Below are 225380 nucleotides of genomic sequence, written 5' to 3'. Positions count from 1 at the left end.
CCGGGAAGACGGGCCGGGTCTGCGTCTCCAGGGCGTAGCCGAGCAGCCCGTCGGTGATGATCACGGCTCCGGCGGCGCCGAAGGGGTACGGGCCGAAGCGGTCCTGCTGGCGGGCGAGGAGCGCGGGGAGTTCGGCGCGGAGCGCGGCGGTGGCGGAGGCCAGCGAGGGCTCGACGGCGGTGACGACGGGGACGTCGCCGAGGGCGGTGCCGGTGCTGGTCTCGTACCGGCCGATCATCACGGTGGCGAGGTAGGACGCCATCGGCTCCGGCTGGCGCCAGACCGTGCGGGTGCGGCCGCCGGAGGCGGGCCCGGCGGAGACGCGGACGCCGTTGGAGAGCGCCGCGAGGCGGCTCGGGGCGGTCAGCGCGATCTCGTAGGACGCCTTGTCGGAGGGGTGGTGGTTGCCGGGGAACCAGGTCATGGAGCCGGCCGGTTCGCCGACCGCGACCGCGCCGTCCGAGGTGTTCAGCCAGCCCTCGGTCGAGCCGTCGGGGTCGGTGAGCGGCTCGGGCACCCCGGCGTAGTCGACGGTGACGGTGAACTCGGCGCCCCGCGGCAGTTCGTCGCGGGGGCGCAGGGTCAGCTCGTCGCCGGCCCGGTTGACGGCGGCGGGCTCGCCGTCGACGGTCGCGCCCGACACGGTGAGGCCGGCGAGGTCGAGGTTGAGGGCGGAGAGGTCCTGGGTGGCGCGGGCGGTGATCCGCGCGGTGCCGTCGAGCCGGCCGCCGTCCGGGTCGAAGGCCAGGTCGAGGGCGTAGTGGGAGACGTCGTAGCCGCCGTTGCCGAGCCGGGGGAAGTACGGGTCCTGGACGCCGGACGCGCCGGGCGTGCCCCGCACCCCGCCGGCCGCCGGGGTGCAGCCGGCGGCGAGGAGGCCGAGCGCGGCGAGGGCCGCCGCCGTGACGGCGGCGGCCCTGGGGGACCGTCCGGTCCTGCTGGTCTGGGTCACGTGCGTCACGTACGGATCCTAGACAAGCCGGACAGAAGGTGACGGTGAGGGCGCCCGTCGGGGGGAGTCGGGCGCCCTCACCCGTAGAGGGGGCGAGCGGCGGGTGTCACTTCGCCAGCTCGGCGACACCGGCCCGGGCGAACTTCTCGTCCAGGTCGCCGGAGGGGGCACCCGCCACGCCGATGCCGGCGATCGGGCCGCCGTCGGCGGCGACCGGGGCACCGCCGCCGAGGAACAGGGTGCCCGGGATGTCCTTCAGGTTCGGGGCCTGCTCCAGGCGCTTGGCGAGCTCGGAGGTGGGGGCGTTCCAGGAGACGGCGGTGAACGCCTTGCGGATCGCCGACTCGTACGACTGCGGGCCGGCGCCGTCGCCGCGCAGGGTGACGAGGGTGTTGCCGTTGCGGTCGACCACGGCCACGGAGACGCGCTGGTTCTCCTTCTCGGCGGCCTCCAGGACGGCCTCGGCGGCGTCCGTGGCGGCGTCGACGGTGAGGTGCGTGGTCTGGCGCAGGTGGTCGCCGCCCGCGTCGGCCTTGGCGACGGCGGCGGGAGCGGCGGCCGGAGCGGAGGCGTTCGCCGCGACGGCGCCGAAGGTGCCGGCGGTCAGGACGGCGGCGGCGGTCGCACCGAGGACGATCTTCTTCTTCATGGTGGCTCCCGAGGAGGTCGTGGCGGACCTGATCGGTCCGGCGGAGGAGGGCGTCTCCCCCGCTCCGAGATCCATCCTGGGTCCGGGACCGGCCCCGTACGGTCCACGGTCCGGCTGCCCTCCCGGCGCGCACCGGACGATGCCGGGGTCAGCCGATCGGCTGATGCCGGGGTGGTCCGCGCGGGTCAGCATGGATACGTACACCCAGGTCAGCGCCGTGCGTAAGGAGGCGAGACGGATGGACCGGACCGGCCGGCACCCGCGGCACGCCGCACCCACCCCGCCCGACCGGCGCACCCCCGGCGCCGCGCACGACCGCGACCCGCGCGCCGCGCACGCCCCGAACCGGCGCGGCGGCGCCGTCGACCCCGGCCCGCGCGGCGGGCACGACCCGCGGGACGCGTACGGCCCCGGCCCCCGCGGCGCCCTCGACCCCGACCCGCGCGCCGCGCACGACCCCGACGCCGGCTGGCTGGCGCGGGTCATGCACGTGGCGTTCTTCCTGCTGCTCGGCGCCTCCCTGGCGCGGTTCCTGCTGCGGCACCCGTGGGAGGCCCGCAGCCCCTGGATCATCGCCCTGTGCGGCGCGCTCGCCGCCCTGTACCTGCTCGGACCGGTCCTCGGCACCCGGGCCACCCCGCGCCGGATCGCCTGGCTGTGCACGGTCGTCGCCGTGTGGGTGGTGCTCGTCGTCCTCGCGCCCAGCTTCGCCTGGTGCGCGGTCCCGCTCTTCTACACCGGCCTGCGGACCCTGCCCCACAGGGCGGCGTTCGGGCTGGTCGCCCTCCTCACCGCCTTCGTCGTCTTCGCGCAGGTCCAGCTCTCGCACGGCGGCTGGGACCCCAACCTGATCGTCGCCCCGCCGGCCGTCGCCGCCATCGCCACCGGCGTCTTCGTCCACGCCGACCGGCAGGCGGCCCGGCAGCGGGCCCTCATCGACGACCTGATCCGCACCCGGCGCGAACTCGCCGCGATCGAGCGGCGCGAGGGCACCCTCGCCGAGCGGCAGCGGCTCTCCATGGAGATCCACGACACCCTCGCGCAGGGCCTGTCGAGCCAGCAGATGCTGCTCCAGGCCGCCGACCGCACCTGGGACACCGACCCGGCGACCGCCCGCCGGCACGTCCGCACGGCGGAGTCGATCGCCGAGCGGAACCTCGCCGAGGCCCGCCGCTTCGTCCACGACCTGGCCCCCGCCGACCTCGCCGAGGGCGGCGGCCTCGAACAGGCGCTGCGCGGGCTCGCCGCGCGCGAGTCGGCCGAGTTCCGGGTCGACGGCACGCCGGTGCCGCTGCCGGACCGGGCCCAGTCGGCGCTGCTGCGGATCGCGCAGGGCGCGCTCGCCAACATCCGGGAGCACGCCGCCGCCACCTCGGCCGCGCTCACCCTCACCTACCTCGACGACCAGGTCGTCCTGGACGTCGCCGACGACGGCAGCGGCTTCGACCCGTCGGCCGCCCGCGACGGCGGCGACGTCCGCGGCCACGGCCTGCCCGCCATGCGGGTCCGCGCCCAGCAGCTGGGCGGCACGCTTACGGTGGAGTCGACCCCCGGCGAAGGCACGGTGCTCTCCGCCGCCATCCCGCTCGCACCCCCCGTGGAGGCCCGCCCGTGACCGTACGCATCCTCCTCTGCGACGACCACGTCGTGGTCCGCGCCGGCCTGCTCGCCCTGCTGGGCTCCACCCCGGACATCGAGGTCGTCGGGGAGGCCGGCAGCGGCGAGGAGGCGGTCGCGATGGCCGCGAAGCTGAAGCCGGACGTGGTCCTGATGGACCTCCAGCTCGGGCCCGGCATCGACGGGGTGGAGGCGACCCGCCGGATCGCGCCGACCGGCGTCCACGTCCTCGTCCTCACCACGTACGACACCGACGCCGACATCACCCGCGCCATCGAGGCGGGCGCCACCGGCTACCTCCTGAAGGCCGAGCGGCCCGAGGAGCTGTTCGCCGCGATCCACGCCGCCGCCCAGGGGCGCACCGCCCTGTCGCCGCCGGTCGCGAGCCGGGTCATGGACCGGATGCGGGGCGCGGCGGGCCCGTCCCTCACCGACCGCGAGCGGGACATCCTCGGCCAGCTGGCGCACGGCCTCGGCAACAAGGAGATCGCCCGCGCGCTCTTCATCAGCGAGGCCACCGTCAAGACCCACCTCGGGCGGATCTACGCCAAGCTCGGCGTCGACACGCGGGCCGGCGCCGTCGCGGTCGCGAAGGAACAGCGCCTGCTCCCCTGAGCCCCCCGGGACTGCTACCGTGCGCTGTCGTTCCAGTGCACAGCGTCATGTCCCCGTGGGAGCGCACGTGAAGATCGCCGTCGTCGGTGGCGGGCCCGCCGGCCTGTACCTCTCGATCCTGCTGAAGCGCCAGGACCCGGGCCACGAGATCGCCGTGTACGAGCGGAACGCGGCCGGCTCCACCTACGGCTGGGGCGTCACCTACTGGGCCGGGCTCCTCGACAAGCTGCGGGCCGGCGACCCGGAGTCCGCCGCCGCCGTCGCCGAGGCCTCGGTGACCTGGACCGACGGCCTCGCGATCGTCCGCGACGAGCGGACCGTGCACCGCGGCGACGCGGGCTTCGGCATCGGCCGCCGCCGGATGCTCGGACTGCTCGCCGACCGGGCCACGGCGCTCGGCGTCGAGGTCGCGTACGAGCACCAGATCGCCGGCCCGGACGCGCCGGAGCTGGCCGGCGCGGACCTGGTCGTCGCCGCCGACGGCGTCCACAGCGTCCTGCGCGAGGCCCACGCCGACCACTACGGCACCGCCTTCACCACCGGCCGCAACCCGTACATCTGGCTCGGCACCAGCAAGGTGTTCGACTCCTTCAGCTTCGCCTTCAAGGAGACCGAGCACGGCTGGATCTGGTGCTACGCCTACGGCTTCAGCGGCGAGCGCTCCACCTGCGTCGTCGAGTGCGCCCCCGGCACCTGGACCGGCCTCGGCCTGGACACCATGCCCGAGGGCGACTGCCTGGCGCTGCTGGAGAAGCTCTTCCACGACCTCCTCGACGGACACGAGCTGATCGGCCGCGACCGGGGCGCCGAACCCGCCCAGTGGCTCCGCTTCCGCACCCTCACCACCCGCGCCTGGCACCACGGCCGGACCGTCCTCCTCGGCGACGCCGCCCACACCACCCACTACTCGATCGGCGCCGGCACCACCCTCGCCCTGGAGGACGCCCTGGCCCTGGCCGAGGCCCTCCGCACCCACCCGGACGACCTCGACACCGCCCTCACCGCCTACGGCAGGCGGCGGCGCGCCGAACTGGTCTCCGCCCAGAGCGCGGCCCGCCTCAGCGCCCAGTGGTACGAGAACCTGCCCCGCTACATGGACCTGGAGCCGGACAAGATGTTCGCCCTCCTCGGCCAGCGCCACTCCCCCCTCCTCCCGTACGTCCCCCCGCAGCTCTACTACCGGATCGACCGCGCCGCCGGCCGCCTGGAGGCCCTGCGCCGGCTCAAGCGCTGGCTGGGCCCCCGGCTGGCGCGGGCGGTCCACCGCGTCTGACACCACCGCGGGGGCGTGACACCATCAGGGCGTGCTCGACATCGGCTACTCCCTCTCCCGGCGCTTCCCCGACCCCCCGCAGACCGACTACCGGCGGGCGGACGTGCACGCGCTGCGGCACGACCTCTTCTGCGGGGACGTCTACCTCGCGGACACCGAGGAGGACCGGGAGGTGTCCACCGCCTGGGGATGGGTGCCGGTCCTCGACTTCGCGTGGGCGCTCTGCGACATCGTCGAACAGCTCGACAGCGACCCGCGGGGCAGCCGCGCCTCCCGCCCCCAGTACGCCGAACTGGACTTCACCGAGTCCTCCGACCTGATGCTCTTCGAGCGCCGCTTCGGCTGGGTCGACGTCGAGGCGGACTGGATGCCCGGCGACGAACGCCCGCTCACCTTCTCTCACGCCGAACTCCGCCGCGAGGCCCGCGACTTCCTCCACGACCTGATCGCCGACCTCACCGACATGCACGAGGGCCTGGCCGACAACCCGGCCGTCTGGGACCTCCAGGCCCGCTTCCCCCGCGTGAAGTAGCCCCCCCCGGGAAGCCCGCGGAGACCCGCCCGACCCCCCGAACCCCCGCGCCCCCAGGGGCTCGGCCGGACTCCCGGCTCATGGCCACCCCCGGAAAACCCCCGTCGTGAGCGGCGGCGGCCCGGAGCGCTTCTCCCGGGCCGGGCCGGGGCCGGACCTCAGTCCTCCACCCGCACCCCCAGCCGCGCCGCAAGAACCGGGGCCAGGTCGAGCAGCTGCGTCGAGGAGATCACCGCGCCCGCCAGCGACTCCACCCCGCGCGCGATCTCCAGGCGCCGCACCCCGCGCAGGTCCACGTCCGTCAGCCTCGCCCCCGACACGTCGACCCCGACCAGCTCGCAGTCCACGAACGCGACCCGCTCCAGGACCGCCCCGCCGAAGTCCGGCTCCACCAGCACGCACCCCTCGAAGACGACGTCCCGCAGGGTCGCCGCCCGCAGGTTCGGGTAGTCCCACTTCCCGCCCCGCACCAGCACCCGCTCCCACGCCGAACCGTGCAGCTGCGTCCCCCCGAACCGCGCCTCCACGACCTCCGCGTCCCGTAGCTGCCCCCCGGACAGGTCGGTTCCCACGCCCCGTACGGACTCCAGACGCGAGTCCAGGAAACGCGCCCCCGTCAGCCGCGCCTCGTCGAGCGCGCACTCCCGCAGCACGCAGTCCAGGAACCGCGCGCCCTCCCCCGAGGCGCCCGCCAGATCGAGCCCGGCCAGCTCCAGGCCGTCGTAGTCCCCGTCGGGCTCCAGCCCGCCCTCGTACGGCTCCAGGGGAGGCAGCCGCAGCTCCACCCGGCGGGGCGCCTTGGTCGTTCGCTTCATACGGCCATCCTGACGCACGCCACCGACAGCCACCCGCCTTGACCTCAAGTGAGGTTCAGGTACGAGCCTGGGTCCCGACCGCACGCCCGCGACGACAGGGGAACCGTCATGCACGCCGTCCGACTCCACGCCTTCGGCCCCGCCGAGAACCTCGCCTACGAGGAGGTGCCCGACCCCGTGCCCGGCCCCGGCCAGGTCCGGATCGCCGTCGCCGCCGCCGGCGTCCACCTCCTCGACACCGCCCTCCGCCAGGGCAGGACCGGCCCCTTCCCCGCCCCCACCACGCTCCCCACCGTCCCCGGCCGCGAGGTCGCCGGCACCGTCGACGCCGTCGGCGACGGCACCGACCCCGGCTGGCTCGGCAAGCGCGTCGTCGCCCACCTCGGCATGAACCCCGGCGGCTACGCCGAACTGGCCGTCACCGACGCCACCCGCCTCCACGAACTCCCCGACCACCTCGGGGACGCCGAGGCCGTCGCCATGATCGGCACCGGCCGCACCACCTTCGGCATCCTCCAGTTCACCGACCTCGGCCCGGAGTCCGTCGCGATCGTCCCCGCCGCCGCCGGCGGCATCGGCACCCTCCTCGTCCAGTACGCGAAGAACGCCGGCGCCACCGTCATCGGCCTCGCCGGCGGCCCCGCCAAGGTCGCCCGCGTCCGCGACAACGGCGCCGACCTCGCCGTCGACTACACCCGCCCCGACTGGCCCGACCAGGTCCGCGCGTTCCTCGGCGACCGCACCGCCACCGTCGTCTTCGACTCCGTCGGCGGCACCACCGGCCGCACCGCCGTCGACTTCCTCGGCAAGGGCGGACAACACCTCGTCTTCGGCTGGTCCAGCACCGGACTCCACGACGGCGAAGCCCTCACCTTCACCGAGGAGGAGCTGACCGCCCGCGGCATCACCTCCGGCTCCGTCCTCGGCCCCGTCATGATCCAGAAGGCCGGCGGCGACGTCCGGAAGCTCGAACTCGCCGCCCTCGCCGCCGCCTCCACAGGCACCCTCCGCCCCGCGATCCACCCCTTCCCGCTCGCCGAAGCGGCAGAAGCCCACCGCGCCCTGGAGACCCGGGGCACGATGGGCAAGGTGGTCCTGGTTCCCTGAGGAGGCTCAGACGCCGAGCACGTCCCAGGAATGCGCCTTGAACTCCTTGCGGAAGTCCTCGTGGTCCTCCCACATCCGGGCGATGGAGCGCAGCGCGTCCCAGTTGTGCTCCAGCGCCTGGTCCACCACCTGACGCAGCTCCGGCGCCGTCTCCCGCTTCTCCACCAGACCGCCGACCTGCGAGGCCGCCTGCACCGTGTAGCGCAGTGCCCGCAGGGCGCGGGAGGTGTCGTCCATCCCGAAGCCGTGGTCACTGCCGTTCGCCGGGTCGAAGAGCGGCGTCAGCCGCGCCTCGATGAAGGCGGTGATCCGCTGGAAACGGGCCTCGACGCCCATGTCGTCGCCGTGATTGCCGTGGTCGTTGCACATAGGGACTTCCTACACCGTCGCCGGGGCGCCCAGCGCCGCCAGGGCCCCGTCCGTCAGACGGTAGACCGACCACTCGTCCTGCGGGCGGGCGCCCAGCGACTCGTAGAAGTCGATCGACGGCCTGTTCCAGTTCAGCACCGACCACTCCAGGCGCTCGTAGCCGCGCTCCACGCAGATCCGCGCCAGCTCCGTCAGCAGCGCCTTGCCGTGACCGCCGCCACGCGCCTCCGGACGGACGTACAGGTCCTCCAGGTAGATGCCGTGAACCCCGCGCCACGTCGAGAAGTTGAGGAACCAGAGCGCGAAGCCGACCGGCTCCCCGGCCTCGGTCTCCGCGATGTGCGCGAAGGCGGCCGGACGCTCGCCGAAGAGCGCCTCGTGCAGCTGCTCGGTGGTGGCCCGGACCTCGTCGAGGGCCTTCTCGTACTCCGCGAGGTCACGGATCAGGGCATGGATGACGGGCACGTCGGCCGGAGTGGCGGTACGGATCATGCCCTCAGCGTGCCAGCAGCGCCCGCGCGACGACCACCCCGTCCACGCCGAGCTCGTCCTCGCCCTCCTCGACCTCCCACAACCCGTTCTGCAGCACCCGCCCCAGCGTCCACGCCCGCGCCCGCTCCCGGTCCAGCCCCAACCGCTCGGTGAGCAGGTCGAAGCGCCACCGGATCACGGCCGGATCCGGGTCCCACAGATTGGTCAGCGCCGGCAACAGCTCGAAGCCCGGATCGCCGGCGAGCGGCTTCGGATCGATCACCAGCCACGGCTCGCGCTCCGCGCCCAGCACGTTGTCGTAGTGCAGGTCCCAGTGGAGCAGCCGGTCCCCCGGCTCGCCCGCCACCTCCCGCACGGCGGCCGCGCAGTCCGCGAGCAGCGCCGCGTCCTCCGCGGCGAGCCGCGCCACCGCCCCCGGCACCCGCGCCAGCATCCGCGCGGCGATCGCCTCCAGCCGCCGCAGCCCCGGCGGCGCCGCCCGGACCGACAGCCGCGCCAGCAGCCCCGCCAGGACCCGCACCGCCTCCCGCTCGTCGCCCAGCCGCGACAAGTGCCGCCGGTGGTCCGCCCGTTCGAGCAGCATCGTGCCCGTCCCCGGGTCGTGCTCCAGGAGCCGTACGACCCCGTCCCCGGCCCACGCCCGCAGCGCCGCCGGCTCGCCCTCCGTCTCCGCGTCGAGAAGCTGCAGCTTCAGCGCCGCCGGCGTGCCGTCCGCCCGCACCACGGGCAGCACCAGCGACGCCACCCCGTGCAGCGACGGCCCGTCGAGCCGCAGCCCCCACCGGCCGAGAAACTCCTCCGCCCGCCCGGGCAGCGCGGCCACGAACGCGCGCCCCGCCTCGCCGTTGTACCGCTCCTGGGTCTCCGCGAGTTCCTCCGGTACGTGAATCACCCGCCGACCCTACGGGCCGAGCGCCCCGTCCAGCAGCCTCCCGAACTCCCCCGCCTCGTACAGCCCGCCGCCGCCGTCCAGCGCCTCCCCGTCCACCAGCACCGAGAACGCGGCGAACCTCGCGCAGGACGGGCACCGCGGATCCGCGTACACCGTCACCGTGTGCGGCGCGTCCACGGCACCGACGACGATCTTCGTACCCTCCACCGCCGACGGCAGCACACCCACCACCTTCGCGCGCACCGCCGCCGCCTTCCCCTCCCCACCCCCGACGCACCCGCGGACGCCGAACACCCCACCCCCGCAAAGCCGATGACACCCGCGGCGAACACGGCCCCGAGGGCACGCCGAGACCTGCGCACAGGCATGGAGGGATCCTTCCGGAGCGACGAAATCCGCACCCCCGAACCCAGGCGCGCCCCCCACCCCCACCGGCCGCCGCAAGACCCGTTTCCAGGGGACCGACGCCCCCGGTACCCTCCCGCCACGCACCGGGAAGAGGGACTACATGAACACCAGCACGGTCAACGGCGGCATCTCGTTCTGGTTCGCGCAGCAGGGCCTGCCGGACCCCCGCGAACCGCTCCCCGGCGACCGGACCGCCGACGTCTGCATCGTCGGCGGCGGCTACACCGGCCTGTGGACCGCCTACTACCTCAAGAAGGCCGCGCCCTTCCTCGACATCGTCGTCCTGGAAGCCCGCTTCTGCGGCTACGGCGCCTCCGGCCGCAACGGCGGCTGGCTCTACAACGGCATCGCCGGCCGCGACCGCTACGCCAAGCTCCACGGCCACGACGCCGCCGTCCGCCTCCAGCAGGCCATGAACACCACCGTCACCGAGGTCCTCGACGTCCTCGACGCCGAGAAGATCGACGCCGACCAGCACCGCGGCGGCGTCCTGGAGGTCGCCCTCACCCCCGCGCAGCTCGCCCGCCTCAAGGAGTTCCACGCCGTCGAGCACGCCTTCGGCGAGACCGACCGCGAGATCTACGGCGCCCGCGAGACCGCCGAACGCATCCGCGTCGCCGGCGCCGTCGGCTCCTCCTGGACCCCGCACGGCGCCCGCCTCCACCCCGTCAAGCTCGTCAACGGCCTCCGCGCCGCCGTCGAAGCCCTCGGCGTCACCCTCCACGAGTCGACCCCGGTCACCGAGATCAGGCCCAAGCACGCCGTCACCCCCTACGGCACCGTCCGCGCCCCCTACGTCCTCCGCTGCACCGAGGGCTTCACCGCCTCCCTCGCCGGCCAGCGCCGCACCTGGCTCCCCATGAACTCCTCCATGATCGCCACCGAACCGCTGACCGACGCCCAGTGGGAGTCCATCGGCTGGAACGGCCTGGAGACCCTCGGCGACATGGCCCACGCCTACATGTACGCCCAGCGCACCGCCGACGGCCGCATCGCCCTCGGCGGCCGCGGCGTCCCCTACCGCTACGGCTCGAAGACCGACAACGACGGCCGCACCCAGCCCCAGACCGTCAAGGCCCTCCACGACCTCCTGATCCGCTTCTTCCCCCAGCTCGCCGGAATCCGCGTCGACCACGCCTGGTCCGGCGTCCTCGGCGTCCCCCGCGACTGGTGCGCCACCGCCACCCTCGACCGCACCACCGGCATCGGCTGGGCCGGCGGCTACGTCGGCTCCGGCGTCGCCACCACCAACCTCGCCGCCCGCACCCTCCGCGACCTCATCCGGCAGGACTCCGGCCAGGGCGGCGCCACCGACCTCACCACCCTCCCCTGGGTGAACCACAAGGTCCGCAAGTGGGAGCCGGAACCCTTCCGCTGGCTCGGCGTCCAGACCATGTACGCCGCCTTCCGCGGCGCCGACCGCCGCGAGACCTCCACCCACACGGCCACCACCGACCGCGTGGCGACCTGGGCCAACCGCATCGCCGGCCGCTGACCCCCGGCACGACGAAGGCCCCGAACCCCCCACGGGGTCCGGGGCCTTCGTCACGCACGCGTCAGAACAGCGCGTTCAGCGAAGAGACGCCCTCACCGAGCGAGATCTTCACCCGCCCCAGGTACGGAGCCGCGGCCTTGCCCGTGCCCTGGTACAGGTACACGTTCCCGGAACCGTCCCGCGCGACCAGGTCGGCCCGCCCGTCGTCCGTCAGGTCACCCGGCGACGACACCAGCGAGTACCCCTGCCAGCCGGAGCCGACCCGCACCCGCGTGCCGTACGGCACGTCGGCCCGGCCGGTCGCCGGGTACAGCCACAGCACACCCGCCGTGTCACGGGCGATCAGATCGGCCCGCCCGTCACCGTTCAGGTCACCGGCCCCGGTGAACTGGTTGTAGATCCCCCAGCCACCGCCGACCCGCACCCGGGTCGCGAACGGCGCGGTCGTGCTCGTCGTGCCCTTGTACAGCCACAGCACGCCCGACGCGTCCCGCGCGATCATGTCCGGCCGCCCGTCACCACTGACGTCCCCGACACCGACCAGCTGGTTGTAGATCCCCCAGCCACTGCCGACCCGCACCCGCGAGGTGAGCGGCTCGTACCAGTTGCCGGTCGTCCGGTACGACCACAGCACACCGGACGTGTCACGGGCGACGACACCGCCGCCCTCCGCCTCGATGGTGATCGGGGCGAGCTTGGTGACGGCGTTGTAGATGCCCCAGCCGCGCCCGACGGTCTCCGACCACTCGTAGAACGGCGCGGACGCCTTGCCGGTGCCGTGGTGCCAGTGCAGCAGCCCGCTCTTGTCCCGGGACACCATCGCGTAGTGCGTCGGCACGGGACGGGAGCTCTGGACCACGAACTCGCTCCGGGTCTCCGGGTTCTGCTCGCCGTTGTCGTACACCTGGAACATCGCGTACGTGCCGATCCGCCACGCGGCCGCGGACGGCGTCGCCTTCACCGTGTACGAGATGGTGACGTCGACCGGCCCCGCCGTTCCCGGGTCGATCTCGCACGTGACGCCGTCGGCCGCGAGATAGCCGCTGCTGAGGTCGCACTCCGTCGTGCCGGAGTCCTGGCGGACATCGGTGATCCCGACCTGGAGCTCGCCCTCCTCCCAGTGCCGCATGCCCTCGCCCGGCTCGAAGCCGATCTCGAGCCTGCCCTTGTCCACCGCGTGCACCTTGGCGGTGTGGGTGACCGTGGTGCCGACGGCCACGGGCGGGGTGGAGAGCTGGATCGTGTTCTGGGCGACGTGCTCCGCCGTCTTCACCGTGACGGTACGGGCGGCGTGCCGGCCGTCCTCCAGCAGCAGGTCGACCGTCTGCGCCTCCTTCACGGCCCGCGCGAGGTCACCGCCGCGCGGGACGTACACGAAGCCGTAGTGCAGCGTGGTGCCGTCGGCGGCCTCCGCCGCGGCCTCGACGCCGAGACGGGAGCTGTAGGGGTTCTCGTCCGTGACGGGGCAGGTGTACACCCCGGTCACCCCGGTCCGGGCCTGGCACCCCTCGTTCTGCAGCGACAGCCCGGCGGGGAAACCGCCCTTGGCCCACGTCGGGTCCGTCAGCGGCGCCTTGCTGAAGGCGTACACGAGGGTGCCTTCGAACGGACCGTCCCACGAGACACCGTTCGGGCTCACCTCGGCGGGCCACGTACCGGGCTGAACCACCCGGTCGGAGACGTCGAACATGGGGTACCAGTCATCGGCAGCCGCCGTCGACGCCCCCGAGACCAGCCCCGCCACCAGCAGCGCGGCCGTCCCCCCAAGTGCAATGGTTCTGCGCAAGCGATCAGTCCTTCGTCGCGAAACCGCACCCCCCCTGGGTGCGCGCCGCACGGTACCGCGAAGGCCCCGCCCCCCTCACAAGGGGGGCGGGGCCTTCGTCGTACAGAGCCGCCTGTCGGAATCGAACCGACGACCTCAAGATTACAAGTCAAGCGCTCTAGCCAACTGAGCTAAGGCGGCAGCGAGTGCAGTCTAACCAACCCCGCCCGGCCCACGGTCGGAAATCTCACGCCCTTCGAACTGCTGACAGATCCGGCGCCGCCAGGTAGCGTCGAGCAGAGTTCACCCAGGTGGACTAGACCTCAACTCTTCCTTTACTCGGATCGTCCGGCACGTTCCTGCCGGTGAAGGGGCGTATCACCATGGCTTCTGTCACTTTCGACAAGGCGACCCGGATCTACCCGGGCGCCAAGACTCCCTCCGTCGACCAGCTCGACATCGAGATCGGCGACGGGGAGTTCCTCGTCCTCGTGGGGCCCTCGGGCTGCGGCAAGTCGACCTCGCTGCGCATGCTGGCGGGTCTGGAGGACGTGAACGCGGGTGCCATCCGCATCGGTGACCGCGACGTCACCCACCTGCCGCCGAAGGACCGGGACATCGCCATGGTGTTCCAGAACTACGCGCTGTACCCGCACATGACGGTCGCCGACAACATGGGCTTCGCGCTCAAGATCGCCGGTGTCAACAAGAGCGAGATCCGCGCGAAGGTCGAAGAGGCCGCGAAGATCCTCGACCTCACGCAGTACCTGGACCGCAAGCCGAAGGCGCTCTCCGGCGGTCAGCGCCAGCGTGTCGCCATGGGCCGCGCCATCGTGCGCGAGCCGCAGGTCTTCCTCATGGACGAGCCGCTGTCGAACCTCGACGCCAAGCTCCGCGTCTCGACCCGTACGCAGATCGCCGGCCTGCAGCGCCGCCTCGGCATCACGACGGTCTACGTCACCCACGACCAGACCGAGGCGCTCACCATGGGCGACCGCGTCGCCGTGCTGAAGGACGGTCTGCTCCAGCAGGTCGACACCCCGCGCAACATGTACGACAAGCCCGCGAACCTCTTCGTCGCCGGCTTCATCGGCTCCCCCGCCATGAACCTGATCGAGGTCCCGATCACCGAGGGCGGCGTGAAGTTCGGCAACAGCGTCGTCCCGGTCTCCCGTGACGCGCTCGCCACCGCCGCCGCCAACGGCGACACCACCGTCGTCGTCGGCGTCCGCCCGGAGCACTTCGACGTGTCGGGCCCGACCGGCAAGGACGGCGTGGCCGTGACGGTCAACGTGGTCGAGGAGCTGGGCTCCGACGGCTTCGTCTACGGCTCCACCCGCGTCGGCGGCGAGGACAAGGACATCGTCATCCGCGTCGGCGGCCGTGAGATCCCGGCCAAGGGCTCCACGCTGCACGTCGTCCCGCGCGCCGGCGAACTGCACGTCTTCTCCAAGTCGACGGAGCAGCGCATCAGCGAGTGACCTCCGGCTCCGGCCGGAAAGGACCCCGTGGCGAACGGCCCCGTATCCCTTGCGGATGCGGGGTCGTTCGTTTAAACGGGCTTACCCCGGAAAACCCCGGCATTCGGGGCCCGCCCGACCGCCCCGCGTCAACACGGGATTCGAAAAGCCGCGTCGAACCATCCCCCGCGAGAGTGACTAAATGTCGCCATATCACTACCGGCCGCTACGCTCGCCTGCGTGACGCACACTGCCCGCCGAATCGGCCGCTCCCTCGCCCTCGTCCTGCCCGTCGTCCTGGTCCTGTCGGGAACGCTCGCGGTGTCCGCCGTCCCGTGGGCCGGCCAGGACGCCGAAGGCCAGATGCTGACCGCCTCCGCCTCGGACGTCTCCACCCGCGCGAAGTCCCGTGCCCCGCAGGACGTGCTGCGGGACCGGCTCCTCGCCGAGCTCCAGGAGAAGGACCCGGGCGTCGCCCTCACCCACCTCCAGCGCGAGGTGGAGAACCGTCCCTCGCTCGCCGAGCACTGCGTGTCGATCGCCCGCGCCCTCGGCCGCGCCGCGGTCGAGCACTACGGCCCGGCCCGCGCCCAGGCGTTCTCCCGGCCGGTCTGCGACACCTCGTACGCGACCGGCGTGATGCGCGCGACGGGCTGAGCGCCGTCACCGCGTCCGCGCCCGCGGGGCACCTATCGTTCCCCGTATGCACACCACTCCGACGCAGGCCGTGGTCCTGGCGGGCGGCCAGGGCTCACGGCTGCGCCCCTACACCGACGACCGCCCCAAGCCGATGGTCGAGATCCCGGGCACCGGGACCCCGATCATCGGCCATCAGCTTTCCTGGCTGGCCGCCGAGGGCGTGACCGACGCCGTGGTCTCCTGCGGGCACCTCGCCGAAGTCCTCCAGGAGTGGCTGGAGGAGGCCGATCTGCCGCTCAAGGTGACCACGGTCGTCGAGACCGAGCCGCTGGGCCGGGGTGGCGGCCTCAAGTACGCGGCGGCGCACCTGCCCGAGCCGGACCGGCCGTGGTACGCCACCAACGGCGACATCTGGACCCGCTTCTCGCTGCGGGAGATGGCCGCGTTCCACGACGAGCGGGACGCCACGGCCACACTGGCGCTGGCCCGCCCGCGGATTCCGTGGGGCGCCGTCGAGACCGACACGTTCGGGCACATCACCGACTTCGTCGAGGCGCCGCCGTCGCCGTTCCTCATCAACGCCGGCGTGTACGTCTTCTCCCCCGCGTTCACCGCGCTCCTGCCCGATCTGGGCGACCACGAGCGGACGACCTTCCCCCGTCTCGCGCGCGAGCGGCGCCTGGCCGGTTTCCCGCTGCCCCAGGGGGCGTACTGGAGGGCCATCGACACCGCGAAGGACCTGACGGAGGCCGCGAAGGAGCTTGCCGCGCAGGGCCACTGAGGGCCGCACGCGGGCAGCACGAAGGCGGCACCGCCCCTGGGGGACGGTGCCGCCTTTCCGGTGCGCGGGGGTGGCGCGGGCTCAGCCCAGCAGGCCGCCGATCGGGTTCTGCGGGGCCTCGCCGCCGCCGGTGGTGGCCTCCTCGGTCGGCGTCTCCTGGGTGGGGGTGCCGGTGGAGGAGCCGCCGGTGCTGGACGAGGTGCTGCCGGAGGTGCCGCTGGGGCTGTCGCTGGTGGTCGGCGGCGGGGCGGGTTCCGACTGGGTGGGGGTACGGCTGCTGGTGCTGCCGCCGCTGCCGTCGGTGGCGGTCGGCCGCTGTTCCTGCGTCGGGGTGGAGCCGCCGGTGCCGGTCTCGGTGGGCCGGGTCGCCTCCTGGGTCTCCTCGCGCTCCTCGCGGGCCTCGGTGGTCTCCGCCGCCGAGGGCTCGGGGCGGGCGTCACGCGGGGTCTCCGAGGGGGTGCGGCGGCGCTCCGGCTCGGTCGGCAGCGGCTGGCCGGGGAGGTGGTTGATCGGGTCGTCGTTCGGGCCGGGGACGGTGACCATCTCGGTGGAGCGGACGGCGCCGCCGAGGACCGAGCCGATGAGCAGGGTGAGGCCGACGACCACGGAGGCGAAGAGCACCGAGCGGCGCATCACGCGGCGGCGCAGTTCCCAGAGTTCGGCGCGGGGGCCGAGGGTGCGCCAGGCCTCGCCGGCGAGGCGGCCGTCGATCGAGTAGACGGGGGCGCCGGCGATGATCAGCGGGGACCAGGCGGCGAGGTAGATGATGTCGGGCGCGTCGTAGACGGGGACGGTCCGCCAGCTGACGGTGAGGATGAGCGCGGCGGAGAGGAGCGCGCCGACGACGGCGGCGACGCGCTGCCAGAGGCCGAGGACGGTGAGGACGCCGACGACGACCTGGAGGAAGGCGACGGTGAGTCCGGCGCCGACGGGGTGCTGGAGGGCGAAGTCGCGCAGGGGTTCGGCGAGCGGCCAGGGGTGGAGCTGGGTGAGCCACTTGACCATGGAGCCGCGCTCGCCGCCGTCGAAGTAGACGGGGTCGCAGAGCTTGCCCATGCCGGCGTAGATGGAGATGAAGCCGAGGAAGACGCGGAGCGGGAGCAGCACCACGCCGAGGTTCATGCGGCGGCCGGGGTAGTAGGCGTGCCGGACGCCCGCCGCGGAAGCGGCTGATGTCTCCGTGGAGCCGTGGCGGGCCTCTTCGTACGGCGCCGCGTCCGGTCGCATGTCGTACACGTCGTCGTAGGCGCCCTCGGCCCGCCGCATGGGCGGCAGGATCGGTGCGGCGGCCCCGGCGGGCACGACGGGGGTGGGCATCGTGTCGTCGATGCGGGGGATGGTCTGGGTGGTCGGCTCCAGCGTGGAGACGGCGCCGCCGGCACCGGCGGAGGACTCCCGTACGGCCTGGAGGAGTCCGGTCGCGCCCGGGGTGGCCTTGCCGGTCCAGACGACGGGGCGCCGGCGCGGCGCTCCCGCTCCGCCGGCACCGGAGAGGGCGGCCAGGCGCGGGTTCGCGCCGAACTTCGGCTGCTGGGCCGGCGCGAGCCGCACACGGAAGCTGGCGTGGTTCACGATCACCTGGGCGGGATCGGAATCCACCTTGACCATGCTCAGCGCGGGCTGATCGTCGAACCCCGGCCGGGGCGTTCTGGTGTCCACACTCATCTAACCGAGTGACGCGGGGTTTGGACACTGCCTTGACGGGCTCGGATGTCCGAGGTCCGTCAAGATCACGGCCGGGGCGGGTCCCCCGTACGGTTCGGTCCGTACGGGGGAGGCCGGTCACATGCGGCGGCGGGCGGCCTCGTAGAGGACGACGCCGGCGGCGACTCCGGCGTTGAGGGACTCGGCGCCGCCGGGCATCGGGATGCGGACGAGGAAGTCGCAGGTCTCGCCGACCAGGCGGGAGAGGCCCTTGCCCTCGGAGCCGACCACGATGACGACGGGGCCTTCGAGGGCCTCCAGCTCGTGGACCTCGGTGTCGCCGTCCGCGGAGAGGCCGACGACCGTGAGTCCGGCCTTCTGGTACTCCTGCAGGCAGCGGGTGAGGTTGGTGGCGCGGGCCACCGGGGTGCGGGCGGCGGTGCCGGCCGAGGTCTTCCAGGCGCCGGCGGTCATGCCGGCCGCGCGGCGCTCGGGGACGACGACGCCGTGGCCGCCGAAGGCGGAGACGGAGCGGACGACGGCGCCGAGGTTGCGCGGGTCGGTGACGCCGTCGAGGGCGACGATCAGCGGGTCCTCGTGCTCGTCGTAGGCGTGTGCGGCGAGGTCCTCGGGGTGTGCGTACTCGTACGGCGGGACCTGGAGGACGAGGCCCTGGTGGTTCAGGCCGTTGGTCATCCGGTCGAGCTCGGGGCGCGGCGCCTCCATGATGTTGATGTTGCCGCGGCCGGTGGCGAGGTTGAGGGCCTCGCGCACGCGCTCGTCGTTGTCGATGAACTGCTGGACGTAGAGGGTGGTGGCGGGGACGCCGTCGCGCAGCGCCTCGAAGACGGGGTTGCGGCCGACGACCATCTCGGCCTGGCCCTTGCCGCCGCGGCGGGCGACGGGCTTGCGCTTGGCCGCGTTCCGGGCCATCGCGTTGGAGACCCGGTAGGCCTTGTGGCCCTTGCGGTTCTCGGCCTTGGGCGTCGGGCCCTTGCCTTCCAGGGCGCGGCGTCGCTTGCCACCGCTGCCGACCGTCGCGCCCTTCTTGTTGGACGTGCGACGTCCCCTGCGCTGGCTGTTCCCGGCCATGACTGCTACCTGTTCCTCTGGCGTACGTGCGGAAGTCTGTAAGTGAAGTGTGCCGCCCGGGGCTCCGGGCGGCACGTCTTCGGGGTGTTCTATCGGTTGGCGATGGTCCAGCGGGGGCCGTCGGGGCTGTCCTCGATGACCAGGCCGGACTGGGTGAGCTGGTCGCGGATGGCGTCGGCCGTGCCCCAGTCCTTGCGCTCGCGGGCGGCTTCGCGCTGCTGGAGCACGAGGCGGACGAGGGTGTCGACGACGCCGTGGAGTTCCTCGCCGCCGCCGGACTCGTCGGCCCACTGGGGGTCGAGGGGGTCGAGGCCGAGGACGCCGAGCATGGCGCGGACCTCGGCGAGGCGGGCGATGGCCTCGTCCTTGTCGTCGGCGCCGAGGGCGCTGTTGCCCTGGCGGACGGTGGTGTGGATGATCGCCAGCGCGTGCGGGACGCCCAGGTCGTCGTCCATGGCCTCGGCGAAGGCCGGCGGCACCTCGGCGGCGGGCGGGACGGTCCGGCCGGCCTTCTCGGTGGCGCGCTGGACGAAGCCCTCGATGCGGCCGAAGGCGGCCTCGGCCTCGCGCAGGGACTCCTCGCTGTACTCGATCATCGAGCGGTAGTGCGGGGTGCCCAGGTAGTAGCGGAGGACGATGGGGCGCCAGTTCTTCACCATCTCGCTCACGAGGACCGAGTTGCCGAGCGACTTCGACATCTTCTCGCCGCTCATGGTGACCCAGGCGTTGTGCACCCAGTAGCGGGCGAACTCGTCGCCGAAGGCCTTGGCCTGGGCGATCTCGTTCTCGTGGTGCGGGAAGATCAGGTCGAGGCCGCCGCCGTGGATGTCGAAGGCGGAGCCGAGGTACTTGTGGGCCATGGCCGAGCACTCCAGGTGCCAGCCGGGGCGGCCGCGGCCCCACGGGGTCTCCCAGTCGGGCTCGCCGGGCTTGGTGGCCTTCCACATGGCGAAGTCGCGGGGGTCGCGCTTGCCGGAGACGCCCTCGTCGGGCTGGCGGAGGTCGTCCAGGTCCTGGTTGGAGAGTTCCAGGTAGCCGGGGAAGGAGCGCACGTCGAAGTAGACGCTGCCGTCGGCCTCGTAGGCGTGGCCGCGCTCGATCAGGCCGCGCATCATCTCGATCATCTCGGGGACGTGGCCGGTGGCGCGGGGCTCGTACGTGGGCGGGAGGCAGCCCAGGGCGTCGTAGCCGGCGTTGAACGCGCGCTCGTTCTCGTAGCCGATCGACCACCAGGGGCGGTTCTGGTCCTTGCCCTTGGCGATGATCTTGTCGTCGATGTCGGTGACGTTGCGGACGAAGGTGACGTCGTAGCCGCGGTAGGCGAACCAGCGGCGCATGATGTCGAAGTTCAGCCCCGACCGGATGTGTCCGATGTGCGGGGCCGCCTGGACGGTGGCGCCACAGAGGTAGATCGAGACGCAGCCCGGCGTGAGCGGGGTGAAGTCACGGATCTGCCGGGCGCTGGTGTCGTACAGGCGAATAGTCACCACTCCAGGGTAGTGGGCGGGTGGTAGTGCCCTGTGACCGATTCCCGGCCGCAGGGCACGTTTTTCACCGCTGCCGCGGCGATACGGGGTAGACCAGGGCGGTCGCGAGGGCGGCGAGGCCCTCGGCGCGGCCGGTCAGGCCGAGTCCGTCGGTGGTGGTGCCGGAGACGGAGACGGGGGCGCCGGCCGCCTCGCTGAGCGCCTTCTGGGCCTCGTCGCGGCGCTTGCCGATCTTGGGGCGGACGCCGACGACCTGTACGGCGATGTTGCCGATCTCGTATCCCTCGGCGCGGACGATCCGGGCGGCCTCGGCGAGCAGGGTGGTGCCGGAGGCGCCGGCGTACTCGGGGCGGGAGGTGCCGAAGTGGGCGCCGAGGTCGCCGATGCCGGCGGCGGAGAACAGCGCGTCGCAGGCGGCGTGGGCGGCGACGTCGCCGTCGGAGTGCCCGGCGAGGCCGTACCCGTCGCTGTCGGGGCCTTCCCAGAGCAGGCCGGCGCACCAGAGTGCGCGGCCCTTCTCGAAGGCGTGGACGTCGGTGCCGATGCCGGTGCGGGGGATGACGGGGGAATCAGAAGCCATCGTTGGCCCTCCTGCGGGCGAGTACGGCCTCGGCGAGGACGAGGTCGAGGGGGCGGGTCACCTTGAACGCCTCTTCGTGGCCGGGCACGACGACGACGGGCGCGCCGAGCCGTTCGACCATGCCGGCGTCGTCGGTGGCGCCCTCGCCGGCGAGGGCGATGGTGGCGTGGGCGTTGACCAGGGTGTCGCGGTCGAAGCCCTGCGGGGTCTGGACGGCGCGGAGGCGGGCGCGGACCGGGGTGGCGACGACCTGCTCGGGGTCGCCGGGGGTCCCGGCGGGCTCGACCTCCTTGACGGTGTCGGCGACGGGCAGCGCGGGGACGACGGCGACGGCGCCGTCGCGGACGGCCTCGATGACCGCGTCGACGGTGTCGACGGGGACGAGGGGGCGGGCGGCGTCGTGGACGAGGACGGTGGTGATGCCGTCGGGGAGCGCCTTGAGGCCGAGGTGGACGGACTCCTGGCGGGTGTCGCCGCCGGCGACGACGAGGTAGTCGGTGCGCTCGGGGAGGGCGTGGTCGTCGAGGAGGTGTTTGACCTCGGCGACGCCGTCGGCGGGGGCGACCACGACGACGAGCTGGACCGCGCGGGAGGCGGCCATGGCGCGGACGGCGTGGATGAGCATGGGGGTGCCGTTCAGCGCGCGCAGCGCTTTGGGGGCGCCCGGACCGAGGCGTACGCCCCGCCCGGCGGCGGGGATCACGACGGCGGTACGGCTGGGACGCGCTTCGTCAGACATCGGTTGCACTCCGGCAGGTTTGTTTCCGCGGGCGACGTGGGTATGGCGTCAGCAGGCTGTGGGACGACGCCTCGACCGGGCCCTTTCCGTGACGACGGTCGGGGCGTCGCCATGCGAGAGCCGCAGGTCCGGGGCTTGCTGGGGAGGAAAGTAGAGAGAGACGAACATGCCGCAGTGCCCGGCGACGGGACTGTGGAATCGGTGATTCACAGCTCGTCGGCGGGCACCGCGGCATTACTGCTGTGCATGGTGTGCGCCAGGCGTCAGGACGCGAGCACCTCGTCGAGGAGGGCCTCGGCCTTGTCCTCGTTCGTGTTCTCCGCGAGCGCCAGCTCGCTCACCAGGATCTGCCGAGCCTTGGCGAGCATGCGCTTCTCACCTGCGGAGAGACCGCGCTCGCGCTCGCGGCGCCAGAGGTCCCGGACCACTTCGGCGACCTTGATGACATCGCCGGAGGCGAGCTTCTCGAGGTTCGCCTTGTAGCGGCGGGACCAGTTCGTCGGCTCCTCGGCGTACGGCGCGCGCAGCACCTCGAAGACCCGGTCCAGTCCGTCCTGCCCGACAACGTCGCGCACGCCTACGAACTCCGCGTTGTCCGCCGGCACGCGAACCGTCAGGTCGCCCTGCGCGACCTTGAGCACCAAGTAGGTCTTGTCCACGCCTTTGATCTGGCGAGTTTCGATGGCCTCGATCAGCGCGGCCCCGTGATGGGGATAGACCACGGTGTCGCCAACCTTGAACGTCATGTGACAGGTACCCCTTCCGTGGCTATCCAGGGTAACACGGAAACGGCTTCTCCTGAATGGCGTTTCCGCAGGTCAGGGCATATCTCGGGGCTTGACAAGTGTGTCGCCCGCGTGCTGCGGAGGGCTTCCGGAAGGCGGTATTCGCAGGTCGGAGCGGCTGTGTCGACAGAGAGAAACGCGCACGTTACGCACATCCGGGACCCACCTGAGCGGGCGGTATGTCCTGTTTCGCCCGGTCGGGAGTGGGCTCGTTCACGTACTCCGTTCGAGGATCGACCACCCGTACGGAGGGATCGCGACGAGAATCCGGAATTGATCAGCGGGCGACCCGGCCGTGCTTTTCCGTAAGGGAAGGGATGCGGAATGCGACGCGACCGACGGAATTGATCACGTCGGTTATGTGAACAGCGGGCCAATGGGATGTGTTCCGGCCACCGCGCCGCACCGCGCGGGGGCGGGGCGGGGGCGGGGCCGCCGGGGGCTCCGGCGCGGCGCGGGCGGTACGCGGGGCGGGGCGGCCGGCCGTACGCGGGGCAGGGTGCGGGCCCTACGCGGGGCAGGGTGCGGGCGCTAAGGGGCGGGTCGGGTGCGGGACGGAGAGTCAGGCTCGGTAACCTAAGCGCGCTGACGCACCTTTAGCTGGTCCTTAGTCCCTCTTCCGTCCGTACGTCCTAGGAGTTGCCGCCGCCGTGAGCCGCAGCCTTCGACGCGGCGCCCTCGCCGCCACCGCCATCGTGTTCTCGATCGCCGCGCTGTCCGCCTGCGGTGCGGGCAACGACGCCCAGACGCTCGGGGTCCGGCCGGACAACGCCGCCGTCACGGTGGACGACGTCAAGATCCAGAACGCGCTCGTCATCACCCAGCCGACGCCCGGCGCCAAGGGCCCGGCCGTCGTCTCGGCGACCGTCTTCAACAACGGCCGCGCCGCGCAGACGCTGGAGTCGATCAGCCTGCCCGGCAGCAACGCGGCGGTCGTCCTCAAGTCCGCGAAGGGCAGCGGCCCGGTGGTCGTCCCCGCCGGCGGCTCCGTCGTGATCGGCGGCGCGGGCAACGCCTCCGCGACCATCGAGAACGGCCACGAGGCGGCGAAGAACGGCAACGCGCAGAAGGTCACCTTCAAGCTCAGCGAGACCGGTGAAGTCTCCCTGGAGGCGTTCGTCGTCCCGTCGACGAGCTACTTCAAGGAGTTCGGCCCCTCCGAGGTCCCGCTCCCGCCCGGCGCCACCCCCACCGCCGAGGCCACGGCCGAGGCCGGCGAGCACGGCTCGGAGCACGGCTCCGAGCACGGTGGCGGCCACGGCACCGAGGGCGGCGAGGCCAGCCCGACCGCCGGCCACTGAGCCGAACCGCACGACGCCGAGAGGGGCGCCCCCAGCTGGGGGCGCCCCTCTCGGCGTACGACGCTCTCCGGGCGGGCTCACGGCTCGGACCCGGCCCTGCGTGCGCCGGACTCCGTCCGGTCCCGCGGGGCCGGGGCGGATCCTACGGCTCGAACTTGTAGCCCAGGCCGCGGACCGTGACCAGGTAGCGGGGGGCGCCGGGGTCGGGCTCGATCTTGGCGCGGAGACGCTTGACGTGGACGTCGAGGGTCTTGGTGTCGCCCACGTAGTCGGCGCCCCAGACGCGGTCGATGAGCTGCATGCGGGTGAGGACGCGGCCCGCGTTGCGGAGCAGCATCTCCAGGAGGTCGAACTCCTTCAGGGGGAGGTCGATCTTGGCGCCGGCGACCGTCACCACGTGCCGGTCGACGTCCATGCGGACCGGGCCGGCCTCCAGGGCCGCCGGGGTGACCTCCTCCGGCTCGCCGCGGCGGCGGAGCACCGCGCGGATGCGGGCGACCAGCTCGCGGGAGGAGAAGGGCTTCGTCACGTAGTCGTCGGCTCCTATCTCCAGTCCGACGACCTTGTCGATCTCGCTGTCCTTCGCCGTCACCATGATGACCGGGACGTTGGAGCGCCCCCGCAGCTGCCGGCAGACCTCCGTGCCGGGCAGGCCCGGCAGCATCAGGTCGAGGAGGACGAGGTCCGCTCCGTTGCGCTCGAACTCGTCGAGTCCGTCGGGGCCGGTCGCCGCCACGGCGACCTCGAAGCCCTCCTTGCGGAGCATGTACGACAGGGCGTCGCTGAAGGATTCCTCATCCTCGACGACAAGGACTCGGGTCACGGAAGGACCTCCGGTGCAGGGAGCGGTTCGGTCATGAGATCGGGGGTGAGGGAGGAGGCGGCGGTCCGGCGGTCCCGTGCGGAGCCCGCCTCGGGCAGCCGCAGGGTGAAGGTGGAGCCCTGACCCTCGGTGCTCCACACCGTGACCTCTCCGCCGTGCGAGGCGGCCACGTGCTTGACGATCGCGAGCCCGAGCCCCGTACCGCCGGTGGCACGCGAGCGTGCCGGGTCGACGCGGTAGAAGCGCTCGAAGATCCGCTCGCGGTCCTTCTCCGGGATGCCGATGCCCTGGTCGGTCACGGCTATCTCGATGAGGTCCCCGCCGGGCGCGGCGACCCGGCGGGCGGCGATGCCCACGCGGGTCCGGGCCGGCGAGTAGTTGACGGCGTTCTCGACCAGGTTGCCGAGGGCCGCGGCGAGCTGCCCGCGGCTGCCCCAGACGTACAGGTCGGCCGCGCCGCCGGAGGCCATGGTGATCTGCTTGGTGGAGGCCGGGTGCCGCGAGCGGTCGATCGCCTCGGCGACCAGCTCGTCCACGGAGACCGGCTCGGAGTCCTCCAGCGGGTCGTCGTTCTGCACCCGCGAGAGGTCGATGAGCTCCTGGACCAGGTTGGTCAGCCGGGTCGCCTCGATCTGCATCCGGCCCGCGAAGCGCATGACCGCCTCGGGGTCGTCCGAGGCGTCCATGACAGCCTCGGAGAGCAGCGAGAGCGCCCCGACCGGGGTCTTCAGCTCGTGGCTCACGTTCGCGACGAAGTCGCGCCGCACCGCTTCGATGCGGCGGGCCTCCGTCAGGTCCTCGACCAGGAGCAGCACGAGCCGCGAGCCCAGCGGGGCGACGCGCGCGGAGACGGCGAGGGCCTCGCCGCGTCCGCCGCCGCGCCGGGGCAGGTCCAGCTCGACCTGGCGTATCTCCCCGTCCCTGCGGGTGTCGCGGGCCATGTTGAGCATCGGCTCCACGGCCAGCTTCCCGCCGCGGACGAGTCCGAGGGCGTACGCCGCCGAGCTCGCCTTCACCACGGAGTCGCTCTCGTCGAGCACGACGGCGGAGGAGCGCAGTACGGAGAGCACGGTGTCGACGCCGGGCGGCAGCACGGCGTCGGTGTGCAGGGAGGTACGGGTGGGTCGCGCCTGGTCGCGCTCGCTCCAGCGGAACGCCAGCATGGCGATCACGCCGGTGCACACGCCGGCGATCGCGGCCAATGCGGCGACCGCCGCGTTCACGTCCATGCCATCCAGGTTATGCGTGGTCACGGACACTCTCCCAGCCGTCCGAGTGGCTGCTCGAACACTCGTCGCTCAGAGTTCACCCTGGGGACGGGACCGGTTCATTTGCTCCGGGAGGGGCGGTGGCCCGCGTCGCCCAGAGTTCACCTTCAGGCCAGGGGTGGTTCATACGAGGGGATGGAGCCGGACGCCCGGGGGGCCGAACGTGGGAGCGTGGGGGTCCAGAGCGACCCCACCGAAGAAGAGGCACTGCCGGAGAGAGGGACATCCATGCGGGACGCGTACCACGAGGAACTTGATTCGATCGGCGAGGGCCTGGTCGAGATGGCCCGCCTGGTCGGATCGGCGATCGGGCGCGCCACCACGGCGATGCTCGACGCGGACCTGAAGCTCGCGGAGAGCGTGATCGCCGCGGACCAGAAGGTCGACGACCTCCAGCACGACCTGGAGGCGCGGGCGATCGCGCTGCTGGCCCGGCAGCAGCCGGTGGCGACGGACCTGCGGATCGTGGTCACGTCGCTGCGGATGAGCGCCGACCTGGAGCGCTCGGGCGACCTGGCGCAGCACGTGGCCAAGCTGACCCGGCTGCGCTTCCCGGACCGCGCGGTCCCGAACGACCTGCACGCGACCATCCTCCAGATGGGCCAGCTGGCGCAGCGCCTGATGGCGAAGGCCGCCGAGGTGATCATCACCAAGGACGTCGACCTGGCGATGCAGCTGGAGCAGGACGACGACGAGATGGACCTGCTGCACCGGGCGCTCTTCCAGCACCTGATGGACGACCGGTGGAAGCACGGCATCGAGACGGCCGTGGACGTGACGCTGCTGGGCCGGTACTACGAGCGGTTCGCCGACCACGCGGTGTCGGTGGCGAAGCGCGTCGTCTACCTGGTGACGGGCGAGCACGCGGACGAGCTGCAGCCGCAGGACACCCCGGTCGAGGGCGCGTAGGGCGTACCGGGGGGCGTACGGACGCACGGGGCTTCCGTGCGCCGTTGATGCGCCGGTCCGGGTGGGCATGGAATGGGGGACGAGGGACGATCCGCGTCCCGCGAGGGAGGGACCCCATGGCCGATTCCCCCAGCACGACCGACACCTCGGCGGAGGCCCCGCGCGGGCGGACGCACCTGCCCGTCCTGGGCGCCTGCGGCTGCGGCTCCGGCTGCGGCTGCGGCTGCCAGTCGGGGGCGCCGTGCCAGTGCGGCGGCTGCTCGGGCTGACGTGAGCTGACGTGAGCTGACGTACGGCCGACGTGAGGCCGGCGTGAGGCTCGGGTGAGGAGGGGGAGGGTCCCGTCCGGCCCTCCCCCTCCTCCTCACAGCTCCCGTACGCCGACGGTCTGGCCGCCGCTCTCCTCGCCGGTGGTGCGGAAGCCGAGCCGGCGGTAGAACTCCCCGGGGCCGTCCGCGCCGGGCTCCCAGGTGACGTACATGCGGGTGGCTCCGCGGCGGCGCAGCTCCTCGGCGACGGCGTCGACGGCGAAGCGGCCGTACCCGGCGCCCTGGGCGTCGGCGGAGATGTTCAGCCGCCACAGCCCGCTGCGGCGGTCGGCCGGGTCCTCCTCGCCGCGCCAGGCGAGGTCGAGGAAGGCCATGACGAAGCCGACCAGCCGGTCGCCGTCGAAGACCAGCCGGGGCCAGGCGTTCTCCCCGTACGCGTACGCCTCGGCCAGCGACTTCGTGACGGGTGCGACGTTCTTCTCCTGATGGGGGTGGACGCGCAGGGCGAGGGCGGCGTCCACGGTGGCGGGAGTGACCCGCTCCAGGCGTGGTGATCGTGTCATGGGCGGGACGGTAGCGGCCCCCCTCCCCCTGCCACCTCGGATTACCGTCGGTCACCCCTGGGCATCGGCGACCCCGCCCGCCAGAATTGCGGCCATGCCCACCGCGCGAGCGACCCTCCTGACAGCGGCGGCGGCCGGAGCGGCCGCGCTGCTGCTCACGGGCTGCTCGCCGGCGCCCGCCGGCCTGGCGGGCGTGTCGGTGGCGGAGGACGGCACGCCGCTCGGGGTGATCCTGATGTGCCACGACCACGTCGACGGCGCGGTGCTCCAGCCCGACGACGCCCCCGAGTCGCGGGAGATCACCGGCGACTGGCGGCACGACGGCCCGGTCACCGGCTTCACCACCTGGCCGCTGATGCAGACCGCGGGCGCCCCGGCGGCCGAGGAGTGGACCGAGGAACGGGAGACCGGCCGCCTGGAGAAGGGCCGCGGCTACCGGCTGGCGGGCTGGACCGACGACGACACCTGGCAGGCGTCCCCCGTCCGCTTCACCCCGGAGGACCTGGCCCACCTGAAGCCCGGCCAGGTGCGCTACACCCTCGACGAGGAGATCCGCACGACCTCCCTCGACACCTTCCGCGACACCGCCTGCGCCGAGGCGGAGGGCCGCGCCCAGGAGCACTGACCGTGCCGAAAAGCCGTGGCTGGCTTGTTCGAGGGCGCCTACGCTCCCCGTCACCGAGGAAGCGGGGGACGTGATGGATGACGGGGACGAGACCGCGTACGTCACCTTGATCTGTGATGAGCGGGCCTACGACGTCGTGCTTCTCGACTGCGGGCCGCGTGAGATGGACGTGGTCCGGGCCGTCCGTGAGGTGACGGGGCTCAGTCTCTGGCACAGCAGGGTGCTCAGCCGGCAGGCTCCCGTCACCATCCTGGAGACCTGGCCTCAGGACATGGCCGACGACGCCGTCGCCGTACTGCGGAACGCCGGCGCCCTGGCCGAGGCGAGGCAGGGACCGGAGCCCGGCGAGCGTACGGCCCCGTCCCCCTGACGGCCCACAGACGGCCCCAGCCCACGAGAAAGCCCCCTCCTGGCGGAGAAACCGCAGGAGGGGGCTCTTTCGTGGGTGAGAGTTACTTCTTGCCCTGGTTCTTGACGGCCTCGATGGCGGCCGCGGCGGCCTCCGGGTCGAGGTAGGTGCCGCCGGGGTTGAGGGGCTTGAAGTTCTCGTCCAGCTCGTAGGAGAGCGGGATGCCGGTGGGGATGTTGAGGCCCGCGATGTCGGCGTCGGAGATGCCGTCGAGGTGCTTCACCAGGGCGCGGAGGCTGTTGCCGTGGGCGGCGACCAGGACCGTGCGGCCGGCGAGGAGGTCCGGGACGATGCCGTCGTACCAGTACGGGAGCATGCGCTCGACGACGTCCTTGAGGCACTCGGTCTGCGGGCGCAGCTCCGGCGGGATCGTCGCGTAGCGGGCGTCGGCGGCCTGCGAGTACTCGCTGTCGTCGGCGAGGGCCGGCGGCGGGGTGTCGTACGAGCGGCGCCAGAGCATGAACTGCTCCTCGCCGAACTCGGCGAGGGTCTGGGCCTTGTCCTTGCCCTGGAGGGCGCCGTAGTGACGCTCGTTCAGGCGCCAGGAGCGGTGGACCGGGATCCAGTGGCGGTCCGCGGCCTCCAGCGCGAGCTGCGCGGTGCGGATGGCGCGCTTCTGGAGGGAGGTGTGCAGGACGTCGGGGAGCAGGCCGGCGTCCTTGAGCAGCTCGCCGCCGCGCGTCGCCTCCTTCTCACCCTTCGCGGTGAGGTTCACGTCCACCCATCCGGTGAACAGATTCTTCTCGTTCCACTCGCTCTCGCCGTGGCGGAGGAGGATCAGCTTGTACGGTGCGTCGGCCATGCGTACGAGCCTAATGGACCGCTGACGATTGACGCGCGTCGTCAATTCGCTGGCGTCCGCCAGCCGAGATGCGTAAGTTTCGAGTGCCGTTGGAGGGACTTACAGCACGCAGGGGGCGCCCACACATGTCCATCGACTCGCTCAGACGATCGGCGGTCGCGACCGTCTCCGGTCTGCCGCAGGGCTTCTGGTGGCTGTGGTTGTCGACCCTGGTGAACCGGACCGGGGCCTTCGTCCTGACGTTCCTCTCCCTCTACCTGACGACCGAGCTCGGGCACTCCGCCTGGTTCGCCGGTCTCGTCGTCGCCCTCCACGGCCTCGGCGGCGTCGCCGGCTCCCCGCTCGGCGGCGCCCTGACGGACCACTGGGGCCGCCGTCCCACGATGGTCACCATGCACCTGGCGGCCGCCGCCTGCGCCGCCGCGCTCGTCTTCGTCACCAGCGCCTGGGGCGTGGCCCTCGTCGTCCTGCTGATGGGCGTCGCCATGCAGGCGGTCCGGCCCTCCATCAACGCGACGATCGCCGACATGGTCCCCGCCGACGACGTGCGCCGCGCCTACGCCCTCAACTACTGGGCCCTCAACCTGGGCTTCGCCGTCGCCTCCATCGCGGGCGGCGTCGCCGCCGTCCTCGGCTACCGCACCCTCTTCGTCGTCGACGCCGTCGCCACCACCCTGTGCGCGGTGATCGTCTTCCTGCGGCTGCCGGAGACCCGGCCCGAGAGGACGGAGGCCAAGGCCGGGGAGAAGAAGGACGACGAGCGGGTGTCCATGCTCGACGTGCTGCGCGACGCGCCCTTCCGCACCCTCGTCCTGCTCAATCTGCTGATCTGCCTGGTCTTCACCGCGCCCTGGATCGGCCTGCCGCTGACCATGGCCGAGCAGGGCCTGTCGCCGTCCTCGTACGGCATGGTGATCGCCGTCAACGGCATCGTGATCGTCGGCTTCCAGCTGCTGGTGAACAAGGTGACCGACCGGCGTTCGCCGGTGGTGCTGCTGACCGTGGCCTCGCTGCTCTTCGCCGTCGGCACCGGTGCCACCGCGCTGGCCGGGTCGGCCGTCGCCTTCGCCGCGACCGTCGTCGTGTGGACGGTCGGCGAGATGGTCCACGTGCCGACGAACGCCGCCGCCACCGCCCGGCTCGCCCCGGAGCACGCCCGCGGCCGCTACCAGGGCGTGATGGGCATGTCGTGGGCGGTCGCCGCCTTCGTCGCGCCGGTCGTGGCCGGCGCGGTCGTCGACGGGCCGGGCTCGGACGTGCTGTGGGCCGGCTGCTTCGCGATCGGCCTCCTCGCCGCCGTCGGCTACACCGTGCGGCTGCGCAGGGCGCTGTGCGAGGACGAGCCCGTCAGTCCCGTTCCGGCCGAGCCGGAGCCGGAGCCGGAGCGGAAGCAGCCGTCTCCCGCGTCAGGCTCCTGAACGCGTCCAGGTTCCGCGTCGACTCCCCGCGGGAGACCCGCCAGGCGTACTCCCGCCGGATGGCCGACGCGAAGCCGAGTTCCAGCAGCGTGTTGAAGTCGCCGTCCGCCGCCTCCAGGACCGAGCCGAGCAGCCGGTCCAGCTCCTCCGGCGTGACGGCGGCCAGCGGCAGCTTGCCGGCCAGGTAGATGTCGCCGAGCTGGTCGATCGCGTACCCCACCCCGTACAGCTTGAGGTTCCGTTCGAGGAGCCAGCGGTGGACGCCGGCCTCGTTCTCGTCGGGGTGGCGGACGACGAAGGCGTTGAGCGAGAGGGAGTGCCGGCCGATCCGCAGCGACAGGGTCGTGGACAGCTTGCGGGTGCCGGGGAGCTTGACCACGTACGAGCCGGGGTCGGGGCTCTCCCACTCCAGCTCCGCGTCGGTGAGCGTGTCCTCGACGATCCGCCGGGTGTCCCGCGTGTCCTGAGCGTCCTGAGCGTCAGCCATGGTGGGAGCGTACGCGACGGTGGTGCGCGCGCTGCCGGTGGTCGTGCATGGCGGCCGTGTACACGTCGGCGGTGCCCGAGGCGGCCGTGTCCCAGCCGAAGGACTCGGCGTGCCGGGCGGCCGCGTCGCCCATCCGCGCGGTGAGCTCCGGATCCGCGGCGAAACGATCCAGCACGCGCGCGTAGTCGACGGGGTCGTGACCCTGCACCAGGAAACCGGTCCGCTCGTCCCGCACGGCCACCGGAAGTCCGCCCACCGCGGCGGCGACGACCGGCGTGCCGGTCGCCTGCGCCTCGATCGCGACGAGACCGAACGACTCGCTGTACGAGGGCATGACGAGGACCGACGCGGCCCGGAACCAGTCCGCGAGCCGCTCCTGGCCCACCGGCGGGTGGAAGCGCACCAGATCGGCGATGCCCAGCGTGGCGGCGAGCTTCTGCAGCTGCTCCGGCTTGGCGAGGCCGCTTCCGCTGGGACCGCCGACCACCGGCACCACCATCCGGGAGCGCAGCGAGGGGTCGCGGTCGACCATCAGGGCGGCGGCGCGCAGCAGGATGTCCGGGGCCTTGAGGGGCTGGATGCGGCCGGCGAAGACGGGGACGAAGGCGTCCCGCGGCAGGCCGAGGCGGGCGCGGGCGGCGGCCCGGCCGTCGGCGGGCCGGAAGCGGTCGAGGTTCACCCCGGGGTGGACGACCGCGATCTTGCCGGGGTCCGCCTCGTAGAAGCGGGCCAGCTCGTCGGCCTCCTCGGTGGTGTTGGCGATCAGCCGGTCCGCGGCGGCGACGATCTGCGTCTCGCCGATGACCCGGGCGGCGGGCTCGGGGGTGTCGCCCTCGGCGAGCGAGGCGTTCTTGACCTTGGCCATGGTGTGCATGGCGTGCACGAGCGGGACGCCCCACCGCTCGGCGGCGAGCCAGCCGACGTGGCCGGAGAGCCAGTAGTGCGAGTGGACGAGGTCGTAGTGGCCGGGGCGGTGGCCCGCCCACGCCTGCATCACGCCGTGCGTGAAGGCGCAGAGCTGGGCCGGCAGCTCCTCCTTGGCCAGCCCCTCGTACGGCCCGGCGTCGACGTGCCGCACCAGGACCCCGGGGGCCAGCTCGACGACCGGGGCCAGGCCGCCGGTGGTGGCCCGGGTGAAGATCTCCACCTCGATGTCGATGGCCGCGAGCCGCTTGGCGAGCTCGACGATGTAGACGTTCATGCCGCCCGCGTCGCCGGTGCCCGGCTGGTGGAGCGGGGAGGTGTGCACGGAGAGCATGGCGACCCGGCGGGGGGTGCGGTGGCGGCCGGGAAGCCGGAGCCGGGAGGGGGCTGCCGGGTGCCGGTGCCGGGTGCCGGCGAACCGGGACACGTACTGGCTCACGTCGGCGGTCCTTCCGCGAGAGGTGCCTGGCGGGGCTGTTCGGCCAGGGGCGGCCGCACCGGCGCGTCCGGGTCCGCCGGACATGCCTGAAGGAGGGCGCACACGTCCTCCGGCCCCTCACAACACCGGAGCGACCTCTTTCATTTCCGCCACCGGGGCACTTTGCCAATTCATTGCCCGGGCCGAACGCGGCCGGCGGCGGCCGTACGCGCGCGTGCCGGGGTCGTACACGGCCGGCGGCGGCCGTACGCGCGTGCCCGGAACGTACGCGGTCGGCAGCCGTACGCGCGCGTGCGCCCGCCACGTACCCTCGTCGCATGGCCCCGCGCACCACCCGCCCCGTCGGCACCCCGACCCGCGGGACCACCAACCCCAACCGGCTGCGCCGCATGGACCGCTGGATCGCCGCCGTCCACGGCCCCGCCCTGCGCCGCTCCCCCGAGCCGCCCGTCGCCGTCGACCTGGGGTACGGGGCCGCCCCCTGGACCGCCGTCGAGCTGCTCGCCCGGCTGCGCACCGCCGACCCCCGCACCCTGCTGTACGGGATCGAGATCGAGCCGGCGCGGGTCGAGGCCGCGAAGCCGTACGAGGGCGAGGGCCTGTCCTTCGTCCACGGCGGCTTCGAGGTGCCGGTGCCCGGCGCGCCCGCGCTGATCCGGGCCGCGAACGTGCTGCGCCAGTACGACGAGGAGCAGGTCGCGGCGGTCTGGGCGCGGCTGTGCGGGCGGCTCGCGCCGGGCGGGCTGCTCGTCGAGGGGACGTGCGACGAGATCGGGCGCCGGCACGTGTGGGTGGCGCTGGACCGGGGCGGGCCGCGCACGGTCACCTTCGCGACCCGGCTGGGCTCCCTGGAACGGCCCTCGGACCTGGCCGAGCGGCTGCCGAAGGCGCTGATCCACCGCAATGTGCCGGGCGAGCCGGTCCACGCCTTCCTGCGGGACTTCGACCGGGCCTGGGCGGCGGCCGCGCCGTACGCCTCGCTGGGGGCCCGGCAGCGCTGGATCCGCTCGGTCCGCGACCTGGCGGCCGACTGGCCGGTCGTCGACGGTCCCCGGCGGTGGCGGCAGGGCGAGGTGACGGTCCGCTGGGACGCGCTCGCGCCCCGGGAGGCGAGGGGGACGTGAGGGGCCGCGAGCCGCGGGGGACGTGAGGGGTCCCGTACTCCGCGAGCCGCCGGGGGGACGCGAGGTCCGGCGGGTGACACGGGGACCGGCGGGTGCCCTGGGGCCTCCGGCGCACCACGACACGCCCGCGTCCCCCTGCCGCGGGAACGCCACCGGCCCATCGGCCGTCACTCTGGCGGGGGACCTGTCGTTTTCCGTTTCCGCGTGGCACTATCGCCAGGACCACCACAAGTTACTGACGGTAAATCAGAAAGTGGCCGAGGGGGTACCGCGGTCACGAGGGGGAACCAGTGAACCGAGGACGCCGACGTCCGTACGCCGCCGCCGCGGTCACCGTGGCCTGCGCCCTGGCCCTGCTGGCCACGCCCGCGCTGACCCTCCAGGCCGCCGCCGCCCCGCTGCCGCCGCCCCCGCCGAAGAAGACCCTCGAACAGGTGCGTACGGAGATCGACGGGCTCTACCGGCAGGCGGCCGCCGCCACCGACGCGTACAACCTCGCCGAGGAGCGCACCGAGAAGCAGTCCGCCGAGATCGTCCGGCTCGCCCGCATGATCGAGAACGGCCGGAAGCGGATCGACACCCTCAAGGCCCAGGCCGGCGCCACCGCCCGCGCCCAGTACCGCAGCGGCGGCATCCCCGACAGCGCCCAGCTCGTCCTCACCGGCGACCCGCAGCTCTTCCTCGACACCGCCGGCCGGCTCCGCGAGGGCGCCAAGGCCACCACCGACCTCATCGCCGAACTCTCGCGCGCCCAGGCGGAGCTGAACACCTACGCCTCCGAGGCCGGCGACAACTGGACCCGGCTGGAGGCCGACCGGGTCCGCCAGGCCGAGGCGAAGAAGGAGATCAACGACAAGATCGCCGCCGCCAGGAAACTGGAGAGCGAGCTCGCCGCCGAGGAGCGCGAGCGGCTCCGCCGGCTGGAGGAGCTGGCCCGGCAGCAGGCCCAGACGAAGTGGCTCGGCTCCGGCATACTCGCCGAACTCACCGCCGAGGCCACCCCCGAGGGCCGCAAGGCCATCGAGTCCGCCCTCGCCCAGGTCGGCAAGCCGTACGTGTGGGGCGCCGAGGGCCCCGACTCCTTCGACTGCTCCGGCCTGACCCAGTCCGCCTGGGCCGCCGCCGGCAAGAGGATCCCGCGCACCTCGCAGGAGCAGTGGCGGCTGCTCCCCCGCGTGCAGCCGGAGGACATGCGCCCCGGCGACCTGATCGTCTACTACCGGGACGCCAGCCACATCGGCATGTACATCGGCGACGGGAAGATGGTCCACGCGCCCCGCCCCGGGCGGAACGTCACCGTCGCGGGCGCCGGCTCGATGGAGATCCTCGGCATCGTCCGTCCCTCCTGAGGACGGCGGCCGAGGGCCTCCCGGGCACGGGGGCCGCAGGTCACCTGAGGCCGGGGCCGAGGGCCTCCCGGGCGCGGGGGCCGCGGGTCACCCGAGCACGAGGGCCCAGCGCGGGGCCGCGGACCCGGGCCCCCGCGCGCGACCTGACAGATCCGGCGCGAGTGACCTTTCTCATGGGTCCGGGGCCCGCCCGCACCCGCTCCGGGCACAACTACCTCCCCTTCCGCGGCATATGCCAAAGAAGAGCCGGCCGCCCACGGAGTGATCGCCATTCCGCTGCGCGCCGGACTGCCGCTATGGTCCCGGACGGGCGGGCCGCCACCCGGCGCCCGGCGCACCCTCGGGGGAGGGAAGGAAACCCGGACCGATGCCCGTATCCGTACCGCGCCAGAGAATCGTCTCTGCTGCGGGGCAAGGCGACACCACCGCCATGGACGCCACCGCCATGGAAGCCACCGCTGTGACAGACACAGGAACCGGCACAGGCACAGGAACCGACCGAGACCGCACCGACCTCACCCTCCTGGTCGTCGAGGACGACCCGGCGGGTGCCCTCGCCGTACCCGAACTGCTCGACGCCGCCGGCGCGAGCGGCACCCGGGTCCGGATCCGCACCGCCCGCAACCTCACCGAGGCCGAGCGGCTGCTCACCGACGACGTGCACTGCGTGCTCGTCGACCTCTCGCTGCCCGCGCCCCGGGGCTCGGGCGACGGCGACCCGCTCGCCCCGCTGCGGCACATCCTGCGCCTCGCGCCCCGGCACGCCGTCCTCGCGCTGGCCCCCTCCGCCGACGCCGAGCTGGCCGCCGAGGCGGTACGGGTCGGGGCCCAGGACCACCTCTTCCGCGAGGAGCTGGACGGCCGGCTGCTGAGCCGCGCCATCCGGTACGCGGTCGAGCGCAAGCGCAACGACGCCGCCAAGGTGAAGCTGGCCGAGTCCCGGCTGCGCGCCCAGGAGAACGCCCGGCTGGAGCGCGGCCTGCTGCCCACCCCGCTCCTGGACGGCTCCGACCTGCGGTTCGCGGCCAGCTACCGGCCCGGCCGGTCCCGCGCGCTGCTCGGCGGCGACTTCTACGACGTCGTCCGCACCCCGGACGGCACCGTCCACGCCATGATCGGCGACGTCTGCGGCCACGGCCCGGACGAGGCCGCGCTCGGCGTCGAGCTGCGGATCGCCTGGCGCGCCCTGACCTTCGCCGGGCTCTGCGGGGACGAGCTGCTCTCCACCCTCCAGCAGGTCCTGGAGCACGAGCGGGAGAGCGAGGAGATCTTCGCGACCCTCTGCACGGTCGACATCGCGCCCGACGGGCGCCGGGCCGGGCTCTGCCTGGCCGGGCACCCGGCCCCGCTGGTCGCCCACCGCGGCGGCACCGCGCGGCTCCTGCCGTACGAGGACGGGGGCCCGGCCCTGGGCCTGCTGCCGCGCGCCCGCTGGCCGCGCCGGCAGGTCGAGCTGGGCGGGGCGTGGAGCCTGCTGCTCTACACCGACGGCCTGATCGAGGGCCGGACGGCGGGCCCCGGCTCGGCGCGGCTCGGGCAGGACGGCATGGTCGAGATGATCAACCGGCAGCTGGCCGGCGGCCTGCGCGGCGAGGCGCTCCTGGAGGCGGCGATGGCCGAGGCCCGGACGCTGAACGGCGGCGAGCTGACGGACGACGTGGCCCTGCTGGCCCTGGAACGGGACAGGAACCGGGGATGACCAAGCGGGCGGGGCCTGGGGACGACCTCCCCGGACCCCGCCCGACACGTGCCCCCTCTGCCGGGGTGCGAGCTCTACCGGCCGCCGTTGTACGGCCCGTACGGCCCGTCGCTGCTGGAGCCGCCCCGCCGGCCGCCGCCGCCCCCGCCCATGACCTGCTTGAGCGCGGGCCGCACGTCCACCATGAAGACGATGGCGGCGACGAGGCCCGCGATGAGCAGGAAGAGGAGGCCGGGCAGGAACAGGTTCAGGGCGAGGTTGACCCCGAGCAGGATCAGCCAGAACTTCTTGGTCTGCTTGTCGGCGGCCCGGTAGGCGTCCTCGCGGACCAGCGCCGCGATCACGAACGAGGCGACGGCGAAGCCGGTGAAGACCAGGAACATCAGCAGGTTGAGGGTGTTGTCGAACCGGTCCATCAGCATGCTGAACACCGCCTAGGGGGTCATGGGGTACGTACGCCTCGCGGTCAAGGTACCCGTTTCAACGCTCCGGGCCCCAGGAATCGTGCCCGGGTCCGCTATTCGGCCTCGCCGGCCGGGACGGCGGTCTCGTCCGCCGCCTTGGCGGCGGTCTTCTTCGCGGCGGCCTTGCGGGCGGCGGGCTTGCGGGCGGGAGCCTTCGCGGCCTCCGGTCCGGCCGCCTCCTGCGCGGGCACCTCGGCCAGGGGCGCCGCGGCCGGCTCGGCCTCTGCCTCCGGCTCGGAGACGGGCTCGACCACGACGGTGATCTCGGTGGCCGGCTCGGCGGTCTCGCCGCGCCAGGCGCGGACGGCCTCCTCGCCGTGGGCGGCGACCTCCTCGTACTTCTCGCGCGCCTTCACCGCGTACTCGACGGCCATGCCGACGCCCCGCAGGGCCAGGTCCTGCGCGGTCTCGCCGAGCTTCTTGAGGTCGGTGTCGAGGCCGCCGACGACCTCGGCGACCTTCGCCTGGACGACGGTCTGGGCCTCCTTGGCCCGGTCGGTGACCTTCTCCTGCACGACCTTGGGGTCGGTGTTCCGGACGGCCTCGAACCGGCCGGGCGCCTCGGCGGCGAGCTGCTCGATCAGGCCGGGCACCTTGCGGGCCTGCCGGACGGCGAGCTCGGCGGTGCCGGCGGCGAAGTAGAGGGGGGTACGCAGTTCGTCGATGATGGCCATGCTGGTGGTCCTCCCGGTGGAACGTGCTAGCTGGTTGCTTCCGACTCCGCGGCGTTCTCCGCGGCGTTCTCCTTGCGGAAGGAGTCGTAGATCTGGAGCAGCACCTGCTTCTGCCGCTCGCTGATCGAGGGATCGGCCAGGATGACCGCCCGCGTCTCCAGCTCCTCCCGGTCCTTCTCGTCGAGGATCCCGGCCCGCACGTAGAGCGTCTCGGCCGAGATCCGCAGCGCCTTGGCGACCTGCTGGAGCACCTCGGCGCTGGGTTTCCGCAGGCCGCGCTCGATCTGGCTGAGGTACGGGTTCGAGACCCCGGCGGCGTCGGCGAGCTGCCGCAGCGAGAGCTGCGCGGTGCGCCGCTGCTCGCGCAGGTACTCGCCGAGGCTGCCGAGATTGCCGACGTTGAGCGATGCCATGCTCCGTACCCTGCCACCGTCTGCTAACTATTGCAAGCAGATGCTTGCAATAGTGCTCGCGTGTCCCGGGGCGCCGCCGTGTGCCTCGTCACGCTAACTGTCGCGTTGTCGCGGCAACTGTCGTCAGCCCTGCACTGATGCGTCTCGCTGAAGGTGGCCTAGTCTCGGTCCACCCGAACCACCTGCGCCTCTGGCTACCTACGGTTTCTCAACCTGGTCAGCGCCGAATCTGGATGACGATCAAGGCAGCACTGACCTAGCGTTCCGCGCATGACATCCCCAGCCGACTACCACGACGACAAGTCCAGCGTGACCATCCGCTGCCAGGACACCTCCTCTGTGGGCGTGACGTTCTGCGACCGGTTCAGCTTCGACGCGGACTCCGTGCACTATGCCGTCGAGCTACGGGCCCCGGGCCTGGCTGCTCGCGTCAACGAGGTCGTCGCCTGGATCTGGGACAGCGATCTCACCACGTTTCTGGAAGACCTCGTTGCCGACTACCGGGGATGGGACGGCGAACGGAGCTGGCAGACCAACGATCGGGACCTGACGGTGTCGGCCGTCTTCCGATCCGGCGGCTACGTCGGATTGACCTGGACCGTGCGGCCGTGGCCACAGGCCGCCGGTGGCTGGGGCGCCTCGGTGACCACCTGGCTGGAGGCCGGCGAGCAGATGGCTACCCTGGCGGCCGACGTCCGGACCTTCCTCGCCGGGGAGCAGCCGTGACATCAGGCATGCGCATCACCTGGACGTTGACGGGATCCGGGTGGGCCGACTGCTCCCTTGAAGATCACCGGGCGAGGGTCGAGCTCACCGCGTCCTACATCAGCAATGCGCCCGAGGAGTTCCTGACTGCGGTGGCCCGACTCATCGCCGGTGAGGCAGAGACCCGCGCCCAGTTCGAGGCCGAGCCGACCGCCTACCGGTGGATCTTCTACCGCGAAGGCGAGGACACCTGGATCCGCGTGCTCGCACTGCGCGACGGCAGCGACCACGACAACAAGGGAACCGAGATCTGGTCGAGTCAGCTGGGCATCCACCAGCTCGCCCGCGCAGTGATTCGCTGCTTCGACGAGGTCGCACAGAGCTATGGCGAGAGCCGCTACCGAGGCAAGTGGGGTGAGCACTTCCCCCGAACTGAACTCGAAGCCCTCAGACATCTGTGGCGCACTCACCGGCATCCCCAAGACACGTAGTCCGGGGACTGCGCACACTGCTCAGGTTGAGCGAGACGAGTCAGCCTGTCCCGTCTCAGTCAATCTGAACCATCCGAGGTCAGCGCACCGATATGGCCCACTTCTAGAGAGACGGGACATGAATGCCCACGACGCCAGGTCCCTGAAACAGAGCGAGCGGGGCGAGCTTCCGATGCCTTTCCTGCCCTGGCACCCGCAGGTCAGTTCACACCCGTCCTTACCTTCAGCGGGACGAGTGAGATCACTAGGCTCCCTCCCCACAGCCAACGATCTCGGATTCACTGGTTGGTCTGGTACCTGTCGTTGACCGCCGTCACCGAAACGGGCGGCTGGCAACAACAGCACGAAGAGAGATGAGAGCGTGGATGGGCAGGCCGCCCAAGGCTCGGGAACTGTATGACGAGTTGCGGACTCTGGAGGCAAAAGCCAAGACCGCCTGTAGACGGACAGGGCAAAAATATTCGCGCCGTGATGTCGCGCGGTTGGCCGGTGGCCGGGGTTCGTCGTTGGACAGACGCCTTGGGGAGTGGCTGCACGAGGAGTGGGACAACGCGAAGACGCCGGCCTCCAACAGCAGCGAGCAGTTGATCGCTGTGGTCAGGCTTTGGAGCGAGTGGGCTGGTGAGCGATGCGATGAGAGCCGGTGGCGCACCTTGCTGGACGAGGCGCAGTTGCCCCGGACCCCGCCGCGACATCCGGAGGCCGTTCTCACCGGGGCGGCGGTGCTGGACCGGCTAGCCGCTGCTGGCCGGCAGCGGATGGTGAGCAGATGGATCGCGGCGGGCGCCGAGCCCAATGATGCGACCGATTGCGCTGATGACCTCTCGCTCGGAGATCCTCGGGCGTGGTGGAGTCGCCTTCCCGAGACTGGGTTCGCGGTGCTCGAGGGTGATCTCGGATCGGGCAAGTCGCTGAGCGTGGAGCGGCTGCACGCCGCCGACATCGCCGCGGCACGTACGGATCCGCAGGCTGCGATCCCCGTGTTCCTTCCGGCCCGGCAGGTCCTGGCGGATCTACCACGGGCGGTAGAGGAGGCCGCGACCCCGGTGGGGGATCCCGCTCTTCGCCCGGTGCGGCTCGTGCTGGACGGTTTGGACGAGCTTGGTCTAACCCGAGGCGAGGACCTGTTGGCCCAGGCGCGGACCCTGGCTGTACTGCACCCGTCGTGGCGGGTCATCGTTACTACCCGGCGCGGCTTCCGCCTCACTGGTGTGCCCGTCGACCAGCGACACGTATGCCCTGCTCTGTCACTAGAGGAGGCCGACGCCCTGATCGCGCGGCTGGGCGGTCGCGCGGGGGCACTGGAGAGGGTGAGCACGGAGGTTTCTCAGGCGCTGCGGCGTCCTTTGTTTGCGGTGATCGCCGCCGCGCTGCAGCGTGAAGACCGTCATCTTCCCGCACGACAGGTGGCGTTCCTGCATGCGCTGGCCGAACGCGGTGTCCGGCTCTCCGGTGCGCCCGAGCCGCAGGCACGCCGCCTGCTGACTAGGCTCGCCGCGGCCTCGCTTGCCGCAGGGGGGCGGGCGCCAGCCGCACAGCTGGGCGATGCCGACAGCCTCGAAACTCTCCGCGCTAGCCGTCTCGTCGTGATCCGGGGCCGGACCGTGGAGTTCGCGCTGCCCGTGCTGGAGCAGTACTTCGCCGGCCAGGCCGTTCTCGCCGGCGAGCTCCCGGATACGGTCCTGGAGGATCCTGACCAGCTGGCGATATGGCGGGGCGGGCTTGCCCTAGCGGTCGCCGACGGTAGCTGGGACCAAGGCAGCGATCTCATCCAGCGGATCGCTGCCCGTTGGCCGGGGGCGGCGGCATGGGCCGTCCACGAGGCCGTTCCCGGCCCCCGTGACCTGGTGGCTGCTGATCCAGGAGACCAGCCACTTCCCCGTCTTACACGGGCGGAGACCGTCCGTCGCATGCAACAGGCCTGGGATACCTGGACAGACCGGCTGGCACCCGCCTCCGGCGTCCTCTACAGCCGAGGTGGCCCGCTGACGGTCGACGCCCGCTGGGACGACCACCGGCTGAGCGCACAACTGCTGCCCCGCAGCGGAGCAGGTACCCCCGCGCTCCAGATCCCTTTCGAGCACCGGTGCCTTGAACGTGATCGCCGAATCAGGCCCGTACAACCGTGGTACGGACTCGTGGCTGCCGACCACGAAGCTTGGCCCTGGCACTGGGCCCTCGGCCTCGTCGCCAACCGCCTGACCGACCTGTGTACGAACAAGGACCTGCCGCTACCCGGCTGCCATCCGCACACGGCCGAACGCCTATACCTCACCGCAAAGGCCCTGCTCGGCCGACACGAACGCGATCACGCCCCGATGCCCGCCGAGGACGCCCTCGCCGTCATCCGTGCCCGGCTCCGCAGAAGCTCCACCGCAGTTCGTATCGGCCACAATGGCCGGCTCGTCACCACGCCCGCCGAACTGCGCCACCTTCAGGAGACGCTGGAAAGCGGCAGCGCGGTGGGATCGGACGGCACGCTGCACCGCCCCTATCCGGAGCCCGACTGCGGCGGTGAGTGGATCTGGAACGCCTACTCGCCGCCGCAGTTCCATCGCCTGGCCTGCCAGGTCCTCACTGCCGCGGTTGAGATTTACCGCGCCCTGGTGACGGCCTGGTTCCCCTTGCTGCATGACACACTGGGGCTGACCGCCTCTGCAGCACAGATCACCGGAGCTCTCCAGGTGCCCGCCGACCCGGATGAACCTCCCGCACTACTACTGAGCTTGCGCGAACGCATTGCGCCCGGCGCGCCGTTGGTCGACTTGACGCTGGTCCAGGGCGACGACCTCCTCGCAATGCCCGCGAGAAAGCTCAGCGCAGCGAACGGGGTGGGACCGGCTGGGCCGGTGTCGTACTGGGCGCGCCCGTACACCGAGCATTCGATTTCCGAGCCGGAGCTGTACGGCGACACCCCGGCGATCAACTACGCCTATGCCTGGCTCCACGACGATCTCGCCAGGCTTCATCTTGCCGACCCACCGCGCTGGCCGGGCGGCCTGTGACACCAGTGGAGCAGACGGACACCGTCCCGCCTTGCGCCTTCCACCGCCTGTCAGTGGTCTTCTTCACTGGTGCGCGGGGCTCGAGGACTGATCCCCGGAGCGTCTTCGATGGCTCCGCGCCACTCAGAGCGCGCCGCCGGGCGTCGTGGCGGGGGCGGTAGTAAGGGCAGCCGCGGCAATGAAGGACGCGGACGGGCCAGAGGAGGTGCGGGCGACGCGTTCGGCTACCTGGTGGGCTCGGATCACACCGCACACACGGCCGTCGGGAAAGCCTCAACACTCCCGGCGCCGGGGCGGGTGTCACTCACCCGCCCCCGTACCTGTACCGACCGGCATGCTGGTGATCGCCTCCACTCGACTTGTCTGCCGGGTCAGGACACTGATGCCTCGGTGAGACCCTTTGCCGCGTCACGGGCCACCTGCAGCCCGAGCCGTCGGACCTCACCGAGCGGCGGATACATGGAGTCGGGGTCGATTCCCTGCCCGGCCAGGCGCTCAAGGAGCTCGGGCTTCCACGACGAGCTGACACGCAGAGTCCATCCCGTCGCAGACCAGTTCATGTTCGGCTTCCCTTTGACGCTGTTGAGGAAGTTGACGCCCAGGGTCGAGATGTCGGGGTACTGGTCTCCTGGAACATTGGATCCGTCGATTCGGTAGGAGCGCCCGCCGTAACGCCGGTTGAGGCCGCCGACGAGAAACCGCCCGCGCTGCGCCTGCATCCGGGGATCGAGCGGGGCTTGGTCGACCACGGCGACCTGCTGGGTCCACTCACCCTTGGCTCGGCGCCGTCCGTGCGTAGCATCGGCCCATTCCAACGCCTGTTGGGAGAAGTCGATCGTGTCCACCGACTGTGCGGCATCGCGGTGCAGGTGGAGCATGAAGAGTCGTCCGTCGACACCGTGCTGCTGGTCGACCGCGAAGAAGAGAGCCTCCAGGGGAGACTCGGAGACGTCGATGAGCCGGGTGGGAATACCGTGGTGCTGCAGAACGGCAAGTAGTTGCCCATCCGTCATGCGCCGTCCGATGCCCTCGCGCCGCATGGCGTCAATGACCGCGCGCTCCGTTCCGGCCATCACGTGCTCGTCCACCCGGTTGGGGACACCGGCCTCCGGTGCGGCGGGGCGTGCGCGGCAGACACGGTACAGACTGGAGGACAGGCCGTACTCGGTACTGGGCTGCCCGCGGAAGAAGACATCTTCGCCCGGTGCTAGCGGCCACTCGTTCGAGGTCAGCCCGTCAGCGCCACCAGCCTGCACCCACTCCCACAGCGCCTCGGCAGAGGTGATGCCCAGGCGACGGTTGGAATCGCGTTCGTGGAAGTACTGCGCGGCAAGACCCATGCACACGAACGTAGCGGGTTCGGGGGCGGGCCCGGAGCGAATCCGGGCCCGCCCGCCCAGGGCGGCTAACGGTGTTGCACCCACCACACAAGGCCCGCCACACATTTCGAACCCAGCGCCCAGGCAGCCCCGTTGACGAGACTGGCGAGCGCGGCGCCGGCGAGCCGGCGGGTGGTGGGCACGGGCTTGTCCATGGTTCCCCTCCTGGGTGTTCGCCCGACCCCAGCGGCCGGGCAGGACGACCGTGCCGGGTGCGGGAGCAGGTTGTCCGAAAGGGCGGGCAGGGCGGGCAAAATCCTTCTACGCTCCTGGTCATCGAGGGTGTCCGCTGCGCCCACAGCGGGCAGCCGGGCACAGCGGGCACCAGGAAACAGAGGGAGCGGATGGAGAAGTCGGTCAAGGCCCGTGCCTTGTAAGACGCGCTGCACGCGTTGGAAGTCGACAGTCGGCGGACGTCCCCTTCTCGGCTCCTTCCCACCCTGGCGAGGGTTGGTCGAACACTCGCGGTCCGCCAGACAGGCGGCAGCCGCAGGCCAACCCAGGGAACCCTCCACCGCGCGAACAACCCACCTCTGCGCGCACAACACGCGTACTCTGGCCCCATATCCGCGCGAGACGGCGGCCTCCTCGCGCGCTTACTAGAGTGGGCAACCGCGAACAGGGGACAGGCTTCCATGGACGACTTCCGCAGCGAGATCCGCGAGGGCGACATCCGGCGCCTCGAAGATAAGGTTGCCTCGGCCAACTACGGGGCTTACCTGCGCCGGATCACGCTGAAGCGAGTGCGCGGATTCAACGATCGGGTTGTCAGCTTCGACTTTCCCGTAACGGCAGTCGTGGGACCCAATGGTGGCGGGAAAACGACCATCCTCGGCGCCGCCGGCATCGCCTACAAAGACATCGCGCCAGGAGAATTCTTTGCCAAGAGTGGCCGCTACGACGCCAGCATGAAGGACTGGGTCATCGAGTACGAGCTAATCGACAAGAAGCTCAATCCACGCCTCCCCCTCCAGCGGACCGCAAGCTTCCCGCAGTTGAAGTGGAACCGTAAGGCAATCGACCGGCCCGTACTGCTCTTCGGCGTATCACGCACGGTTCCTGCCACCGAACGCAGAGAGCTCGTCAAAGCGGTGGGAAACAAGTTCGTCGCTGAACACGAGGTGGCGCTCTCGTCTCCAGTAGTCGATGCAGTAGAAAAGATTCTCGCCAAGGAGATGCAGGGCTGCAATCGCCTCTCGATCGATTCACAGGGGCGGGCAACTATGTTCGCAGCCCGGAACTCCGATGGTAGCGAGTATTCCGAATTTCACTTCGGGGCTGGCGAAGCCAGCGTGATCCGCATCGTCTCCGACATCGAGGAAGCTCCCGATGGAGCCATTATTTTGATTGAGGAGATCGAAAACGGACTACACCCCATTGCGACCCGCCGAATCGTTGAGTACTTGATCGATGTGGCCTTGCGCAAGTCATGCCAAGTGATCTTCACGACGCACAGCAACGACGCCTTGGATCCACTGCCCTCCAAGGCGATTTGGGCTGCCTACAACGGCGAGGTGCTCCAGGGAAAACTGGACATCAAGGCGCTTCGGACCATCACCGGCCAGATCGACGCCAAACTCGCAGTCTTTGTTGAAGATGCGTTCGCCGAACTCATGGTCACAACCGCATTGCGCTATCACGGCGGGATCGAACTCAATGCGGTCAAAATCCATGGAATGGGGGGAGCGGACCCTGCAATCAAAGTCAACGAGCAACATAATTTGGATCCGACTTCCAGTTTCCCTTCCGTCTGCCTCGTCGATGGGGATCAAGCAGACAAGGCGGATCCCGATCGGCGGATCTTCACTCTCCCCGGTCAGGGGGATCCGGAGGCTCATATCTTCGACGTCGTACTGGATCGACTGGAGCACGTCGCGGCAAGGCTCACGGTCTCCATGCAGCTCCCGACCAGCGAGCAGGAGCGGGTCAAGCAAGTGGTCCGCGATCGAGCCCTGACCAACCGCGACCGCCATGTGGTTTTCGAGCAGATTGGCGAGGACCTAGACTTCACTGCGGGAATGGTCGTCGCCAACGCTTTCCTCGCTATCTGGGCACAGGAGCGTCCCGATGAAATCGCTAGCCTTGTCGGCAATCTCGGCGATCTCGTCCCCAAGAGGTAGAGGACGGACCTCGCCGGAGATAACTCGCACGAGCCGTTTCATCCCGAGAGATCTGGCGACGTCCCGCCAGATCTGAACAGTTGCGTACGTAAGGGTGGAGGCGGAGGGGTTCGAGCCCTCCACCGACACGACAAGGGGCTGGCAGGTCGCCAGGAACCGCAGACGTGCACCACACGACAGTGGGCATGCGTGCGGAACACGCATAGATCCACAAGTGTCGTCGCCGTGCCACCGCCCTCGTCGAGGGCCCGGTTCCGCGCTCAGGCCACATCATGCGTACGGCGACGGTCGTGTTCGTGGAGCGCGTCGGCCAGCCACCGCCTGCCCGCTCCTCGCGGGGCGCGCGAGGTGAGGGCCAGTTGGAGGGGGAGGGAACTCCCTGGGAGATGCCGCAGATAAGTGGTGAGCGCCGTAGCGCGGGAAGCAGCGGCCTCCGTCAGGGGTTCGAGTGCGGCGCGAGCCCGTGCCTCGTCCAGGCGCAGGAGGTGATCGGCCACGTGCATTGCGGCGGCTCCGGCCAGGGCGTCGACGGCGGGGTGCAGGAACGCCTGGGAGCTGTGCTTCTTGGCGCCGCGCAGCAGCCGCTCGTACTCGCGGTGCCGCCAGGCGGCTTCGGCGTCGAGGACCTGGACGAGCAGTGGCGTCGCGCACAGGGGGCGGGCGGCGGGCCAGGACAGCAGGGTCAGGGCGGTGACGGTTCGCAGGTCCATGAAGTACTGGGCTGCGGGGATCGGCCATCCGGTGCTGCGGACGGTGGGCGGTGCGGAGGGGGACAGCAGCCTGGCGAAGCGGCGCTGGAGGCGGTCGAGGACGCGTCGGGTAGGCGCGTCCAGGCCCGGTTCCGCATGGCACTGGGGGTCGGCCAGTTGGGTGCCGCACCCGCGTCGTCGGCACTGGGTGGGATGGAGGTCGTCTTCGTCGGTGCGGTCGATCATCTCGGCGGTGGCGACGAGCGTGTGGCAGCCGGGGCACAGATGCCGTAGGAGCCTGCGGTGGGTGAGGCAGGAGAAGACGGGCGGCAGACGCCAGTGGCGCCGCCAAGCCCCGCCGTGGAGCTGCTGGATGGCATCGTCCGGATCGCCGGCGAGGCACTGGGGGCAGTAGCGCCAGGTAGTGGTCCATACCCAGGGGTTGTTGTTGATGACGCGCATCGGGGTGGCGCGGCGGGTGTAGTGCGGGTCCAGCGGGCCGTAGCGGGCGGCGAGAGGGCCCAGGAGCAGGGAGCGGGCCTCGGCCGGGGTCAGCCGGGTCGCCTCCGTCAGGGCCTGCAGCCGGGTTTCGTCGAGGGTGTGGAGGTAGCCGAGGAGCATCGGGTTCCGGACGCGCGGGCCGCGTAGTCCGGTGCGGTGGGCGATCTCGTCCACGGTGGTGCCCGCGCGGTGGGCCAGGCGCATCAGGTAGCCGGGCAGGATCTCGTCCGGCAGCGGAGCGAGGCTGCGGGGCAGTGGCTGGGAAGGGGTGAGGTCGCGGATCACGCTTCGGCTGCCGCGGGTGTGCCGGGGTCGTCGAAGACGGTGTTCCGGACGCGCTTGCGCTTCTTCGGCAGGCGCTTCGTACTTTCGGGAGTGAGGTCGATGTCGGGGATCTCTCCCGCGCCCGGGTCGCGGTCCGGGACGTTGCCGAGGTTGATGGTGATGGTCTCCAGCAGGTCGGTCGTGATGGTCTCCAGGCCGGTGCGGATCGCCCGGGTGCAGGCGTCCTCGATGAGCCGGCGCAGCAGGCCGACGACGCCGTGGGTACGGCGGTAGAGGTATTCGGGCATGTCGCCGCCGGTGAGCATGCCGGGTTCGGCGTCGAACAGGCGCAGCTGGTCCTCGATGCCGGCCAGGTGCTCGACGAACGCGGTCGTGCCGACGGAGGTGGTGGTGTCGAAGGGGGCAAGTTCGATCAGGTCGAAGCGGCGCTCGGTCTGGGTGGAGGCGTCCGGGTTGTAGCTGCGGCCCTCCTTGAGTGCGGGGAGGACCCACTGCTGGGTGCGTGGGTCGAACCATCCCTCGCGCAGCAGCCCGGAGCGGGGGATGTTGACGCCGATCAGGACCAGGGTGACGTCCAGGCTCATGAGGTCGCGGATCAGGTCGAGGGTGTCCTGGTCGTCCTCGCGGTGCATCTTCAGCCGGGTGATGTCGTCCAGCAGCAGTACGGAGGTTCCGTGGGCTCTGATGGAGGCGCGGACGTTGCGGATCATGCCGCGCAGGTTGCGTCCGTAGGGGGCGTGGTAGAAGTCCAGGATGGCCTCGCACAGGGCCATCGGCGTGGAGCGGACCGGCGTCTGGCAGTAGGCGACGGGGGCGAACAGGTCGCGGGTGCCGGGCAGGGCGGCGGGGTTGAGCTGGCGGCACAGGTTCTTCCAGAAGTCGTCGAAGTCGGCGGATGCCTCGCAGACGGTCTCGGTCTTGCCCTGGTAGCCGCCGCCGGTGATCATCAGCCCGTCGCGGGTGCCGGGGCCGAAGCGCAGGGCGTTGTTGTCGATGCGGTCGCGCATCACCTCCACGACCGCGGCGCTCATCGGGGTCTCCAGCAGTCGCATGTTCACGTGTGTCGCGGTGCGGTGCAGGTTGTGCACGCTGCGCCCGCGCGGGGAGAGGGCGTCGAACTCGGCGCGGGATAGGCGCGGGGCGGGGACGAAGAGGCCGCGGGTGAGTTGCCACTCCTGCCAGCCGGTGCAGGTGGTGCGGTCGGGGCGGGGCCCGAAGCGCAGAAACGGCAGCGGCGCGGCGGACGCTCCGTTGTGCCGGTGGTCGTCTGCCATGTCACTCCCCTTGTTCCGGGCGCTGGTAGGGCTGAGGCGGTCGGGGGTCCGTGCTGTCCTCGCCGTCGCTGTCGTCCTCGGCGGGCAGGAGGAAGAGGCTGTGGGCGCGGTAGGTGGCGCCCAGCCGGGGAGGCAGTCCCGGCCGGGTGTCGCCGACGCGTTCTTCGCGGCGCCGTCGGCGCTCGGCGTCCAGGGCCCGGGTGGCTCGGCGGGCTTGTTCTGGCCAGGGCTCGGCCTTGCCGACGGCGGTAGCCGGGCGAAGACGGTCCTGGGCGGGTCGGTCCTCCGGCGGCCGGTCGGCCGCTGCCGCCGCGGCTTGGGCGGCTTCGCGGGCGTGCCGGATGCGCCGGGCCTTGGTCATCCGGGTGGGCCAGTCGGCCACTGGGTCGACGGCGCCGATCATCTTCAGCAGCGCTGGCAGGAGCTCCGCGTCGGTCTGGGGCTTCAGTCCCGCCTGTCGGACGCGGGTGAGCAGTTCCTCCACGCGCAGGTCGCCGAAGGCGGGCAGGTCGGTGCCGTCGGGCGGCAGTCCGGTCCAGGCGAGCGGATGCCACTCGTGGGTGGCGGGGTCCTGGAAGTACACGGTGCGGCGATCCCTCGGCTCACGGTGGATGACCCACTGCCCCTTGTGGCGCCCGCCGCGGCTGGAGGCCAGGCCCTTGTACGCGTCCAAGGCGGGGCCGTCGTACCAAAGGCCCTTGACCTTGACGCCTCGGCGGGGATCGATCCGCTTGACCTGGTGCTCGGGCAGCAGCCGGTAGTACAGATCCGGGGAGGGGATGTCCATCGGGAAGCCGCTCTGCGCGAAGGACGCGGCGAACAGCGAGTTGGGGCTGTGGTCGCCTCCCGGATCCCAGGACGGGGCGTACTCCCCCAGCCTGCGGTTCTGCCACACCTTCACCACCCAGGTGGCGATCAGGTGCTCCATTTGCGCCACCGTCAGCGCCGCATCGTCTTCCGGAGCCGCGCCGCGATCGGCGACGTCGATACCGGTGTAGCCGGCGAGGTGCTCGAACAGCAGCGAGCGGACGGAGCCGAACACGCGCTCCACGGTGTGCTTGTCCGTGGGCCGCAGCACCCGGGCCGGAAGGATCCGACAGCCGAGCGCCTCCTGGACCTCCACCAGGTGGTGGTTGCGGTAGACCGAGCCGTGGTCGGTCGTCACCGTCTCCGGCGTGAAGTACGGCAGCCCGGCCACCTCGTACCCCGTGAACTCGGCCACCACCGCAGCGGGGAGCCCCGGGTAGGGCCAGGTCATCTCCTCGTCCCAGTCCGCCCGCATCGGCAGCGGCAGCATCACGTCCCTCAGCACCATGGCCACGTCCACCGACGTGTCCGAGACCAGGGTGAGACGGAAGGCACACAAGGAACGGGTGAACACGTCCAGGGCGAGGGTGAGGTGGACCCGGACCGGATCGCCGAAGACGTGCTCGCGCACCATGACCGGAAGCACAGTGCTGTCCAGCGCGACGACCTGACCGGGGCGGGTGACCAGCACGTGGCCGTGCTTCTCGGGCAGCCGCGCCGCCGAGCGGACGTAACGCTGACGGCCACCACCTGGGCCGAACCACTCCTTCCACACCCTCAGCAACGTCTCGTAGCTGGGCACAGCCACCTCGTCGCCGAAGGTCTCACGCACATACCGGTGGATCATCACCGCGCGGGTGCGGGCGCTCACTCGGGACCGCTGCCGCGTCTCCTCGCGCACCGCGAAGATCGCTTCACGGACCTCCTCGGTGATGCTCGGATGACCGCCGCTCTCACGCAGCCAGCGGTCGTCCGCGCAGCCGATCAGCCCGAACCGCTTCCTCTTTCGCTCCCACCGCTCCAGCGTGCGCACACCCACCCGTGCCAGCCCCAGGGCCTGGGCCTCCTCCCAGTCGAGTGCCGCCAGCTCATCGGCCTTCGCCTGCCGGCGCTGGGTCAGCGTGGTGCGATCCGGGTCGTACTCGGGCTTCGGCTCCCCCGGCCGCGGACGCAGCCGGTCGCCGCTGCGGAAGCCAGTGTTGACCTCCATCAGGTGGCTGAACCGCAGCCTCACCAGCCGCTGCTTGTCGTCGGGAAGATCCCGCAGCGACACCTCCTGCCGTCCCCGGTTTGCTCCCCACGCACCCGTATCGGTCGCGGCGCGACAGCCCGGGTGGTTGACCAGGAAACGGAAGCTGACCTGCTCCCGGACACCGTCCGCGGTAACCAGCTGCACCCGGCCCAGGTGGGGCTCCTGCCGTTCCACCGTCCACCGCACACCGTCGAGCACAACCGCGGCGCCGGGCGAGACGTCGAGTAGACCGACCGCCATCAGCCCTCGCCTCCCGCCCGCACGATCAGCGAGTCATCCGTCAGCGGCACGGCCAGGTCGACGCCGAGCCTGCGGTGCCACAGCAGGTGCAGCAGCTGGGCCCGGGCCACAGGCCAGTACTCGCAGCCGTAGGCCAGCTCTCCGAAGGTCACCCCGGCAGCAGCCCGAGCGAGCAACACCGGACGCAGACCCAGCGGATCCCCCGACGAGCCGCGCCGCGCGTACATGGCGTCCAGCCCCGACAGCACGTGCGGCCGCCAACCCGCCACGACGACGTAGTGCCACCCCGCGACCAACGCCACCTCGGCCGCCGCCGCGAACGACTCCCTCGCCCCGGCATCTATCAGCTTCGCCGGACGCACATCGATCAGCCACGATCCCGCCCGCGTCACGGCGAAGAAGTCGGGCGTGTGCCGACGCCGCCCGGACGACCGCGTCCGGAACGTGATCTCCAGAGGCTGAGGGAGCAGTTCCACCACACCTCCGGCGAAGTCCATGACTCGCAGCAGCCAGTCCTCCTCCAGGCTCTCGAAGCCGTGCCGCCGACCCGTACTGCTCAGGAACTCCAGACCTGGACGGTGCCGTTGCTCTCGCCGCCAGGTGAACCGGCGCACCGGGGTCCGTCCCGAGACCGGCGCATCCGCGAGCGCCCGTACCGGGCTGACGACCGGCGTCTCCCCGGCCCGCCAGGAAGCCGTCCAGCGGCGCGTCCACCCGTCCCTCACATCGAGATCATGGCGTCCCGCCTCGACCGACACCGGCACCAACAGGTCCGTCCACCGGCAGTTGTGCGACCACAGCGCACTGGTGGAGGAACCCGCACCGTCCCCACGGCCATAGGTGGGGTTCTCACCGACAGCGCTCACTCCTCCAGGGAAGAGCACCGCCTGCGTAGGCCTCCGGCACTCTTCGAAATTGGTGCCCGTCCATGCACGGCTCGTACGGACACGACAACAAGAGCGCCAAATCGGCGACAGTTAACGTGCCAATCCCGATCGACCTTCGCTGCTCCGCCCCTCGGGCAGACGACAACTACTGAGACGAGTCACACGCCGGTACGGTGAGGGCGTGACCACCCGCATACCGCTCGACGACCTCCGACGCCTGCGCAGGGCGCGGGACCAGATGGACCGGGACTACGCGCTGCCGCTCGACGTGACGGCGCTGGCGCAGACGGCGCTGATGTCGACCGGGCACTTCGCGCGGAGCTTCCGGAGCGCCTTCGGGGAGACCCCGTACAGCTATCTCATGACGCGGCGGATCGAGCGCGCCAAGGCGCTGCTGCGGCGCGGCGACCTGTCGGTGACCGACGTCTGCATGGAGGTGGGGTGTACGTCGCTGGGCTCGTTCAGCTCGCGCTTCACCCAGTTGGTGGGCGAGACGCCGAGCGCCTACCGGGCCCGGGAGCACGGCGCCGACGCGGCGCTGCCCGCCTGCGTCTCCAAGGTGGTCTCGCGACCGGTCAGGAACGGAGAAGCGCGGGCCGGCGACGCTCCCTAGCGTGGAGCCCATGGACATCAACCTCTCCCAGACCTTCATCACCGTCGACGACCACGAGAAGGCGCTCGGCTTCTACCGCGACGCGCTCGGCCTGGAGGTCCGCAAGGACGTCGGCTACCAGGGCATGCGCTGGGTGACCGTGGGCTCGCCCGCGCAGCCCGACGTGTCGGTGGTGCTCGAATCGCCGCTCGCCGACCCCGGCGCCTCCGAGACCGACCGCCAGGCGGTCGTCGACCTCATGCGCAAGGGGCTGCTGCGGGCGGCGATCTTCGGCACGGACGACGTCGACGCGGCCTTCGAGCGGATCAACGCCTCGGGCGCCGAGGTGCTCCGCGAGCCGGTGGACCAGCCGTACGGCGTCCGCGAGTGCGCGTTCCTCGACCCGGCGGGCAACCAGATCGTCTTCCAGCAGCCGCTCTCCTGACACCCGTGGGCGGGCCCCCTTCGCGCCCCGCGCGGAGGGGGCCCGCCGCCCCAAGGTCGTCCGGTTCTCGATAATCCGTGACGGATCGATCCTCGCTATCCTGGCGGGCATGACCGCCATGAGCCCCCGCCGCAGCGAGCCCGACCTCTCCTACCTCCTCGACCACACCAGCCACGTCCTGCGCACCCGCATGGCGGCGGAGCTGGCGGAGATCGGACTGACCGCCCGGATGCACTGCGTCCTCGTCCACGCCCTGGAGGAGGAGCGGACCCAGGCGCAGCTGGCCGAGATCGGCGACATGGACAAGACGACGATGGTCGTCACCGTGGACGCCTTGGAGAAGGCCGGGCTGGCCGAGCGGCAGCCGTCCAGCACGGACCGGCGGGCGCGGATCATCGCCGTCACCGAGGCGGGCGCCCGGGTCGCCGAGGAGAGCCGCCGGATCGTGGACGGCGTCCACGCGGACGCCCTCGGCTCGCTCCCGGAGGAGGAGCGGGAGGTGCTCGTCCGCGCGCTGGGACGGCTGGCCGACGGGCACCTGAAGGCGCCGGTCGAGGGCGCGGGGACGACCACCCGCAGGGCCCGCCAGAAGGGCTGAGCCCGCCGGAGACGCGGCCCCGGCCACCGAACCCCGGAGCAGACTCCCGACATCAAGTTCCGTAAAAAATAGTCTGCAACAAAACCATCTGCTAGCGTCTCTCCTGTCGCCACCACGGACAGGAGAGATCCTCATGCGTGCCCCATCCCGCCCCCTCGCGCTCACCGTGCTCGCCAGCGCCATGCTCATGACCGTCCTCGACGGCAGCATCGTCACCGTCGCCATGCCCGCGATGCAGGCCGACCTCGGCTTCACCCCGGCGGGGCTGAGCTGGGTCGTCAACGCCTACCTGATCGCCTTCGGCTCCTTCCTCCTGCTCGCCGGCCGCCTCGGCGACCTGGTCGGGCGCAAGCGGATGTTCCTCGCCGGCACCGCCGTCTTCACCGCCGCCTCCGTGCTGGCCGCCGTCGCGGCCTCCCCCGGCGTCCTGATCGCCGCCCGCTTCCTCCAGGGCGCCGGCAGCGCGATGTCCTCCGCCGTCAGCCTCGGCATCCTCGTCACGCTCTTCACCGAACCGCGCGAACGGGCCCGCGCCATCGCCGTGTTCAGCTTCACCGGCGCCGCCGGCGCCTCCCTCGGACAGGTCCTCGGCGGGCTCCTCACCGACGCCCTCTCCTGGAACTGGATCTTCTTCATCAACCTGCCCATCGGCGCCGCCGCGATCGCCCTCGCCGCCCGCGCCCTCCCCGCCGACCGGGGCCTCGGCCTCCGCGCCGGGGCCGACGCCCTCGGCGCGCTCCTGGTCACCGCGGGCCTGATGACCGGCATCTACGCGGTGGTGCGGATCGAGGAATACGGCGCCGGCTCCGCCCACACCCTCGGCCTCGGCGCCCTCGCCCTCGCCCTGCTGACCGGCTTCCTGCTCCGCCAGCGCCGGGCCGCGACCCCGCTGATGCCGCTGCGGATGCTCCGCAACCGCTCGGTCGCCGGCGCCAACCTGGTCCAGCTGCTCATGGTCGCCCCGCTGTTCGCCTTCCAGGTGCTGACCGCCCTCTACCTCCAGCAGGTCCAGGGGTACGGCGCCACCGCCACCGGCCTCGCCATGCTGCCCGCCGCCCTGGTCATCGGCGCCGTCTCGCTCGGCGCCGCGGCCCGGCTCATCACCCGCTTCGGCGAGCGCGCGGTCCTGCTCACCGGCATCACCCTGCTGATCGGCGTACTGGGCCTGCTCACCCGGCTCCCCGTGCACGCCTCGTACGTCACCGACCTGCTCCCGGTGATGCTGCTCGCCGCCGGCTTCGGCCTGGCCCTGCCGGCCCTCACCGCGCTCGGCATGTCGGGCGCCGACGAGGCCGACGCCGGCCTGGCCTCCGGGCTCTTCAACACCACCCAGCAGATCGGCATGGCGCTCGGCGTCGCCGTCCTCACCACCCTGGCCGCCGCCCGCACCGAGACCCTCGACGCCGCGGGACGGACCGCGGCCGAGGCCCTGACCAGCGGCTACCGGCTCGCCTTCGGCGTCGGTACGGGACTGCTGATCACCGCCCTCGCGGTCGCCGCGACCCTGCTCCGCCCCCGCGCCGGTGCCCCGAAGCCCGAGGTCGTCATCGCCGCCTGACCCTCCCCCGCCCGCACCCGCCCGCATCCCCCTCGTGGCACCCCTCAGGCGTCGCGGCCCTCCACCAGGGCCGCGACGCCGTCCAGGATCCGGGCGAGACCGAAGCGGAACTCGTCGTCGGGCCCGTCCGCCTGGTCCAGGACCCCCGACTCGATCACCCGCGCCACCTGCGGGAACACCGCCGGGTCGACCAGCCGGCGCAGGGTCCGGCTGTACTGGCCCATCGCCTCCTCCGGCGCGGCGCCGGACGCCTCCACCGCCTCGGCCAGCTCCGCCATCATCAGCGCGTCGCTCTTCACGAAGCCGGCCACGAGCAGCGTCACCGAGATCCTGCTGCCCTCGTCGAGGCCCGTGCCGTCCAGCGCCACCAGCGCCTTCTCCCACCAGGCCACCGCGTGCGGCGTCGCGGGCGGGCCGGAGACCGGAACCCGCAGCAGCCACAGGTTCCGCAGATAGACCTCGCGCATCGCCCAGGCCCAGCGCTCCAGCCCCTCCCGCCAGGGGACCTCCGGGCCGAACAGCTCCGGCGGCGCGCCCGTCGCGGCCTCCTGCATCAGCACGTACAGCTCCTGCTTGGCGGAGACGTACCGGTAGAGGGACATCGTGGAGACGCCCAGCTCCTTGGCGACCCGCCCCATCGAGACGGCGGCGAGTCCCTCCGCCGAGGCGAGCTCCACCGCCGCGGCGACGATCCGGTCCTGGCTCAGCCCCGGCTTCGGCCCCTTGGTGGGGCGCTCGCGCAGCCCCCAGGCGGCCTCGACGGACGGCGGCAGAAACGTCCCGCCGTGCTCCACCGCCACCGTCCGGCCCTTGTCGCCCGCCATCCGCGCCGCCTCCTGAGCTCGCTCGCTTGACGCCCATCCTAGTAATGCGTAACCCTTACACAGTAACGCGTATGGCATACGCAGTACGCCGCGAGCGCGGCAGAAGGGGACACCATGCCTCCCGCCATCGAGACCACCGGCCTGACCAAGACCCACGGCACCGTCCGCGTCCTCGACGCCCTCGACCTCCGCGTCGAGGCCGGCACCGTCTTCGCCCTCCTCGGGCCCAACGGCGCCGGCAAGACCACCACCGTCCGGCTCCTCGCCACCCTGACCACCCCCGACGGCGGGCACGCGCGCGTGGCGGGCCACGACGTCGTCACCGAACGCCGCGCCGTCCGCCGCGCCATCAGCCTCACCGGCCAGTACGCCGCCGTCGACGAGACCCTCACCGGCGCCGAGAACCTCCGCCTCACCGCCCGGCTCTCCGGCCTCTCCCGCCGGGCCGCCGCCCGCCGCGCCGACGAACTCCTCGAACGCTTCCGGCTCACCGACGCCCGCGACCGGCAGGCGAAGACGTACTCCGGAGGCATGCGCCGCCGCCTCGACCTCGCCGCCGGACTCGTCCGCGACCCCGGCACCATCCGGGTCGTCTTCCTCGACGAACCCACCACCGGCCTCGACCCGCGCAGCCGCAACGACCTCTGGGACGCCGTCCGCGAGCTGTCCGCCCACGGCACCACCGTCTTCCTCACCACCCAGTACCTGGAGGAGGCCGACCGGCTCGCCCACCGCGTCGCCGTCCTCGGCGGCGGCCGCACCCTCGCCGAGGGCACCCCCGAAGAACTGAAGAACCGTTACGCGGGCCACCGCCTCGACCTCGTCGCCCGCGACCACGACGCGTACCTCCGGCTCGCCCCGCACGCCACCGCCGCCACCCCGGAGAGCCTCACCCTCGGCGTCCCCACCGACGGCAGCGCCGACCACGTCCGCGCCCTGCTCGACGCACTCGACCCGCACCGCACCGACATCGAGCGCTTCACCCTGCACGGCGCGACCCTCGACGACGTCTTCCTCCACCTCACCGGCAGCACGAAGGAGCCGAGCCATGTCTGACCCGACCGCCGGACCGCTCGCCACCACCACCGCCCTCGTCGGGCGGGGCGTCCTGCTCAGCCGGCGCAACCTCGACGCCGTCATCACCTCGCTGATGCTGCCGGTGATGCTGATGCTGGTCTTCGTCTACTTCTTCGGCGGAGCCATCGACACCGGCCACGACCAGTACGTCACCTACGTCGTCCCCGGCGTCCTCGTCCTGTGCGCCGGCTTCGGCGCCGCCGGCACCGCCGTCTCCGTCAGCGACGACATGCGGCGCGGCACCATCGACCGGCTGCGCACCCTCGACGTCGGCGCCGTCCCCTTCCTCGCCGGACACGTCGTCGCGACCGTCGCCCGCAACCTGCTGGCCACCGGACTCGTCCTCGGCGTCGCCGCCCTCATCGGCTTCCGCCCCGCCGCCACCCCCGCCGACTGGCTCGCCGCGAGCGCGCTGCTGCTCGCCTACCTCACCGCCGTCTCCTGGCTCTCCGCCGCGGCCGGCCTGCTCACCCGCACCCCCGAAGCGGCCGGCGCCGTCACCTTCTTCGCGATGTTCCTGCCCTACCCGAGCAGCGCCTTCGTCCCCATCGACACCATGCCGGGCTGGCTGCACGGCTTCGCCGAACACCAGCCCGTCACCCCGCTCATCGAGTCCATGCGCGGCCTGCTCCTCGACCAGCCGGTCGGCGACGCGCCCTGGACCGCCCTCGCCTGGTGCGGCGGCCTGCTGCTCCTGGCCGTCACCGCCTCCGGCGCCCTCTTCCGGTGGCGCACCCGCTAGAAGATGTCCGGGGAGAACGGCCGCAGCGGCGTACGGAACAGCAGGTCGGCCCGGGCCGCCGCGCCCGGCACCGCCTCCTCGACCAGCCCCAGCAGGGCCAGCCGCACGGCCGACTCGTCACCGAGGACCAGCCGGGCCAGCTCGGCCACGTCGAGGACGAGATCGGCCGAGGCGGTGGTCCGGGTGCAGCGCGCCCCCTTCGGGGAGGCGTCGAGGAGATACCGCCCGGCCGCGAACCCGGCCGCGTCCCGCACGTCCAGGACCAGACCGTCCGCCACCGGGTACGTCCGCTCCTCCAGGACCCGCGCCACGTCGAGGACCCGCAGCCACAGCATGTCCGCGTGGCACACCGTCCGGGCGGCCCGCGGGTCCGGCAGCAGCAGCGGCAGCGGGTCGTCCGGCGGGCGGTGGCCCGACCGCACGGTCGCCACCCAGTCCACCGAGCAGACGAACCGCCACAGCGCGTGCTCGGCCGCCGGCGTCGCCGCGACCAGGTCCCGCACGGTCAGCGTGTTCTCCGGCTGCTTGGCGTCGCCCCACTTGTCGTCGCAGCGGTACGACACGTACCCCTCGGGCTCCCCCGAGGCCGCGCGGTAGACCGCGTAGTACGGCTCCGTCCACGGCTCCAGCTGGTGGCCCCCACCGGTGCCGACGTCCCAGTTGCGCTCCGTGCGGTCGGTGACGCCGGCCCGGACGGCCGCCAGCCGTCGGTGCAGCTCGGGCCCGATCCGGCGGATCTCCGCCCCGTCGCTCAGATCGATCCGGCCGCCGTCCTCCGGGCGTCCGGTGCGCCGCGGGTCCAGCCCCGCCCGGCGCAGGTCCACGCTCCACTCGGTGGTCCAGCTCGCCGGACCGAAGCCGTACCTGCCGTAGATCGGATACTCGGCGGCGATCAGCGTGGCGACCGCGTCCCCCCGCTCCCGGGCGGCGTCGAGGTCCCTCGCCATCAGCCGGCTCAGCAGCCCGCGCCGCCGGTGCGTCGGCGCCACCGTCACCTGCGTGACGGCGTCCGCCGTGAGACCGCCGCCGCCGACCGTGCTCAGCCGCTGCCGGAAGGAACGGAAGGTGGCGACGACCCGGCCGTCCTCCAGGGCGGCGAGGGTCCGGTCGAGATCGACATGGGCCAGCCGGTCGGCCACCAGCGCGTCGGACACGACGGGCTCGTTCAGGAACCCCGTCCGCAACGCCCGCAACCAGTCGGGGAACTCGGACTCCGTCACCGTGCGCAGTTCGACAGCCATCCCCCGACCCTACGCACGCCCCGCCGCCGGCCGCGCGCGAATTACGGGGCGCCCGGGCCGGGGCCGTCAGGCCAGCAGGTCGTCGACCTGGGCCTCTCCCTCGCGGTAGCGGCGGGCGATCTCGGCGCCGCAGTCGTCGGCGGTCCGCTGGAGCGCCTGCCGGCGCTGCGAGATCTGCTGCTCGTAGCCGGCGAGCCGCCCCATCGCGGTGTGCAGCTCCTCGTCCGTCCGGGCCGTCAGGTCCGACAGCTCGACCTCCGACAGCATCTCGGCCGCGAGGCGCCGGTACTCCTCCCCGCGCGGCGTGGAAAGCGTCACGTGCCGGGCCGAACTGCGCTGCCGGGACGGCACGTCCGCCAGGATCTCGGAGAGCCGGTCGAGAACCGGCGCCTCCGGGTCGGTCCGGCGCGCCAGCTCGGCCCGCAGGATGTCGATCCGGCCCTGGAGCATCCGCCGCACATAGCTGAGATCGGCCTCGTCGCTCTGCGCGTCCCGGCGCAGCGCCCGCAGCTCGGACAGGCGCAGCCCGCCCAGTTCGTGCCCCGAACGGCCGGACGGCGGCTCGGCGGTCCGCTGCACGGGCGGCCGCGCGACCGGCCCGCCGGGCACCGCGCCGGCGGAGCGGATCAGCGGTACGGGGCCGGACGGCGTCGGCCCGGTGCTGGATGCACTCATGAGAATCGTCCCCTCGACCGGTGCGGAGCCGCACCGCCTCCTGGCATGGTGCCACTCCCGCACGCGCGCGTGCAGGCGCTCTGCACCCGTTCGGCCCCCAGAAATCCCCGATCGGTAGGTTGGGGCGCATGCGAGCTGTGGTGCAGAGGGTGGACGGCGCGAAGGTCGTCGTCGCAGGGGAGACGGTCGGCGAGATCACCGGCGAGGGGCTGTGCGTCCTGGTGGGGGTCACCCACGACGACACCCCCGAGGAGGCCGCCCGATTGGCGAGAAAGCTCTGGTCCGTCCGGGTGCTGGAGGACGAGAAGTCCTGCTCGGACGTGGACGCGCCGCTCCTGGTGATCTCCCAGTTCACGCTCTACGGCGACGCCCGCAAGGGCCGCCGCCCCACCTGGAACGCCGCCGCCCCCGGCCCCGTCGCCGAACCCCTCGTCGACGAGGTGGTCGCGCAGCTGCGGAAGCTCGGGGCGCACGTGGAGACGGGCCGCTTCGGGGCCGACATGCGGGTCAGCCTCACGAACCACGGCCCGTTCACGGTCCTGCTGGAGGTGTGAGCCGGCTACGGCTCGACGACGGTCTCCTGCGCGGCGGCCGTCGTCCCCGCCACCAGCGGCGCGTCCACCGGCACGTTCCGCTTCACCAGCGCCAGGGCGATCGGCCCCAGCTCGTGGTGGCGCACGGCCGTGGTCACGAAGCCGAGCTGGCGCCCGTCGGGGCCGTCGGCGGCGAGCCGCAGCGGCGTACCGTGCGCCGGCAGGGTCACCTCGCTGCCGTCCAGGTGGAGGAAGACCAGCCGGCGCGGCGGCTTCCCCAGGTTCTGCACCCGGGCGACCGTCTCCTGGCCCCGGTAGCAGCCCTTCTGCAGGTGCACGGCCGTGCCGATGAGCCCGACCTCGTGCGGGATGGTCCGGTGGTCGGTCTCGAAGCCGAGCCGCGGCCGGTGCCCCTCCACGCGCAGCGCCTCGTACGCGAGGATGCCGGCGGCCGGCGCGTGCGCGGCGGCGAACGACTCCAGCTCGGAGCGGGGCAGGAAGAGGTCCCGCCCGTGCGCGGTCTCCCGTGCGACGACGCCCTCGGGCGTCTCCGCGGTGGACCCGGCCGGCAGGTGGACGACGGCGAACTCGTCCGTCCGGTCGGCGACCTCGACCCGGTAGAAGAACTTCATCGACTCCAGGTACGCGATCAGCGCGTCCTGGGTGCCGGGCTCCACGTGCGCCCAGACCGTCTCGCCGTCGTCGACGAGGGACAGGGCGTGCTCGATGTGCCCGTTCGCGGAGAGGATCAGCGCCTCGGTGGCCCGTCCGGCCGGCAGCTCGCTGACGTGCTGGGTGAGCAGCAGGTGCAGCCAGCTCAGCCGGTCGTCGCCGCTGACGGTGACGACACCGCGGTGCGAGAGGTCGACGAAGCCCGCCCCGTCGGCGAGGGCGCGCTGCTCGCGGAACAGATCGCCGTAGTGGGCGGCGACGCCTTCGTCGCGGCCTTCGGCCGGTACGGCGCCCGGCAGGGACAGCAGGGAGCTCTTCATGGGAAAAGCCTACGACTCCCCGGCGGCGGCCTTCCGCGAGCATCCGGCGCACAACCCGAAGATCGCGAAGTGCTTCATGTCGGTCTCGAAGCCGAAGGTCTCCCGGAGCTTCCCGGTGAACTCGGCGGCGACCTCGACGTCCGCCTCGATGACCTCCGAGCAGTCCCGGCACACCAGGTGCAGATGGTGGTGCCGGTCCGCGAGGTGATAGGTCGGGGCGCCGTGGCCCAGATGCGCGTGACTGACGAGCCCGAGCTCCTCCAGGAGCTCCAGGGTCCGGTACACGGTGGAGATGTTCACCCCGGAGGCGGTCTTCCGCACCTCGACGAGGATGTCGTCGGGCGTGGCGTGCTCCAGCACGTCCACCGCCTCCAGCACAAGCTGCCGCTGCGGCGTCAGCCGGTAACCACGCCGCCGCAGGTCGCTCTTCCAGTCGGTGCTCACCACGCCCCCCAGTGTAGGAGGGCGCGGCGCGTCACCGGCGGTCCTACTTGAAGAAAGCGATGCCGTCGTCCGGCATGTCCGGGAGGTTGCGGGCCATCTCGGCGACCTCTTCCGGGGTGACGACCTTCTTCAGGTGGGCCGACATGTAGGGGCGGAGGGGGACCTCGGGGGTCGCCTTCTCGCCGACCCACATGAGGTCGCTCTTCACGTAGCCGTAGAGCCGCTTGCCGCCGGTGTAGGGGCCGGAGGCGGCGGTGCGGGCCACGGCGTCGGTCGCCAGGTCGATCTGCGGCTTCTGGTCGGCGAGCTCGCCGTACCAGACCTCGACGACGCCGTCGTCGCGGACCATCACGACCTCGACCTTGCGGTCCTTGTCGATCCGCCAGAAGCCGCTCTCGCTCTCCAGCGGGCGGACCTTGTTGCCGTCCTGGTCGAGGACCCAGGAGTGCGAGTGGTACTCCAGGAAGTCCCGGCCGTCGTGGCTGAAGGTCACGGACTGGCCGAAGTTGCACTTCTCGGCGCCCGGGAAGTCGGAGACGCCGGCGCCCTCCCAGGTTCCGAGGAGGAACGCGAGCGGGACGAGGTCCGGGTTGAGGTCGGACGGGATCTGGATCATGAGCGACTCAGACGATCTGTGAAGGGGGATCGGTGAACGAGGACGGACCGTGCGGTCAGCGCTGGCCCTGGTACAGCTTCTTCACGGCCAGACCGGTGAAGGCGAGCACGCCGACGGCGACCAGGACCAGCAGGGTCTCGAAGAAAACGATCACAGGGTGCTCCTCGGCTGAGCGGTGAAGGCGGAACGGGCCGGACCCCAGCTTAGTGGGCGGGGGCCCGGCCGACGCGGTGAGGTGGGTCTCTGCGGGCCGTCAGCCGAGCAGCTGCGCCTGGAGCGCGACCGTCTGCTCGAACGGCACGGCGAGCGTGCCGCCCTTCCGGGTCTGTGTGACCACGCCGAAGGTGTCACCGGCCTGGACGAAGGTCCACCGGGTCTGCGCGGGGCCGTACGGCTCCTTCTCCTTGTACGAGTAGAAGGACACGTCCGGCACGTCGATGCCCTGGTGGAAGGTGTCCATCTCCGACGCCTCCACCCCGACGGGCAGCCGCTCGCCGCGGAAGACGTCGCTGATGAGCTCGTCCTTGTACGCCTCCGAGAACGCCACCGACGAGAACCGCAGCAGGTGGATCCGGGTCGTCGAACCGTCCGGCATGGTCCAGCCGCGCGCGGCGACGTGCCGGAGCGCCGAGTCGGTGAGGAACGCCTTCAGCTCGGGCCGGTCCTCCGGCTTCAGCTCGGCCAGGTAGGCGTCGAGCCCGGCCCAGCCGCCGTCGAGCTTCGGGTCGACCGTCGCGCCGGCCGGCGCGGGCAGCAGCAGCTTCCGCAGGTCGGCGTGGTGGATCTCGGCCTCGTTGCCGTCGCTGAACGGGCGTGGGGCGCCGTCGGGCAGCGCGGGCAGCGCGAGCTCCGGGTACTCCCAGCGGCCGTCGGACTCGGTCGCGAGAGCCGGCACCTCGGTCCTCTCCATGGCGGTGATCCCCATGGCCGCGCCGGTCCCGACGCCTCCGCAGACGAGCAGCGCGGCGGTCCACCGGGCGATGCCCCAGAGCAGCGGACGCCGGGACTTCTTCGGGACCGGGACCGGGGCCGGGGCGGCCTCGACGGGCGCGGCCTCGACGCTCGCGGCCTCGACGCTTGCGGTGAGCGCGGCCTCGGTCGGCGCGGCCTCGGTGAGGGCCGGCTCCGTGGGCACGACCCCCGTGGGCGCGGCCTCCGTGGTGTCGGGTGCCGTCGGCTCGGGGCGGGTCTCGGTCTGTGTCTGCTCGGTCATACGTACTCCCCCGGGGATGCGATGTGGTCCAGCTGCTGCGCCATCAGCTTCGCCACGCGCGCCTTGTCGAACGGCTTGGTGCCCACCGCCGTCATCGTGACGGAGACCTCGGAGTCGTACCCGAGGCAGATCATCTCCTCCAGCTCCTGCTCCCGCTCCTTCTTGTCGAGCGAGTCGTCCGCCGGGGCCATGTAGCAGACGGCGTTCTTGTGGCCCGTCACCTTCGGCCCCTTCGGGAACTCCAGGAACTCGAAGACGTCCTTGCGGATCCGGTAGCTGCTCTTGATCTGCTTCTTGTCCTTCACCCGCGAGACCTCGAACTCGACGTTCACGTCGTGCGCCGGGTCGGTGAACGAGCGGACGCCGATGCCCTGGATGCCGAGCTTGTCGACCTCCTTCTCGAAGGCGCGGCGCTTCTTCCCGGACAGGCCCTTGCCGTACTGCTTCATCAGCGCCACGGCCTCGGCCGCGCCGAGCTCGCCGTCGTTCCCGTACAGCTCGACGTCGGGGCCGAAGACGTACCCCTCCGGCAGCGGGAGCAGCAGCCGGCTCAGCTCGGTGTCCGTCCGGCCGCGGGACGGTCCGGCGGCCGGGTCCTTGGCCTGCGCGTCCTTCGCGGGGTCCGCCCACAGCCGGGTCGGCGCCGTGCGGTCGGCGGAGTCGATCGTGAGGGCGGTGTACGTGACGCCGCCGCCGATCAGTCCGAGGACGACCACGGTGGGCAGGACGACGCGCAGCAGCACGCGCCCGACGCCCCGCTTGCGGGCCTTCGGGGCAGGCGCCCCGGCCTCCGCCACCGTAGCCTGGGCGTCCTGCGCCGCGTCCTGCGTCTCGTCCTGCGCCACGTCCTGGGTCACGGGTTCGGTCATGTCGTTCCGGTCCTCACTCACAGGCGCGCCAGCTGTCGCTCGGCCAGCGAACGGATGTCCTTCTCGGCGATCTTCTTCGTGTCGGACATGAAGATCTCCACCGCGATGTCGCCCCGGTGGAAGTAGGCGCGCGCCTCGTAGAGGTCGAGGTAGCCGGCCTCCCGCTCGACGGGGAAGACGTAGTAGCGGCCGTTGGTCGACCCCTTGAGCTCCTCGCCCTCGCTCCCGGCGTACTCCTCGTCGGGCATGTAGCTCTGCTGGTCCTCGATGTGGTCCTGCGCGCCGAGGCCCGCGCCGGCGCGGTACTGGATGAGCCGGACCTCGACGTGGCGGTGCTCGCCGGTCTTCCAGGACCGGGCGGCGATCCGCCGCTGCTCCAGCTCCAGCTGGTAGCTGAAGGCCTTGGCGGGCTTGGTGAAGACGGAGGCGAACACGTCCGGCGACATCCAGCCGTCGTCGTCCCCGGCGAACTCGTCGTCCTTCGCCCCGGCGGGCTTCGGCACGAGCAGCTTCCGCAGGTCGCCCTGGGCCTTGGCCTGGCGGTCCTCCGAGGCGGGCAGCGGCGTCGCCTTCTGCCCCTTCGGGAGCGGCTTCGGGTACGCGAGCGCCGGCTGGTTCAGGGGCGGGAGCGGAGTCGGCTCGCGCTCGGCCTGGATCCCGTAGCCGACGGCGGTGCCGCCGACGAGGCCGATGACGGCGGCGACGGCGATCAGCGCGATCGTCCGGCCGACCCGGCGGCGGCGCGGAGCCGACCGGATGGGCGGTTCGGCGCCGGGGTCCGGCGCGGGCACCGGGGCGTTCTGAGCGGTTTCGGCCGCTTCCGTGGCTTCCAAGACAGTCCCCCCACGAGACTAGAAGGGCGGATTCCGTTATCCGCGCATCCACCTGACCCGTGAGGGGTGCATGAAGTTGCAGCGCCTCGCATTACAGTTCGGTATATGGCGAAGAAGCTCGTGATCAAGGTGACCGCCGGGGCCGACGCCCCCGAACGCTGCTCCCAGGCCTTCACCGTGGCGGCCGTCGCCGTCGCGAGCGGCGTCGAGGTGTCGCTCTGGCTGACCGGTGAGTCGTCGTGGTTCGCCCTCCCGGGCAGGGCCGCCGAGTTCGAACTGCCGCACGCGGCGCCGCTGCCGGACCTGATCGACTCGATCCTGGCGGCCGGCCGCATCACCCTGTGCACCCAGTGCGCGGCCCGCCGCGAGATCACCGAGAAGGACGTCCTGGACGGCGTCCGCATCGCCGGCGCCCAGGTCTTCGTCCAGGAGGCCCTGGCCGACGACACGCAGGCGCTCGTCTACTGATTCCGGCGTGATTCCCGCGTGATTCCCGCCTGATTCCCGGGTGGTCGGTCCCCTCTCGCTCTCCCGTTGCGTCTCCCCTGGACTCCTCCGGGCGGATCCCGGACCATGGCCCCCACGGGCGAGGCTGGGGGAGGCCACGGTGGAGCGGAACGGCACAGGACGGCCCGACGACGAGCGCCCGTGGGACCGCGCCCGGGCCGGCGGCGGTCCCCCGAAGCCGCCCGCCCCGCCCCCGTACCCGCCGGGCGGCGGGCCGATGCCCCAGCCGGTGCGCAGTCTGCGCACGCTGCTGATGGTGCTGGCCGGTGTGCAGGCCCTGCTCGGCCTCTGGGTGCTCACCCACAGCGTCGAGATCGCGGCCCGGCTCTGGGAGGACGAGGCGCCGGAACTCCGTTCGGGCACGGTCGAGTTCCTCGGCGTCCTGGTCCTCGCGGTGGCCGGCTGGGGGATCGGTACGGCGCTCAGGTTCCCCACCCGCCTGCCGGGCGTGCGCGTCTCGGCCGTCGCCTACGGCTGGGTGTCGCTGCCGTTCGCGTATCTGCTCTTCGGCACCATGCCGATCCTCGGGGTGGTCTGGCTGGGCCTGGCGATCCTGGCCCTGGTCCGGCCCAACCAGCCGGAGTCCCGCGCCTGGTTCGGCTGACGCCCCGCGCCGCTACTCCCGGCGCTTCCTGCCGTCGAGTTCGTCCCACCACTCGTCCGACTGCGGGTCGCCGGACGGGTCGTCCCACCACCGGTCCTCGGGGCCGCGCCGGTTCGCCACCATCGCGGCGATCGGCGGGATGACCATGGCGACGACGCACATGCCGATGGCGACGGGCATGGAGAACAGCCGCACGACGGCCCAGGCGCCCACGAAAAGCACCAGGCAGGCACCCATCATCCAGAAGTAGACGCGCCGACGCCGTGCGTACACACCTTCAGCGTACGACCGGGCGGGGCCGGCGGACAGACGGCGCCGGAGGCCGCCGCGGCGCCCCGGAAGAACACAGACCGGAGGGCCGTGCCTCAAGTCCTGGAATAGGCGTCCAACCCCCCAGGAGGCACGGCCCTCCGGCCGTTCAGGTGCCGCTCGGGCAGCCGCTCAGACGGCGATGGCGACGTCCGTCAGGCTGCCGGTCTCCGTGACGACGACCTTGCGGTCGGCCTGGGCGCCGGGGACGAGCGCGCGGAGGGTCCACTCGCCGGTGGCCGCGTAGAAGCGGAACTGGCCGGTGGCGGAGGTGGGGACCTCGGCCGTGAACTCGCCGGAGGAGTCCAGGAGGCGGACGTAACCGGTGACGGGCTCGCCGTCCTTGGTCACCTGGCCCTGGATGGCCGTCTCACCGGGCTTGAGCGTGCTGACGTCGGGGCCGCCGATCGGAGCTCCACACATGTTCTTGTCCTGTCCTGTCGCGAAGGGGAGGCTTTTACTTGTCGGCGCCGAGCTCGATCGGCACGCCCACGAGGGAGCCGTACTCGGTCCACGAGCCGTCGTAGTTCTTGACGTTCGGGACCTCGAGGAGCTCGTGCAGGACGAACCAGGTCAGCGCGGAGCGCTCGCCGATGCGGCAGTAGGCGACGGTGTCCTTCGCCAGGTCGACCTGCTCGGCCTCGTAGAGGGCCTTGAGCTCGTCGTCGGACTTGAAGGTGCCGTCGTCGTTGGCGTTCTTCGACCACGGGATGTTGCGGGCGGTCGGGACGTGGCCCGGGCGCTGCGACTGCTCCTGCGGGAGGTGGGCCGGGGCGAGCAGCTTGCCGGAGAACTCGTCGGGCGAGCGGACGTCGACCAGGTTCTGGGTGCCGATCGCGGCCACGACGTCGTCGCGGAAGGCGCGGATGGAGACGTCCTGGGCCTGGGCCTTGTACTGGGTGGCCGGACGGTTCGGGACCTCGGAGCCGTCGACCAGGTCGCGGGAGTCGAGCTCCCACTTCTTGCGGCCGCCGTCGAGGAGCTTGACGTCCTGGTGGCCGTAGAGCTTGAAGTACCAGTAGGCGTACGAGGCGAACCAGTTGTTGTTGCCGCCGTAGAGGACGACCGTGGTGTCGTTGCCGATGCCCTTGGCCGAGAGGAGCTTCTCGAAGCCCTCCTGGTCGATGAAGTCACGGCGGACCGGGTCCTGCAGGTCCTTCGTCCAGTCGATCCGGATCGCGTTGCGGATGTGGTTCTTGTCGTAGGCGGCGGTGTCCTCGTCGACCTCGACGATCGCGACGGCCGGGTTGTCGAGGTTGGCCTCGACCCAGTCGGCGTCGACCAGTACGTCGCTGCGAGCCATGCTGTTTCTCCTCCGGGGCAGTGTGCGGCGGTGTGGTGCGGGGTGGTGCTGCATGTGCGGGTACGCGTCGGGGCGAGGCGCCCGACGGCGTCGTGCTGCGCGGTGCGGCCCCGACCCCGGGGGTCGGTGGGCCGTGCGGAATACGGGCGCGGAGCGCGTCCCGCTCAGATGGAGCGACAGAGCATGGCGGCGATGCGGCACAGGTCTACTGCCCGCCGCTTCGTGAGTTCCGCCTGTCGCTTCATGCCGTCGATCGTAGGGACGGACAGGCGACCGTGTCACCGGTGTGTCGCATGATGAGACGCGATCATCCGGATGATGAGATCGAGTAAGGGTCGGAGGGGCGCGCGGAGCCCCCGCGGCGCGCCGTCCGAGCCGCTGTTTCTGCGGATCGGACGGGGTCGTCTCAGTATGTGAAAGTGGGGCCGATTCAGCCCGCGATGGCGACGTCCTGGCCGGTCACCGTGACGGCCAGGCCCTCCGGGCGCGGCTCGACCTTGGAGACCCGCATGCCGGCGACGCGGCCGAGCGGGCGCTCGAAGTCGGTGCGCTCGCGGATCATGTCCTCCAGGAGGGGGATGCCCTCGCCGGGCACCTCGTCGGCGCGGACCTTGATGGTGTCGCCGCCGACCAGGGTGACCGAGGAGACGACCGTACGGGTCACCTTGCGGCCCAGGACCTCGACGCTGCCCGTCACCTTCACCTTGCCGGGGCCGCCGTACTCCATGGCGGTCGCGCGCTCCGAGGCGGCGACCAGGTCCGCGTACGAGATGAGCGCCGTCCCGGTCGCCGAGCCGGCCCGGGCACCGGCCCAGTCGCCGGTCACCACCACGTCCCGCAGGTCGACGACGAGCTCGCCGATCCGGACGGGCTTGCCGCCGGCCTGGGTGTGGACGCCCCTGGCGACCACCTCGACCTCGCCGAAGCGCTTGTCGGCGGCCTGGGTGAGGAAGGGGAAGCCCTTGATGTCCACCTCGACGGACTCGGTGCGGCCGCCGGCGAGCGAGGCGCGTCCGGCGACCTCCGACTCGGCCCAGGCGGCGGCCAGCCGGTCCCCGCCGACCAGGATCCCGCCCAGCACGACGGCCACGACCAGCAGGATCCGCAGTGCTCGCATGGCTGACTTTCCCCCATTGCCGAAGATGTGTGCCGGCCCCCCGACACGAAAGATCGACGTGTCGGGGGGCCGGGTGGTTCCCGGGACCCCGGGCGGGTGCGGCCGGACCGGGATCCGGCGGCCGCTCAGACCAGGGCGCGGCCGAGAAGGTACACGGCGGGCGCGGCCGCCGTCAGCGGCAGGGCCACGCCGGCCGTCATGTGCACGAAGCGGGACGGGTAGTCGTAGCTGGCGGTCCGCAGGCCGACGAGGGCGCAGACGCCGGTGGCGAGGCCGAGCAGCGCCCCGGCGGCGCCCATGCCGGTCAGGGCGCCGGCGGCGATGCCCGCGCCGGCGGCGGCGAGCAGGGAGACGACGAGCGAGACGGGGCCGGGCAGCGGCAGCGCGCGGGCGAGGACGGTCGCGGCGACGGCGGCCGAGCCGGCCACCACCGCGTCCGGCTCGGCGCCGAGGTGGCCGGCGGCGAGGACGGTGAGCGCCGCCGAGGCGACGGTGGCCATGAGGCCGTACATCCGCTCGTCGGGGTCGGCGTGGCTGCGGAGCTGGAGGACCAGGCTGAGCAGGACCCAGACGCCGAGGGTGCCGAGGATCGCGGGGGCCGCGTGCTCGCGGCCGGCGGCGAGCAGGGCGGCGTCGGCGACGAGCCCGCCGAGGAAGGCGAGCGCGATGCCCTGCCGGGCGGGCCACATGCCGTTGAGCCGGAACCAGCCGGCGGCGGTGAGCCCCTGGAGCGCGACCAGCGGCAGCAGCAGCCCGTAGGGGCCGAGCGCGGCGCCGCCGGCGAGCAGCAGGCCGAGGACGGCCGTCAGGGCGGCCGGCCGCATCCCGGGCTCGATGATCGGCGACCGGCCCTCGGCACGCGCGCGCTGGGCGTCGGTGATCCGGGTGTTCCCGGAGGTGGTCGGCGAGGAGTACGCGGGGCCGTCGGGGGCCTCCACGGGCGCGGGGGCGGGGGCGGGCGCGGGCACCGGAGCGGCGGCGTACGGCTGGGGCTCGGCGTACGGCTCGGGCTGCGGCTGCGGCTGCGGCTGCGCGTACGACTCCGGGGCGTACGGCTGCTGGGCGTACCCCTGCTGGGGGTACGCCTCCTGCGGGTACGCGTACGGCTGCGGGGCCTGCGCCTGCTGCGCCGCGGCGGCCGGGTACCCGTACGCGTCCTCCGCGCGGACCGCCGGCTGGTACGTGGTGTCCCAGGTCTGGCCCTCCCAGGTCTGGGTGACCGAGGGGTCGTACGCGTTCGGGTCGTACGGCTGCCCGCCGTACTGCTGGTCGTTGCTCATGCTGTGGGGTTCACCCTCCTGCGAACGGGGGGAGCACCTCGACCGTGCCGCCCTCGGCAAGCCGTACCGTCTCATGGGCGCGGGTGCCGACCGGGTCGCCGTCGACGAGGTACGAGCACCGCTGGAGGACCCGGACCAGCTCGCCCGGGTGGTTCGCGCGGGCCGCGTCCAGGGCCTCGGCGAGGGTCTCGGCGGTGTACGGCTCCTCGGCGACCCCGGCGGCGGCCTTGGCCGCGGCCCAGTAGCGGATGGTTCCCGCTGCCATAGCGGCGCTCCCTTCGTTCGTGTGCGCGCCGCTCCCCATGATGGGCTATCGGCGGACGAGCCAGGCGCCGAGCCGGTCGAGCAGCTCCTCGCCGGCGGCGTTCTCCGCGTGGCCCATGCCGGGTTCCAGCCACAGCTCCGCGTCCCCGGCGGCGGCCAGGGTCCGCGGGTGGTCGAGGGGGAAGTAGGCGTCGCGGTCGCCGTGGACGATCAGCAGCGGGGTCGGCGCGATCCGCGCGGCCGCCTCCACCGGCGGGAGGGGGACGGGGTCCCAGGCGCGGTGGTCGATGCGGGTGCGGAGCCCGTACCGCCCGACGAGCCGGCCCGCCGGGCGGGTGACCACCCAGTGGAGGCGGCGCATCGGGGCCGTCCCCCGGTAGTACCAGCGGGCGGGGGCGGAGACGGCGGCGACCGCGTCGGGCGCGGCGTCGGTGCCGCGGTCCAGGGCGGCCTGGCGCAGGACGACGGAGCCGCCCATGGAGAAGCCGACGGTCGCCACGCGCGCGTGGCCCTGCGCGCGGGCCCAGCGGACGGCGGCGGCGAGGTCCAGGACCTCGCGGTCGCCGAGGGTGGAGAGGCCGCCGGAGCCGCCGTGGCCGCGGAAGGAGAAGGTGACGACGGCCGCCGCGTGCCGGCCGAGGACCCCGGCGGCGCGCCGGACGGCGGGCCGGTCGAGGGAACCGGTGAAGCCGTGCGCGACGACGACGGCCGTGTCGGCGACACTGGCCGGGAAGGGCTCGTGAAACGCCTCGATACGGACGCCGTCTTCCGTCCGCAGCATGGCGCGGCGAGGTCCGGAAGTGAGCGAGAAGACATCCATCATGTGAAATCGGCCCTCTGCCTCGGAACTCATGTGGGCTATTCTCCTAGGCAGAGGATCCGGGCGACGTCGCCACCGGGTCCTTTTGCGTTTTCCGGCCGTTGTTACGGACGGATGAACAAAAGCTCTCGGGGCGCGGGAGCAGCACGTGAGACCGCAGTACCGCAGACGTCCTCGCAGGGACCGAGGAGGAACCGAGTCATGGACGAGCGTACGAAGCACGACCGACCTACGACGAGCATCCGGACAGGTGGGGTGTCGCGATGAGTTCTCTGCTGCTCCTGACCAACGCCCTCCAGCCGTCGACCGAAGTGCTTCCGGCGCTCGGTCTGCTGCTGCACAACGTGCGGGTGGCCCCCGCCGAGGGCCCCGCGCTGGTGGACACCCCGGGCGCGGACGTGATCCTCGTCGACGGGCGGCGGGACCTGCCGCAGGTCCGCTCGCTCTGCCAGCTGCTGCGCTCCACCGGCCCCGGCTGTCCGCTGGTCCTGGTGGTCACGGAGGGCGGTCTGGCGGCCGTCACCGCGGACTGGGGCATCGACGACGTCCTGCTCGACACCGCGGGTCCGGCCGAGGTCGAGGCGCGGCTGCGGCTGGCCCTGGGCCGGCAGCAGATCGTCGCGGACGACTCCCCTATGGAGATCCGCAACGGCGACCTGTCGGTGGACGAGGCCACGTACAGCGCCAAGCTGAAGGGCCGGGTGCTGGACCTGACCTTCAAGGAGTTCGAGCTCCTGAAGTACCTCGCGCAGCACCCGGGGCGGGTCTTCACCCGGGCGCAGCTGCTCCAGGAGGTGTGGGGGTACGACTACTTCGGCGGCACCCGGACGGTCGACGTCCACGTGCGGCGGCTGCGCGCGAAGCTCGGCCCGGAGCACGAGTCGCTGATCGGCACCGTCCGCAATGTGGGATACCGCTTCGTCACCCCGGAGAAGGTGGAGCGGGCCGCCGAGGAGGCGCGGGCCAAGGAGGCCGGCGAATCCGGCGGGACGAAGGGGGCGGAAGCGGGGCAGGACGCCCGGGAGAAGGCCCGTACGGGCGCCGGAGTCAAGGACGCCACGGCCGACACCACCCGTTAGGGGGGCGTTGACGTGGCGTATGCCACAGGGCGACCTGCCGGTAGGTAGGTCACCCCGCGTAGACTTCCGCGCGTGGCCAAGGTGACGCGGGATGACGTAGCGCGACTGGCGGGTACTTCGACCGCGGTCGTGAGTTACGTCATCAACAACGGACCCCGGCCGGTCGCCCCGGCCACGCGCGAGCGTGTCCTCGCCGCCATCAAGGAGCTGGGCTACCGACCCGACCGGGTGGCCCAGGCCATGGCGTCCCGCCGCACGGATCTCATAGGCATGATCGTCCCGGACGCGCGCCAGCCCTTCTTCGCGGAGATGGCGCACGCGGTGGAGCAGGCCGCCGCCGAGCGCGGGAAGATGGTCCTCGTCGGCAACTCCGACTACCGGACCGAGCGCGAGATCCACTATCTGCGGGCCTTCCTCGGCATGCGGGTCTCCGGGCTGATCCTGGTCAGCCAGGGCATGAGCGAACAGGCCGCGAGCGAGATCGAGGCCTGGGACGCGCGCGTGGTGCTGCTGCACGAGCGGCCCGAGGCGATCGACGACGTGGCCGTCGTGACCGACGACATCGGCGGCGCCCAGCTCGCCACCCGGCACCTCCTGGAGCACGGCCACCCGTACGTGGCCTGCCTGGGCGGCGTCCCCAACACCCCCGCCGTCGGCGACCCGGTCGCTGACCACGTCGAGGGCTGGCGGCGCGCCATGCAGGAGGCCGGCCGCTCGGTCGAGGGCCGGCTCTTCGAGGCCCCGTACAACCGGTACGACGCCTACCAGGTGGCACTGAAGCTGCTGGCGGGCCCGGACCGGCCGCCGGCGATCTTCTGCTCCACCGACGACCAGGCGTTCGGCGTGCTGCGGGCCGCCCGCGAGCTGCGCATAGACGTGCCGACCGAGCTGGCGGTGGCGGGCTTCGACGACGTGAAGGAGGCCGCGCTCACCGATCCGCCGCTGACCACCGTCTACTCGGACCGGCCGGCGATGGCCCGGGCCGCCGTGGACCTGGTCCTCGACGACTCGGTCCGCGTCTCGGGCTCCCGCCGCGAGCGCGTGAAGCAGTTCCCGTCGGCCCTGGTGGTCCGCCGGTCCTGCGGCTGCCACTGACGGAGTCCCCGCCGACGCCACGGGTCTTTATTTCGGGCATACAGGGTTCTGTCGGGCTTCTCAGCCGGTCCTCAGACCGTTCTCATCTGCCGGGCCGAGAGTCTGAGCCATGACGGACCACCAGCAGCCCCAGCAGCCGTACTACCCGCCGCGCCCGCCGTTCGAGCCGACGCGGCCGATCACCACCGAGCCGGGCACCACCGTGTGGCCGTCCGGATCAGGCGGCGGGTACACCCCTCCCCCGGCCGAGCCGCCGTACGTGACGGCCGGCCCGGCACCCGCCGCCGCCCCCGTCTCCCGCCGGCGCGCCAAGCGCGGGGTCGGCCTGATGGCGGCCGTGGCCATCGCCGCCGCGGCGATCGGCGGCGGCACCGCGACCCTCGTCCAGCAGCTGACCTCGGACGCGCCCGTCACCGCCGCGGCCTCCGCCCCGGTGACCGGCACCAACGTCTCCGCGAGCAGCACCGGCACGGTCGCCGGGGTCGCCGAGGCCGTCTCCCCCTCGATCGTGGAGATCTCCGCGACCTCCGCCTCCGGCGCCTCCACCGGCTCCGGCGTGATCATCACCGCCGACGGCGAGATCGTCACCAACAACCACGTGATCTCCGGCGCCTCCGAGATCACCGTGCGGACCAGCGACGGCAAGACCTACCGGGCCGAGGTCGTCGGCAAGGACCCCGACAAGGACCTCGCCCTCATCAAGCTGAAGGACGCCTCCGGCCTGAAGGCCGCCACCCTCGGCGACTCGTCCCGGGTGAAGGTCGGCGACGAGGTCGTCGCCATCGGCTCCCCCGAGGGCCTCACCGGCACCGTCACCAGCGGCATCGTCTCCGCGCTCGACCGGGACGTCACGGTCGCGAAGGACGACGAGGGCACCGGCTCCCCGGACACGCAGCGGCAGTGGGACCCGCGGCAGGGCTGGCCGTTCGAGTTCGGCGGACAGGAGTTCAACGGCGACACCGGCAGCTCGAAGACCACCTACAAAGCGATCCAGACCGACGCCTCGCTCAACCCGGGGAATTCCGGCGGCGCGCTGATCAATATGAACGGCGAGATCATCGGGATCAATTCGGCCATGTACTCGCCCAGTTCTTCGAGCGGTTCCACGGCCGGCAGTGTGGGGCTCGGATTCGCCATCCCGGTGAACACCCTCAAGGCCGACCTCGACGCCCTCCGGTCGGGCGGTCCGAGCTGAACGCATGGGACGCTGACCCCATGAGCAGCGGGCAGCCGAACGCAACCGAACGCATCCTCATCGTCGACGACGAACCCGCCGTGCGGGAGGCCCTGCGGCGCTCCCTCGCCTTCGAGGGGTACGCGACCCGGGAGGCCGTCGACGGGGTCGACGCGCTCGCCGCCATGGAGGCGTACGCCCCCGACCTCGTCGTCCTCGACGTGCAGATGCCCCGCATGGACGGGCTCACGGCGGCCCGCCGGATCCGGGCCGCCGGCTCGACCGTGCCCATCCTCATGCTGACCGCCCGCGACACCGTCGGCGACCGGGTCACCGGCCTCGACGCGGGCGCCGACGACTACCTGGTGAAGCCCTTCGAGCTCGACGAGCTCTTCGCCCGCATCCGCGCCCTGCTGCGCCGCAGCTCGTACGCCGTCCCGTCGGCCTCCGCCGCCGAACCGTCCGACGTGCTCGCCTTCGAGGACCTGCGGATGGACCTGGCGACCCGCGAGGTCACCCGCGCCGGGCGGCCCGTGGAACTGACCCGCACCGAGTTCACGCTCCTGGAGATGTTCCTGGCGCACCCCCGCCAGGTCCTCACCCGCGAGCAGATCCTCAAGGCCGTGTGGGGCTTCGACTTCGAGCCGAGCTCGAACTCGCTGGACGTGTACGTGATGTACCTGCGGCGCAAGACGGAGGCGGGCGGCGAGCCGCGCCTCGTCCACACCGTGCGCGGGGTCGGCTACGTGCTGCGCGGCGGAGGCGGGACCGAATGACGCGGCCCCGCACCCCCCTGGCCTGGTTCCGGTCCCGGCCGCTGCGCTCCCGCCTCGCGCTGCTGACCGCCTTCGCGGTGGCCGTCGCGGTCGCCGCCGTCTCCGCGGCCTGCTGGTTCGTGACCCGGGCGCAGCTGGAGAGCGAGATGGACGCGGCGCTGCGCAACACCCGGCTCGACCCGCTGGCGGTGCAGAACCTGATCCGGCTGTGCCAGGCGGACCAGGAACCGCCGCCGGCCGCCGGCTTCACCGTCCAGATCATCGACGCGGCCGGCGGCGTCTGCACCTCCGGCGAGGCGGCGATCCCGGCCGGGGAGGGCGACCTGGCGGTGGCCCGGGGCACGCTCGCGTACCTCCTGCACACGGCGAAGGACGCCGACGGGCGCGAGATGCGCGTCTACACCTACCCGCAGCCGAGGCAGCCCGGCCTCGCGGTCTCCGTCGCCCGCCCGCTCGCCGAGATCGACAACTCCCTCTCCACCCTGGGCTGGGTGCTGCTCGTCGTCTCCGGCATCGGGGTGGTCGGCGCGGGCGCGGCCGGCCTGTGGGTGGCCAGGACCGGCCTCGAGCCGGTGCACCGGCTGACCGGGGCGGTGGAGCACGTGGCCGCGACGGAGGACCTGACGGTACGGATCCCCGCCGAGGGCGAGGACGAGATCGCCCGCCTGTCGCGCGCCTTCAACCAGATGACGGCGGCGCTCGCGACCTCGCGGGACCGGCAGGCGCGGCTGATCGCGGACGCGGGGCACGAGCTGCGCACCCCGCTGACCTCGCTGCGCACCAACATCGAGCTGCTGGCCCGCAGCGAGGAGACCGGCCGGGCGATCCCGGCGGAGGACCGGCGGGCGCTGATGGCCTCGGTGAAGGCGCAGATGACGGAGCTGGCGGCGCTGATCGGCGACCTCCAGGAGCTGGCCCGGCCGGACGCGGTGCGGCCCGGTCCGCTGGAGGTCGTCGCGCTCCACACGGTGCTGCGCTCGGCGCTCGACCGGGCGCGGCTGCGCGGCCCGGAGCTGAGCTTCGCCACCGACCTGGCGCCCTGGTACGTCCGGGCCGAACCGGCCGCCCTGGAGCGCGCCCTGGTCAACGTCCTGGACAACGCGGTGAAGTTCTCGCCGCCGCGCGGCACGGTCGAGGTGACGCTGATGCGGGGCGAGCTGACGGTCCGCGACCACGGCCCGGGCATCGCCCCGGACGAACTCCCGCACGTCTTCGACCGCTTCTGGCGCTCGCCGTCGGCGCGCAGCCTGCCCGGCTCGGGCCTGGGCCTGTCGATCGTGGCCCGCACGATGAAGCAGACGGGCGGCTCGGTGAGCCTCTCCCCGGCGGAGGGCGGCGGCACGGTGGTGACCCTCCGCCTCCCGGGCGCGCCGACGCCGCCGCCGGAGGTCACGGCGTGACCGACTACTGCCCCACCCGGCCGTCGACGCGCTCGCGGAGGAGGTCGGCGTGGCCGCAGTGGCGGGCGTACTCGGTGATCTGCATGGTGAGGAGCTCGCGCAGCTGCCCGCCGTCGGGGGTCGGGGCGCCGAGGTCGGGGGCGGCGGCGAGGTACGCGTCGGTGGCCGCCGCCTCCTCCTTCCAGCGGCGCCGGGCCTCGGCGACGACGTCCGGGTCGGCGACCGCGCCGGTCCAGTCGGCCTCGCGGTCGTCCGGGGTGCGGTAGATCCGGGGCGAGTCCTCGCCGGCGAGGCGGCGGAAGTGGCGCTCGTCCTCGGCCATGTGCCGGATCAGGCCGAGGAGGGACATGGTGGAGGGCGGCACGGAGCGGCGGGCGAGCTGCGCGGCGTCCAGGCCCTCGCACTTCAGCTCCAGGGTGAGCCGGAAGTGGCGCAGGGCGTCGAGGAGGGCCCCGCGCTCGTCGACCACGGCCGCGCCGCCGTCCTCGCGCGGGTCCTCGCCGGGGTCGGCCCACATGTCGGTGTGGACGGTGGAGGCGGTCCACCGCCGCACGTCCGTGTCGCTGTCGCTGGTCTCCATGCGGGCATCGTCGTACGGGCGGGGGGGACCGCGCCGGCGATTTCGGCCCAGGGTCAGTTGTGCCGCAGCAGCGCCTCCACCAGCCCGGCGCGGGTGGCGGGGAAGTCCAGGGGGACGATGCCGAGGCCGGTGCGGCCGGCCGCCCACGAGCCGTCCAGCCAGGTGTGGACGCGCGGGTTGAGGTTGTCGGAGTTCCAGCGGGGCGGCAGCCCGGCGGAGGTGCTGACGAAGTTCACGTACAGCGGTCCGGGGCGTTCGACCGCGGCCCGGAAGTGGGCCTCGATCTTGGGGTACTTGGCGTCGGGGAGCGCGTTCCAGTCGTCCTGGACGGCGAAGTACCGGGAGTCGGCCCACCGTATCCCGGGCAGTCCGCCGTTGTCGGCGAGCAGGACGACCCGCCCCCGTGCCTCGCCGAGGAGCGGCAGCCCGTCGCCGATCCGGAAGAGGGGGCGCCAGCCGCGCCGGTCGAGGTAGTCGTCGAAGACGGCCCGGAAGGTGGCGTCGGACTCCGTCGAGTACTCCTGCTTGACCCGCATGAGCACGGTCTCGGAGGGGTGCGCGGCGAGGAAGTCCCGGCACGCGACGAGCACGTCGCCGAACATCATGTTCTGGTAGGCGGCACCGTGGTGGATGGCGAAGGAGCCGCCGGTGACGCGGCACCGCACGTCGAGGAAGCGCACCCCGCTGTCGAGCTGCTGGGCGATGGTGGTGTCCTGGCACTGCGCCCACCACCCGCCGAAGCGCGCCCCCGAGTCGTGCGTGCCGGGGATGGTGAGCCGCGCGAGCGCGGTCCCGTCCCCGTGCGCCGCCATCCACGCGCGCGTGTCCACGGCCGCGGCCCGCGCCGGGGGCGCCCCGGCCAGCAGGACGGCTCCGGCCCCGAGGGCCCCGGTGAGAAAGCGTCGTCGCTCCATGGGACCGGATGATGACAGGTCCGCGTCAAGCCGCGCCAGGGTGCGGAAGCAGGTGGCGCCAGGACGCGGAAGAGGGGGCCGCCCTCCGCCGGTCGGGCGGAGCACGGCCCCCTCTTCGAGGAGTCGGCGAGTGCCGAGGACTACTTGACGATCGTGATGCGGCCGGTCGCCGGGGCCCGCAGCGGCTCGGCGGCCGAGGAGTTGGCCGTCAGGTAGGCGATGAAGACGTCCAGGTCCGAGGCGCCGACCAGCTTGTTCGTACCGGTGGCCAGGACCGGGAAGCCGTCGCCGCCGCCCGTGAGGAACTCGTTCATCGCGACCCGGTAGCTCTTCGCCGGGTCGATCGGCTCACCGTTCAGCCGCACCGAGTCGACCACGATCCGGTCCGCGCCCGTCTTGGTCATGTCCAGGGTGTAGGTGAAGCCCTTCGACACCTGGAGGATCTTCGGGGAGGCCAGGTTGGCGCCGCTGACCTGCTGCTGGAGCGCGGTGACGAGCTGGGCACCGGTCAGGTCGACCACGGTCATCATGTTGGTGAACGGCTGGACGGTGTACGCCTCGCCGTAGGTCACCACGCCGTCCCCCAGGGTCAGCGGCGCACGGACGCCGCCCGGGTTCATCAGCGCGAGCTGCGCACCGCCCTTGTCGGCCGGGGACAGGCCCGCCAGCTGCGCGTCGGCGATGAGGTTGCCCAGCGGCTTCTCGTAGACGTCGGTGGGGTTCTCGATGCTCTCGCCGATGTGGCCGACGGGACGGTTCGCGATCGGCTCGGCCAGCGCCTTCCAGCGCTTGATCAGGTCGCCGATCGCCCCGTGCGGCTCCACGTCCCGGGTGACGACGTGGTTGGCGGAGGCGACGGCGGTGCGGACGATGTCCTTCGAGCGCCGGTCGTAGGTGAGCGTCGTGTCGGTGTACAGCCGGCCGAAGGAGGCCGCCGAGGTCACCGTGCGCGGCTTGCCCGCCGGGTCCGGGATGGTGCACGCGTACGCCTGGTGCGTGTGACCGGTGACCAGGGCGTCGACCTGCGGGGTGACGTTCTTGGCGATGTCGACGATCGGACCGGAGATGCCGGCGCCGGCGCCCGGGGTGTCGCAGTCGTAGTTGTACGCGCCCGAGGCGGGCATGCCGCCCTCGTGGAGCAGGGCGACGATCGACTTCACGCCCTTGCGCTCCAGCACCTTGGCGTACTTGTTGATCGTCTCGACCTCGTCGCCGAACTTCAGGCCCTTGATGCCCTCGGCCGAGACGATGTTCGCCGTGCCCTCGAGCGTGACGCCGATGAAGCCGATCCGGACGCCGTCCTTCTCCCAGATGAAGTACGGGTCGAGCAGCGGCTTGCCGCTCTTCTCGTCCGTCACGTTGGCCGCGAGGTAGGGGAAGTTCGCCCCCTCGAAGGTCTTGCCCTCCTCGAAACACCCCTCGGTCGGGTGGCAGCCGCCGTTCTGTATGCGGCTCAGCTCGCGCGCGCCCTCGTCGAACTCGTGGTTGCCCACCGAGCTCACGTCGAGCTTCATCTCGTTGAGCGCCTCGATGGTCGGCTCGTCGTGGAAGAGACCCGAGACCAGCGGAGAGGCGCCGATCATGTCGCCGGCGGCGGCCGTGATGGAGTAACGGTGACCCGCGCGGGCCTGCTCCAGGTGCGTGGCCAGGTACTCGGCGCCGCCGACGCCGTTGATGGTCTCGGTCGACCCGTCCTCCTTCACGCGGGTGAGCCGGCCCGAGGACCCGGTCGGCGGCTCCAGGTTGCCGTGCAGGTCGTTGAAGGACAGCAGCTGGACGTCGACCATCCGGCCCCAGCCCTTGCCGTTCGTCCCGCCCGCGGCGGCCTCGGCCGCGTCCTCCGAGGCACCGGCCGGCATCGCGGCGACGAGCGCCCCGACCGTCGCCAGCCCCGCACCGGCGGCCAGAATCCGCCGCTTGGTCTTGCTCTTCCTGCCGTTCACTGCCATCTCTCCCGTGATCCCCTTTACCCCTTGCCCCGATACGCGGCTTTGATCGTTCCCCCGTCCTGCGGACGCAGCCTAGAGTCAACGCGCGTAGCGCAACAGGGGGTAGCTGGTTACAAGACAGTTGCCTCCGGCTGACGGAGTGTTCGCCGTAGGCTCGGAGCCATGACTTCCTCCGACGCGGCGCCCGCCCTCGAACCGGGACGGCAGATCCAGACGTACGACGAGCTCACCCCCGAGCAGGTCCAGGAGGTCATGGACCTGCTCACGGCCGCGGACCGCTCCGACGGCGTGCACGCGGTGTCCGAGCAGGGCCGCCTCTACCTCCGCCACGGCCGCCGCGAGGGAGTGCGCCACTTCCTCCTCACCGTCGGCCCCCGCCTCCACGGCTACGCCCAGCTGGAGGAGACCGACCCGGTCGAGGCGCCCGCCGCCGAGCTCGTCATCCACCCCGACCAGCGCGGCCGCGGTCACGGCCGCGCCCTCGGCACCGCCCTGCTCACCGCCTCCGGCAAGCGGCTGCGGGTCTGGGCGCACGGCGGCAAGCCGTCCGCCCGCCACCTCGCCCAGGTGCTCGGCCTCACCCTCTTCCGCGAACTGCGCCAGCTGCGCCGCCCGCTGGCGCCCCTGGACATCCCGGAGCCGGCGCTCCCCGAGGGCGTCACGATCCGCACCTTCGTCCCCGGCCAGGACGACGCGGCGTGGCTCGCGGTCAACGCCGCCGCCTTCGCCCACCACCCGGAGCAGGGCTCGCTGACCCAGCGCGACCTGGACGACCGGATCGCCGAGCCGTGGTTCGACCCGAAGGGCTTCTTCCTCGCCGAGAGGGACGGCGAGCTGGTCGGCTTCCACTGGACGAAGGTCCACGCCGAGGAGCGCCTCGGCGAGGTGTACGTGGTCGGGATCCTGCCGGAGGCCCAGGGCGGCGGCCTCGGGAAGGCGCTCACGGCGACGGGCCTGCGGCACCTGGCGGCGGAGGGGCTGCCGACGGCGATGCTCTACGTCGACGCCGACAACACGGCGGCGGTGCGGGTCTACGAGGGGCTCGGCTTCCGGACCCACGAGGTGGATCTGATGTACCGCTCGGAGTCCTGACCCTTCCGGGAAAAGGGGGCGGTTGACACCGCCCCCTTTCTTCCACCACCCTTTCACTACTTGATTAGTGAAAGGGTGGTGGAAGGGCGTGGTGGAGTACCGCATCGACCGGCGCAGCGGCGTCGCCACCTACCTCCAGATCGTGCAGCAGACGAAACAGGCCCTCCGCATGGGCCTCCTGGAGCCGGGCGACCGACTGCCCACCGCACGCGAGGTCGTCGAGGCGACGGCCATCAACCCGAACACGGTCCTCAAGGCGTACCGCGAACTCGAACGCGAGGGCCTCGTCGAGGCCCGCCGCGGCCTCGGCACCTTCGTCCGCGCCACGCTCGGGACCACCTCCCCCGCCGACTCCCCCCTCCGGGGCGAGCTCGACGCCTGGGCCCGCCGGGCCCGCGCCGCGGGGCTGGACCGCGAGGACATGGCGGCGCTCTTCACCGCCGTACTGACACAGCACTTCGAGGGGGACGAGGACACGTGACCAGCAACACGGTCCTGGGAGCGGAGCTCCTGGGCAAGAAGTACGGGGGCCGGAGGGGCGGTTGGGCCGTCCGGGAGTGCGACTTCGCCCTCCCCGCCGGCCGCGTCTGCGCGCTCGTCGGCCCCAACGGCGCCGGCAAGTCCACCCTCCTCGCCCTCGCCGCCGGCCTGCTCCACCCCACCGAGGGCACCCTCACGGCCCCCGCCCGCGAGGACCTCGCCTACGTCGCCCAGGGCAAGCCGCTGCACCCCCGGCTCACCGTCGCCGACACGCTCCGGATGGGCCGCGAGCTCAACCCCGGCCGCTGGGACGACGCCGCCGCGCTCCGGGCCGTCGAGGGCGGCGGCTTCTCCTCCGACACCCTCGTCCACCACCTCTCCGGCGGCCAGCGCACCCGCGTCGCCCTCGCGCTCGCCCTCGGCAAGCGCGCGGAACTCCTGCTCCTGGACGAGCCGATGGCCGACCTCGACCCGCTCGCCCGCCACCAGCTCATGGGCCTGCTCATGGCCGACGCCGCCGAACGCGGCACCACGGTCGTCATGTCGTCGCACATCCTCACCGAACTGGAGGGCTCCTGCGACCACCTGCTGCTGCTCTCCGGCGGCCGGATCCGCCTCGACGGCGCCGTCGACGACCTGCTCGCCGCGCACACCCTGCTGCGCGGCCCGGTCGGCGACCTCGCCCCGCACACCGTCGTCGACACCCGCACGACGGGCCGTCAGCTCACCGCGCTGGTCCGCCACGAGGGCCCGGTCGAAGGCCCCTGGGAGACCTCGGAACCGTCCCTGGAGGAACTCCTCCTCGCCCACCTCCGCCACCCCGAAGGAGCCCCCGCATGAGCACCCTCGCCCCCAAGGGCCCCACCTGGGTGGCCCTCCGCCAGTACCGGCGGACGCTGTGGCTGGCGACCGGAGCGGCCGCCCTGGCCCTCGTCGTGATCGGGGCGCTGCGACTCTGGGACGCGCTCACCCCGGACACGCTGCTGGCGGACGGCCGTGCCTTCCCCGCCAACGACTCCGGCTACTCGCTGCTGCGCGGCGCCATGCACTCCTTCTCCGAGGCCGTCCTCGCCGTCCCGTTCGCCGCCGCGCTCTTCGTCGCGGGCCCGCTGGTGGCGCGCGAGTACGAGTCGGGGACGTACCAGGTCTCCCTCACCCAGTCGGTGAGCCCCACGGCCTGGCTGCGCAGCAAGCTGGCCTTCGCCACCGCGACCGGGCTCGGCGCCGTCGTGCTCCTGACCGGCGCGTACGCGCTCGGCTGGGCCCGGGTCGACGACTCGTACGGCTTCCTGCGCCACGACGCCGGGCCGTACCTGGTCCTCGGCACCGTCCTGGCCGCGTACGCCCTCCTCGGCATCGCCGTCGGCGCGCTCGCCGGCCTGCTGATCCGCCGCACGCTGGTGGCCATGTCCGCCGCCGGCCTCGCCACCGGCGTCGTCATGCTCGTCCTGCACGCCGTCCGCTGGGACTTCCTGACGCCGGTCACGATCACCGGGAAGGCGGTGGAGGGCGCCTCGACCGTGATGGTGCCCGACGGCGGACGGATGACGGAGCAGGGCCTGATCATGGCCGACGGGCGACGGGAGCCCGGCTGGTTCTGCGGCGACTCCGACGGCGTCTGCCGCGTCGACGAACCCGTCACCGCCCAGTACGTCGACTACCACCCCGTCTCCCACGTCCTGCCCACCCAGCTCATCGAGACCGGCATCCTCCTCGCCCTCGCCGCCCTCGCGGCCTTCGCCGCCTTCTGGGTGCTCCGCGCCCGCCACCCGTAGCGGCGCCTCACCCGGACGGGTGAAAACGGGGACGGGGCCCGTGACAGGCCCCGCCCCCGATCCCCGGACGACATGTCGTCGTTACCGGCCATTCAGACGCGCTTGCGACGCTCACGCAATGAAGCGATCCGTGATCACGTCCGGCGGGGGGCTCTCCGCCGGAAGACTTCCCAAGGGGAGACTGCCCTCCCCCACGGCCCGCTCCGACGCGCCCGAGGACCCTTTCGCGCGGAAGAATGGGTCCATGAGCCAGCAGCCCGCCGAGGTCCCGGTCCAGACCTCCGCCACCGCGTCCCCGCAGCCGTCCCTGGGTTCCATAGCGGCGCACCGCCCGCATGCCGTGAACGGCGGAGCCGTGAGCGACCTCGAACCCGACCTCGACTCCGAGATCGACGCCTACGAGGCCGACGAGGACGCCTCCGCCGAGCTGCCCCAGGGCCGCTTCCTCGACCGCGAGCGCAGCTGGCTCGCCTTCAACGAGCGGGTCCTCGAACTCGCCGAGGACCCGGCCACCCCGCTCCTCGAACGGGCGAACTTCCTCGCGATCTTCGCCTCGAACCTCGACGAGTTCTTCATGGTCCGCGTCGCCGGCCTCAAGCGCCGCATCGCCACCGGCGTCGCCACCCGCTCCGCCTCCGGCCTCCAGCCCCGCGAGGTGCTCGACCTCATCTGGACCCGCTCGCGCGAGCTGATGGCCCGGCACGCCGCCTGCTACCAGCAGGACGTGTCCCCCGCGCTGGCCGACGAGGGCATCCACCTGATGCGCTGGCCGGACCTCACGGAGAAGGAGCAGGCCCGGCTCTTCACCCTCTTCCGGCAGCAGATCTTCCCCGTCCTCACCCCGCTCGCCGTGGACCCGGCGCACCCCTTCCCCTACATCTCCGGCCTCTCCCTCAACCTGGCCGTGGTCGTGCGGAACCCGGTCAGCGGCCACCGCCACTTCGCCCGGGTCAAGGTGCCGCCGCTGCTCTCCCGCTTCCTGGAGGCGTCCCCGCAGCGGTACGTGCCCCTGGAGGACGTGATCGCGGCGCACCTGGAGGAGCTGTTCCCCGGCATGGAGGTGCTGGCGCACCACATGTTCCGGGTGACGCGGAACGAGGACCTGGAGGTCGAGGAGGACGACGCCGAGAACCTCCTCATGGCCCTGGAGAAGGAGCTCATGCGGCGCCGCTTCGGCCCGCCGGTCCGCCTGGAGGTCGAGGAGTCCATCGACCCGTACGTGCTCGACCTGCTGGTCCGCGAGCTGAAGATCTCCGACGCCGAGGTCTACCCGCTGCCCGGCCCGCTCGACCTGACCGGGCTCTTCGGGATCGCCTCGCAGGACCGGCCCGAGCTCAAGTACCCCAAGTTCGTCGCCGGCACCCACCGGGACCTCGCCGAGGTCGAGTCCGCGTCCGCGCCCGACATCTTCGCGGCGCTGCGCGAGCGGGACGTGCTGCTGCACCACCCGTACGACTCCTTCTCCACCTCCGTGCAGGCGTTCCTGGAGCAGGCGGCGGCCGACCCGGACGTCCTCGCGATCAAGCAGACGCTCTACCGCACCTCCGGCGACTCCCCGATAGTCGACGCCCTCATCGACGCCGCCGAGTCCGGCAAGCAGGTCCTCGTGCTCGTCGAGATCAAGGCCCGCTTCGACGAGCAGGCCAACATCAAGTGGGCGCGGAAGCTGGAGGAGGCCGGCTGCCACGTCGTCTACGGCCTCGTCGGCCTCAAGACGCACTGCAAGCTGTCCCTGGTGGTACGCCAGGAGGGCGAGCTGCTGCGCCGCTACTCGCACGTCGGCACCGGCAACTACCACCCGAAGACCGCCCGGCTCTACGAGGACCTCGGCCTGCTCACCGCCGACCCGCAGGTCGGCGCGGACCTCTCCGACCTCTTCAACCGGCTCTCCGGCTACTCCCGCCGCGAGACCTACCGGCGCCTGCTGACCGCCCCGAAGTCGCTCCGCGACGGACTGGTCTCCCGGATCACCAAGGAGATCGCCCACCACCGGGCGGGCCGGCCCGCGTACGTGAAGATCAAGGTCAACTCGATGGTCGACGAGGCCGTCATCGACGCCTGCTACCGGGCCTCCCAGGCCGGCGTCCCGGTCGACGTCTGGGTCCGCGGCATCTGCGCCGTACGGCCCGGCGTCCCCGGCCTGTCCGACAACATCCGGGTCCGCTCCGTCCTCGGCCGCTTCCTGGAGCACTCCCGGGTCTTCGCCTTCGGCAACGGCGGCGAGCCCGAGGTCTGGCTGGGCAGCGCCGACATGATGCACCGCAACCTGGACCGGCGCATCGAGGCCCTGGTCCGGGTCTCCGACCCCGCCCACCGGGCGGCCCTCACCCGGCTCCTGGAGACCGGGATGTCCGACACCACCTCCTCCTGGCACCTCGGCCCGGACGGGAACTGGACGCGCCACGCGACCGACCCCGAGGGCAAGCCGCTGCGGCACGTGCAGGAGATGCTCATCGACGCGCGGAGGCGCCGGCGTGCACAACCTTGACCCCACGCAGTCCACACCGTCCACGCAGGACGTGACCGCGGGCGAGGTCCTGGCTCCCTACCTGCACGCCCGGGCCGCGGACTTCCTCCGCGGCCTGCGGCAGCACGGCGAGAGCGGCGCGGACACGGCCGGAGCGGAGGAGGCCGCCGGGACCCTGCGGGCGGCCGCCCGCCGCATCAGCGGCAGCCTGCACACCTACCGGGCGCTGCTCGACGCGGCCTGGGCCGACCAGCTCCGCACCGAGCTGGCCTGGCTCTCCGGCACCCTCGCCCAGGAGCAGGCGTGCACCTCCCGGCTGGTGCGGCTGATGGACGCGCTGAACCGGCTGGCCGGCGGCAGCGGGCCGGTGCCGGCCGCCCGCGGCTCGGAGAGCGCCGGGCTCACCATCGGCGCCGCCCGGGCCGGCGCCCTGCTGGAGCGGCAGCTCACCCTGGCCAGGACCCGGGCCCACTCGGCCGCCCTCCAGGCCCTCGGCTCCTCCCGCTTCCACGCGCTCGCCGACGCCGTCGCCCTCCTCGCCTCCGAGGTGCCGCTCGGCCCGGCCGGCGCGGCCCCCGCCCCCGAGGTCCTCGACGCCTCCGCCTCGGTCGCCCGCCGCCGCCTGCTCGACGCGGTCGAGGCCCTGCCGCTGACCCGCGCCGCCCACCCGTACAACGCGGAGGCGCTGGCCCTGGCGGCCGGCGAGAACCAGGACGCGCCCTGGCACCACACCCGGCTGCTGCTCCGGCTCCACCGGTACGCGACCGAGGTGACGGCCGTCGGCCGCGAGCCGGACGCCGTGCTGTACGAGGCGGCCCGGGCCCTCGACCGGCACCGCGACGCCGCCGAGGCCGCGGCGGCCGCCGCCGCCGCGGCCCGTACCCCCCGGATCGCCCCCGCCACCGCGTACGCCCTGGGGGTCCTCCACGCCGACCAGCGCCACGAGGTCGAAGCCGCCCGCTTCGCCTTCCAGAACGCCTGGCGCACCGCCACCGTCCCGGTCCCGTGAGCTCCGCCGCCCCGCCCGTCCTCGCCGCCGGCTGCGTCCTCTGGCGCCCGGCGGCGGGGGACGGCCGGGCCATCGAGATCGCCCTCGTCCACCGGCCGAAATACGACGACTGGTCCCATCCGAAGGGGAAGCGGAAGCGCGGCGAGAGCGCCGAGGCGTGCGCCCTCCGGGAGGTCCTGGAGGAGACCGGCCACCACTGCGAGCTGGGCCCCCGGCTGCCCACCGTCCGGTACGCCGCGGACGGCCGCCCCAAGGAGGTCGCCTACTGGGCGGCCCGCGCCCTCGGCGGAACCTTCGTACCGGGCCCCGAGGTGGACCGGCTGCGCTGGCTGCCCCCGGCAGAGGCCCGCACCCGCCTCACCCAGCCGCGCGACCGCGAGCTGCTCGACGCCCTCCTGTCCGCCCTCGCCCGCTGAGGACCGTACCGAGGCGCGGTTCCGCCGCCGGTCAGCCGGTCAGGCTCGCCGCCAGCCGGAGGCGTTCGTCGAGCTGGTCCTTCGCGAGCTTGAGAGTCTCGGCGTTCCTCTCGACCGCGCGCTGCTCGTAGGCCGACAGGACCGCGTAGTGGACGCCGACCAGGTTGACCCGGTGCTTGCAGGCCACGTCGGCCTTGGCCGCGCTGATCGCCTCGGGGCCCGACCGCGCGTCGGTCAGCCCGAGCTCCTCGGCCGCGTTGTGCGGATCCCGTGCCCGGTAGCCGGATTCCGCCATGCAGTCGGACCAACGCCGGTCGACCGCCCGGACGCGTGAGTCCCCTCGGTACTCGGAATCGGCCTGGTTGCGCAGGTTGAAGACGTACAGCAGGTCGACGGTGCCCGGCTTCGGCGCGTACAGCTGGAGGAAGGACTCGCGCGTGCAGCCGCCGAAGGGGATGCGCTTGTCGTTGACTTCGGTCGCGCTGCCGCCTTGGCGCTCGGCCTCCTGCTGGCTCGCCGGCAGGTCCTCCGGCTTCAGCCCTGGCTCCCCCAGCAGCGCGATCTCCGCGGTCTTGCTCAGCGTCCCCCTTCCGGTGTCCCGCGGCGGCTCGGAGCCCGCGGTCCGCGGGTTGCGGTAGCCGTACTGCGAGGCGGTCTTCAGGTCGGTGACGCCGAAGCGCCGGGAACCGCCGCGTGGCTGCTGCGGAGAACTGTTCTGAGGGGCCTGGTAACTGAAGCCGAATCGGGCCATGCAGCGCGAGGTGAGGATCCCCTGCGCCCGCGCGAGGGTGCGGTTCTGCTCGTCGGTCGCCTCGAAGGCGTCCAGCGGGAATCTCAGCGTCGTCGCCTCGGCGATCGTGGGGATGGCGGACACCGCCGGCTCGGCGTTCGCACCGGCCGGCTGGGCACCGTCGCCCGAGCACCCGCTGAGCAACGCGACGGCCGCCGACGCCGCGACCAGGAACGGGGTGCGGCGGTGTGGGGCTGCGGAAAACATGTGGTCCTCGCAAGCGTGCGCGCAACGCCGCATGGCGGTTGCCGCACCGGAGACCGGTTACGGCAACCGCCACGCGGACGGTCGCGCTGATCAGTGGGCGTCGTACGGGAAGGCCGACGAGATCTGGTTCTTGAAGGTGCGGGAGGCGTCGCCCTTGTATCCGGGCGGCAGGGTGCCCTCCGCGCCGTCACCGTCGGCGTCCGTGTACACCCACCACGTGCCGGTGTCGCGGTTGTAGTACGAGGCCGTGTTGTCGTTGGTGGTCTGGCCGTAGCCGTAGCAGGTGCCGCTCGGCCTCCAGAACGTGTCGTTCGAGAAGTCCCAGTCGGAGACGGCCAGGTCGAAGACGCAGCCCCCCTGACCGGAGTTGTAGTAGAGACCGAACTCGTAGGCCTCCAGGCTTCCGTCCTTGTTGAGGGCGGCCGCGCCGGGCGCCGTGGCCAGTCCGATCCCGGCCACGGCCACGGCGGCGAGCACGCCGCCGACGAGCCGGCGACGCGTCATGGAGCTGCTGTTCATGTCTTCCCCCCATAAAGTCGACACGGTGGCACCCTGCGGAGAGGGCGCACAAACGCCGCTCATTAAAAGGGAGTTGAAGACACACGTCCACCACTTTTATGATCTCCGCACCTGGGTGACGATCGCGAAGGGATCTCGGGGCAGCAGCCCCAGCCGTGGTCGACCACCACAGCTCCCGCGACCGGCGGACGGTCATCCCCCAGCAGATCTCCTCACCAGTCCATGGGGGCCCGTTCATGAATGTCGTCCGCGCGGTGCCGAGCAGTGTCCGTGCCGCCGCTGTCGCCTGCGTCCTCGCCGCCTTCGCCGTGGGGTGTTCCGGCGACAGCACGCCGAGCGCCGCCGGTTCCGCCTCGGGCGGCCCCCAGGACGTCGGCTACTACCGGTGCCTGGAGGATCAGGGCGTCGTGCTCGAGAAGCGGGACGACGCCCAGCTGCGGGTGGACAAGGACGCCGCGGCGAAGGACCCCGAAGGCATGGCGCGCGCCGAAGCCGCCTGCAAGGACCTCCTGCCCCCGCGACGGGACGCCGTGCCGCCCGCGGAGAGGCTGGCGAAGGCCCGCGAGTTCAGCGCGTGCGTACGCGGGAAGGGCTTCGCCGACTACCCCGATCCCGACCCCGAGACGGGCGACGTCCCGCTCCCGCCCGGCATCGAGGGCACGGACATGGAGCGGCTGCGCGTCGCCGAGCGCGCGTGCGCACCCGGCGACGGGACCGACAACGGCCACCTGGGCGGGTGAGCGGGTGAACGAGCCCCGGGAGGGCATCGCCCCGTCGGCCCGGGCCGGCGCCACCGCACGACGTCGGCGCTGGGCGCTGGCCGTCGCCGGCACGGCCCTGGCCCTGACCGTCGGCGGGGTACTGGTCGCCGGCACCGTCAAGTCACCCGCGCAGGCGGCTGCGGACGCGGGCCCGCCCCCGGCCGACGTGCTCACCGCCCCGGTCGAGCACCGGGTGCTCGTCACCTCCGTCATCACCCGCGGACAGGTGACGGCCGAACAGTCGCTGCGGATCAAACCCCAGGTCAACCCGGGTGAGGGTGCGACGAGCCCGGTCGTGACCCGGCTCCCGGTGCGCCAGGGCGAGGCCATACGCAACGGCCAGGTGCTCGTCGAGGTGAGCGGGCGCCCCGTCATCGCCCTGCGGGGCTCGGTGCCCTCGTACCGGGATCTTCGCCCGGGCGCGTCGGGCGACGACGTACGCCAGTTGCAGACCGCGCTCGGGCTGCTCGGCCACCCGACCGGCCCGGACGAGAAGGGCGTCTTCGGCACCGGCACCCAGGCGGCCCTCGCCGCCCTCTACACGGACACCGGCTACACCCCCCTGCCCGCGCAGAACGACGACGGCGCCGCCCTCACGGCCGCCCGAGGAGCCGTGAAGCAGGCCGAGCGCGCCCTGGAGGACGCGCGGGTGGCGGCCGCAGGCCCGACCGGGGACGACGACACCGACGAGAACGCGGGGGAAGACGCGGACAGGAACCGGGGCGAAGGCCCGCACACGGACGGGCCGAAGAGCGCCGCGGACGACGCGGACCGGATCGTACGCAGAGCGGTCGAGGACCTGGCCGCCGCCAAGGAGACCCTCGCCGAGGCGGAGGCCGCCGCGGGCCCCATGCTTCCCGCCGGTGAAGTCGTCTACCTCACCAGCTTTCCCGCCCGGCTCGACGCCGTACGGGGGAAGGTGGGCAGCGAGGCCGCGCAGACCTCGCTCACCGTCTCGGCGGGCCGGCTGCTCGTCCAGGCGTACGTACCCACCTACCAGAAGGGGCTGCTGCGCCCGCGGCAGAAGGTCGAGATCCACTCCGAACTGACCGGCGTGACCGCCTCGGCACGGGTCGTGTCCGTCGCCGACACGCCCACCGAACCGCCACAGGGCGAGTCCGACGGACAGCAGACCGGCCCCGAGGCATCCGGTTACCTGGTGGAGGTGGTGCCGGACCGGCCGCTGGACGAACGGCTCACCGGACAGGACGTACGCCTCACCATCGAGGCGGGGTCCACCGGGACGAAGGCGCTCGTGGTGCCCATCACCGCCCTCAGTTCGGGGATCGACGGGAGGACGGTGGTCACCGTGCTCACCGCCTCCCGCGACCGGCGCCGGGTCGAGGTCCGCCCCGGCGCGACCGGCGACGGATACGTCGCCGTGACCCCCCTCGGCGGTACGCCGCTCCGCGCGGGCGACGAGGTCGTCACCGGGATCGCCCGCGACGCCGCGCCGGAGGACACCACGGGAACGGTCGGCGGCGGACCATGACGCACGGCACCCCGGCGTTCCCGCACGACGACCACACGCCGGTGATCGAGTTCCGGGACGTCGGCCTGACCTACCCCGGGCCCCCGCCGGTCGAGGCGCTGAAGCCGTGCCACCTCACCGTGGCTCCGGGCTCCTTCCTCACGGTGGTGGGACCCTCCGGCTCCGGGAAGTCCAGCTTCCTCAACATCCTGGGTCTGCTGGACAAGCCCTCCAGCGGCACGTACCTGCTCGACGGCATCGACACGGGCGGGCTGAAGGACAGGGAGCTGACCGCCCTGCGCGGACGCCGGCTCGGCTTCGTCTTCCAGGCGTTCCACCTGCTGCCGCACCGCAGCGCCCTGGAGAACGTCGCGCTCGCCCTCGTCTACGGCGGTGTGCCCCGCAAGGAACGCGGCGACCGCGCCCTCGCCGCGCTGGAACGCGTCGGGCTGGGGGACAGGGTCCACTCCGTCCCGACCACGCTCTCCGGCGGCGAACGCCAGCGCGTCGCCATCGCGCGGGCCCTCGTCGCCCGCCCCTCCCTGCTGCTGTGCGACGAACCGACCGGAAACCTCGACTCGGCCAACGCGTCCTCCGTCATGGCCCTGCTCAGGGAGCTGCACGAGGACGGGATGACCATCGTCGTGATCACCCATGACCCGGACGTCGCGGCCCGCGGCAGCCGAGTCCTCACGATCCGCGACGGGGTCCTGGACGAGGTGGCCCCCGCCGTGGCGCGCACGACGGGAGGACGGGCGTGATCCGTCGCGGCACGCCCGTCGTGCCACCCTCGGTGTTCGGGTGGCGGGACCTGCTGTCCGAGGCGTTCGCAGGAATGGTGCAGAGGCCGGCACGCTCGGTGCTCACCGCCCTGGGGACGGTGCTCGGGGTCGGCGCCTTCGTGGCCATCCTGGGCCTGACCGCCACCGCGTCCTCGCAGATCGACACGCGCTTCAACGCCCTGACGGCGACGGAGGTCACCGTCCAGGACGTGGCACGGGAGCAGGACGAGTTCGCCGGCCCCGCCTTCCCAGAGGATGCCGACGCGCGCGTCCAGCGGCTCGCCGGCGTACGGCACGCCGGGGTGTACTGGTCGGTGCGTCTGCCACCGACGACCTCCGTCCGGTCGGCGCCGGTGGGCAGCTCGGGTGGGCCGGCGGACGGGGAGCGCGCCGAGGTGGTCGCGGCGTCCCCCGGGGTGCTGCGGGCGGCCTCGGTCACGGTTGTCGAGGGCCGGCTCTACGACGAGTTCGCGACGGACCGGGCGCAGCCGGTCGCCCTCATCGGGCGCGGTGTCGCCTCCCGGCTGGGGATCTCCACCCTGCAGACGCGCCCGGTGGTGTTCGTCGGGGACCAGCCGTTCACGGTCGCCGGCATCATCGGCGGCACTGAACGCAAGGCTGACCTCCTGCTGTCCGTGGTCGTCCCGCACCGCACGGCCGAGCGGATCTGGGGCCCACCGGTCGAGGGCGCCGCCATGCTGATCGCGACCGACCTGGGCGCGGCCCGCCAGATAGCGGCCGAGGTCCCCACCGCGTTGCGCCCCGACCACCCGGAGTACCTCAAGGCCGTGCCCCCGCCGGACCCACGGGCCCTGCGCGGCAGCGTGAGCGGAGACCTGAGCCAGCTCTTCCTCGTGCTCGCCGCGATCTGCCTCGTGATCGGTGCCGTAGGCATCGCGAACACCACGCTCGTGGCGGTTCTGGAACGCACCGCGGAAATCGGTCTGCGGCGGGCGCTCGGCGCCCGGGGGCGGCACATCACGACGCAGTTCCTCGCCGAATCGGGCGCGCTCGGCGCGCTAGGCGGGCTGGTCGGCACGTCGCTCGGCGTGCTGACGACGGTGACGGTGGCGCTGGTCCGGGACTGGACCCCGGTCGTCCACCCCGCCACGGTCGCGGCCGCGCCGGCGATCGGGCTGCTCACGGGGCTGCTGGCCGGCCTGTACCCGGCCTGGCGGGCGGCGCGCGTCCAGCCGGTGGAGGCGCTGAGGCGCTGAAGCGCCCAGGTGAGCGCGCGCCCCCGGCCCGCAAGCCCGGCGCCGCCCGCTAGGTCGTCCCGCCCCGGCACCCCGTGCCCCCGTCGCCCCCCGGGGCGGCACCGCGCGCCGGGCCGCACCGTGGCTTACGGCACGGTTCACCTCGCGTTCACTCTCCACGGCTGGCGGCTTCACCTGATCTGCCTAATTTCGGCCTTACGGGGTGCACGGAGCCTGACGATGCACCCACCACCCGACACGCGCCGCCTTCGACGCAACGGACACCCGGTCCGGGCCCGGCGGCTTCTGGAAGGAACACCCGAAAGTGAAGCTTTCGCGCAAGAACGGGCTTCGCGCCTCCGCGATCGGTGCCCTCGTCGTCTCCGGTGCGCTCGTCCTGTCGGCGTGTGGCTCGGACAACAACAACGAGCCCACCAAGGGCGGCGGCGAGAAGACGTCGGCCGCCGCTTCGAACATCAAGTGCGACGGCGCCAAGGGCCAGCTGCTCGCCGCGGGCTCCAGCGCGCAGAAGAACGCCATGGACCTCTGGGTCAAGAACTTCCAGGCGGCCTGTGAGGGTGTCGAGGTCAACTACCAGGCCATCGGCTCCGGCGGCGGCATCACCAAGTTCAACCAGGGCCAGGTCGCCTTCGCGGGCTCCGACTCCGCCCTGAAGGACGAGGAGGTCGCCGAGTCGAAGAAGATCTGCAAGGGCGGCACCGGCGTCAACCTGCCCATGGTCGGCGGCCCCATCGCCATCGGCTACAAGCTGGAGGGCGTGGACAACCTCGTCCTGGACGCCCCCACCCTCGCCAAGATCTTCGACAACAAGATCACCAAGTGGAACGACCCGGCGATCGCCAAGCTGAACCCGGGCGCCAAGCTCCCGGACAGCACGATCCAGGCCTTCCACCGCTCGGACGAGTCCGGCACCACCCAGAACCTGGGCAAGTACCTCTCCACCGCCGCCCCGGCCGACTGGAAGCACGACCCGAAGACCAAGTCGTGGCCCGCCCAGGGTGGCCAGGCCGCCAACGGCTCCTCCGGTGTCGCCACCGCGGTCAAGGACGCCGAGGGCTCCATCGGCTACTTCGAGCTCTCCTACGCGACCGCCAACAAGATCTCCACGGTCAGCATCAACACCGGCGCCTCCGCCCCGGTCGCCGCGACCACCGAGAACGCCTCCAAGGCCATCGCCGCCGCCAAGGTCAAGGGCACCGGCAGCGACGTGGCCCTCTCCCTCGACTACGCCACCAAGGCCGAGGGCGCCTACCCGCTGGTCCTCGTCACCTACGAGATCGCCTGCGACAAGGGCAACAAGGCGGAGACCCTGCCGACCCTGAAGGCGTTCCTCAACTACGCCATCAGCGAGGAGGGCCAGAAGGTCCTCGCCGACGCCGACTACGCCCCCATGCCGGCCGAGATCGCGGCCAAGGTCCGCGCGATCGTCCCGACCCTGTCCTGACCCCCGGCCGGGGGCGGCCCCTCACCTCCCGTGGAGGAGGTCGCCCCCGGCATCCGGTGCACCGCCGCCAGGAGCCCGTACGGACGTACGGCTCCGCAGACCGGAGAAACCGATGGTTACCACGACACCACCCGTCACAGAGAAGAACAGGAGCAGGCGCGCCAGGAGCGCGGCCCGCCCCGGGGACCGCATCTTCAGCGGCCTCTCCAAGGGTTCCGGCATCACCCTGCTCGTCATCATGGCCGCGATCGCGGTCTTCCTGACCTACCGGGCCGTCCTCGCCATCTCGAAGGACGAGGCCAACTTCTTCACCACCTTCGAGTGGAACCCGGCCGGCAGCCCGCCGGTCTTCGGCATCGCCGTCCTGGCCTACGGCACGATCGTCTCCTCGGTCATCGCCATGGTCATCGCCGTGCCGGTCGCGATCGGCATCGCGCTCTTCATCTCGCACTACGCGCCGCGCAAGCTGGCCAAGCCGCTCGCCTACGTCGTCGACCTGCTCGCCGCCGTCCCCAGCATCATCTACGGCCTCTGGGGCGCGATCTTCCTCGTCCCGTACCTGGACGGCCTCAACCAGTGGCTCGACCAGTACCTGGGCTGGACGTACATCTTCGACAAGTCCGCCGACGGCGTCGCCCGCAACCTCTTCACCGTGGGCATCCTGCTGGCGATCATGATCCTCCCGATCATCACCAACGTGACCCGCGAGGTCTTCCTCCAGGCCCCGAAGATGCACGAGGAGGCCGCGCTCGCCCTCGGCGCCACGCGCTGGGAGGTCATCCGGATGGCGGTGCTGCCCTTCGGCCGCTCCGGCATCATCTCCGCCTCCATGCTGGGCCTCGGCCGCGCGCTCGGCGAGACCATGGCCGTCGCCGTGGTCCTCTCGCCCAGCTTCCTGCTCTCGGGCCACCTGCTCGACCCGGGCGGCGGCACCTTCGCCCAGAACATCGCCGCGAAGTTCAACGAGGCCAACGAGTTCGGCCGGGACGCCCTGATCGCCTCCGGTCTCGTCCTCTTCGTCATCACCCTGCTGGTCAACGGCGCCGCGCGCATGATCATCGCCCGCCGCAAGGAGTACTCGGGGGCCAACGCATGAGCCACGCCGTCCAGGAACGCCCCGTCGCGTTCACCAAGCCCCGCGGCCCCCTCTCCCACGCCCGCCTCCCGCGCTGGACCCCGCTCGCCGTCGCGGCCGGCTCCGTCGCCGCCGGCGTCGGCATCGGCCTCGCCGCCGGCTGGCACAGCAAGGTGCAGTGGGGCCTGGTCTCCGCGCTCCTCTTCGTCCTGATCACCTACGCCGTCACCACCAAGGTGGAAGGCGCCCGTCAGGCCAAGGACCGCGTCGCCACCAGCCTCGTCTGGGTCTGCTTCGTCCTCGCCGTGATCCCGCTGCTCTCGCTGGCCTGGGTCACGATCAGCAAGGGCGTGGAAGTGCTCGACATGTACTTCCTCACCCACTCCATGAACGGCGTCCTCGACGCCGAGGCCGGCGGCGGCGTCTACCACGCCCTCCTCGGCACCCTGGAGCAGGTCGGCATCGCCACCCTGATCGCCGCGCCGATCGGACTGCTCACCGCGGTCTACCTGGTCGAGTACGGCACCGGGAAGCTCGCCAAGGCCGTCACCTTCTTCGTCGACGTCATGACGGGCATCCCGTCGATCGTCGCCGGCCTCTTCATCCTCTCCACCTGGACCCTGATGCTGGGCTTCGGCCCCTCCGGGTTCGCCGGTGCGATGGCCCTCGCCATCCTGATGATGCCGGTCGTCGTCCGCTCCACCGAGGAGATGCTCAAGCTCGTCCCGAACGAGCTCCGCGAGGCCAGCCTCGCCCTCGGTGTCCCGAAGTGGCGCACGATCCTGAAGGTGGTCCTCCCGACCGCGATCGGCGGCATCACCACGGGCGTCATGCTCGCGGTCGCCCGCATCACCGGTGAGACGGCCCCCGTCCTGCTCCTCGTGTTCGGTACGAAGCTCATCAACCCGAACCCCTTCGAAGGCGCCCAGTCCTCGCTGCCGCTCTACGTGTACGAGCAGTACGCGGTCGGCACCGACGCCGCCGTGGCCCGCGCCTGGGCCGCCGCGCTCGTCCTGATCGCCTTCGTCATGATCCTCAACCTGGTGGCCCGCGGCATCGCCCGCTGGAAGGCCCCGAAGACCGGCCGCTGAGCCGAACGGAAGTGAACTAGTTATGGCCAAGCGAATCGACGTCAGCGGCCTCTCCGCCTACTACGGCGCCCACAAGGCGATCGACGACATCTCCATGACCGTCGAGCCCCGCTCCGTGACGGCCTTCATCGGCCCCTCCGGCTGCGGCAAGTCCACCTTCCTGCGCACCCTGAACCGCATGCACGAGGTCACCCCCGGCGGCCGCGTCGAGGGCAAGGTGATGCTGGACGACGAGAACCTGTACGGCTCCGGCGTCGACCCGGTCGCGGTCCGCCGCACCGTCGGCATGGTGTTCCAGCGCCCCAACCCCTTCCCCACCATGTCGATCTTCGACAACGTGGCGGCGGGCCTGCGGCTGAACGGCTCCTACAAGAAGTCCGAGCTGTCCGACATCGTGGAGCGCTCCCTCAAGGGCGCGAACCTGTGGAACGAGGTCAAGGACCGCCTCAACAAGCCGGGCTCCGGCCTCTCCGGCGGCCAGCAGCAGCGCCTGTGCATCGCCCGCGCCATCGCGGTCGAGCCGGACGTCCTGCTGATGGACGAGCCCTGCTCGGCCCTCGACCCGATCTCGACCCTCGCGATCGAGGACCTGATCGGCGAGCTGAAGGAGCGCTTCACGATCGTCATCGTGACGCACAACATGCAGCAGGCCGCCCGCGTCTCGGACCGCACCGCCTTCTTCAACCTGGCGGCCGTCGGCCAGCCCGGCAAGCTCATCGAGCTGGACGACACCGAGCGCATCTTCTCCAACCCGAGCGTCCAGGCGACCGAGGACTACATCTCCGGCCGCTTCGGATAACCAGGACGTCCCGCCCGTGTGCACAGGCCGCCGGGGGCGACCACATCGCCCCCGGCCCACCTCGCGCACGGCGCCGGGCAACCGCGTCTGCGGTGCTGCATGGCGGTGCCACCGCTAGACGAAAGGGCCCGGCTCCCCCCAGGGGAGCCGGGCCCGACCATTTCCGGCCACGTCCGTCAGCCGAAGAACAGCTGCATCACGGAGAAGCTCAGCGCCGCGACGATCGCCGCCGCCGGCACGGTGATGCTGCATCCCCCGGGAGACGACCCCCGGAGCCCCGGCAATGCCGACCGGCACCGCTCGTCAGCCGAAGAACAGCTGCACCACGTAGAAGCTCAACGCCGCGACGATCGCCGCCGCCGGCATGGTGATGAACCAGCCGAGGATGATGTTCTTGGCGACGCCCCAGCGGACCGCGTTGACCCGCTTCGTCGCGCCGACGCCCATGATCGCGGAGGTGATGACGTGCGTCGTCGAGATCGGCGCGTGGAAGAGGAACGCCGAGCCGAACATGATCGACGCGCCGGTCGTCTCCGCCGCGAAGCCCTGCGGCGGGTCCAGCTCGATGATCTTGCGGCCCAGCGTCCGCATGATGCGCCAGCCGCCCGCGTACGTACCCAGCGAGAGCATCACGGCGCAGGCGATCTTCACCCAGATCGGGATCTCGTCGCCCTGCTGCTGCACGTCCGCGATGACCAGCGCCATCACCACGATGCCCATCGTCTTCTGGGCGTCCTGGAGACCGTGGCCGAGCGCCATGCCGGCCGCCGACACCGTCTGCGCGATGCGGAAGCCGCGCTTGGCCTTGTGCGGGTTGGCCTTGCGGAAGATCCACATGATCGCGCACATGACCAGGTAACCGGCGAGCAGGCCGACGACCGGCGAGATGAACATCGGGATGACGACCTTGTCCAGGACGCCGCCCCACAGCACCTCGGTGCCACCGGCCAGCGCCGCGCCCACCATGCCGCCGAACAGGGCGTGCGAGGAGGAGGACGGCAGACCGAAGTACCAGGTGATCAGGTTCCAGATGATCGCGCCGACGAGCGCGGCGAAGAGGATGCCCATCCCCTTGTCGCCGGTCGGCGTCTCGATGAGCCCCTCGGAGACCGTCTTGGCGACCCCGCTGCCCATGAAGGCACCGGCGAGGTTCATGACCGCCGCCATCGCGAGCGCCGCGCGCGGGGTCAGCGCCCGCGTCGACACCGAGGTGGCGATCGCGTTGGCCGAGTCGTGGAAGCCGTTCGTATACGTGAAGCCGAGCGCGACGCCGATGGTCACGATCAGGGCGAAGGTGTCCACGAAGCTCAGGACTCCTTGACCGCGATGGTCTCCACCGTGTTCGCCACGTGCTCGAAGGCGTCGGCCGCCTCCTCCAGCACATCCACGACCTGCTTCAGCTTCAGCACCTCGATGGCGTCGTACTTGCCGTTGAAGAGGTGGGCGAGCAGCTTGCGGTGGATCTGGTCGGCCTGGTTCTCCAGCCGGTTGACCTCGATCCAGTACTCGGTGAGGTTGGCCATCGTGCGCAGGTTCGGCATCGCCTCGGCGGTCAGCTCGGCCGCCCGGGCCAGGACCTCGATCTGCTGCTCGACGCCCTTGGGCAGTTCCTCGATGTTGTAGAGGACGACCAGGTCGACGGCCTCCTCCATGAAGTCCATGATGTCGTCGAGGGACGACGCGAGGGAGTAGATGTCCTCACGGTCGAACGGCGTGATGAAGGAGGAGTTCAGCTGGTGGAAGATCGCGTGGGTGGCGTCGTCGCCGGCGTGCTCCGCTGCCCGCATCCGCTCCGCGATCTCGGCCCGGGCGGAGACGTCCGCTCCGAGCAGTTCCATCAGGAGCTTCGAGCCCGTGACGATGTTGTCCGCGGAGGCGGCGAACATGTCGTAGAAGCTCGTCTCCCTGGGGGTCAGACGAAATCGCACGTGAGGTCCTCGGGGTGCTGGGTTTCGGTCAGGCTGATGCTAGGCGCATCATCCGGCCACGGCTAACCGGCGTCCTCTCAGTGTCGCCCATCAGGCACAGTGATCTGCACGAGACCCCCGCCCCCCAAACGGCGGGGATCGGTACCATATACCCACGAGGGGTATACACCCCCTTATCTGGACAACGGGAGGACGCGATGACGACCACCGAGGCGGACCAGGTCACCCCCCAGGCCGTCGAAACCGTCGAGCCGGCCGACCACGCCCACGGGGTGCACGGCTACCACAAGCAGAAGGACGAGCACCTCAAGCGGCTGCGGCGGATCGAGGGCCAGATCCGAGGTCTCCAGCGGATGGTCGACGAGGACGTCTACTGCATCGACATACTCACCCAGGTCTCGGCCTCCACGAAGGCGCTGCAGTCCTTCGCCCTCCAGCTTCTGGAGGAGCACCTGCGGCACTGCGTGGCCGACGCGGCGAGCAGCGGCGGCGACCTCGACGCCAAGGTCGAGGAGGCCACCAAGGCGATCGGCCGGATGCTCCGCACCTGAGCGGCCGGCGGGCTATCGGCCGGCCGGTTCGACCCGGAGGACCTCGTCGATCAGGTCGGCGCTGAGCCGCTCCCCGTCCGCTGCCGAGGCGGCGATGATCAGCTCGCCGCACAGCTCTATCTCGGCAAGGGCGACGCGGTCGGGGTCAGCGGTCGCTGTCGCGGTACCGGGGGGAGCCACGCGCATTCACCTCTTCCTGCCGGAGTCGGTGTCCCAGCGTAGGGATCGCGCCACGGACCGCGCATGACACGGACGGACCATTTGGCGATGGTCCGAACCACGCGCCGGGTCCGGCGGGCGTCAGACGTCGACCTTCCCGGCGTAGATGTCCCGCCCGTCCGGCAGAGTCACCGTCACCCGGGTCCCGAAGCCGTACAGCAGGGTCGTCGAGGCGACGGCGACCGTGCGCCCCTGGTTGCTGAAGCTGAACTGGTGGCGGACCTTGCGCAGCCGGCCCTCGCCGTCGAGGTACGCGTCGAAGGGCACCGCGTCCGTGGTGAACCCTTTCGCCGCCGCGGCGAGCGCGCCCCGCAGCTGCGGCGCGGCCAGCTTCGCCGCCGCGCCGATGTCGGCGACGCCCCGGTAGTGCCGCACCCGCACCCCCGCGAGCTCGGTCTCCCCCACGTACGTGACGTCCCGCGCCCCGCGCAGCAGCTCGGCCGCCGCGCCCGGGTCGGTGGCCCCACCGGTGACCAGGTTGCCGTCGTCGAGGGTGGTGGTGTCGACCCGCACCCACTTGTCGGCGGGGACGCCGGCGCCGCGGTTCTTCATGTAGAGGGCGCCGGGGGTGAGCAGCTCGGTGATCGGCCGGTGCGCGCTGGTGCCGGCCGCGTCCTTGGGGAGGACCACGCGGAGCCGTCCGGTGCGGCTGCGGAAGTCGTAACCGCCCTCGCCGCGGATGGTGACGCGGGTGCCGCCGGCGGCCATCTCCATCGCGGTCGACGCCTTGGAGGTGCCGGCGCGGACCAGGGCGTCGGCGGCGCCCCGCACGGCGCCGGCCGGGTCCGGCGGCTGCTCGGGGTCCTGGGGGGCGGCACAACCGGTGACCGCCGCGGCGACCAGGGACGCGGTGACGGCGAGCGCTCCGCCGCCGATCCCGCGCGGACGCCCGTACCGCTGCACCACCATCGCCCGTCGACCCCCAAAAGCCTGGATTCCCGATGCGGATAACGACGGCACGGGCGAGCCGTCACGCGCAGTACGGTGGGGGCGTGCATGAGCAGTCCGCGACCGGCCCGCACCACACGACGACGACGGAGCGCGGTTCCTTCGCCGTGGCCCGCTGCACCTGCGGGTGGGCGGGACCGGCCCGCCGCTCCCGCGACCGCGCCCGCACCGACGCCGCCGACCACATCGGCGCGACCGACGACCGGGACGCACGAGCCCAGGGACGGCCCTAGGCCGTCTCTTCCGGATCATGCCGGGCTCGCGACGCCTGGCACGCACCCTCGCGGCGTTGTCGTCGGTCGCCGACGCTCCGCGTCGGCTCCCTCCTCCGCCTTGCGAGCGCACGCACCAGACGCCGCTCCCTGATCCGGCCTGATCCGAAAGAAACGACCTAGGCGGCGAGGCCCTTCTCGTCGCGGCCGTCGTCGGCGGGGCCGCCGAGGCGGGGTTCCGGGATGCCGACCGTCTCGGGGCGGACGGCGGCGGGGGCGTCGGCCCGGCGGGAGCGGACCAGCCACCCGCCGCGGCGCGAGCGCGCGACGGCGGAGACCAGCGGGGTCAGCAGCGCCAGGGTCAGCGGGGCGAGGAGCAGCGCCACGGCCGTACCGAGGGCGAGGCCGCCGACGACGTCGGTCGGGTAGTGGACGCCCATGTAGACGCGGGCGAAGCCCTCGGCGAGGGCGAGGCCGATGGCGGCCAGGCCGAAGCGGCGGTGGGCGACGAAGACGGCGACGGCGATCGCCATCGCCATGGTGGCGTGGTCGCTGACGAAGGAGTAGTCGGTCTTCCCGTCGACCAGGACCTCCAGGCCGTCGTGGTCCACGAATGGGCGGGGGCGTTCGACGAAGCCGCGGATGGGGATGTTCACCAGGAGGGCGACGCCGGCCGCGAGCGGGGCCCAGACGAGGGCGGCGACGGCGGTGACGGAGTCCGCCGGGGTGCCGCGGCGGCGGACGCTCCACCAGCACCAGAGCACCACGAGGACCATCGCGAGCATGATCCCGTACTCGCCGGTGAACTCCATGACCCGGTCGAACCAGGCGGGGGCGTCCTTGGCCAGCCCGTTGATGTCGTACAGCAGGCCGACATCGGGACTGGAACCGTCCGACGCGAGTTCAGCCATCTGCCGCGGCCCCTTGCTCTCTCGTGTGCCGGGCTCTGTGGTGTGCCGGGCTGCCAACCCCCGTGGTCGGACATGGTGGGGAACGAACCCGCTGAGGCAGGCGTTCCGCAATCCCCCGTGGATCATGATGACGTTACCGAAGAGTGACGCTCCCTCGCAGCTCAGGGCCTGTACCTGACGGAGAGTTCCGGCCAGTCGGTCCGTCAGATCACGCCTGGGCCCCGGCGGGACGGGTGGGCAGGGCGGCGGCCCCGTCCTTGGTGACGCGGGTCGCGCCGAAGTAGTCGGGCGTGTCGATCCGGGTGAAGCGGATCACCGCGCCCGTCCGCGGCGCGTCGATCATGTAGCCGCCGCCCACGTAGATGCCCACGTGCCGGATCGCCCGAGAGTTCGTCAGGTCGTCGGAGAAGAAGACCAGGTCACCGGGGAGCAGCTCGTCGCGGCGCGGGTGCGGACCGGCGTTGTACTGGTCGTTCGCCACGCGCGGCAGCTCGATCCCCACCTCACGGTACGCAGCCTGGGTCAGCCCCGAGCAGTCGAACCGCCCGCCCTGCGCCGCCGTACCGGTCCCGCCCCACAGATAGGGCGTGCCCAGCTTGCTCTGCGCGAAGTGGATCGCGCCGGCCGCCTGCTGCGAGGGCGCCACCCGGCCCTGCGGGCGGGCGAAGCTCTTCTCCAGGGACCGGATGATCCGCACGTAGTTCTGCGTCTCGCTGTACGGCGGGACGCCCCGGTACTTGATGACGGCGTAGGCGCCCGCGTTGTACGCGGCCAGCATGTTGCTAGCCGGGTCGCCGGGCACCTTCCGCACGTATCCGGCCAGGGCGCAGTCGTACGAGGCCGCCGAGGGGATCGCGTCCTGCGGGTCCCAGATGTCCTTGTCGCCGTCGCCGTCGCCGTCGACGCCGTGGCTGGCCCAGGTGCCGGGGATGAACTGCGCGATGCCCCGGGCGTTCGCCGGCGACACCGCGCGCGGGTTCCAGCCGCTCTCCTGGTACAGCTGCGCCGCGAGGAGCGCCGGGTTGATGGCCGGGCAGAGATTGCCCCAGCGCTGGACGAGGCCCTGGTACGCCGTCGGCACCGCGCCCTTGGCCAGCGCCACCGTGCCGGTCGCCGCCGAGCCCGCGCCGCCGAGGAAGCCGGCCGCCGCCGCGTACGTACCGACCAGCAACAGGGCCAGGAAGCCGACGCAGACCCCGAAGGCCCCGCCGCCCAGCAGCCACGCCTTGCCCGCCCTACGCACCGTCAACCACCCCTCGGCTCCTGGCAGTACGCCCCGGGACGCCAGTCTAGGCGGGGCGCCCTCCCCTGGGGACGGCGCGTGCCCGACGCGGCCCCAAGAGTGCAACAACGACAATCATTGCCCGGAGTCACCCTCCGTGATACACAGAGTGACCATACGCTTCTTCGCATGGAATCCGGTCGAACCGCCGCAGGTCAAGACGGTCGAACCGGTCACATGTACGGGGATCGGGTAAAGAGAGCCGCCAAGCCGTCACACGCGAGCGGTTTCATCAGCGAAGATAGTGGCGATGACCCATGCCGTCCGGCAGGGGTGACCAACAACCCGACAGGGGCGGTGAGTTATATGTACCTGGCGGCCGAGAAGGGCGACATCACCACCATCATCGGTGGAATCGCCCCCAACTGGGGTCCTTTCGGGAGCCTGGGCGCCGAAGCGAAGATCATGATCGAGGTCGTGATGGCCGTGGCCATCCTGCTCTGCCTCGGCATCGCCATCTGGGGCGCGGCCAAGCAGCGCATCGGCGCGACCGCGCTCCGCGACACCTTCAGCGCCGAACAGGGCAAGGGCCTGATCGTCGCCGGCCTCACCGGCGTCTTCATCATCGGCTCCCTCGGAACCCTCTTCACCATCGTCTACGGAATGGCGATCTGACCGCACGTCACCTGCGGTCCCACCCACGAACGAACGAGGGGGCGTACCCGGCATGAGTCCCGGCGACGAGCACGACGGCTACGGCGGCTCGGGCCAGACCCGTACCCGCCTGCCCGAGGGCAACACCGGTGACGTCCACGGCGGCACCCGCCGCCCCGCCCGCGGCTCCCGCTCCCTGCTCATGGCCGTGGGCGTGGTCGTGCTGCTCGTCGCCGCCATCGCCTTCGCCAACCGCGGCGGCGGCGGGCCGGAAGGCACGTCCCCCTCCACCGGCACCCCCGGCAAGGCCGCCACCGCCCCCACCGGCACCCGCCCGGTCACCGGCCACGACGGCACCGTCCCCACCGGCTACGCCCACGACGAACAAGGCGCCCAGAGCGCCGCCGCCAACTACGCGACGGCCCTCGGCTCCACGGACATGTACCAGAAGGGCCCCCGCGAGGCCCTGGTACGAGCGGTGTACGCGCCCGAGGTCGTCGACGCCCGCGTCGCCGACCTCGACAAGGGATACGGCGACAAGGCGCTCCTCGGCCGCATCGGCCTCCAGGAGGACGGCACGGCTCCCCAGGGGCTCACCTTCGTCTCCCGAGTCACCCCGGTAGGTGCCAAGGTCGAGAGCTACTCCTCGGACCGGGCCACGGTCTCGATCTGGTCCTCGTCCCTCTTCGGCCTCGCCGGCGAGGCCTCTCAGAACCCGGTCACCGAGGCCTGGTACACCGACGTGTTCGAACTGCGCTGGGTCGACGGCGACTGGAAGGTCGTCGACTCCCGCCAGACTGACGGACCGGTACCGGTCGCGCGTGACCAGCGTGCCTCCAGCGCTCAGGACATGGCGGACGCCGTCGAACAGTTCGGAGGCTTCACCTATGCCCGGTAGGCCTTTCTCCCTCGGTGCCAGGGCCATCGCAGTACTGGCCGCGGCCCAGACCGCCTTGGTGGTCCTCGCGGACCGCGCCCTCGCGGCGCCCACCCCCACCCCGTCTCCGTCACGGACTGCCGACAGCTCCTGCGCGCTGCTCCGCGACCGAGCCAGGGAGTTCTGCGAAGGCCGAGCCCCCGGCGGAGGTGGTGGAGACGGATCCGCTCCCGCCCTCAACGACCCCGCCTCCGCCCTCGACCCGCTTTCCTCCCTCGCACGCGGGTGCGCCGACGCCGCCGGCGCGGTGATCGACTACCTCTCCAAGGCCGTGAAGGAGACCGCCGAGGTCGACTTCACGAACACCGAGTTCCTCGCCCGGTACGCCGTCGTCTTCGCCGCCGCCACCTTCCTCACCCTCCTCCTCTGGCTGCTCGCCGTCGCCAAGCGCGCCATGCGCGGCGTGCCGCTCACCACCGCCTTCTCCGAGGCCATCGGCTTCCTCTGGCTGACCGTCCTCGCCTCCGCCTTCACCCCGCTGATCCTCTACACCGTCGTCAACGCCACCGACGCCGTCACCGAGGTCATCGCCTCCGGCACCGGGCAGCAGACCGACGTCTTCTTCGGCGCGTTCAAGCAGGCCCTCCAGAAGGGCGACAGCATCAGCGGCGGACCGATCATGCTGATCATCGTCAGCCTGGTCACCGTCCTCGCCGCCGGCGTGCTCTACCTGGAGCTCTTCCTCCGCGCCGTGCTCCTCTACGTCGGCGCCCTCCTCGGCGTCGTCGTCTACTCCGGCCTCGTCGACAAGAACATGTGGGGCCACGTCCGCCGCTGGGCCGGCATCATGATCGCCGTCATCCTGGTCAAGCCGATCATCGTGATCGTCCTCGGCCTCGCCGGCGCCCTCTCCTCCGGCACCGGACCCGACTCCTTCTCCGCCGTCGTCTCCGGCCTCGCGATCATCCTGCTCGCCATCTTCGCCTCCGCGATGATCTACCGCTTCGTGCCCGGCTTCGGCGACGAGATCGTCGCCTCCCGCAACAACCGCCTCCACCGCGCCGGGGAGAACGCGGCCGCGGCCGTCATCTCCTCCCCCGCCTCCCTCGTCTCCCAGGGCATCAAGACCCACAGCACCCGCGACAGCGGCACCGGCGGCGGCCAGGCACCCTCCTCCGCCGCCCCCCGCCCCGCGAACCAGCTCTCCGGCGGCGTCGCGGCCCACAGCAGCCGCACCCCCCAGGGCAACGGCGCCACGCCCCCGCCCCGCAGCAGCAGCCCCACCGCGGGAACCCCGCACAGCAACCGCAAGAACTCTGGAGGTGCAGGGCGTTGACGACCCAGTCCCAGCCGGTCACGCCCCGCCGCACGTATCTCATCGGCCGCGCCCGGCCGAACGCGATCGTCGGCAAGAACCGCGAGACCGGCGAGATCGCCCTGATCGTCGCCGGCGCCTTCCTCGGCATGATGAGCGGGCTCCTCATCCCCCTCCTCCCCCTGCGGATCGCGCTCCTCGCCGGCCTGCCCATGCTCGCCATCGCCGCCGTGTACCTCCCGTACAAGCAGCGCACCTTCTACAAGTGGTTCGAGATCAACCGCAGCTACAAGCGCATGCTCAAGCGCGGCACCGCCTACCGCTCCGCCGCCGTCGAGGCCGGCACCCGCCTCGACGGCCGCGAGGTCGAGGTCGGCCCGCCGCCCGGCATCGGCCGCGTCAGCTGGCTCTCCGCCCCCTTCGGCCCCGACGAGATCGCCGTCCTGCTGCACGCCGACCGCCGCACCGTCACCGCCGCCATCGAGATCGAGGGCCCCGGCGTCGGCCTTCGCGACTCCGAGGACCAGGAAGCCCTCGTCGACCGGTTCGGCACCCTCCTCAAGCACGTCGCGAACGGCGACGGCTTCGTCACCCGCCTCCAGATGCTGGCCCGCACCCTCCCCGCCGACCCCGACGCCCACGCCAAGGACGTCGCCCAGCGCGGTGACCCGACCGCGCCCGCCTGGCTCCAGGAGTCGTACGACCAGCTCCAGTCCATGGTCTCCACCTCCAGCGAGCAGCACCGCGCCTACCTCGTCGCCTGCATGCACTACACGCGCGAACTCGCCGCCGAGGCCAACGCCATGGCCCACGCCGCCCGGCACGCCACCGGCGCCCGCCGCCTCGACCGCGACGGCGGCCTCGCCGTCGTCATGGCCCGCGAGCTCACCGACATCTGCGCCCGCCTCACCGAGGCCGACATCCGGGTCCGCCAGCCCCTCGGCCAGTCCCGGCTCGCCTCCCTGGTCCACTCCATGTACGACCCGGACCACCCGATCGACCACATCCAGGCCATGACGAAACGAAACGCTTGGCCCGCCGAACTCGACGCCATGGAGGCCACCTACCTCCAGGCCAAGACCCGCGAGTCCTCCACCCGCGCCCCCTGGTGCCACGCCACCGCCTGGGTCAAGGAGTGGCCCATGACCCCGGTCGGCGTGAACTTCCTCGCCCCGCTCCTCGTCCACACCCCCGACGTCATCCGCACCGTCGCCGTCACCATGGACCTGGAGCCCACCGAGGTCGCGATCGAGCGCATGCTCACCGAGAAGACCAACGACGAGGCCGAGGCGTCCCGCCAGGCCAAGATGAACCGCACCGTCGACCCCCGCGACATCGCCGCCCACGGCCGGCTCGACCAGCGGGGTGAAGATCTCGCCAGCGGCGCGGCAGGCGTCAACCTCGTCGGGTACATCACCGTATCGGCGCGCTCGCCCGAGGCCCTGGCCCGCGACAAGCGCACGATCAGGGCCTCCGCCGGCAAGTCGTACCTCAAGCTGGAGTGGTGCGACCGCGAGCACCACCGGGCCTTTGTGAACACCCTGCCGTTCGCGACCGGCATCCGCCGCTAGGGCCGAAGGGGCACCGACCGATGCGAGATCCGCTGTCCGTCCTGACCGAAGCCTTCACCTCCTTCGTCCTCGGCAAGGTGGAGACCACCCGCCTGCCCGTGCGCACCTCCACCGGGCAGGCCCAGGCCGTCTACCTGCCGACCGCGGCCCCCGGCCTCGGCGACTCCGGCGTGATCATCGGCCGCGAGGTCTACAGCGGCAAGGGCTACGTCTACGACCCCTTCCAGCTGTACGGGCAGCAGCTCCCCGCCCCCCACTGGCTCGTCCTCGGCGAGTCCGGCAACGGCAAGTCCGCGCTCGAGAAGACGTACGTGCTCCGCCAGCTCCGCTTCCGCGACCGGCAGGTCGTCGTCCTCGACGCCCAGGGCGAGGACGGCGTCGGCGAGTGGAACCTGATCGCCCAGGAGCTGGGGATAACCCCCATCCGCCTGGACCCCATGGTCGCCAACGACTCCGGGATCCGCCTCAACCCGCTCGACCCCGCCATCACCACCACCGGCCAGCTCGCCCTGCTGCGCACCATCATCGAGGTGGCGATGGGGCACGGCCTCGACGAGCGCTCCGGCTTCGCGCTGAAGGTCGCCCACGCCCACGTCAACGAGCACATCACCGACCGCCAGCCGATCCTCACCGACATCGTGGAGCGCCTGCGCCACCCGGAGGCCGAGTCGGCGGAGGCGATGAACGTCGACATAGACGACGTACGGGCCTGGGGCCTGGACGTCGCCCTGGTGCTCGACCGTCTCGTCGACGGCGACCTGCGCGGCATGTTCGACGGTCCGACCACGGTCGGCATCGACCTCGACGCGCCCCTGATCGTCTTCGACCTCTCCCACATCGACCGCAACTCCATCGCCATGCCCATCCTCATGGCGATCGTCGGCGTATGGCTGGAGCACACCTGGATCCGCCCCGACCGGAAGAAGCGCATCTTCCTCGTCGAGGAGGCCTGGCACATCATCAACAGCCCCTTCGTGGCCCAGCTGTTCCAGCGCCTGCTCAAGTTCGGCCGCCGCCTCGGCCTGTCCTTCGTCGCGGTCGTCCACCACCTCTCCGACGTCGTCGACGGAGCGGCGGCCAAGGAGGCCGCGGCGATCCTCAAGATGGCGTCGACCCGGACCGTCTACGCCCAGAAGGCCGACGAGGCCCGCAACACCGGCCGGGTCCTCGGCCTGCCCCGCTGGGCCGTCGAGATCATCCCGACCCTCACCCCCGGCATCGCCGTCTGGGACGTCAACGGCAACGTGCAGGTGGTCAAGCACCTCATCACCGAACGGGAACGCCCGCTCGTCTACACCGACCGCGCCATGACCGAGTCCTCCGGCCCCGCCGACCCGGAGCTGGAGTGGGAGACGGAGCAGCGCGCGCTGATGATGGAGCGCCAGCTGGACGACAACCCCCGGTCGACGGTGGCGTGACGTGACCGAGGCACGGCAGAGGCAGGGCGGCGTCTCCGACGGGTTCCTGATCGGGCTCTTCGCCCTGGTCCTGGGCGCCTCCCTGCTCGTCTGGTCCGCGACCGGCCTGGCGGGGCTGCTCGCGCACGGCGCCTGGCCGGACGGGGTGGAGCTCACCCGCACCCCGCCGGCCCTCCGCGCCCTGGCCACCGCCCCGACCGACCTCGCGGCGGCCTGGCCGGACACCCCGCCGGACCAGCTCTCCGGCTACGGCCTCTTCTGGGGCCTGGTCATCGGCCAGGCGATGGTCCTCGCCGTCCTCGCCGTCTTCCTCCTCGGCACCTTCGCCCGCTGGCGGGCGGTCCGCGCGCAACGCAGGGCGGGGGCGTACGCGCCGCCGGCCGGCCCGGCCCCGGAGCCCGGCCCCGTACCCCTCCAGAAGCCCCTCCAGAACACCCCGGCACCGGCACCGGCCCCCGAGCCGCAGATCCCGCCGCAGACCGCCCAGGAACAGACACAGCGGCAGCCACGGCGGCAGCCCGAGCCCCCCGCGCCGGTGCCGGCAGCGGCACCGGAACCCGGCGCCGTCTACGGCCCGCCCGAGACCCGCCGCCCCCTCGCCGTCCAGGCCGTGGGCGACGCCGAGGGCCCCGTCCTGGTCGTCACATCCGACCCCACCGTCTGGGCCGACACCAAGGACGTCCGCGGCAAGCTCGGCCCGGTCCTCGTCTACGACCCCGGCCACCTCTGCGACACCCCGGCCCGCCTCCACTGGTCCCCGGTCGAGGAGTGCGCCGACCCGGACGCCGCCCAGGCCCGCGCCGCCGCGCTGCTCGCCCCGGTCCGCCCGCACGCGCGGCTCGACGCGGCCACGGCCGACACCGCCGAAACGCTCCTGCGCTGCTGGCTGCACGCCGCCGCCGTGGACGGCCGCCCGTTCCGCCAGGTCCACCGCTGGGCCCAGGGCACCGACGCCCACGAGCCGGTACGCATCCTCCGCGGCCACCCCAAGGCCGCCTCCGGCCTCGCCGGCCTGCTCGAAGCGGCCCTCACCGCCCACCCCGAGACCCGGCGCCTGGCCCAGGAACTGACGGCCCGCGCGTTCTCCGCCTTCTCCTCCGTCCACATCCGCGAGGCGTGCACCCCGAATCGAACGGATTCGCTGGCCCTGGCATCTTTCCTCGCCGAAGGGGGCACCCTCTACGTGGTGGGCGAGCCGATCGAGGATCCGCGCACCCACCCGGGCGCGATGCCCCTCCTCACCGCGCTCGCGTCGCACGTGGTCGAGCACGGCCGCCGCATGGCCGCACGGTCATCCGACGGTCGGCTCGACCCACCACTGACGCTGGTCCTCGACGACGTCGCCGCCGTCGCCCCGCTCCCCCAGCTGCCGGCCCTGCTCACCGACGGCCCGAACCGCGGCCTGCCCACCCTGGCCCTGATGCGCTCCCCCGAACAGGCCCGCACCCGCTGGCCCGAGCGCTCCCTCCGCTAGGCCGTCTCCTTCGGACCAGGCCGGGCGGGCCGCTCCCGCACGTACTCCAGGTCGTGCGGCTCGCCCGAGCCGACCGTGTCCGCCCGGCCCCCGGTCGCCACGAAGCCGAGACGCCGGTACGCGGCCGCCGCCCGGACGTTCTCCTCGTGCACGTACAACCGCGCCCGCTCGATGCCCTCGTCCCGCGCCCACGCCCACGCCAGGGCGGTCTCGAACAGCGCGTCCACCAGGCCGCCGCCGCGCGCCTCGGGACGGACGTACACCCCCACCACGTCGACCTGCGGCACCGTCACCTCGTCGCCGAACAGGCTCTTCCCGTCCTCGGGCAGCTCCACGAACAACGTCACCGTGCCCGCCCAGCGCCCGTCCGGCGCCTCCGCCACGAACTGCCGGATCCGGCCGCCCCGGTCCTCCGAGCCGCCCTCGGCCCGCTCCTGCCAGAAGGCGTCCGGACGTGTCTCCGCCTCCTCGTACGACTCCACGAAGGCGAGCGGCGCCAGCGGGTCCCGCAGCGCCGCCAGCCGCAGCTCGCGCACCTGCTCCCACTCGCCGGAGCGGATCGCCCGGACCACGTGCCCGCCGGTCCGGGCCGCCGACGCCGGCAGCAGCTCGTACTCGACCTCGTACGCGCCCGTGTCCCCCGGCACCGGGACCCGCTCGCCGGACGGGACGAAGCCGAAGCGGCGGTAGAAGGCGGCGGCGCGGGCGTTCTCCTCGTGCACGTACAGCCGGACGCGCTCGACGCCCGCCACGCTCCACGACCACTCCACGGCCGCCCGGAACAGCGCGTCGATCACGCCGCCGCCGCGCGCCTCGGGCCGCACGTAGACGCCCACCAGATGGGTCTGGTCGACCTTCGCCGGCTCCCCGAACCGCACCTCGTCCGTGGGCCGTTCGACGAGCACCGTGACCGTACCGAGCCACCGCCCGTCGGGCGCCTCGGCGACGAACTGCCGGATCCGCCCCGCGCCGGTCGTGGAGCCGTTGGCCGTCCGCTCCTTCCAGAAGTCGTCCGGACGCGCGACGGCGTCCTCGTGGGTCTCCAGGAAGGCGAGGTGCGCGACGGGGTCGCGAAGCGCGGCGAGCCGCAGCTCGCGCACCTTCTCCCACTCGTCGGCCAGGACGGTGCGGATCTCGAGGTTCATGCGGCATCCTCACCCGCCACCGCTCTCCCCCACAAGGGAGATTCGCAGCTCGAGGACGTGCGTGGTACCCCGGTACGACACCGCCCGGCCCGCTGCCGACCACGGTCGGACGCCCGCGGCCCGCCCGCTCCGTAGCGTCGGAACCATGATCCGAGCAGAGCGACTCACCAAGCGGTACGGCGACCGCACCGTCCTCCGGGACCTCTCGTTCACCGTCCGGCCCGGCACCGTCACCGGCTTCCTCGGCCCCAACGGCGCCGGCAAGTCCACCACCCTGCGCATGATCCTCGGCCTCGACGCCCCGACCGCCGGCACCGCGACCGTCGACGGCCGCGCGTACGCCGCCCATCCGGCGCCGCTCACCCAGGTCGGCGCCCTCCTCGACGCCCGCTCCTTCCACCCGGGCCGCACCGCCTTCCACCACCTCATGGCGCTCGCCCACACCCACGGCATCCCGAAGTCCCGCGTCGAGCACGTCCTCGGCGTCACCGGCCTCAGCGAGGTCGCCGGCCGCCGCGTGAAGGGCTTCTCGCTCGGCATGGGGCAGCGCCTCGGCATCGCCGCCGCCCTCCTCGGCGACCCGGCCGCCGTCGTCCTCGACGAGCCCGTCAACGGCCTCGACCCGGAGGGCGTCCGCTGGGTCCGCACCCTCCTCAGGGAGCTGGCCGCCGAGGGCCGCACGGTCCTCGTCTCCTCGCACCTGATGAGCGAGATGGCCCTGACCGCCGACCGGCTCGTCGTCATCGGCAAGGGCCGGCTGCTCGCCGACACCACCGTCGCCGACCTCGTCCGGGACGCGGGCGCCGCCTCCGTCCTCGTCGTCTCCCCCGACGCCGACCGCCTCCGCGCCCTCCTCCCGGCACCCGCCCGCACCACCGACGAGGGCCCCGGCGCCCTCCGGGTCACGGGACTGGACGCGCCCGCGATCGGCCGGATCGCCGCCGCCCACGCCGTCGAACTCCACGCCCTCACCCCCGAGACCGCCTCCCTGGAGCAGGCGTTCATGGACCTCACCCACGACTCCGTCGAGTACCAGGGAGCCCCCGCGTGACCACCGCCACCGGCACCACCGCCGCCGTCCGCCTCACGCACGCGCGCGTGCTCCGCTCCGAGTGGCACAAGCTGTGGACGCTCCGCTCGACCTGGATCACGCTCCTGACCTCGGTCGCCCTGGTCCTCGGGGTCGGCGTCCTGATGGGCACCACGTACACCTCCGACGGCGGCGACTCGGACGTCGACACCGTCGTCCTCACCCTCTTCGGCTCGCAGCTGGGCGGCGTCTGCCTCGCCGTCCTCGGCATCCTGGTCACCGCCGGCGAGTACTCCTCCGGTCTCGCCCGGGCCACCTTCACCGCCGTCCCCCGGCGGCTCCCGGTGCTGGGGGCGAAGGCCGCGGTCCTCGCCGCCACCGTCTTCGTCCTCTGCCTGGCCACCAACCTGACGACCTTCCTCACCGCCCAGGTCTTCCTCGGCGGCACCGACCAGGCCGCCTCCCTCACCGACGACGGCGTCCTCGGCGCCCTCGCCGGCAACGCGGCCGGCCTCACCCTGCTCGCGCTCCTCGCCCTCGGCCTGGGCGCCGCGCTCCGCTCGGTGCCCGGCGCGCTCGGCGCCTTCATCGGCGGCGTCCTGGTCCTCCCCGAGGTCATCGGGATGCTCCCGTACGACGCCGTCGACACCGCCCTGCGCTACTTCCCCACCCAGGCCGCCGGCGTCCTCGGCTCGGCGACGCCGCTCCCGGACGCCCCCTCCGCCGGGGCGGCCCTGCTCGCCCTCGCCCTGTGGGCCGCGGCGGCCCTCGCGGTTCCCGCGCTGCTGCTCCGACGCCAGGACGTGCGGGGCTGAGGGCGGGCCCGAGGACGGGGATGATGACGACGTGACGACGGAGACGACGGCACCCAGCCGGTGGACACAGCAACTCACCGCCCGCGTCCGGGCGGTGGACGCGGCCCGCCCCTGGCTCTGGGACGGCCTGCTGACGCTCGGCTGGACGACCGCCGCCCTGGTGGACGCGGCGGGCGGCTGGCGGAACGTGGCCCGGGACCCCTCGCTCCCCTCCGGCCTGATCGTCCTCCTCAGCCTGGCCCTCTCCCTCCCCCTGTACGCGCGCCGCCGCCGGCCCACCACGGTCCTCGCCCTGATGGCGCCGGCGGCCCTCGTCAGCGAGGCGTCGGGCGCCTTCCTCCAGGCCGCGTTCCTCCAGGCGCTGCCGCTCTTCCACATCGCCCTGACCCGCCCGCCGCGCCGCCTCCTGGGGGCCTTCGCCCTCCTGGTACCGCCGGTGCTGGTCGGCGGCCTCCGCTTCGACGGCGACGAGTGGGACCAGCACGTGGTCCCGATCCTGTGGGCGTACGTGATCGTCGCCCTGCTCGGCATCACGGTCCGCTCCCGCCGCGACCACACCGCGAGCCTGGTGGACCGGGCCCGTCGGCTGGAGATCGAGCGGGACCAGGAGGTCCGGCTGGCGGCCGCGGCCGAACGGGCGCGGATCGCCCGCGAGATGCACGACATCATCGGCCACAACCTCTCGGTCATCACCGGCCTCGCGGACGGCGGCCGGTACGCGGCGGCGAAGAGCCCCGAGCGGGCCGCGCAGGCCCTGGACGCGATCGGCACCACGAGCCGCCAGGCCCTGGACGAACTCCGGCGCCTGCTGGGCGTCCTGTCCGCCCCCGACGACGCCCCGTCCGCCGCGGCCCGCACCCCCCAGCCGACCCTGGAGGACCTGGAGTCCCTCCTGGAGGGCGTACGGAAGGCGGGCCTGCCCGTCGCCGCGGAGCTGCCGGCCCCGCTGCCGCCGCTGCCGCCGGGCGCCCAGCTGACCGTCTACCGGGTGATCCAGGAGTCCCTGACGAACACCCTCAAGCACGCGGGCCCGGGGGCGAGCGCCACCGTCCGCGTGGCGGCCGCCCCGGACGCCCTCCTCGTCACCGTCACGGACACCGGAACCCCGTCCGCCGCCCCCGGGCAGGGCCAGGGCCTCACCGGAATGCGCGAGCGCGCGGCCCTGTACGACGGCACACTCGACTCCGGCCCCCTGCCGGACGGCGCCGGCTGGCAGGTACGGCTCCGCATCCCCACCACTCCGGAGGAACACCGCCCGTGACGACGGTTCTGATCGCCGACGACCAGCCGATGCAGCGCTTCGGCTTCCGCATGCTCCTGGAGAGCCAGGACGACATGACGGTCGTCGGAGAAGCCGCCAACGGCACCGAGGCCGTCCGCCAGGTCGCCGCCCACCATCCCGACGTGGTCCTGATGGACATCCGCATGCCGGGCCTGGACGGCATCGAGGCCACCCGCCGCATCATCGCCGCGGGCGCCCGCACCCGCGTCCTCATCATCACGACGTTCGACCTCGACGAGTACGCCTACGACGGCCTCCGCGCCGGCGCGAGCGGCTTCCTGGTGAAGGACGCCCAGCCGGAGGAACTCCTGGCCGGCGTCCGCGCGGTCGCCGTCGGCGACGCGGTCGTCGCGCCCAGCCTCACCCGCCGCCTCCTCGACACCTACATCCACCACCTGCCCGCCGCCGGCACCCCCGCCCCGGAGGACCCCCGCCTGACCGCCCTGACGGAGCGCGAACGCGAGATCCTCACGGTCATCGGCCAAGGCTGGACCAACACGGAGATCGCCGAACGCCTGCACCTCGCGGAATCCACGGTGAAGACCCACGTCGGCCGCATCCTGGCCAAGACCGGAGCGAGGGACCGCGTCCAGGCGGTCATCCTGGCCTACGACACCCACCTGGTGAAGCCGGCCTAGAACGCAGAAAAGCCCCGCACCAGAAGGTGCGGGGCTTTCCCACAATGATTGTTCGGCGGCGTCCTACTCTCCCACAGGGTCCCCCCTGCAGTACCATCGGCGCTGAAAGGCTTAGCTTCCGGGTTCGGAATGTAACCGGGCGTTTCCCTAACGCTATGACCACCGAAACACTATGAAGTTGAACTCAACCGGCATGGGAGTTCGTTACTTCAGAACTAACACAGTGGACGCGAGCAACTGAGGACAAGCCCTCGGCCTATTAGTACCGGTCAGCTCCACCCATTACTGGGCTTCCACATCCGGCCTATCAACCCAGTCGTCTACTGGGAGCCTTACCCTCTCAAGGAGGTGGGAATACTCATCTCGAAGCAGGCTTCCCGCTTAGATGCTTTCAGCGGTTATCCCTCCCGAACGTAGCCAACCAGCCATGCCCTTGGCAGGACAACTGGCACACCAGAGGTTCGTCCGTCCCGGTCCTCTCGTACTAGGGACAGCCCTTCTCAATATTCCTACGCGCACAGCGGATAGGGACCGAACTGTCTCACGACGTTCTAAACCCAGCTCGCGTACCGCTTTAATGGGCGAACAGCCCAACCCTTGGGACCGACTCCAGCCCCAGGATGCGACGAGCCGACATCGAGGTGCCAAACCATCCCGTCGATATGGACTCTTGGGGAAGATCAGCCTGTTATCCCCGGGGTACCTTTTATCCGTTGAGCGACGGCGCTTCCACAAGCCACCGCCGGATCACTAGTCCCGACTTTCGTCCCTGCTCGACCCGTCGGTCTCACAGTCAAGCTCCCTTGTGCACTTACACTCAACACCTGATTGCCAACCAGGCTGAGGGAACCTTTGGGCGCCTCCGTTACCCTTTGGGAGGCAACCGCCCCAGTTAAACTACCCATCAGACACTGTCCCTGATCCGGATCACGGACCCAGGTTAGACATCCAGCACGACCAGAGTGGTATTTCAACGGCGACTCCACAACCACTGGCGTGGCTGCTTCAAAGTCTCCCACCTATCCTACACAAGCCGAACCGAACACCAATATCAAACTGTAGTAAAGGTCCCGGGGTCTTTCCGTCCTGCTGCGCGAAACGAGCATCTTTACTCGTAGTGCAATTTCACCGGGCCTATGGTTGAGACAGTCGAGAAGTCGTTACGCCATTCGTGCAGGTCGGAACTTACCCGACAAGGAATTTCGCTACCTTAGGATGGTTATAGTTACCACCGCCGTTTACTGGCGCTTAAGTTCTCAGCTTCGCAACCCCGAAAGGTCACTAACCGGTCCCCTTAACGTTCCAGCACCGGGCAGGCGTCAGTCCGTATACATCGCCTTACGGCTTCGCACGGACCTGTGTTTTTAGTAAACAGTCGCTTCTCGCTGGTCTCTGCGGCCACCCCCAGCTCACGGAGTAAATCCGATCACCAGGCGTGGCCCCCCTTCTCCCGAAGTTACGGGGGCATTTTGCCGAGTTCCTTAACCATAGTTCACCCGAACGCCTCGGTATTCTCTACCTGACCACCTGAGTCGGTTTAGGGTACGGGCCGCCATGAAACTCGCTAGAGGCTTTTCTCGACAGCATAGGATCATCCACTTCACCACAATCGGCTCGGCATCAGGTCTCAGGCTTAATGTGTGACGGATTTGCCTATCACACGCCCTACACCCTTACCCCGGGACAACCACCGCCCGGGCTGGACTACCTTCCTGCGTCACCCCATCGCTTACCTACTACCACCTTGGTTCGCCGGCTCCACCACTTTCCTTTCCCCGAAGGGTCCGGAACGGCTTCACGGGCTTAGCATTAATGGGCTCGATATTGGGCGTTTCAAAGCGGGTACCGGAATATCAACCGGTTGTCCATCGACTACGCCTGTCGGCCTCGCCTTAGGTCCCGACTTACCCTGGGCAGATCAGCTTGACCCAGGAACCCTTAGTCAATCGGCGCACACGTTTCTCACGTGTGTATCGCTACTCATGCCTGCATTCTCACTCGTGAACCGTCCACAACTCGCTTCCGCGGCTGCTTCACCCGGCACACGACGCTCCCCTACCCATCACAGTCCCCGTTGGGGGTATGTACTGCAATGACACGACTTCGGCGGTACGCTTGAGCCCCGCTACATTGTCGGCGCGGAATCACTTGACCAGTGAGCTATTACGCACTCTTTCAAGGGTGGCTGCTTCTAAGCCAACCTCCTGGTTGTCTCTGCGACTCCACATCCTTTCCCACTTAGCGTACGCTTAGGGGCCTTAGTCGATGCTCTGGGCTGTTTCCCTCTCGACCATGGAGCTTATCCCCCACAGTCTCACTGCCGTGCTCTCACTTACCGGCATTCGGAGTTTGGCTAAGGTCAGTAACCCGGTAGGGCCCATCGCCTATCCAGTGCTCTACCTCCGGCAAGAAACACACGACGCTGCACCTAAATGCATTTCGGGGAGAACCAGCTATCACGGAGTTTGATTGGCCTTTCACCCCTAACCACAGGTCATCCCCCAGGTTTTCAACCCTGGTGGGTTCGGTCCTCCACGAAGTCTTACCTCCGCTTCAACCTGCCCATGGCTAGATCACTCCGCTTCGGGTCTTGAGCGTGCTACTGAAACGCCCTATTCGGACTCGCTTTCGCTACGGCTTCCCCACACGGGTTAACCTCGCAACACACCGCAAACTCGCAGGCTCATTCTTCAAAAGGCACGCAGTCACGAGGATCCGAAGATCCCGACGCTCCCACGGCTTGTAGGCACACGGTTTCAGGTACTATTTCACTCCGCTCCCGCGGTACTTTTCACCATTCCCTCACGGTACTATCCGCTATCGGTCACCAGGGAATATTTAGGCTTAGCGGGTGGTCCCGCCAGATTCACACGGGATTTCTCGGGCCCCGTGCTACTTGGGTGTCTCTCAAACGAGCCGTACAGATTTCGTCTACGGGGGTCTTACCCTCTACGCCGGACCTTTCGCATGTCCTTCGACTATCCATACGGTTTCTGACTCGTCCTGTCGCCGGCAGACGACAGAAGAGAGATCCCACAACCCCGCATGCGCAACCCCTGCCGGGTATCACACGCATACGGTTTGGCCTCATCCGGTTTCGCTCGCCACTACTCCCGGAATCACGGTTGTTTTCTCTTCCTGAGGGTACTGAGATGTTTCACTTCCCCTCGTTCCCTCCACACTGCCTATGTGTTCAGCAGTGGGTGACAGCCCATGACGACTGCCGGGTTTCCCCATTCGGAAACCCCCGGATCAAAGCCTGGTTGACGACTCCCCGGGGACTATCGCGGCCTCCCACGTCCTTCATCGGTTCCTGGTGCCAAGGCATCCACCGTGCGCCCTTAAAAACTTGGCCACAGATGCTCGCGTCCACTGTGTAGTTCTCAAGCAACGACCAGCCACCCATCACCCTGACCACTAAGGACCAGGTTCACTGGGGCCGGCATCGCGAAGATACAACCTTGCGGCCGTACCCTCAGATACCCAACAACGTGCCAGGCACGATCCCTTGAGATCTCGTCACGTTCCACGCCGAAGCAGTACTGGTGAAGGACTCTCGTGATCGTGCCAACTAATCAACGTTCCACCCATGAGCTGACCGTGCAGAACGTTTGCCTGCAATCGGTACTGTGCTCCTTAGAAAGGAGGTGATCCAGCCGCACCTTCCGGTACGGCTACCTTGTTACGACTTCGTCCCAATCGCTGGTCCCACCTTCGACAGCTCCCTCCCACAAGGGGTTGGGCCACCGGCTTCGGGTGTTACCGACTTTCGTGACGTGACGGGCGGTGTGTACAAGGCCCGGGAACGTATTCACCGCAGCAATGCTGATCTGCGATTACTAGCAACTCCGACTTCATGGGGTCGAGTTGCAGACCCCAATCCGAACTGAGACCGGCTTTTTGAGATTCGCTCCGCCTCACGGCATCGCAGCTCTTTGTACCGGCCATTGTAGCACGTGTGCAGCCCAAGACATAAGGGGCATGATGACTTGACGTCGTCCCCACCTTCCTCCGAGTTGACCCCGGCGGTCTCCTGTGAGTCCCCATCACCCCGAAGGGCATGCTGGCAACACAGGACAAGGGTTGCGCTCGTTGCGGGACTTAACCCAACATCTCACGACACGAGCTGACGACAGCCATGCACCACCTGTATACCGACCACAAGGGGGCACCCATCTCTGGATGTTTCCGGTATATGTCAAGCCTTGGTAAGGTTCTTCGCGTTGCGTCGAATTAAGCCACATGCTCCGCTGCTTGTGCGGGCCCCCGTCAATTCCTTTGAGTTTTAGCCTTGCGGCCGTACTCCCCAGGCGGGGAACTTAATGCGTTAGCTGCGGCACCGACGACGTGGAATGTCGCCAACACCTAGTTCCCAACGTTTACGGCGTGGACTACCAGGGTATCTAATCCTGTTCGCTCCCCACGCTTTCGCTCCTCAGCGTCAGTAATGGCCCAGAGATCCGCCTTCGCCACCGGTGTTCCTCCTGATATCTGCGCATTTCACCGCTACACCAGGAATTCCGATCTCCCCTACCACACTCTAGCCTGCCCGTATCGGATGCAGACCCGGGGTTAAGCCCCGGGCTTTCACACCCGACGTGACAAGCCGCCTACGAGCTCTTTACGCCCAATAATTCCGGACAACGCTTGCGCCCTACGTATTACCGCGGCTGCTGGCACGTAGTTAGCCGGCGCTTCTTCTGCAGGTACCGTCACTTTCGCTTCTTCCCTGCTGAAAGAGGTTTACAACCCGAAGGCCGTCATCCCTCACGCGGCGTCGCTGCATCAGGCTTTCGCCCATTGTGCAATATTCCCCACTGCTGCCTCCCGTAGGAGTCTGGGCCGTGTCTCAGTCCCAGTGTGGCCGGTCGCCCTCTCAGGCCGGCTACCCGTCGTCGCCTTGGTAGGCCATTACCCCACCAACAAGCTGATAGGCCGCGGGCTCATCCTTCACCGCCGGAGCTTTCCAGACGAGGAGATGCCTCCCCGTCTCGTATCCGGTATTAGACCCCGTTTCCAGGGCTTGTCCCAGAGTGAAGGGCAGATTGCCCACGTGTTACTCACCCGTTCGCCACTAATCCACCCCGAAGGGCTTCATCGTTCGACTTGCATGTGTTAAGCACGCCGCCAGCGTTCGTCCTGAGCCAGGATCAAACTCTCCGTGAATGTGTACCCGTGATCGGGTTCAACACTCGCGTTGAGCGGGACGGTCAGGTCGGAATAAGACCGACCGTCCACAGCGTCCTCGCTGTGTTTTGTTTCAAAGGAACCTCGACCAACCGAAACCGGCTGGACGGGGTATCAACTAATCTGGCGTTGATTTTTGGCACGCTGTTGAGTTCTCAAGGTGCGGACGCTTCCTTCGTTCCTGTTTCCAGGCCCTCCGGGCGCTTCCTTCGTTTCCGACTCTATCAGATCTTTCCGATCCGATTTCCTCGGCGCTTTCCGGTCCCTTTCGCTTTCGCTCCGGGCCCTTCCGGCGTTTCCGACTCTATCAGATCCTTTCGGTGTCTGATTCCCAGTCAGCGGGGTTTGTCTTCCGGGCTGTTGGGCCGTTCCGACGTCTCAAACCTTAGCGGATTCCCTCGGCGGCTCATAATCGAGTCGTTCGAATTGAATTTCGGCATGCCGAAATTCATCCCGTGAGGGAGACCGTGCTGGAGTGAGGTGCCGCTTTCGCGGCGGGATGGTCGTCGCAGAACCGTTCCGGCTCCGTGACAACTCGGAGAACACTACGCGTCCCCCATGGGGGTGTCAACCGCCGCCCGGGGGCTCCCGGCGCCTTCTCAGTCGAGGTCGGTGAGCCTGCCGCCGGCGTCCGGCTGGGTCAGTTCCACCCGGCGCAGGAGGCGGATCAGGGCGTCGCCCAGAGCGCCCCGTTCCTCCGGCCCGAGGTCCTGGAGGAGCTTCTCCTCGAAGTCCGTGGCCATCCGCATCGCCTCCAGCCACTTCGTACGGCCCTCGTCGGTGAGCTCGACGATCACGCGGACGCGGTTGTTCTCGTCGCGGTCCCGGGTGACCAGGCCCTCGCCGGCCATGCGGTCGATGCGGTGGGTCATGGCGGCCGGGGTCAGGCCGAGGCGCTTCGCCAGCTCGCCCGGGCCCAGGCGGTACGGGGCGCCGGAGAGGACGAGGGTCTTGAGCACCTCCCACTCCGCGTTGCTGATGCCGAGGTCGGCGAGCTGGCGGCCGTACGCCACGTTCATCCGGCGGTTCAGCCGGCCGAGGGCGGAGACCACCTTCTCCACCTGCGGATCCAGGTCGCGGTACTCGCGCTGGTAGGCGGCGATCTGCTCGTCGAGCGTCGGCTCCTGCGGCTCCTGCGAGGCGGGGCGCTCGGGGGTGTCGGACATGAGGGCGAGTATCCCACGCCCCTCGTTGGCGTTGAAGTCCTTCCATGTGTACTGTTAAGGATCGAACTTTAGTATTGAAGTCTTCAGGGTTCAGGCGTACACAGCTGAACCCGCGACCGAAGTGGGTGAGTGTGACCAAGGCGAGGGGCGCGGCGATGCGCCGGATTCAGGCAGGCAGCGCGCTGAGCGCGTTCGGACTCGGCTTCACCGTGCCGTACCTCTATGTGTACGTGGCGCAGGTGCGGGATCTGGGCGCGACGACCGCGGGTGTGGTGCTGGCCGTCTTCGCCATGGCCGCGCTCGTGGTGCTGCCGTTCAGCGGGCGGGCGATCGACCGGCGCGGGCCCGTGCCGGTGTTGCTGGTCGCCTCCGGGCTGGCCGCGGTCGGTGCCGTGGCGATGGGGCTCGCGTCGAGCGTCCCGGCGGCGGTGGGCGCCGCCGCCCTGCTCGGCGCGGGGACCGCCGTGCTCCAGCCGGCGCTGGCCACGATGATCGTGTGGTGCTCCGAGCCCGCCGGCCGGACCCGTGCCTTCGCCCTCCAGTTCTTCCTGCAGAACCTCGGCCTGGGTGTCGGTGGTCTGATCGGCGGCCAGCTGGTCGACGTGAGCCGGCCCGACAGCTTCCTGCTGCTGTTCTCGATCGAGGCCGTGATGTTCCTGGTGCTGGCCGTGGTGGTCGGCACGGTGAAGACGGCCGGTTCGCCCGCGCTCCAGGGCGCGCGGCCGGCCGAGGGCACCAAGGGCGGGGTCAGGGCGCTGCTCGGGCACAAGGCGATGGTGCAGCTGTGCGTCCTCGGCTTCGTCCTCTTCTTCGCCTGCTACGGGCAGTTCGAGTCGGGTCTGGCCGCGTACGGCACCGAGGCCGCCGGCATCGCTCCGTCGGCGCTGGGGCTGGCGCTGGCCGCCAACACGGCCGTGATCGTGCTGGCGCAGTTCCTGGTGCTGAAGTTCGTGGAGCGCCGCAAGCGGACCCGGGTGATCGCGGCCGTGGGCCTGATCTGGGCGGTGGCGTGGCTGATCGCGGGGTACGCGGGGCTCGGGCACGGCAGCCAGGCGATGGCGACGGCGGCGTTCGTCTCCACGTACGCGCTGTTCGGGCTCGGCGAGGCGATGCTGTCGCCGACGGTGGCGCCGCTGGTGGCCGATCTGGCGCCGGAGTCCATGGTGGGCTCGTACAACTCGGCGTTCGCCCTGGTGAAGCAGCTGGCGCTGGCGGTCGGCCCCGCGGTGGGCGGTCCGATGGGCGCGTCGCTGCACGGGCCGTACATCGTGACCTTCGTGCTGTTCTCGCTGCTCGTCACGGTGCTGGCGGTGCGGCTGGGCAGGCAGCTGACGCCGGTGCAGAACCAGCCGTCGCTCGCCGTGAAGCCCTCTCGGGTGGTGGCTCAGCACCAGCCCGAGAGGGAGAGCGCCGCTCTCTAGTCACGGAGGGCGAATTCGCACCACACCGCTTTGCCGCCGCCCGGAGTGCGGCGGCTTCCCCAGGACGAGGCGATCGTCGCGATGATGGAGATCCCGCGACCCGCCTCGTCCTCCGTTTCCGCCCTGCGGCGGCGCGGCAGGTGGTCGTCTCCGTCGGTGACCTCGATGATCAGGCGGCGGTCGGTGCGGCGGAGCCGCAGGCGCATGGGCGGGGTGCCGTGCTGGAGGCTGTTGGCGACGAGTTCGCTGGTGGCGAGGACGCCGAGGTCGCGGAGTTCGACGGGGAAGCGCCAGGAGGAGAGGACTCCGGAGGCGAAGGCACGCGCGCGTGGGGCGGCCTCGACGCCGCCGAGGAGTTCGAGGGCGGCGTTGTGGAACAGCTCGGCGTCGGCGCCGTCGCGGGCGGGGTGCTGGACGACGAGGACGGCGACGTCGTCGTCGTGTTCGGCGGTGACGCCGAGGGCCCGGAGCAGTCGGCCGCAGATGACCTGGGGGGTGCCGCTGGCGCCGGAGAGGGCGCGGGCGAGGGCTTCGACGCCCTCGTCGATGTCCTCGCGGCGGCGTTCGACCAGTCCGTCGGTGTAGAGGACGGCGGTGGAGCCGGGGGGCAGGGCGATGGAGCCGGAGGTGTGCAGCCAGCCGCCGGTGCCCAGCGGGGGTCCGGTGGGGTCGTCGGCCTTGCGGACGGTGCCGTCCTCGTCGCGGACGAGGATCGGGAGGTGGCCGGCCGAGGCGTAGACGAGCCGGCCCTCGTTGGGGTCGTGGACGGCGTAGACGCAGGTGGCGATCTGGCTGGCGTCGATCTCGGCGGCGAGGCCGTCGAGGAGCTGGAGGACCTCGTGCGGGGGCAGGTCCAGGCGCGCGTAGGCCCGGACGGCGGTGCGGAGCTGGCCCATGACGGCGGCGGCGCGGACGCCGCGGCCCATGACGTCGCCGATGACGAGGGCGGTGCGGCCGGCGCCGAGGGTGATGACGTCGTACCAGTCGCCGCCGACGGCGGCGTCGGCGACGCCGGGCTGGTAGGTGGCGGCGATCCGCAGGTCGTCGGGCTGTTCCAGTTCCTGCGGGAGGAGGGAGCGCTGGAGGGTGACGGCGGTCTCGCGGTGGCGGCGCTCGCTGGCCCGGAGCCGTTCGGCGGCCTCGGCGTGGTCGGTGACGTCGGCGGCGTGGACGAGGACGCCTGCGCCGTCGAGGTGCGGGCTGTCGACGGGCAGGCAGGTGACGGTGTACGAGCCGCCGTCGGCGGTGCGGCGGGACTTCACGGTGCGGGGCTTGCCGCTGCGGAGGACCTGGTCGAGCAGGGGCAGCAGGCCGAGCTCCTCGGCCTCGGGGCAGGTGGCGGCGACGGTGGCGCCCGGGGTGCGGGGGCCGAAGGCGGCGGCGTACGCCTCGTTGACGTACGCGATGCGGTGCTCGGGGCCGTACACGAGGGCGACGAGGCCGGGGAGGCGGCCGAGGAGGTCCCGTACGGAGAAGTCCTCCAGGGCGGGGACCTCGGTGTCCACGGTGTCGGCGGTCGTCCCGCCGTGCTCGGTGTCCTGTGCGTCCGCGGTGGGGTGCTCCTGCCGCGGTCCGTACTCACCGCGGGCGGCGGGCACGGAGCCTTCGGTCCCCCGCGCCGCGCGGCGCTGCGTGCCGGGGAGCCGGGCGCTCCAACGGGTGAAGTTCACGGATCTGTATGCCTCGTGGTGTCGGTGCCGTGCGGAGTCACGCTGTGCAGGTGTGAGCCCACCTATGGTCACACGTCCAGTGTGGACGAGTGCACTGACAGTGATGTCAGGAGGACGCCTCGTCGTTCCCGGAGGAGCCGGGACCCGTGGGCGGGGGCGGGGGTGGTGCGGCCGCGAGTTCGAATTCGGCCCGGGGGTGTTCCAGGGAGCCGAGGGAGACGATCTCGCGCTTGAAGAGGCCGGAGAGGGTCCATTCGGCGAGGACCCGGGCCTTGCGGTTGGCGGTGGGCATCCGGCTGAGGTGGTAGGCGCGGTGCATCAGCCAGGCCGGGTACCCCTTGAGCTTGCGTCCGTACACGTGGGCGACGCCCTTGTGGAGGCCGAGCGAGGCGACGGAGCCCGCGTACGCGTGCGCGTACTCCTTGAGCGGCCGGCCCTGGAGGGAGGCGGCGAGGTTCTCGGCGAGGACCTTGGCCTGGCGGACGGCGTGCTGGGCGTTGGGGGCGCAGGGGGTGCCGGGTTCCTTCGCGGTGAGGTCGGGGACGGCGGCGGCGTCGCCGGCCGCCCACGCGTGCGGGGTGCCGTCGACGGTGAGGCGGGCGGTGCAGCGGATCCGGCCGCGCTCGTCGAGGGGGAGGTCGGTGGCGGCGAGGACGGGGGCGGGCTTGACGCCGGCGGTCCACACGACGGTGCGGGTGGGCAGCCGGGTGCCGTCGCTGAGGACGGCGATCCGGTCCTCGCAGCTGTCGAGGCGGGTGTCGAGCCGTACGTCGACGTTGCGGCCGCGGAGCTCGCGGACGGCGTACCGGCCCATCTCGTCGCCGACCTCGGGCAGGATCCGGCCGGCGGCCTCGACGAGGACCCATCTCAGGTCCTCGGGCTTGATGTTGTGGTAGTAGCGGGTGGCGTACCGGGCCATGTCCTCCAGCTCGGCGAGGGCTTCCACGCCCGCGTACCCGCCGCCGACGAAGACGAAGGTGAGGGCGGCGTCGCGGAGCGCGGGGTCGCGCGTGGAGGAGGCGATGTCGAGCTGCTCCAGGACGTGGTTGCGCAGTCCGATGGCCTCCTCGACGGTCTTGAAGCCGATGCCGTGGTCGGCGAGGCCGGGGACGGGGAGGGTGCGGGAGACCGAGCCGGGGGCGAGGACGAGTTCGTCGTAGGTGAGGGCGACCGGGCCCGCGCCCTCCTCGTCGGTGGCGAGGGTGGTGAGGATCGCGGTGCGCTTGGCGTGGTCGAGGGACGCGACCTCGCCGATGAGGAGGCGGCAGCGGTCCAGGACGCGGCGGAGCGGGACGACGACGTGGCGCGGGGAGAGCGAGCCGGCGGCCGCCTCGGGCAGGAACGGCTGGTACGTCATGTACGGGTCGGGCGTGACCACCACGATCTCGGCGGCGCCGCGCCGGAGCTCCGTCCTGAGCTGCCGCTGGAGGCGCAGCGCGGTGTACATGCCGACGTAGCCACCGCCGACCACGAGAATGCGCGCAGGTTCGGTCACCGTCCCATGAGGCATCGCCGTCCGGGGTTTGTCCACAGGCCCGGCGAATTGTGTGACCGGAGGGGTACGGAGGCGCGGGGTGGCGCGCGCGGGGTGGGTGGGCACAACGGCGCAGGTCACGGCGGACGTGGGTGGTGCGGGACGGGGTGCGAAACGGGTGGCTCGGGCGGCTTGCTCCGATCGGGGGGCGCACCGTACGGAACTCCCCCTTCTGAATTGACCCGGACTCAACTATGTTCGTAGTTCGTCGGGGTGTCGGTTCCGGCGTGCGCTCGGACCGATCGCGCACACCGGCCGGGAGCCCCGTATTCAGGGCGGGGAGTCTCCGGGGGGAGACATCATGAGCGGGGGAACGCTTATGCAGATTCAGGATTCTCGTTGGCAGTCCGTGGTCGGGGCGGAGCGGGACGACCGGGGTGCGGGGGCCGTGGCCGCCGTGCCGTCGGCCGGCTCCGGGCCGGTCGCGGGCACCGTCGCGGGTACCGGCACCGTCGTGGGCGGTCCGGTGACGGGCGGGCGCGCGGCGCCGCTGCGGGTGGACGCCCAGCGCAATCTGGAGCACGTGCTGCGTGCCGCGCGCGAGGTCTTCGGCGAGCTCGGTTACGGGGCGCCGATGGAGGACGTGGCCCGGCGGGCGCGCGTCGGGGTGGGCACCGTGTACCGGCGCTTCCCCAGCAAGGACGTGCTGGTGCGGCGGATAGCCGAGGAGGAGACGGCCCGGCTGACCGAGCAGGCGCGTGCCGCGCTGGGGCAGGAGGAGGAGCCGTGGTCGGCGCTCTCCCGGTTCCTGCGCACCTCGGTCGCCTCGGGTGCCGGGCGGCTGCTGCCGCCGCAGGTGCTGCGGGTCCAGGTGGACGAGTCGGCGGTGGACGGGGACGGCGAGGCCCGTGTACCGTCCCAGCGGGGTCTCGGCGAGCAGGCCGACGCGCGCGTGGTGTCGCCCCGGGCGGTGCCGGCGGACGAGCGGGACGACGCGGGGGCCGCGGAGCTCCTGGAGGTCGTCGGCCGGCTGGTCGACCGGGCGCGGGAGGCGGGTGAGCTGCGGACCGACGTGACCGTGGCGGACGTGCTGCTCGTGATCGCCACGGCGGCGCCGGCGCTGCCGGACGCGGCCCAGCAGGCGGCGGCCTCGGCCCGGCTCCTGGACATCCTGCTGGAGGGCCTGCGCTCGCGGTAGCGGGTCGGACGCTCGCCGGTCCGCCGGGCCTCTGGGCCGGGCGGACCAAGGACCATGACACGAACGTGTGAGCGGTTACGCCGGGACGCGGGAAGTCGCCCCGGACGAGTGGTAAGTGGACGCGGCGCTTCGGCATGCCCGCGTCGTGTGGCAGGCTTGGCGGATATTCGGGTCTGCGCACGCGTACGGGGGCTTCCGCGATGAGCGGTGACGGTCGGGACGATCCGCTGGGCGCCGGCGGCGGCACGGAGGCCGAGGGCCTGCCCGCCCGGCAGGTGCCGAGCCAGGGAGGCCCCGGTGGGACGCCCGGCTCCCCGCACGCCCCCGTCGAACCGAGCGTGCCGCAGCAGCGCGAGGCCCCGTCGGCGGGCGCCGCGCCCGCCCCCGTACCGGATCACGCCGAGGACCCCGCGGACGACGAGGGGCTGCTGCCGCCCCCTCGGGAGCTGCCGGCCTCCGACGCCGACCTGATCGCGCGCATGCGGGACGGCGACGACTCCGCGTACGAGGAACTCTTCCGCCGCCACTCCGACGCCGTCCGCCGCTACGCCCGGACCTGCTGCCGGGACGCGCACACCGCCGACGACCTCACCGCCGAGGTCTTCGCCCGCACCCTCCAGGCCGTCCGCGGCGGCGCCGGGCCCGAACAGGCCGTCCGCGCCTATCTGATGACCACCGTCCGGCGGGTCGGCGCGAGCTGGGCGAAGACCCAGAAGCGCGAGCACCTCGTCGAGGACTTCGCCGTCTTCGCCGCCGACGCCGCCCGCTCCTCCGAGGTCTCCGACCAGGACACCATGGACCTCGGCGCCGAGGTCCGGGCCATGCAGGAGGCCGAGCAGTCGCTGGCCATGCAGGCGTTCCGGTCGCTGCCCGAGCGCTGGCAGGCCGTCCTGTGGCACACCACCGTCGAGGAGGAGTCGCCCAGCGAGGTCGCCCCCCTCTTCGGCCTGACCGCCAACGCCACCGCCGTCCTCGCCAGCCGCGCCCGCGAGGGCCTCAAGCAGGCGTACCTCCAGGCCCACGTCAGCCAGGCGCTCACCGCCGGCGGCGACTGCGCCCGGTACGCCGACCGGCTCGGCGCCTACGCGCGCGGAGGGCTGCGGATGCGGGCCGAGCGCGGCCTGCGCAAGCACCTGGACGAGTGCGCCAAGTGCCGCGTCGCCGCAGGTGAACTCGCCCATGTGAACGCCGGCATCCCGGCGCTCCTCCCGATCGCGGTCATCGGCTGGTTCGCCGCCGGCTACTCCCTCAAGGCCGCCGGCATCGTCGCGGGCGGTGCCGTGGGCGCGGCCGGCGCGGGTGCCGCGGCGGCCGCCACCGGCGGGACCACGTCCGGGGCCGCCTCGGGCGGGGCCGCCGCCGAGGGCCTCGGCGCGCCCGCGAAGGCCGGTATCGCCGCCGCGGTGGCCGTCGCCGCCGCGGCCGGGCTCGTCTGGGCGATGGCCGGCGACCCGCAGACCGTCGCCGCGCCGCGGCCCGCACCGCCGGCCGCCACGCCCGTCGCCCCCGAGCCCGCGCCTCCGGCGAAGCCCTCGCCGAAGCCGACGCCCAAGCCGCCTCCCCCGGCGCCCGCGCCGGAGCCCACCACCCCGCCGCCCGCGCCGAAGCCGACGCCCAAGCCCACTCCGAAGCCGACGCCCAAGCCGGTGGTCAAGCCCTCGCCGAAGCCGACGCCGGCGCCGACGACACCGCCGCCGAGCCCCACGCCGAGCCCGAAGGCCACGCCGAGCCCCACCCCGCCGCCGACGACGCCCCCGCCGCCGCCCGCGCCGACCGTCTACCCGGTCGACCGGCTGGAGTACGCCGCGTTCGGCGACGGCACCAAGCCCGAACTGGTCCTGGAGGACGGCAGCTGGATGTGGCCGCGCCAGTCCATGACGATCAGCGACTCCACGTACGCCTACGGCGTCAGCGTGCACGCCCCGTCCTCGGTGCTCGTCCGGCTGAACCGGCAGTGCACCGCCTACGACGCCGTCGTGGGCGTCGACGACCTGAGCGCCCCGCTCGGCCCCGGCGGTGTCCGCTTCTCCGTGTACGGCGACGGGGAGCGGCTGTGGCGCTCGCCCGTGGTCCGGCCGGGCGACCCGGCGATCCCGGTCCACGTGGACCTCGCCGGCCGGTCCACGCTCCGGCTCGTGGTCGAGGAGCACACCCCCTTCGGGCAGGCCGCCGTCGCCGACTGGGCGGAGTCCCGGATCAGCTGCTCCTGACGGCCTCCCGGGCGCCGGCGGTGTACGGCTCCACCAGGGCCAGGACGTCCTCCGGGCCGAGGCCGGCCCCGGCGGCGCGGGCGGCGGCGAGCCCGTCCGCGCCGAGCACGGCCGCGCAGGCCGCGGTCAGCTCCTCGGCCTCGCGCCGCTCGGGCACCGAGCGGGGGATGCCCTTCCGCCAGGTGGCGACGGCGGCCGCCACGCGCGCGCAGCGGTCCGCGTCGCCCGCCCGTGCCAGGGTGAAGGCGAGCCCCTCGGCGAGGCTGCTCACGATGACGTCCGCGCAGCGGCCGGCGAGCGCGGCCCGCAGCGCGGCGGCGGCGGAGGCGACGGCCGCCGGGCCCGCGCCCTCGTGGGCCTCGATCCGGGCGACGAACCCCTCGATGGCGATGGCGAAGTGCGGCGGCGGGCTGCCGGCGCGGACATGGGCGCCGGCCGAGGTGATCAGGGCACGCGCGCGTACGGGGTCGTTCCGGTCGAGGGCGAGGACGGCCCGCATGACGTCGACGAAGGCGAGGGCGTCCCGGATGCGGAGCCGTTCGGCCTCGCGCGCGGCCTCGCCGAGCCCGCGCTCGGCGGCGTCCGTGTCCCCGTCCTGGTACGTCAGTTCGGCGAGCCGGGCGATGAGGAAGGGTGCCTCGGCGTGCGCGCCGACCTCGCGGGCGAGCCGGAGCGCCTCCTCGTACGCCTCCCTGGCCTCGGCCCGCCGGCCCCGCATCATGTGGGCCTCGGCGGCGGCCGACGCGACCTGGGCGCCCATCCAGCGGTCCCCGACCCGGCAAGTGAGGGCACGGAGTTCGGCCAGGTCCTCGTCCACCCCCTCCATGCCGCCGGGCATGTCCACGACCATGTGGGTCCGGAACATCAGGCTCACGCCGGTCTCCCAGTCGCCCCCGTACCGGCGGCAGGTCTCGACGCCGATGTCGAGCAGTGCGCGGACCGTCGCCGGCTCCTCGGTCAGGTACGCGCTGAACGGCCACAGCAGGCCGGGGAAGCGGGCGGACTCCGGGCCGGGGTCCTCGCCGAAGGCGTCCCGGACGCGGCGGATCAGCGCGAGCGCCGCCGGGTCCTCGCGGAGATCGCCCAGGTACGTGTTCTCGTCCTCCATGGCGAGGAAGTACGAGAGCATCCGCAGCCGCATGCGCGGCCAGTAGCGGGGGTCGTCCCGGTCGTCCGGGTCCTCTCCCAGGGAGAGGGCCTGCCGGGTCCAGCCCAGGCCCTCCGGGCGGTAGTTGCGCAGCCACCAGAACCAGCCCATGGCGAGGACGAGCCGGAGCGCGGTGGCTTCGTCGGGGGCGGTGAGGGTGCGGTGGAGGGCGGCCCGGATGTTGTCGAGGTCCCGTTCCAGCCGGTCGATCCAGGGCAGTTGCTCCGCGGAGCGGAGCCTGGGCTCGGCCTCCTCGACCAGGGCGGTGAAGTGCGCGGTGTGGGCGGCGCCCGCGGCGGCGAGCAGCTCCGGGGTCTCGGCGGCGCGCTCGGCGGCGTACTCGTGGATGGTCTCCAGGAGGCGGTAGCGCATGGTGCCGTCGTCGGTGGGGGCGGCGACGACGAGCGACTTGTCGACGAGGGCGCCGAGGGTGGTGAGGGTGTCGGTGTCGCCCGCCGGGGCGGGGGCGTCGACGGCCTCCGCGGCCGGGAGGTCCCAGCCGCCGGTGAAGACGGAGACCCGGCGGAGCAGGGTGCGCTCGGCGGGGTCGAGGAGCTCCCAGGACCAGTCGACGACGGCGCGGAGGGTCTGCTGGCGGGGCAGCAGGGTGCGGGAGCCGGAGGTGAGGAGCCGGAAGCGGTCGTCGAGCCGGTCCGCGATCTGGCGTGGGGTGAGCAGCCGCAGCCGGGCGGCGGCCAGTTCGATGGCGAGGGGCAGGCCGTCGAGCCGGCGGCAGATCTCCGCGACGGCGTCGGCGACGTCCGCCTCGCGCGCGTGGTCCTGGTCGAAGGAGGGGCGGACGGCCCTGGCCCGCTCGGTGAAGAGCCGGTGCGCGGGGACGGGCGGCAGCGGCTCGACCGGGCGGACGGTCTCGCCGGGGACGCCGAGGGGTTCGCGGCTGGTGGCGAGGATCCGCAGGCCCGGGCAGTGGGCGAGGAGCGTCTCGGCGAGGGCGGCGGCGGCGCCGATGACGTGCTCGCAGTTGTCGAGGACGAGGAGCAGGCCGGTGCGGTGCGCGAGGTGCTCCACGAGGTGGGCGGTGGGGTCGTCCTGGAGCGTGGTGCCCTCGCGGGTGATCAGGTTCATCTCGCGGAGGCGGAGCGCGGAGAGGACGGCGCCGGGGAGCGCGCCCGGGTCGTCGAGCGGCGCGAGCTCCGCGATCCACGCCTGCGGTCCCGCGACCTGCCGGGCGGCCTCCTCGGCGAGCCGTGTCTTCCCGGAGCCGCCGGGCCCGGTGAGCGTGACGAGCCGGGACCGGCCGAGGTCGTCGCGGAGCGCGGCGAGTTCGGGCTCGCGGCCGACGAAGGAGGTGAGGCGGGGCCGGATGTTGCCGCTCTCGGGGGCGGGGGTCGCGGTCGGACCAGGGGTCGGGCCCGGGGCCTCCCGGGGGTGTGCGGCGGGGGCGAGGAGTTCGCGGTGGAGGGCGGTCAGTTCGGGGCCGGGGTCGGTGCCGAGGGCGTCCGCGAGGACGCGGCGGGCCGTCTCGTACGCGGCGAGCGCGTCGGCGGGCCGGCCCTCGGCGCGCAGGGCGCGGATGAGCTGGGCGTGGAAACCCTCGTCGTACGGGTACGCGGCGGTGAGCTCGGTCAGTTCCGGGACGAGTCCGTCGACGGCGCCGCGCCGCAGGTCGGCCTCGACGCGGCGGCGCAGGGCGGCGAGGCGCTGGGCCTCGGGGCGGACGCCCGCCGGTCCGGGCAGGTCGGCGAGGGCGGGGCCGCGGAAGAGCCCCAGGGCGTCCCGGAGGAGGGCGGCGGCCGTCTCGGGGTCGCCGGCGTCGAGGCGGGCGCCGGCCTCGGCGGCACGGCGCTCGAACACGTACAGGTCGATGTCCTCGGGCACGGCGGCGAGCCGGTACGCGGGGCCGGGGGTGGCTTCGACGGCCTCCCGGCCGAGGACGCGGCGGAGGCGGGCGACGAGGGCCTGGAGGGCGGCGGGCGCGTCGAGCGGCGGCTCGTCCCCGTACACGTCGTCGACGAGCTCCCCGACCGGGACGGCCCGTCCGCCGCGCAGCGCGAGCGCGGCGAGCAGCGCGCGCAGCCGGGCGCCGCCGAGGGGCAGGGGGGTGCCGTCGGGGCCGAGGGCCTCGGTGGTGCCGAGGAGGAGATACCGCACCGGCCCATTCTTGCCGCCGGGGGCCGGGGGCGCCTCGGGGTTTCCCCGGACTGTGGACAGCGGCGCCGGGGGTCAGAACGCGGCGGTGTCCAGGGTGAAGCCGAGGGGCGGGGGGAGCGGGACCTCGGTCCCCAGCTTGTGGATGGACTTGTGGGCGTAGTCGTCGTCGACGGGCTCGGAGCAGACGACGGCCTCGCCGGCCTCGCGGTCGATCATCAGGTAGACGGGGATTCCGGCACGGGCATAGGCGCGGATTTTCAGCACGCGGTCGCGGCTCGCTGTGGACGGGGAGGCGACCTCGGCGACCAGAAGCACGGGGTCGGGGGCGTGCCACTCCTGCGGGGCGTCGAAGGAATCGCGGGGGGCGATCACAAGGTCCGGAACGACACGCACCGTACCGTTGGCCCCGGGGAGGGAGAGACCGATGCCCGTGGAGTTCCGCAGATCCTTGTCCGTCCGATGGGCGATGACCTGCTCGACCAGCTCGGTCACGATCTTCTCGTGAGGACCCTTCGCCGGAGGCACCACGTAGATCTCCTCTTCGATCAGCTCCACGCGCCAGCCCTTGGGGGCCTGCGCACTGAACAGCTCGAAGGTCTCCTCGACGGTCGCGCCCTCGCGGTCGTCCGGTTCTCCGGACAGGGTGTCTTCCGGAACGGGCAGCGGCATGGCCATGCTGAACCTCCTTCGCTCGGTGCGACGCTCCCAGCTTAGGACGGGCTTCGGGACCGGGTCAGGAACCACTTCACTCGAACGGGTGTGCTGTGACGTTTCACCGCGCCGGCAGGGACCGGGACGCCGGGATCAGGGGGCCCTGGACCGCGCGCGGGGCGCGGGGGGCGGCCGTGTCGGTCCAGCAGGAGCCGCGGCGGGCGAGCAGGCGGCGGAGCCAGAGCTCGGTGGAGACGAGGTCGGCGAGGCCGTCGAGGGGGACGCGGGCGCCGTCCGCCGCCGCGCGCAGGGCCTCGCGGACGGTGCCGGCCTCGATGAGGCCCGCGTCGGCCAGGAGGGGCGCGTCGAAGAGTGCCAGCAGGTTCGGGAGGGCGGCGCGCAGGCCCGCGCGGGCGGTGCCGGCCGGGACCGCCGGGTAGGGGGCGCCCCAGCCGGGCGGCAGGTCGCGGATGCCGGTGTCGGCGAGGACCGTGCGCAGGACGCCGGCCCGCGCGTCGGGCTGGACCCGGAGCGCCTCGGGGAGGTCCCGGCAGGCGCGGACGACCTGGTTGTCGAGGAAGGGCGCGTGCAGCCGCTGGCCGCGGATCTCGGCGGCCTGTTCCAGGACCCGGTGGTCGCCGGCCGCCCGGACGAGGGCCGCACGCGCGCGTGCGTCGCCGGGCCGCTGGACGGCCGGCGGCAGGGTGGCCGCGCGGTGCAGGCGTGCCGACACCTCGGCCAGTGCCTCCCCGGTCAGCCAGCGGGCCGCCGGGCCGGGCCGGGACCAGGCGAGGGCGGAGAGCGAGGCCGCCAGCGGCCCGTGGGCGTCGGCGGGGTCCCGGTTGGCGTCGAGGACGTGCCGGGCGGCGGTCTCCAGACCGGCCCGGTAGGGGGTACGGGCGAGCCTGCGCGCCGCGCGGTAGACGGTCACCGGCACCAGGAAGGAGCCCGCCGACGGGCCGGTCGCCTTGGCGAGGGCGGTCACCGGGCGGACCAGGGAGCGGCGCCTGCGGTCCATCAGGAGGTCGGCGAGGCGGGCCGGGTGGGCGTCCAGGACCTGTTTCGCGCCGAGCCCGGTGAAGTGGTCGGCGCTGCCGCCCGCGAGCCGCCTGCGGTGCCGTTCGGCGGTGACCAGCGCGGGCCCGGGCTCGTCGGTGAGCGGCCCGTCCAGGGAGGCGTACGGGAGGGCCTCCTCGCCCGCCGTGACGACCACGTGGCGCAGCCGCGGGTCGGCCGCCAGTGCGCGGGCGCGCTCCAGTTCGGCGGTCCGGCCGGGGCCGGGCTTGGTGGCGAGGTCGTTGAAGGTGACGGCGAGCAGCCGCTCCCCCGCGCCCGCGTGCCCGAGGAGGGTGCCGGGCACTCCGGGCAGTCCGGCGGCGAGGAGGGCGAGGGTGGCGGAGGCGCTGCCGCCGGACAGGTCGGCGCCGATGCCGGGCGCGGGGCCCGCGCCGCGTGCCGCCCGCCGGTCCGCGGGCCCCATGCCGGGGACCGGTCCGGGGTCCGGCAGCGGGGCCTCGGGCGCGTGCCGGGGGGCGGTGAGCCGGGCCCGTACGGACTCCACCAGCGCGTCCCGGACGGCCTCGACGGCCTGCCGGGGGTCGGCCTGCGGGGCGGCGACGGCGAGCGAGGCCACCGTCTCGTACCCGGCGATCTCGCGGGAGCCCTCGCGCAGGATCAGCGCGTGGCCGGGCGGGACGCGCCGGACGCCCTCGTACGGCGTGGAGTCGCGCAGCGCCTCCGGGGACTCGGGGCAGGCGAGCAGCGCGGCGAGGTGGCCGATGTCGAGCTGGGCCTCGACGAGGTCGGCGAGCGGGAGGGCGGCGGTGGCGTAGGCGGTGCCGCCCTCCCAGGGGGTGTGGAAGACGGGACGGGCGCCGGCGAGGTCGCCGGTGACGGTGACCCGGCGGCCGGCCTTGACGACGGCGGTGTAGCTGCCGGGCCAGGCGGTGAGGTGGCGCAGGGCGCCGCCGCGCGCGGTGACGAGGCCGCGGCGGAGTTCGTCGTCGCTCGCGGCGCAGCAGCCGAGGACGGCGAGCCGGGTGCCGTCGTCGAGGGAGACCACCCGCACCTCGTCGGGGCGCCAGTCGCCGACCGCCCACAGCGGGTCGGGATCGCCCCAGAGGAGCTGTGCGCCCACCGGCTGCACCGTGCGCCCCCCGACGTGCCCGCCGGTCTCGGCGAAGGGCTGGGCCCTCGGCGGTGCTCCGGAGCCGTACGTGTGCGCGCCGTTCGCCGCTCCGGGGCGTGCGCCGGCGGTCGTGGCGTATCCCGCGGCGACACTGCTCCAGCCCACCAGCCATCGCATCGGCGCCTCCACGTCTGTTTCGGTGGGGCCATGCTGCCATGACAACGGCGCACGGGGCGGGGTCCGGGTGCACGCGCGTGAAAGCCGAATGCGCCCCTGGCATGCGCCAGTTGGCCGGGGCGGGAGCGTGCGGTGGCGCGGAGGCGGCGGGAGGCGGGGCGGCCGGGGCGGGCGGCGGTACGGCTCCGACGTCGGCGGATTCGGCCGATTCTCGCTCCTGACAAGAGGTTTGACCGGCCGTCAGTCGCTGAAGGGAACACAGAAGGGGCGGCCGCCCGGAGGCTCCGCACGCCCGCCGCCGGCCCGGTCCTCCGGCTGTCCGGGAGGCGACCCGCCCCCCGGCGCCGTCCGCCGCCCGCGGGGAATGGAGCGGCGGTGTCCCCCAGCCCACCGGTGCGGGACCAGGTGCCCGACAGGGCTCCGCTCCCGGCCGGACGGGCCGACCCACGCAGCACTCATGGAAGCCGCCCGGGCCCCCAGCGGCGAGAGCGCACGGCCGGGCGCACGGCCACACGGCCGGAGCACGGACGGGACGGCGGCCCGCTCCGGTCGGCCGGTCACACAACAATCTCGCCATACGGAACTCCGCCCCTTAACGGTGGGGATGCGGCGAACTACGCTGTGTTTACGAATGCCGCCCGCCTATGCCCGGCGTCGCGGCGGCCGTCTGGATGTCGAGGGGTGGCGTCATGTCCAGGGAGCAACGCGGGCCGAACGAGAAACTCGGCGCCGTTCTCGCCCTCGCGGGAATCAGCAACGCCGGCCTCGCCCGGCGCGTCAACGACCTCGGCGCGCAGCGCGGTCTGACGCTTCGTTACGACAAGACCTCGGTGGCCCGCTGGGTCTCCAAGGGGATGGTGCCGCAGGGCGCCGCGCCGCACCTGATCGCCGCCGCGATCGGGCAGAAGCTGGGCCGGCCCGTGCCGCTGCACGAGATCGGCCTCGCGGACGCCGACCCGGCGCCGGAGGTGGGTCTCGCCTTCCCCCGGGACGTCGGTGAGGCGGTCCGCGCCGCCACCGACCTCTACCGGCTGGACCTGGCCGGGCGGCGGGCCGGCGGGGGCGGCATCTGGCAGTCGCTGGCCGGCTCCTTCTCGGTGAGCGCCTACGCGACCCCGGCGTCCCGGTGGCTGATCACCCCCGCCGACCCGTCGGTGGAGCGGGAGGCGGGGCGGCCGGGCGGCGGCCCCGGACCGGCCGGTGCCGGGGAGCACGTGCGTGTGGGGCACAGCGACGTCGCCAAGCTGCGCGAGGCCGCCGAGGACGCGCGCAAGTGGGACTCCAAGTACGGCGGCGGGGACTGGCGCTCGTCGATGGTGCCCGAGTGCCTGCGGGTGGACGCGGCGCCGCTGCTGCTCGGCTCCTACTCCGACGAGGTCGGCCGGGCGCTCTTCGGGGCGACCGCCGAGCTGACCCGGCTCGCCGGCTGGATGGCCTTCGACACCGGACAGCAGGAGGCCGCCCAGCGGTACTACATCCAGGCGCTGCGGCTCGCCCGGGCCGCCGCCGACGTGCCGCTCGGCGGGTACGTCCTCGCCTCGATGTCCCTCCAGGCCATCTACCGGGGCTTCGCCGACGAGGGCGTGGACCTGGCGCAGGCGGCGCTGGAACGGAACCGGGGACTGGCCACCGCCCGCACCATGTCCTTCTTCCGGCTCGTCGAGGCCCGCGCGCACGCCAAGGCCGGCGACGGGCCCGCCGCGGCGGGGGCGCTGAAGTCCGCCGAGGGGTGGCTGGAGCGCTCCCGGGAGGGCGACGCCGACCCGACGTGGCTCGGCTTCTACTCGTACGACCGGTTCTGCGCGGACGCCGCCGAGTGCTACCGGGACCTGCGGATGCCGCGCGAGGTGCGGCGCTTCACCGAGCAGGCGCTGTCCCGGCCGACGGAGGAGTTCGTCCGCTCCCACGGGCTGCGGCTGGTCGTCTCGGCCGTCGCCGAGCTGGAGTCCGGCAACCTCGACGCGGCCTGCGCGGCGGGCACGCGCGCGGTGGAGGTGGCCGGACGGATCTCCTCCGCGCGGACCACGGAGTACGTACGGGACCTGCTCCACCGGCTGGAGCCGTACGGGCACGAGCCGCGGGTCATGGAGCTGCGGGAGCGGGCCCGGCCCCTGCTCGTCACCCCGGCGTGACGGCGCGCGTCGGCGCGCGCGGCGGTGTCACGGCCCGTGACGGGCGCGCGCCCGAAAGCGTGACGCGCATCCCACGACGTGGGCGTTTAGCGGGAATGTCAGTGGGCCAGTGCACTATCAGGGGTGGGAGGTGGCGCTGGTGTTTGACTGTGACGTGCTGGTGATCGGCGGCGGGATCGTCGGTCTGTCGACGGCGTACGCGCTCCAGCGCGCCGCCCCCGGCACGCGCGTCGCCGTCCTGGAGAAGGAGGAGGGCCCCGCGCGCCACCAGACGGGGCGCAACAGCGGCGTCATCCACAGCGGCATCTACTACCGGCCCGGCTCCCTGAAGGCGCGGTTCGCCGTCGAGGGCGCGGCCGAGATGGTCAAGTTCTGCGCGGAGTGGGACATCCCGCACGAGGTGACCGGCAAGCTCGTCGTCGCCACCGCGCGCGAGGAGCTGCCCCGGCTGCACGCGCTGGTCCAGCGCGGGCGGGAGAACGGCATCCCGGTGCGCGAGCTCGGCCCGTCGCAGATCACGGAGTACGAGCCCCGGGTGCGGGGCCTCGCCGCGATCCACGTCGGCACGACCGGCATCGTCGACTACCCGGCGGTCGCCCGGCGGCTCGCCGAGTCCTCCGGCGCGGAGATCCTCTACGGGGCGGAGGTCACGGCCGTGGACCGGCGCCCGTGGGGCGTGGCCGTACGCACCGCCGACCAGCGGATCCTGCGCGGGAAGGTCCTGGTCAACTGCGCGGGGCTGCACTGCGACCGGGTCGCGCGGCTCGCCGGCGACGACCCGGGCATGCGGATCGTGCCCTTCCGCGGCGAGTACTACGAACTGGCCGACCCCTCGCTCGTGCGGGGCCTCGTCTATCCGGTGCCGGACCCCGCCTTCCCGTTCCTCGGCGTGCACCTCACGCGGGGCATCGACGGCGGCGTCCACATCGGGCCGAACGCGGTGCCGGCGCTCGCCCGCGAGGGGTACGACTGGGGCGTCGTCCGCCCCGGCGAGCTCGGCGGCACGCTCGCGTGGCCCGGCTCCTGGGCCATCGCGCGCCGACACTGGAAGTACGGCGCGGGCGAGCTGCGCCGCTCCCTGTCGAAGCGGGCCTTCACCGAGGCGGTGCGGCGGCTGCTGCCCGGCGTCACCGAGTCCGACCTGCGGCCGGCGGCGGCGGGGGTGCGGGCGCAGGCGGTGCTGCGGGACGGGACGCTGGTGGACGACTTTCTGATCCGGGAGGCGGCGCGGACGGTCCACGTCCTGAACGCGCCTTCGCCTGCGGCGACGGCCTCCCTCCCCATCGGCCGCGAGATAGCCCACCGGGCCCTGACCCACCTCTGACCGCCCGGCTTCCGCGCCGGCCCCGGGTCTTCGGGACGGCGCCCGTCGCCGCACCCCCGTGTGGGCAGGCGTTGCGCGGGGCGATTGCCCACAACGGAGCAGCGGCGGTGGGGAGGGGGTCGGGCCCGTACCATGGGCCGCATTGTGTTTGAGGAGCATGAGAAGCGTAGTGAGAGCGTCGTCCGGCGCGGCAGCCGGATGTTCGCGCCCGGAGAAGGGCCCTCGCCCGACCCCGCCGGCGCCCACTTCGAGCGCCGGATCCGCAGTTTCCAGCCGCGCCGGAGCCGGGTGACCGCCGGCCAGGCCGAGGCGATGCTGAAGCGGTGGCCCGACTGGGGCCTGGACATCGACGGCAAGCGGGTCCTGGACCTGCGCGAGCTGTTCGGCGGGCTGCCGGTCGTCCTGGAGATCGGCTTCGGGATGGGCGAGGCGACCGCGCAGATGGCCGCCGCCGACCCCGGCACCGGCATCCTCGCCGTCGACGTGCACACCCCGGGGCAGGGGAACCTCCTCGGGCTCGCCGACCGCAACGGTCTCACCAACGTCCGGGTCGCCAACGGCGACGCGATCATCCTGCTGCGCGAGATGCTCGACCCGGCCGCCCTCGACGGCTGCCGCGTCTACTTCCCGGACCCGTGGCCGAAGAAGCGGCACCACAAGCGGCGCCTGATCCAGCCCGAGTTCCTGACCCTGCTCGCGACCCGGCTGAAGCCGGGCGGGGTCCTGCACTGCGCCACGGACTGGGAGCCGTACGCGGAGCAGATGCTGGAGGTGCTGTCCGCGCACCCCGACTTCGAGAACACCGTCCCCGACGGCGGCTACGCGCCCCGCCCGGACTTCCGGCCGCTCACCCGCTTCGAGGGCCAGGGCCTGGACAAGGGCCACGTCGTGCACGACCTGCTGTTCCGGAGGAAGCAGCCCTTCTCCGGGTAACCCGTCGCTCGTGTCGGTGCGGGTCGTTAGGGTCGGTCCGTGACGCACCCCCTGCCGCCACCCCAGCCCGAGTCGACCGCCGATCCGACCGCCGCCCCGAAGGCCCCGGTCTTCGTCCCGGCGCAGGCCGGTCCACCGGCCGACGAGATACCCGCCGACGCGCTGGCACCCCTGCCCGCGCGGGACGGGGACGAGCCCTCGTTCGCCGTGGCCGCCGACCGGAGCCAGTGGCGGTACCGGCCCCGGCGGGCGTTCTGGCGGAGCCGGGTGGTGCGGGCCGTCGCCGTGATCACGCTCCTCGCGCTGTGCGCCCTGGTGATCCTGGCGCTGGTGCGGGAGCAGACCGGCACGGAGGGGTTCCTCGTCGGCCTGGGCCTCGCGGTGCTTCCCGTACCGCTGCTCATGGCGGCGTTCCGCTGGCTCGACCGGGTCGAGCCGGGGCCGTGGAAGAACCTGCTGTTCGCGTTCGCGTGGGGCGCGTTCGCCGCCGCCCTGGTCGCGATCCTGGCGAACTCCTTCGCCGTCCGCTGGATCGCCACCGCGACCGCCGACCCGGGCTCGGCCGACGACCTCGGTGCCACCGTTATCGCGCCGGTGGTGGAGGAGTCCGCGAAGGCCGCCGCGATCCTGCTGCTCTTCCTCTTCCGGCGGCGGGACTTCCGGAGCCTGGTCGACGGGGTGGTGATCGCCGGGTTCACGGCGACCGGCTTCGCGTTCACCGAGAACATCCTCTACCTCGGCAACGCCTTCGGCGAGGACCAGGACCTCGGCGACGGCGGGATCGGCGCCGTCACCGCCGGCACCTTCTTCGTCCGGGTGGTGATGTCGCCGTTCGCGCACCCGCTCTTCACGGTGCTCACCGGCATCGGCTTCGGTCTGGCCGCGCTCGCCCCGCGCGGCAAGGTGCGCAGACCGCGCAAGGTGCTGCTGCCGCTCGCCGGGCTGCTGCTCGCGATGGGCGTCCACGCGCTGTGGAACGGTTCGGCGACCTTCGGCGGGCCGCTCGCCTTCTACGCCGTGTACGGGATGTTCATGGTGCCGGCCTTCGGTCTGCTGACCTGGCTGGCCGTGTGGAGCCGGCAGAAGGAGCTGCGGACGATCGCCGGGGTGCTGCCGGCGTACGCGGCGGCCGGCTGGCTCTCCCCGGAGGAGCCGCTGGCGCTCTCCTCGATGCGGGCCCGCCGCACCGCGCGGGCGGTGGCGGCCGGCCGGTACGGGAAGGCGGGGGCGCGGACGGTCGGCGAGTACGAGTCCTTCGCCACCACCCTGGCGTTCCTGCGCGAGCGGGCCCGCCGGGGCACGGTCCCGGTGCCCGACTTCGCCGCGCGGGAGCAGGAGCTGCTGCACCATCTGTGGGAGCGGCGGGCGACGGCCTCGCCCGCGCTGTCGTACGCGGCGCGGGCGACCGGCCGCGTGTGGGTGCCGCCGCAGTACCTGGACTACGGCGGCTACAACCCGTACAAGGGCTGACCCCTCCGCCTCCACCTCTCCTCCGCGGGCAGCCCCCGGCGGTCGCCGACGCGGGCTAGGTCGTTTCTTTCGGATCAGGCCGGATCAGGGAGCGGCGTCTGGTGCGTGCGCTCGCAAGGCGGAGGAGGGAGTCGACGCGGTGGGGGCACCTCCCAGCGGTAGCTGGGGGAGTCGGCGACCGACGACAACGCGGCGAGCGTGCGTGCCAGGCGTCGCGAGCCCGGCATGATCCGGAAGAGACGGCCTAGCCCTCGGGCGTCTCCGACGCCGCCGTGAGGCGGGCGATCTCGTCCGCCGTCAGGGTCAGGTCGGCGACCGCGACCAGCGCCGGCACCTGTTCGACCGTGCGGGCCGAGGCGATCGGCGCGGCGACGGTGGGGCGGGAGGCGAGCCAGGCGAGGGCGACGGTGGCGGGCTCGGCGCCGTGGGCCTCGGCGACCTCGTCGAGGGCGGCGAGAACGGCCTGTCCGCGCGCGGTCTCGGCGAGGGCGGACGCCCGGGCGGCGCGGACGCTCTCGACGGTCCGGCCCGGCCGGTACTTGCCGGTGAGGAAGCCGGAGGCGAGGCCGTAGTACGGGACGGCGGCGAGGCCCGCGCCGGCGGCGGTGTCCAGGAGCGGGCCCTCGTACTTCTCGCGCGCCACGAGGTTGTACTCGGGCTGGAGCGCCACGTAGCGGGCGAGGCCCTCGGCCTCGGCGAAGTCGAGGGAGGCCCGCAGCCGCTCCGGGGAGATGTTGGAGGCGGCGACGGCCCGCACCTTCCCGTCCTTCACGAGCTGGTCGAGGGCGGTGACGATCTCCTCCACCGGGACCGACTCGTCGTCGAAGTGGGTGTAGTAGAGGTCGATGTGGTCGGTGCCGAGGCGGCGCAGGGACTCCTCCGCGCCGGCCTTGATGGTGGCGGCGGAGAGCCCCTTGAGCGGGGAGTGGGCGCCGACCTTGGTGGCGACGACGATGTCGGAGCGGTTGCCCCGGGCGGCCAGCCAGCGGCCGATGATCGTCTCGGACTCGCCGCCCTCGTTGCCGTCGACCCACTCCGAATAGACGTCGGCGGTGTCCACGAAGTTGCCGCCGGCGGCCGCGTACGCGTCGAGGACGGCGAACGACCGCTCCTCGTCGGCGCTCCAGCCGAAGACGTTGCCGCCGAGGGCGAGCGGGAAGACGCGCAGGTCGGAAGTGCCCAGCGGGCGCAGAGTCGAGGTCATGCCGAGCTCAACTCCGTGCACCGCCGGGCGTATTCCGGTCGGGGAGCCTGAACCCCGGCCGGAAAGCGGGCTCAGACCGTCAGGCCCTTGGACCGCAGCCACTCCGCCGGGTCGATGCCCGAGCCGTCCGGGGTGTGGACCTCCATGTGGAGGTGGGGCCCGGTGACGTTGCCGGTGGCGCCGACGCGGCCGATGGTCTCGCCGGTGCCGACGGTCTGGCCGGCGGCGACGGTCATGGAGGAGAGGTGGCAGTACCAGATCTCGGTGCCGTCCTCCAGCTGCAGGACGATCCGGTAGCCGTACGAGCCCGACCAGCCGGCGGAGGTGATGGTGCCGCCGTGCACCGCCTTGAGCGGGGTGCCGGTGGGGGCGGCGAAGTCGAGGCCCGTGTGGTAGCCGGAGGACCACATCGAGCCGGACTGCATGTAGGTGGAGGTGAGCGTGTACGAGGAGAGCGGCATCGAGTAGCTGGCGGCCAGCTGGGCGAGCCGCTCGGCCTCGGCCTTCTCGGCGGCGATCCGCTCGGCCTCGGCCTTCTCCTCGGCGAGTCGCTTCGCCTCGGCTTCCGCCTCCGCCTTGGCCTTCGCCTCGGCCTCGGCCTTGGCGGCGGCCTCGGCCTGGGCGGCGGCGTCCGCCGCGGCCTTCTCGGCGGCGGCCTTCTCGGCGGCCAGCTTCTCGGCGTCGACGGCGGCCTGCTGCTGCTGTTCGGCCTGCTGGAGGATGCGGGCGCGCAGGGCCTCGCCGGCGTCGGCGGCGGAGGCGGTGCGCTCCGCGGCGGCGGTGCCGGAGGCGGCGGTGTCGGCCGGGGCGGTGTACGTGATCGAGGTGAGCGGCTTCGCGGCCGCGCCGCCGGTGGCGACCGGCGCGGAGTCCTGCGTCTCGGTGGTCTCCTCGCCGCCGGGCAGCAGGGCGCCGACGCCGGGCAGGTCGTGGGCGTCCGGGAGGCCCAGGTCGGGGAGGTCCGGGAGCGAGATCGCGACCGGGGGCTTCTCCTGCGCGGTGGCGAGGCCGCCCGCGCCGACGGCGGCGATGACGCCGACGCCGAGGACGGTGGAGGAGCGGGCGAAGTTGGAGCGCTGCTTCACGACCCGGTGCCGGCCGCCGGCGCGGCTCTCGGCGCGCAGGGAGCCCTCGGTCGGGTTCCACTCCCCGGGAGCGGGGGTGAAGGAGGCGGTGTCGTACGCGCTCGCGCCCGACACTGCGCCGGCCGGGTCGTCCGCGCCGACGGCACCCGGGCCGCCGAAGGGGTCGAAGGGGGCTCCGGGTACGGGGGTGTTGGACGCCACGGGGGCGCGCTCCTTTCCTTCCTTCTCGCCTACCGGGTTAGCTGACGGGTTCGGAGCAGGAAGGTCTCCTACGGGCGTGTTCGCACGGGGGGTGCGAGGGGCCCGATTCACCCCAAGGGATGGTTCCCCGGTTCCCTTTCGGGATTCGGCACGTGCGCACGGAGCCGCCTCTTGCGACGGCTGGGACGACCGCGCTGCGTTATCGAACGTTAATAGACACGGTGGTCCGATTCCAAGCCGTTCCTCTTGATCATTCATTGAATTGGCAGGGATTCGCCCGAGTTGACCCCCCTTCAGTGAGGTCCCGGCACGCCCCGAGAATCTGACGTTATGTCAATTGTTATCGCTGAGGCATCTCCCGACCACGGACGGTGAGGGCCGGCCCGGTCCCGTCAGCCCGCCGGCCCGGGCGGCACCACCGGCATCGTCCGCCGCCGCTCCGGGGCCCCGGCCGCCGGCCGGCTCACCGCGAGCAGCGCCATGTCGTCGGTCGACCGCCCGCCGGTGTGCCGCCGCACGTCGTCGACGAGCGCGTCGAGCAGCTCCTGCGGCCCCGGGAAGACCGCCCCCGCGAGCCGCGCCGCCGGATCGTAGAAGACGCCGTACGCGTCCCGCGCCTCCGACAGGCCGTCGGTGAAGAAGAGCAGCGTCGCGCCCGGCGGGTACGCCCGCTCGTCGGCCCGGTCCGGCCAGACCGACAGCTCCCCCATCCCGAGCGGCAGCGCCGGCTCGGTCGGCTCGATCGTCTCCAGGCGCCCGTCCCCGAACAGCAGCAGCGGCGGCGGATGCCCCCGGTTCACAAGGCGGACGCTCTCCCCCTCGCGCGGGATCTCGGCGAGCACCGCGGTCGTGAACCCCTCGAAGGCGTCCAGCCCCTCGCGCCGGGCCCCCTCCCGCGTGAGCGCGCGTTCGAGCCGCTGCGCCACCCCTTCCAGGGTCGCCTCCTGCTCGGCCGCCTCCCGGAAGGCGCCGATGACGACGGCCACCGCCTCCACCGCGTCCATGCCCTTGCCCCGTACGTCCCCGACCACCAGCCGCACCCCGTGCGGGGAGTCCTGCACCGCGAACAGGTCGCCGCCGATGAACGCGTCCGCCTGCGCCGCCTCGTACCGGGCCGCGCACTGGAGCCCCGCGATCCGCTCCGCCGGCATCGGCAGCACCGCCCGCTGCGCGGCCTCCGCGATCACCCGCGCCGACGCCAGCCGCTCCCCGCTGCGCCGCACCACCAGGTTGATCAGCATCGCCAGCGCCGAGACGGTCACCACGGTCAGGGTCTCGGTCAGCGAGGGCACGTCGGAGAGCGTGTCGTTGTACGCGTGCAGCCCGACCGAGGCCAGGATCGCCGCGATCCCGGTCAGCAGCGTCGTGAGCCGGGAGAAGAACGGGGCCGCGACCAGCGGGGCGGCGGAGAAGAGCGGCGCCGCCGTGTACGCGGGCGGCGTGGCCAGGTCGAAGAACACCCCGCCGACGATGATCAGCGGCGGCAGCGCCCGCAGGAACCTGCGGGTGGCCCCGAACGGCGTGGCGGGGGGCTGCGGGTCGCCCCCGTACGGCCCCCGGGGCGCGGCGGGCCGGGCGATGTGCCGGCCGGGCCGGCCGCCCCGCCGCCCACCGCCCGCCGCTCCCCGAGGGTGCGTCACCTTGAGTACTCCTGACCGGTCGCCGACCTGCCGCCGCGCACCTTCCAGGGTCGCCGCGACGGAGCCGGCGGGCGACCGGCAGGGGGCCGACCGGCGTACCCGGGCGCTACCCGGTCCGCAGCCGCCCGCCCCGGCCCAGCGCCGCGACCGCCGCCGCGCAGGCCAGGCCGACGCCGCAGAGCGCCAGCCACGGCGCCGCCGTCCATCCCGTGACGTCGAGCAGCACGCCCGTCCCGAGGTTCCCCAGGGTGATCCCGATGCCGCAGACGGTGTTGTAGAGCCCGTAGTGGGTGGCCACCCAGCGGCCCCGGGAGAGCGCGACGACGGTGTCCATCTCGTACGGGTAGAGCACCGCGTTCGCCACCGCGAGGACCGCCGCGCACAGCAGCAGCGCCGGCGCGCCCCGGCCCAGCAGGGCCGGCAGCAGGAAGGCGCCGCCCATCAGCGCGAGCCCGGCGACGAGGCTCCGCTCGCGGTCGAGCCGGGCCGCGCACCAGGCGGTGATCCGCAGCTGCCCGGCGAGCGCGACGAGCGCGGAGACGACGAACAGCGCGGTCGTGACGCCGGTGCCGCCCGCCGCGAGCGGCAGCGCCAGATAGACCTGGAAGGACAGCACGTACGAGCCGGTCATGGCGAGCGAGAAGAGCCAGAAGACCCGGTTGCCGAGGACGGTACGGAACTGGCCCCGGGCCCCGCGCTCCTGCTCCTTCCGCTCCGGCCGCCCGCCGCCCGCCGAGACCGGCAGGTGCCGCAGCTGGACCAGGGTCAGCGCCAGGAAGAGCAGGGCGGCGACCACGCACGTCAGCCGGAACGACACCCCGGTGAGCGCCACCCCGACCAGCGGCCCGAGCAGGATGCCGGCCTGGTAGTAGGCGTTGAACAGGGCGAACGCCTCCACCCGGCGCTCCTCGCCCGCCTCCGCCGCCAGGCACGCGCGCACGGCCGGGTTGAAGAGGGCGCCGGCGAGGCCGGTGGCGAGCGAGGCGACGACGAGCACGGGCAGCGACTGGGCGAGGGCGAGCCCGCCGAAGCCGAGGGTGCGCAGGGCGCAGCCCGCGACGATGAGCGGCTTGAAGCCGAACCGGTCGGCGAGCGCCCCGCCGACGAGGAACATGCCCTGCTGGGAGAGGTTCCGGACGCCGAGGACGAGCCCGACCGTCCAGGCGGCCATGCCGAGCCCGTCGGCCAGGTGGGCGGCCAGGTACGGCATCAGCATGTAGAAGCCGAGGTTGATGGTGAGCTGGTTGAGGAAGAGGAGCCGGACGGCCGGGCCGAAGGTGCGGCTCCGCCGCCACAGGCCGCCGCGGGGCGCCGGCGGAGCGGCGGTGGGGGTGCGCGCGGTGCTCATCGGGCCGCACCCGCCCGCCGGTCCAGGACCCGCCGGGTCCACTCCTCGATCCCGTCCGGCCCCTCGTAGACGGCCGGTTCGTCCCGTACGGGTCCGTCGAGGAGGCCGTGCTCGGCGCAGTAGGCGTCGTTGAAGACGGTGTCGAAGTAGCGCTGGGGTCCGTCGGGGAAGACGGCGGCGATCCGGGTGCCGCGCGGGCGTGTGCGGGCCAGCCAGCCGGCCACCAGGGCGACGGCGCCGACGCTCCAGCCGCCGGTGGCGTACTGACGGGCGGCGAGCCGGCGGGCCGAGCGGACCGCCTCCGCCGGGGCCACCCAGTGGACCTCGTCGAAGGCGGCGTGGTCGACGTTGGCCGGATGGATGGAGGAGCCGAGGCCGCGCATCAGCCGTTCCCCGGCGGGCAGGCCGAAGACGGTGGAGCGGATCGAGTCGACTCCGACGAGTTCCAGGGCCGGGCTGCTGGTGGCCCGCAGCGCGCGGGCGATGCCGGCCGAGTGGCCGCCGGTGCCGACCGCGCAGACGAGGACGTCGATCCGGTCGAGCTGCCCGGACAGTTCGGCGGCGAGCCCGGCGTAGGCGGCGGGGTTGTCGGGGTTCCCGTACTGGTCGGGCCACCAGGCGCCGTCGAGGCGGGCGAGGAGTTCGGCGACCCGGTCCTTGCGGGCCTGCTGCCAGCCGCCGCGCGGGTGGGGTTCGGTGACGACGTGCACGGTGGCGCCGTGGGCGACAAGCATCCGCTCGACGATCGGCTCCAGGCCGGGGTCGGTGACGACGTGCACGGGGTGGCCGTGGAGCACCCCGGCGAGGGCGAGCCCGAGGCCGAGGGTGCCGGAGGTCGACTCGACGACGGGGGCGCCGGGCCGCAGATCGCCGCGGCGGCGGGCCTCCTCGACCATGTGGAGCGCCGGACGGTCCTTGATCCCGCCGGCGTTGAAGCCTTCGAGCTTGGCCCAGTAGCCGTCGTCGGTCCACAGCACGGGCGTGTTGCCGACGGTGGGATGGGGACGCGCGGACGCGTGCGGGGGCAGGGGGGCGGGCACGGGCGCGTGCAGGGGCATGGGGGCGTGCATGGGTGCGGGTACGTCCTCGGAGTGGGTGGTGCGCCGGAAGGGGCCTGACGGTCGCGGGGGCGAGCGTCGGCTCAGTTCCGGTCCACTCCGAGGGCGATGAGCAGGCGTCCGGGTGCGGGGCAGGGCCCCGCGCGGGTGCGCGCGTGCCGCCGCTCCGCCGCCGGCGGCAGCGCGCCGGCGCGGTCGGCGGTGACGGCCGCGCCGGCGCCCGGCGGGTCGAGCTGCGGGGCGGCGGCCGTCTGCGCGGAGAGCGGCAGCTCGGCCGCGTGGCCCTCGCCGCCCTGCCCGCAGCCGTGCGGGCCGGGCCCGTGGACGGGGCCGGCCTCGGCGACGGCCGCGCCGGTGGCCGGGTGCCCGGCCGCGGCGGGCGCCGCGTCGGCGGGGACTCCGTGGCAGAGCCCCGCGAAGAGCGCGACGAGCGCGAGGAGCAGCAGGAGGACGGGCGCCCGTCCTCCTGCTGCTCCTCGCCCGATCGGCACACTCGTGTCACGCATGGCGCTCACGACGTTACGTTCCGCATTCGCGTCCGGGCAAAGGGACAGGCGCGGAGCGGGACGGTTTCGGCCAGCGCTTACTTCGGACGCGGGGCGCGCGCGGGGCGGATCACAGGTTCCGCTCGGCCCACACCTTCAGGGCGTCGCGCACCAGGATCGCGGTGCCCTCGCCGTGCCGGTCGTAGTTCCGGGTGAACCGGGGGTCGTCCACGTACATCTGGCCGAGCCCGATCAGGTACTCCTTCGTCGGCCTGGTGGTGCCGGAGAGCCAGTCGTACTGCCGCCGGGCCAGGGCCTGCACCTCGTCGCTGTCCGGCGCGAGCCCGGCCGCGGCCGCGGCGCCGAAGTCGCGGGCGATGCCGGCCTGCGTCTCCATGAACTCCTTCTTCTCGGCCTCGCTGAGCGAACGCCACCAGCGGTCGCCCTTCTCGTACGCGTCGCGGCCCCACCGTTCGGTGACCTCGGCCTCGTACCGGGTGTGGTCGAAGCCGTCGAAGACTTCCTCGGCCATGAGCTGTTCTCCTCTCTCGGTCTTGTGGAGAGTGGTCCGCACGGCCTCGATCTGCCGCCCGATGCGCTCGCGCTCCTGCTGGAGGAGGGCCAGATGCGTGCGCAGGGCGGCCGAGGTGTCCCGCTGGCCTTCGAGGACCTCGGCGATGGCGGGCAGCGAGAGCCCGAGCTCGCGCAGCAGCAGGATCCGCTGCAGGCGCACGAGCGCCGCCTGGTCGTAGTACCGGTAACCGTTCGTGCCGATCCGGCTCGGCTCCAGCAGCCCGAGCTCGCCGTAGTGGCGGAGCGTGCGGCTGGTGGTGCCGGCCTTCCTGGCGATCTCCTGGATCGACCACTCCATGACGGCAACGGTAGAACTTGACGTTACGTAAAGGTCAACCCGGGAGATGCGGGGCGCTCCGGGCGTCCGGCCGGTCCGGGGGAACGCCGAAGGCCCGGATCGTACGGATACGATCCGGGCCTTCGGGCTACTGAGTAGCGGGGACAGGATTTGAACCTGCGACCTCTGGGTTATGAGCCCAGCGAGCTACCGAGCTGCTCCACCCCGCGTCGGTGAATATGACCTTACGGCATGGGCGGCGAAATCCGAAATCCGTTGTCTCAGCAGCCGCAGTCCTCGGCGTCGACGGGCGCCGTCAGCGGGTCGGCGGCGCGCTGGGCCGGGCCCTCCCAGGTCTCGTAGGCGAAGCCCTCGCGGGCCCAGTACTCGAAGCCGCCGAGCATCTCCTTCACCTGGAAGCCCAGCTCGGCGAGGGCGAGCGCCGCGCGCGTGGCGCCGTTGCAGCCGGGGCCCCAGCAGTACGTGACGACCGGGACGGCCTTGTCGAGGAGCTGCTCCGCCTGCTCGGGGATGAGCGCGGTGGGGAGGTGGACGGCGCCGGGGACGTGCCCCTGGTCCCAGGAGGCGGTCGAGCGGGAGTCGATCACCACGAAGCCGGGGTCGGTGCCGTCGGCCGCGGCGGTGGCCAGCGCCGAGGCCACGTCGGAGACGTCGGCGTGGAAGGCGAGGCTGGCGGAGAAGTAGGCGGCCGCGGCGGCGGGCGAGGCCGGCGGGGTGCGCAGTACGGGGTTGACCTGGGTGCCTGTCGTCGTCATGGTGATCAATCTACGGATGATGATCACCGCGCTGAAGTGGCGTTCCACGGCGGTCCGGTCCCTCGGCCGGGGAAACCCGGGCGATCGCGGAGGGACGGCGTGGATCTCACGGGCCGAGACCGGCGGAGCGCGGCCGGGGCGCAAGGCCCCTCGTACGGGCGGGCCGCGCGGACACGGGCGCGGCGTCCGTACGGCGCGGGTACGCGCGCGTGGGGCCGCCGCTCCCTTGTCACATCCACGGATTCTGATCCGTCATGGAGGCATGACGGGACGCGAAGGGGGAGATCGACGGATGGACGCGAGCACGGTGGACGGCGGGACAGCCGGCGGCGGCACGGCCGACGGGACCGGCGGCGGCCCGGACGCGGACGGGCTGGCGCGCCGCTTCGACGCCGACCGCGGGCACCTGCGGGCCGTCGCCTACCGCATGCTCGGCTCGCTCAGCGAGGCCGAGGACGCGGTCCAGGAGACCTGGTTCAAGCTCAGCCGCACCGACGTCAGCGGCGTCGCCAACCTCACCGGCTGGCTCACCACGGTCATCGGCCGGGTCTGTCTGGACATGCTGCGCTCGCGCGGCTCCCGCCGTGAGGACCCGCTCGAGTACTTCGTCCCCGACCCGATCGTGCACATCCCCGGCGCCGGCGACCCGGAGCACGCCGCCGAACTGACCGAGTCGGTCGGCCTCGCGCTCCTCGTCGTGCTGGAGACCCTCTCCCCGGCCGAGCGGCTCGCCTTCGTGCTGCACGACATGTTCGCCGTCTCCTTCGACGAGATCGCGCCGATCGTCGACCGTACCCCCGCGGCGGCCCGGCAGATGGCCAGCCGGGCCCGGCGGCGCGTCCAGGACGCCGCCCCGGCGCCCGGCCCGGACCCGCGCCGCCAGCGGGAGATCGCCGACGCCTTCCTCGCCGCCTCGCAGGGCGGCGACTTCGAGGGGCTGCTCGCCGTCCTCGACCCGGACGCGGTGCTGCGCGCCGACGGCGGCACGCTCCTCTCCGGCGTCTCCAGGCTGATCCGCGGCGCCGAGGAGATCAGCCGCCAGGCCCTCTTCTACGCGACCTTCCGCAACGGCGCGCTGCCGCTCGTCGTCAACGGCCAGCCGGCCGTCCTGTCGGTCGTCGACGGCAAGCCGGGCTCGCTCATGGCCTTCACCGTGGTCGGCGACCGGATCGTCGAGCTCCACGTCCTCGCCGACCCGGAGCGGATCGCCGCCCTGGACATCCCGGAGGAGGCCCTGGCCCGCGCCGTCCACCCCGACTGACCCGGCCGGGCGGCGTGCCGTGCCGGCGCGCCGTCAGGACGGCCGTCGGAGCGCCCGGGTGAGGGACGCTCCGACGGCCACGGAGACGGCGCCGCTGGCCAGGCCGAGGACGGCGCCCGCGGCGACGTCGCCGGGGTAGTGGACCCCGGTGTGGACGCGGGAGTAGCCGACCGCCGAGGCCAGCAGCCCCAGCGGCACGGCGACGGGCGGCAGGACGACGCCGGCGGCGGTGGCGAAGGCGACCGCCGAGGCGGTGTGGCCGGACGGGAACGACGCCGACTCCGGCATCGGGACGTGCCGGCCGACCACCACCCGGGCCGCCTCCCGGTCCGGGCGCGGCCGGCGGACCAGCCGCTTGCCGAGGAGGTTCGCGGTGGCCGAGGCGAGCGCGATCGCGCCGGCGCCCGCCACCGCCGCGCGGCGCGGGCGGCCCGGGACGAGGGCGAGCCCGGCGGCCACGGCGAAGGAGATCTTGGAGTGGTCGGCGGCGTTCGACAGCCGGCGCAGGCCCACGTCCAGGGCGGGCGTCGGGGTGGCGGCCACCGCCGCGTAGAGGGCGCCGTCCACGGCCCGCAGGTCGTGCAGGACGGCCCGGACGGTGAGGGCGGCGGCCCGCGGCCGGTCCCTCAGCCGCACCCGCTCCGCCGTCCGCGCCCCGGGGTCGGCCCCCGCCTCGTGCTTGCCGCTGCTCTCGTCACTCATGCGCCGCTCCTGTAGGGGTCCTCGGCCGGTTCCGGGCGGTGCGCGGGACCGGAGCCGTACTGCTCGGGAAAGGCGAGCCGGATGATCCGCCGCCAGTCCAACGGCGGAGGCGGCGGAACCACTCCCGGCCGGGCGCGCGGCACCAGCACCCGCAGCGCGCGCGGCCGCAGCTCGCAGACGACCGGCGTGGGCAGGACGAGCGCCTCCCCGTCCACCGCCACGGCCACCGTCCCCTCGGGCTTCCGCACGCCGGCGGCGGTGACGGTTCCATGGACTTCGACGCGGAACGCGGTCAGGACGTCGAGCGCGGCCGACTGCGTCCCCCGTACGACCAGGTCGGCGGCGTGCGCGGCGCTGTCCACCCGGATGCCGATCACGCCGAGCCGGCCGCCGTCGAGCCGGGTGCGGTGCCCGGTGGCCGCGCTGAACAGGTCGGGCGCGGCATACGGGTTGTTGCTGACGAGGATCGCCTGCCGGCCCGGCAGCCGGGTGCCGTCGACGGTCGCGTCGAGCCGGTCGCCCTGCCCGCCCCGCAGCAGGTCGGGCAGCGCGTCGAAGGCGGTCTCCGCCTTGGCGTCGCGGTACTCCGGGCGCTGCACCACGTCCGCGTACACCCCGAACGAGACCGTGTTGACGAACGGGCGCCCGGAGACCGTGCCGAGGTCGACGCGGAGCTCCTCGCCGTCGGTGAGCGCGTCCAGGCCGGCCGCCGGATCGTTCCGGTCGAGGCCGAGGTCCATCGCGAAGTGGTTCCGCGTCCCGGCCGACACCACCAGGAAGGGCAGGTCGTGCTCGGCGGCCACCGCCGCCACCAGCGCCTGCGTCCCGTCGCCGCCGGCCACCCCGAGCAGGTCCGCGCCGTCCGCGACGGCCTTGCGGGCGAGCGCCGTGACGTCGACGGGCGCCGACGGATCGAGCAGCACCACCCGCGCGCCCAGCCGCTCCGCCTTCGCCACCAGGCCGAACCGCCCGACCTTGCCGCCGCCGGACTTGGGGTTCATGAACAGCACCGCCTGCCGGGGCCGCGCGCCCGGCCGGGCCGGCGCCGGCACGTCCACCACCTCACCGGGCCTGCGCAGCGCCTCCCGCGCACACCCCAGCGCGACCACCCACAGCGCGAGCGCGGCCAGCGCGAAGAGCCACAGCCCGCCGACCACGTACAGGACGAGCACGCCGACCGGCGCGCCGATCGCCAGCACCCCGCCGGCCACCCGCAGGGCGCCCCGGTGCGCCGCGACCCACCACAGCCCCGCGGCCCCCGCCGCGAGCCCGACGAGCCCGCTGGCCAGCACCAGGAACCCGCCACTGCCCACGGCCAGCAGGAGCACCAGCACCGCCCCCGCCGCGGCCCCCAGCGCCCATCGCGCCAGATCCCGCACGGCTCCCGCCGCCTCGCCTTCGCCCCGCCACCGCACGGCCCCGTCCACCGACCCCACCTCCGCCTTCCAGACTCCCCCAGGCTCCCCCCGACCACCCCAGGGAAGCAGCCGTTCGGCGGAACATCCCGATCCGCACGGCCCGGTCCGGGCATCGACGACCTACAGGACACCACGGGAGCAACGGGACGCGCCACGGGGTCCCGCGGGCCGCCACGATCACGTCGGCTGGCTTGATTTCGTACGCGTACGGTACGGACCTTCGGACGTCGGTCGCGACCGAAGGGCGCCCCCACCGCGTTTCCGCTGGCAGCGCCCCGCCCTTTCCGGAATCCGGGTTCTCAATTGTCCTGAAAGTGGACCTCGAACAGGAGTGTCAAGGGGCGCGAATGAGTCATGTTTACGGCGACCCGACCCGGCCATTCAAGGTCCTTGCTCTCCGTAATAACTATTGTAGTATTGGCCACTGGTTTGATCATCTGACTGCGGGATTCAGAGAGATCGCGACGGGGGAGTCCTGATGTCCAGGGACGGAGCACTTCAGCAGGAAACGGCGTGACGCCGCCGCGAAGGTCCATGACGTTATTTACGCGCCGTCTACATTCCCTCAATGTCGCGTAATCCCATCGTGCCACAGTTCATAGCCGGGCCGCTCAAGGAGCCGGCCCGGTCCCGAATCATGTGCGTGCTCGGCCGGAGTCGAAAATCCTACCTCAGCGTCGGTTACGGGGGAATGAATGGGAATCAACGTACTGATATCCGACAAGATGAACGTGTCCCGCTACGCGCTCGCCGCCCTGCTCGAACAGGGCAAGGGATTACAGGTCATCGGTTCGGTGGCCGGCGATCTGGAGACGATCGAGTTCGCGGACACACACCATCCGGATGTCGTGATCTTCAACTTCGACGGCGCGGACAGCAATGTCCTCACCGTCGCCGAGAAGATCACCTGCCTTCCGAGAAGTCGCTGTCTGCTGCTCGCCGAGTCGTTCAAGCGGTCGGTCGTACGCCGGGCCTTCACCGGCAGAATCGCCGGAATGGTGCAGCAGAGCGCCTCTCCGTATCGCTTCTTCGAATCCATCCACCGGGTGCACCAGGGGGAAAGGGTTTTTGACACGGAATTAACCGTGGCCGTGCTGGGGAACAACGACTGCCCGCTTTCCCAGCGGCAACTCTCCGTACTTGAGCTGCTCGCCCAGGGTGACACGCTCAGTGAGATCGCGGCACAACTGCACATCTCCGAGGGGACCGTGCGGAACTATCTCCTCTCCGCAGTGACGAAGCTGGGCGCGCGGAACCGCATCGACGCCCTGCGCATCGCGCAGGAAGCCCACTGGTTCTGACCCGCAGGTCACTTCGAGACCCCTCTCGCCCACCTCACCGTCATCCCCCGGGGTTCCTTTTGCGTACGCCGCTGAACTGCGGCGATGTGCCGCACCGGGCAGAACCCCGGGGGGTTCCTCATTCCTGCCCACGGAGGGCTCGTCATGGCGGACATCTCGCGCGGCAAAGATCTGCTCATCGCCATCACGATGGCCGATATCGCCATCATCCTTGTCGCGGGATCCATCCTGGGCTGGCTGGTTCGATACGTACGCCAGCCACCCGTCGTCGGCGAGATCATCGCCGGAATCGCCCTGGGACCGAGTCTTCTCGGCCTGTTACCCGGGGACCTGCCCTCCCTGATATTTCCGAGCGAGGTGAGACCCTATCTCTCGGCGATAGCCCAGGTCGGCCTGCTCGTCTTCATGTTCGGCATCGGCTGGGAACTCGACAAGACGCTGCTGAAGGGCCGGGGCAGTGCCGCGGCGGCGGTCTCCCTCACCTCGGTCGTGGTCCCGTTCAGCCTGGCGATCGGACTTGCGGCGCTGCTGTACCAGCGGCACGACACCGTCAACGGAGAACAGGTCTCCTTCACCGCCTTCGCCCTGTTCATGGGTGCGGCGATGTCCATCACCGCATTTCCCGTGCTGGCCCGGATGCTGACCGAACACGGAATGCTGGGAACACGGGTCGGCACCCTCGCACTGGCCAGCGCGGCCATCGACGACGTCATCGCCTGGTGTCTGCTCGCCCTGGTCGCGGCGGTCGTGACCGCGTCCGGGGGCGCCGGGGACCTCGCGCAGACGGTGCTGTTCTCCGGGCTCTACATCACGGCGATGGTGGTCTTCGTCCGCCCGTTCCTGTCCTTCCTCATGCGCCGCTGGGGCCGTGACCGCATGACACCGCAGCTCGTCGTCGCCCTCGTCGCCGGCCTCTTCCTGTCCTCCTACGCGACGACCTGGATCGGGATCCACGCGATCTTCGGTGCGTTCGCCTTCGGGTTCATCATGCCCAGCGAGTACCGCGGCGTGTTCGGCGAAGAGGCCAGGAAGCCGTTCGCGGGGATCAGCATGGTGCTGCTGCCGGTCTTCTTCATCGTCACCGGACTGAATGTCGACATCGGGGCGTTGTCCGGACGCGATCTGATCGAACTGGCCGCCATCATCGCCGTCGCCTGCGCCGGCAAGGTGATCGGCGCGTCCATGGTCGGAAAACTGTCCGGAATGTCGTGGCGGGAGGCCGGCACCCTCGGCACCCTCATGAACACCCGCGGCCTCACCGAACTGATCATCCTCAATGCCGGCGTCAGCCTCGGCGTCCTGGACAGCCGGATGTTCACCATGATGGTCGTGATGGCGCTGGTCACGACCGCGCTCACCGGACCCTTCCTCCCGAAGCCCCCGGTACGCGTCGGGAAGGCCGGACTCCGGACCCGCCCGGAGGCGATGGCCGGGGCGATCTCCTAGGCGCGGGCCGGCCCACGGAGCGGTCGCCGCCACGGCAGGGACGCCAGGGCGGCGATTCGCCGTACCCGCTGCCACGGACAAGCACTTATTTACAAGGAAGCAAAATGCATGAATGCGACCAAAACAGCATCGTCACCATTGCCCGACAATGTTGGATTCAGCCCGACCGGTGGGGGTTTTCCGTAGCTGCGGAATGCTAGAATCAATCCACCTGTATGGAGGATGAGATGCCCGCAGAAAAGCCCCGCGCCAAGACCGTCGGCCGGCCACCTCATCTGTCTCTCGATGCGATCGTCGCAGCGGCGGAACACATTCTGGAGACCGAGGGCGCGGAAAAGCTTTCGATGCGGCGCCTGGCGGACGAATTGGATAGTGCGCCGATGGCGCTCTATTACCATGTTCGCAACAAGGACGAACTGCTTCTGCTGCTCATGGAGGCCCAGGCCCGGCGCATAGAGCGTCCGGAACTGCCGGAGGATCCGCGGGAGCGGCTGATCGCTGTGTCGATCATGCTCTACGAGCTGCTCGCCGACCGGCTGTGGATCGTGCAGGTGGTCGCCGGCGGCGACCTCATCGCCCCCTCGGCGCTCTGGTTCGTCGAGGAGATGATCGGCGCGATCGTGGACTGCGGACACACGCTGGAAGACGCCGTGTACGTCTACCGCACGATCTGGTTCACCATCGTCGGCGACCTGATCATCCGGGCGAACGGCAATCAGCGACGCGGCCGGGCCACCGGACCGACCTACGAGGACCAGGTCGTCGCCGGCCTGGTGAGCGGTACGCACCCCCGGCTGGCGGCGGTCGCCGATCGATGGGCCGAGCTCAACGGCCGTGACACCCACCGCGAGGGCCTGACGGCGGTCATCGACGGGCTGCTGCGGTCGGTGGAGACGGTGAAGGGCCGGTAGCCGGCGGCCGGTGAAGCGGCCAGGGCCCGCCTCCTCGCGGAAAGCGAAGGAGGCGGGCCCTGGTCTTGCCTGCTGTCACTCGCTCACCGCGGGCGACATGGAGATGTCCCAGAAGTCGGCGTAGCGGCCGCTCCGGGCGAGCAGCTCGTCGTGGCTGCCCTCCTCCACGATGTGACCGCCCTCCAGGAAGAGGACGCGGTCGGCGCGCTGCACGGTCCGCATCCGGTGGGCGACCATCACCACGGTCCGCCCGGCCATCAGGCGTTCGATGCCCTCGTGGACGGCGGTCTCGTTGACCGGGTCGAGGGCGGAGGTCACCTCGTCCAGCAGGACGACAGGAGCGTCCTTCAGCAGCGCCCTGGCGATGGAGACGCGCTGGCGCTCACCGCCCGACAGCAGGGCGCCGCCCTCGCCGACCTTCGCCTCCCATCCGCCGGGCAGCCGCTCGATGACCTCGTCGAGCCGGGCCGCCGTCGCCGCGGCGCGGACGTCGGCCTCGTCGGCGTCCGGACGGCCGAGGCGCACGTTCTCCTCGATGGTGCCGTCGAAGAGATAGACGTCCTGGAAGACGATGGCGATCTGCTCCATCAGCACCTTGGTGTCGATCTCGCGCACGTCCACACCGCCCACGCGCACCGCGCCGGAGTCCACGTCGTAGAACCGGGCGAGCAGCTGGAGGAGGGTGCTCTTGCCCGCCCCCGACAGGCCGACCACGGCGAGCCGCTGCCCCTCGGGAACGGAGAGGGACACCTGGTCGAACACCGTGCGTCCGCCGTGCCGGAAGGTGACGGACTCGAACGCCAGGTCGTGGCGGGTCGGCCGGACGGGCTTCCGGGGTTCCGGCAGCGGCGGGGTGCTCAGGACCTTGTCGAGCCGCTCCAGCTCGGACTGGGCGCCGCGGAGACCCGCGCCGATGTCCGACAGCGACAGCAGCGGATCGGCGCAGCGGGCCGCGAGCACCAGGATCGTCAGGACCTCGGCCGCCCCGATGTCCCCGCCGAGCGCGAGGGACGTGCCCAGCGCCAGCACCGCGGTGAAGGCCACCTGCACCGCGACCGTCAGGCCCACCGCACCGGGCAGCATCGCCAGCACGGTGCGCCGGGAGGAGCGCTGGACCTCCTGGAGCGCGTCGTCGAGGAGCTCGAACCGCTCTCCGGTACGGCCGCCGGCGCGCAGCACCGGCTGGGCCTGAAGGAACTCGATGACGCGGTCCGACGCCTCCTTGTCCCGCTCGTGCCGGTCGGCGTCGGTGCTCGCCATCGAGCGGGCGGTCCACTTCTGGATCGCGGCCACCACGGGTGCGGCGATCAGCGCGGCCACGCCCAGCTGCCAGTTGAAGGCGATCATCACGGCGACGATCGTCAGCGGGGTCACCAGGGCGGAGATGAACGGGGCCAGCAGGTGCGCGGAGACGCCCATCGCCTGGAGCAGGCCGCGGCTGGCCATGACGGAGACCTCGCCGACCCGGCCGGTGTTGTACCAGCCGATCGGCAGCTTGGCCAGGTGCTCGCCCAGCCGGTAGTACATGCCGCGCAGCATCGTGGTGCCGACCCGCATGCCGGAGAGGTCGCTGAAGTAGCGCAGCACGGCGTAGACCGCGACCGCGACCCCGAACGCGGTCAGCCACGGCACGGCGTCGTCCGGCGTGCTGCCGAACAGCTCCCGCAGCACCGGGACGAGCAGCGCGTAGGAGAGCCCCTCGACCATCGCGGTGATGGTCATCAGGACCACGGTGCGGCGCATCGCCTGGGCGTACTCGGGTCCGAGCACGCGCAGCAGCGTTCGAATCATCGGGCCTGTCCTCCTTGGGATCGCCAGAACTCGGCGAACTTTCCTTGCTGCGCCAGCAGTTCGGCGGGGCGGCCACGCTCGACGATCGACCCGTTCTCCAGCATCACGACGGTGTCGGCGTCGGCGACCGTCTCCGGACGGTGGGCGATGACCAGCATCGTCCGCTCGCCGCCCAGGCTCGCGAGGGCCTGGCGGATCGCCTGCTCCGTCTGCGGGTCGGCGAAGGCGGTCGCCTCGTCGAGCACCAGGACGGGCGTGTCGGCCAGCAGTGCGCGGGCGAGGGAGATCCGCTGGGCCTCGCCGCCGGAGAGCTTGACGTCCTCGCCGATGATCGTCTCGTAGCCGTCGGGCAGCTCGAGGATCCGGTCGTGGATGTGGGCGAGCTTGGCGGCGCGCACCACGTCGTCGCGCTCGGCGTGCGGCACCGCGAGCGCGATGTTGTCCGCGACCGAGGCGCGCAGCAGGCGCACGTCCTGGAAGACGAAGGAGACCGTGCGGTAGAGCTGCCGGCTGCCGATCTCGCGCAGGTCGACACCGCCGATCGTGACCGATCCCTGGCTCGGGTCGAAGAACCGCGGCAGCAGCTGGACCAGCGTCGACTTCCCGCTTCCGGACGGCCCGACGAGCGCGGTGAACGTCCCCGGCTCCAGCACCAGGTCGACCCCGCTCAGCACCTCGCGGTCCTCTTCGTAGCCGAAGTGGACGTCGCGCAGCTCCACCCGGTGCCCCTGGAGCGCGACCGGGTGCGCGGGCTCCGGAAGCGGCGGGACCTCGAGGACCTCCTTGATCCGGCCGACCGCGCGGCCGGCGGCCTGCATGTCGTCGAAGCCGTGGCCCAGGGCCGCCACCGGGGCGGTCAGGCCCAGGCCCAGCAGCAGGAAGGGCAGCAGGTCGGCCGGGGCCAGGCTGCCGGACGTGATCATCGACGTGCCGCCGATCAGGACGACGAGCAGCACGAACGGCGGGGACAGCGCCAGCTGCATCCCGGCCGCGACCAGGGACATGCCGCGCACCCACCGGAAGAACGTCCCGACGAAGTCGTCGACGGCGGTGAGGAACTTCCCGTGGGCGCGCTCGGAGCCGCCGAACGCCTTCACGACCGCGATGCCCTGCACGAACTCGACCACGGAGCTGGCGATCCGCCCCATGGCCTCGTCGAACTCCTCCTGCTCACGCGTCCTGGCGGGCAGCATCAGGAGCGGGACCAGCAGGATGGCCATGACCACCGGGATCAGGGTGATCAGGGTGAGCCGCCAGTCGATGGTGAACAGGTAGACCAGCGAGACCAGCGGCACCACGAAGGCGGAGACGAGCTCGCCGGGCGCGTGGGCGATGAGCGGGTGCACGGCGCTCACGTCCTCGCCGACCACCTTGGCCAGCTCGCCCGTCTTGCGGCGGGAGAACCAGCCGATCGGCACGCGGCCGAGGTGGGCGGCGAGCTGCCGCCGGAACGTCAGCTGCGCCTGGCTGTCCAGCACGTGCCCGAGTCCCGAGGACGCGGCGGTGAACAGCAGCCGTACGAACAGGCCGGCCGCGCCGAGGATCACGGCCGTCCAGACGTGTCCCTCGTCGATCGGGCCCGGCGCCAGCAGGGTGCGGCCCAGCTCGACGACCGCCAGCAGCGGCGCGAGTCCCGCGAGAGCGCCGATCACCTGCAGGATCGCGACAACCGCGAACTTACGAACATGAGGACGCAGCAGCCTGGACAGGCTCTGCCCCGCCGCGGAGTCGGAGTCCGACGTCGGCGTGGACCGCTCCCCCGCTCCTAAAGCGTCGATCGCGCTCATCACTCTCCCATCGTACGCGTACGAATATCACTGTACTCGGCTGTGGGACCGAGGGGATAGGGATTCCGGCCAGAGATCGTCGACGGTCAGCGGCTTCCCGGATTCGGGCTCGGCGGCCTCGGGATACCCCAGGGCCTCGGTCAGCTCCTTCCAGGCGCGGGCGACGGTCAGATGGCGCTGCTGTCCCTGCAGCGGGTCCGCGCCCGCCTCGACGCGGGCGCGCAGCTCCTCCAGGACGGTCAACACCCCGTCGCCCCACACGTCGTGGACGGCCTCCTCCCAGGTGGGCGTCCCGGCGGGGCCCACGTGGGCCCCGGTGGGACCGGACTCGTCCGACCACCCCGGCGCGGCGCCCGTCCGGCCCGGGAAGAACCGACCCTCCGGGTGCGACGGCAGGCTCAGCACCGGGCTCCAGATCACCGGGCCGTGGGTGTTGGCCAGCATCAGGTTGCCCGCGTCGGTGCCGACGGTGATCCGGTGCAGGAACAGGCTGGTGCTGTCGTCGCCCGCCTGCATCCGGTTCTCCACCCGCAGCGTCAGCGGGACGCCCGCGATCTGGGCGTCCACCGCGACCAGCGGGCGGCCGGCGCGCGCACCGACCCCGGTGATCGACCAGGGCCGGAGCCCGTCGAAGATCCCGGCGAGGATGTCGAGCAGGTCGAAGGAGACCTGCACCGCGCACAGGGCGTCGACGAACACCGGCCTGCGGAGCCGGACCAGCTCGCGGGCGGCCGAGGTGAACCGCCGGACCGGTTCGAGGTGCGGGTAGAAGGTGTTCAGCAGGTACTGGGTCCCCGACCTGCGCGCCACCCGCAGGCAGTCCGCCAGCTCGTCCGGGTGGACCGGATGCTCCTGGAGCACATGGATCCCGCGTTCCAGCAGGGCCTTGGCCAGTTCGGCGCCGCGCCCGCCGCCGACCGCGGTCGACACCACGACACAGGCCGCGTCGACGTCCTCGGGCAGCTGCTCGACCGTGTCGTACAGCGGGACGCCGTACTCCTCGGCGAGCGCCGTGGAGCGGGCGCTGCCCCGGGCCAGGATGCCGACGAGCCGGAAGCGCTCGGGCGCGCGGGTGAGGGCCGCGGCGTACACCTGGCCGAAACGGGTGCCACAGACGACGACGCGCATCGGGCGGGTCATCGGCGCTCCGCGGGGCGCGCGGTGAGCGCGTCCGCCAGGCGCGCGACATGAGGCGCCCGCAGGCAGCCGGCGTGGTCGCCCGGTACGTCGACCACCGTCACGTCCCCCAGGCACACGTCGTGCCAGAACGCACTCGTGTCGTCCGTGGCTCCGGGGACGCCCGCCCCGGACCCGACGGGGCGCAGGAGGGTGAGGTCCCCCGCGTACGGCAGCGGGTCGTACTGCGCCACCGCGTCGTGGATCCGCGCGAGGACCGCCGGATCGGCGCTCGCCGCCCCGGCGGGGGCGTGGTCGTCCGCGGGGGCGTCCTGCGGCGGGGAGGGGACGCGGTGGCTGGACACCAGGGTCAGCCGCCGGACCGTCCCGTCGGCCTCGCTCAGGGCACGGGCCAGCTCCAGGGCGATCGGGCCGCCGAGGCCGTGGCCGATGATCTCCACGCCGTCGAACCCGGCGGCCAGTACCTCGCGGGCGTATCCGCCGGCCAGTTCCTGGACGAGGTCCGGCGCGGCGGGGTCGAGGCGATCGCCGCCCGGCGCGACGACCCCGAACAGCGGCGCCTCCGCGCCGAGTTCGGTGATGAGCGCGGCGTACGGCGCCAGGGTGCCCGATCCGTCGTGCACCAGCAGCCGCACCGGTCCCGCGCCGGATCCGGCGAGCGGGACCAGCGACGAGGTACGGGCCGCCGGAGCCGCGTCCGCGGCCGGGACCGCCTCGGCGTCGGACCCCAGCGACCGGGCCAGGCCGGCGACCGTGGGGGTGTCCAGCAGGGCGCGGAGCAGGGTGTCGAAGGTGAGGTGGGCCGCCTCGGGCACGACTTCGCGGACCCGCCCGACGAACCGGGCCGCCAGCAGCGAGTCGCCGCCCACGTCGAAGAACCCCGCGTCGCGGCTCGGCGGCTCGGCCCCGAGGGTCTCGGCCCACAGGTCGGCGATCCGCCGCTCGACGCCCGGGTGCGGCGGCTCGGAGGGCTCGTCGCGCGGCGTGGTGGGGGTCGGCGCGGAGGCCAGCAGCCTCTTCCGGTCGACCTTGCCGTTCGGGGTCAGCGGCAGCGCCTCCACGAGCCGCACCCGGGCGGGGATCATGTGCGCCGGCAGCCGGTCGGCGACCCATCCGATGAGCTCGTCGGCCTCGACGGACCCGGACTCCCGCCGGGGGATCACGAAGGCGACCAGGGCCCGTTCGAAGGCGCTGTCGCCCGCCGCGAGGACCACCGACGTGCCCACCATCGGGTGCTCGCCCAGCACGGCCTCGATCTCGCCCAGTTCGATCCGGTGTCCGCGGATCTTGACCTGCTGGTCCGCGCGGCCGAGGAACTCGATCTCGCCGGACGGCAGGTAGCGGCCGAGGTCGCCGGTGCGGTAGAGCCGCTCCTTCGTCTCCGGGTGGTGGACGAAGCGCTCCGCCGTCCGGTCGGGGTCGTTCAGATAGCCGGTCGCCAGGCCGGTGCCCGCGATGTACAGCTCGCCGGCGACCAGGTCGGGCCGGTCGCGCAGCGCGGTGTCGAGGACGTGGAAGCGCTGGTTCGCCAGGGGGACGCCGTACGGGATGCTGCGCCAGTCGGGTGCGACGGCGGTGATGGGGTGGTGGATCGACCAGATCGCCGCCTCCGTCGCCCCGCCCAGGCTGATCAGTTCGGTGCCGGGCAGGTGCCGTCCGGCGTGCGCGGGCAGGGTGAGCGGGATCCAGTCGCCCGACAGCAGCGCCAGCCGGAGGCTCTTCGGACCGGCGGGTTCGGCGTCGAGGTAGTACAGCAGCATCTGGAGCTGCGCGGGCACCGAGTTCCACAGCGTCACCCCGTGCGCGGCCACCACCTCGGCCCAGTGCGAGGGGTCGCCGCGGCGCGCGGGGTCCGGCAGGACGAGGGCCGCGCCGACGGCCGGCGGACCGAACAGGTCGTAGACGGAGAGGTCGAAGCTGAGCGCCGCCAGCCCCAGGACGCGGTCGGTGTCGCCGACGCCGAAGCGGTCGTTGATGTCGACCACCGTGTTGAGGGCGGCGCGGTGGCTGATCATCACGCCCTTGGGCACACCGGTCGAGCCCGAGGTGTGCATGACGTAGGCGAGGTCGTCGGGCGCGACGCGGGGGCCCTCGGGGATCTCGGCGAGCGGCACGGGCCGCAGCCCCGCCACCGTCACCGCGCGCACGCCTTCGGGGAGTTCACCGGTCGCGGCGTCGGCGACGACGGCGAACCCGGCGCCGCTGTCGGTGAGGATGCGGTCCCGCCGGATCCTGGGCTGGCCGGGGTCCACGGGGACGTACACGCCGCCCGCGAGGAGGATGCCGAGCACCGCGACGGCCTGGTCCCGGCACTTGTCGACGAGGACGCCGACGAAGTCGCCGGGGCGACACCCCTCGGCCCGGAGGCGCTCCGCCACCGCGGCGGCCCCTCCCAGCCACTCGGCGTACGTCAGCGTTCCCTCGGGGTCGATCACCGCGACCTGGTCGGGGAACGCGCGCGCCCGGGCGACGAGCGGGTCGTGCAGCAGGCCCTCGGGCACCGGCGCGTCGGTCGCGTTCGCCTCGGAGCGCCGGGTGCGCTGGTGTTCCGGCAGCGGCTGGGGGTCCACCGCGGTCCAGGGCTCGGCCCCCTCGGCCAGCCGGTGCAGCAACGCCTCGAACGCGGCGAACATGTCGTCCACCAGGCCGTCGGGGAAGGTCCCCTCGCGGATGTCCCAGTTCACGTCCAGGCCGCCGAACTGGTCGCCCACCTGGCAGTCGATCCACACCTGCGGCGTCTGGCTGATGCCGTACGACGGCCGCGGCTTCCTGCCCGCGGCCGACACCGCGCCGCCGCCGACCCCGATGCTGCCGGTGAAGACGACGGGCAGCATCGCCTCCTCGCGTCCCCGCCGCCGGGCGATCTCGCGCAGGACCTCGACGCCGCTGAACAGCCGGTGGTCGAGGTCGTCGAAGAGCCGCTCGCCCAGGGCGCGGGCGCGCTCCGCGAAGCTCGCCCGCTCGCCGTGGTCGACCGCGAGCAGGCTCAGCGAGGTGAAGTCGCCCAGCAGCCGGTCCACGCTCGGGTGCAGAGGCAGGCGGTTCAGCACGGGCAGTCCGACGCAGAAGCGCGCGGTGGCGCTCCAACGGCCGATCGTCTCCACGTACGCGGCGAGCACCGCGTTGGCCGGCGTGCTGCCCTGCTCGGCGGCGCGGGCCTTGAGCGCCTGCCACACCCGCTCGTCGAGCGTCGTCGTCAGCCGGCGGAAGCGGGGTGCCGCCGTCGCCGGATCGTGGTCGTCGCGCAGCGGCAGGACGGGGGGACCGGGCAGTTCGTCGACGCGGTTCCACCAGTACGCGCGGTCGCGCGCGTACCGCTCGGTCTCGCGCAGCCGGTGCTCGGCGGACACGTAGTCCCGGTAGGTGGCGTCGATCTCGGGCAGGGCGCAGTCCGGCTGCTGGTAGCGGAGGTCCAGCTCGGTGAGCACCTGCTGGATGCTGAGCCAGTCCAGCGCCATGAAGTCCACCGACAGGTGCAGGACGCTCCGGTCGGCGGCCAGGGTCAGGCGCAGCGCGTACATGGGGCGTTCGCCGGTCGGGTGCACGGCGTGCGACAGCTCGTCGCGCACTGCGGCGAGGGCCTCGGCGACCTCCTCGGCGGAGGCGTCGCGCAGGTCGGCGACCGCGATCCGGGTGTCCTCCGCCTCGGGCAGGACGCGTTGCGTGCCGTCCTCGTGGATGATCGTCCGCAGGGCGTCGTGGCGGCGCACCATGCCGTCCCAGGCGCTCTGCAGCCGGGCCGGGTCCAGGTCGGCCGGGTAGTCCAGCTCCTGGTAGAGGTGGCAGGAGACGCCGCCGTAGCCGAAGGCCGGGTTGCGGCCGAAGAGGTAGGCGGACTGGATGTCGGTCAGGGGGAAGGGCCGGTCCCGCTCGTCGGGCCGGTCCTGCCAGACCGGATCCTCCGCGCGGCTCGCCGCGGTGTCCGCCACGAGGGTCAGCAGTTCCGCCTTGTGGCGGCGCAGCTCTCCCATGCGCCGGTCGTCCATGACGCCCCGGGGGGCGCGGAAGCGCAGGTTCTCGCCCTCGCGCCACAGCTGGATCCCGGCCTCGGAGAACTCCTTGAGCAGGTCGTTGGCGTTCACACCGCACCCTCTTCGTATGCGTCGGCGGCACGGAGCCGGTCGATCAGTGCGCTGATTCCCGCGACGGTCGGTGTGCGGATGACGTCGCGCATGGGCAGTTCGACGCCCCAGGCTCCGCGCAGCTCGGCGACGAAGCGGGTCGCGATCAGGCTGTCGCCGCCGAGCCTGAAGAAGTTCTCGTCGCGGCCCACCGACTCCAGTCCGAGCAGCTTCGTCCACCGGTCGGCGACGAAGGTCTCGGTGTCGCCGCGCGGCGGGTCGTCCACGTCGCGCGGCCGGTCGACGAACTGTTCGAGGACGGTCCGCACCTGCCGGCGGTCGATCTTTCCGTTGGCGCTGAGCGGCAGCGTGGGCAGGACGGCGAAGTGGTCCGGGACCATGTGCTCCGGCAGCCGTTCGGCCACCCAGGCGCGCAGGCCGTCGGGGACGATCCCCTCGGCCGTCCCCGGCCGGTCCGCGGAGAGCAGGAGCTCGCCGCCGGGTTCGGTGCGCAGGACCCGCACGTCGGTCAGGCCGGCCGCGGCGCAGGCGTGCCGCCACCGGTCGGCACCGTGGAGCCAGGGGGTCTCGGGGCGGCCCGCCGCGAACCTCCCCGCGCGTGCCTCCAGCGGCAGGGCGGTGACGAGCGCGAGCGGCGTCGGGTGGGCGCGCTCCAGGATGTGGAGGCGGCCGCCCGGGGCGAGCAGCAGGGCCAGGGTGGCCACGGCCAGGTCCGGGTCCGGCATGCGGTGCAGGACGTTGTTGGCCACGACGGCGTCGTAGGCGTGGAGATGTTGTACCGCGACGGCGTCGGGGCTCTGCCACGCGGTGCGGGTGGCGTGCCCCTGCTCCTCCAGCAGCGTCCGGGTCCTGGCCAGGGCCGGTTTCGAGGCGCCGAGGAGCGTGTAGTCGACCGGGGCGGAGCCGAGTGCGGCGAGCAGGCGCGCGGTGCCGCGGCCCCCGGCCACGTCCCACTCGGCGACGCGCGGGGGCGTGGAGTCGCCGCCGCGTGCCCGCAGGTCCTCGGCGACGGCCCGGAGGCAGTCGGCCGTCGCCGGCATGAGGTCGCCGAGCGCCTCCGGGGCCAGGACCGGATCGTCCAGCAGCGCGGTGGCGTCGGCGTCGCCGGAGAGGACGGCCGCCAGGAGCGGTCCGGCCCAGCGCAGCGCGCCGGCGACGGTCTCGAAGGGGGTGCCGGCGGCGTCCTCGCGGGCCGCCGCGATCCACTCCGGGCGCGTGACCTCGTCCCAGCGGGAGCCGTGCCGGTGGGTGCCGTCGGCGGCGCGGTCGAGCACGTCGCGCTCGGTGAGATACGCGCACCAGACGTCCAGGACCGGGCGTTGTTCGGCGCAGACCGGCGGGTGGCCGGCCTCGGGTCCGGTCAGCGGGGCGACGACTTCCGCCAACAGCGCTTCCACCAGGCGGTGTTCGAGCTGGTGCGGGTCGGTCCCGCCGGTGGCCGCGGGCGGCAGGAACGGGTTGCGGGTGCGGTCGGTCTCCGCGGGGGCCCGGTCCGGTGCGGACGAGCGCTCGACCACGGCGGCGACGAGTTCCCTGCGCCCTTCGGTGGCCGGGAGGACCACGGCCTGGGCGACCTCGGGGTGCCCCTGGAGACAGGACTCGATCTCCCCCAGTTCGACCCGGAAGCCGTTGATCTTCACCTGGTGGTCGAGGCGTCCGAGGAACTCCAGGTTGCCGTCGGGCCAGTAGCGGCCGAGGTCGCCGGTGCGGTACCAGCGCTCGCCCTGGTGCTCGGGGAAGCGTGCCGCGGTCAGCTCGGGGTCGCCCCGGTAGCCGAGCGCGACTCCCGCGCCGCCGATCCAGAGCTCGCCGGGCACCCAGTCGGGGCAGTCCCGGCCCCGCTTGTCCACCACCCGGAACTTCTGGTTCCGAAGCGGTGTGCCGTACGGGATCGAGCGCCAGCCCTCCGGGACCTCGGTGACCTCGTACATGTTCGACCAGATCGCGGCCTCGGTCGCGCCGCCGAGCGAGAGGAACCGGCAGCGGCCGTCCGTCGCCCGCGCCAGCCGCTCGGGCAGGTCGAGGCCGATCCAGTCGCCGGACAGCAGGGCCAGGCGCAGCGAGCCGGGGAACGGCGAGCCGTCCGCCGCGGTCAACGCCATCTCCAGCAGGGCCGGGACGGTGTTCCAGACGGTCACCGCGTGCCGCCGGCACAGCGTCAGCCACTCGACGGCGTCGCGCCGGCCGGACTCCGGGACCAGGACGGCGGCCCCGCCCGCCGCGAGGAAGCCGAAGACGTCCCACACGGAGAGGTCGAAGTCCAGCGCGGAGACCGCCAGCACCCGGTCGTCCGCCCCGATGCCGAACCGCTCGTTGAGGTCCTCGACGGTGTTGACCGCGGCACGGTGGCTGACCTCGACGCCCTTGGGCAGGCCGGTGGAGCCCGAGGTGAAGATCACGTACGCGGGGTCCCCGGGCCCGGCCGGCACCGGAGCGTCCAGCGGGGGCGTGCGGAGCGCCGTCTCGATGGGGAGCACCTCGACACCCGCCTCGGTCTCGCCCAGCGCCCCGCTGCCGTCGAGGACGACCTCCGCGCCGCTCAGCTTCAGGATGCGGGCGCGCCGCTCCGCGGGCTGGTCGACGCCGATCGGGACGTACGCCGCGCCGGCGGCGAGCACCCCGAGCACCGCCGCGATCTGCCGCGGTCCCTTCGGGGCGACCACGGCGACGTACGAGCCGCGGCCGATTCCGCGCCCGGCGAGCGCGGCGGAGACGCCGAGCGCGTCCCGGGCCAGCTCCTGGTGCGTCGTCGAGCCGTCGTCGCCCCAGAGCAGGGCCGGCCGCTCGGCGCGGTCGGCGGCCCGCTCGAAGAACGCCGTGTGCAGGAGGTTGTCGGTCAGGGGGCGGGTGGACGCGTTGACCGCCTCCCGGGTGGCGCGCTGCGCGGCGGGCAGCGGCGTGCTCGGGGGCGCGGTCTCCCACTCGCCGTCGATCAGCTCGCGGACCAGCGCCTCGTAGGCCGCCATCATCGAGTCGAGGACGTCGTCGGGGAACAGTTCCTCGACGGCGTCCCAGACCATCCGCACGCTGCCGTCGCCGGTGCGGTAGATCTGGTGGTCGAGCCAGACCTGCGGCGTCTGGGAGATCATCCAGCTCGCGTCGCCGAAGCGCTCGGCGAACACCTCCGGGATCAGCGGCGCCGACAGGTCGAGGGAGAACACCACGGGCGCGGTGCGGGGCGCGTCCGGGTCGGAGCGGGCGAGGTCGCGCAGGACGTCGACGCCGCTGTAGGCGGCGTGCCCGATGTCCTCGTGCACCTGCTTCTGCACGGCGCGGGCGCACTCCTGGAAGCCCGCCCCGGAGAGGTCCACCTCCAGCAGCACCAGACCGGTGAAGTCGCCCACGACGCGCTCGATCTCCGGGTGCGCGCCGAGGTCGCGGTCGAACAGCGGCAGCCCGAGCAGGAAGTGCTCGTCGCCGGACCACCGGCTCAGGATCATGGAGTACGCGGTGGCCAGGACCACCGACGGGGTCAGGCCCGCCTTGTTGCCCCGCCGCTCCAGGGCGGTCCACTCGTCCGCCGTGAGGTCGAAGTACCGGCGGACGAAGCGCGGGGCCGCGACGGCCAGCGGGTCGGTCGCCAGGGGCAGCTTCGGGCCGCCCGGCAGCGACGGCACCCGCCGCTGCCAGTACGGGCGGGCCCGCTCGCTCTCGGCCCGGCGGACCGCGGCCTGGTCCGCGAGGTACCGGCCGAAGGTGTAGCCGACCTCGCCGAGGCTGTCGGGGTCCTCGTACAGCGCGGTCAGCTCGGTGAGCAGCAGCCGGAAACTGGCCAGGTCGGCGACGAGCAGGTCGACGTTGAAGTGGAGCCGGTCGACCCCGCCGGGCAGCCGGCTCAGCTGGACGTCGATCACCTCGCCGCGGCCGACCTCCAGCACCCGGTGCGACAGCCGCTCGCGCAGCTCGAGCGCCGCCGCCTCCGCCTCGGCGGCCGGCCGGTCGCGGAGGTCGTGGACGGTCAGGCCGGGCCACGGGGACCGGGGCAGGACCTGCTGGGTCGCGTCGTCGGCGAAGCGCGCCCGCAGCATCGGGTGCCGGGCGAGCAGGGCCCGCACGGCCCGCTCCAGACGGTCCGGCTCGATCGGCGCGACCGCGTCGAACTCCATGTAGTTGTGACAGCCGACGCCGCCGAGGGGCTGGCCCTCGGCGCGGCCGATCAGATACGCCTGCTGCACCGCCGTCAGCGGGAAGCTCCGATCGGCCTCGTCGTCGTGCTTCTCGACGGCCTCCGGCGCCGGTTCGCCACCGCCCTCCAGGGGCGTCAGCATCCCGGGCCAGGCCGACAACCGGGGGGCCTCGGCCAGCTCGGCGAACGAGACGTCGAGGCCCTCCCGGTTGAGCCGGCTCACCAGCCGGATCAGGTCCATGGACTGCAGGCCGAGCTCAAAGAGGTTGCAGTCGTCGTCCGCCTCGGTCAGCTCGATGCCGAGCACACCGGATACCACTTCGCGCAGAGCTTTAAGGTCCATGTCCTCGGTTCCTCAGATCGCGCCGGCGCGCATGGCGGCGAAGTACTCGTTCTGGGTGGGCAGTTCCGCGACGAGCTTCTCCGCCTTCAGCCGGATGCGCTCGAACTCGGCGATCGCCGCGCGGTCGTCGGCCATGTCGAGCGCGGGCGAGTGCCGGACCTCGATGCCGCCGGTACCGAGCAGGATGCAGTTGTACGAGTACGGCGGCAGCCCGTGGTAGTGCGGGAACACGGTCTGCGCGTCCGGCACCTTGTACTTCCAGTTCTCGATGCGCTCGGCCAGCGTGTCCGGGATCGTGCGCGTCTTGGTGTCCTTCCAGTACTGGTTGTCGGCGCGCTTGGCGCCCACGTAGTGCAGCACCAGGAACTCGCGGACGCCGTCCTGCACGTGCGCGATCGACTCGTTGTAGAGGTCGCGCAGGCGGTGGTCGTCACGGCCGGCCGGGAAGTACTTCACGATCTGCTCGATCGCGTGGTGGATGAAGAAGATGCCGGTCGACTCCAGCGGCTCCACGAAGCCGCTCGACAGGCCGATGCCCACGCAGTTCTTCACCCAGGAGCGGCGGCTGCGGCCGATGCGCATCTTGATGTGGTTCGCCTCGACGTCCTGGGCGGCGGGGCCGACGAACTCGCGCAGCGTGCGCTCCGCCTCCTCCGGCGTCGTGTAGTCGGCGGAGTAGACGTAGCCGGTGCCGATGCGGCTGATCAGCGGGATGGTCCAGATCCACCCCGCCTCCTGGGCGGTCGCGGTGGTGCAGGGCCGGAGCGGCTCGCGGTCCATGTCCAGCGGCACCTGGAGGGCGACCGCGCTGTCGTTGGGCAGCGTGTCCTGGTAGGAGACGAAGGGCTCCTCGAGCGCCTTGTTCAGCAGGAGCGCGCGGAATCCCGTGCAGTCCACGAACAGGTCGCCCTCCAGCCGGCCGTGCTCGGCCGTCTGCACGTGGCCGATGTAGCCGTCCTCGTCGAGCACGACGTCCGTGACGTCGTCGACGATGTGGCGGACGCCGCGGTCGGTGGAGTAGGTCGTCAGGAACTTGGCCAGCAGGGCCGCCTCGAAGTGGTAGGCGTACGGGAACTGCGTCCCCTGGTACTCCACGATCGTCGAGCGGGCCGTGGTCTCGTCGCGCTGCTGCTCGACGAAGCCCTGGTCGATCAGCTTGCCGTCGAGGTAGCGGGGCGAGCGCTCGGCGTCGCACAGCGACGCCATGACGAAACAGTCCTTGTCGAAGCGGCTCGTGGTCGGGTTGCGCAGCCACCAGTCGCTGAGCGGGAACCCGTCGACCGAGCCGAGCTGCTCGAACGGGTGGTAGAAGTGGTGGCCGGGCTCGCGCCAGTTCTCGAACCGGACGGCCAGCTTGTAGGTGGCGTTGCAGGCCGGCATCCAGTCCGACTCGGACAGCTTGAGGAACTCGAAGAAGTGCCGGATGTCGCTGAACGTGGCCTCGCCGACGCCGATGGTGCCGACCCGGGCCGACTCCACGACGGTCACGTCGATCCGCTCGCCGAACGCGGCCACCAGGTAGGACGCCGTCATCCAGCCCGCCGTGCCGCCGCCGACGACCACGACCCGCTTCGTCTTGCCCGGGTCGTTCGTCCGCTGCTTGCCCGCACCGTCAACAGTCATCACTGTGTACTCCTTGGGTGAGTTGCGGAAAAAGGGTGCGTTCCATCGAGCGCCACAGGTACGCGGCGCCCGACGAGCCCGCCGTGCCGGCCACTCCGCCGAGCAGCGCCTGCGCCAGGGCGGCGTGCCGCCCGCGGCTGGAGCGCATCGCGGCGTCGAAGGCGACCATCGCGTCCTGGACCCGCTTGACGTCCTCGCCGGCCCGGTCGCGGTACGCGGCGAAGGCGTCGTCCAGCGACGGCTCGTCGAGACGCGCGAGCAGCCGGGCCCGGTCGCGGTCGGTCAGCCCGGCGATGTTCAGCATCCGCCGGTCCCTGGCCCCGCACAGGAACTCGATCTCGCGGAACTGGACGGACTGGAAGCCGCTGGACGTCCCGAGCGTCGCCCGGACGACGTCGAACTCCTCCGGCGTCAGCGCGTGCAGGGCGTCGAAGTGCTGGGCGACCGCCTCCATGATCCGGGGCAGCCGGTCGAGATGGGCGCACGCCTCCGCGCCCCGTCCTTCGGTGAGGTCCCGGCGGGCGGTCTCCAGGTGGCGCAGGACGACCGCGAACCAGATCTCGCAGGCCTGGTGGGCGCCGAAGAACAGGGCGCGCTCCGGGTTCTCGTGCACCTGGGCGATCTCGAGCAGCTCGTCGAGCCTGAGACGTTCTCCGTACGCCGGACAGTGGCCGTCGTCGGCCTGGGCGCTCATCGCGTCCGCTCCTCGCGCAGCCGCTTCTTGTCGATCTTCCCGACGGGTGTCCGGGGGAAGTCGGGCACGACGACCAGGTCGTCCGGCAGCTTGTAGGTCGCGAGCCCGCGGTCGCGTATGTGCTCCCTGACCGTGCGCAGCGAGAGCGCGCCGGCGTCGGTGCCCGCGGTGAGGACGACGAACACGCAGAGGCGCTCGTCGCGTTCCTCGTCCGGTACGCCGACGACCGCGGCGTCCCGGACCAGCGGGTGGGTCAGCACGTGGCTCTCGACCTCCTCGGCGGAGACCTTCTCGCCGAGGTGGTGGATGATGTCCTTCAGCCGGCCCTCGATGACGATGTTGCCGTCGCCGGTCGTGCGGGCCAGGTCGCCGGTGCGGTAGAACCCGTCGGTGGTGAACGCCCGGCGGTTGGCCTCCGGTCCGGCGAAGTAGCCCCGGATCGTGTACGGGCCCCGGGTGAGCAGTTCGCCGGTCGTGCCGGGGGCGACCTCCCGGTCGTCGGCGTCGACGATCCTGATCTCGTCGTCGGGGCAGATCGGCCTGCCCTCGGTGCCGAAGACGACCTCCTCCGGGTCGTCGAGCCGGGTGTGGGTGATCAGCCCCTCGGCGGTGCCGAACACGTTCATGATCCGGCAGCCGAGGTTCTTGCTGACGCGCTCCGCCGCGTTGGGGCCGAACTTCGAACTGCCCACCTGGATGGTCATGCCGCTCATGTCGACCGGGTCGGCGAGCGCGTGCTCCGCCCAGAGCAGCGCCAGGGCGGGCACCAGCGCGGTGTGCGTGACGCCCTCCTCCGCGATGAGGGGGAACACCAGGCCGGGGCTGGGGTTGGCGGCCAGCACGGCCTTCCCGCCGACGAGCAGCGCGCCCAGCACGCCCGGGCAGCCGAGCGCGGCGTTGTGCGGCACGGGGTTCGCGGCGAGGTAGACGCTCTCCTCGCCGAAGCCGGTCACCTCGGCGCACGCGAGCATGTTGTACGCGTAGTCGTCGTGGGTCCGGGGGATCAGCTTCGGCGCCCCGGTCGTCCCGCCGGACAGCAGGAGCAGCGCCACCTCGGAGGCGTCGACCGGCTCCATCTCCCGGGGCTCGCAGGCGAGCAGCCGGGACAGCGGGGTGTGCTCCTCCGCCTCTCCGGCGATCACGACGTGCCGCAGGGACGGCGCGTCGGCGCGCACCTCGCGGGCCAGCTGCCGGTAGTCGAAGCCCTGCAGGCGGTCCGGGCCGACGTAGGCCACCGCGTCCGAGGCGCGGACCAGATGGAGGATCTCGTCCCGGCGGTGTCCGGGCAGGCCCATGACGGGGATGGCCCCGATGCCGAACAGCCCGATCATGGTGGAAAGGAATTCGATGACGTTCGGCAGGTGCAGCACGACCCGGTCGTGCCGGCGGACGCCGAGTTCCGTCAGGCCGGCCGCGATACGGTCGGCCTCGTCGAGCAGTTCCGTGTAGGTGACCCGGCGTCTGCCGTCCACGGCGGCGATCTTGTGCGGGTGGCGCTCAGCGCTGTCGGCCACCCGCTGCCGGAGGGGGGCACCCGTCCAGTAACCGGCGCGCCGGTATCTCTCCGCAAAGTCGGGTGGCCACGGCACGAACCCGTCCAGCATTCCGTCCTCCTCGGTTGCGACGCCTTCAGAGTCGGGCAGGCTTTCCTAACCCGCATCAAGCCCCAACAGAGCTTTGAAAGTTTTGGCCGAGGAGGCCGACGGCTTGGCGAACCTCGAGTCGTGAACCGAGAGCGAGCGCAGGAACGGAACTGGGTGCGGGTCATCAGCGGCGCGGAGCGCCCGACGGCCCGGCTGGTGTGCTTCCCCTACTCCGGTGGTACCGCGACGACCTACCGCGACTGGTCCGCCGCGCTGCCGGCGGGCGTCGAACTGCTCGCCGTGCAGTATCCGGGCCAGGCGGACCGCATCCGCGAGTCGCCCGCGGACTCCGTCACCGCGATCGCCTCGTGCGTGGCCGCCGAACTGTCCCGGCGGGAGCCGGTCCGCTGCGTCCTGTACGGGCACAGCCTGGGCGCCCTCGCCGCGTACGAGACCGCGCGACGGCTCCAGGCGGACGGCCGGCCCGCACACGGGCTGGTCGTCTCCGGTTCGCTCGCGCCGGGGCAGGCGCACGGCGGCCGGCTGCACCTCACCGACGACGCGGAACTCTGGTCCACCCTGCGGGACTTCGGTGGAATCGACCCCTCGATCGCCGACGACCTGGAACTGCGGGAGCTGCTGCTGCCGCCCCTGCGGGCGTACATCGGACTCACCGAGACCTACCGGCCGCCGACGCGTCCCGAGCCGCTGGACTGCCCGGTCCACTGCCACTACAACACCGAGGACCCGCTGGTGGACGCCGCGCGGGTGGCGCCCTGGACCGCGGTCACCACCGGCCCGACCAGCGTACGGGCCAGGCCCGGCAGCCACTTCGGCGTGCTCCTGGAGCCGACGGAACTGCTCGCCGACATCACCGGAGTCCTCCTGGAAGGCGCGACGCGGCCATGACCCTTGCCGGAAAGTCCGTCATCATCACCGGCGCGGCCACGGGCATCGGCCGGGGCATCGCGGAATGCGTGCTGAAGGAGGGCGCCGACGTCACGGTCGTCGGCCGCCGCGAGGAACCGCTGCGCGAACTGGCCGAACGTTTCGGGCACGCGGTCCACGTCGTGGCGCAGGACGTCGCCGCGCCCGGGGCGGCCGAACGGATCGTCGCCGCCGCGACGGAGCGGTTCGGCGGCGTCGACGCCGTGGTCAACAACGCCGGCCTGGCCCGGTTCGACGCCCTGGACGAGGCCGACCCCGCGCTGTTCGACGCGATGTTCGCCGTCAACGTCCGCGCGCCCGCCGAGCTGATCCGCTGCGCCCTGCCGCAGCTCCGGGCCCGCCGGGGCAGCGTCGTCAACGTCTCGTCCGTCGGCGGCGTCCTGGCCATGCCGGGGCGGGCCTTCTACGGCGCGACCAAGGCGGCCCTCAACAGCCTGACCCGTTCCCTGGCGGTGGAGCTGGCGCCGGACGTGCGGGTGAACGCCGTCCTGCCCGGGCCGGTGCTGACGCCGATGTGGGACGGGACCGGCCTGGACGCGGCCGGCGCCGAGCGACTGCGGGAGGGGCTGATCGCGTCGACCCCGATGGGGCGGTTCGGGGAGGAGCGGGAGGTCGGCCGGTGGGTCTGCCTGCTGATCGACCCGGAGGTGTCGGGCTGGGTCACCGGCGCCCTGATGCCCGTCGACGGCGGACGTACGGCATGACCCGGCCAACCGGCCGAGAACACTCTCACAAAGGGGTATGAGCGTGAGTTCAGAGAACAGGTCCGTCGCGGGCTCCATTCCCTCGTCCTGCCTGGTCAGCATCTTCTGGGCGGCGGAGAAGCTCGCCGAGGAGACCGGCGTCGACGTGGTGAAGCTGCACGTCGGCGACCCGTACTTCGATCCGTCCGAGGACGTCGCCCAGGCCTTCGTGGACGCCGTGCGGCGCGGCGACACCAAATACACCGGCGTCGAGGGCCTGCCCGCGCTGCGGGAGGCGGTGGCCGAGAAGCTGCGGACCGACAACGGCCTGGACAGCCACGTCGACCGGGTGCTGATCTCGCCCGGTTCGGCCCAGGGCCTGACCGGCCTCCTCCAGGCGCTCGCCGAGCCCGGCGCGGAGATCCTGCTGCCGGAGCTGCACTGGCCGGTCCATCTGCAGCAGAGCCTGCTCGCGGGCTTCCGGCCGGTGCTGTATCCGCTCGGCCCGGACTTCCGGCCCGACCCCGAGCGGATCGCGGCCGCCGCGACGCCCCGCACCCGGGTCCTGCTGATCAACTCCCCGGCCAACCCGACCGGGGCCGTCCTCGACGGCGGGGAGATCCGCGCCCTGCTGGACCTGGCGCGCCGCAACCGCTGGCAGGTCATCAGCGACGAGGCGTACGAGCACTTCTGTTACGAGGGGGAGCACCTGTCGGTCGCCTCCCTCGAGCGCGAGGTGCCGGTCGCCGAGCGGATCGTGCACAGCGTCTTCACCTTCTCCAAGGGCTTCGCGATGACCGGCTACCGGCTGGGCTACGTGGCGCCGGCCACCGACCGCATGGCCGACGTCATGAAGGTCGTGCAGGAGGCCGGGATCATCGGCACGTCGACCCCGGTGCAGCACGCGGGCATCGCCGCGCTGGCGAGCCGGGCGGACTCGACGGCGACCAACCGCAAGCTCGTTCAGCGCAACCGGGACGTGGCGCTGCCGCCGCTGATCAAGGCCGGCCTGCTGCGGGAGCTGCCCCCCGGCGGCTGGTACGCCATGCTCGACGTGAGCCGGTCCGGCCTGGACGCCGAGACGTTCGCGATGCGGCTGCTGGAGCGCAAGGGCGTCGCGGTGGTGGCGGGCAACGGCTTCGCCATGCGCCCCGACGTCGACGAGCAGGGCCGCATCCGCTCCCACGACTACGCGCCCTGGGCACGGCACCTGGTCCGCATCGCGTTCTGCGTGGATCCGGCGGCGCTGGAGACCGGTGTGCGGCGGATCATCGAGTTCGTCGAGGAATGCGCCGCCGAAGCGAAGGGATGACCGGCATGGCGAACTCCCCGGCCGGCACGGCGACACGGGCGACCGTCGACCCGGCCGGCTTCCGCTCCCTCATGACGGCGCATCCGGTCGGCGTCACGATCGTGACCGCCCTGGGGCCCGACGGCGAGCCCTGGGGCATGACCTGCTCCTCGCTGACCGGCGTCTCGCTCCAGCCGGCCACCCTGCTGGTCTGCCTTCGGGACCGGAGTCCGACGCTGGCCGCGCTGCTGCGCACGTCCGCCTTCGCCGTCAACCTCCTGCACGACCGGGCCGAACCGGTGGCGCGGCTGTTCTCCTCCGGGGCCCCGGACCGGTTCGAGAAGACCGTCTGGGACCCGGACCCGGAGTCCGGGGTCCCGCACCTGGTCGAGGACGCCCACACGATCGCGGACTGCGAGGTCAGCGAGACGCTGCCGGTCGGCGACCACGTCGTCGTCTTCGGGCGGGTGCACCGGGTGGCGCACCACGCGACCGGGCCGGCCGGTCCGCTGCTGTACGGGATGCGCCAGTACTGGTCGCTGCCGGACCCGGCCGACGACGGGAGCGAACGATGACCCAGGCACGTATCCCCGACTGCCCGCTGGCCCGCACGGTCGAGGTCGTCGGTTCGTGGTGGACGCTGGAGATCCTGCACGTGGTCCTCGGGGGCCACACCCGGTTCTCCGCGATCCGCCGGGATCTGGAGACCCCCGCCGACGTCCTGGCGGACCGGATCGCCGCGCTGACGGCGAAGGGTCTGCTGGAGGTCGACGACACCGCCGACGGCGCGGCCGACGGCGCCGCCGAGCCGGGCGACCCGGCGTACCGGGCCACCGATCTGGGCCGCTCGCTGCGCCCGCTCCTCCTGGTGATGGCGGCCTTCGGGAACCACCGGCTGGCCCCGGAGGACCGCAGTCTCATCCTGGTCGACGAGGAGACGGGCAGGGAGGTGGACCCGGTCGTGGTCGACCGGGCGACCGGCCGCCGCGTCGACACCGCCGGCTTCGTCTTCGCCCGTGGCCCGAAGGCCGGCGAACAGATCGCCGCCCGCTACCCGGAGGCCCCGGCCGGGCGGTGACCCGCACGACCACCGGACCGGCCGCGCCCTGCGGGCCGGTGCTCCTCCCGTCGGCCGTACGCCTCGGCGTACGGCCGACGGGCGCGCGCCCGGTCTCCTCCGGGGCGCTCCACCCAGCGGGAAGGAACCGTCAGACATGAGCCGGACCGATCTCGGCACGCCCTCTCTCGACCTCACCGATCCGGCCGCGTTCGTGGACAACGACGTCCACGCGTACTGGCGGGACGTGCGGGCCCGGAATCCCGTCCACTGGCACGAGGCGACCGAACGCAACCCGGGGTTCTGGGTGGTGTCGCGGTACGCCGACGTGCAGCCGCTGTACACCGACGAGGCCCTCGGCTCCGCCCGCGGCAACGTCCTCGACGTCGTCCTGCGCGGCGACGACTCGGCCGGCGGCAGCATGGTGGCGGTGACCGACCCCCCGCGCCACCGGCCGCTGCGCAACCTGCTGTTCAGCTCGTTCACGCCGCGGGTGCTGGGCGAGGTCGTGGAGGAGGTCGGGCGGCGCACCGACGCGCTGGTGGCCTCGGTCGTCGGGCGGGGCACCTTCGACTTCGCCGCCGAGATCGCCGACCGGATCCCGATGAACACGATCTGCGATCTGCTGTCGGTCCCGGCGGCGGACCGCGAGGAGCTGCTGCGCTGGAACAAGAAGGCGCTCTCGTCGGTCGACGCGGCGTACGACGAGGTCGACGCGATCGCCGCCCGCAACGAGATCGTGCTCTACTTCATGGACCTGGCGCAGGAGCGCCGCGCCCGCCCCGGTGACGACGTCATCAGCCTGCTCGCCGCCGCCGAGGTGCAGGGCCGCCCGCTCACCCTCGAGGAACTCGCGGTCAACTGCTACAGCCTGATCCTCGGCGGCGACGAGACGTCCCGGGTGTCGGCGATCAGCGGGGTGCTCGCCCTGATCGACCATCCCGACCAGTGGCGGGCCCTGCGGACGGGCGAGGTGTCCGTCGAGTCGGCGGTGGAGGAGGTCCTCCGCTGGTCGACGCCCTCCTTCCACGTGGCCCGCACCGCCCTGCGCGACCTGGAGATCGCCGGCAACGCGGTGCGCGCCGGCGACATCGTCACGCTGTGGACCGTCTCCGCCAACAACGACGAGACGGTCTTCGACGAGCCGCGCCGCTTCACGCTCTCCCGCTCGCCGAACAAGCACCTGTCGTTCGGCCACGGCCCGCACTACTGCCTGGGCGCGTTCCTCGCCCGCGCGGAGCTGAGGACGCTGCTGACCGCGCTGGTCGCGCAGGTCGGCCGGATGGAGCTGTGCGGCTCCCCCCGGCCGATCTACTCGAACTTCCTCAACGGCTACGACGACCTGCCGGTGCGCTTCGAGGGCCGCTGAGGCCGGATCAGGGGCGCTCGGCCCGCTCGGTGCGCTCGGACCGCTCGACGACGCTCGCCAGCTCCGCGATGGTCGCTGCCGTGAGCATGTCGCGCATCGGCACGGCCACACCGAGCTCCGAGCGCACCCGCCGGGCCAGCTGCGCGGCGAGCACCGAATGGCCGCCCAGGTCGAAGAAGTTGTCCTCGGGCGTCGCGTGGCCGATCCTCAGGATCTCGTTCACCATCGCGCAGAGGATCCGCTCGTACGATCCCTCCTCGCCCCCGTCCGCGGGGACCGCCGTGCCGGGCGTCGTGGCGTCGGGCGTCGGGGCGGACGCCGGGGCGTCGAGCGCGACGAGCGCCGCCCGCTCCTCCAGTTCGCGGCGGTCGATCTTCCCGTTCAGCAGGGTCGGGAACCGGTCCAGCATGACGAGGGCCGACGGGACCATGTGCTCCGGCAGCGCCTTGCGGGCGTGCTCGCGCAGCTGGTCCTCCGTCACCTCGTGGCGCGCCGAGGGCTTGACGTAGGCGACGATGCGCTGGGAGGAGGCGTCCTCGCCGCTCACCACCGCGACGACGATCTCCACGGCCGGGTGGCTCTCCAGCCGCGTCTCGACCTCGCCCAGTTCGACGCGGAAGCCGCGCACCTTGACCTGGTTGTCGACCCGGCCGGTGAAGAACAGCTCGCCGTCGGGGCCGCGCCGGCCCCGGTCGCCCGACCGGTACATCCTGCTGCCGGGCGGGCCGTACGGATCCGCGACGAAGCGGGAAGCCGTCAGGCTCGGGCGGTTGAGGTAGCCCCGGGCCACACCCGAGCCGGCCAGGTACAGCTCCCCGTCCGTGCCGTCCCGCAGGTCGCCCAGCTCCCCGTCGAGCACGTACACCGTGCCGCCGTCCCACGGCGTCCCGATCGACACCTCCTCCTGGATGCCGTCGATCGGCCCGCCGATCGACGCGCCCACGGTCACCTCGGTCGGGCCGTATCCGTTGTAGAGGCGCCTGCCCTTGGACCACTCCGCCGCCAGGGACCTCGTGCAGACGTCGCCGGTGGAGGTGATCGTGCCGCCGACCAGCAGCCCCTCGCTGTCGGTGATGCCCAGCGCCACCGGCGGCATGACCGCGTGGTCGACCTTGTGCCTCAGCATGGTCTCGCGCAGCGACTCCCCCGGCATCAGGTCGTGCTGCTCGGCCATGACCAGGGCCCCGCCGTTCAGCAGGGCCAGCGTGAAGTCCCAGAACCAGGCGTCGAAGCTGAAGGAGGCCCACTGGAGCACCCGCTCGCCGGGGCGGACCCCGAACACCCTCGCCTGGGTCGAGACCAGATCGGCCACGCCGGAGTGGGAGACCGCGACGCCCTTGGGCACGCCGGTCGAACCGGAGGTGTAGATGACGTACATCAGGTGGGCCGGGAGCAGCGGTGCGAGGCGCTCGTCCTGGGTGACGTCGGCGTCGCTCTCCTGCGCGCAGGCGGCCTCGAAGGACGGGTCGCCGAGCACGATCTCGGGCACGTCCAGGCGCAGCGAGGTGACGTCCTCGGTGCGCAGCAGCATGACCGGCTCGGCGTCCACGACCATGTGCGTGAGCCGCTCGGCCGGGTAGGACGGGTCGAGCGGGAGATACGCGCCGCCGGCCTTCAGCACGGCGAGCACCGCGACGATCAGCCGCACCGAGCGCGGCACGGCGATCGCGACCAGGCGGTCGGGGCCGACGCCGGCCGCGATCAGCCGTCTGGCGAGGCGGTTGGCGCGGGCGTTCAGCTCCGCGTAGTCGACGACGGTGTCACCGAAGAGGACCGACGGAGCATCGGGTACCTCGGCGACACGGGTCTCGAAGAAATCCGGGAGAAGTCTCAACTCCGCCTCCGACGCGGGCTTCCGGCGTGATCGCCACGGACATGGGTGTGCGCGCAGGGGTGCCCGGCACCCCTGCGCGGCTGGTTCGACTGATGCGACTGATGCGACTGACGCGACTGACGTGCCGATGCGGCTGACTCACCTGGTGCGTCCTGCTCACCTGGGACGTCCGGCTCCACGGATGCGTCCGGCTCGGCCGGTCCGGCTAGTTCTGCCAGTTCGGCTCGATGGTGAAGCCGCGTCCCCAGACGTTGCGCAGGGTCAGGCCGAGGGGCTGCAGGCGGCGGCGCAGCCGGAGCACGTGCAGGTCGATCGCGTTGCTCGACGCGCTGGCTCCGCACTGCTCCAGGATCTTCCCCAGCTCGTTGCGGTAGACCACCTGGCAGTACCGGGAGATCAGCGGGGCCAGGATCTCGCACTGGAGCATCGAGAGCGTGACGGACGAGTCACGGAAGAAGAGGATGCCCGCCGGGTCGAGCACCGGCTTCTCGTTGAGGACGACTCGGGCCTCCAACTGGCTGACCCGGGCCTGGAGATCCTCCGGGACGATGGGCGGGCGCACCCAGTCCTCGTAGAGTCCGATCCGTTCCGGCGGCGGAGCTCCGTGCTCCACGACCAGGAGACACAGCCGGCGTCGTGCCCGGCATTCCTCACGGATCTTGCTTTCGGCGGGCCACCGGACGAATCTCACCCAGCTCTTCACCTCGGTGGTCACGGACAGTCTCCTTGCCCGTTCGCTTCCCGCAGGCTCTTCGGCCGCATATCCGTCCATGACCGGTCGATGAGGTCGAGAACGTTTTCCCGGGCGGCCGGCCCGTACACCTTTCGCCAGCCTGCGGGAATTTCTAAGCCGTGCGGCCAGAGTGAATACTGCTCTTCGTCATTGCATAGCGCCAGATATTCTCGGCTGTCGTCCTCGAATGGATTGAACATGCGCGCAACCCTCTCCCCCGAACTGGAACCACACGCCTCGAAGGTACAGCAGGGTCCCGAACCAGAGAAGCATTAAATCTTCATATGCCGCCGTGCAATCCGCATTCCCTTTTGAGCCGTCTTCACCATGGTTCTTCCAGAACGAACCATTTATCATCAATCATCGATTCCGTGAACCGGCCGACAGGGGACCCGCGATGCCTTTGGACCGCTTTATCCGCAGCTTGATCGCCTGGCAGCGCGCCGGGGGGCCGCCGGTTCCGGACCGCGACCTGACGGTCGAGCAGGCCCGTGAGCGGTACCTGGCGAGCTCCGTGCGCCCCCACCGGGAGGACGGACCCCCGCGCGCGTCCGTCGCCTCCGCCGACCACGTGATCGACACCGAGGACGGATCCTCGATCCGGTGCAGGGTGTACACCCCGGAGACGGACGAGGGCCGGGTGATCACCTTCCTGCACGGCGGCGGATGGGTGATGGGCGACGTCGACAGCCACGACCGGGCCTGCCGGATGCTCGCGTCGTCACTGGGCTCCGTCGTCGTCTCCGCCGACTACCGGCGGCCGCCGGAGTTCCCCTACCCCACGCCGCTGCGCGACGCCGTCGCCGCGACCCGCTGGACGGCCGCGTCGTTCCCGGGCCGTGAGCACGTGGTGGCCGGCGACAGCGCGGGAGGCGCCCTGTCGCTGGGCGTCGCCATGGACGCGCGCGACACCGGGGGCCCCGAGCTGGCCGCGCTGCTGCTGGTGTACCCGCCGGTGGATCCGAGCCTGCGGATCGCCGCGGCCTGCGACCACGCCGAGGGGTATCTGCTGAGCGTCGAGGACATGGCCTGGAACTACGAGATGTACGTCCCCGACCCGGAGCGCCGGAGCGATCCCGCCGTGGACCTGCTCAACGCCGACCTGCGGGGCCTGCCGCCCACGGTGCTCGCCACGGCGGAGTTCGACCCGCTCCGCGACGAGGGAATACAGCTGACCGAGAAGCTGGCGGCCTCGGGCGTCCCCGCACGACACGTCCCCGGGCCGGGTCTGGTCCACGGCTACTTCCTGATGCAGGACATGGTGCCCGCGGCGGCCGCGTGCAGCCGGCTGGTCGTCGACGAGCTGCACGCGGTGCTGAAGTCGGTCAGCGCGCCGCGCGCCACATGAAGCGGGTGTCGACGCCGAGGATCGTCTCCCGGGAGACGACCTCGAAGCCGAACTTCTGGTAGAGCGCGACGTTGCGGTCGACGTCCGCCTGAAGGAAGGCGGGGGCCCCCTGCTCGTCGATCCTGTCGAGGAACGCCCTGAACAGCGTCGTTCCGATACCCCGCCCCTGCTCGTCCGGGTGGACGGCGAGCGGTCCGAGGTGCCAGTGGGGCTCGCGGGGCTCGTGCTTGGCCCGCGAGCTCATGATCTTGAAGGCTCGGGGCATGTTGCGTCCGATCGTCCGCATCATCACGGGCGCCGACTTGAGCTTCTCGCCCAGCGTCATCTGGCAGTGCGGCCATTCCACGGCGTTCATGAGGCCGACGAGCCGACCCTCCCGTTCGGCGCCGAGCGCATGATGGGAACTGTTCTCGAGCTTGATGATGCGCGTTCCCTGTTCCATCGCCCGAATGGCCTTCTCCCGATCACCGCCCACGGTGGCCAGATTGCTCGGATTGTCGGCGAAGGCGAGTCCCACTATTCGACCTGCGAGCTCAAACTCGCCGGCAGCCAAGGGACGCACGGTCACATCGCTCACTTCAACCCCCAGGACGCGATCAGCCATCGGAATTCGATTCGGCCCGATCATCGCCTGAATATCCGGGCCGTTCAACCGGTTCGGGAGAACCGACGGCGTCCTGCGGACCGGCCGCGAGGGCCGTGGAGCCCGCCGTGGGCCCTCGCGAGCGGAGCCGGGCGGGAGCGGCCTCCGCGCGGGCACCACTCCCATTGGCGGGGCTCCGGGGTCCGGCCGGCAAGACCCCGGGCCGGACCGACGTGTCGCGCTTCGACGTCGTGTCGCGCTTCGCCCCGGTGTCGCGCTTCGGCCCGGTGTCGCGCCCGTGCGGCCAAGCGCGACAGGCGGTGAAAGCGCGACAGGTCGGGGGGCCCGCTCCCCTGTCGGGCGAGGCGTCCCTTCTGGAGTACTTGGAGCCATGCCGGAGCTTCCTGTCATCAGAAGAGCCCCTCGAAGCCTGCCGATCGCGGGCCACGCCCTCCCTCTGCTCGTACAGCCGCTGGAATTCCTGAAGTCACTCCCGGCACTCGGCGACCTGGTGCGGGTCGGGATGGGTCCGAGTGACGCCTACGTGCCGTGCGACCCCGCCCTGTTCCGGCAGATACTCAAGGACACCCGGCTCTACGACAAGGGCGGCCTGTTCTACGACCGCGGCCGCGAGGCCGTGGGAAACGGCCTGGTCACCAGCCGCTGGGCCGACCACCGCCGGCAACGCCCGCTGATGCAGCCGTCGTTCGACCACCGGCACATCGGCCACTACGCCGAGCTGATGGCGGACGAGACGGACGCCATGATGCGCTCCTGGCGGTCGGGCGAGATCGTCGACATCGACCAGGCGATGGCCCGGCTCACCCTCCGCATCACGACCCGGTCCCTCTTCTCGGTGCCCGCGGACCACACGTTCGTGACCCAGGTCGAGAAGTGGCTGCCGATCCTCATGGACGGCTTCTTCCTGCGCATGTTCGTCCCGGCGCGGCTCCTGCCGCTCGTCCCCACGAAGACGAACCGGCAGTACCCCCGCGCGATCGCGGAGATGCGCAAGCTCACCGAGGAGATCATCGACGAGGTGCGGCGCAAGAAGGACGAGGATCCCGGGCTGCTCGCGAGCCTGATGAACGCGCGCGACGAGACCACCGGGGAGCCGCTCGGCACGCAGGAGCTCTTCGACCAGGTCCTGATCCTGCTGATCGCCGGATCGGAGACCACCGCGACGGCGCTGGCCTTCACCTTCCAGCTGCTCGGCACGCACCCCGAGGTCGCCGCCCGCCTGCGGGAGGAGGTCGACGGCGCGCTCGGCGGCCGGACGCCCCGCTTCGAGGACCTCTCCGGGCTGACGTTCACGCGGCAGGTGCTCATGGAGAGCCTTCGGCTCTATCCGCCGGCGTGGATGTTCACCCGGGCCACCAGCACGGCCTGCGAACTCGGCGGGCACACGTTCCCCGAGGGGACCACCTTCCTGCTCAGCCCCTACATCCTGCACCACGACCCGGCGCTGTTCCCCCGGCCGGAGAGCTTCGACCCGGACCGCTGGCGGCCCGGCGCGATGAGCGACGTCGCACGTCGGTCGGTGGTGCCCTTCGGCGCGGGCGGCAGGAAGTGCATCGGCGACCAGTTCGCGATCAGCGAGGCGATGCTGGCCATCGCGGCGATCGCCGGCCGCTGGGACCTGACCCCGGTCCGCGACCGGCCGCTACGGCCCATCGCCCGCGCCACGCTCAAGACGGGCCCTCTTCCGATGAGGCTCCGGGAACGCCCGCACGAACCGGTGCGGAGTGCGACGACCAACGATCTCCGAGACCAGAGGTAGCCGGATCATGAACGAGACCTCCTTCGCAGCCCTGCGCAGCGCGGCGCAGGACATCGTCGACGAGATGATCGCCGATCCCTACGGCCTCACCTCGCCGTCGGTGTACGAGACCGCGCGGATGGTGGCGTCCACCCCCTGGCTGGAGGGCCATCAGCAGCGCGTGGAGTACCTGCTGGCCCAGCAGCACGAGGACGGGACGTGGGGCGGGCCGGCGGCCTACGGGCTGGTGCCCACGCTCAGCGCCGTCGACGCCCTGCTGTCCGTCGCCGGTACGCAGGACGCGCCGCGGATCGCCAAGGCCGTGGAGTCGGGGCTGGCCGCGCTGGCCGACCGGTTCCCCCGAGACGCCGAACTCCCGGACACCATCGCCGTGGAGCTGCTGGCTCCCTGGCTGATCGAGCAGATCGACCAGCGGCTCTCCGGGATGGACGACCGGGGCGCCCTGCCCGCCCGTCTGGACCTCCAGGCCGACACGGGAACGCTGGACAAGATCCGCGAGCTGCTGCGTCGGCACACCTCCATACCGGAGAAGACCTGGCACTCGCTGGAGGCCCTCGGCGCCCCGGCCGTGCGGTCCGACACGGTGACGCCGACGGGCGGGGCGGTGGGTGCCTCCCCCGCCGCCACCGCCGCCTGGCTGGGCGAACCGCCGCACACGGACGCCGTGAAGGCGTCCCTGGAGTACCTGCACCGGACCCAGGCGCGGCACGGCGGCCCGGTCTCGGGCATCACCTCGATCACCTACTTCGAACTGGCCTGGGTGGTGGCCGCGTTGGCCGGCTCCGGCCTGGACGTGGACATCCCCGCCCAGGTCGCGGACACGCTCCGGACCGCGCTGGGCACGGACGGACTCGGCGCCGGCCCGGGTCTCCCGTCCGACTCCGACGACACGTCCGCCGCCCTGCACGCCCTCGACCTCCTCGGGAAGCCGGAGTCGGTCGACTGCCTGTGGGAGTACGACACCGGCCTGTACTTCACCTGCTTCCCGAACGAACGCACCCCTTCCACCTCGACCAACGCGCACATCCTGATCGCGCTGGCGGACCGCCGCGGACAGGGCGACACGCGGGTCGACGGCGCCGTCGAGCGGGTCGGCGACTGGCTGGTCGACCAGCAGGAGCCGGACGGCCGCTGGATGGACAAGTGGCACGCCTCCCCGTACTACGCGACCGCCTGCGGCGCCGCCGCCATGGCCCGCCTGGACGGGCCGCGCGCGTCCGCGGCCCTGGACGCCGCCGTCCGCTGGGTGCTCGACACCCAGCACGCCGACGGGTCGTGGGGGCGCTGGGAGGGCACCGGCGAGGAGACCGCCTACGCCCTTCAGGTGCTGAACCACCAGGCCGCCCCCGACCGCCGGTCCCTGGAGGCGATCCGGGCGGGCAGGGCGTTCCTGACGGCCCATGTCGCGGACGGGCGCGAGGACACTCCGCTGTGGCACGACAAGGACCTGTACACCCCGGTCCGGGTCATCCGCGCCGAGATCCTCGCCACCCTGGCCGCGACGCGGCACCTGGCCGACTCCGAGCAGGAGGCAGGCGCGTGACCCGGCCCCTGGGCGACCTCGCCCTCCCCTCCGCGGCGCAGTGCGTGCCCGTCACCGTGCTGGCGCTGAAGGTCCTGGCCGATCTGCGGTCCTGGACGGCGGAGTACCCGCAGGTCCTCGGGCCCACGCCGATCGAGGCCCTGGCGATCTCCACCGCGGCGATCAGCCCGTGGCGCGGCGCCAAGGAACTCCTGCCGGCGGCCCGGATGTACGTGTGGGCCTACGCCCTGGACGACCACGTCGAGCAGAACGTCCGGAGCCTCGACGAACTCGACGACCTGTTCGGCCGCTGCGAGGCCGTCGTCCGGGGCGGCGACCGGGACGACAGCCACCCCCTGCTGGCCTCCCTGTCGGACTGGCAGTCCGATCTGGAGCGCGCTCCGCACTACCCGAAGCTGGCCGGCCTGTGGGGCGACCGGTTCGCCGAGGCCCTGCGCGGCGAGCGGTACGACTGGACCGCGGGCCTGGCCAGGGACCTCGGCGAGGGCCCTTCCGATCCGCAGGAGTACCTCACGTACGCCGCCAGCTCCAACGCGTGGATCACCCACTTCCCGCGCTGGGCGACCAGCGACCGGGACGACCTCCTCGACCACCTGTCGGCCCTGGACAGCGCCCTGGAGGCGATCGAGGTCGCCGTGCGCCTCTCCAACGACCTGGCCACCTTCGAGCGGGAGCGGGCCGAGCCCGGTCAGAACAACATCCTGATGTACGACACCACGCCCGCCTGGGTCCAGGAGGAACTCGACCGGCGTTCCCGCGCGGCGCAGGAGCAGCTCGAACCGCTGGTGGCGGCCGGGTTCCCGCCCGCCGTCGAGCTGCTCCGCCTGCTCGACTGGTCGATCACCTTCTACAGCGGCGCCGACTTCCGCGGATGGGGATCCGACCGGGATCTCACCGGGCCCTCCCCCACGTGAACCCGCGGTCTCCCTCCCGTGTCACACCCTCACTGACGCGGCCCACCCGGTCTTGACGAACAGGAGCAACGACACATGAGCCCCACCACCAGCCTGAGCGAGCTGGGAGCCGATGCCCTGGACTCCGTTCATCTGCGCGGCCTGATCGACGAGCGGCTGAACGCCTTCCTCGACGACAAGTGCCTCAGGGACGCGGATGTCCACCTGGTCTCGCTCATCGAGCACCTGCGCGGCTTCCTGACCGCGGGCGGCAAGCGCATACGGCCCCTCCTGTGCATGGTGGGCTGGCACGCGGCGCGCGGACAGGGCCCGACGGAGCCGGTCATCGGCGCGGCGGCCTCGCTCGAACTCTTCCACGCCTTCACCCTCATCCACGACGACGTGATGGACGGCTCCGACACCCGGCGCGGCCGTCCGACCCTCCACCGCGCGCTGGAGTCCGGCGCGGACGAAGCGAGCGCCGAGCGGTTCGGCGTCAACAGCGCGATCCTGCTCGGCGACCTGGTCATGGTGTGGTCGGACGAGCTGCTGTACTCCAGCGGCCTCGAGCAGCGGCAGCTGGCCGCCGCCCGCCCGCTGCTGGACGCCATGCGCACCGAGGTGATGATCGGCCAGTACCGGGATCTGCTGGCCACCGGGAAGCCGAACGCGGACGTCGAGCGGTCGCTGGCGGTCATCCGCTACAAGACGGCCAAGTACACCGTGGAGCGCCCGCTGCACATCGGCGCGGCCCTCGCCGGCGCGGACCAGTCCCTGCTGGACGTCTGCACCGCCTACGCGCTTCCGATCGGAGAGGCCTTCCAGCTCCGCGACGACCTGCTCGGCGTCTTCGGCGACCCGTCCAAGACCGGCAAGTCGACCCTGGACGACCTGCGGGAGGGCAAGGCGACGGCCCTGATGGCCCACGCCCTCCACGCCGCCGACGCCGAGCAGGCGCGGGTGCTGAAGTCCCTGGTCGGCGACCCGGACCTGGACGAAGCGGGTGCCGAGACGGTCCGCGGGCTCCTCCGGGCCACGGGCGCCGCCGACAAGGTCGAGCAGATGATCACCGACCGGGTGCAGCGGGCCCGGCGGGTCCTGGACGAGGCCCCGTTCCCGGAAGAGGTCAGGAAGACCCTCGACACCTTCATCACCACCACCACGCTCAGGAGCACCTGAGCACCACGTCGGCGCGGGTCACCACCGTCTCATTCCTTCCTAGAAGTCTGGATGACGCGATCTCAATGAAATCTCGACAAGGGGAGCTGCTGACGCCGGCTCCACCGGCCTCGATGGCGGGGACGGCGGAAGGCCGCCCCGCTCGCTCGGTCGGCACCGGCCGCGCCCACGCCAAGCTCATCCTGCTGGGGGAGCACGCGGTCGTGTACGGCGCCCCGGCGCTCGCCCTGCCCGTTCCGCAGCTGTCGATCACCGCCAGCGCCGGGTTCTCCACCCGTGGTGGGGAACCGGCCGGCGTCTCCTTCACGATGACCGGATCGGCCTGGAAGCAGGTCGAGACGCAGGCGTCCGAGGGGCTGCGCCGGCTGACCACCGACTTCCGGGCGTCCATGGGCATCGACGACGCCCGGCACCTCGACGTGATCATCGACGGTTCCATCCCGCTCGGCAGGGGACTCGGCTCCAGCGCGGCCTGCGCCCGTGCCGTCGTCCTCGCCCTGTTCGACCTCTGCGGCCGCGAGGTCTCGGAGCGGACGACGTTCGAGCTGGTGCAGACCGCCGAGAACGTGATGCACGGCAAGGCCAGCGGCGTCGACGCCGTCACCGTCGGCGCGACCGCCCCGCTGCTGTTCCAGGCGGGCGAGGCCCGCACGCCGGACGTCGGCTGCGACGCGCTGTTCGTCGTCGCGGACAGCGGCACCGTCGGCAGCACCAAGGAAGCGGTCGACAAGCTCCGGGAGAGTTTCCGGCGCCACGCCGGAACGCAGGAGAGGTTCGTGCGCCAGGCGTCCGACCTGACGCGCGAGGCCGTGGCCGCCCTCGCCGCCGGCGAGCCGGCCGCGCTCGGCTCCCTGATGACGGAGTACCACGGACTGCTCCGCGACGGCGGGCTGAGCACCGACCGGATCGAGGCGATGGTCGGTGCCGCGCTCGCCGCGGGCAGCCTCGGCGCCAAGATCACCGGCGGCGGACTGGGCGGCTGCGTCCTCGCGCTGACCCAGCCCGAGCGGGCGCGAGAGGTCACCCAGCGGCTGCACGAAGCGGGCGCCGCACAGACGTGGATCGTCCCCCTGAGGAGGCTCGTCACTCATGCCTGAGCACCAGACCACCGCGCTCCGCACGCGGGAACGGACGGCCGCGGACGGGGCCACCGCCGTCGCGCACCCGAACATCGCGCTGATCAAGTACTGGGGGAAGCGCGACGAGCGCCTCCACCTCCCCTGGACCAGCAGCCTGTCGATGACCCTGGACATCTTCCCCACGACCACCAGCGTCCGGCTCGACGCCGAGGCCGCGGACGACGAGGTGACCTTCAACGGCTCGCCCGCGTCGGGCGAGGAACGGCGGCGCATCGCCGCCTTCCTCGACCTGGTGCGCCGGCGGAGCAGGCTCACGCACCGGGCCGTCGTCGACACCCGCAACACCGTCCCCACCGGGGCGGGCCTGGCGTCCTCCGCCGGCGGGTTCGCCGCGCTCGCCGTCGCCGCCGCCGCCGCGTACGGACTCGGCCTCGACGACGCCGGTCTCTCCCGGCTGGCCCGGCGCGGCTCCGGCTCGGCCTCGCGGTCGATCTTCGGCGGCTTCGCCGTCTGGCACGCCGGCACCCCCACGGCGCCGCCCGCCGAGGCCGACCTCAGCTCCTACGCCGAGCCGGTCGTGGCCGGCGACCTCGACCCCGCGCTGGTCATCGCGGTGGTCAACGCGGGCCCCAAGGAGGTGTCCAGCCGCGCGGCCATGCGCCGCACGGTCGAGACCTCCCCCCTCTTCGAGCCCTGGGCCGCGTCGAGCCGGGACGACCTCACCGAGATGCGGGCGGCGCTGCTGCGCGCCGACCTCGACGCGGTGGGGGAGATCGCCGAGCGCAACGCCCTCGGCATGCACGCGACCATGCTCGGCGCGCGCCCCGCGGTGCGCTACCTCTCGCCCGCCACGCTCACCGTCCTCGACAGCGTGCTGGAGCTCCGGCGCGACGGCGTCTCGGCCTACGCGACCATGGACGCCGGACCGAACGTCAAGGTGCTCTGCCGCCGCACGGACGCCGAGCGGGTCGCCGAGGCCGTGCGCGCCGCCGCCGCCGGCGGCACCGTGCACATCGCCGGGCCGGGGCAGGGCGCCCGCCTGGTGGACGAGAGCGGACGATGACCTCGGGGCGAACGGTCGTCCGCAGCGCGCCCGGCAAGCTGTTCGTCGCGGGCGAGTACGCGGTGGTGGAGCCCGGCACCCCGGCCGTCCTGGTGGCCGTGGACCGGGAGATCACGGTCACGGCCGCCGTCGCCGACGGGGCCGACGTCGTGATCTCCTCCGATCTCGTCCCCCGAGCGGTGACCTGGCGATGGCTCGACGGCCGGCTCCACCCCCTCGGCGCGCCGAACGGGGACTCCGACGCGAGCGGCGCGCGCGGCGCGCTGGAGCACGTGGTGTCGGCGGTCGAGACCGTACGACGGCTGCTGGCCGAACGCGGCCTGCCGCTGCCCGGGCTGACCCTCTCGATCAGCAGCGGGCTGCACGACGGCGGCCGCAAGTACGGCCTGGGGTCGAGCGGTGCGGTGACGGTGGCCACGATCGACGCCCTCACGTCCCTGTGCGGCCTGGACCTCTCGCTCGACGCCCGGTACCGGCTGGCCGTGATCACCTCGGCCGGGATCGACCCCAAGGGCTCCGGCGGCGACCTCGCCGCCAGCACCTGGGGCGGCTGGATCGCGTACCAGGCACCCGACCGGGCCTTCGTGCACGACCTCGCCCGCCGCCACGGCGTCGAGGAGGCGCTGCGCACGCCCTGGCCGGGGCACTCGGTCCGAAGGCTTCCGGCCCCGCGCGGCCTCACCCTCGAGGTCGGCTGGACCGGCACCCCGGCCTCGACCTCCTCGCTCGTGTCCGGGCTGCACCGCCGGACCTGGCGCGGCACCGCCTCGCACCGCGCGTTCGTGGAGACCTCCACCGACCTCGTACGCGCGGCGATCACCGCCCTCGACGCCGGCGACGCCCCGGGCCTGCTGCGTCAGATCCGCCGCGCCCGGCAGGAGCTGGCCCGGCTCGACGACGAGGTCGGGCTCGGCATCTTCACGCCGGAGCTGACCGCGCTGTGCGCGGTCGCCGAGGCCGCCGGCGGCGCCGCCAAACCGTCCGGGGCGGGCGGCGGCGACTGCGGCATAGCCCTGCTCGACGCCGAGGCCACGCACGACATCTCGCAGGTACGGCAACGGTGGGCCGCGGCCGGGGTGCTGCCCCTGCCGCTCCGGCCCGCCCCGGAAGGGATCGAGGAATGAGCGCTCAGCGCAAGGACGACCACGTCCGGCTCGCCATCGAGCAGCAGGACGGCCGTGGTGGGATCAACCAGTTCGACGAGGTGTCGTTCGTCCACCACGCCCTGGCCGGCATCGACCGGCCGCAGGTGTCCCTGGACACCGCCTTCGCCGGGATCTCCTGGCAGGTGCCGCTCTACATCAACGCGATGACCGGCGGCACCGCCAAGACCGGCGCCATCAACCGGGACCTGGCGACGGCCGCCCGCGAGACCGGGGTGGCCATCGCGTCGGGCTCGGTGCACGCGTACCTCAAGGACCCCACCTGCGCCGACACCTTCCGTGTCCTGCGCCGGGAGAACCCCCACGGGTTCGTCATGGCCAACGTGAACGCGACGGCATCGGTCGCCGACACCCGGCGCGCCATCGACCTGCTGGAGGCCGACGCCCTGCAGATCCACGTCAACACGGCGCAGGAGACGGCGATGCCGGAGGGCGACCGGTCCTTCGGATCCTGGGTCTCGCAGATCGAGAAGATCACGGCGGCCGTCGACCTGCCCGTGATCGTCAAGGAGGTCGGCAACGGCCTGAGCCGCGAGACCGTCCTGACGCTGCGGCAGCTGGGGGTCCGCGTGGCGGACGTCGGCGGCCGGGGCGGCACCGACTTCGCCCGCATCGAGAACGGCCGGCGCCCGCTCGGCGACTACGCCTTCCTCCACGACTGGGGGCAGTCCACCGCCGCCTGCCTCCTGGACGCCCAGGGCGCGGGCCTCCCCGTGCTCGCGTCCGGCGGCGTCCGCCACCCCCTCGACGTCGCCCGCGCCCTGGCCCTGGGCGCCTCCGGCGTCGGGGCCTCCGGGGTGTTCCTGCGCACCCTGCTCGACGGCGGGGTCGAGGCGCTGATCGCGCAGATCACGAACTGGCTGGACCAGCTCGCGGCCCTGCAGACCATGCTCGGCGCGCGCACCCCCGCCGACCTCGCGAGCAAGGACCTGCTGATCACCGGCACCCTCCGTTCCTTCTGCGCCGACCGGGACATCGACACCGGGCGACTCGCCCGGCGTTCCCGATCGGCCGACCCCCTCCACGATTCGACGGGAAGAGCACGATGACCGAAACGCACGCCGTTGCCAGGGTTCCCATGAAGTGGGTCGGCCCCCTTCGCATCTCCGGGAACGTCGCCACCACCGAGACCCATGTCCCCCTCGCCACCTACGAGACGCCGCTGTGGCCCTCCGTGGGCCGCGGCGCGAAGGTGTCCATGCTCACCGAGCAGGGCATCGTCGCCACCCTCGTCGACGAGCGCATGACCCGCTCGGTGCTCGTCGAGGCGACCGACGCCCAGACCGCGTACACGGCCGCCCGCACCATCGAGGCGCGGATCGAGGAACTGCGCGCCGTGGTCCGCACCTGCAGCCGGTTCGCCGAACTGCTCCAGGTCCGGCACGAGATCGCGGGCAACCTGCTGTTCATCCGGTTCGAGTTCAGCACCGGCGACGCCTCCGGCCACAACATGGCCACGCTCGCCTCCGACACCCTGCTGACGCACCTGCTGCAGACCGTTCCGGGCATCTCCTACGGATCGATCTCCGGCAACTACTGCACGGACAAGAAGGCGACCGCGATCAACGGCATCCTGGGCCGCGGCAAGAACGTGGTCACGGAACTGCTCGTCCCCCGGGCCGTGGTGGAACGCACCCTGCACACCACCGCCGCCAAGATCGTCGAACTGAACATCCGCAAGAACCTGCTCGGCACCCTGCTGGCCGGCGGCATCCGCTCGGCCAACGCCCACTACGCCAACATGCTGCTCGGGTTCTACCTGGCCACCGGCCAGGACGCGGCCAACATCGTCGAGGGCTCCCAGGGCGTCACCCTGGCCGAGGACCGCGACGGCGACCTCTACTTCTCCTGCAACCTGCCCAACCTGATCGTCGGCACCGTGGGCAACGGCAAGGGCCTGGAGTTCGTGGAGACGAACCTGAACCGCCTCGGCTGCCGCGAGGACCGCGCCCCCGGCGAGAACGCGCGCCGGCTCGCCGTCTTCGCGGCGGCGACCGTCCTCTGCGGCGAGCTCTCCCTGCTCGCGGCGCAGACCAATCCCGGCGAACTCATGCGCGCGCACGTGGCCCTGGAGCGCGACAACACGACAGCAAAGGTCGGTGTCTGAACATGTCCAGCAACTCCTCCTTCGGAATCCACGATCTGTCGTTCGCGACGACCGAGTACGTCCTGTCGCACGAGGCACTCGCCGCGTACAACGGCACCGAGATCGGCAAGTACCACATCGGCATCGGCCAGCGGTCGATGAGCGTGCCCGCCGCGGACGAGGACATCGTGACGCTCGGCGCCACCGCCGCGGCCCCGATCATCGCCCGGCACGGTTCCGACCGGATCCGCACGGTGGTCTTCGCGACGGAGTCCTCGATCGACCAGGCGAAGTCGGCGGGCGTGTACGTGCACTCCCTGCTCGGCCTGTCGTCGGCCTGCCGCGTCGTCGAACTGAAGCAGGCGTGCTACGGGGCCACGGCCGCCCTGCAGTTCGCCATCGGGCTCGTGCGACGCGACCCGGACCAGCAGGTCCTCGTGATCGCGAGCGACGTGTCCCGGTACGAGCTGGACAGCCCCGGCGAGGCGACCCAGGGCGCCGCCGCGGTGGCCATGCTGGTCGCCGCCGACCCCGCCCTGGTCCGCATCGAGAACCCCTCGGGACTGTTCACGGCCGACGTCATGGACTTCTGGCGGCCGAACTACCTCACCACCGCGCTGGTCGACGGGCAGGAGTCCGTCCAGGCGTACCTGCAGGCCGTCGCGAGCAGCTGGAAGGACTACGGCGAGCAGGGCGGACGCGCGCTCGAGGAGTTCGCCGCGTTCTGCTACCACCAGCCGTTCACGAAGATGGCCTACAAGGCCCACCACCACCTGCTCCACCACACGGGCCACGAGACCGACAAGGCGGCCATCGAGAAGGCCATCGGGCAGACCGTGGCCTACAACGCCACCATCGGCAACAGCTACACCGCCTCGGTGTACCTCGCCCTCGCCGCGCTGCTCGACCAGGCGGACGACCTGACCGACCAGCCCATCGGCTTCCTCAGCTACGGCTCCGGCAGCGTGGCCGAGTTCTTCGCCGGCACCGTCGCCCCGGGCTACCGGGAGCACCTGCGGACCGAGGCGAACCTGGCGGCGATAGCCCGGCGCGAGCCGGTCGACCACGCCCGCTACCGGGAGCTGCACGAGCGGTCCTTCCCGTCCGACGGCGGCGAGCACCTCACCCCGCGGCAGACCACCGGGCCCTTCCGCCTGGCCGGCCTCAGCGGTCACAAGCGCATCTACCAGACGCGCTAGACACCTCCGGTCCCGTGGGTGCGGGGGCGGCCTCCGCGGCCGCCCCCGCCCCGGCCGTACCCAGTTCTTCAGACATCGTTGTCCACACCACTTGAGGGGAGGGCAGCCGTATGACCGACGTCAGAATCCTCGGTACGGGTGCCTATGTGCCGGAGCGCGTCGTGTCCAATGACGAGGTCGCCGCGGCGGCCGGGGTCGACGACGCGTGGATCACCGCCAAGACCGGCATCCGGGAGCGGCGATGGGCCGCCGGCGACGAGGCCACCTCGGACCTGGCCGCCGCCGCGGGACGTGCCGCGCTGCGGTCGGCCGGCCTCACCGCCGAGGACCTGTCCGTGATCGTGGTCGCCACGTCCACGCCCGACCGGCCGCAGCCGCCCACCGCCGCCTACGTCCAGCAGCGGCTCGGAGCGACCGGCGCGGCCGCGTTCGACGTCAACGCGGTCTGCTCCGGCACGGTGTTCGCGCTGTCCGCGGCCGAGGGCGTCCTCGGCCGCACCGGCGGCCACGCGCTGGTCATCGGCGCCGACGTGTACTCGCGCATCCTGAACCGGGCCGACCGCAGGACCGTGATCCTCTTCGGGGACGGCGCCGGAGCCGTGGTCCTGGGCGCGTCCGGCGGTCAGGGACCCCGTGTCCGGCACGTCGCGCTGCACTCGTTCGGCGACCTGTCGGGGCTCATCGAGGTGCCCGCCGGCGGCAGTCGCATGCCCGTGGACGAGACGGTCCTCGACGAGGGGCTCCAGTACTTCACGATGGACGGGCGAGGCGTGCGGGACTTCGTCGGCGACCATCTGCCGCGGCTGGTCAAGGGGTTCCTGCACGACTGCGGTGTCACGCCCGACGACATCGCCCACTTCGTGCCGCACCAGGCCAACGGCGTCATGCTGGACAGCGTCTTCGCCGGCCTGGACCTCCCGCGCGCGACCATGCACCGCACGCTGACGCACTACGGCAACACGGGAGCCGCCTCGCTCCCGATCACCCTGGACTCGGCCGCCCGCGCCGGCGCCTTCACCCCCGGCGATCTGATCCTCATGGCGGGCTTCGGGGGCGGCATGGCGGCGGGATTCGCGCTGGTCGAGTGGTGAGAGAAGTCGGCATGTGAAATCCATAGGGTTCCGTGGAGAACCGATCTGTTGTACGGGATCGCCCGGCCGTTACTGTCAGGCTGTCCGCAGATTCACCGTGACCTCGCGTCTTTGATGACGGACGCCAAGCCGTCGGCGCGGTCGTTCTGTTCGGGGGGATTGACTGTGTCGCGTCCTACTGCAACCGAAGGTGTCGCCTGGGAGAAGGTGGCGAACTCCATCGAGTTCATACCCGCCGAGTTCTCCGTCAGGGACCAGCCGGAATCCGTGGCCCAGGAAATGCTGCGCTGCGAGCCGGAAGAGATCGACAGGCTCATCGACGCGGGGCTTCCGTTCGAGCGGCGATCCGGGGTGCGCTGTTTCGACGCCAACGATCTGTACAACCTCGGCATGTACTCGGACAGCGGTAAGACGCAGCCGGAGCTGACTTTCCGCCTGCTGTTCCGTTTCGCCCGGCGGCCGGTGGACGACCTCCTGCGCGCCAAGGAGTGGGACTTCCGGGTCTCGCTGGAATGCGTCGACTGCCCGGAGGAGGCTCCCTGGCGCCTGGAGGAGCCGGACGTCCTCCGCTTCGGCGGGAGCGTCGCCGGCGTCACGCGGCCCTCGGTGAGCCGGGGGTCGGCGGGGTTCACGGCGACGGTGACGACGACCGGCGCCCGGACCCCGGTGGTCTCACCCGTGCTGCGGCGGCTGACCGGCGAATACCTGGACGCCGGCTACCGCTGGCAGATGATTCCCGTCCCCATGCAGGCGCACCCGGATCGGGTGCACGCCATGGGCGCCACCAGCTGCATCGCGGCGAGTCTGCACCTGGCCGAGAGCTTTCGCGCGGCCGGCTACCGGGCCGAGGCGAAGCGGGGCTGGTTCTGCGGGGTGCTGGGCGGGGCCCTCGACCTGCCGCACGCGTGCGTCGAGGTCGAGGACGACGACGGCGCGGTCAAGACCGTCGACATCGCCAAGTCCCAGCTGGCCGCCCGGCTCTCGGCGGACACCGAGCAGTTCCAGGAGCTGTGCCTCGGCTCCATCTACAACAAGGTGATTCCGTCCACGGCGTCCGGGAACGCGCCCTTCGGCTATCACGACTGCGGTTCGCAGCTGCCCATCCGGGTTCACACGGATATCCAGGCAGTGCGCTAATACGGAAGCTCGCGTCACTCTGCGGGGAGATGGGGAACATTATGGTCGCGCAAGGAATAGAGCCGATCTCGCTCGACCTGGATCGGCTTGAGCACATGGCCGAATCCAGCTACTACAATCCGTACACGATTTTCGAGTGGCCCGAGAAGATCGAGCCCGACATGCCGTGGATGAGCGAGAGTCTGACCACGTTGGCGGGAACGCCGATGTGGGACGAGCTCACCCGGGAACAGCAGCTGGATCTGACCCGGTACGAAGCGATCAACTTCTTCAGCCTCAACGTCCACGGCATCCGTGAGCTGATGAGCGAAGTGGTGATGCGCATCCACGAGCGGGCCTATGCCGACGTCTCGGAGTTCCTGCACCACTTCATCGGCGAAGAGAACGAGCACATGTGGTTCTTCTCCCGATTCTGCCTGAAGTACGGCGGCAAGCTGTACCCGGCGCAGCCGACGCTGCAGGCCGACTCCGTGTCGCACCTCTCGCCGGTGGCCCGTGAGGCGATCATCTTCGCGCGCATCCTCATCTTCGAGGAGATCGTCGACTACTTCAACGCGCACATGGCGACCGACGAGGCCCTGCCGCACATCGCCCGCGAGATCAACCGCGTGCACCACCAGGACGAGAGCCGGCACGTCGCGTTCGGCCGGATGATCTTCACCGATCTGCTGGGCCAGGTGGCCAGGCGCGACCCGGCGGAGGTGCCGGCGGTCGCCGCGTACCTGGAGAGCTACCTCCAGTACAGCATCGGCACCCTCTACAACCCCGCCGCCTACCGCGACGCGGGCATCCCGGACGCCCTGGCCCTGCGCCGGCGCGCGCTGGAGCACCCCGCCCGGCTGGAGGCGCACGAGGAGATCCTGAAGCGCACCCGGAAGTTCCTGACCAAGGCGGGCGCCGGCCGGGAGCTGATCGCATGACCGCCGATCCGATGCAGGACGTCCGCGACTTCATCCTGGAGCGCAACCCGGCGGTCGGCCCGCTGACCCCCCAGATGGATCTGATCGACAGCCGGGCCATCAACTCCCTGGCCTTCGTCGACTTCATCTTCCTGCTGGAGGAGCTGACCGGCGAGCTGATCGATCCGGAAGACCTGGATCTGGACGACTTCCGCACCCTCGACGCGATCGAGGCCCGATTCTTCAAGCAGAAGGCAGCGCAATGACCACGACGACCGAGAACGGCCTGAAGGTACTCGACGGCGGTCAGCTGCGGCTGCTGCGGGCCATCGACGCGGCGTTCCTGCGCCTGGCCCGCACCTGGGAGGCGCCGGAGTTCCGGTTCCCGTTCCTGATCGGGACCAAGGACCTCGACACCTTCGACTACTTCGACAACTTCCCCCACCTGGGACTCGCGGCCACCCGGATGGACCCGAAGCGCCTCGGCGCCCTGCTGGCCGAAGCGCCCCGGCCGCTGGACCGGGTTCCGGCCGAGGTGATGGAGCCGACCGGCCTCGCGCTGCCGTCGGCCGCCTGCTACGCGATCTACCTCGATCTGGCCGGCACCGAGCTGCCCGCGGAGGGAGCGCTGCGGACCACGCTCGGAACCTGCTTCCGCAACGAGGACCACTACGACGGCCTGCAGCGGCTCCTCGGCTTCTCCATGCGGGAGATCGTCTTCATCGGTCCCGAGGACGGGGCCAAGCAGCACCTGCTCCGCGCCAAGGACGCCGTGACGACGCTGTGCGGCGAGCTCGGGCTCGACTTCAAGCTGGAGGTCGCCACCGACCCGTTCTTCGACAAGAACGGCGGCAAGGCCAAGATGCAGCGGCTCTTCCCGGTGAAGGAGGAGTTCGTCGTCGACGGGCTGGCGATCGGCTCGGTGAACTACCACCGGAACTTCTTCGGCGAGCGGTGCTCGATCCGGGCCGGCGAGGACCTGGCGCACACCAGCTGCCTCGCCTTCGGCCTGGAGCGCTGGGTGCACGTCCTGACGCAGCGGTTCGGCAGCACCGAGGCCGCCGTGTCCGCGGTGGAGCGTCTGGGCTGATGCGGAAGACGCTGGCCGCGGCGCTCGGCATCGAAGTGAGCCTCCTCCAGTCGGGCATGGGGGGCGTCGCGGGAACGGAACTGGCGTGCGCGGTGTCCGACGCCGGCGCGGCGGGCTGCCTGGGCGGCTACAAGCTCGTCGGCGAAGGGATGTCGGCCGCGCTCGCCCGGCTGACCGAGGGAACCGACCGGCCCGTCGGCGTGAACCTCATTCCGGAGGTGGTCGGGCCGGAGGAGCTGGACCGCCAGGTCGCGCAGGTGCTCGACGAGACGCCCGGGCGGGTGTACCTGTCCTTCTTCGGCATGCCGGACGACGCCGTGTTCGACCGGGTCAACGCCGCGGGACGGAAGCTCGTCGTCCAGGTCGGAACCGTGGAGGACGGCGTGCGGGCCGCCGGACACGGCTCCGTGGTGGTGGCGCAGGGTACCGAGGCGGGCGGCCACCTCCTGGGCGAGGGGGGCAGGGACGCCCTGGTCACCGCGCTGCGCGAGGAGCTGCCGGAGGCGTGCATCGTCGCCGCCGGCGGCATCGGATCACCGGACCAGGCCGCCCGGGCCCTGTCCGCCGGCGCCGACGGCGTCCTGCTCGGCACCGCCTTCGTCGTCGCGGACGAGTCACGGGCCCACTCCTACTTCAAGGGAGCGGTGGTCACCGCCGACGGGACGGACACGGTCATCTCCGACGTCTACGAGATCGGGTGGCCCGGCAGGCGTCACCGCGTGCTGGAGACGTCCGCCACCCGCGACCCGAAACAGGCCAGGAAATTCATCGGCCGGACCGAGGTCGAGGGACAGCGGTATCTGATACCGCGGTTCAGCGCCGCGGCGCCGACGGAGGCGACCAGCGGCCGGATCGAGGAAATGGCGATGTACTGCGGGCTTTCCTGCGACACCATTTCCGGCGGACGGCCGGCGGCCGACATCGTCGCCGACTTCGCTCGCATCCTGCAAAGCGTCGAAATCTTCGAATCAGGAACAGGATAGAGATTCCATGTCAATCGTCGAGAACATGTCCCGGCTGGATCTGTCCTACCGCGACGACGCGCAGCGCATTCGCACCCGGGAGGGCGTGGAGCTCTACTGCGAGTCCCGCGGTGAGGGCACCGCCATCATCCCGCTCCCCAACCTCGTCGCGACCGCGCCGATCTGGCGCGGGTTCACCGAGGAACTGGCCCAGCACCACCGCGTCCTGGTCTACGACATCGCCAACCACGGGGCCTCCTCCCGCGTCGAGAAGGAGCCGACCTGGGAGGAGCACGCGGCCGACCTGATCGCGATGCTCGACGCGCTGGAGATCGAGTCGACCTACCTGATCGGCTCGTCCACCACCACCGTCTTCGCCCGGGACATGGCCCTGTGGCACCCGGACCGCGTCAAGGGCATCGTGCTGTCGGGCCCGGTCTTCGGCCCCCAGGGCATGCGCCGCCAGAAGCAGCTGCAGCGCAACTGGCTGCGGACGCTGGAGACCAACGGTCTCGCGGCCGTGTTCGACCACCTCTACCCCGAGATGTTCAGCACGGAGATGAACGAGGCACTCGGCACCCCGGGCTTCCTCGGGCTGCGGGAGGCCTTCATGGCGGTCTCCGACCCGGAGGAGCTGGCCCAGAGCTTCCGGGCCGCCGCGCAGGACACGCACACCCCCGACCTGCCGCCGCAGATCGCCGCCCCCACGCTGGTCGTCGTGGGCGACGACGACATGCTGCTCAGCCCGACGGCCGCGCAGGAGCTGGCCGACCAGTTCCAGAACGGCACCTGCCGGATCATCCCGAAGGCCGGGCACCAGCCCTTCTTCGACGACGCCGCGGCCTTCCAGTCGGTCATCCTCGAATGGGTCAAGGACGTGGAAGCACGTGGCTGAGTCGACAGTCGAGGTCCGGCAGCGCATCCGGGAGCTGCTCGTCGACCTGTTCGGCAACGACCTCTTCGTGGACAAGGTGTCGGACTCCGTGTCCCTCCGACAGGCGGGCATGTCCTCCACCGCGCTGGTCAGCCTGCTGGTGGCGATGGAGGACGCGTTCGGCTTCGAGTGGGACGAGGACGTCCGCCCCGAGGCACTCCGCTCGATCGAGTCGCTGGCCGACCACGTCGTGTCGCTGCGTTGACCGAGGCGTACGGACCTCCGGCCGGGCCGGAGGTCCCCGCCGGCGCGACCGCGGCCGGTGTACGGGCCCGATGGCGGCCGGTGCACCGGCCGTTCGGGCCGCGCCAGCAGTTCGCCGCGGGCCGCCGGGCGGCCTCGGCCGCGCTGGCGGCGGCCGGGGCGGCCGACCTGTTCGTCCCCCGTGACCCCGGCGGACGGCCGCGCTTCCCGCCCGGGTTCGCCGGATCCATCTCCCACACCGACCACCTGGCGGTCGCGGTGGTCGCCCCCGGCGCGGCGGCGGTCGGCGTCGACATCGAGAGCGCGGTCATCAGCCCACGCGTGACCGCGTTCGTCCTGAGCGCGCGCGAGCGACGGACACTGCTGCCGCCGGCCGGGGAATACACGCCGCGCGAGTTGTTCGCGGCCAAGGAGGCCGCTTTCAAGGCGCTGTCCGGCATCGGGTCCCCGGGCGATTTCCTGTTCTGGCAGATCGAACTGCGCCCGGCCGACGGCGCTGTGCACGCCTCCTACCGCGGATTTCCCGTGACCGTGTGGATCGAATCCGACGAGGATCTGTCGCTCGCCGTGGCCGTCGCGCCCGGGTGAGTTCTCCACAACTCACGATCACGGATGCAATCGTCACTATTTCCCGACCAAACCAGATTGATAGCCTCCCATTTGGCCGACAAGGGCCTGCAGCAGGCTCGGGAAATGCGCGGCAGTGGGGGGGCTGGTACGCGTCATGACGAAGTCCAAGGAACCGAACAGGCTGTTACGGGGACTGCTGGCCGAGGCCGGCTGGACCGAGGACTTTTTCGCCCGGCAGGTCAACGCGGTGGCCGCCGAGTCCGGCGTGGTGATGCGGCTGGACCGGCGGTCGGTGACGCACTGGCTGGCCGGACGGCGCCCCCGTTCGCCCGTGCCCGAGCTGATCGCCGAGGCGATCTCGCGCCGGCTGCGCCGTCCGGTCGGCCTCGCCGACCTGGGGCTCGCCAGGCCGGTCACCGGCCCGGCCGCCCGGGAGGAGCCGCAGCCGGAACCCCGCTCCCGCGCCGCCGACGACGGTACGCCGGACGCCGATGCCCCGCCCCGGGACGTCGGTTCGGTACTGGCCGGCCTGGCGCAGTCCAGCGAGAGCCGCCGCCGGATGCTGTCCGCCACCGCCTACCGCGTCGCCGCTCTCGACGTGCCCGGATGGGCGCAGGCCACGGCCGGTCCGCCCGGGCTGCCGCCGTGGCCGGACCCGTCGTCCGCGCAGCGGCTGGAGCCGGGACAGGTGGTCACGGCCGAGCAGATGGTACGGCTCTTCTCCGACCTCGACGACTCCTTCGGCGGCGGCCACGCCCGCGCGGAACTCTCCTGCTACCTGGCCTTCGACATCGCTCCCCGGCTCCATGCCGCCGGGACTCCGGCGCTGCGGCGCAGGTTCTTCAAGGCCGCCACGCAGCTCACGTACCTGGCCGCGTTCATGTGCTTCGACGACGGGTGCCACGGCCTCGGCCAGCAGTACTACCGGGCCGCTCTGCGGCTGGCCGGCGAGAACAACGACCCGGCCGGCTACGCCGTCGCGCTGCGCGGCATGTCGGTGCAGGCGCAGAGCCTGGGGCACCGTCAGCACGCCGTCCACCTCGCCGAATCCGCGGCGGCCATCAGCAGGGGCGGCACCGGCCCCGCCCGCCAGGCGTTCTTCCTGGGCCAGGTCGCGGTGGCCGCCGCCGCCGCGGGGGACCGGCACCACGCGCTGACCGCGATCTCGGCCGCGGAACGGCGTCTGGACCAGGCGTGCTCCGGGACGGCGGCGGACGGCGGTGGCGCCATGGGCCGGTACCACCCCGCGTCGCTGGCGAACCAGGAGGCGGCCGTGCGAGCACTGCTCGGCGACCGCAAGGGAGCGATCGCCACGCTCACCGAAGCCGCCCGCCACCGGCCGCAGCGGGAGCGCCGGTCGCGCGCCCTCGGCCACGCCCGGCTCGCCGGGCTGCACCTGGACCAGGGCGAGCTCGACCAGGCCGTCACCGTCTGGCACGCCTTCCTCGACGACTCGGCCTTCCTGACGTGCGGGCGCGCCACCACCGCGATGAACGCCCTGCGATCCCGGCTTCATCCGCAGCGCACCCACCGTGCCGTCGAGCAGCTGCTGATCCGCACCGCCACCGCCTGGACTCCGGAGACGGTGGCCTCGTGAGGACCGACGACATCCCCTTCAGCCATCAGAGGTGAGTGATCATGAATCGCACGATGCGGGTGGAACGCTTCTCCGTCAGCGGGGTCCGGCCGGGAGAGCTCGTGGTGGCCACCGGAATCACGCATCCCGAGCGGGGAACGGTCGGCTCGCCCGCCGCTCCGCTGCTCGCCGCGGCGCTGGGCCGCGGCGAACCCGACGCCGGCGGACGGCGGATCCGGCTCCACCCGGTGGACGCGACGGCGGCAACCCCCGGCACCGGCGACGCGGTGCTCGTGATGGTCTCCTACCTGGAGCGGGACGGCCGGGCCGTGGGCCTGGGCGCGGCCGCGCACGCGGACGACCCCGCGGCCGTGGACCTCTGCGCGGAGCTCGTCGCCCAGTGGGCCGGGCTGCTGCGGTCGCGCCGGCTGCTCGTGGCGGCCCCCGAACCCGACTGCGCCGGTGCCCGTGCGGGTGTCGAGGCCACCCTCAGGGCGGCCCGCGAGGCGGGGCGGGACGCGCCGGTGTACGTGTACGGCCGGCCGGTCGCCGCGGTCGACCGGATCGCGCGGCTCACCGAGGCCGGTGTCGCCTTCGTGGACGATCTGGACGCCGTACCGGACGGCGGAGTGGTGGTGTTCCCGCCGCACGGCGTGCCCCTGCCGGTGCGGGCGGAGGTCGCCGCACGCGGTCTCGGGGTGGTGGACACCACCTGTCCGCTGGCCTCCCTGGCCCATCGTGACGTCGCGGCGTATGCCCACCGCGGCGACACCGTGGTGCTGATGACCGGGGCCCGCGACACCGCGGGGGAATGGATTTCGGTGTCGCAGGCCCCGGAGTCGGTGCTGACGATGCGGGACGCCGCACAGGCGTCCGATCTTCAGCGGTTCGGGGTCGATCCGGAGAGGCTTTCTCTCGTGGTCCAGACCGGGGTCTCGGTCGATGACGCGGCCGGCATGATCACCGCTCTGCGCGAGCGCTACCCCCGGGTGCGGGGCCAGCACTACGACGCGCTCTGCTACGCCGCCACCGACCGGGCGGCGGCCGTCCGTTCGGTGGCCGAGGCCGTCGACCTCATGCTGGTCCTGGGGGCCGCCGACGATCCGGACGCCGCTCATCTGGAGGCGGAAGCCGCGGCGGGCGGCCGGGCCGTCCGCCGCCTGGCGGCCGCGGGTGATCTCACGGCCGCCTGGCTGACCGGGGTGAACGCGATCGGCGTGGTCCCCGCCCGGTCGGCCCCCGGGGCGCTGATGCCCCAGGTGCTCGACGCCCTGGCGGGGCTGGGGCCGCTCGCCGTCACCCACCGGGAGGTCCGTACCGGACCCCGCCCGGGTGTCGACGGTGCGGCGCCCGGCCTTCCCGCCCTGCCGGGCGGGACCGTCGTCGACGCGTGAGATCCGGTTCATGACGTGGCGGTCGCCGACCGTTCCCCGCCGGGCTCGCCGGCCTTCGTCTCGGCCTCCGCCCCGGGCGCCTTGATGTTCGGCAGGGCCAGGGCGATCAGGGAGACGACCACCATGACGCCCGCGCAGATCAGGAAGGCGACGCTGTAGCCGTGCACGAGCGCCTCGACGGGATCGGAGTCCCCGATCGCGTCGGTGGTCGCGGTGGCGGCGATGGTGGAGAGCACGGCCACACCGACGGCTCCGCCGACCTGGCGTGAGGTGTTGAGCAGACCGGAGGCCGCGCCGGCGTCCTCGGTGTCGACACCGTTGGTGCCGGTGAGCGTGATCGCCAGGAGCAGGAAGCCCAGGCCGATGCCGACGATCAGCGTCGGCCCGAGGATGTGGGCCAGGAAGACCGGGGGACGGGCGGGCACCGCGGCCAGCCAGGCCATGCCGGCCGCGACCACGAGGCCACCCATGACGATCAGGTTCCGGGGCCCGAGGACGAGGACGAGCTTGCGGGAGACGAAGCCGCCGACGATGACGATGAGCGTCACCGGAACCATCGCCATACCGGCCCGCAGGGGGCTGTAGCCGATGGCCTGCTGCAGATACAGGGAGATGAAGAAGAAGGCCGCGTTGAGGACCACTCCCAGCATCAGCATGATCAGGTTGCCGAGCAGCAGGGTGCGCAGTCGGAGCAGCGCCCGCGGGATGAGCGGGTTCGAGCTGGTCAGCTGCACGGCCACGAAGCCCGCGAGGAGGACCGCCGCCGCGCCGAGGGCGATGAGGACGCTGGAGGACCCCCACCCGTCGGCCTCCGCCTGCGAGAGCCCGTAGGTGAGCGACCCGATGCCCAGCGTCACGCAGAGGGTGCCGGGGATGTCGAGCCGGACCGGCTTGGTGCCGATCCGGGCGGCGAGCAGGGCCCAGAGCGCCGCGGCGAACAGCGCGATGCCGACGGGGACGTTGATGAAGAGCACCCACCGCCAGTTCAGCTCGCTGGTGAGCACGCCGCCGAGGAGTACGCCGGCCGTGCCGGCGAAGGCGATGGTGATGCTCCACAGGGCCAGGGCGCGCTGCCGCTGGGTCTCGTCGGTGTGACTCGTGGTGATGAGGCTCAGGCTGGTGGGCGTGAGCGCGGCGGCGCCGATGCCCTGGATGAAGCGGGACACGATCAGCATGGTCGGGTCGGTCGCCAGGCCGCCGGTGAGGCTGGCGGCGGTGAAGACGACCATGCCGAACAGGAACACCCGCTTGTGGCTGAACAGGTCGCCCGCCCTCGCGGCCAGCAGCAACAGGCCGCCGAGAGTGACCAGATAGCCGGTGACGACCCACTGCTGCTGGCTGACCGACATGTCCAGCGCTTCACGCATCTGCGGCAGCGCGAGCGTGACGATCGTCGTGTCGAGCACCACCATGAAGAGCGCCGCGCACGAGATGGCCACCACGACGCCGAGCGGCAGATTCGGCCGCAGGACCGCGGGGGTGGGTGGTGACTCTAAGGATGCAGACATCACGCCTCCAGGTGAACGACGTTCACCGTGAACGTTGTTTACTGTGAACAGCGTTTACGTTAGCTATATGATTCGGGGGTTGTCAACGATGGAGCGACGCATGCTGCTGCGAAAGGCCGACGTGGTCGAAGGGGCCTTGAAGTTTCTCGACGCCGAAGGGCTCGACGGGCTGACCATGCGCAAGCTCGGTGCTGCGCTCAACGTGCACGGAGGCGCCCTCTACCGGCACTTCCCGAACAAGGCGGCCCTGCTGGAAGCGATGGCCAACAAGCTCACCGAGGGGGTCGGGGCCCCCTTGCCCGAGGCTCCCTGGCGCGATCAGATCTACATCCTGGGCGAGCGGTTCCGGGCGGCCATGCTGGCGCACCGGGACGGCGCGCGCCTCGTCAGCGGCACCCACGCCACCGGCGCCAACTCGATCACCGCCGGGAGCCTCGTCGTCGACGTCCTCTGCGGCGCGGGCCTGGCCCCCGCCCAGGCCGGCTCCCTGGCCTTCTCCCTCTACTACTACGTACTCGGCCACACCCTCGACGAACAGAACCAGGCCTACACGCCGGACGAGGGGTGGCAGAGCGGTGGGAACCCGCTCACGAGCAGGCTGACGCCCCAGTACGCGGAGGCCCTCGGCTCCCTCATGAACACCGACCCGGCGGAACGCTTCGCGTACGGCCTCAACACCTTCATCGAGGGCGTCGCGAGCCGGATCCCGCCGGAGTGACGCCCCCCGGACAACGAAGCGCCCCGACCGGTCGTAACCGGTCGGGGCGCTTCCCGGCAGGTCGGAGGGCTACCCCTCCCCCGCCGTCGGTAGGCCGTGTGGGACTCGAACCCACAACCAATGGATTAAAAGTCCACTGCTCTGCCAATTGAGCTAACGGCCCGTGTGCGAGCACACCGTGCAGCATAGCCCGACAGGCCCCCGGAACCGATCGGGTATCCGGCGGACGCCGCGCCGCGCCCCCGGGAGGGGGCGCGGCGACGGGGGGTCAGAAGAGGGCGCGGAAGGTGTTCCAGCCCGAGCCGACGAGGTCGCGGTAGCCGAAGCGGTCGCCGGTGCGGCCGCGGCCGTAGGAGTAGTAGGCGTACAGACGGCCGGAGGTGTCGCGGGCGACGACGTCGCTGTCGCCGTCGCCGTCGAGGTCGCCGGCGCCCTGGACGGCGGAGTAGACCTGCCAGCCGCCGCCGACCTTCGCGCGCGGGGTGACGCCGCCGGTCGAGGTGCCGAAGTAGGACCAGAGCACGCCGGCGCCGTCGACCGCGAGGAGGTCGCCGCGGCCGTCGCCGTCGAGGTCGCCCGCGCCGGTGATCTTCTTGTACAGCTTCCAGTTCGTGCCGATCCGGACCCGGGTCTTCAGGCGGTGGTCGGCGGTGCCGGCGTAGAAGTACATGTCACCGGTGCCGGCCTGACGGGCGATGAGGTCGGCGTGTCCGTCGCCGTTCACGTCGCCGGGCGAGGTCAGCACGTCGTACTGGCTCCAGCCGGAGCCGATCGCGGTGTACGGCGCCGAGGCCGTGACGACCTTGCCGCAGCCCGGGCGGTAGGCCCGCAGCTCGCCGCCGACGCGGCCGAGCACGTCGGCGCAGCCGTCCGCGTTCACGTCCCCGAAGGGCACGAGGAGCGTGCCGGCCGGGAAGGCGCCGCCCGAACCGGGAGTGCGGGCGCCGAACTTCCCGTATCCGTTGCCCCGGTAGAGGGAGACCGCGCCGGCCGCGTCCACGGCGAGCAGGTCGCCCAGGGCGTCGTTCCCGGCGAGGTCGCGGAACGCGGGCCGGCTGCCGGAGACCGGGAACCGCCCGCCGGCCACCAGGTCGCGGCCCTTGCCGTCGGCGGTGGTGGCGCGCAGCTCCCAGACGTACGGCCCGTTGGGCACGGGCAGACCCGCCGCGTCCCGGCCGTCCCAGGTGACGTCGATCCGGCCGCGCGTCTCGTTCGCCCGGACCGTGCGCACGGCCTTCCAGCTGTACGCCTCCCGGATGTTCACCTCGTACGACGCGGCCGGCTTGGACAGCGTCCAGGACCCCTTCCAGGTCCCGGGCAGCCGCAGGCTCGCCGGAACGGAGGAGGAGGCGGCGGTCAGGTCGGAGGCGGGGATGTCCGTCCACACCGCGTGCACCCGCTGGTCGGCACCCCGGTAGGCCACGGCACCGCCGAAGCGGTCGACGGTCCAGGTGGTGCGGCGAGTGCCGAAGACGGGCTCGGCTTGCGTCAGCACGTAGCGGGTGCCGAGCTTCCCAGTGTGGAAGGGGGTGACCCGAAGGTACGAGCTGTCCTGGTCCACGAAGTAGCCGTCGCCGAGGAGGCCGCCCCGGTGCGAGTCCGCGGGCAGGGCGATGCGGACGGGCGCGGCCGGGTTCTTCAGGTCGAGGACGCCCTGCTTGGTGTAGCCGGCGCACGCCCAGTAGAGCCAGCGGCCGGCCGTCTGGAGTTCGGTCAGCGCGCAGCCGGACTCGGTCGTGAGCGTGCCGAGGGTCTTGCCGGTGACGAGGTCCTTGCGGGCCACCTGGCCGGTCGTGCTCGTGCCGGTGAAGAGGGTGTCGCCCCAGAGCGCGGCGGCGACCTGCTTCTGCCGGGAGACGATCTTCTGCGCGTCCATATCCAGGACGAGAGTCTCGCCGTCCGTGACAGGTTCGCCGTTGACGTGAATGCCAGTCCGGAAGACCGTCCATCGGCCAAACGTGTCGGCGATCTCCCCGTCCGGGCCTACCGTCACCCGGGTGGTCTGCCCAGTGGTGCGCCGGGAGACGACCACGTGGGTTGGGCCCGTGATCCGAGGGGCGGCGACCGTACGCCCGTCGCCGCCGTCGAAGACGGGCGTGTCGAGCCACTGCGCGCCCGCCTCCGAGCCAGACCACACAGGCGCGGACTGGCCAGTGTGGAGCGGGCCGACAGACAGCGAACGGGTCTGGAAGCCAGGCGGCTTCGAGCCGTCCCGCTCCAGCGTGGTGAGCCTGCCCATACCCAGCGCGAGGGCCTCTACCTCGGTCGACATGGGCGGCACCGTGCGCAGCTTCTCCAGGACCGGGGCGCTGCCCCCCTTGCCCTGGACGGCCTTGAGGACGGCCCAGTCGGTGGCGGACGTGCCGCCGGTGACGGCCGCCATGCCGGAGCCGTCGCCGAACTGGGTGATCCGCTCCTCGGCGCTCAAGAGCAACGTCTGCTGCTCTCCAGTGGTACTGACAGCGACCAGGCGACGGGTGAGGTCCTCGTCGATGGTGCCGGGCTCGTCCGTGGTGAGGAGCCAATCGCCGACGAGCCCGATCCGGGTGGCGTTCAGTCCCGCGGGAAGCGGGTAGCTGGTCTCCTGGCCGGTGAGGTCGGCACGCTGCCGGATGTGGACGGTCCGGTCGGGGTCGACCCAGGCGATCCGCTCGGCGGTGACGGCGACGCCCGCGACGAGCACGCCGTCCGCGGCAGTGGGCTCCTGCAGGACCTGCATCCGCCCGGTCGTCAGATCGACGAGCCCGAGGTGGTCCCCCTCAACGCCCGTCTCCCTCAGGCCGAACCTCAGCACGGCCACCCCCTGGGTCCCGGCGACCAGCCGCGCCATGTGGAGGTCCGCCCCGGCCGGCCAGCCGGTCACGGGAACGGAGGGCCCGTTGGGGGCTGCCGCGCTCCGGAGGAAGTACCCGGTGGTGGTACCGCCCGAGGTGCCGGGCTCGTACTGCTGGAAGAGCAGCCGATCGCCGACGAGCCCGCGATACGAGGTGTCCTTGGGGACGCTCAGGACCGTCTCCGAGCCAGTCTCCAGGTCGAGGAGGGCGGAGCTGCCGAAGTCCCGATCCACCCAGAGGTACCGTCCTCCGGTGCCGAACTCGGCAAAGAATTCGTGCGCGCCGCCACGCCCCAGGGACCGGCTCGTTCCGGTCGCGAAGTCCGTCCACTCCACCGGCTCGCTCGCCGACAGGTCGTCGGCCTCCGCCCGGTGCGCGTACCCGCCCGCGCCGACGGCGACGACCGTCTCCGCGCGGGGCGCGGTGCGCCAGGTGGGGTCGACGTCGAGCTGGTCGATGCCGACCACGGGCGCGCCGGGCGCGGCGACCGCGCCGGGCGCGAGCCCCCCGCCGGTGGCGGCCAGGACGGCGGCGAGCAGGACGGCGCGCGTGCGGTTCCGCCGCGCGGGTGCGGTACGTGACAAGAGGGCCCCTCCCCGGGGGGTGATCCAGAGGTGTGACGGGTGGTCGGACGCGCATGCGCCCCACGTCTCCCTGTACGAGACGGGCCCGCCCCCGTGATGGTTGTACGGGAACGGGCCGGTCTTTTCACACGTCGGTCGAGGTCCTCACGACAGCGTCTTGTACATCTGCCAGCCGCCGCCGATCCGCACCCGCCCCGCGAACAGTCCGGTGCCGGTCCCGGCGTACCGCCACAGCACGCCGGCGGTGTCGCGGGCGACCAGGTCCGCCCTGCCGTCACCGGTGATGTCGCCGACGCCGACGAGCGAGTTGTACGTCCCCCAGCCGGCGCCGATCCGCACCCGGGTGCCGAAGGTGCCCTTGCCGGTGCCGCGGTACCGCCAGAGGACGCCGGCGGTGTCCCGGGCGAGCAGGTCGCCGTGCTTGTCGCCGTCGAGGTCGCCGGCGCCGACGATCCGGTCGTACGTCTGCCAGCCCGCACCGATCCGCGTGCGTGTCGTGAAGGCGCCGGTGCCGTTGTCGGCGTAGAGCCACAGCTCACCGGCGGGGGTGCGGGCGAGCAGGTCGGTGCGGCTGTCGCCGGTGAGGTCGCCGGGGGCGGTCAGCGCGTTGTAGATCTGCCAGCCGCCGCCGATCGACCGGCGCGGGCCGCCCGGCGCGAACGCCGTCTTGCCGCACGAGCCGTCGTGCCGGGTCAGCGTCCCGGCGGAGTCGCGGACGAGCAGGTCGGCGCAGCCGTCGCCGGAGAGGTCCCCGAACGGCACGACGACCGAGGAGGCGGGCCAGCCGGAGGCGGAGGCGCCCGTGCCGAGCCCGCCGGTACCGGTGCCGGTGCGCACGGTCAGCTGGCCACCTGAGGTGAGGCCGAGCAGGTCGCCCTTCCCGTCGCCGCTGACGTCCCGCCAGGCGGGCTTCGCCGCAGGGGCGCCGCCGGTCACGGTGAGGGAACCGGTCAGGGAGAGGTCGGCGCCGATGCCGTCCGCGGGCCGGGCGGTGAGGGTCCAGGTGTACGCGCCGTTCCGCGCGGCCTGGCCGGAGCCGTTCTTTCCGGTCCAGCCGGCGTCGATCCGGCCGCGGGCCTCGGCGCCCGAGACGGTGTGGACGATCGTCCCGGTCGCGCTCTCCCTCACGGTGACCTTCCAGGCGCCTGTGGGCTTGGAGGTCCACCAGCGGCCGGACCAGCCGGTCCCGGAGGTGGCCAGGTTCAGCGCGGATCCGGTGACGGCGGAGTCGATGGCGGTGACGGGCGGCGCGGCGACACCGGTGTTGACGATGCGGACCTGCTGGTCGGGGCCGGCGTAGGCGACGTGACCGCCGAAGCGGTCGACGGTCCAGTCGAGGCCCGCCCGCGGCTCCGGGGCGAGGGCGGCGGCGCCCGCCAGGGTCCGCTGCGGCACGTCGGCGGCGGAGCCGGAGGCAGGGAGCCCGGCGTGCAGGTCGTAGAGGCGCAGGCCCGCCGCGGCGTCCTGCCGGACGAGATAGCCGTCGCCGAGCATCGTGTTGCGGAAGTCGAGGCCGGGGACGTCCATGGTCCGCCCGGTCTGCCGGTCGTAGACGCCGGAGCCCCGCCCGGGACCCCAGTTGTCCTCGTCGCAGGACCAGTACACCCAGCGGCCGGCGGCCTGGAGCTGGACCGGCGCGCACCCGTTGCGCGTGGTGAAGGACGGCCCCGCGGCGCCGGTCGCCAGCGACTTCGAGGTGATCTTCGGACTGTCCTTGGTGGCGCTCCACAGGGTGGAACCCCACAGGGCGGCGGTGAGGTCGGTGCGCCGTTCGCGGATGACGCCCCCGTCCGGCTTCCGGAACTCGACGACGTACGGCTCGTCGCGTGACACGCCGCTGGTGACCAGCCCGAACCGGCCGGAGAGATCCGTCAGCTCGGGGCTGCTCATGCCGGTGGTGACCCGCGGTCCCCAGCCGGTCGTCCCGTTCTCCTGGATCATCGTGGCGTCGTTGTAGACGGCGTCCCGGCGCCCGTGGAAGCCGTCACCGCTCGCCCGCATCTCGATACACCGCGCCGGGGAGTCCGTGGCGCAGGACGCACGGCCGCCGCGCAGCAGCCCGTCCACCGTCGAGCGGACCGGCTGCGGCTGCCCAGCCGCGGTCAGCCAGGTGGAGCGGTAGACGCCGTAGTAGTCGCCGGGCTGGAAGTAGGTGCTGTTCTCGGCGCGGGTGAGGATGCCGCTGCCGAGGGAGAGGCCGTAGATCCGGGCGGGCATGGGCTCGACGGTGGCGAGGCGGCGTGCCTCCACACCACCGTCGGTGGCCGCCACGAGCCGGTGCACGGCCCAGTCGATGTCGCCCTGCGGCTCGGCGGTCTTCGCTCCGGCGATCAGCGCGGTCCCGTCGGGAGCCAGCACGACCTGCTCGTCGGCCAGTTGCAGCACGGGGCGCATCAGGCCGCCCTCTTCGTCCCCGGGGAGGATCCAGAGGCCCGAGCCGCGGTACTCGTTGTTCCCGGAGTTCTGTCGCTGGACGGCGACGACGGTCGTGCCGACGGCGGCGAAGGTGGCGTCGTAGGAGACGGAGCCGGCCTCCACCGTACGGAGCGGGGTCCCGGGCGCGGCGCGGTCCAGGACGTCGATCTTGCCCCGGCCGGTACGCAGTCGCAGGATCGTTTTGGCGGCGAGCCGGAAGCCGCTCACCTCGTACGCGTCGCCCTCGGTCTCCGGGAGCGGCGAGGCCACCCCGTCCGCCAGGTCGACGAGCGCCCAGCTCCCCCACCCCTCGGCGGAGTCGTTGTAGCGGAGCACGAGCGAGGTCGCGTCGCCGTCCTCCACGCCGGTGGGCACGGCCCCCTCGGGAAGACCGGTGACCGGTGTGTCCGTCACCTTGCCGGCCTCGGACCGCAGCAGGTGGTAGCCGGTGGGGGCACTCGCCTCGCCGGTCCGGGTCAGCACGGTGTCGCCGAAGGTGCCCACGTACGTCTGGCCTTCGGGAATCACGAGGTCCGCGAAGACCGCCCCCGCGCCCTTCTGGAGGGTCACGTGCGGGGCCGGGGTGGCGGCGTAGACGGCGACCGTGTCGGAGCCCTGGCCCCAGTGGCCGCCGCCTCCGATGGGCAGCCCCTGGTACGTGTCCCAGTAGCCGTTCTCGTAGTCGTAGCGGGGTGCCTCGGGCAGCGCGACGGCGAGCGGCGTCGCCTTGCCGGTGGCGTAGTCGATCCACTGGAGGCGGGTGTCGCCCTCCTGCGCCAGCAGGTAGCCGGTCTCGCCGGCGTTGAGGATCGAGGTGGCGCGCGGCGAGAACCGCGGCGAGGCAGGCAGCACGGTCGTCTGCGGCGCCGTGTCGGCGACCGCGGGCGGCGCGGCGAGCCCGGCGGACGTCGTCGCCGTGACGGTCGCGAGCGCCAGGACGAGCGCGGCGCGGAAACGGGTACGCCGCGTGGGTGTGGAACGAGACAAAAGGGCCCCTCCCCGGGGGTGTTCCATCGGGACGGGGGCATCGCACGCGCGTGCGACGCGTGTGCCCCCCTGTACGAGACCCCCGTGACGGCCCGACGGTTGTACGCCGGACGCGGATACGACGAAACCCCCGTGACAGCGGATGTCACGGGGGTTTCGTCGTCTGTCAGGTCAGACGGCCGGGGTCTCAGCCGTTGCGCTTCCAGCGGGGCTTGTCGTCGCGGCGGCCGCCGCCGAAGGAGGAGCCGGACGGGCGGTGGTCGTCGCGGCGGAAGCCACCGGACGGACGGTCGTCGCGGCGGAAGCCGCCCGACGGACGGTCGTCACGACGGTCGCGGTTGAACGGACGGTCGTTGTCCCGGCGGAAGCCGCCGGAGGGGCGGTCGTCGCGGCGGAAGCCGCCCGACGGACGGTCGTCGCGGCGGAAGCCGCCGGACGGACGGTCGTTGTCACGACGCTCGAAGGAACGGCCGCCACGGTCGTCACGGTCGCGGAACGACGGACGGTCGTTGTCCCGGCGGAAACCGCCCGACGGACGGTCGTCGCGGCGGAAGCCGCCACGGTCGCCACCACGGTCGTCACGGTCACGGAACGACGGACGGTCGTTGTCGCGGCGGAAGCCGCCGGACGGACGGTCGTTGTCACGACGCTCGAAGGAACGGCCGCCACGGTCGTCACGGTCGCGGAACGACGGACGGTCGTTGTCCCGGCGGAAACCGCCCGACGGACGGTCGTCGCGGCGGAAGCCGCCACGGTCGCCACCACGGTCGTCGCGGTCACGGAACGACGGACGGTCGTTGTCCCGGCGGAAGCCACCGCGGTCGCGGCGCTCGTAGTTGCCTCGCTCGTCGCGGGCCGGACGCTCCTCGCGGCGCTGCTCCTCGCGGGCGGCGCGCTCGGCCTCGGCGGCGGCCGCGGCGACCTCGGCCTCGGCGGCCTCGACGACGGCGGCGACGGCGGTCTCCGGGTCCTCGCCGCGCTCGCGGGCGGCCTGGGCGACGAGGCGGTCGGCCTCCTCGCGGAGCTCGACGGCGCGGCGCTGCAGGCGCTCCAGCTGACGGGTCAGGTCGACGACCTCGCGCTCGGCCTGCTTGGCCGAGTTGTTCGCCGAGTCGGCCTGGACCTCGGTCAGCGAACGGGCGCCGGTGATCTCGGCGACCTCCGGGTCGAACGCGCCGGCGCCGCCGACGATGTGGCGCGAGGCGTCGACGCCCGCGTCCTCCATCAGGCGGAAGATCTGGCGGCGCTGGTGCGGCAGGGCCAGGGAGACCACGACGCCGGAGCGGCCGGCACGGGCGGTGCGGCCCGAGCGGTGCAGGTAGTCCTTGTGGTCGCCGGCCGGGTCCACGTTGAGGACCAGGTCGATGCCGTCGACGTGGATGCCCCGGGCGGCGACGTCGGTGGCGACGAGGACGTTGACGTACCCGTCCTTGAAGTCGGCGAGCGTACGGGTACGGGCGCCCTGGGTCATGCCGCCGTGCAGCGCGTCGGCCTTCACGCCGGACTCGCGCAGCTGCTCGGCGACGCGGTCGGCACCGAGCTGGGTGCGGACGAAGATGATGGTGCGGCCCTTGCGGGCGGCGATCGCGGCGGTGACCGGGGCCTTGTCCTTCGGCTTCACGACGAGGACGTGGTGGGTCATGGTCGTGACGGCGCCGGCGGACGGGTCGACCTCGTGGGTGACCGGGTTCACCAGGTAGCGCTTGACCAGGCTGTCGATCTCGTTCTCCAGCGTGGCGGAGAAGAGGAGGCGCTGGCCGCCGACCGGGACCTGGTCGAGGAGCTCGGTGACCTCGGGCAGGAAGCCCAGGTCGGCCATCTGGTCGGCCTCGTCGAGGACGGCGACCTGGACCTGCTCCAGGGAGCAGGCGCCGCGGTTGATGATGTCGCGGAGACGGCCCGGGGTGGCGACGAGGATGTCGACGCCGCGCTCCAGGGCGTAGATCTGGTTGCCCATCGACGTACCGCCGCAGACGACCTTCATGCGGAGGCCGAGCACGTCGCCGTAGGGCTGGAGGGCGTCCGCGACCTGCATCGCGAGCTCACGGGTCGGGGTGAGGATGACGCCGCGGGGCTTCTTCTTCTCGGTCTCGCCGCCGGCCAGGGTGGCGAGCAGCGGGAGGCCGAAGGAGAGGGTCTTGCCGGAGCCGGTGCGGCCGCGGCCCAGGATGTCCTTGCCGGCCAGGGCGTCCGGGATGGTCGCGGCCTGGATCGGGAAGGGGGTGGTCACGCCGTTCTGCGCGAGCTTGCGGACGACGCCCTCGGGCAGACCCAGGTCACCGAAGGTGATCTCGGGGGTCTGGTCGGCGTCGTCGGCCAGGTCGTCGGCCTCGTCGGTGAGCTCGGCCAGGTCGGCGCCGTCGGTGAGCTCGTCGGTGATCTCGGCGTCGTCGGCCAGCTCGACGATCTCGGTGATCTCGTCGTTCTCGGGCATGACGGCGTGGTCAGAACTGGAAATGGACATGCGAAATGCGAAACCTTCCGGAGTCTCGGCACGCGCCCGTCAACTCCGTGTTTCGCACAAGACCGCCTCGATGCGGTCAGCCACGGCAAGGGAGAGTACGCGCCAGTCACGGCGCTCTTCGGTCGTGGCGCCGGGCAAATGGGATCAAACGATCTACCACCATACGCACTCCCCCACGCTCAAGGCAAACCGATCAGCGTCACACCGGGCTCACCTGCGGCGATGCCATCGGTTCGGTAGGCGATCCGGCGGCGCGCACGCCACCCATCTGAGTGGAGGGTCCCTCGGTCGGCGGATCGGTCGGGTTCGAGGTCGGCTCGGGAGTGGGCTCCGGCGTCGGCTCCGGGGTGGGCTCCGGCGTCGGGGTCGGCTCCGGGGTGGGCTCCGGCGAGGGGGTGCTTCCGCCGCCGCCCGGCGCGCCTCCGGCCTCCCCGCCGGTCCCGCCCGTGCCGCCGCCCGCGCTCCCGCCCCCGCTGCCGCCGGCGGTCCCGCCCGTGTCCCCGCCGCCGCCCGCGCTCCCGGACGCGCCGCCCGTCCCGGCGTGCCCGCCGGCCGTGCCGCCGGCCTCCGGGGGCGTCCCGTGCGTCGGCGGCCCGCCGGGCGCGGCCGGGTCGGGGGTCCGCGCGCCCGCGCTGGGCGAGGCCGAGGCCGAGGGCGAACCGCCCGGCACCGGCGACTTCCCGCCACCGCCCTTGGCGTCGGGCGCGCCGGGCCGGTCGCCGCCCCCGCCGCCGTACGCGCCCCCGCCGCCGTCAGGCGCTCCGGTGCCGCCGTCCGGCTCGGCCGACGCGCCCGGCTTCCCCCCGGTCGCGCCGGGCGCCGGCCGGGCGCTCTCGTCGCTCACACTCATACAGCCGCTCAGACCGGCGCACGCGGCGACCGCGAGGGCGGCGGCGGCCCATCGAACGCGGGTGGGGAAAGGGCGCACGGAGGCACCTCCAGGACACAGAAAGGCGGGGAAGGAACGCGTCCCCCTGCCCAACTCCCCAGGCACCGCAAGGGACACGGGACGGCGACCCCTTGTTCGACCCGGAGATCACCCGCAGCCCGACCCGGAGATCACCGCGAGCCCGACCCGCGATCACCGGCCACCGGCCACCGGCTCAGCCGTAGCCCAGCGCGTGCAGCCGCTCGTCGTCGATGCCGAAGTGGTGGGCGATCTCGTGGACCACGGTGATCTCGGTCTCGGCCACGACGTCCTCGCGGGACTCGCACATCCGCAGCGTCGGCCCCCGGTAGATCGTGATCCGGTCGGGCAGCACGCCCGCGTACCACTCGCCGCGCTCGGTCAGCGGCGTCCCCTCGTAGAGCCCGAGCAGCTCGGGATCGTCCGGAGAGGGCTCGTCCTCCACGAACACCGCGACGTTGTCCATCAGCCGCGTCAACTCCGGCGGGATCCGGTCCAGGGCCTCGGCGACAAGCTCCTCGAACTCCTCGCGCGTCATCTCCAGCACGGGGCCATTCTCCCCTCCTCGGAAACCGTTTTGGCGATACCGCCCGCCATCCCATATGCTTCTCACGTCCCCGACGCGCTGAGAAGCGCCCAGGTGAGCCCCTAGCCCTCATCGTCTAGTGGCCCAGGACGCCGCCCTTTCAAGGCGGTAGCACGGGTTCGAATCCCGTTGGGGGCACGCATTACCGTGTGCGACACTAGTGATCGCGCACACACAAGCAAGGTCCTGTGGAGCAGTTGGTTAGCTCGCCACCCTGTCAAGGTGGAGGTCGCGGGTTCAAGTCCCGTCAGGATCGCTGAGGTCAGCAATGATCTCGTGGCTGGGTAGCTCAGTTGGTACGAGCGATCGCCTGAAAAGCGATAGGTCGCCGGTTCGACCCCGGCCCCAGCCACAAAGAGAAGGCCCCGTTCGAAAGAACGGGGCCTTCTTCGTTCCCCCGGAAAGGTCCGCGCCCGTACGGGGGAAGGGCCCGCGCCCCTCCCCCGTACCGCTCAGGCCTCCTCGCGCCGCCGCCCCCGGCGGCCCCGCAGCGCGAGCACCCCCGCCACCGCCGCCACGACCGCGACGAGCAGCGCCCAGTCCGGCACCGCGCGGCCCAGCGCGGCCACCCGCTCCTCCACCGCGAAGGAGTCGTCGACCGAGAGCAGCCCCGGCAGGGCGGTCGTCCCGTCGAAGACCAGGAAGAGGGTGCCGAGGGCGACGAAGAAGAGGCCCGAGACCAGCGACGTCGAGTGGACCTCGAAGCGGCCCGCCCGCAGCGGGCGCCCGCGCAGCCAGCGCCGCCGCCCCAGGTCGTACCGCTCCCAGAGCAGCGCCAGGACGAACAGCGGGACCGCCATCCCGAGCGCGTAGGCGGCGAGGAGCAGCCCCCCGTAGGCCGGGCTGCCGCTCAGCGCCGCCACCGTCAGGACGCTGCCCAGGATCGGGCCGGCGCAGAAGCCGGCGAGGCCGTAGACCAGGCCGAGGGCGTAGACGGAGAGCGCCGAGGTGGGCCGGATGCGGCCGCTCGCCTCGGCGATCCGGCGGGAGGTGAAGCCCAGGCCGAGGACCTGGAGGACGCCGAGCCCGATGATCAGCCAGCCGCCGGCGGTGACCAGCAGGTCCCGGTGGCCGTAGAAGAACCGGCCGGCGAGGGAGCCGGCCGCGCCCAGCGGCACCAGGGTGGTCGCCAGGCCCGCGTAGAGGATGCCGGTCCTGGCCACGAGCTTCGCGCGGGTGTCGATCGAGTACGCGAAGAAGGCGGGCAGGAGCAGGGCGCTGCACGGGCTGAGGAGGGCGAGCAGCCCGCCGAGGAAGGCGGCGAAGTAGCCGATGCCGGAGGTCACCGGCCGGCCTTCGCCCGGGCCGTCCTCGCGGCCGCGTCGATGGCCTCCGTGAAGGTCTCCAGGGGCTGGGCGCCGGCGATCGGCCGCCCGTTCACCAGGAACGACGGGGTGGAGGAGGCGCCGAGCTCGTACCCCTGCTCCTGGTCCTTCCGTACGGCGTCCCGGGCCGCCTCGCTGTCGCTGTCCTTCGCGAACCGGGCCGCGTCGGGGACGCCGGCCTCCCGCGCGAGGGCGGCGAGCCGCTCCCTGCCGAAGCCCTTCTCCTTGGCGCCCTCGGCGTAGGCGGCCCGGTGGAACTCCCAGAACCGGCCCTGCTGCCCGGCCGCCCAGGAGGCGCGGGCGACGGCCTCCGACTCCTCGCCGAAGATCGGGAAGTTCCGCCACTCGATGCGCAGGGTGCCGTTCTCGACGTACTTCTTCACGAGGGCGGGCTCGGTGTCGCGGGCGAACTTGCCGCAGTAGCCGCACTTGAAGTCGGCGTACTCGATGAGCACCACGGGCGCGTCGGCACGGCCCAGGGCGAGCTTGTCGGCGGGGTCGCGGCGGGCGTACGCCTCCAGCTCGGCGTAGACGCCGGCGGACGGGTCGGCGGAGACCTCGGCGACGGACGAGGAGCCGGCGGCGCCGGGGGACGGGGGCTTGGTGGCGGTGTACGAGACCACGCCGAGCAGCGCGGCGGCGGCCGCCACCCCGGCCACGACGGCGATCGGCTTGAACTTCGACGGCGTCGACGGCGTGGACGGCTTGGACACGGGCTTGGACATGCGGAAGCGCTCCTGAGGAGGAAGGGGGACGAGGACGGGCGGAAGGCGGCCGTCCGTCTACACCCTCAGGACCGACAGCTCCACGGGGCTCGGGGCGCGCGCGGGCGGCTCCCGCCCCGGCACCGCCGCCGGGTCGCACGGGTCCGGCTGCCGGACCGCGGACGCCGGCCGGTCGGCGGCCAGGACGGGCAGCAGCTCGGCGAAGCCCTGCGCCCGCGGCGGTACGACGGGACCCTCGTCGCCCAGGTCGGCCGGACGGCCCGGGTCACAGCCCGGCACGGCGGCGCCCACGACGACCGAGACCTTCCCCGGGACCGTCCCCGGGGCGGTACCGCCGCCGGGGGCCGGGGCGCCGCAGACCAGCAGGCCGAGCACCAGGCCCAGCAGCGCGGCGAACGCCGCCGGCGCGTGGGTGGTGCGGAACATGCGAAACCTCTCCGGTCCGGGCCAGATGCCCGGAATACTACGCACCGCGGCGCGGCCCGCTTCGTAAATCGGTTCGCCGCTTCTCGGCCGCAGGTGCGATCCTGGATTCCGTATGTCTACTTCCTTCGCCGCCCTCCAGTCCGTCCTGGCCGAGGTCTCGCTGCGGGACTCCCACCGGCTCGGCCGCCGTCTCGAAGGCGCCCGCCGCATCCGCAAGCCCGAGGCCCGCGCCGCCGTCCTGGACGAGATCGCCGCAGAGGCGGCCAAGGCCAAGGAGCGGGTCGACGGGCGTGCCGCCCGCGTGCCCGCCGTCACCTATCCCGAACAGCTCCCGGTCTCGCAGAAGAAGGACGAGATCCTGGAGGCGATACGCGACCACCAGGTCGTGATCGTCGCCGGTGAGACCGGCTCCGGCAAGACCACCCAGATCCCGAAGATCTGTCTGGAGCTGGGCCGGGGCGTCCGGGGCATGATCGGGCACACCCAGCCCCGCCGGATCGCCGCCCGCACGGTCGCCGAGCGGGTCGCCGAGGAGCTGAGGACCCCGCTCGGCGAGGCCGTCGGCTGGAAGGTCCGGTTCACCGACCAGGTGAACCCCGACGCGACCTTCGTGAAGCTGATGACGGACGGCATCCTGCTCGCCGAGATCCAGACGGACCGCGAGCTGCGCGCCTACGACACGATCATCATCGACGAGGCCCACGAGCGGTCCCTCAACATCGACTTCCTGCTCGGCTATCTGGCCCAGCTGCTCCCCCGGCGCCCCGACCTCAAGGTCGTGATCACCTCGGCGACGATCGACCCGGAGCGCTTCTCCCGCCACTTCGGCGACGCCCCGATCGTCGAGGTCTCCGGCCGTACGTACCCGGTCGAGGTCCGCTACCGGCCGCTCCTGGAGGAGGACTCGGACGAGTCCGACCGGGACCAGATCACCGCCATCTGCGACGCCGTCGACGAACTCCAGAAGGAGGGGCCGGGCGACATCCTGGTCTTCCTCTCCGGCGAGCGGGAGATCCGCGACACGGCGGACGCGCTGACGAAGAAGAAGCTCTTCAACACGGAGATCCTGCCCCTGTACGCCCGGCTGTCGCACGCCGAGCAGCACCGGGTCTTCCAGGCGCACTCCGGCCGCCGGATCGTGCTCGCCACCAACGTCGCCGAGACCTCGCTGACCGTCCCCGGCATCAAGTACGTGATCGACCCGGGCACCGCCCGCATCTCGCGCTACTCCCACCGCACCAAGGTCCAGCGGCTCCCGATCGAGGCGATCTCGCAGGCCAGCGCCAACCAGCGCAAGGGCCGCTGCGGCCGTACGAGCGACGGCATCTGCATCCGGCTGTACTCCGAGGACGACTTCCTCACCCGACCGGAGTTCACGGACGCGGAGATCCTCCGGACCAACCTGGCCTCCGTCATCCTCCAGATGACCGCCGCCGGCCTCGGCGACATCGAGAAGTTCCCCTTCATCGACCCGCCGGACCACCGCAACATCCGGGACGGCGTCCAGCTCCTCCAGGAGCTCGGCGCGCTCGACCCGGCGCAGAAGGACCCCAAGAAGCGCCTCACCGAGCAGGGCCGGAAGCTCTCCCAGCTGCCCGTCGACCCGCGGCTCGCCCGGATGGTCCTGGAGGCCGACAAGAACGGCTGCGTCCGCGAGGTCATGGTGATCGCGGCCGCCCTCTCCATCCAGGACCCGCGCGAGCGGCCGTCCGACAAGCAGGCCCAGGCCGACCAGCAGCACGCCCGCTTCAAGGACGAGACCAGCGACTTCCTCGCCTTCCTCAACCTGTGGCGGTACGTCCGCGAGCAGCAGAAGGAGCGCGGCTCCAGCTCCTTCCGCCGGATGTGCAAGCAGGAGTACCTGAACTTCCTCCGCATCCGGGAGTGGCAGGACATCTACTCCCAGCTGCGGACCGTCGCGAAGCAGATGGGCATCCACCTCAACGAGGAGGACGCGTCCGAGCACTCCGTGCACGTCTCCCTCCTCTCCGGACTGCTCTCCCACATCGGCCTGAAGGACGTGAAGGAGTCCAAGGAGGGCGCCGCCAAGGACGGCCGGCGGGAGGGCACCCGGAACGAGTACCTGGGCGCGCGGAACGCCAAGTTCGCGATCTTCCCCGGCTCGGCGCTCTTCAAGAAGCCGCCGCGGATGGTGATGTCCGCCGAGCTGGTGGAGACCTCGCGGCTCTGGGCCCGGGTGAACGCCCGGATCGAGCCCGAGTGGGTCGAGCCGCTCGCCCAGCACCTGGTGAAGAAGACGTACAGCGAGCCGCACTGGGAGAAGGACCAGGCGGCCGTCATGGCGTACGAGAAGGTGACGCTGTACGGCGTCCCGATCGTCGCCGACCGCAAGGTGAACTACGGGCGGATCGACCCCGAGGTCTCCCGCGAGCTGTTCATCCGCAACGCCCTGGTGGAGGGCGACTGGCGCACCCACCACAAGTTCTTCGCCGACAACCGCAAGCTGCTCACCGAGGTCGAGGAGCTGGAGCACCGCGCCCGCCGCCGGGACATCCTGGTCGACGACGAGACGCTCTTCGACTTCTACGACAAGCGGGTCCCCGAACACGTCGTGTCCGGCGCCCACTTCGACTCGTGGTGGAAGCACAAGCGGCGCGAGGAGCCGGAGTTCCTCGACTTCGAGCGCGAGATGCTCATCAACGAGAAGGCCGGGGCCGTCACCAAGGACGACTACCCGGACTCGTGGCGGCAGGGCGCGCTCAAGTTCCGCGTGACGTACCAGTTCGAGCCGGGCGCGGACGCGGACGGCGTCACCGTCCACATCCCGCTCCAGGTGCTGAACCAGGTCACCGACGAGGGCTTCGACTGGCAGATCCCCGGGCTGCGGGAAGAGGTCGTCACCGAGCTGATCCGCTCGCTGCCGAAGCCGATCCGCCGCCACTACGTGCCCGCGCCGAACTACGCCGGCCGGTTCCTGGACGCGGTCGTGCCCGTGCAGGAGCCGCTGACGACGGCGCTCGCGCGCGAGCTGCAGCGGATGGTCGGCGTCCCGCTCGCCCCCGAGGACTTCGACTGGGCGAAGCTCCCCGACCACCTCAAGATCACCTTCCGGATCGTCGACGAGCGGCGCCGGAAGCTGGCCGAGGACAAGGACCTGGAGACGCTGCGGCTGAAGCTGCGCCCCAAGGC

Annotated in this window: 196 protein-coding genes, 6 tRNA genes, 3 rRNA genes, 3 pseudogenes and 1 riboswitch (2 of these 209 running past the window's edge); of the genes and pseudogenes, 107 read left to right on the top strand and 101 right to left on the bottom strand. The window is 72.3% G+C overall.

Going from position 1 to position 225380, the window contains the following annotated elements; genetic code table 11:
• Together ABFY03_RS20820 and ABFY03_RS20815 are read right to left on the bottom strand one after the other, a co-directional pair.
• On the bottom strand, window positions 1-952 hold the 5' portion of the coding sequence (locus ABFY03_RS20820; RefSeq protein ID WP_346172277.1) for a M1 family metallopeptidase. Its footprint begins 467 nt before the window's first position; only the first 952 of its 1419 coding nucleotides appear in the window; its start codon is at window positions 950-952; its stop codon lies off the left edge, out of view.
• Between the two features lie 106 nt (window positions 953-1058).
• A complete protein-coding gene (locus tag ABFY03_RS20815) occupies window positions 1059-1601 on the bottom strand; it encodes a GlcG/HbpS family heme-binding protein (protein WP_319014097.1) in 543 nt (180 codons plus the stop codon).
• Window positions 1602-2085: 484 nt separating this feature from the next.
• Between ABFY03_RS20815 and ABFY03_RS20810 the strand changes: the two genes are divergently transcribed.
• From ABFY03_RS20810 to ABFY03_RS20795, 4 genes are all read left to right on the top strand, one after another.
• Window positions 2086-3216 (top strand): sensor histidine kinase, encoded by a 1131-nt coding sequence (locus tag ABFY03_RS20810; protein ID WP_346172276.1) that lies wholly within the window; start codon window positions 2086-2088, stop codon window positions 3214-3216.
• On the top strand, window positions 3213-3833 hold the full coding sequence (locus ABFY03_RS20805; protein WP_319014098.1) for a response regulator transcription factor: 621 nt from the start codon (window positions 3213-3215) through the stop codon (window positions 3831-3833). The genes ABFY03_RS20810 and ABFY03_RS20805 overlap by 4 nt, the downstream gene beginning before the upstream one ends.
• A gap of 67 nt (window positions 3834-3900) precedes the next feature.
• Window positions 3901-5106 carry an FAD-dependent monooxygenase gene (locus tag ABFY03_RS20800; RefSeq protein ID WP_346172275.1) on the top strand — a complete coding sequence of 402 codons (1206 nt, stop codon included), beginning with the start codon at window positions 3901-3903 and terminating at the stop codon, window positions 5104-5106.
• 31 nt (window positions 5107-5137) lie between these two features.
• Complete coding sequence (locus ABFY03_RS20795) at window positions 5138-5638, top strand: hypothetical protein (protein ID WP_319014099.1); 501 nt, start codon at window positions 5138-5140, stop codon at window positions 5636-5638.
• 158 nt (window positions 5639-5796) lie between these two features.
• On the opposite strand, the gene ABFY03_RS20790 is transcribed toward ABFY03_RS20795, so the two are convergent.
• The gene (locus tag ABFY03_RS20790) at window positions 5797-6453 is read right to left on the bottom strand and encodes a pentapeptide repeat-containing protein (protein ID WP_346170572.1); all 657 of its coding nucleotides are present in this window, start codon (window positions 6451-6453) and stop codon (window positions 5797-5799) included.
• Window positions 6454-6561: 108 nt separating this feature from the next.
• On the opposite strand from ABFY03_RS20790, the gene ABFY03_RS20785 reads away from it, so the two are divergent.
• On the top strand, window positions 6562-7560 hold the full coding sequence (locus tag ABFY03_RS20785; protein ID WP_319014101.1) for a zinc-binding dehydrogenase: 999 nt from the start codon (window positions 6562-6564) through the stop codon (window positions 7558-7560).
• A gap of 6 nt (window positions 7561-7566) precedes the next feature.
• Here the strand turns inward: ABFY03_RS20785 and ABFY03_RS20780 are convergent, their stop codons facing one another.
• The 4 genes from ABFY03_RS20780 to ABFY03_RS20765 are packed head-to-tail and all read right to left on the bottom strand — an operon-like array spanning window position 7567 to window position 9556.
• Window positions 7567-7929: a hypothetical protein gene (locus ABFY03_RS20780; protein ID WP_319014102.1), complete on the bottom strand. Its 363-nt coding sequence runs from the start codon at window positions 7927-7929 to the stop codon at window positions 7567-7569.
• 9 nt (window positions 7930-7938) lie between these two features.
• Window positions 7939-8421, bottom strand: a complete 483-nt coding sequence (locus ABFY03_RS20775; RefSeq protein ID WP_319014103.1) for a GNAT family N-acetyltransferase — start codon at window positions 8419-8421, stop codon at window positions 7939-7941.
• 4 nt (window positions 8422-8425) lie between these two features.
• Window positions 8426-9313, bottom strand: a complete 888-nt coding sequence (locus ABFY03_RS20770) for an aminoglycoside phosphotransferase family protein (protein ID WP_346170571.1) — start codon at window positions 9311-9313, stop codon at window positions 8426-8428.
• Window positions 9314-9322: 9 nt separating this feature from the next.
• A complete protein-coding gene (locus tag ABFY03_RS20765) occupies window positions 9323-9556 on the bottom strand; it encodes a thioredoxin domain-containing protein (protein ID WP_346170570.1) in 234 nt (77 codons plus the stop codon).
• Window positions 9557-9821: 265 nt separating this feature from the next.
• Here ABFY03_RS20765 and ABFY03_RS20760 point away from each other — a divergent pair, with 265 nt between their 5' ends.
• On the top strand, window positions 9822-11216 hold the full coding sequence (locus tag ABFY03_RS20760) for an NAD(P)/FAD-dependent oxidoreductase (RefSeq protein WP_319014106.1): 1395 nt from the start codon (window positions 9822-9824) through the stop codon (window positions 11214-11216).
• 61 nt (window positions 11217-11277) lie between these two features.
• Here ABFY03_RS20760 and ABFY03_RS20755 read toward each other — a convergent pair whose 3' ends face one another.
• The gene (locus ABFY03_RS20755) at window positions 11278-13002 is read right to left on the bottom strand and encodes an FG-GAP repeat domain-containing protein (protein ID WP_346170569.1); all 1725 of its coding nucleotides are present in this window, start codon (window positions 13000-13002) and stop codon (window positions 11278-11280) included.
• Window positions 13003-13108: 106 nt separating this feature from the next.
• A tRNA-Thr gene (locus ABFY03_RS20750) sits at window positions 13109-13182 on the bottom strand.
• Between the two features lie 182 nt (window positions 13183-13364).
• Between ABFY03_RS20750 and ABFY03_RS20745 the strand changes: the two genes are divergently transcribed.
• The 3 genes from ABFY03_RS20745 (at window position 13365) to ABFY03_RS20735 (ending at window position 15861) form a co-directional block, all read left to right on the top strand.
• A complete protein-coding gene (locus ABFY03_RS20745; RefSeq protein WP_319014108.1) occupies window positions 13365-14462 on the top strand; it encodes an ABC transporter ATP-binding protein in 1098 nt (365 codons plus the stop codon).
• 219 nt (window positions 14463-14681) lie between these two features.
• Window positions 14682-15098: a hypothetical protein gene (locus ABFY03_RS20740; RefSeq protein WP_031009799.1), complete on the top strand. Its 417-nt coding sequence runs from the start codon at window positions 14682-14684 to the stop codon at window positions 15096-15098.
• Between the two features lie 46 nt (window positions 15099-15144).
• Window positions 15145-15861 (top strand): nucleotidyltransferase family protein, encoded by a 717-nt coding sequence (locus ABFY03_RS20735; protein ID WP_346170568.1) that lies wholly within the window; start codon window positions 15145-15147, stop codon window positions 15859-15861.
• Window positions 15862-15942: 81 nt separating this feature from the next.
• On the opposite strand, the gene ABFY03_RS20730 is transcribed toward ABFY03_RS20735, so the two are convergent.
• The 6 genes from ABFY03_RS20730 to ABFY03_RS20705 form a co-directional block, all read right to left on the bottom strand.
• Window positions 15943-17526 (bottom strand): DoxX family membrane protein, encoded by a 1584-nt coding sequence (locus ABFY03_RS20730; protein WP_319014110.1) that lies wholly within the window; start codon window positions 17524-17526, stop codon window positions 15943-15945.
• A gap of 117 nt (window positions 17527-17643) precedes the next feature.
• Window positions 17644-18597: a 23S rRNA (guanosine(2251)-2'-O)-methyltransferase RlmB gene (gene rlmB, locus ABFY03_RS20725; RefSeq protein ID WP_031009794.1), complete on the bottom strand. Its 954-nt coding sequence runs from the start codon at window positions 18595-18597 to the stop codon at window positions 17644-17646.
• An 89-nt stretch (window positions 18598-18686) separates the two neighbouring features.
• Window positions 18687-20084 carry a cysteine--tRNA ligase gene (gene cysS, locus ABFY03_RS20720; protein WP_319014111.1) on the bottom strand — a complete coding sequence of 466 codons (1398 nt, stop codon included), beginning with the start codon at window positions 20082-20084 and terminating at the stop codon, window positions 18687-18689.
• Between the two features lie 64 nt (window positions 20085-20148).
• A complete protein-coding gene (gene ispF / locus ABFY03_RS20715) occupies window positions 20149-20664 on the bottom strand; it encodes a 2-C-methyl-D-erythritol 2,4-cyclodiphosphate synthase (protein WP_319014112.1) in 516 nt (171 codons plus the stop codon).
• Entirely contained in the window at window positions 20654-21403 is a 750-nt protein-coding gene (gene ispD / locus ABFY03_RS20710) for a 2-C-methyl-D-erythritol 4-phosphate cytidylyltransferase (protein ID WP_319014113.1), read from the bottom strand. Before ispD ends, ispF begins: the two co-directional genes overlap by 11 nt.
• A 263-nt stretch (window positions 21404-21666) precedes the next feature.
• On the bottom strand, window positions 21667-22149 hold the full coding sequence (locus tag ABFY03_RS20705; protein ID WP_003953493.1) for a CarD family transcriptional regulator: 483 nt from the start codon (window positions 22147-22149) through the stop codon (window positions 21667-21669).
• Between the two features lie 689 nt (window positions 22150-22838).
• Here ABFY03_RS20705 and ABFY03_RS20700 point away from each other — a divergent pair.
• A complete protein-coding gene (locus tag ABFY03_RS20700; RefSeq protein ID WP_346170567.1) occupies window positions 22839-23489 on the top strand; it encodes a copper chaperone PCu(A)C domain-containing protein in 651 nt (216 codons plus the stop codon).
• Window positions 23490-23631: 142 nt separating this feature from the next.
• On the opposite strand, the gene phoP is transcribed toward ABFY03_RS20700, so the two are convergent.
• Complete coding sequence (gene phoP, locus ABFY03_RS20695) at window positions 23632-24312, bottom strand: two-component system response regulator PhoP (protein WP_030495564.1); 681 nt, start codon at window positions 24310-24312, stop codon at window positions 23632-23634.
• Window positions 24309-25541: a two-component system sensor histidine kinase PhoR gene (gene phoR / locus ABFY03_RS20690; RefSeq protein ID WP_030495563.1), complete on the bottom strand. Its 1233-nt coding sequence runs from the start codon at window positions 25539-25541 to the stop codon at window positions 24309-24311. Before phoR ends, phoP begins: the two co-directional genes overlap by 4 nt.
• A 267-nt stretch (window positions 25542-25808) precedes the next feature.
• On the opposite strand from phoR, the gene phoU reads away from it, so the two are divergent.
• Window positions 25809-26489: a phosphate signaling complex protein PhoU gene (gene phoU / locus ABFY03_RS20685; protein WP_031009786.1), complete on the top strand. Its 681-nt coding sequence runs from the start codon at window positions 25809-25811 to the stop codon at window positions 26487-26489.
• Window positions 26490-26605: 116 nt separating this feature from the next.
• Entirely contained in the window at window positions 26606-26758 is a 153-nt protein-coding gene (locus tag ABFY03_RS20680; protein ID WP_346170566.1) for a hypothetical protein, read from the top strand.
• 95 nt (window positions 26759-26853) lie between these two features.
• On the opposite strand, the gene ABFY03_RS20675 is transcribed toward ABFY03_RS20680, so the two are convergent.
• Entirely contained in the window at window positions 26854-27321 is a 468-nt protein-coding gene (locus ABFY03_RS20675; protein WP_319008908.1) for a GNAT family N-acetyltransferase, read from the bottom strand.
• Window positions 27322-27415: 94 nt separating this feature from the next.
• Between ABFY03_RS20675 and ABFY03_RS20670 the strand changes: the two genes are divergently transcribed.
• Both ABFY03_RS20670 and ABFY03_RS20665 read left to right on the top strand, forming a co-directional pair.
• On the top strand, window positions 27416-27946 hold the full coding sequence (locus ABFY03_RS20670) for a hypothetical protein (protein WP_319008907.1): 531 nt from the start codon (window positions 27416-27418) through the stop codon (window positions 27944-27946).
• 73 nt (window positions 27947-28019) lie between these two features.
• Window positions 28020-28316, top strand: coding sequence for a ribosomal protein L7/L12 (locus ABFY03_RS20665; protein ID WP_346172274.1), 297 nt, complete (start codon window positions 28020-28022; stop codon window positions 28314-28316).
• A gap of 82 nt (window positions 28317-28398) precedes the next feature.
• Here the strand turns inward: ABFY03_RS20665 and ABFY03_RS20660 are convergent, their stop codons facing one another.
• On the bottom strand, window positions 28399-29157 hold the full coding sequence (locus tag ABFY03_RS20660; protein WP_319008906.1) for a phosphoglyceromutase: 759 nt from the start codon (window positions 29155-29157) through the stop codon (window positions 28399-28401).
• 125 nt (window positions 29158-29282) lie between these two features.
• Between ABFY03_RS20660 and ABFY03_RS20655 the strand changes: the two genes are divergently transcribed.
• Complete coding sequence (locus ABFY03_RS20655; protein WP_346170565.1) at window positions 29283-30575, top strand: MDR family MFS transporter; 1293 nt, start codon at window positions 29283-29285, stop codon at window positions 30573-30575.
• On the opposite strand, the gene ABFY03_RS20650 is transcribed toward ABFY03_RS20655, so the two are convergent.
• Together ABFY03_RS20650 and mshA are read right to left on the bottom strand one after the other, a co-directional pair.
• The gene (locus ABFY03_RS20650; protein WP_346170564.1) at window positions 30505-31062 is read right to left on the bottom strand and encodes a type III secretion system chaperone family protein; all 558 of its coding nucleotides are present in this window, start codon (window positions 31060-31062) and stop codon (window positions 30505-30507) included. The genes ABFY03_RS20655 and ABFY03_RS20650 overlap by 71 nt on opposite strands.
• On the bottom strand, window positions 31055-32425 hold the full coding sequence (gene mshA, locus ABFY03_RS20645; protein WP_319008903.1) for a D-inositol-3-phosphate glycosyltransferase: 1371 nt from the start codon (window positions 32423-32425) through the stop codon (window positions 31055-31057). The genes ABFY03_RS20650 and mshA overlap by 8 nt, the downstream gene beginning before the upstream one ends.
• 317 nt (window positions 32426-32742) lie before the next feature.
• On the opposite strand from mshA, the gene ABFY03_RS20640 reads away from it, so the two are divergent.
• The 3 genes from ABFY03_RS20640 to ABFY03_RS20630 all read left to right on the top strand — a co-directional run bounded on the left by ABFY03_RS20640 (window position 32743) and on the right by ABFY03_RS20630 (window position 36597).
• Window positions 32743-33549, top strand: a complete 807-nt coding sequence (locus ABFY03_RS20640; RefSeq protein WP_346170563.1) for a class I SAM-dependent methyltransferase — start codon at window positions 32743-32745, stop codon at window positions 33547-33549.
• Between the two features lie 290 nt (window positions 33550-33839).
• On the top strand, window positions 33840-34898 hold the full coding sequence (locus tag ABFY03_RS20635) for a C40 family peptidase (RefSeq protein ID WP_319008901.1): 1059 nt from the start codon (window positions 33840-33842) through the stop codon (window positions 34896-34898).
• Between the two features lie 445 nt (window positions 34899-35343).
• Entirely contained in the window at window positions 35344-36597 is a 1254-nt protein-coding gene (locus tag ABFY03_RS20630) for a PP2C family protein-serine/threonine phosphatase (protein ID WP_386723671.1), read from the top strand.
• A 74-nt stretch (window positions 36598-36671) separates the two neighbouring features.
• On the opposite strand, the gene ABFY03_RS20625 is transcribed toward ABFY03_RS20630, so the two are convergent.
• The 3 genes from ABFY03_RS20625 to ABFY03_RS20615 all read right to left on the bottom strand — a co-directional run bounded on the left by ABFY03_RS20625 (window position 36672) and on the right by ABFY03_RS20615 (window position 38148).
• Window positions 36672-37019, bottom strand: a complete 348-nt coding sequence (locus tag ABFY03_RS20625; RefSeq protein ID WP_346170562.1) for a DUF2516 family protein — start codon at window positions 37017-37019, stop codon at window positions 36672-36674.
• A gap of 95 nt (window positions 37020-37114) precedes the next feature.
• Window positions 37115-37735 (bottom strand): hypothetical protein, encoded by a 621-nt coding sequence (locus ABFY03_RS20620; RefSeq protein WP_346170561.1) that lies wholly within the window; start codon window positions 37733-37735, stop codon window positions 37115-37117.
• Between the two features lie 26 nt (window positions 37736-37761).
• Window positions 37762-38148, bottom strand: coding sequence for a helix-turn-helix domain-containing protein (locus ABFY03_RS20615; RefSeq protein ID WP_386723669.1), 387 nt, complete (start codon window positions 38146-38148; stop codon window positions 37762-37764).
• 270 nt (window positions 38149-38418) lie between these two features.
• On the opposite strand from ABFY03_RS20615, the gene ABFY03_RS20610 reads away from it, so the two are divergent.
• From ABFY03_RS20610 to ABFY03_RS20600, 3 genes are all read left to right on the top strand, one after another.
• Window positions 38419-38874, top strand: coding sequence for a DUF6228 family protein (locus tag ABFY03_RS20610; protein WP_346170560.1), 456 nt, complete (start codon window positions 38419-38421; stop codon window positions 38872-38874).
• Window positions 38871-39344, top strand: a complete 474-nt coding sequence (locus ABFY03_RS20605) for a hypothetical protein (RefSeq protein ID WP_346170559.1) — start codon at window positions 38871-38873, stop codon at window positions 39342-39344. The genes ABFY03_RS20610 and ABFY03_RS20605 overlap by 4 nt, the downstream gene beginning before the upstream one ends.
• Before the next feature lie 365 nt (window positions 39345-39709).
• Window positions 39710-42349 (top strand): NACHT domain-containing protein, encoded by a 2640-nt coding sequence (locus ABFY03_RS20600; RefSeq protein WP_346170558.1) that lies wholly within the window; start codon window positions 39710-39712, stop codon window positions 42347-42349.
• Window positions 42350-42720: 371 nt separating this feature from the next.
• Here ABFY03_RS20600 and ABFY03_RS20595 read toward each other — a convergent pair whose 3' ends face one another.
• Together ABFY03_RS20595 and ABFY03_RS20590 are read right to left on the bottom strand one after the other, a co-directional pair.
• Window positions 42721-43689, bottom strand: coding sequence for an FRG domain-containing protein (locus ABFY03_RS20595; RefSeq protein ID WP_346170557.1), 969 nt, complete (start codon window positions 43687-43689; stop codon window positions 42721-42723).
• Between the two features lie 65 nt (window positions 43690-43754).
• Window positions 43755-43883: a hypothetical protein gene (locus tag ABFY03_RS20590; protein WP_346170556.1), complete on the bottom strand. Its 129-nt coding sequence runs from the start codon at window positions 43881-43883 to the stop codon at window positions 43755-43757.
• A gap of 480 nt (window positions 43884-44363) precedes the next feature.
• Here ABFY03_RS20590 and ABFY03_RS20585 point away from each other — a divergent pair, with 480 nt between their 5' ends.
• Window positions 44364-45848: an ATP-dependent nuclease gene (locus ABFY03_RS20585; protein WP_346170555.1), complete on the top strand. Its 1485-nt coding sequence runs from the start codon at window positions 44364-44366 to the stop codon at window positions 45846-45848.
• A 260-nt stretch (window positions 45849-46108) separates the two neighbouring features.
• Here ABFY03_RS20585 and ABFY03_RS20580 read toward each other — a convergent pair whose 3' ends face one another.
• From ABFY03_RS20580 to ABFY03_RS20565, 4 genes are read right to left on the bottom strand one after another with little or no spacing between them, the layout of a single operon-like run.
• A complete protein-coding gene (locus ABFY03_RS20580; RefSeq protein ID WP_346170554.1) occupies window positions 46109-47323 on the bottom strand; it encodes a TniQ family protein in 1215 nt (404 codons plus the stop codon).
• Window positions 47320-48597 carry a TniB family NTP-binding protein gene (locus ABFY03_RS20575; protein ID WP_346170553.1) on the bottom strand — a complete coding sequence of 426 codons (1278 nt, stop codon included), beginning with the start codon at window positions 48595-48597 and terminating at the stop codon, window positions 47320-47322. The genes ABFY03_RS20580 and ABFY03_RS20575 overlap by 4 nt, the downstream gene beginning before the upstream one ends.
• 1 nt (window position 48598) lies before the next feature.
• Window positions 48599-50896, bottom strand: a complete 2298-nt coding sequence (locus tag ABFY03_RS20570; protein ID WP_346170552.1) for a transposase — start codon at window positions 50894-50896, stop codon at window positions 48599-48601.
• Entirely contained in the window at window positions 50896-51762 is an 867-nt protein-coding gene (locus ABFY03_RS20565) for a TnsA-like heteromeric transposase endonuclease subunit (protein WP_346170551.1), read from the bottom strand. Before ABFY03_RS20565 ends, ABFY03_RS20570 begins: the two co-directional genes overlap by 1 nt.
• A gap of 214 nt (window positions 51763-51976) precedes the next feature.
• On the opposite strand from ABFY03_RS20565, the gene ABFY03_RS20560 reads away from it, so the two are divergent.
• From ABFY03_RS20560 to ABFY03_RS20545, 4 genes are all read left to right on the top strand, one after another.
• Window positions 51977-52396 (top strand): helix-turn-helix transcriptional regulator, encoded by a 420-nt coding sequence (locus tag ABFY03_RS20560; protein ID WP_319008911.1) that lies wholly within the window; start codon window positions 51977-51979, stop codon window positions 52394-52396.
• A 10-nt stretch (window positions 52397-52406) separates the two neighbouring features.
• Window positions 52407-52820, top strand: a complete 414-nt coding sequence (locus ABFY03_RS20555; RefSeq protein WP_319008898.1) for a VOC family protein — start codon at window positions 52407-52409, stop codon at window positions 52818-52820.
• Window positions 52821-52929: 109 nt separating this feature from the next.
• Complete coding sequence (locus ABFY03_RS20550; protein WP_319008897.1) at window positions 52930-53418, top strand: MarR family winged helix-turn-helix transcriptional regulator; 489 nt, start codon at window positions 52930-52932, stop codon at window positions 53416-53418.
• Between the two features lie 133 nt (window positions 53419-53551).
• Window positions 53552-54976, top strand: coding sequence for an MFS transporter (locus ABFY03_RS20545; RefSeq protein WP_346170550.1), 1425 nt, complete (start codon window positions 53552-53554; stop codon window positions 54974-54976).
• Window positions 54977-55020: 44 nt separating this feature from the next.
• Here ABFY03_RS20545 and ABFY03_RS20540 read toward each other — a convergent pair whose 3' ends face one another.
• A complete protein-coding gene (locus ABFY03_RS20540; RefSeq protein WP_346170549.1) occupies window positions 55021-55800 on the bottom strand; it encodes a TetR/AcrR family transcriptional regulator in 780 nt (259 codons plus the stop codon).
• Window positions 55801-55914: 114 nt separating this feature from the next.
• On the opposite strand from ABFY03_RS20540, the gene ABFY03_RS20535 reads away from it, so the two are divergent.
• Both ABFY03_RS20535 and ABFY03_RS20530 read left to right on the top strand, forming a co-directional pair.
• Complete coding sequence (locus ABFY03_RS20535) at window positions 55915-56856, top strand: ATP-binding cassette domain-containing protein (protein ID WP_319008894.1); 942 nt, start codon at window positions 55915-55917, stop codon at window positions 56854-56856.
• Complete coding sequence (locus ABFY03_RS20530; RefSeq protein ID WP_319008893.1) at window positions 56849-57619, top strand: ABC transporter permease; 771 nt, start codon at window positions 56849-56851, stop codon at window positions 57617-57619. The genes ABFY03_RS20535 and ABFY03_RS20530 overlap by 8 nt, the downstream gene beginning before the upstream one ends.
• Here the strand turns inward: ABFY03_RS20530 and ABFY03_RS20525 are convergent.
• Window positions 57616-58860, bottom strand: a complete 1245-nt coding sequence (locus ABFY03_RS20525) for a GNAT family N-acetyltransferase (RefSeq protein ID WP_319008892.1) — start codon at window positions 58858-58860, stop codon at window positions 57616-57618. The two genes, ABFY03_RS20530 and ABFY03_RS20525, sit on opposite strands and share 4 nt — an antisense overlap.
• A gap of 66 nt (window positions 58861-58926) precedes the next feature.
• The gene (locus ABFY03_RS20520) at window positions 58927-59535 is read right to left on the bottom strand and encodes an RsiG family protein (RefSeq protein WP_346170548.1); all 609 of its coding nucleotides are present in this window, start codon (window positions 59533-59535) and stop codon (window positions 58927-58929) included.
• A 128-nt stretch (window positions 59536-59663) separates the two neighbouring features.
• On the opposite strand from ABFY03_RS20520, the gene dtd reads away from it, so the two are divergent.
• Complete coding sequence (gene dtd, locus ABFY03_RS20515; protein WP_319008890.1) at window positions 59664-60089, top strand: D-aminoacyl-tRNA deacylase; 426 nt, start codon at window positions 59664-59666, stop codon at window positions 60087-60089.
• A gap of 5 nt (window positions 60090-60094) precedes the next feature.
• On the opposite strand, the gene ygfZ is transcribed toward dtd, so the two are convergent.
• The 6 genes from ygfZ to ABFY03_RS20485 form a co-directional block, all read right to left on the bottom strand.
• Window positions 60095-61060: a CAF17-like 4Fe-4S cluster assembly/insertion protein YgfZ gene (ygfZ, locus tag ABFY03_RS20510; protein ID WP_346170547.1), complete on the bottom strand. Its 966-nt coding sequence runs from the start codon at window positions 61058-61060 to the stop codon at window positions 60095-60097.
• 9 nt (window positions 61061-61069) lie between these two features.
• Window positions 61070-61507 carry a Fur family transcriptional regulator gene (locus ABFY03_RS20505; protein WP_319008888.1) on the bottom strand — a complete coding sequence of 146 codons (438 nt, stop codon included), beginning with the start codon at window positions 61505-61507 and terminating at the stop codon, window positions 61070-61072.
• A 40-nt stretch (window positions 61508-61547) separates the two neighbouring features.
• Window positions 61548-62120: a heme-binding beta-barrel domain-containing protein gene (locus ABFY03_RS20500; RefSeq protein WP_030495536.1), complete on the bottom strand. Its 573-nt coding sequence runs from the start codon at window positions 62118-62120 to the stop codon at window positions 61548-61550.
• A gap of 253 nt (window positions 62121-62373) precedes the next feature.
• Window positions 62374-63333 carry a hypothetical protein gene (locus ABFY03_RS20495; RefSeq protein WP_346170546.1) on the bottom strand — a complete coding sequence of 320 codons (960 nt, stop codon included), beginning with the start codon at window positions 63331-63333 and terminating at the stop codon, window positions 62374-62376.
• Entirely contained in the window at window positions 63330-64202 is an 873-nt protein-coding gene (locus ABFY03_RS20490; protein ID WP_319008883.1) for a hypothetical protein, read from the bottom strand. The genes ABFY03_RS20495 and ABFY03_RS20490 overlap by 4 nt, the downstream gene beginning before the upstream one ends.
• Window positions 64203-64219: 17 nt before the next feature.
• Window positions 64220-65035 (bottom strand): hypothetical protein, encoded by an 816-nt coding sequence (locus ABFY03_RS20485; RefSeq protein WP_346170545.1) that lies wholly within the window; start codon window positions 65033-65035, stop codon window positions 64220-64222.
• Between the two features lie 105 nt (window positions 65036-65140).
• On the opposite strand from ABFY03_RS20485, the gene ABFY03_RS20480 reads away from it, so the two are divergent.
• Both ABFY03_RS20480 and ABFY03_RS20475 read left to right on the top strand, forming a co-directional pair.
• Window positions 65141-65503 (top strand): DsrE family protein, encoded by a 363-nt coding sequence (locus ABFY03_RS20480; RefSeq protein WP_346170544.1) that lies wholly within the window; start codon window positions 65141-65143, stop codon window positions 65501-65503.
• A gap of 139 nt (window positions 65504-65642) precedes the next feature.
• The gene (locus tag ABFY03_RS20475) at window positions 65643-66146 is read left to right on the top strand and encodes a hypothetical protein (RefSeq protein ID WP_319008880.1); all 504 of its coding nucleotides are present in this window, start codon (window positions 65643-65645) and stop codon (window positions 66144-66146) included.
• A gap of 12 nt (window positions 66147-66158) precedes the next feature.
• On the opposite strand, the gene ABFY03_RS20470 is transcribed toward ABFY03_RS20475, so the two are convergent.
• From ABFY03_RS20470 to ABFY03_RS20440, 7 genes are all read right to left on the bottom strand, one after another.
• Window positions 66159-66455, bottom strand: coding sequence for a DUF3099 domain-containing protein (locus tag ABFY03_RS20470; RefSeq protein WP_319008910.1), 297 nt, complete (start codon window positions 66453-66455; stop codon window positions 66159-66161).
• 132 nt (window positions 66456-66587) lie between these two features.
• Complete coding sequence (locus ABFY03_RS20465; RefSeq protein WP_031009709.1) at window positions 66588-66878, bottom strand: DUF1416 domain-containing protein; 291 nt, start codon at window positions 66876-66878, stop codon at window positions 66588-66590.
• A 34-nt stretch (window positions 66879-66912) separates the two neighbouring features.
• Window positions 66913-67758, bottom strand: coding sequence for a sulfurtransferase (locus tag ABFY03_RS20460; RefSeq protein ID WP_346170543.1), 846 nt, complete (start codon window positions 67756-67758; stop codon window positions 66913-66915).
• Between the two features lie 430 nt (window positions 67759-68188).
• Window positions 68189-68875: an LmeA family phospholipid-binding protein gene (locus ABFY03_RS20455; protein WP_319008878.1), complete on the bottom strand. Its 687-nt coding sequence runs from the start codon at window positions 68873-68875 to the stop codon at window positions 68189-68191.
• A 125-nt stretch (window positions 68876-69000) separates the two neighbouring features.
• Window positions 69001-70230, bottom strand: coding sequence for a hypothetical protein (locus ABFY03_RS20450; RefSeq protein ID WP_386723668.1), 1230 nt, complete (start codon window positions 70228-70230; stop codon window positions 69001-69003).
• Window positions 70166-70420 carry a MoaD/ThiS family protein gene (locus ABFY03_RS20445; RefSeq protein ID WP_319008876.1) on the bottom strand — a complete coding sequence of 85 codons (255 nt, stop codon included), beginning with the start codon at window positions 70418-70420 and terminating at the stop codon, window positions 70166-70168. The genes ABFY03_RS20450 and ABFY03_RS20445 overlap by 65 nt, the downstream gene beginning before the upstream one ends.
• 45 nt (window positions 70421-70465) lie before the next feature.
• Window positions 70466-71272 (bottom strand): alpha/beta hydrolase, encoded by an 807-nt coding sequence (locus tag ABFY03_RS20440; protein ID WP_319008875.1) that lies wholly within the window; start codon window positions 71270-71272, stop codon window positions 70466-70468.
• 230 nt (window positions 71273-71502) lie between these two features.
• On the opposite strand from ABFY03_RS20440, the gene ABFY03_RS20435 reads away from it, so the two are divergent.
• The 5 genes from ABFY03_RS20435 (at window position 71503) to ABFY03_RS20415 (ending at window position 76763) form a co-directional block, all read left to right on the top strand.
• On the top strand, window positions 71503-72318 hold the full coding sequence (locus ABFY03_RS20435) for a response regulator transcription factor (protein WP_319008874.1): 816 nt from the start codon (window positions 71503-71505) through the stop codon (window positions 72316-72318).
• A gap of 72 nt (window positions 72319-72390) precedes the next feature.
• Complete coding sequence (locus tag ABFY03_RS20430) at window positions 72391-73413, top strand: LacI family DNA-binding transcriptional regulator (RefSeq protein ID WP_319008873.1); 1023 nt, start codon at window positions 72391-72393, stop codon at window positions 73411-73413.
• 109 nt (window positions 73414-73522) lie between these two features.
• On the top strand, window positions 73523-74608 hold the full coding sequence (locus tag ABFY03_RS20425) for a S1C family serine protease (RefSeq protein ID WP_346170541.1): 1086 nt from the start codon (window positions 73523-73525) through the stop codon (window positions 74606-74608).
• 20 nt (window positions 74609-74628) lie between these two features.
• A complete protein-coding gene (locus ABFY03_RS20420; RefSeq protein WP_319008871.1) occupies window positions 74629-75363 on the top strand; it encodes a response regulator transcription factor in 735 nt (244 codons plus the stop codon).
• A complete protein-coding gene (locus tag ABFY03_RS20415) occupies window positions 75360-76763 on the top strand; it encodes a sensor histidine kinase (RefSeq protein ID WP_319008870.1) in 1404 nt (467 codons plus the stop codon). Before ABFY03_RS20420 ends, ABFY03_RS20415 begins: the two co-directional genes overlap by 4 nt.
• A gap of 4 nt (window positions 76764-76767) precedes the next feature.
• On the opposite strand, the gene ABFY03_RS20410 is transcribed toward ABFY03_RS20415, so the two are convergent.
• The 3 genes from ABFY03_RS20410 to ABFY03_RS20400 all read right to left on the bottom strand — a co-directional run bounded on the left by ABFY03_RS20410 (window position 76768) and on the right by ABFY03_RS20400 (window position 80206).
• Window positions 76768-77343 (bottom strand): mycothiol transferase, encoded by a 576-nt coding sequence (locus ABFY03_RS20410; protein WP_319008869.1) that lies wholly within the window; start codon window positions 77341-77343, stop codon window positions 76768-76770.
• Between the two features lie 53 nt (window positions 77344-77396).
• Window positions 77397-78257 (bottom strand): phosphatidylinositol-specific phospholipase C, encoded by an 861-nt coding sequence (locus ABFY03_RS20405; RefSeq protein WP_319008868.1) that lies wholly within the window; start codon window positions 78255-78257, stop codon window positions 77397-77399.
• Between the two features lie 140 nt (window positions 78258-78397).
• Complete coding sequence (locus ABFY03_RS20400; RefSeq protein ID WP_346170540.1) at window positions 78398-80206, bottom strand: bifunctional metallophosphatase/5'-nucleotidase; 1809 nt, start codon at window positions 80204-80206, stop codon at window positions 78398-78400.
• Between the two features lie 162 nt (window positions 80207-80368).
• Between ABFY03_RS20400 and mshD the strand changes: the two genes are divergently transcribed.
• The 7 genes from mshD to ABFY03_RS20365 all read left to right on the top strand — a co-directional run bounded on the left by mshD (window position 80369) and on the right by ABFY03_RS20365 (window position 87445).
• On the top strand, window positions 80369-81298 hold the full coding sequence (gene mshD, locus ABFY03_RS20395) for a mycothiol synthase (protein ID WP_319008866.1): 930 nt from the start codon (window positions 80369-80371) through the stop codon (window positions 81296-81298).
• Window positions 81299-81386: 88 nt separating this feature from the next.
• Window positions 81387-81779: a GntR family transcriptional regulator gene (locus ABFY03_RS20390; protein WP_319008865.1), complete on the top strand. Its 393-nt coding sequence runs from the start codon at window positions 81387-81389 to the stop codon at window positions 81777-81779.
• Complete coding sequence (locus tag ABFY03_RS20385; RefSeq protein ID WP_319008864.1) at window positions 81776-82618, top strand: ABC transporter ATP-binding protein; 843 nt, start codon at window positions 81776-81778, stop codon at window positions 82616-82618. Before ABFY03_RS20390 ends, ABFY03_RS20385 begins: the two co-directional genes overlap by 4 nt.
• Complete coding sequence (locus tag ABFY03_RS20380) at window positions 82615-83553, top strand: ABC transporter permease (protein ID WP_346170539.1); 939 nt, start codon at window positions 82615-82617, stop codon at window positions 83551-83553. Before ABFY03_RS20385 ends, ABFY03_RS20380 begins: the two co-directional genes overlap by 4 nt.
• 244 nt (window positions 83554-83797) lie before the next feature.
• Window positions 83798-86041 (top strand): RNA degradosome polyphosphate kinase, encoded by a 2244-nt coding sequence (locus tag ABFY03_RS20375; protein WP_319008862.1) that lies wholly within the window; start codon window positions 83798-83800, stop codon window positions 86039-86041.
• Window positions 86028-87029 (top strand): CHAD domain-containing protein, encoded by a 1002-nt coding sequence (locus ABFY03_RS20370; protein WP_319008861.1) that lies wholly within the window; start codon window positions 86028-86030, stop codon window positions 87027-87029. Before ABFY03_RS20375 ends, ABFY03_RS20370 begins: the two co-directional genes overlap by 14 nt.
• Window positions 87026-87445: an NUDIX hydrolase gene (locus ABFY03_RS20365; RefSeq protein WP_346170538.1), complete on the top strand. Its 420-nt coding sequence runs from the start codon at window positions 87026-87028 to the stop codon at window positions 87443-87445. Before ABFY03_RS20370 ends, ABFY03_RS20365 begins: the two co-directional genes overlap by 4 nt.
• 31 nt (window positions 87446-87476) lie before the next feature.
• Here the strand turns inward: ABFY03_RS20365 and ABFY03_RS20360 are convergent, their stop codons facing one another.
• Both ABFY03_RS20360 and ABFY03_RS20355 read right to left on the bottom strand, forming a co-directional pair.
• The gene (locus ABFY03_RS20360; RefSeq protein WP_346170537.1) at window positions 87477-88442 is read right to left on the bottom strand and encodes a hypothetical protein; all 966 of its coding nucleotides are present in this window, start codon (window positions 88440-88442) and stop codon (window positions 87477-87479) included.
• A gap of 90 nt (window positions 88443-88532) precedes the next feature.
• Window positions 88533-88961, bottom strand: a complete 429-nt coding sequence (locus ABFY03_RS20355) for a hypothetical protein (RefSeq protein WP_346170536.1) — start codon at window positions 88959-88961, stop codon at window positions 88533-88535.
• Window positions 88962-89197: 236 nt separating this feature from the next.
• Here ABFY03_RS20355 and ABFY03_RS20350 point away from each other — a divergent pair, with 236 nt between their 5' ends.
• The 8 genes from ABFY03_RS20350 (at window position 89198) to pstB (ending at window position 97601) form a co-directional block, all read left to right on the top strand.
• Window positions 89198-89701, top strand: a complete 504-nt coding sequence (locus ABFY03_RS20350) for a hypothetical protein (protein ID WP_346170535.1) — start codon at window positions 89198-89200, stop codon at window positions 89699-89701.
• A 4-nt stretch (window positions 89702-89705) separates the two neighbouring features.
• The gene (locus ABFY03_RS20345; RefSeq protein ID WP_346170534.1) at window positions 89706-91214 is read left to right on the top strand and encodes an efflux RND transporter periplasmic adaptor subunit; all 1509 of its coding nucleotides are present in this window, start codon (window positions 89706-89708) and stop codon (window positions 91212-91214) included.
• The gene (locus tag ABFY03_RS20340; protein WP_346170533.1) at window positions 91211-91954 is read left to right on the top strand and encodes an ABC transporter ATP-binding protein; all 744 of its coding nucleotides are present in this window, start codon (window positions 91211-91213) and stop codon (window positions 91952-91954) included. Before ABFY03_RS20345 ends, ABFY03_RS20340 begins: the two co-directional genes overlap by 4 nt.
• Window positions 91951-93192 carry an ABC transporter permease gene (locus tag ABFY03_RS20335; protein ID WP_346170532.1) on the top strand — a complete coding sequence of 414 codons (1242 nt, stop codon included), beginning with the start codon at window positions 91951-91953 and terminating at the stop codon, window positions 93190-93192. Before ABFY03_RS20340 ends, ABFY03_RS20335 begins: the two co-directional genes overlap by 4 nt.
• 304 nt (window positions 93193-93496) lie before the next feature.
• Entirely contained in the window at window positions 93497-94636 is a 1140-nt protein-coding gene (gene pstS / locus ABFY03_RS20330) for a phosphate ABC transporter substrate-binding protein PstS (RefSeq protein WP_319008859.1), read from the top strand.
• A gap of 112 nt (window positions 94637-94748) precedes the next feature.
• A complete protein-coding gene (gene pstC / locus ABFY03_RS20325; protein WP_319008858.1) occupies window positions 94749-95732 on the top strand; it encodes a phosphate ABC transporter permease subunit PstC in 984 nt (327 codons plus the stop codon).
• Complete coding sequence (pstA, locus tag ABFY03_RS20320; RefSeq protein WP_319008857.1) at window positions 95729-96802, top strand: phosphate ABC transporter permease PstA; 1074 nt, start codon at window positions 95729-95731, stop codon at window positions 96800-96802. The genes pstC and pstA overlap by 4 nt, the downstream gene beginning before the upstream one ends.
• 22 nt (window positions 96803-96824) lie before the next feature.
• Window positions 96825-97601, top strand: a complete 777-nt coding sequence (gene pstB, locus ABFY03_RS20315; RefSeq protein ID WP_319008856.1) for a phosphate ABC transporter ATP-binding protein PstB — start codon at window positions 96825-96827, stop codon at window positions 97599-97601.
• Window positions 97602-97904: 303 nt separating this feature from the next.
• Here pstB and ABFY03_RS20310 read toward each other — a convergent pair whose 3' ends face one another.
• Both ABFY03_RS20310 and ABFY03_RS20305 read right to left on the bottom strand, forming a co-directional pair.
• Window positions 97905-98903, bottom strand: a complete 999-nt coding sequence (locus ABFY03_RS20310) for an inorganic phosphate transporter (RefSeq protein ID WP_319008855.1) — start codon at window positions 98901-98903, stop codon at window positions 97905-97907.
• 5 nt (window positions 98904-98908) lie between these two features.
• Window positions 98909-99529 (bottom strand): DUF47 domain-containing protein, encoded by a 621-nt coding sequence (locus ABFY03_RS20305; RefSeq protein WP_189853119.1) that lies wholly within the window; start codon window positions 99527-99529, stop codon window positions 98909-98911.
• A gap of 197 nt (window positions 99530-99726) precedes the next feature.
• Between ABFY03_RS20305 and ABFY03_RS20300 the strand changes: the two genes are divergently transcribed.
• Window positions 99727-100080 (top strand): metal-sensitive transcriptional regulator, encoded by a 354-nt coding sequence (locus ABFY03_RS20300; protein WP_319008854.1) that lies wholly within the window; start codon window positions 99727-99729, stop codon window positions 100078-100080.
• A gap of 12 nt (window positions 100081-100092) precedes the next feature.
• On the opposite strand, the gene ABFY03_RS20295 is transcribed toward ABFY03_RS20300, so the two are convergent.
• Window positions 100093-100260 carry a hypothetical protein gene (locus ABFY03_RS20295; protein WP_319008913.1) on the bottom strand — a complete coding sequence of 56 codons (168 nt, stop codon included), beginning with the start codon at window positions 100258-100260 and terminating at the stop codon, window positions 100093-100095.
• A gap of 120 nt (window positions 100261-100380) precedes the next feature.
• Window positions 100381-101208, bottom strand: a complete 828-nt coding sequence (locus tag ABFY03_RS20290; protein WP_319008853.1) for an SCO4651 family lipoprotein — start codon at window positions 101206-101208, stop codon at window positions 100381-100383.
• Window positions 101209-101291: 83 nt separating this feature from the next.
• On the opposite strand from ABFY03_RS20290, the gene ABFY03_RS20285 reads away from it, so the two are divergent.
• Complete coding sequence (locus ABFY03_RS20285) at window positions 101292-101480, top strand: hypothetical protein (protein WP_319008852.1); 189 nt, start codon at window positions 101292-101294, stop codon at window positions 101478-101480.
• A 158-nt stretch (window positions 101481-101638) separates the two neighbouring features.
• On the opposite strand, the gene ABFY03_RS20280 is transcribed toward ABFY03_RS20285, so the two are convergent.
• Together ABFY03_RS20280 and ABFY03_RS20275 are read right to left on the bottom strand one after the other, a co-directional pair.
• On the bottom strand, window positions 101639-102370 hold the full coding sequence (locus ABFY03_RS20280) for a phosphatase PAP2 family protein (protein WP_319012039.1): 732 nt from the start codon (window positions 102368-102370) through the stop codon (window positions 101639-101641).
• 208 nt (window positions 102371-102578) lie between these two features.
• Window positions 102579-103613 carry a C40 family peptidase gene (locus tag ABFY03_RS20275; protein ID WP_319012050.1) on the bottom strand — a complete coding sequence of 345 codons (1035 nt, stop codon included), beginning with the start codon at window positions 103611-103613 and terminating at the stop codon, window positions 102579-102581.
• Window positions 103614-103958: 345 nt separating this feature from the next.
• On the opposite strand from ABFY03_RS20275, the gene ABFY03_RS20270 reads away from it, so the two are divergent.
• From ABFY03_RS20270 to ABFY03_RS20245, 6 genes are read left to right on the top strand one after another with little or no spacing between them, the layout of a single operon-like run.
• Window positions 103959-104267 (top strand): hypothetical protein, encoded by a 309-nt coding sequence (locus ABFY03_RS20270; RefSeq protein WP_030495498.1) that lies wholly within the window; start codon window positions 103959-103961, stop codon window positions 104265-104267.
• Between the two features lie 52 nt (window positions 104268-104319).
• Window positions 104320-105144: a DUF8175 domain-containg protein gene (locus tag ABFY03_RS20265; protein WP_346170531.1), complete on the top strand. Its 825-nt coding sequence runs from the start codon at window positions 104320-104322 to the stop codon at window positions 105142-105144.
• Entirely contained in the window at window positions 105134-106459 is a 1326-nt protein-coding gene (locus ABFY03_RS20260; RefSeq protein ID WP_346170530.1) for a hypothetical protein, read from the top strand. Before ABFY03_RS20265 ends, ABFY03_RS20260 begins: the two co-directional genes overlap by 11 nt.
• On the top strand, window positions 106456-108009 hold the full coding sequence (locus ABFY03_RS20255) for an SCO6880 family protein (protein WP_319012042.1): 1554 nt from the start codon (window positions 106456-106458) through the stop codon (window positions 108007-108009). The genes ABFY03_RS20260 and ABFY03_RS20255 overlap by 4 nt, the downstream gene beginning before the upstream one ends.
• Window positions 108010-108029: 20 nt before the next feature.
• Window positions 108030-109427 (top strand): ATP-binding protein, encoded by a 1398-nt coding sequence (locus tag ABFY03_RS20250; RefSeq protein WP_319012043.1) that lies wholly within the window; start codon window positions 108030-108032, stop codon window positions 109425-109427.
• 1 nt (window position 109428) lies between these two features.
• On the top strand, window positions 109429-110901 hold the full coding sequence (locus tag ABFY03_RS20245) for a type IV secretory system conjugative DNA transfer family protein (RefSeq protein ID WP_346170529.1): 1473 nt from the start codon (window positions 109429-109431) through the stop codon (window positions 110899-110901).
• On the opposite strand, the pseudogene ABFY03_RS20240 reads toward ABFY03_RS20245, so the two are convergent.
• Both ABFY03_RS20240 and ABFY03_RS20235 read right to left on the bottom strand, forming a co-directional pair.
• A pseudogene (locus tag ABFY03_RS20240) lies at window positions 110898-111359 on the bottom strand (GNAT family N-acetyltransferase); the annotation flags it as partial. The gene ABFY03_RS20245 and the pseudogene ABFY03_RS20240 sit on opposite strands and share 4 nt — an antisense overlap.
• A 147-nt stretch (window positions 111360-111506) precedes the next feature.
• A pseudogene (locus ABFY03_RS20235) lies at window positions 111507-112046 on the bottom strand (GNAT family N-acetyltransferase); the annotation flags it as partial.
• Between the two features lie 145 nt (window positions 112047-112191).
• Between ABFY03_RS20235 and ABFY03_RS20230 the strand changes: the two are divergent.
• From ABFY03_RS20230 to ABFY03_RS20215, 4 genes are read left to right on the top strand one after another with little or no spacing between them, the layout of a single operon-like run.
• Entirely contained in the window at window positions 112192-113097 is a 906-nt protein-coding gene (locus tag ABFY03_RS20230) for an ABC transporter ATP-binding protein (protein ID WP_346170528.1), read from the top strand.
• On the top strand, window positions 113094-113891 hold the full coding sequence (locus ABFY03_RS20225; protein WP_346170527.1) for an ABC transporter permease: 798 nt from the start codon (window positions 113094-113096) through the stop codon (window positions 113889-113891). The genes ABFY03_RS20230 and ABFY03_RS20225 overlap by 4 nt, the downstream gene beginning before the upstream one ends.
• 31 nt (window positions 113892-113922) lie before the next feature.
• A complete protein-coding gene (locus tag ABFY03_RS20220; protein ID WP_346170526.1) occupies window positions 113923-115152 on the top strand; it encodes a sensor histidine kinase in 1230 nt (409 codons plus the stop codon).
• Window positions 115149-115811: a response regulator gene (locus tag ABFY03_RS20215; RefSeq protein WP_346170525.1), complete on the top strand. Its 663-nt coding sequence runs from the start codon at window positions 115149-115151 to the stop codon at window positions 115809-115811. Before ABFY03_RS20220 ends, ABFY03_RS20215 begins: the two co-directional genes overlap by 4 nt.
• A 50-nt stretch (window positions 115812-115861) precedes the next feature.
• Here the strand turns inward: ABFY03_RS20215 and rrf are convergent.
• The 4 genes from rrf to ABFY03_RS20195 form a co-directional block, all read right to left on the bottom strand.
• Window positions 115862-115978, bottom strand: a 5S ribosomal RNA gene (gene rrf / locus ABFY03_RS20210).
• A 72-nt stretch (window positions 115979-116050) separates the two neighbouring features.
• Window positions 116051-119166: ribosomal RNA gene (locus ABFY03_RS20205) — 23S ribosomal RNA — on the bottom strand.
• A gap of 285 nt (window positions 119167-119451) precedes the next feature.
• Window positions 119452-120977 (bottom strand): 16S ribosomal RNA (locus ABFY03_RS20200).
• Together the 16S, 23S and 5S rRNA genes form the textbook arrangement of a ribosomal RNA operon.
• Window positions 120978-121597: 620 nt before the next feature.
• On the bottom strand, window positions 121598-122164 hold the full coding sequence (locus ABFY03_RS20195; protein ID WP_319011749.1) for a MarR family winged helix-turn-helix transcriptional regulator: 567 nt from the start codon (window positions 122162-122164) through the stop codon (window positions 121598-121600).
• Between the two features lie 155 nt (window positions 122165-122319).
• On the opposite strand from ABFY03_RS20195, the gene ABFY03_RS20190 reads away from it, so the two are divergent.
• A complete protein-coding gene (locus ABFY03_RS20190) occupies window positions 122320-123585 on the top strand; it encodes an MFS transporter (protein WP_346170524.1) in 1266 nt (421 codons plus the stop codon).
• On the opposite strand, the gene ABFY03_RS20185 is transcribed toward ABFY03_RS20190, so the two are convergent.
• Window positions 123582-125255 (bottom strand): ATP-binding SpoIIE family protein phosphatase, encoded by a 1674-nt coding sequence (locus ABFY03_RS20185; protein ID WP_319011747.1) that lies wholly within the window; start codon window positions 125253-125255, stop codon window positions 123582-123584. The genes ABFY03_RS20190 and ABFY03_RS20185 overlap by 4 nt on opposite strands.
• Window positions 125256-125361: 106 nt before the next feature.
• Window positions 125362-126765, bottom strand: a complete 1404-nt coding sequence (locus ABFY03_RS20180) for an NAD(P)/FAD-dependent oxidoreductase (protein WP_319011746.1) — start codon at window positions 126763-126765, stop codon at window positions 125362-125364.
• 343 nt (window positions 126766-127108) lie between these two features.
• Between ABFY03_RS20180 and ABFY03_RS20175 the strand changes: the two genes are divergently transcribed.
• Together ABFY03_RS20175 and ABFY03_RS20170 are read left to right on the top strand one after the other, a co-directional pair.
• A complete protein-coding gene (locus ABFY03_RS20175; protein ID WP_386723629.1) occupies window positions 127109-127927 on the top strand; it encodes a TetR/AcrR family transcriptional regulator in 819 nt (272 codons plus the stop codon).
• A gap of 200 nt (window positions 127928-128127) precedes the next feature.
• A complete protein-coding gene (locus tag ABFY03_RS20170) occupies window positions 128128-130137 on the top strand; it encodes a sigma-70 family RNA polymerase sigma factor (RefSeq protein ID WP_346170523.1) in 2010 nt (669 codons plus the stop codon).
• Here ABFY03_RS20170 and ABFY03_RS20165 read toward each other — a convergent pair.
• The 3 genes from ABFY03_RS20165 to ABFY03_RS20155 form a co-directional block, all read right to left on the bottom strand.
• Entirely contained in the window at window positions 130124-133396 is a 3273-nt protein-coding gene (locus tag ABFY03_RS20165) for an ATP-binding protein (protein WP_346170522.1), read from the bottom strand. The two genes, ABFY03_RS20170 and ABFY03_RS20165, sit on opposite strands and share 14 nt — an antisense overlap.
• A gap of 72 nt (window positions 133397-133468) precedes the next feature.
• The gene (locus tag ABFY03_RS20160; protein WP_346170521.1) at window positions 133469-134071 is read right to left on the bottom strand and encodes a Uma2 family endonuclease; all 603 of its coding nucleotides are present in this window, start codon (window positions 134069-134071) and stop codon (window positions 133469-133471) included.
• A 97-nt stretch (window positions 134072-134168) separates the two neighbouring features.
• On the bottom strand, window positions 134169-136352 hold the full coding sequence (locus ABFY03_RS20155) for an asparagine synthase-related protein (protein WP_346170520.1): 2184 nt from the start codon (window positions 136350-136352) through the stop codon (window positions 134169-134171).
• A gap of 689 nt (window positions 136353-137041) precedes the next feature.
• Between ABFY03_RS20155 and ABFY03_RS20150 the strand changes: the two genes are divergently transcribed.
• From ABFY03_RS20150 to ABFY03_RS20135, 4 genes are all read left to right on the top strand, one after another.
• Window positions 137042-138484 (top strand): NsdA family TPR-like regulatory protein, encoded by a 1443-nt coding sequence (locus ABFY03_RS20150; RefSeq protein ID WP_319011740.1) that lies wholly within the window; start codon window positions 137042-137044, stop codon window positions 138482-138484.
• 139 nt (window positions 138485-138623) lie between these two features.
• Window positions 138624-139808 (top strand): L-2-hydroxyglutarate oxidase, encoded by a 1185-nt coding sequence (gene lhgO, locus ABFY03_RS20145; protein WP_346170519.1) that lies wholly within the window; start codon window positions 138624-138626, stop codon window positions 139806-139808.
• Between the two features lie 198 nt (window positions 139809-140006).
• Complete coding sequence (trmB, locus tag ABFY03_RS20140; RefSeq protein WP_319011738.1) at window positions 140007-140741, top strand: tRNA (guanosine(46)-N7)-methyltransferase TrmB; 735 nt, start codon at window positions 140007-140009, stop codon at window positions 140739-140741.
• A gap of 171 nt (window positions 140742-140912) precedes the next feature.
• Entirely contained in the window at window positions 140913-142211 is a 1299-nt protein-coding gene (locus ABFY03_RS20135) for a PrsW family intramembrane metalloprotease (protein WP_346172273.1), read from the top strand.
• Between the two features lie 244 nt (window positions 142212-142455).
• Here the strand turns inward: ABFY03_RS20135 and ABFY03_RS20130 are convergent, their stop codons facing one another.
• The 9 genes from ABFY03_RS20130 to ABFY03_RS20090 all read right to left on the bottom strand — a co-directional run bounded on the left by ABFY03_RS20130 (window position 142456) and on the right by ABFY03_RS20090 (window position 150858).
• Window positions 142456-143415 carry an aldo/keto reductase gene (locus ABFY03_RS20130; RefSeq protein ID WP_319011737.1) on the bottom strand — a complete coding sequence of 320 codons (960 nt, stop codon included), beginning with the start codon at window positions 143413-143415 and terminating at the stop codon, window positions 142456-142458.
• Between the two features lie 71 nt (window positions 143416-143486).
• Complete coding sequence (locus ABFY03_RS20125) at window positions 143487-144701, bottom strand: M23 family metallopeptidase (RefSeq protein WP_346170518.1); 1215 nt, start codon at window positions 144699-144701, stop codon at window positions 143487-143489.
• Window positions 144702-144712: 11 nt separating this feature from the next.
• Window positions 144713-144862: riboswitch (cyclic di-AMP (ydaO/yuaA leader) on the bottom strand.
• 231 nt (window positions 144863-145093) lie between these two features.
• The gene (locus ABFY03_RS20120) at window positions 145094-146341 is read right to left on the bottom strand and encodes a PP2C family protein-serine/threonine phosphatase (protein WP_386723630.1); all 1248 of its coding nucleotides are present in this window, start codon (window positions 146339-146341) and stop codon (window positions 145094-145096) included.
• 106 nt (window positions 146342-146447) lie between these two features.
• Window positions 146448-147689: an MFS transporter gene (locus ABFY03_RS20115; protein ID WP_346170517.1), complete on the bottom strand. Its 1242-nt coding sequence runs from the start codon at window positions 147687-147689 to the stop codon at window positions 146448-146450.
• Window positions 147686-148747 carry a PLP-dependent cysteine synthase family protein gene (locus tag ABFY03_RS20110; RefSeq protein WP_319011734.1) on the bottom strand — a complete coding sequence of 354 codons (1062 nt, stop codon included), beginning with the start codon at window positions 148745-148747 and terminating at the stop codon, window positions 147686-147688. The genes ABFY03_RS20115 and ABFY03_RS20110 overlap by 4 nt, the downstream gene beginning before the upstream one ends.
• 83 nt (window positions 148748-148830) lie before the next feature.
• On the bottom strand, window positions 148831-149253 hold the full coding sequence (locus tag ABFY03_RS20105; RefSeq protein ID WP_346170516.1) for a hypothetical protein: 423 nt from the start codon (window positions 149251-149253) through the stop codon (window positions 148831-148833).
• Between the two features lie 109 nt (window positions 149254-149362).
• On the bottom strand, window positions 149363-150103 hold the full coding sequence (locus tag ABFY03_RS20100) for a MerR family transcriptional regulator (protein ID WP_319011732.1): 741 nt from the start codon (window positions 150101-150103) through the stop codon (window positions 149363-149365).
• Between the two features lie 135 nt (window positions 150104-150238).
• Window positions 150239-150312 (bottom strand) — tRNA-Met (locus ABFY03_RS20095).
• 51 nt (window positions 150313-150363) lie between these two features.
• Window positions 150364-150858 (bottom strand): rhodanese-like domain-containing protein, encoded by a 495-nt coding sequence (locus tag ABFY03_RS20090; RefSeq protein WP_319011731.1) that lies wholly within the window; start codon window positions 150856-150858, stop codon window positions 150364-150366.
• Window positions 150859-151150: 292 nt separating this feature from the next.
• Here ABFY03_RS20090 and ABFY03_RS20085 point away from each other — a divergent pair, with 292 nt between their 5' ends.
• On the top strand, window positions 151151-152119 hold the full coding sequence (locus ABFY03_RS20085; protein ID WP_319011730.1) for a sigma-70 family RNA polymerase sigma factor: 969 nt from the start codon (window positions 151151-151153) through the stop codon (window positions 152117-152119).
• A gap of 33 nt (window positions 152120-152152) precedes the next feature.
• Here ABFY03_RS20085 and ABFY03_RS20080 read toward each other — a convergent pair whose 3' ends face one another.
• Together ABFY03_RS20080 and ABFY03_RS20075 are read right to left on the bottom strand one after the other, a co-directional pair.
• On the bottom strand, window positions 152153-152821 hold the full coding sequence (locus ABFY03_RS20080) for a phosphatase PAP2 family protein (protein WP_346170515.1): 669 nt from the start codon (window positions 152819-152821) through the stop codon (window positions 152153-152155).
• Window positions 152818-154248: a diacylglycerol/lipid kinase family protein gene (locus ABFY03_RS20075; RefSeq protein WP_346170514.1), complete on the bottom strand. Its 1431-nt coding sequence runs from the start codon at window positions 154246-154248 to the stop codon at window positions 152818-152820. The genes ABFY03_RS20080 and ABFY03_RS20075 overlap by 4 nt, the downstream gene beginning before the upstream one ends.
• A gap of 686 nt (window positions 154249-154934) precedes the next feature.
• Between ABFY03_RS20075 and ABFY03_RS20070 the strand changes: the two genes are divergently transcribed.
• From ABFY03_RS20070 to ABFY03_RS20060, 3 genes are all read left to right on the top strand, one after another.
• Window positions 154935-155540, top strand: a complete 606-nt coding sequence (locus ABFY03_RS20070) for a response regulator transcription factor (RefSeq protein WP_319011727.1) — start codon at window positions 154935-154937, stop codon at window positions 155538-155540.
• A 144-nt stretch (window positions 155541-155684) separates the two neighbouring features.
• Window positions 155685-156986, top strand: a complete 1302-nt coding sequence (locus tag ABFY03_RS20065; RefSeq protein ID WP_346170513.1) for a cation:proton antiporter domain-containing protein — start codon at window positions 155685-155687, stop codon at window positions 156984-156986.
• Window positions 156987-157213: 227 nt separating this feature from the next.
• The gene (locus ABFY03_RS20060) at window positions 157214-157897 is read left to right on the top strand and encodes a TetR/AcrR family transcriptional regulator (protein WP_346170512.1); all 684 of its coding nucleotides are present in this window, start codon (window positions 157214-157216) and stop codon (window positions 157895-157897) included.
• Window positions 157898-157972: 75 nt separating this feature from the next.
• Here the strand turns inward: ABFY03_RS20060 and ABFY03_RS20055 are convergent, their stop codons facing one another.
• Genes ABFY03_RS20055 through ABFY03_RS20020 form a run of 8 tightly spaced genes read right to left on the bottom strand, consistent with a single transcriptional unit; the run spans window position 157973 to window position 175084 of the window.
• Window positions 157973-159688 carry an ABC transporter ATP-binding protein gene (locus tag ABFY03_RS20055; protein ID WP_319011724.1) on the bottom strand — a complete coding sequence of 572 codons (1716 nt, stop codon included), beginning with the start codon at window positions 159686-159688 and terminating at the stop codon, window positions 157973-157975.
• A complete protein-coding gene (locus tag ABFY03_RS20050) occupies window positions 159685-161475 on the bottom strand; it encodes an ABC transporter ATP-binding protein (protein WP_319011723.1) in 1791 nt (596 codons plus the stop codon). The genes ABFY03_RS20055 and ABFY03_RS20050 overlap by 4 nt, the downstream gene beginning before the upstream one ends.
• A gap of 27 nt (window positions 161476-161502) precedes the next feature.
• Window positions 161503-162615, bottom strand: a complete 1113-nt coding sequence (locus ABFY03_RS20045) for a Gfo/Idh/MocA family oxidoreductase (RefSeq protein WP_346170511.1) — start codon at window positions 162613-162615, stop codon at window positions 161503-161505.
• The gene (locus ABFY03_RS20040; RefSeq protein ID WP_319011721.1) at window positions 162612-166694 is read right to left on the bottom strand and encodes a non-ribosomal peptide synthetase; all 4083 of its coding nucleotides are present in this window, start codon (window positions 166692-166694) and stop codon (window positions 162612-162614) included. The genes ABFY03_RS20045 and ABFY03_RS20040 overlap by 4 nt, the downstream gene beginning before the upstream one ends.
• Complete coding sequence (locus ABFY03_RS20035) at window positions 166691-171163, bottom strand: amino acid adenylation domain-containing protein (protein WP_346170510.1); 4473 nt, start codon at window positions 171161-171163, stop codon at window positions 166691-166693. Before ABFY03_RS20035 ends, ABFY03_RS20040 begins: the two co-directional genes overlap by 4 nt.
• 12 nt (window positions 171164-171175) lie before the next feature.
• Window positions 171176-172786: a tryptophan halogenase family protein gene (locus tag ABFY03_RS20030; RefSeq protein WP_319011719.1), complete on the bottom strand. Its 1611-nt coding sequence runs from the start codon at window positions 172784-172786 to the stop codon at window positions 171176-171178.
• A complete protein-coding gene (locus ABFY03_RS20025) occupies window positions 172776-173480 on the bottom strand; it encodes a tryptophan 2,3-dioxygenase family protein (RefSeq protein ID WP_319011718.1) in 705 nt (234 codons plus the stop codon). Before ABFY03_RS20025 ends, ABFY03_RS20030 begins: the two co-directional genes overlap by 11 nt.
• A complete protein-coding gene (locus ABFY03_RS20020; RefSeq protein WP_346170509.1) occupies window positions 173477-175084 on the bottom strand; it encodes a (2,3-dihydroxybenzoyl)adenylate synthase in 1608 nt (535 codons plus the stop codon). The genes ABFY03_RS20025 and ABFY03_RS20020 overlap by 4 nt, the downstream gene beginning before the upstream one ends.
• 120 nt (window positions 175085-175204) lie before the next feature.
• Between ABFY03_RS20020 and ABFY03_RS20015 the strand changes: the two genes are divergently transcribed.
• From ABFY03_RS20015 to ABFY03_RS19990, 6 genes are all read left to right on the top strand, one after another.
• On the top strand, window positions 175205-175972 hold the full coding sequence (locus ABFY03_RS20015; RefSeq protein ID WP_319011716.1) for a thioesterase II family protein: 768 nt from the start codon (window positions 175205-175207) through the stop codon (window positions 175970-175972).
• Window positions 175969-176715: an SDR family NAD(P)-dependent oxidoreductase gene (locus tag ABFY03_RS20010; protein WP_319011715.1), complete on the top strand. Its 747-nt coding sequence runs from the start codon at window positions 175969-175971 to the stop codon at window positions 176713-176715. Before ABFY03_RS20015 ends, ABFY03_RS20010 begins: the two co-directional genes overlap by 4 nt.
• A gap of 37 nt (window positions 176716-176752) precedes the next feature.
• Window positions 176753-178006, top strand: coding sequence for a pyridoxal phosphate-dependent aminotransferase (locus tag ABFY03_RS20005; protein ID WP_386723631.1), 1254 nt, complete (start codon window positions 176753-176755; stop codon window positions 178004-178006).
• 5 nt (window positions 178007-178011) lie between these two features.
• Window positions 178012-178560: a flavin reductase family protein gene (locus tag ABFY03_RS20000; protein WP_346170507.1), complete on the top strand. Its 549-nt coding sequence runs from the start codon at window positions 178012-178014 to the stop codon at window positions 178558-178560.
• The gene (locus ABFY03_RS19995) at window positions 178557-179063 is read left to right on the top strand and encodes a winged helix-turn-helix transcriptional regulator (protein WP_346170506.1); all 507 of its coding nucleotides are present in this window, start codon (window positions 178557-178559) and stop codon (window positions 179061-179063) included. The genes ABFY03_RS20000 and ABFY03_RS19995 overlap by 4 nt, the downstream gene beginning before the upstream one ends.
• 136 nt (window positions 179064-179199) lie before the next feature.
• Window positions 179200-180411, top strand: a complete 1212-nt coding sequence (locus ABFY03_RS19990; protein ID WP_346170505.1) for a cytochrome P450 — start codon at window positions 179200-179202, stop codon at window positions 180409-180411.
• 7 nt (window positions 180412-180418) lie between these two features.
• Here the strand turns inward: ABFY03_RS19990 and ABFY03_RS19985 are convergent, their stop codons facing one another.
• The 3 genes from ABFY03_RS19985 to ABFY03_RS19975 form a co-directional block, all read right to left on the bottom strand.
• Entirely contained in the window at window positions 180419-182245 is a 1827-nt protein-coding gene (locus tag ABFY03_RS19985) for a non-ribosomal peptide synthetase (RefSeq protein ID WP_346170504.1), read from the bottom strand.
• 205 nt (window positions 182246-182450) lie between these two features.
• Window positions 182451-182960: a winged helix-turn-helix domain-containing protein gene (locus tag ABFY03_RS19980; protein ID WP_319011710.1), complete on the bottom strand. Its 510-nt coding sequence runs from the start codon at window positions 182958-182960 to the stop codon at window positions 182451-182453.
• A complete protein-coding gene (locus ABFY03_RS19975; RefSeq protein WP_319011709.1) occupies window positions 182957-183178 on the bottom strand; it encodes an MbtH family protein in 222 nt (73 codons plus the stop codon). Before ABFY03_RS19975 ends, ABFY03_RS19980 begins: the two co-directional genes overlap by 4 nt.
• 224 nt (window positions 183179-183402) lie before the next feature.
• Here ABFY03_RS19975 and ABFY03_RS19970 point away from each other — a divergent pair, with 224 nt between their 5' ends.
• Window positions 183403-184326 (top strand): alpha/beta hydrolase, encoded by a 924-nt coding sequence (locus tag ABFY03_RS19970; protein WP_319011708.1) that lies wholly within the window; start codon window positions 183403-183405, stop codon window positions 184324-184326.
• Here the strand turns inward: ABFY03_RS19970 and ABFY03_RS19965 are convergent.
• Window positions 184304-184954 (bottom strand): GNAT family N-acetyltransferase, encoded by a 651-nt coding sequence (locus ABFY03_RS19965; protein WP_346170503.1) that lies wholly within the window; start codon window positions 184952-184954, stop codon window positions 184304-184306. The genes ABFY03_RS19970 and ABFY03_RS19965 overlap by 23 nt on opposite strands.
• A gap of 346 nt (window positions 184955-185300) precedes the next feature.
• Here ABFY03_RS19965 and ABFY03_RS19960 point away from each other — a divergent pair, with 346 nt between their 5' ends.
• From ABFY03_RS19960 to ABFY03_RS19860, 21 genes and pseudogenes are all read left to right on the top strand, one after another.
• Window positions 185301-186689, top strand: coding sequence for a cytochrome P450 (locus tag ABFY03_RS19960; protein WP_346170502.1), 1389 nt, complete (start codon window positions 185301-185303; stop codon window positions 186687-186689).
• Window positions 186690-186696: 7 nt separating this feature from the next.
• Window positions 186697-188232, top strand: a complete 1536-nt coding sequence (locus tag ABFY03_RS19955) for an ent-copalyl diphosphate synthase (protein ID WP_346170501.1) — start codon at window positions 186697-186699, stop codon at window positions 188230-188232.
• Window positions 188233-188272: 40 nt separating this feature from the next.
• Window positions 188273-189146: pseudogene (locus tag ABFY03_RS19950) on the top strand (ent-pimara-9(11),15-diene synthase).
• Between the two features lie 75 nt (window positions 189147-189221).
• On the top strand, window positions 189222-190304 hold the full coding sequence (locus ABFY03_RS19945; protein ID WP_319011703.1) for a polyprenyl synthetase family protein: 1083 nt from the start codon (window positions 189222-189224) through the stop codon (window positions 190302-190304).
• 65 nt (window positions 190305-190369) lie between these two features.
• Window positions 190370-191401 (top strand): mevalonate kinase, encoded by a 1032-nt coding sequence (gene mvk, locus ABFY03_RS19940; RefSeq protein WP_319011702.1) that lies wholly within the window; start codon window positions 190370-190372, stop codon window positions 191399-191401.
• Entirely contained in the window at window positions 191394-192446 is a 1053-nt protein-coding gene (gene mvaD / locus ABFY03_RS19935; protein WP_346170499.1) for a diphosphomevalonate decarboxylase, read from the top strand. The genes mvk and mvaD overlap by 8 nt, the downstream gene beginning before the upstream one ends.
• Complete coding sequence (locus tag ABFY03_RS19930; protein WP_346170498.1) at window positions 192443-193570, top strand: phosphomevalonate kinase; 1128 nt, start codon at window positions 192443-192445, stop codon at window positions 193568-193570. The genes mvaD and ABFY03_RS19930 overlap by 4 nt, the downstream gene beginning before the upstream one ends.
• Window positions 193567-194658, top strand: a complete 1092-nt coding sequence (gene fni, locus ABFY03_RS19925) for a type 2 isopentenyl-diphosphate Delta-isomerase (protein WP_319011699.1) — start codon at window positions 193567-193569, stop codon at window positions 194656-194658. Before ABFY03_RS19930 ends, fni begins: the two co-directional genes overlap by 4 nt.
• Window positions 194655-195716, top strand: a complete 1062-nt coding sequence (locus ABFY03_RS19920; RefSeq protein WP_319011698.1) for a hydroxymethylglutaryl-CoA reductase — start codon at window positions 194655-194657, stop codon at window positions 195714-195716. The genes fni and ABFY03_RS19920 overlap by 4 nt, the downstream gene beginning before the upstream one ends.
• A gap of 2 nt (window positions 195717-195718) precedes the next feature.
• Window positions 195719-196894 (top strand): hydroxymethylglutaryl-CoA synthase, encoded by a 1176-nt coding sequence (locus ABFY03_RS19915; protein ID WP_319011697.1) that lies wholly within the window; start codon window positions 195719-195721, stop codon window positions 196892-196894.
• A gap of 110 nt (window positions 196895-197004) precedes the next feature.
• Window positions 197005-197985 carry a 3-oxoacyl-ACP synthase III family protein gene (locus ABFY03_RS19910; RefSeq protein WP_346170497.1) on the top strand — a complete coding sequence of 327 codons (981 nt, stop codon included), beginning with the start codon at window positions 197005-197007 and terminating at the stop codon, window positions 197983-197985.
• Between the two features lie 114 nt (window positions 197986-198099).
• A complete protein-coding gene (locus ABFY03_RS19905; protein ID WP_346170496.1) occupies window positions 198100-199122 on the top strand; it encodes a hypothetical protein in 1023 nt (340 codons plus the stop codon).
• 95 nt (window positions 199123-199217) lie between these two features.
• Window positions 199218-200042 (top strand): diiron oxygenase, encoded by an 825-nt coding sequence (locus ABFY03_RS19900; protein WP_319011694.1) that lies wholly within the window; start codon window positions 199218-199220, stop codon window positions 200040-200042.
• The gene (locus ABFY03_RS19895; protein WP_319011693.1) at window positions 200039-200287 is read left to right on the top strand and encodes an acyl carrier protein; all 249 of its coding nucleotides are present in this window, start codon (window positions 200039-200041) and stop codon (window positions 200285-200287) included. The genes ABFY03_RS19900 and ABFY03_RS19895 overlap by 4 nt, the downstream gene beginning before the upstream one ends.
• Complete coding sequence (locus ABFY03_RS19890; RefSeq protein WP_319011692.1) at window positions 200284-201111, top strand: class-II aminoacyl-tRNA synthetase family protein; 828 nt, start codon at window positions 200284-200286, stop codon at window positions 201109-201111. Before ABFY03_RS19895 ends, ABFY03_RS19890 begins: the two co-directional genes overlap by 4 nt.
• On the top strand, window positions 201111-202094 hold the full coding sequence (locus tag ABFY03_RS19885; RefSeq protein ID WP_346170495.1) for an NAD(P)H-dependent flavin oxidoreductase: 984 nt from the start codon (window positions 201111-201113) through the stop codon (window positions 202092-202094). Before ABFY03_RS19890 ends, ABFY03_RS19885 begins: the two co-directional genes overlap by 1 nt.
• A 7-nt stretch (window positions 202095-202101) precedes the next feature.
• Entirely contained in the window at window positions 202102-202968 is an 867-nt protein-coding gene (locus tag ABFY03_RS19880; RefSeq protein WP_319011690.1) for an alpha/beta fold hydrolase, read from the top strand.
• A complete protein-coding gene (locus tag ABFY03_RS19875) occupies window positions 202961-203212 on the top strand; it encodes a phosphopantetheine-binding protein (RefSeq protein ID WP_031011491.1) in 252 nt (83 codons plus the stop codon). Before ABFY03_RS19880 ends, ABFY03_RS19875 begins: the two co-directional genes overlap by 8 nt.
• Before the next feature lie 80 nt (window positions 203213-203292).
• Window positions 203293-203799: a 4'-phosphopantetheinyl transferase superfamily protein gene (locus ABFY03_RS19870; RefSeq protein ID WP_319011689.1), complete on the top strand. Its 507-nt coding sequence runs from the start codon at window positions 203293-203295 to the stop codon at window positions 203797-203799.
• A 136-nt stretch (window positions 203800-203935) separates the two neighbouring features.
• Entirely contained in the window at window positions 203936-205378 is a 1443-nt protein-coding gene (locus ABFY03_RS19865; protein ID WP_346170494.1) for an NsdA family TPR-like regulatory protein, read from the top strand.
• Between the two features lie 41 nt (window positions 205379-205419).
• Window positions 205420-206751, top strand: a complete 1332-nt coding sequence (locus ABFY03_RS19860) for a hypothetical protein (RefSeq protein ID WP_346170493.1) — start codon at window positions 205420-205422, stop codon at window positions 206749-206751.
• Between the two features lie 8 nt (window positions 206752-206759).
• On the opposite strand, the gene ABFY03_RS19855 is transcribed toward ABFY03_RS19860, so the two are convergent.
• Window positions 206760-208259: an MFS transporter gene (locus tag ABFY03_RS19855; RefSeq protein WP_319011686.1), complete on the bottom strand. Its 1500-nt coding sequence runs from the start codon at window positions 208257-208259 to the stop codon at window positions 206760-206762.
• A 100-nt stretch (window positions 208260-208359) separates the two neighbouring features.
• Here ABFY03_RS19855 and ABFY03_RS19850 point away from each other — a divergent pair, with 100 nt between their 5' ends.
• Window positions 208360-208977, top strand: coding sequence for a TetR/AcrR family transcriptional regulator C-terminal domain-containing protein (locus ABFY03_RS19850; protein WP_346170492.1), 618 nt, complete (start codon window positions 208360-208362; stop codon window positions 208975-208977).
• A gap of 90 nt (window positions 208978-209067) precedes the next feature.
• Here the strand turns inward: ABFY03_RS19850 and ABFY03_RS19845 are convergent.
• The 6 genes from ABFY03_RS19845 to ABFY03_RS19820 form a co-directional block, all read right to left on the bottom strand.
• A tRNA-Lys gene (locus ABFY03_RS19845) sits at window positions 209068-209140 on the bottom strand.
• A gap of 105 nt (window positions 209141-209245) precedes the next feature.
• Window positions 209246-212395, bottom strand: a complete 3150-nt coding sequence (locus tag ABFY03_RS19840; protein WP_346170491.1) for an FG-GAP-like repeat-containing protein — start codon at window positions 212393-212395, stop codon at window positions 209246-209248.
• A 144-nt stretch (window positions 212396-212539) separates the two neighbouring features.
• Window positions 212540-215797 (bottom strand): FG-GAP-like repeat-containing protein, encoded by a 3258-nt coding sequence (locus tag ABFY03_RS19835; RefSeq protein WP_346170490.1) that lies wholly within the window; start codon window positions 215795-215797, stop codon window positions 212540-212542.
• A gap of 187 nt (window positions 215798-215984) precedes the next feature.
• Window positions 215985-218261 carry a DEAD/DEAH box helicase gene (locus tag ABFY03_RS19830; protein ID WP_346170489.1) on the bottom strand — a complete coding sequence of 759 codons (2277 nt, stop codon included), beginning with the start codon at window positions 218259-218261 and terminating at the stop codon, window positions 215985-215987.
• A gap of 199 nt (window positions 218262-218460) precedes the next feature.
• Window positions 218461-219111, bottom strand: a complete 651-nt coding sequence (locus ABFY03_RS19825) for a hypothetical protein (protein WP_319011682.1) — start codon at window positions 219109-219111, stop codon at window positions 218461-218463.
• A 253-nt stretch (window positions 219112-219364) separates the two neighbouring features.
• On the bottom strand, window positions 219365-219715 hold the full coding sequence (locus tag ABFY03_RS19820) for a metallopeptidase family protein (RefSeq protein ID WP_030496497.1): 351 nt from the start codon (window positions 219713-219715) through the stop codon (window positions 219365-219367).
• Between the two features lie 104 nt (window positions 219716-219819).
• On the opposite strand from ABFY03_RS19820, the gene ABFY03_RS19815 reads away from it, so the two are divergent.
• The 3 genes from ABFY03_RS19815 (at window position 219820) to ABFY03_RS19805 (ending at window position 220106) form a co-directional block, all read left to right on the top strand.
• A tRNA-Glu gene (locus ABFY03_RS19815) sits at window positions 219820-219892 on the top strand.
• Between the two features lie 44 nt (window positions 219893-219936).
• Window positions 219937-220010, top strand: a tRNA-Asp gene (locus ABFY03_RS19810).
• A 22-nt stretch (window positions 220011-220032) separates the two neighbouring features.
• Window positions 220033-220106 (top strand) — tRNA-Phe (locus ABFY03_RS19805).
• A 100-nt stretch (window positions 220107-220206) separates the two neighbouring features.
• On the opposite strand, the gene ABFY03_RS19800 is transcribed toward ABFY03_RS19805, so the two are convergent.
• The 3 genes from ABFY03_RS19800 to ABFY03_RS19790 are packed head-to-tail and all read right to left on the bottom strand — an operon-like array spanning window position 220207 to window position 222230.
• Window positions 220207-221040, bottom strand: coding sequence for a cytochrome c biogenesis CcdA family protein (locus ABFY03_RS19800; protein WP_319011681.1), 834 nt, complete (start codon window positions 221038-221040; stop codon window positions 220207-220209).
• Window positions 221037-221804 (bottom strand): DsbA family protein, encoded by a 768-nt coding sequence (locus ABFY03_RS19795; protein WP_346170488.1) that lies wholly within the window; start codon window positions 221802-221804, stop codon window positions 221037-221039. The genes ABFY03_RS19800 and ABFY03_RS19795 overlap by 4 nt, the downstream gene beginning before the upstream one ends.
• Before the next feature lie 57 nt (window positions 221805-221861).
• A complete protein-coding gene (locus ABFY03_RS19790) occupies window positions 221862-222230 on the bottom strand; it encodes a hypothetical protein (protein ID WP_346170487.1) in 369 nt (122 codons plus the stop codon).
• A 112-nt stretch (window positions 222231-222342) separates the two neighbouring features.
• On the opposite strand from ABFY03_RS19790, the gene hrpA reads away from it, so the two are divergent.
• A protein-coding gene (hrpA, locus tag ABFY03_RS19785) for an ATP-dependent RNA helicase HrpA (protein WP_346170486.1) crosses the window boundary here: on the top strand, window positions 222343-225380 show its 5' portion. It continues 949 nt past the right edge of the window; only the first 3038 of its 3987 coding nucleotides appear in the window; it begins with the start codon at window positions 222343-222345; its stop codon lies beyond the right edge, outside the window.

Source organism: Streptomyces roseofulvus (genome assembly GCF_039534915.1).
Taxonomy (GTDB): Bacteria; Actinomycetota; Actinomycetes; order Streptomycetales; family Streptomycetaceae; genus Streptomyces; species Streptomyces roseofulvus.
Note: the sequence above shows the minus strand (reverse complement) of the source record. Positions and strands in the feature narration are given on the sequence as shown.

What these genes read in the sequence shown, in the direction of transcription:
- ABFY03_RS20815 (WP_319014097.1), bottom strand. Translation starts at nt 1,601, where the DNA reads ATGAAGAAGAAGATCGTCCTCGGTGCGACCGCCGCCGCCGTCCTGACC.
- ABFY03_RS20810 (WP_346172276.1), top strand. Translation starts at nt 2,086, where the DNA reads ATGCACGTGGCGTTCTTCCTGCTGCTCGGCGCCTCCCTGGCGCGGTTC.
- ABFY03_RS20790 (WP_346170572.1), bottom strand. Translation starts at nt 6,453, where the DNA reads ATGAAGCGAACGACCAAGGCGCCCCGCCGGGTGGAGCTGCGGCTGCCT.
- ABFY03_RS20785 (WP_319014101.1), top strand. Translation starts at nt 6,562, where the DNA reads ATGCACGCCGTCCGACTCCACGCCTTCGGCCCCGCCGAGAACCTCGCC.
- ABFY03_RS20780 (WP_319014102.1), bottom strand. Translation starts at nt 7,929, where the DNA reads ATGTGCAACGACCACGGCAATCACGGCGACGACATGGGCGTCGAGGCC.
- ABFY03_RS20775 (WP_319014103.1), bottom strand. Translation starts at nt 8,421, where the DNA reads ATGATCCGTACCGCCACTCCGGCCGACGTGCCCGTCATCCATGCCCTG.
- ABFY03_RS20760 (WP_319014106.1), top strand. Translation starts at nt 9,822, where the DNA reads ATGAACACCAGCACGGTCAACGGCGGCATCTCGTTCTGGTTCGCGCAG.
- ABFY03_RS20745 (WP_319014108.1), top strand. Translation starts at nt 13,365, where the DNA reads ATGGCTTCTGTCACTTTCGACAAGGCGACCCGGATCTACCCGGGCGCC.
- ABFY03_RS20735 (WP_346170568.1), top strand. Translation starts at nt 15,145, where the DNA reads ATGCACACCACTCCGACGCAGGCCGTGGTCCTGGCGGGCGGCCAGGGC.
- ABFY03_RS20730 (WP_319014110.1), bottom strand. Translation starts at nt 17,526, where the DNA reads ATGAGTGTGGACACCAGAACGCCCCGGCCGGGGTTCGACGATCAGCCC.
- rlmB (WP_031009794.1), bottom strand. Translation starts at nt 18,597, where the DNA reads ATGGCCGGGAACAGCCAGCGCAGGGGACGTCGCACGTCCAACAAGAAG.
- ispF (WP_319014112.1), bottom strand. Translation starts at nt 20,664, where the DNA reads ATGGCTTCTGATTCCCCCGTCATCCCCCGCACCGGCATCGGCACCGAC.
- ispD (WP_319014113.1), bottom strand. Translation starts at nt 21,403, where the DNA reads ATGTCTGACGAAGCGCGTCCCAGCCGTACCGCCGTCGTGATCCCCGCC.
- ABFY03_RS20705 (WP_003953493.1), bottom strand. Translation starts at nt 22,149, where the DNA reads ATGACGTTCAAGGTTGGCGACACCGTGGTCTATCCCCATCACGGGGCC.
- phoR (WP_030495563.1), bottom strand. Translation starts at nt 25,541, where the DNA reads ATGGACGTGAACGCGGCGGTCGCCGCATTGGCCGCGATCGCCGGCGTG.
- phoU (WP_031009786.1), top strand. Translation starts at nt 25,809, where the DNA reads ATGCGGGACGCGTACCACGAGGAACTTGATTCGATCGGCGAGGGCCTG.
- ABFY03_RS20680 (WP_346170566.1), top strand. Translation starts at nt 26,606, where the DNA reads ATGGCCGATTCCCCCAGCACGACCGACACCTCGGCGGAGGCCCCGCGC.
- ABFY03_RS20675 (WP_319008908.1), bottom strand. Translation starts at nt 27,321, where the DNA reads ATGACACGATCACCACGCCTGGAGCGGGTCACTCCCGCCACCGTGGAC.
- ABFY03_RS20670 (WP_319008907.1), top strand. Translation starts at nt 27,416, where the DNA reads ATGCCCACCGCGCGAGCGACCCTCCTGACAGCGGCGGCGGCCGGAGCG.
- ABFY03_RS20665 (WP_346172274.1), top strand. Translation starts at nt 28,020, where the DNA reads ATGGATGACGGGGACGAGACCGCGTACGTCACCTTGATCTGTGATGAG.
- ABFY03_RS20660 (WP_319008906.1), bottom strand. Translation starts at nt 29,157, where the DNA reads ATGGCCGACGCACCGTACAAGCTGATCCTCCTCCGCCACGGCGAGAGC.
- ABFY03_RS20655 (WP_346170565.1), top strand. Translation starts at nt 29,283, where the DNA reads ATGTCCATCGACTCGCTCAGACGATCGGCGGTCGCGACCGTCTCCGGT.
- ABFY03_RS20650 (WP_346170564.1), bottom strand. Translation starts at nt 31,062, where the DNA reads ATGGCTGACGCTCAGGACGCTCAGGACACGCGGGACACCCGGCGGATC.
- ABFY03_RS20640 (WP_346170563.1), top strand. Translation starts at nt 32,743, where the DNA reads ATGGCCCCGCGCACCACCCGCCCCGTCGGCACCCCGACCCGCGGGACC.
- ABFY03_RS20630 (WP_386723671.1), top strand. Translation starts at nt 35,344, where the DNA reads ATGGAAGCCACCGCTGTGACAGACACAGGAACCGGCACAGGCACAGGA.
- ABFY03_RS20625 (WP_346170562.1), bottom strand. Translation starts at nt 37,019, where the DNA reads ATGCTGATGGACCGGTTCGACAACACCCTCAACCTGCTGATGTTCCTG.
- ABFY03_RS20620 (WP_346170561.1), bottom strand. Translation starts at nt 37,735, where the DNA reads ATGGCCATCATCGACGAACTGCGTACCCCCCTCTACTTCGCCGCCGGC.
- ABFY03_RS20615 (WP_386723669.1), bottom strand. Translation starts at nt 38,148, where the DNA reads ATGGCATCGCTCAACGTCGGCAATCTCGGCAGCCTCGGCGAGTACCTG.
- ABFY03_RS20610 (WP_346170560.1), top strand. Translation starts at nt 38,419, where the DNA reads ATGACATCCCCAGCCGACTACCACGACGACAAGTCCAGCGTGACCATC.
- ABFY03_RS20600 (WP_346170558.1), top strand. Translation starts at nt 39,710, where the DNA reads ATGGGCAGGCCGCCCAAGGCTCGGGAACTGTATGACGAGTTGCGGACT.
- ABFY03_RS20595 (WP_346170557.1), bottom strand. Translation starts at nt 43,689, where the DNA reads ATGGGTCTTGCCGCGCAGTACTTCCACGAACGCGATTCCAACCGTCGC.
- ABFY03_RS20590 (WP_346170556.1), bottom strand. Translation starts at nt 43,883, where the DNA reads ATGGACAAGCCCGTGCCCACCACCCGCCGGCTCGCCGGCGCCGCGCTC.
- ABFY03_RS20585 (WP_346170555.1), top strand. Translation starts at nt 44,364, where the DNA reads ATGGACGACTTCCGCAGCGAGATCCGCGAGGGCGACATCCGGCGCCTC.
- ABFY03_RS20575 (WP_346170553.1), bottom strand. Translation starts at nt 48,597, where the DNA reads ATGGCAGACGACCACCGGCACAACGGAGCGTCCGCCGCGCCGCTGCCG.
- ABFY03_RS20570 (WP_346170552.1), bottom strand. Translation starts at nt 50,896, where the DNA reads ATGGCGGTCGGTCTACTCGACGTCTCGCCCGGCGCCGCGGTTGTGCTC.
- ABFY03_RS20555 (WP_319008898.1), top strand. Translation starts at nt 52,407, where the DNA reads ATGGACATCAACCTCTCCCAGACCTTCATCACCGTCGACGACCACGAG.
- ABFY03_RS20550 (WP_319008897.1), top strand. Translation starts at nt 52,930, where the DNA reads ATGACCGCCATGAGCCCCCGCCGCAGCGAGCCCGACCTCTCCTACCTC.
- ABFY03_RS20545 (WP_346170550.1), top strand. Translation starts at nt 53,552, where the DNA reads ATGCGTGCCCCATCCCGCCCCCTCGCGCTCACCGTGCTCGCCAGCGCC.
- ABFY03_RS20540 (WP_346170549.1), bottom strand. Translation starts at nt 55,800, where the DNA reads ATGGCGGGCGACAAGGGCCGGACGGTGGCGGTGGAGCACGGCGGGACG.
- ABFY03_RS20535 (WP_319008894.1), top strand. Translation starts at nt 55,915, where the DNA reads ATGCCTCCCGCCATCGAGACCACCGGCCTGACCAAGACCCACGGCACC.
- ABFY03_RS20530 (WP_319008893.1), top strand. Translation starts at nt 56,849, where the DNA reads ATGTCTGACCCGACCGCCGGACCGCTCGCCACCACCACCGCCCTCGTC.
- ABFY03_RS20525 (WP_319008892.1), bottom strand. Translation starts at nt 58,860, where the DNA reads ATGGCTGTCGAACTGCGCACGGTGACGGAGTCCGAGTTCCCCGACTGG.
- ABFY03_RS20520 (WP_346170548.1), bottom strand. Translation starts at nt 59,535, where the DNA reads ATGAGTGCATCCAGCACCGGGCCGACGCCGTCCGGCCCCGTACCGCTG.
- dtd (WP_319008890.1), top strand. Translation starts at nt 59,664, where the DNA reads ATGCGAGCTGTGGTGCAGAGGGTGGACGGCGCGAAGGTCGTCGTCGCA.
- ygfZ (WP_346170547.1), bottom strand. Translation starts at nt 61,060, where the DNA reads ATGAAGAGCTCCCTGCTGTCCCTGCCGGGCGCCGTACCGGCCGAAGGC.
- ABFY03_RS20500 (WP_030495536.1), bottom strand. Translation starts at nt 62,120, where the DNA reads ATGATCCAGATCCCGTCCGACCTCAACCCGGACCTCGTCCCGCTCGCG.
- ABFY03_RS20495 (WP_346170546.1), bottom strand. Translation starts at nt 63,333, where the DNA reads ATGACCGAGCAGACACAGACCGAGACCCGCCCCGAGCCGACGGCACCC.
- ABFY03_RS20490 (WP_319008883.1), bottom strand. Translation starts at nt 64,202, where the DNA reads ATGACCGAACCCGTGACCCAGGACGTGGCGCAGGACGAGACGCAGGAC.
- ABFY03_RS20480 (WP_346170544.1), top strand. Translation starts at nt 65,141, where the DNA reads ATGGCGAAGAAGCTCGTGATCAAGGTGACCGCCGGGGCCGACGCCCCC.
- ABFY03_RS20465 (WP_031009709.1), bottom strand. Translation starts at nt 66,878, where the DNA reads ATGTGTGGAGCTCCGATCGGCGGCCCCGACGTCAGCACGCTCAAGCCC.
- ABFY03_RS20460 (WP_346170543.1), bottom strand. Translation starts at nt 67,758, where the DNA reads ATGGCTCGCAGCGACGTACTGGTCGACGCCGACTGGGTCGAGGCCAAC.
- ABFY03_RS20455 (WP_319008878.1), bottom strand. Translation starts at nt 68,875, where the DNA reads ATGCGAGCACTGCGGATCCTGCTGGTCGTGGCCGTCGTGCTGGGCGGG.
- ABFY03_RS20450 (WP_386723668.1), bottom strand. Translation starts at nt 70,230, where the DNA reads ATGAGACGGTACGGCTTGCCGAGGGCGGCACGGTCGAGGTGCTCCCCC.
- ABFY03_RS20445 (WP_319008876.1), bottom strand. Translation starts at nt 70,420, where the DNA reads ATGGCAGCGGGAACCATCCGCTACTGGGCCGCGGCCAAGGCCGCCGCC.
- ABFY03_RS20440 (WP_319008875.1), bottom strand. Translation starts at nt 71,272, where the DNA reads ATGAGTTCCGAGGCAGAGGGCCGATTTCACATGATGGATGTCTTCTCG.
- ABFY03_RS20435 (WP_319008874.1), top strand. Translation starts at nt 71,503, where the DNA reads ATGAGTTCTCTGCTGCTCCTGACCAACGCCCTCCAGCCGTCGACCGAA.
- ABFY03_RS20425 (WP_346170541.1), top strand. Translation starts at nt 73,523, where the DNA reads ATGACGGACCACCAGCAGCCCCAGCAGCCGTACTACCCGCCGCGCCCG.
- ABFY03_RS20420 (WP_319008871.1), top strand. Translation starts at nt 74,629, where the DNA reads ATGAGCAGCGGGCAGCCGAACGCAACCGAACGCATCCTCATCGTCGAC.
- ABFY03_RS20415 (WP_319008870.1), top strand. Translation starts at nt 75,360, where the DNA reads ATGACGCGGCCCCGCACCCCCCTGGCCTGGTTCCGGTCCCGGCCGCTG.
- ABFY03_RS20410 (WP_319008869.1), bottom strand. Translation starts at nt 77,343, where the DNA reads ATGGAGACCAGCGACAGCGACACGGACGTGCGGCGGTGGACCGCCTCC.
- ABFY03_RS20405 (WP_319008868.1), bottom strand. Translation starts at nt 78,257, where the DNA reads ATGGAGCGACGACGCTTTCTCACCGGGGCCCTCGGGGCCGGAGCCGTC.
- ABFY03_RS20400 (WP_346170540.1), bottom strand. Translation starts at nt 80,206, where the DNA reads ATGGCAGTGAACGGCAGGAAGAGCAAGACCAAGCGGCGGATTCTGGCC.
- mshD (WP_319008866.1), top strand. Translation starts at nt 80,369, where the DNA reads ATGACTTCCTCCGACGCGGCGCCCGCCCTCGAACCGGGACGGCAGATC.
- ABFY03_RS20380 (WP_346170539.1), top strand. Translation starts at nt 82,615, where the DNA reads ATGAGCACCCTCGCCCCCAAGGGCCCCACCTGGGTGGCCCTCCGCCAG.
- ABFY03_RS20375 (WP_319008862.1), top strand. Translation starts at nt 83,798, where the DNA reads ATGAGCCAGCAGCCCGCCGAGGTCCCGGTCCAGACCTCCGCCACCGCG.
- ABFY03_RS20360 (WP_346170537.1), bottom strand. Translation starts at nt 88,442, where the DNA reads ATGTTTTCCGCAGCCCCACACCGCCGCACCCCGTTCCTGGTCGCGGCG.
- ABFY03_RS20355 (WP_346170536.1), bottom strand. Translation starts at nt 88,961, where the DNA reads ATGAACAGCAGCTCCATGACGCGTCGCCGGCTCGTCGGCGGCGTGCTC.
- ABFY03_RS20350 (WP_346170535.1), top strand. Translation starts at nt 89,198, where the DNA reads ATGAATGTCGTCCGCGCGGTGCCGAGCAGTGTCCGTGCCGCCGCTGTC.
- ABFY03_RS20340 (WP_346170533.1), top strand. Translation starts at nt 91,211, where the DNA reads ATGACGCACGGCACCCCGGCGTTCCCGCACGACGACCACACGCCGGTG.
- pstC (WP_319008858.1), top strand. Translation starts at nt 94,749, where the DNA reads ATGGTTACCACGACACCACCCGTCACAGAGAAGAACAGGAGCAGGCGC.
- pstA (WP_319008857.1), top strand. Translation starts at nt 95,729, where the DNA reads ATGAGCCACGCCGTCCAGGAACGCCCCGTCGCGTTCACCAAGCCCCGC.
- pstB (WP_319008856.1), top strand. Translation starts at nt 96,825, where the DNA reads ATGGCCAAGCGAATCGACGTCAGCGGCCTCTCCGCCTACTACGGCGCC.
- ABFY03_RS20300 (WP_319008854.1), top strand. Translation starts at nt 99,727, where the DNA reads ATGACGACCACCGAGGCGGACCAGGTCACCCCCCAGGCCGTCGAAACC.
- ABFY03_RS20290 (WP_319008853.1), bottom strand. Translation starts at nt 101,208, where the DNA reads ATGGTGGTGCAGCGGTACGGGCGTCCGCGCGGGATCGGCGGCGGAGCG.
- ABFY03_RS20280 (WP_319012039.1), bottom strand. Translation starts at nt 102,370, where the DNA reads ATGGCTGAACTCGCGTCGGACGGTTCCAGTCCCGATGTCGGCCTGCTG.
- ABFY03_RS20270 (WP_030495498.1), top strand. Translation starts at nt 103,959, where the DNA reads ATGTACCTGGCGGCCGAGAAGGGCGACATCACCACCATCATCGGTGGA.
- ABFY03_RS20265 (WP_346170531.1), top strand. Translation starts at nt 104,320, where the DNA reads ATGAGTCCCGGCGACGAGCACGACGGCTACGGCGGCTCGGGCCAGACC.
- ABFY03_RS20260 (WP_346170530.1), top strand. Translation starts at nt 105,134, where the DNA reads ATGCCCGGTAGGCCTTTCTCCCTCGGTGCCAGGGCCATCGCAGTACTG.
- ABFY03_RS20250 (WP_319012043.1), top strand. Translation starts at nt 108,030, where the DNA reads ATGCGAGATCCGCTGTCCGTCCTGACCGAAGCCTTCACCTCCTTCGTC.
- ABFY03_RS20230 (WP_346170528.1), top strand. Translation starts at nt 112,192, where the DNA reads ATGATCCGAGCAGAGCGACTCACCAAGCGGTACGGCGACCGCACCGTC.
- ABFY03_RS20195 (WP_319011749.1), bottom strand. Translation starts at nt 122,164, where the DNA reads ATGTCCGACACCCCCGAGCGCCCCGCCTCGCAGGAGCCGCAGGAGCCG.
- ABFY03_RS20190 (WP_346170524.1), top strand. Translation starts at nt 122,320, where the DNA reads ATGCGCCGGATTCAGGCAGGCAGCGCGCTGAGCGCGTTCGGACTCGGC.
- ABFY03_RS20180 (WP_319011746.1), bottom strand. Translation starts at nt 126,765, where the DNA reads ATGCCTCATGGGACGGTGACCGAACCTGCGCGCATTCTCGTGGTCGGC.
- ABFY03_RS20175 (WP_386723629.1), top strand. Translation starts at nt 127,109, where the DNA reads ATGCAGATTCAGGATTCTCGTTGGCAGTCCGTGGTCGGGGCGGAGCGG.
- ABFY03_RS20170 (WP_346170523.1), top strand. Translation starts at nt 128,128, where the DNA reads ATGAGCGGTGACGGTCGGGACGATCCGCTGGGCGCCGGCGGCGGCACG.
- ABFY03_RS20160 (WP_346170521.1), bottom strand. Translation starts at nt 134,071, where the DNA reads ATGGCCATGCCGCTGCCCGTTCCGGAAGACACCCTGTCCGGAGAACCG.
- ABFY03_RS20155 (WP_346170520.1), bottom strand. Translation starts at nt 136,352, where the DNA reads ATGCGATGGCTGGTGGGCTGGAGCAGTGTCGCCGCGGGATACGCCACG.
- ABFY03_RS20150 (WP_319011740.1), top strand. Translation starts at nt 137,042, where the DNA reads ATGTCCAGGGAGCAACGCGGGCCGAACGAGAAACTCGGCGCCGTTCTC.
- trmB (WP_319011738.1), top strand. Translation starts at nt 140,007, where the DNA reads ATGTTCGCGCCCGGAGAAGGGCCCTCGCCCGACCCCGCCGGCGCCCAC.
- ABFY03_RS20130 (WP_319011737.1), bottom strand. Translation starts at nt 143,415, where the DNA reads ATGACCTCGACTCTGCGCCCGCTGGGCACTTCCGACCTGCGCGTCTTC.
- ABFY03_RS20115 (WP_346170517.1), bottom strand. Translation starts at nt 147,689, where the DNA reads ATGAGCACCGCGCGCACCCCCACCGCCGCTCCGCCGGCGCCCCGCGGC.
- ABFY03_RS20110 (WP_319011734.1), bottom strand. Translation starts at nt 148,747, where the DNA reads ATGCCCCTGCACGCGCCCGTGCCCGCCCCCCTGCCCCCGCACGCGTCC.
- ABFY03_RS20105 (WP_346170516.1), bottom strand. Translation starts at nt 149,253, where the DNA reads ATGCGTGACACGAGTGTGCCGATCGGGCGAGGAGCAGCAGGAGGACGG.
- ABFY03_RS20100 (WP_319011732.1), bottom strand. Translation starts at nt 150,103, where the DNA reads ATGGAGTGGTCGATCCAGGAGATCGCCAGGAAGGCCGGCACCACCAGC.
- ABFY03_RS20090 (WP_319011731.1), bottom strand. Translation starts at nt 150,858, where the DNA reads ATGACGACGACAGGCACCCAGGTCAACCCCGTACTGCGCACCCCGCCG.
- ABFY03_RS20085 (WP_319011730.1), top strand. Translation starts at nt 151,151, where the DNA reads ATGGACGCGAGCACGGTGGACGGCGGGACAGCCGGCGGCGGCACGGCC.
- ABFY03_RS20080 (WP_346170515.1), bottom strand. Translation starts at nt 152,821, where the DNA reads ATGAGTGACGAGAGCAGCGGCAAGCACGAGGCGGGGGCCGACCCCGGG.
- ABFY03_RS20070 (WP_319011727.1), top strand. Translation starts at nt 154,935, where the DNA reads ATGGGAATCAACGTACTGATATCCGACAAGATGAACGTGTCCCGCTAC.
- ABFY03_RS20065 (WP_346170513.1), top strand. Translation starts at nt 155,685, where the DNA reads ATGGCGGACATCTCGCGCGGCAAAGATCTGCTCATCGCCATCACGATG.
- ABFY03_RS20060 (WP_346170512.1), top strand. Translation starts at nt 157,214, where the DNA reads ATGCCCGCAGAAAAGCCCCGCGCCAAGACCGTCGGCCGGCCACCTCAT.
- ABFY03_RS20055 (WP_319011724.1), bottom strand. Translation starts at nt 159,688, where the DNA reads ATGATTCGAACGCTGCTGCGCGTGCTCGGACCCGAGTACGCCCAGGCG.
- ABFY03_RS20050 (WP_319011723.1), bottom strand. Translation starts at nt 161,475, where the DNA reads ATGAGCGCGATCGACGCTTTAGGAGCGGGGGAGCGGTCCACGCCGACG.
- ABFY03_RS20045 (WP_346170511.1), bottom strand. Translation starts at nt 162,615, where the DNA reads ATGACCCGCCCGATGCGCGTCGTCGTCTGTGGCACCCGTTTCGGCCAG.
- ABFY03_RS20035 (WP_346170510.1), bottom strand. Translation starts at nt 171,163, where the DNA reads ATGGACCTTAAAGCTCTGCGCGAAGTGGTATCCGGTGTGCTCGGCATC.
- ABFY03_RS20030 (WP_319011719.1), bottom strand. Translation starts at nt 172,786, where the DNA reads ATGACTGTTGACGGTGCGGGCAAGCAGCGGACGAACGACCCGGGCAAG.
- ABFY03_RS20025 (WP_319011718.1), bottom strand. Translation starts at nt 173,480, where the DNA reads ATGAGCGCCCAGGCCGACGACGGCCACTGTCCGGCGTACGGAGAACGT.
- ABFY03_RS20020 (WP_346170509.1), bottom strand. Translation starts at nt 175,084, where the DNA reads ATGCTGGACGGGTTCGTGCCGTGGCCACCCGACTTTGCGGAGAGATAC.
- ABFY03_RS20010 (WP_319011715.1), top strand. Translation starts at nt 175,969, where the DNA reads ATGACCCTTGCCGGAAAGTCCGTCATCATCACCGGCGCGGCCACGGGC.
- ABFY03_RS20005 (WP_386723631.1), top strand. Translation starts at nt 176,753, where the DNA reads ATGAGCGTGAGTTCAGAGAACAGGTCCGTCGCGGGCTCCATTCCCTCG.
- ABFY03_RS20000 (WP_346170507.1), top strand. Translation starts at nt 178,012, where the DNA reads ATGGCGAACTCCCCGGCCGGCACGGCGACACGGGCGACCGTCGACCCG.
- ABFY03_RS19995 (WP_346170506.1), top strand. Translation starts at nt 178,557, where the DNA reads ATGACCCAGGCACGTATCCCCGACTGCCCGCTGGCCCGCACGGTCGAG.
- ABFY03_RS19990 (WP_346170505.1), top strand. Translation starts at nt 179,200, where the DNA reads ATGAGCCGGACCGATCTCGGCACGCCCTCTCTCGACCTCACCGATCCG.
- ABFY03_RS19975 (WP_319011709.1), bottom strand. Translation starts at nt 183,178, where the DNA reads ATGTTCAATCCATTCGAGGACGACAGCCGAGAATATCTGGCGCTATGC.
- ABFY03_RS19965 (WP_346170503.1), bottom strand. Translation starts at nt 184,954, where the DNA reads ATGATCGGGCCGAATCGAATTCCGATGGCTGATCGCGTCCTGGGGGTT.
- ABFY03_RS19960 (WP_346170502.1), top strand. Translation starts at nt 185,301, where the DNA reads ATGCCGGAGCTTCCTGTCATCAGAAGAGCCCCTCGAAGCCTGCCGATC.
- ABFY03_RS19955 (WP_346170501.1), top strand. Translation starts at nt 186,697, where the DNA reads ATGAACGAGACCTCCTTCGCAGCCCTGCGCAGCGCGGCGCAGGACATC.
- ABFY03_RS19945 (WP_319011703.1), top strand. Translation starts at nt 189,222, where the DNA reads ATGAGCCCCACCACCAGCCTGAGCGAGCTGGGAGCCGATGCCCTGGAC.
- mvk (WP_319011702.1), top strand. Translation starts at nt 190,370, where the DNA reads ATGAAATCTCGACAAGGGGAGCTGCTGACGCCGGCTCCACCGGCCTCG.
- mvaD (WP_346170499.1), top strand. Translation starts at nt 191,394, where the DNA reads ATGCCTGAGCACCAGACCACCGCGCTCCGCACGCGGGAACGGACGGCC.
- ABFY03_RS19930 (WP_346170498.1), top strand. Translation starts at nt 192,443, where the DNA reads ATGACCTCGGGGCGAACGGTCGTCCGCAGCGCGCCCGGCAAGCTGTTC.
- fni (WP_319011699.1), top strand. Translation starts at nt 193,567, where the DNA reads ATGAGCGCTCAGCGCAAGGACGACCACGTCCGGCTCGCCATCGAGCAG.
- ABFY03_RS19920 (WP_319011698.1), top strand. Translation starts at nt 194,655, where the DNA reads ATGACCGAAACGCACGCCGTTGCCAGGGTTCCCATGAAGTGGGTCGGC.
- ABFY03_RS19915 (WP_319011697.1), top strand. Translation starts at nt 195,719, where the DNA reads ATGTCCAGCAACTCCTCCTTCGGAATCCACGATCTGTCGTTCGCGACG.
- ABFY03_RS19910 (WP_346170497.1), top strand. Translation starts at nt 197,005, where the DNA reads ATGACCGACGTCAGAATCCTCGGTACGGGTGCCTATGTGCCGGAGCGC.
- ABFY03_RS19905 (WP_346170496.1), top strand. Translation starts at nt 198,100, where the DNA reads ATGACGGACGCCAAGCCGTCGGCGCGGTCGTTCTGTTCGGGGGGATTG.
- ABFY03_RS19900 (WP_319011694.1), top strand. Translation starts at nt 199,218, where the DNA reads ATGGCCGAATCCAGCTACTACAATCCGTACACGATTTTCGAGTGGCCC.
- ABFY03_RS19895 (WP_319011693.1), top strand. Translation starts at nt 200,039, where the DNA reads ATGACCGCCGATCCGATGCAGGACGTCCGCGACTTCATCCTGGAGCGC.
- ABFY03_RS19890 (WP_319011692.1), top strand. Translation starts at nt 200,284, where the DNA reads ATGACCACGACGACCGAGAACGGCCTGAAGGTACTCGACGGCGGTCAG.
- ABFY03_RS19885 (WP_346170495.1), top strand. Translation starts at nt 201,111, where the DNA reads ATGCGGAAGACGCTGGCCGCGGCGCTCGGCATCGAAGTGAGCCTCCTC.
- ABFY03_RS19880 (WP_319011690.1), top strand. Translation starts at nt 202,102, where the DNA reads ATGTCAATCGTCGAGAACATGTCCCGGCTGGATCTGTCCTACCGCGAC.
- ABFY03_RS19865 (WP_346170494.1), top strand. Translation starts at nt 203,936, where the DNA reads ATGACGAAGTCCAAGGAACCGAACAGGCTGTTACGGGGACTGCTGGCC.
- ABFY03_RS19860 (WP_346170493.1), top strand. Translation starts at nt 205,420, where the DNA reads ATGAATCGCACGATGCGGGTGGAACGCTTCTCCGTCAGCGGGGTCCGG.
- ABFY03_RS19855 (WP_319011686.1), bottom strand. Translation starts at nt 208,259, where the DNA reads ATGTCTGCATCCTTAGAGTCACCACCCACCCCCGCGGTCCTGCGGCCG.
- ABFY03_RS19850 (WP_346170492.1), top strand. Translation starts at nt 208,360, where the DNA reads ATGCTGCTGCGAAAGGCCGACGTGGTCGAAGGGGCCTTGAAGTTTCTC.
- ABFY03_RS19830 (WP_346170489.1), bottom strand. Translation starts at nt 218,261, where the DNA reads ATGTCCATTTCCAGTTCTGACCACGCCGTCATGCCCGAGAACGACGAG.
- ABFY03_RS19825 (WP_319011682.1), bottom strand. Translation starts at nt 219,111, where the DNA reads ATGAGTGTGAGCGACGAGAGCGCCCGGCCGGCGCCCGGCGCGACCGGG.
- ABFY03_RS19795 (WP_346170488.1), bottom strand. Translation starts at nt 221,804, where the DNA reads ATGTCCAAGCCCGTGTCCAAGCCGTCCACGCCGTCGACGCCGTCGAAG.
- ABFY03_RS19790 (WP_346170487.1), bottom strand. Translation starts at nt 222,230, where the DNA reads ATGTTCCGCACCACCCACGCGCCGGCGGCGTTCGCCGCGCTGCTGGGC.